Raw genomic sequence first — 219768 nt, 5'->3', positions numbered from 1 at the left:
GACGGCCCCCGGCGGGCTGCCGGGGGCCGTTACCGCGATCGGGTCAGGAGGCGCGGTAGGTGCGCGCGACCAGGGCCGAGCGCAGGTACCACAGCCCGGACGGCTGGGACGGGTCGAACCCGGTGAGCTGACCGATCCGCTTGAGCCGGTAGTCCACCGTATTGGTGTGCACGTGCAGGACCCGCGCGGTGCGCTGCCGGTTCAGGTTGTTGGCGATGTGCCGCTGCAGCGTCTCCAACAGCTCCGGGTGCTCGTCCAGCGGGTCGAGCAGCGAGCCGAGGTACTCCCGGCCCGGGCCCGGGCGGGTGAGCTGGTACTCCAGCGCCAGCTCGTCGAAGCGGTAGAGCCCGGCCACCGCTTGCAGCCGCTGCACCATGTCCAGCAGTTCGTGCGCCTGGTCGGCGGCGTCCGGGATCTGCTCCGGGGTCGCCTCCACCACGGTCGCGGTGATGCCGACCTGCGCCGCCCGCGACAACTGCTCGACCAGGGCGTCGAAGCCCTCGCGGTCGAAGCGCGCGGCCGGGATGAGCACGGTGCCGCCGTCCACGCTGAGCAGCGAGAGCGCGCTCTCCCCGCAGCGGGTGGCCAGCTCGGCCTGCACCCGGCGCAGCTTGCGCCGCGCCACCACCAGGCCGTCCAGGGTCGGGTTGGCCTCGTCCCGGTGCGGCGGGATGGCGACCGCGAGCACCGCGTACGAGGTCGCGATGGCGATGCCGCACTCGCGGGCCATGGTCGAGGTGCTGTGCCCGCCCAGCAGCGCCGAGGTGAGCGTGTGCACCGCGGTGTGGTGCTCGCTCACCACCGAGCGCAGCTCGCGCACGTAGGCCATGGAGATGGTGGTGGTGATCATGTCGAGCATCTCGACCACGGTCTTGGCGCCGTCGACCAGGTTGTCGTAGTCCTTGATGCTGGCCTGCGAGACCACCAGGTCCAGCCCCATCTTGAAGCCCTCGTGGATGGAGTGGTGGATGGTGTCGATGGGCACGCCCTCGCGCGCCCACCCCGCGGCCGCGTCCTGCAGCCGCTGCAGCTTCTCCGGAATGTCCTTGCCGTCGAGCATGCTGACCGCGAATTCGAGGCAGACCCGCGTGATCGTGGTGACGTCGCCGGAGATGGCGTCGCCGGGTAGGGTTCCGCAGGGCACGACGTTCGCGACGAAATGCCCCACCATCTGACGGGACAGCGACCGTACGTCCTGCAGGGAGGACGACATCGGCTTGCCCGACAGGGTCAGTCCCGCTCGGGTCGAACTGTCGACGGACATAGGCGACTCCTTCTGCCCCCGGATTTACTAGCTGTGCAGGTTGATCACAGTAATCGCAGCACGCTGTCCGGGGAACGAATCCCGTGCTTCTGTGAATCCCGGCGTCGTCGCACGAAATACCACTGTGACCGATCACAGCCGGTCCGGAAAGCGTAGCCGAAACAGGGCGTGAGTCATATCACGTCCGGTTCGGTCGGCGCCGATCCACCGAACGCGGGGGCGGCGGATTGTAGAGTTCGTGCCGGCTCGTCAGCACCGGAAACCGGGGGCTTGCCCGGTTCGTGTCGCGACGAGGAAGGTGAGGGCGCGATCGCGTGACCCGCGCGGCGACGATCGAGGGGAGCGGGCGGATGAGACCGGCTCTGCACTGCCTGGTGTGGGAACCGGACCACACGCTGTGGAACGGCGCCGTCAGCGACGGCTCCGGCGGCGCGTTGCGCCCCGCCGCGCTGCGCACGCTGCGGCTGCTCCGCGACCGCGGCGTGCTGCACGCCGTCGCGGGTCGCGGCCACCGCGACCGCACGGTGGCGACGCTGGCCCGGCACGGCGTGCTCCAGTACTTCTCCGCCGTCGAGGTGGGGTGGGGGCGCAAGTCGGGGGCGGTGCTGCGGATCGCCCGCACGCTCGGCGTCGGGCTCGACGTGATCGGCTTCGTCGACCCCGAGCCGCTGGAGCGCGCCGAGGTGGCGGGGCGGTTGCCGCTCGTCCGGTGCTACGCCGCCCGTAACGCCGACGTATTGCCCGCACTCGCCGACTTCCGGCCGGTGTTGCGGAGCAATCCGTACCCCACCCCGCCGCTCGGCTTCGCCCGCGTCCCGGCGCACTGAACGCGGGTTCGACCTGCGGTTCAGCGCGTGAGCGTCAGGCTCGCCAGGCGTGACGGCTCGGCGATCACCTCGTAGGCCGCGATCCGGTTCTCCCGCACCGTGAGCCGCAGTGCCGCGCGCGGTACGCCATCGGGTGCGACGACCAGACCGGGAGCGCCGTCGATCAGGAGCACCGCGGCGTAGCGGGCCCGGGCGCGCAGCAGCACCGTCTCCCGCACGACCTCGTCCGCACCGCGCAGGACCGGTTCCGCGCCGAGGGGCAGCGCTGCCGGCTCGGCGGTGCGCACCACGTCCGGTGCCAGGACGGCGAGCAGGGCGCCGATATTCCCGCTCCGCGCCGCCGCGAGAAATCGCTCCGCCACCGCGCGATCCCCGGCCTCGGGCGCCCCGGCCCCGCGCACCTTCCCCCTGGCCCGGCTCGCCAGCTTCTTGGCCGTCGCCGGCGTCCGCCGCACCATCGGCGCGATCTCGGCGAACGGCACCGCGAAGAGATCGTGCAGCACATACGCCACCCGCTCCTCCGGCCCCAGCCGGTCCAGCAGCACCAGCAGCGCCCGCCCCACCTCGTCGACCAGCACCGTCTCCGCCACCGGATCCACCCCGCCCGCCATCTCGGGGGTGAAGGCCCCGAGCTGCTCCGGCCGCCGCGCCCGCGCCCGCAACCGGTCCAGGCAGAGCCGGGTGGTCACGGTGGTGAGCCAGGCCGCCGGATTGTCCGGCGCGGCGGCCCCGTGCAGCCGCAACCACGCCTCCTGTACCACGTCCTCGGCATCGGCGGCCGACCCGAGCATGCGGAAGCCGAGCGCGAGCAGCCGGGGTCGTTCGGCCAGGAACAGATCCTCCGCAGTGCGCATCGGTCACCTCTCGTCGCGGTCGGGCGTCACCTGTACGACGCCGCCGACGCCCCGAAGGAGACCCGTGTCCACCGCCCGCCTGATCACCACTCTGCTCGCCGCCGCCCTCGCCGCTCTCGCCGCCCTCATCGACGCCGTCCGCGCCGACTGGGTGCGCGGCAATATGCGCCGCTACGGCATCCCGGACCGCGCCCTGCCCTGGCTCGCCGGAGTGAAGGCACTCGGCGCCGCCGGGCTGCTCGCCGGTCTCGCCTTCCCGGCCATCGGCACCGCCGCCGCGCTCGGCCTGGTCCTGTACTTCCTCGGCGCCGCCGCCACCGTGCTCCGGGCCCGCGCCTACCGCGATGTCGGCTACCCGCTGCCCTACCTCGCGGCGGCGGTCGCCGCCCTGGTCACCGCGGTGCCGTGAGCGCGCCGACCCCGTCCCACACCGCCCGCGCCCCGGACTCGCCGACCCGGACCACCTGCACCGTGGCCAGCACCGCGACCGCGATCGCCACCACCGCCAGCGCGATCAGCACGGGCCGCGCCCACACGGCCGACGCACGCTGCACCAGCATCAGCGCCAGCGCCACCAGGAAGAGCGGAATCACCAGGTAGAGCATGGAGTCGCCGAGCCCGGCGTGCCGCTCGATCAGCTCGTTGGCGGGCAGCGCGTGCTCCAGCTCCTCGCCGCTGCTGGTGGCGATCGGCGTGAGCACCGCCGCCACCCCGGCGACCGCCACCACCAGCCACCCGAACCGGGCGCGCGCGGCGGGCCACAGCGCGATGACGACCACGCCGAGCGCGGCCAGCGGAACCAGCACGACCACCGCGTGCACGACGAGGGGATGGAGCGGAAGCCCGTTCATGCCCTACTCCACGACAGCCCGGGCACCGCGGTTCAGGCGCTCTGCAGGAAGGTCGCCGCCTGCTCGCCGATGAACACCGCGGGCGCGTGCGTGTGCCCGCGCACCAGCAGCGGCATGACCGAGGCGTCGGCCACCCGCAGCCCCTGCACCCCGCGCACCTCCAGCCGCGGGGTGACCACGCTGGCCGCGTCGGTGCCCATCCGGCAGGTGCCGACCGGGTGGTAGAGCGTGTGCGAGTACTGCTCCAGGGTCAGCTCCATGGCGGCCGCCAGCTCCGCGGGCGGCTCGGGCGGGTAGATGAGATCGCCGAGCACCGCCTTCATGGCCGGGGTCTGCGCGATCTCGGCGCAGGCGCGCAGCCCGGCCAGCACGGCGGCCCGGTCGGCGCCGTCGCTGTCGGTCAGGTAGCGGGGGTCGATGCGCGGCTTGGCCAGCGGGTCGGCCGAGGCCAGGGTGATGGTGCCGCGGCTGAACGGGCGCAGCAGCACCGTCGCCAGCACCACGCCGTGCTCCTCGGGGTCGCGCAGCCCCTCGTGGAAGAAGGGCGCGGGCGCGAAGATCAGCTCCAGATCCGGCTGCTCCAGGTCGCCGCGGCTGCGCACGAAGCCGTACGCCTCGCCGACATTGGAGGTCAGCATGCCGCGGTGCCGCAGCAGGTAGGCGAGCAGCTCGCGCGGCTTCTCCGCGGCGAAGAGCGAGTCGCCGCCCACCCCATAGCCGAGCGCGGCCACCAGGTGGTCCTGCAGCCCCGCACCCACCTCCGGCGCGTGGTGCACGACCGGAATGCCGTGCGCGGCGAGCTGATCGGCGTCGCCGATGCCGGAGAGCAGCAGCAGCTGCGGGCTGTTGATCGCGCCGCCGCTGAGCACCACCTCGCGCCGCGCCCGCACCACCTTCGTCGCGCCCTGCTGCCGGTACTCGACGCCGACCGTGCGGGTGCCGTCGAAGAGCACCCGGGTGGCCTGCGCCTCGGTGCGCACCCGCAGGTTGGGCCTGCGCAGCGCCGGGCGCAGGTACCCGTCGGCGGTGCTCCACCGGCGGCCCGCCCGCTGCGTCACCATGGTCTGCGAGAAGCCCTGCGGCTCCGGCCGGTTCGCCGGCTCCACCTGGTACCCGGCCTCCCGCACCCCGGCCAGGTAGGCGGCGGTGATCCCGCGCGGGCTGCGCTGGTGCTGGATGTGCAGCGGGCCGGTGGTGCCCTCGTCCGGGTACTCGGCGCCCTCGACGGTCTCGATCCGGCGGAACTGCTCGACCGCGGCCTGGAATCCCCACTCGCTGCCCGCGAGCAGCGCCCACTCGTCGTAGTCGGCGCGGAACCCGCGCACCCACATCATGGCGTTCATGGACGACGAGCCGCCCAGCATCTTGCCGCGCGGCCAGTAGATCTGCCGGTTGCCGAGCTGCTCCTGCGGCTCGGTCAGGTAGTCCCAGTCCACCTCGCTGCGGAAGAGCTTGGCGAACGCGGCCGGAATGTGCGCGAACCGGTTCTTGTCCGCGGGACCGGCCTCCAGCAGCACCACCCGGGTGTTCGCGTCGGCGCTGAGCCGATTCGCCAGCACCGCCCCCGCCGAGCCCGCCCCGACGATCACGTAGTCGGCGTCGATTTCATCCGTTGACACAGTTGCACGCTCCGATCGGCGCCCGGTGTGGGGATCTGTCGTCAATCTACGAGGAATGCGCGGGCCCGGTCCGCGAAACGCGCAATCGAGCCGAGGCGGTCAGCGCACCGCGGCGGTGCCGGGCTGCCCGGAGCTGATTCGCACGATGGGCAGCACCAGCGCGGCGGGGGAGTGCGCCGGGACCACCGGGCGCTCCGGGGCGACCGGGGCGACCTGGCGGTACTTCTCGTCCTGCGGCGGCCGCTGATCGGCCTCGCCCCTGTTCGGCCAGTACGCGGCGGCCCGCTCGGCCTGCGCGGTGATGGTGAGCGAGGGGTTGACGCCGAGGTTGGCGGAGACGGCGGCGCCGTCCACCACGCTCAGCGTCGGGTAGCCGAAGACCCGGTGGTAGGCGTCGATCACGCCGTGCTCGCGGTCCGCGCCGATCGGCGCGCCGCCGAGGAAGTGCGCGGTGAGCGGGATATTGAAGACCTCGCCCCAGGTGCCGCCCGCCACGCCGCCGATCTTCTCCGCGACCCGCCGGGTGACGTCGTTGCCCGCCGGGATCCAGGTCGGGTTCGGCTCGCCGTGCCCCTGCCTGCTGGTGAGCTTGCGGCCGAAGAGCCCGCGCGTGGTGTAGGTGGTGATGGAGTTGTCCAGGTGCTGCATGACCAGCGAGATGATGGTGCGCTCACTCCAGTTCCGCACGCTCAGGAAGCTGAGCAGGGTGAGCGGGTGCCGCAGCGCCACCCCGAGGAAGCGCAGCCAGCGCGGCACCCGGCCGCCGCCGTCCACCATGAGCGTCTGCAGCAGCCCCATGGAGTTCGAGCCGCGGCCGTAGCGCACCGGCTCGATGTGCGTGTCCGGGGTGGGGTGGATGGAGGAGGTGATGGCGACGCCGCGGGTGACGTCCAGGTTCGGGTCCACCCTGCGGGTGGCGGCGCCCACGATGGACTCGGAGTTGGTGCGGGTCAGCTCGCCGACCCGGGGGGAGAGCTCGGGCAGCGTGCCGGTGTCGCGCATGGCGTGCAGCAGCTTCTGGGTGCCGAGCGTGCCCGCGGCCAGCACCACCTGCTTGGCGGAGTAGGTGCCCGGCCGCTTGCGCAGCCAGGCGCCGGTGCGCTCGGTGGTGACGTCCCAGGTGCCGTCGCTGTGCGGGCGCAGCGCGGTCACCGTGGTCAGCGGAATCACCTCGGCCCCCGCCTTCTCCGCGAGGTAGAGGTAGTTCTTGACGAGGGTGTTCTTGGCGCCGTGTTTGCAGCCGACCATGCAGTCGCCGCACTCCAGGCAGCCGGTGCGCTCCGGGCCCGCGCCGCCGAAGTACGGGTCGGGCACCGTCTCGCCGGGCTCGCCGAAGAACACCCCGACGGGGGTCTGCACGAAGGTGTCGCCGACGCCCATGTCCTCGGCGACCTGCTTGAAGATCTCGTCGGCCGGGGTCATGTGCGGGTTCTGCACCACGCCCAGCATCTGCTTGGCCCGCTCGTAGTACGGGGTCAGCTCCGCGCGCCAGTCGGTGATGTCGCGCCACTGCGGGTCCTGGAAGAACGGCTCCGGCGGCACGTACAGGGTGTTGGCGTAGTTCAGCGAGCCGCCGCCGACGCCGGCGCCGCCGAGGATGAGCACATTGCGCAGCGGGTGGATGCGCTGGATGCCGTAGCAGCCGAGCTTGGGCGCCCACAGGAACTTGCGCAGGTCCCAGCTGGTCTTCGGCAGCTCGTCGTCCTCGAAGCGGCGCCCCGCCTCCAGCACGGCGACCTTGTAGCCCTTCTCGACCAGCCGGAGCGCGGTCACGCTGCCGCCGAACCCCGAGCCGACGATGAGCACGTCGTAGTCGGTCGTCCGCTGGTCCATGGGCTGCTCCTCGATCCGGGCGAGTAGTGACGGAAGCAACACTACTCCCCGGTAGCTTCTACGCGAAACTCCCGGTTACACCTTTCTCTCGGAGCCGCGTCACCAGGCCACCGGGAGCGCGCGGGGCCCGCGCACCAGCAGCCCGTGCTTCCACGGCACCTCCGCGACCGGGACGGCGAGCCGCAACCCGGGGAAGCGCGCGAGCAGCCCGCCGAGCGCGGCCCGCAGCTCCAGCCGCGCCAGCTGGGCGCCGAGGCAGTGGTGCACCCCGTAGCCGAAGGCGATGTGCGGGTTCACCTCCCGGCCCAGCTCCAGCTCCCCGGCGGCGGCGAACACGGCGTCGTCGCGGTTGGCCGAGCCCATGTGCACGAGCACCGGGTCGCCCGCGCGGATGCGAACACCGCTCAGCTCCACGTCCTCGGTGGCGATCCGCGCGGAGCCCGCGCCACCGGAGCCGAGCTGGACGAAGCGCAGCAGCTCCTCGATAGCGGCGGGCAGCAGCGCCGGCTCGGCCCGCAGCCGCCGCCATTCGCCGGGGCGGGTGAGCAGCGTGTAGACGAAGTTGGCGATCTGGTTCGCGGTGGTCTCGTGGCCCGCGATCAGGATGGTGATGCCGAGGTTTACCAGCTCCGCCTCGCTGAGCCGGTCGTCCTCGTCGCGGGCCAGGGTGAGCGCGCCGAGCAGGTCGCCGGTGGGGTCGGCGCGCCGCAGGGCGATCACCTCGGCCAGGTAGCCCTCCAGCTCAGCGCGGGCCGCGGCGATCTGCTCCCGGGTGCAGGCCGTGGTGGAGAGGATCGCGTCGGAGAAATCGCGGAAGCGGTGCTGGTCGGAGTCGGGGATGCCGAGCATCTCGCAGATGACGGCGACCGGCAGCGGGAGCGCGAGGGCCCGCACCAGATCGGCCGGGGCGCCGTCGCGCTCCATCCCGGCGAGGCAGCCCGCGACCAGCTCCTCGACGCGCGGCCGCAGCTGCGTGACCCGGCGGCCGGTGAACGCCTTCGCCACCAGCTTGCGCAGCCGGGTGTGCTCCGGCGGATCCATGGTGAGCAGCCCGTTGGCGCGCGGCGGCTCCGGGGTCGAGCGCGGGATGTCCTCCCGGTCGACGGTCGCGGTCCGGCTGAAGCGGCGGTCGTTGAGGACCAGCCGGACGTCCTCGTAGCGGGTCACCAGCCAGCCCTCGCCGCCATGCGGCAGCTGGACCCGGGAGACGGGCTCCTCCCGGCGGAGCGTGTCGATGCGGGGGTCGAGTTCGAGCCGGACAGGGTCGCCGAACGGGTAGTGGCGAACCTGGCTGTCGACGGTCATGCGCTCTCCTCGGTGCGGAAAGTCGGTCGCGAAACGCCTGATGTAAGCGAGCGCTTACAATTTCACGGTAGGCCGGTGCCCCGCCGCCGTCAACAGCGGAATCGATTAGCGCGGTGGGAAATCGAGGTCGGCGCGCTCCAGGACGGCCCCGGTCGCGCGCAGCACGAGCTCGGCCACGGCCGCCGGCTCCGCGGAGGCGAGCGGCTCGCGGCCGTGCACCGAACGCACCAGCGCGATGCCGAGCAGCCAGGCGAGCAGCAGATCGGCGCGGAGCTCCCCGTCCGGGGCGTCGGTGAGCGTCGCGAGCGCGCGGGCGTACTCGTCGCCGAGCTCGCGCTGGATCAGCAGCGCGCCGTCCTCCCGGTCCGCGGAGCGCAGCGCGGTGACCAGCCAGTCGCCCTGCGCGGCCGAGCCGTCCGGGTCGAGGACGGCGGCGAGCAGCCGGGCGGGCAGCGACGCCGCGGCGCCGTCGTCGAGCAACCGCTGCCCGCGATCGGTGAAGGCGGCGCGGAAGAGCTCGGCCTTGGTGCCGAAGTAGCGGAACAGCAGCGCCTGGTTGACCCCGGCCGCCGCCGCGATGGCGCGCACCGAGGCGCGTTCGTACCCGCGCTCGGCGAACAGGGTCCTGGCGGCGGACAGCAGCGCGGCCCTGGTCGCCGCCGCGTCCCGGCGCCGGACCGGCGCGGTCTCCTCCGACGTCATCCGTCCTCCTTCGTGCTCCGGCCCGAGCCTAGGCCGGGGTGCGACGAATCGGGCAAAGGGCGCGCGTATCCGAGTGCGGTGCTCACCGGAGTTGACACTGCTCTCCGAAGACGGTCAGGCTGGGGTCATGGCCACACCCCGCGACCGCGCCAGGGCGCAGACCATGACCGACATCGTGGAGATCGGGCGCAGGCACCTGGCAGCCGACGGCGCGGCGGCGCTCTCGCTGCGCGCCATCGCCCGCGACCTCGGCGTCGTCTCCTCCGCGGTCTACCGGTACGTGCGGAGCCGCGACGAACTGCTCACCCTGCTGCTCGTCGACGGCTACACCGCGCTCGGCGACGCCGTCGACGCCGCGCTCGCCGCCGGCCCCGGCGACCCGGTGCCCGCGCTGCGCGTGCTCGGCCGCACCCTGCGCGGCTGGGCGCTCGCCGAACCCGCCCGCTACGGCCTGCTCTTCGGCACCCCGGTCCCCGGCTACCACGCGCCCGCCGAGCAGACCGTGCAGTCCGGCACCCGGCTCATCGTCACCCTGATGCGGCTGCTCGCCGCGGCACACGAGGCGGGCGTGCTCACCGAACCCGCCGGCGTGCCCACCGCCTCGCCCGCGCTGCGCGCCGACTTCGCGGCCATCCGCGCCGAGTTCGGGCTGCCGCTGCCGGATTGGCTCATCGCTCGCGGCACCGCGCTGTACGCCGGGCTGATCGGCGCGGTGAGCGCCGATGTCTTCGACATGTACGGGGCGCGGACCTTCGCCGACCGCGCGGAGCTCTTCGAATTCCAGCTGGACGGTCTGCTCGGGATGGTCGGCGCGGACCCGGTTCGCCGCGCCGCCCGCGCACCCGTCGCGGAATAGTTACTATTCCGCTATCGGGCAGGCGTGGGCGGCCCGGGTCGGGGAAAGGCGGGGTTCATGGTCACGATGGCACAGCTGCGGGCGGTGCTCGCCGTTCTGAACGTGCAGCCCGACGAGCCGGGGGTGCTGCGCCCGGTGGATCCGGATCACGGTGTGGAGCAGGCGAAACTGGCCGGTCTGGTGCACCGGGTGCTCGGCGACGAGGTGCGCCGGGTGATCGGCACCGCCGCCGACCCGGACCAGCGCGAACGCCGCTGGAGTGCCGCCGCGGACGAGCCCCCGCCCGCCGCCGAGGTGACCGCCGAGCGCGCCCGGTTCGACGCGCGGCAGCTCAGCAACCGTATCGAGGTGCTCGCCGCCGACGCCGCCGCCGAGCCGGTCCCGGTGCTGCTCGACGCCGCCGCGCGGGCCGCCGACGCCGCCGCGGTGCTGGTGCAGCTGAGCAGGCACCCGCTCGGCGCCGAGACCGAGACGCTCTGGCGCGCCGCGCTCGACGACCTCGCCGCCGCCTACCACCTGATCAACGACGAGCACGAGGAGCTCGCCGCCACCGCGACCCGGCCGCTCGGGGGCGCGCTCACCGCACCGTGACCACCCGGCTGTGCCAGCCGGTGGAGCCGTCCGGGAAGGGGCGGGCGCGGGCGTCGGTCTGGGTGGCGCCGGTGCGGTCGGTGGCGCGGACCCGCAGGGTGTGCGTGCCCGGCGCGGCATCCCACGCCCAGCGCCACTGCCGCCAGGTGTCGATCGAGCACTCGGCCGCGAGCTCGGCCCGCTGCCACGGCCCGCTGTCCACCTGCAGCTCGACCCGGTCGATGCCGTGCCGCTGCGCCCACGCCACCCCGGCGACCACCACCGGCCCGGCGTCCACGGTGGCGAAGGAGGCCGGGACGTCGATCCGGGAGGAGGTCTTGATCGGGGCCTCGGCGGCCCAGCCGCGGTCGGTCCAGTAGGCGGTGGCGCGGTCGAAGCGGGTGAGCTCGAGGTCGACCACCCACTTGGTGGCGGAGACGTAGCCGTACAGCCCCGGCACCACCATGCGCGCCGGGTAGCCGTGCGCCACCGGCAGCGGCTCGCCGTTCATGCCGACGGCCAGCAGGGCGTCGCGGCCGTCGGTGAGCGCGGCCAGCGGGGTGCTCGCGGTGAAGCCGTCGACGCTGGTGGAGAGCACCATGTCGGCCTCGGGGCGCGGGCCCGCCGCGGCGAGCAGGTCGGCGAGGCGGTAGCCGGTCCAGGTGGCGGTGCCGAGCAGGTCGCCGCCGACCTCGTTGGAGACGCAGGTCAGGGTGAAGGTGGACTCGGCGGCGGCGCGGTCGCGCAGGTCGTCGAAGGTGTACTCGACCTCGCGCTCGACCAGGCCGTGGATGCGCAGGCGCCAGTCCGTCGAGGTGAGCGCCGGGAGCTGAAGTGCGGTGTCCACGCGGTAGAAGCCGCCGTTCGGCGTGGTGAACGGGGAGATGCCCGGTATCGGGAAGGTGACGTCCGGCGCGATGGGCGGTGCCGGGCGGACGGGCCGGGGGAGCACGAACCCGGCCCGGTCGGCGGCCACATCCCGCAGCGCCCGGCCGATGTACTGCCCGGCGGCGTAGGTGGCGACCGCCAGGGCGCCGACCCCGGCGGCGATCCCGAGAAACCCGCGCCGCGAGTGGTTCCCGGCGGAATCGCGCGGCGCCCGCTCGCCCGCTACCGGTGCCGCGGCGGTAGTGGCGTCGCCCGCCTCCGGCGCCGCGTCGGTGCGATCCGCTCGCGGCCGGGCGGCGTCGCCCGTCTCGCGCGCGGCGGCATCGTCGGCTGCTTTCGGCGGCACGGCCGTGTCGTCGGGGTGCGACCGGGTGGCGCCCACGCCGCCCGCACGCGTCGTACCGTGCACGTTCCCGCCCGCGGCCCGCATCAGGACCCGCAGGGCGAGAACTCCCGCCACCACCCCCAGCACCGCGGGCAGCGCGAAAAGCGCTGTCGCGCCCGGCCGCTGCAGGGCGGCCCCGACCACCACCAGCCCGAGAACGACGAGCAGCCCGCACCCCGCGTACCGGAACCTGCGCTCCAGCAGCCCCGCGACGGCGGCGAGCAGCACCATGACCACCGCCATGCTCGCGAAGAGCACCAGCTTGTCACTGCTCCCGAACTCCCGGATGGCGAAGTCCTTGAGTTCCCGCGGCGTCCGATCCACCATCCCCGCCCCGGTGGCCAGGAACGGCGAGGCGGCCGGAGCGACCACCGCCGCCACCAGGTGCCCCACGCCGAGGACCGTTCCCGCGGCGAGAACGCCGGAGAGCGCGGCCGCGGCCCGGCCGGGGGTGTGCTGCTCGGTCGCGGTCATCGCGCCCTCCAGATCGTCTCGAATGCCGGAGGAGTTCGATCCCGCGCCCCGCGCGGACGGGTCAGTCCATGACCATGGCCGCGATCGGGCTTCCGCTCGGCGCCCGCGACCCGCCCGTGGGCTCCACCGTGACGGCGATGGTGTCCGCGGCCGAGTACCGGGCGATGACCTCGCCGGAACCGGGCACCACCGCGTCCGGCAGCGGATCGCCGCCGGGGTGGATGATCCAGAGCTGGTAGTCGCGGTCGGCGGGCAGCTCCGGCATGGCGGCGAAGGAGATCGCCGCCGCCCCGAGCGAACTGGACGAGTTCACCGTGATCGAGCCGCCGCTCGGCACCGCCACCGTCGCGGCGCGCGCGTCCGGCTGCTCCAGCACCGTCGCGGCGGTGATCCGCGGATCCGGCGACCCGGCATCCCGGCCGGCCAGCACGGCGCCGCCGACCACCGCGGCCACCAGCACCGCGGCCGCCGTGGCCAGCCACCCGAGCCGCTTCCCGGAGAACCGCCGCGCGCTGCGGATATCCCGCACGCCCTCGGCGTGCAGCCGGTCCAGCGCGGCCAGCAGCCGCCCCTCCAGCTCCGGCGGCGGCGCGACGGCATCGACCGCGGAGAGCTCGGCGAGCACCTCGTGGGTCCGCCCCACCGCGTCGGTGAACTCCGCGGCGAGCGCCGCGTCGGCACCGGCGACCCGCTCCTCGATGGCGGCGCGCTCGCGCGGGTCGACGGCATCGAGGGCGTAGAGCGGGGCGAGGTCGAGCAGGTCCGCCTCGTCGCGGTCGGTGTCAGGCATCGCTGGTCTTTCCGGTCAAGCAGGTCTCCAGCCGTTTCAATCCGTCCCGGATCCGGCTCTTGAGGGTGGGCAGCGGCACCGCGAGGTGGTCGGCCACCTCGCGGTAGGTGCGGCCGGTGTAGTACGCGAGCCCGACCGCCTCGCGCTGGGTGGCGGTGAGCGTCTCCAGGCAGCGCAGCACGGCCTGCTCGTCGAGGCGCTGCCCGACCTCCTCGGCCACGCTGTCGTGCGCGCGGCCCAGGTGGGCGTGGCCGTAGACGGAGTCCCGGCTGGCGGCGTTCTGCTCGGTGCGCACCCGGTCCACCGCGCGGCGGTGGGTGAGCATCATGAGCCAGCCGATCGGGCTCGCCTTGCTCTCGTCGTAGCGCGCCGCCATCGACCAGGCCTGCAGGTACACCTCCTGGGTGACCTCCTCGGCGGCGGCGTGGCTGCGCAGCACCCGCACCGCGAGCCCGAAGACCCGGTGGCTGGTGTGCCGGTAGAAGTCGGTGAAGGCATTCCGGTCGCCGCCGGCGACGGCGGCGAGCAACGCGATGAGCTGCCGGTTCTGCGCGACGGTGGCCGCGCGGCCCTCCGGGTCGGCGGGGCATGCCGGATCCTGGTCGCCGGTGTCGGCGCTGTGCAGGCGAATCGGCGCGAACGCCGGTTCATTGGTCATGGTCGTGTCCCTGTCCGCATGACTGGCTTTCGACATGCCTCGGTGCTCGGATGGGTTCCGGCTGGAATGTACTCCCCGGCGTGCGCGGAAACACGGAACCGGGCGATCTCCGCGAAAGACCGCCCGGTCCTGAAGTGCACGTCAGAGCGAGCGCGCGATGATCTCCTTCATAATCTCGTTGGTGCCCGCGTAGATCATCTGCACCCGGCTGTCCGCCCACATGCGGGAGATCGGGTACTCGGTCATGTAGCCGTAGCCGCCGAACAGCTGCAGGCACTCGCTGGCGACCTCGAGCGCGCGCTCGGTGGTCCACCACTTGGCCATGGCCACGGTGGGGATGTCCAGCTCGCCCTTGATGTGCCTGACCACGCAGTCGTCGGTGAAGACCCGGGCCACCCGCGCCTCGGTCGCCACCTCGGCCAGCTTGAACTTGGTGTTCTGGAAGCCGAAGACCGGCCGCCCGAACGCCTCGCGCTCCTTGACGTAGCGCAGCGTGTGCTCCAGCGCCGTCTCCATGCCCGCCACCGCGCCCACCGCGATGATCAGCCGCTCCTGCGGCAGCTGCTGCATGAGCTGCACGAAGCCTTGGCCCTCGGCCGCGCCGAGCAGGTTGGCGACCGGCACCCGGACGTCCTCGAAGAACAGCTCCGAGGTGTCCTGGCCCTTCTGCCCGATCTTGTCCAGCACCCGCCCGCGCCGGAACCCGGCCCGGTCCGCCTCCACGAGCACCAGGCTGATGCCGGCCGCGCCCTGGCTGACGTCGGTCTTGGCGACCACGATGATCAGGTCGGCCTGCGAGCCGTTGGTGATGAAGGTCTTCGAGCCGTTGATGACGTAGTCGTCGCCGTCGCGCAGCGCCTTGGTCTTGACGTTCTGCAGGTCCGAGCCGGTGCCGGGCTCGGTCATGGCGATGGCGCCGACCACCTCGCCGCTGGCCATCTTCGGCAGCCAGTGCCGCTTCTGCTCCTCGGTGCCGTAGTGCAGCAGGTAGTGCGCCACGATGCCGTTGTGCAGGCTGGCGCCCCACGCGGTGTCGACGACCCGGGCCTGCTCCTCGATCATGACGGCCTCGTGCGCGAAGGTGCCGCCCCCGCCGCCGTACTCCTCCGGGATGGAGAGGCACAGCAGCCCCAGCTCGCCGGCCTTGTTCCAGAGCTCGCGGTCGACGTGGTGCTGGGCGAGGTACTTGTCGATGTTCGGCGCGACCTCCTTGTCGTAGAACGCGCGCGCCAGCGAGCGCAGCGCGTCCAGGTCGTCGTCCATCCACACGGACCGGTAGGCGGCCATCGGGTTCCTTTCGTTCTTCTGTAACCGTGGATAACGGGTACAGGGTGTCCCAGCGTCACTGTAGTGCCCGTCACTCGCCGCCGTCGAGTGCGCTAGCCTTTTCCGGCATGACCAGAGGACGCGCCGACACCACCGGCACCCGCCGGGCCGCCGCGCCCTCCCCGGTGCGCGCCGAGCGCCGCCGCGCGCTGGTCGATGCCGCGATCGCCGCCATCAGCGAGCACGGCCCCGACGCGCTGACCGGCCAGATCGCCGACCGCGCGGGGCTGGCCAGGACGCACTTCTACCGGCACTTCGCCAGCAAGGAGGAGCTCGACCTGGCGGTCGCGCGGCGCGCGCACGAGGAGCTCACCGAGCGCATCCGCTCCGCGCTCGCCATCGACGGCACCCCGCTCGACGTCATCCGCGCGCCGATCGCCGAGCACGTCGCCTGGGCGGGGGAGCACCCGAACCTGTACCGCTTCCTGCTGCGCCGCAACTACTCCCGCGGCGCCGAGGAGGAATCCAGGATCGGCGGCAGCGCCTTCGCCTCGGAGATCTCCGAGGCGGCCGGGCGCTACATTCCGCGCTTCGGCACCGACCGCGCCGCCGCCGACCGGCTGGTGGTCGCGCTGCTCGGGCTGATCGACGCCTCGGTGCGCTGGTGGCTGGCGCACGGCGGCTGCACCGAGGCCGAGCTGGTCGAGCTGCTCACCGCGGAGTCCTGGCTGCTGCTCGATCGCCGGCTGCGCGCGCTCGGCATCGAGCTGGACCCCGATGGCCCGCTGCCCCTGCCCTGACCAGGGCGGGGATCACAGCGCGGCGGGCGCGTAACCGCAGGTGCGGCGGGTAGCCAAGCCAGCAGGGGCGTGGTGCCCCGGTCCGCGGCGAGTGCGCAACCGGACCTCCCGACGGAAGGTGAACGCGCGTGCGGTGTGTGGTGTTCGGAGCGACCGGGTACATCGGCGGCCGTCTGGTGCCGGAATTGCTGAAGGCGGGGCACACGGTCCGGGTCCTGGCCCGCACCCCGGGCAAGCTGGCCGACGCGCCCTGGCACGACGAGGTCGAGGTGGTGCAGGGCGACGTCACCAGCGCCGGTGACGTCGCGCGGGCGCTGGCGGGCCAGGAGGTCCTCTACTACCTGGTGCACTCGCTGACCCGCGCGGATTTCGACACCGTCGACCGCAAGGCCGCCGAGCTCGTGGTCCGCGCCGCCGCCGAGCAGGGGCTGTCGCGCATCGTCTACCTGGGCGGCATCACCCCGGCCGGGCAGGATCTCTCCCGGCACCTGGCCTCGCGCGCCGAGGTCGGCCGGATCCTGCTCGACGGCCCCGTGCCCGCGCTGGTGCTGCAGGCGGCGGTGATCCTCGGCTCCGGCTCGGCCAGCTTCGAAATGCTGCGCTACCTCACCGAGCGGCTGCCCGCCATGGTGACGCCGCGCTGGGTGCGCAACCGGATCCAGCCCATCGCGGTCCGCGACGTGCTCTACTACCTGACCCGCGGCGCCGAGGTGGCGCCCGAGGTGCGCGGCGCCTTCGACATCGGCGGCCCCGACGTGCTCAGCTACCTGGAGATGATGCGCCGCTACGCCCGGGTCGCCGCGCTGCCGCGCCGGGTGATCGTCCCGGTCCCGGTGCTCACCCCGTGGCTCTCCGCGCAGTGGGTGAACCTGGTGACCCCGGTGCCGCGCGCCATCGCGGTGCCGCTGATGGAGTCGCTGATCAACGACGTGGTCTGCCGCGACCACGCCATCGCCGAGCACATCCCCGACCCGGCCGACGGCCTCGTCGGCTACGACCACGCGGTCGAGCTCGCGCTGGCCAAGATCCGCGACCTCGACGTCCCCACCCGCTGGTCCGACGCCGACGCGGGCACCGCGCCCTCGGATCCGCTGCCCACCGACCCGGAGTGGTCCGGCGGCTCGCTCTACCGCGACGAACGCTCGCTGGCCACCCCGGCCGACCCGCAGACCGTCTGGGCGGTGGTGGAGGCGATCGGCGGCGAGCACGGTTGGTACTCGTTCCCGCTGGCCTGGTCGGTGCGCGGCTGGATGGACCGGGTGGCGGGCGGGGCCGGGCTGCGCCGCGGCCGCCGCGACCCGCACCGGCTGCGCGAGGGCGAGGCGCTGGACTGGTGGCGGGTCGAGCACCTGGAGCGCCCGCACCTGCTGCGGCTGCGCGCCGAGATGCGGGTGCCCGGCCGCGCCTGGCTGGAGCTGCGGGTCGAGCCGGACGGCACCGGCGCGGTCTACCACCAGCGCGCGCTCTTCGAGCCGCACGGCCTCGCCGGGCACCTCTACTGGAAGGCCATCGCGCCCTTCCACGCGGTGATCTTCGGCGGCATGGCCCGCAATATCACCGGCGCCGCCGAGGCCACCGCGTCCTGAACGAGCGAAGGCGGGTGCCCACCGGGCACCCGCCTTCCGCCGTCCGCGCGCTACTGCGTGGAGAGACAGCCCTGGAAGGTCTGGAAATCGCCGGCGAAGGCGAGCCCGCCCGAGCAGGTCGGCCGGTTCACCCCGTCCACCACGACGGTGGCGCCGGGCCCGGCGATCCCGATCGAGAGCCCCGGCCGCACGCCGAGGGTGATGACGCTCGCGCCCGGGCCGAGCGCGACGGCCGCCGGAGCCGACAGGTACCCCGATTCCGAGGTGGCCGCGCCGCCGTTCTGCGCGATGGCCAGGGAGAGCCCGGCGGCATTGGCGTCGGCGTCCGCGGTGCCGCCGGCGCCGATGGCGAGCGCCGCCGAGCCGCCGACGCTCTCCGACGCGCACGAGGCATCGGCGGCGGTGACGGCGCGCACCTCGCCGCCGGAGGCCGGGCAGGTCGCGGTGTCGGCGTTCGCCGCGGGCGCGGCGAGCAGGGCGCAGGCGGCGGCCGCACCGGCGCCGGCGAGCACGGCCGCGGCGCGGCGCATGGGAGAGGTTGTCATGGTCGTTCCTCCTGGGTCGTACGGAACAGGTGACTCAGTAATGACGCGAAATCGACGCGTCAAACGACCTGTTTTCCGTCCGGTGCACCGCTGCGACCTGCGGAAACCGAGTGATTCGACAGGCTGGGGCACCCGGATGGGTTTCGGCCCCCGGTCCGGCCGACGGCGTGCATCAGCGCCGGGTGAGCTCGTCGAAGTGGGTTCGCATGGAATCGATCAGGGTGCTGAACACCCGGTGCGCGGCGGCCAGGTCCTCGTCCGGCAGCGCCGCCATGGCGGCTCTGGTGCGGGTGCCGAGCGGGGTGAAGAAGCCGCGCGCGACGTCCATGCCGTGATCGGCGTAGCGCAGCAGCACCTTGCGCCGGTCGGCGGCGTCGGTGTCGCGGCGGATGTGCCCGGACTCGATCATCCGCTCCACCAGGTAGGTCACCGCGGCGGTGGAGATGCCGAGCAGCTTGGCCAGCCGCCCCGCGGTGACCGGGTCGCCCTCGATATCGGCGGTCGCGATGTGCATGAGGGCACGGAAATCGGTCGGCCGCAGTTCGTTGGCGCGGGCGAAGACGTGCCCCAGCTGCTCCGAGACCGCGGTGAGCGCGCGCAAGTCGGCGGAGATCTCGGACTCCAACAGCTCGCGCTCGCTCTCCTGCGGCACGCGCTCCTCGGTCATCCCCGTCGATCCTTTCCAACCACCCGGAAAGGGCCAGCCTAGCCGAGCGGTGCGGGGCCGACCGCCTCAGCGCGGGACGGTGACCGGCTCGGCGCAGCTGGCGCCGCCGTCGACCAGCGAGCACGCCGCCGGGTCGCGGGTCGGCAGGTAGCCGGGCGGGGTGCCGTTCGCGCGGATCAGCTCGGTGTAAGCGGGCACCGCGTCGGTGGGGCGCCTGGTGAGCGCGGGGTCGGTCAGCACGTCCACCGTGTAGAGCCCGAAACGCGGTGCGTAGCTGCCCCATTCGTAGTTGTCGGTGAGCGTCCAGTAGTTGTAGCCGATCACGGGCATGCCGTCGGCGACCGCGCGCTGCAGCCAGTAGACGGTGTCGCGCAGGTTGTCGGCGCGGGTGTAGCCGTCGGCGCGCGGCTTGCCGTTGTCGGTCGGCAGGCCGTTCTCCACGATGTAGAGCGGCTTGCCGGGGAACTGGCGGGCGTAGTGCCGCAGCGCGTAGTAGATCCCCTCGGGCTCGAGCGGGTTCTGCCAGAGCTTCTCGAAGTCGTACGGGGTGCGCAGCGCGGCGGGGGAGAGGCCGTAGTAGTAGTCGATGCCGATGTAGTCGAGCGCGCCGCCGATCCGCTCCAGCAGGGCACCGTTGACCGCGCCGTCGACCGCCGGGATGTAGGCCGCGTTGCTGGTGACCATGGCGCCGGGCTGCACCCGGTGGATGTGCTCGTAGATCGCCAGGTGCGCCTGCGCGATCTTCTCCTGCATGACCGGGACGTCGGTCGCGGGCAGGGTCCCGTGCTGCACCTCGCGCAGCAGGTAGACCGCCGGCTCGTTGAAGGTCACCCAGAGCGGGTCGGCGGCGGCGTAGCGGTCGACCACCGTGCGCGCGTTGGCCAGCCAGTTCGGCACCATCTCCGGATCCGCCCAGCCGCCGCGATCGGCCTGCCAGCCGGGGTACACCCAGTGGTCGAGGGTGATCATCGGCCGCATCCCTGCCGCGCGGATCGCCCCAACCACCTCGTCGTAGAACCGCAGCCCTGCCTCGTCCCACACCCCCGGCCGGGGCTGCACCCGCGCCCACTCGACCCCGATCCGATACACCTGTACCCCCAGCCCCTTCGCCAGCGCGATGTCCTCGCGGAAGCGGGTGTGGAAGTCGATGGAGTCGCCGTACGGCTCGTGCCGGCGCGCGGCGTACCGCGACCAATTGCTGTCCGGCGCATGACCTTCGGACTGGAAACCGGAGGAGGCGACGCCCCACAGGAAGTCGCGGGGCAGGGGAGCGGGTGCCCCGGGTTCGGCTCCGGCCTGCGGGGGAGCGAACAGGAGCAGGGCGATGAGGACGGCCACGATACGCATCGCGGATCAGCGTAACTGGTCGATCGTCCGAATGTGTCTAGAATTGTGGTACCTAGATATGCGCATCTAACTATCTATCCCTCACCTTCTCGAAAAAGAACAAAGACGGCAAGGATCAGGACGGGAAATGCGCCCAGCGCTGGGCGATTCGGGCGCAGGCGCGGACCAGCTCCGGCGGCCGGACCTCGGTGAGATCGGTGTCGAAGGTGGCCAGGATTCCGGCGATGCCCGCCCAGGACCACGCGCCCAGCGTCAGCCGGCAGTGCCCGGCGTCGAGCTGTTCCACGACCGACCCGCCGGGCGCCCACCGGGCGACCACCGCGGCGGGCAGGGCGAGCCGCGCCGACCCGCGGCACTGCCAGGCGGCCGGGGTGTCGCCGCGGTCGGGGCTGGTCATGACGAAGGTGGCGACGTCGCCGGGTAGCTCCCGCACCGGGAACGGTTCGGTGGTGGCGCGCGGGAGCAGCCGGTCCACCCGGAGCACGCGCCAGCCGTCGTCCCAGGCCACCAGGTACCAGCGCGCCGCCCACACCGCGAGGTGGTGCGGTTCGATGCGCCTGGCGGGGGTGAAGTCGGGGTCGCCGGGGCCGGGCCGGGTGCCGTCGGCGCGCAGTGTCTCCACGATGAGGACGTGGCTGCGCCGGACGGCGGTGCCGACCGCGGCGAGTGCCCGCGGGTCGATGGGCGGCGCCGGGAACTCCCAGTAGTTGCGCAGCTGGGTGAGGCGCAGCGTGCCCATGGCGGCGCGCAGCCGGGGCGGCATGGCGCGGGTGAGGGTCTCCAGGGCGCGGGCGGTGTCGTCAGCGAGGCCGAAGACGGTGGCGGGCGCGGTCTGCAGCGCGACCGCGACGGCGAGCGCCTGGTCGTCGTCGAGCAGCAGCGGCGGCAGGGTGGTGCCCGCGCCGAGCCGGTAGCCGCCGCCGGGGCCGCGCACGGTGGTGATGGCGTAGCCGAGCTGCCGGAGGGTGTCGATATCGCGGGTGACGGTGCGCGGGCTGACCTCGAGCCGCTCGGTGAGTTCGGGGAGCGACCAGTGCGGGCGCGCGGCGAGCAGGGAGAGCAGGTGCAGGGCGCGCCGTGAGGTTGTTGCCACGGAATTCATGGTGCGCGCGGTAGTGGTCATCCGGTGTCCGGTATCGGCGGAATCGTTCGGGGGGAGGTTGCCGGACGAAGGAGTGGACGCGGATGCGGGTCGTTGTGGTCGGAGGCGGAATCGGCGGGCTGGCGCTGGGGTCGGGGCTGCGCCGGGCGGGGGTGGAGGTGGCGGTGTTCGAGCGGGACACCGATGTGCGGGCGACGGGTGGGTACCACATCACCCTGGACGGGCGGGCGCAGGAGGCGCTGCGCGGTCTGGTCGCGCCGGCGGTGCTGGAGCGGATCCTGGCGTCGGGTTCGGCGCTGCGGCTGCGTGCTCCGGACGCGTTCTGGGATCGGCGGGGGCGGGTGCTCGGGTACGGGCGCGATCTGCGCGCCGATCCGGGGCTGGATATCGACCGGATCACGCTGCGCGCGCTGCTGGCGGAGGCGGTCGGCGATGATCTGCACCTGGGGAAGGTGGTGCGCGGGGTCGGGTACGGCGGGGACGGCGCGCCGCGGGTGTCGTTCGAGGACGGCTCCGGGGTGACCGGTGACCTGGTGGTGGGTGCGGATGGCGCGCACTCGCTGGTCGCGCGCTATCTGGCGGGTGGGCCGACGAATGCGCCCGCGGGGATCATCGGGTTCTCCGGCCGGACCGCGGTGCGCGATCTGAGCGCGGGTGAGCGGGAGCGGCTGTGGACGCGGTCGGGGTTGGTGGTCGGTCCGCACGGGGCGGCGCTGTATCTGGGGTTCCTCGATCCGGTCGGCAATGCGGTGCTGGATCGTCCGGAGTTGCGGGCGTCGGTGACCACCGGGCCGACCTTCATCTGGGGTGCCATGTTCCCCGACTCGCCGGTGACCGGCGCGCTGCGCGGTTTGCGGGGGAGCGCTCTGCGTTCGGCGCTGGTGGGCCGGTTCCGGGAGCTGGGCTGGAGTGCGCGGGTCCTGGAGGTGCTCGAAGCGGCCGATCCGGACAGTGTGGGGGCGTTCCGCTTCAATGCGGCGTCGTCGCGGGCGCGTGATCTGGCGCCGTGGCGCGCGGGGCGGATCACCGCGCTCGGCGACGCGGTCCATGCCACGCCACCGACCGCGGGAATGGGCGCCGGCGCGGCCATTCGGGACGCGGCCGATCTGGTCGCCCGGCTGGGTTCCCCCTCGGGCGTGGCGGATTTCGAGGCGGCCATGCGCGAGCGGGGCGCCGAGGTGCTGCGGGCGGCCATGGGTCCGGTGCGCTGGATCCTGTTCACCGATACGCGCGCCGGGGCGGCGCTGACGGTGGCCGCCACCCCGGTGCTCGCCGCTGCCGTGCGGTGGCGCGGGCTTCAGCCGGGCAGGGTTTCGCCGCCGATGGGGGCGAGGATCTCGCCGGAGTAGTAGGAGGACATGGCTCCGGCGGCGAAGAAGACGTAGGAGGGGGCGATCTCGTCGGGCTGGGCGGCGCGTTCGAAGGGGACCTGTTTGCCGAAGTCGGCGACCTTCTCGGCGTCCATGGTGGCCGGGATGAGCGGGGTCCAGACCGGGCCGGGTGCGACGGCGTTGACCCGGATGCCGCGCTCCTTCAGCGATTGGGCGAGGGAGTAGGTGAGGGCGTTGATGGCGCCCTTGGTGGCGGCGTAGTCGATGAGGGTGGCGTTGCCGCGCAGCCCGTTGATGGAGCTGGTGTTGATGATGGCGCCGCCGGGGGTGAGGTGGTCGAGGGCGGCCTGGATGGCGTGGAAGAAGCTGTCGATATTGACGGCGAAGGTGCGGCGCCACTGTTCGGGGGTGAGTTCGGCGAAGTCGTCGACGGGTTGCTGGTAGGCGATGTTGTTGACCAGGATGTCGAGGCCGCCGAGGTCACGGGCGGCGCGGTCGATCACGCCGCGGCAGTGGCCGGGGTCGGCGAGGTCGCCGCGGTAGAGGTGGCAGGCGCGGCCGGTGGCGGTGACGAGGTCGCGGGTGTGTTCGGCGTCGGCGTCCTCGGACAGGTAGGCGATGGCGACGTCGGCGCCCTCCTTGGCGAAGGCGATGGCGACGGCGCGCCCGATGCCCGAGTCGCCGCCGGTGACGACGGCTTTCTTGCCGTCGAGCAGGCCGCGGCCGACCCACGCGCGCATTTCGTCGCGGGGGTGTTCGGCCATGTCGCCGGTGTGGCCGGGGTAGTCGATGGTGTGCGGGGTGTGCTCGCTCATGGTCGGCTCCTACCCGGTGCGGGCGGGCTGAACCGGGGTTTGCCCGGCGGGTGGCCGGGCACAGCGCCGGTGTTCGCCGGTCCCGTTTCCCAGGAGGTTGTCCGATGGCGCTGACCGCGCTCGCGCTGGTGTGTTCGCTGAAGAAGTCCCCGGCCGATTCCAGCAGTGAGCTGATCGCGAGGCAGCTGCTGGACGAGCTGTCCGGGCACGAGGTGTCCGGTGAGGTGGTGCGGGTGGTCGATTACGACGTGCGCCCGGGGGTGAGCGCCGACGAGGGCGACGGCGACCAGTGGCCGCAGCTCCGCGATCGGATCCGGGCGGCGGACATCCTGATCGTGGCGGCCCCGACCTGGGTCGGGCACATGTCGTCGGTGGCGCAGCGGGTGCTGGAGCGGCTGGATGCGGAGCTGTCGGAGACCGATGCGGAGAATCGGCCGAGCATGGTCGGGAAGGTCGCGCTGGCGGCGGTGGTGGGGAACGAGGACGGGGCGCACAAGATCGTCGCGGATCTGTTCCAGGCGCTGAACGACATCGGGTTCAGTATTCCGGCGCAGGGGTGCACGTACTGGAACGGGGAGGCGATGCAGGGGACGGATTACCTCGATCTGGACGAGGTGCCGGAGCCGGTGCAGAGCACCAACGCCGCCGCGGCTCGCAATGCCGCGCACCTTGCGCGGGTGTTGCAGGCGCAGCAGTATCCGGCGTATCCGGGTTCCTGAGCTCTCAGAGGCCGAGTTTGGTGACGGCGTTGTCGTCGAGCGGGTCGGCGGTGCGGATGTAGCCGTGCACGGTGCGCGGGTTGGACCAGCGGCCCTGGCGCATGATCTCGCGGTCCGCGGCGCCGCCGAGCGCGGCCTGGGTGGCGAAGCCGGCGCGCAGGGAGTGGCCGGAGAACAGGGCCGGGTCCAGCCCAGCCTTCGCCGCGTACCGCTTGACCAGTTCGGCTACGGCGCGGCCGGAGATGGCGCGGTCGCCGATTCCGCCGTGCCGGTTGATGGCGGGGAAGAGGGGGAGCTCGCCGGGGAGGTCGGTGCCGGTGAAGCCGTGGCAGCGGTGCAGTGCCGGATCCCGCGGGGGAAGTGGCGCTCGGGGGTCGGCGGCGCGCAGTTCGAGCCAGTCGGCGAAGGCGCAGACCGGGCAGGTGGGCGGGCGGTTGCCGCGGGGGAGGGCGACGCGGTGTTCGGCGGTGCCGGTGGGGTCGGTCTTGGTGGCGGGCAGGCGCAGGACCAGGACGGGTTCGCCGGTGCGGTGGTCGGTGTGGACGGTGATGTCGCCGATGCGCAGCGCCGCGAGCTCGCTGCGGCGCAGGGCCCCGGCGAAGCCGGTGAGCAGCAGGAGGGTGTCGCGGCGGCGCGCGGGCTCGGTCGGCATGCCCGGTGCGGGCAGGCAGGTGAGGAGCTGCTCGAGGGTGTGCAGGAGCACCGGGCGTTTGCGCAGGGGGGCGCTGCGGCGGGTGCGGCGGATGCCGCGCAGGGTCATGCGGACGACGTCGGAGCGGGTGGGGGAGGGGAGTCCGTTCGCGGCGTGTACCGCCGCCACCGCCGAGGACTTGCGTTCCAGGGTGGCCGCGCCGAATGCCCAGCGCCCGTCGTGTTTTCGCGCATCGGCCGCGGCGGCGAGGTAGACGGCGAGGTCGAGCGGGTCGGCGGGGAGTGCCTGGCGGTGCTCGCTGGCGCACCAGGCGGCCCAGGCGATCCAGTCCGCGCGGTAGGCGCGCACGGTGTTCTCCGATTGCGCGGCCTGCAGGTAGCGGCTCAGGGCGCCGGCCTGGGTGTCGTCGAAGCGTTCGCGGACTCGGCGCAGGGCGGCGGTGTCGATGAGGACGGTGCCGACTCCCGCGCGCAGTCGTGCCTGGACCGGGTCGGGGATGGCGACGGGGTGGTCGGGCACGGGTCGAGGATAACCGCTCGGTGCGGTGGCGGCCGCGGGCTGCGGCACCGGGGTGGTCGGCGTGATTGTCGTGCGGGGGCAAGTTTTCGCCGTCTCCCGGCAAGCCCTGCTGCCGGCAGACGGGAAGGATCGAGGCGATCGCGTACTCCGCAGCCGAGAGGAATCCCATGACCCCGCCGTCGCACGGCCCTCGGATCAGTCTTTCCTGGTCGCAGGTGGTCGAGTACGCCGAAACGGTGGCGCTCGACCACATCGAACAGCTGTCACCCGGCGTCGCTGGCGTTCTGCACGTGCTGGCTCCCGGGGGTGAACTGGGCTGGTTCACCGCCGCCGAGGCCGGCGTGTACGCGCGGCTCGCGGACCTGCTGGCCACCTACGCGGAGACCGATGTCGTGGCGGTGTGGCTCATCGACTCCGCCGGGGTGCGGCATCGCGGGCAGGGGTCGGGTGCGGAAGTGCGAGTGCGGGCACGGGGCTGGGATCCCGAGGTCGGGTCGCTGACCTATCACCTGGTGCACGAGTCCTGGTGGGCCACGCCCGATCTGATCGAGCGCCCCGCGCTGACGCTGCACCGCGAAGCCGTCGGCCTGGTCTGGGAGATCGAGTTCAGCGAGCACTACTTCGAGGCCGGTGGCCGGGTGCGGCGCAGCGTCGAGTTGCGGGTGCCGGGGGAGGATTTCGGCGCGCTGGCCGAGCTGCCCGCCCCCTTCTGGTCCGCCGCCGAGCAGGCCACCGGCATCGAGCAGATCCGTGCCGTCGCCCATCGCTACGGTGCCACCGACAGCACCGTGCGGGTCGGCCCCGGAACGATCGGGAGCGCCGCCGACCACGCCAGGCAGCGCGCCCGGTTCTGGGCCGTGCTGGCGGACGCTACCGCCGAATCGGACGACGGGGCGCAGCACCCGGGAACCCTGGACCGCTGACCGCTCGTGCCCACCACCACCGTGCGCCGCGAGGCCCGATCCACTTCGATCACTCGTCTCCGTCCACGTCGTGCCCCCGGGCATCTGCGTGGCCGGAACCGTCAGGAAGGACCTGCCATGACCACGACTCCGTTTCCGTTCACCGGCGCCCGCGCGGTGCTGACCGGCGCCGCGAGCGGGCTGGGTGAGCAGCTGGCTCATCAGCTCGCCGCACGCGGCACCCACCTGGTGCTCGCGGACCGCGACGCCGAGCGCTTGGCCGCGGTCGCGACCCGGATCCGCGCCGAGCACCCCGGCCTGTCCGTCGCGGCCGAAGTCGTCGATCTGGCCGATCTCGGAGCCGTCGTCCGGTGGGCCGAGCGGCTGGCGGCGGAGCCGCTGGACCTGCTGATCAACAATGCCGGGGTGGCGTTGCGCGGCTCCTTCGGCGAGGTGTCGGCGGCGGAGTTCGACTGGGTGATGGCGGTGAACTTCCAGGCGCCGGTCGCCCTGTGCCGGGCGCTGCTGCCCGCGCTGCGCCGCGGCCACGGCGGCCATATCGTCAATGTCTCCAGCGTCTTCGGCCTCATCGGCGTGCCGGGGCAGCCGGCGTACTGTGCCAGCAAGTACGCGCTGCGCGGGTTCGGCGAGGTCCTGCGGCAGGAACTCGAACCCGATGGCATCGGCGTGACCACGGTCTTTCCCGGCGGTGTCCGCACCCGCATCGCGGAGACGGCGCGGGTCGCGGCCGGCGCGGGGCCCGCGACCGCGGACGGCGACATCGGGAGTCTGCTCACCTTCCCGGCCGATAGGGCGGCGACGCTCGTTCTGGAAGGCGTGGCCCGGCGCCGGGCCCGAGTCCTCGTCTGCCGTTCCGCGGTGATCCCGGATGTGCTGGCCCGGCTGCTGCCGGTGCGCTACCCGGTGGCGATCCGCGCCGTGCGCGCGGGCCTGCGGCGCCGGACGGCACCGGTGGGGCAGAGCCCGCTCAGCCCTCCGGTTCCGCGCTGAGGGGGCGCGGCGGGCGGCCGGCGGCGGCTGTGCGGGCCCGCACCTCCCGCGCCGAGGCGTCCCACCAGCGCCGCGCCGCGCGGGAGAACCCGGACTGCTCCGCGTAGCCGACCATGCCCGCCACCTGCCCCAGCGGCAGGTCGGTCGTGGTCAGCAGCCGGTGGGCGGTGTCCCGGCGGACCTCGTCGACGAGTGCGGCGAAGGTCGTCCCTTCCCGTTCCAGGCGCCGCTGCAGGGTCCGGTGGTGCAGGGAGAGCAGCCCGGCCACCGCGACGATGTCGACCGTGCGGGTGCCCAGCGATCGGCCGATGATGGAGCGCACCCGCCCAGAGATATCGTGCCGCTGCGCGACCGCGGGGCGCTGCGCCGCCTGCTCGGTCAGGAAGGCCAGTGCCAGGCGGCGCAGGTTCTCGCTCACCGCGGTGAGTTCGATGTCGAGCACCGGGCGCGGGATCCGCAGCACCGCCGCGCCGCGGTTCCGGCACGCCCGCACGGGAGCACCGAAGAAGTCCAGGTAGACCCGGGTGGCCGCGGGCGGCGGGTAGGGCAGCGACACCTCGAGCAGGCCGTAGTCGGCCCGGTGCAGGTAGCCGATGGCGCGGTGGATGAAGGCGACGCCGAGATCGGTGCCCTGGCGCGGGCCGTCGGCGGTGGCAGGGCCGTAGTAGAGCCCCGCGACGTCGCCGGCGCCCCTCGGGTCGTCGCCGATGGTCAGGCTGAGCGAGCGCGCGTGCACGAAGAGGTACCGGGAGGTGCAGCGCAGCGCGTCGCCGAGCGTCGGGGAGTTCCGCACGGCCACCTCGAGCGAGCCGAGCATGGTCAGGTCCTGGCGCGCGGCCAGCCGCAGCCCCAGATCCGCGCACGCCAGGTCGGCCGCGGCGAGCTCAAGCAGCTCCCCGATCGCGCGCGCCGGGACGAGGACGTCGTCGCTGTCGAGCACCGCGACCGGCAGCCGGGCCGAGCGTGCGTACCGTTCGGCGTCGCCGCCCAGCTCCGCGACGACGGCGCGCAAGCCGCGCACCGCGGCCGACCGGACGTAGTCCATCCCCGCTCCGTTCATCCGAGAAACCGTGTCGTACCGGGGCAGCGATCGGTTTCGAGAGGCAGGTCGCGCCCTCCGGCCGCTCGGCGCGACCGGCAGGAAAGTAGCCTGAGGCGGTGACGGCGTCTCCCACCGGCCCCGGTCCGGACGGCGCGGCCCGGCGTCGCCGGTCGACGGCGGTCCGCCCGACCGACGACGCCCTCCTGGACGGTGCGGTCACGGTCTTCGCGGTCGCCGGGTTCGACCGGGCCACCATGGACGAGCTGGCCGCCGCGGCCGAGACGACCAAGCCGACGCTCTACGCCCACTTCGGCGGCAAGGACCGGTTGTTCGAGGAGTGTGTGCGGCGGGAGGCCGAGGCGCTGCGACGCTGGATGCTCGACAGCTACGCGCGCGCGGCGGGCCGCGGGATCCGCGGCCACACCGAGGTCACCACGCGCGCCCTGTTCGACTACGCGGACCGGCACGGCCCCGGCTTCCGGCTGCTGTTCGGCTCCGCGGCCGGGCCGCTGGCCCGCCGCGTCTCCGAGGAGGTGACCCAGCCTGTCGTGGCACTCGTCGCCGCCCTGATCCGCGCCGAGCACGGGGAGCCGCGGTGGGGTCCGAGCGCCGACTTCTGCGCGGCGGTGGTGGCCGACATCGCGGTGCGCGGCGTGATCCAGGCTCTGGAGCAGGAGCTGGACTTCACCGCGGCCGCCGAGCTGACCATCTCGATGATCGTCGCCGCGCTCCGCCACCTGGACGGCGGGGCCGCCCGAGCCGTCGACGGCACCGCCGCGCCCCGGCCTGCTCGCGCATCCCTGCCGGTGGCGGGGGAGCCGTACCCGGAGTTGGTGGTCACCGACCCGGCGGTACTGGGGGAGGTGGTCGGGCGCGCGACCACGGTGGGCACGGTCCTCGCCGCCGCCGTGCGGACCTTCCGCGCCGACGCCCGCTTCGACGTGGGTGCGGTGGCGGTGGCGACCGGGGTCGGCCGCACGACCCTGTATCGGCGGTTCGGCTCCAGGGAGGGGCTGCTCGGCGCGGCGCTCGCACTGGAGTTCGAGCTGCTCGTCGGGCGCGTCGACCGGGACCGGACCGATCGGGGGGCGGTGCGCGTCTCGGAGGTGCTGCACCGGGCGACCCGCGCGCTCGTCGCCGATGCCGCGCTGCGCCGCTTCGTGGAGGCCGAGGAGAGCTCCGCGCTGCGGCTGATCACCCGCGCCGACAAGCCGGTGCACACCGGCAGCGTCGCGGTGATCGAGGCGCTGCTCGAGCGGGCCCGCCGGTACGACCGGTACGAGCCGCCGATCGAGAGCGCGGTGCTGGCCTACGCACTGGCGCGGCTCGGCGAGGCCTTCCTGTACAACGACGTGGTCGCCGGGGTGCGCGGCGACGTCACCCACCTGCGCCAGGTGCAGAGGGCGCTGCTCGGCATCGCCCCCTGACCGGGCGGCGGTCAGCCGTTGCGCGGGTGCGCGAAGCAGTTGACCGGGGTGGCGTTCGCGGGATCGAGCGCGTTCAGGACGAGCTGCGCGACGACGGGGTCCGAGGCGGCGCCCGCGTGTTCGAAGACGGCGAGCGGGCACCGGTCCTGGACGACAACGTTGGTGACGTTCGGGGCCGCGGGGCCGTAACCGCTGGTGTAGGGCACCACCAGCTCGTCGTAGCGGGTCATGATGAAGGTGTACTGGATGCCGGGGTCGTAGGCGACGCCGGAGTTCACCTCCTTCAGGTAATCCGAGCCCGCGGTCAGCTGCACTCCGGCGCCGTAGCCGAAGTCGATCAGCCGCTCCTGGGCGTCGTCCCACAGGCCGAGCCGGTCCAGCAGCGCCGCCAGCAGCGCGCCGCCGTTGACGTGGGTTCCGTTGTTGATCGGGGTCAGGTTGACCGACCTGGCGACCTTGCTCGCTCCGCTGAGATTCTTGATGTACCAGCGCGGCATGACGGTGCCCTCGGAGTGGCCGACGAAGGCGACGCGCTCGGCGCCGGTCGCGGCCAGGACCCGGTCGACGAACGGCGCCAACTCCTCGGTCGCCGACTCGACCATGTCGCCCAGGCCGGGGATGGTGTCGAACGGCGCGGGCAGCTCCGGCTGCATGCCGTAGTTCAGGGCGAACACGCAGTAGCCGTTGTTCGCCAGCAACGCCGAGATCGTCGGCCAGTTCGCCGCCATCGGCGCGGTCAGCCCGTGCAGCAGGACGACCGGCTCGGGATGGGCGGCGCTCGGCCGGCAGGACCAGTCGTTCGCGCCGGGCGGCGATGACGTCGAGTCGAGCAGGTGGGCCAGGCCGGCGCCGAGCCCGTACTCGACCTCGTAGGGCGGTGCGGCCGTGGCGGCGCCCGTGGCGCCGACGACCGCGGAGATGGTCATGAGACCGGCCACGAGGGTGCGCCGGAAGCGGGGGCGGCGAGTTGGACGGTAGTCGTGCATCGGACTCTCCTGAGGAGCGGAGCGGATCAGATCTCCTTGGTAGCACGCTTTACTCACTAGTAATGCTGAAACGCCAGAAAGTCCAGTAAAGCTCGCTTGCTTTGAAACAAGCTTTCGAGTCCATTCCAACGCAAAGGTCGAAGACAAGTTTCGCGCCCAGAAAAGTAGCGTTAGCGTCGCCCAACGAAACGAAACGTAATAGAGGGCCAGGTCGCGGCGCCGGTGAACGACTCGGCAGTCTGGCCGCCGATAATGTTCACTTATCGGAGGTCAGGGTTCCGCCTCGCAACGGGGATGCACCGGCTAGCCATCGCTGAGCGTGCTGAAGATGGCCGCCCGGTTCGGCGCCTCGCGCACGCCGGTGCGCGACGCCTTCCTCCGGCTGGAATCCGACGGCCTGGTCTCGCTCATCGACCGCCAGGGCGCCCGGGTGGCGCCGATCTCCGTGCGCGGGGTGCGCGAACTCTTCGAGATCCGCATCGTCCTCGAGGGCCACGCGAGCCGCCAGGTCGCCGAGGCCGCGGGCCGGGACGAGGCCGTCCGCGCCGTGTTCGCCCTGCCCGTGGACATCGTCGGCCCCTGATCGACGCTGTGCGCGCGGTGGCGCCTGCGGTCCGCCGACCGCAGGCATGAGCCCGCCTCGTGCGACGGTCTTCCATCCGCGGTCACGGACCGAGCGGCCGGTGAACGACCTGCTCGAAGGAGCGCGCGGTCGCTGGCGTCCGGAATGACGAACCAGGCCCCGCACGGGACAGCGCGCGGGGCCGAGCGTGGATCGCCTACTTGGCCGGGAAGGGCGCGTTCACGGTGTTCGAGTACTGGATGAACGCCGCGATCGCGACCGGCGCGCCGATCACCAGCGCACCGGCGATGGCGCCGATCGGAGCCAGCGCGGCACCGCCGATCAGGCAACCCGCCAGCGGGCCCGCACCGAACAGCGTCGCCAGCGCGCCGGTCAGCGCGGTGCCCGCGACCCCACCGAGCAGGCAGCCGATCACCCCGGAGCCGACCCCGCCGATCACCGCGCTGATGGTCGAGGCCATCGAGATCGTCGAGGTCATCCGGGTCCAGGCCGCGACCTCACGGTCGTAGGGGGTCTTCCACGGCGCGCTGTCCTCGAACGGCAGCGCGACGGGGTTGTACCGGGCCCGGTCCATCGACACCACCGGGGTCAGCCGGGCAGTGTTGCCCTCGACCGTGGCCTCGATCGGGAAGGCGATGTCGTCGTAGGTGAACTCCAGCGGCACCCCGGCCAGGACCTCACCACTGGCGGCGCGGATCTGGAAGGTGCCGTTCTCCACGATCAGCGACCCGGAGTCGATGCTGATCACCGCGGCGGTGCCGTCGTGGTAGGCGCGGTAGGCTACGCCGGGGGCGACCTCGACGGACAGGTCGGGGGCGGCGTGCGCGGCGCCGGCGCCGGCGGCGCCGGCGGTCAGCGCGAGGGCGAGCGCGGCGGCGGACTTACGGAAAGCGGACACAGGGGTATTCCTCATCTTTGTCGAGCGGTGGTGGCGGATCAGGCGGTGTAGACGCGGTCGTCGGTGGCATCGGCCTCGATCTCCCGCTTCCTGCGGGCATCGGCCTCCCTGGTGAGCGGGATCAGGCAGGACACCGAGATCAGCAGCAGCACCGCGACCAGGCCGGCGACGGCGTAGATGCTGCCGGTGGCGCCGTAGATCATGACCGCGAAGACCGGCATCGGGCCGGTGCCGAGCACATTGCCGAGCTGGTAGCCCAGCGACATGCCGGTGAAGCGCCGGGCCGGGTCGAAGCTCTCGGCGAAGATCGCCGGCTGCGCGCCGTAGACCACCGAGTAGAAGATGCCGAAGGCGAGCGCGTAGGCCAGGGCGATCAACACCGCGCTCGCGGTCGAGACCGACCAGGCGATCAGGAAGATGCCGCCGACGCAGAGCAGCCCGCCCGCGACCAGCTGCGGCGTCCGCGAGGGGGAGCGGTCGGACTGCCTGCCGCCGAAGAGGATGGCCGGGATCTGCACCGCGGTCGAGATCAGCACCGCGGTGAGCAGCGTGCTGCGCGGGATGTCGTAGATGGAGGTGCCCGCGCCGATGAAGTAGTTCGCGACCGCGGTCGACATCGCGCCGAAGCCGAGGAAGCCGCCGGTCACCAGCAGCACCCGCCGCAGGTCGGTGCGGAGCACGTGCGCCAGCGGCGAGCCGACGTGCGCCCGCTCGGCCACCGCGGCCAGGAACACCGGGGACTCGTCGAGCCTGCGCCGGATGACGTAGCCGATGACGACCAGCAGCGCCGAGAGCAGGAACGGCAGCCGCCAGCCCCAGTCGAGCAGCTGCTCCTCGGGCAGCAGCGTGGTCAGCAGGAAGACGGCCTGGCCGAGCAGCGTGCCCGCGGCCGGGCCCACCTGCGGCACCGAGGCGTAGAAGCCGCGCTTGCGCACGGGGGCGTGCTCGAAGGCCATGAGCACCGCGCCGCCCCATTCACCGCCCACCGAGAATCCCTGCACCAGGCGCAGCGCGACCAGCGCGAACGGCGCCAGAATTCCGATCTGGTCATAGGTCGGCAGCAAACCGATGGCTATGGTCGAGCCGCCCATCAGGAGCAGGGTGATGACCAGGACGGGCTTGCGCCCCCATTTGTCGCCGAAGTGCCCGAAGACGATCGCCCCGAGCGGCCGCACGAAATAGCCGGAGGCCATGGTCGAAAAGGCGAGCAATGTGCCGAGGAGCGGATCCGCCCCGGGAAAGAACAACTTCGGGAAGAAAAGCGCCGCCGCGAGCCCGTAAATAGCGAAGTCGAAATACTCGACGGTATTTCCGGCAAGGGAGGCGGCTGCGATTCTCCGGATGGGCGAAGGAACGCGCCCCGAAGGCTGGGATGACGAACCCATGGTGGGTACTCCTCGATGGATGAAACGTGTGGCGTGTGCCACTGATCGGATCACGATAGGGGCCCGTATTCGCCGGAATCCCCAGGTATTCGTCGAACGTATGGGCTGCAACAGGAGCCCTATAGGAGGCGGTCGAGCGCTTTCCGCAGCTCACGAACCGATCGGTTGGTAGCGGCAATGCATCGGTAATACAGAAATTACCGAGGAAAGGGTGGCGGCCGTCAGTGGCGCGGGCCGAGTTCGTCGGACGCCAGGGCGAGGAATCGGGTCACCGCCTCCGGCAGCTCGCGCCGGCCCGGCCAGACCAGCTCCATGGTCAGGGTGCGCCGCCCGTGCGCCAGCGGCCGGATCGCCACCGGGCAGGCCGGGTCGGTGCCGGTCGCGCTGCGCACGCTGACCGCGACGCCGAGCCCGGCCGAGACCTGGGCCAGCACCGCCTGGTGCTGGCTGACGGTGCGGATGTCGGGCCTGCGGTCGGCGTGCTGGGCGAGCTCGGCGAGCACCAGGTTGCCCAGCCCGGGGAAGCGCGCGGAGACCGGCGGGGTGAAGATCGTGTGCTCGGCCAGGTCGGCCCACGACATGGCCTTCGGCCAGGACTCCTGCGGCGGCAGCACGGCCACCAGCTCCACCTCGCCGAGGCGGCGCATCTCCACCGAGAGCCGGTTCAGCTGCAGGCTCAGCTCGTGGTTGCTGGTGGTCATCAGCGCGACATCGATCGAGCCCTGCTCCAGCCCGGACAGCGCCTCCTCGGGGCGCACGTCGACGATCTGGATGTCGACCGAGGGCGCGACCCGCCGGTAGGCGGCCAGCACCCGCGGCAGCATCGTCTGCACGTAGGGCATGTACGCGACCAGCCGCAGCGAGCCGAGCACGCCCATCCCGTGCCGCCGCAGCTCCTCGGCGAGCTGGTCGGCCTCGCGCACGATCTGCTCGCCGCGCAGCATCAGCAGCCGGCCCGCGTCGGTGGGCTCGACGCCGCGGCCGGTGCGGTCGAGCAGCCGCACGCCGAGCTCCTTCTCCAGCGCGGCGATGGTCGCGCTGAGCGGCGGCTGGCTCATGTGCAGGCTCTTGGCCGCACCGGAGAGGGAACCGTGTCGCACGATTTCCACGAAGTACCGGAGCTGCCGCAATTCCATGCGGCGGATCATACAGGAAAGCTATACACCGATACCGGATCGATTATGGCGGCCGCGGCCCCCGGTGCGCCCGGCTACATTCCGATGACAGCCGATTCGAATGTACAGTCCACCCCTGGAGCCGCGATGCCACACCCCGACGACAATCCGACTCAGTCCTTCCGGGCGGAAATCGAATCGATTACTCCGGTCGCGGCGGGCGTGGTCGAATTGGTGTTGGCCGGCCCCCGCGATATCCCGCTTCCGGAATGGGAGCCCGGCGCGCACCTGGATATCCACCTGCCGAACGGGCTGGTCCGGCACTATTCGCTCGTCCCGAACGGCGGCGACCGCTCCCGATATCGGGTCGCGGTGCTGCGCGAGCCTTCCGGGCGCGGTGGTTCGGAGTACATCCACAGCGCGCTGCGGCCGGGAACAGCGCTGCGGTGTGCGGGCCCACGCAACAACTTCGCGCTGCGCTCGGCCCCCGGATACCTGTTCATCGCGGGCGGCATCGGCATCACGCCGCTGCTCGCGATGATCGAACAGGCCGAGACCGAGGGCACCCCGTGGCGGCTGGCGTACTTCGGGCGAACCGCGGAGTCGATGGCGTGGGCCGAGGAGTTGCGGCAGCGCCACCCGGCGCGGGTCGAGGTGCGCTCCGACGACCGGAACGGCCGCCCCGACATGGGCCAGGTGCTGGCCGGGCTCGCCGAGGGCGAACTGGTCTACGCGTGCGGGCCGGACGGCATGCTCGACGCGGTCACCCGCGCGCTCGGCGACCGGGCCGCCGCGGCGCTGCACGTCGAGCGGTTCAGCCCGGCCGACCCGGAGGCGCTGATCCGCGACCGCGAACCCTTCGACGTGCGCCTCGACCGCTCCGGCGTCGACCTGCACATCCCCGCGGACAAAACAATCCTCGAAGTGATGGAGGAGCGCGGGCTGCCGGTGATCTCCTCCTGCCGCGAAGGCACCTGCGGCACCTGCGAGACCCCGATCCTCGCCGGGGAGGCCGACCACCGCGACTCCATTCTCAGCGACGAGGAGAAGCGGGACAACGAAACGATGATGATCTGCTGCTCGCGCGGCCGCCGCGGCTCCGCGCTGGTCATCGACGCCTGAGCACACCTTCGAGCGGACAGGAACACCGTGACGACAACGAACAGGGACGCGGCGGTAGTCGTGGTCGGCGCCGGGCCGGTCGGCCTGCTGAACGCGCTCGGGCTGGCCCGCCGGGGAATCCCGGTGATCGTGCTGGAACGCCACGAGAGCGTGGTCCGGGCCCCGCGGGCGGTGGTCTACCACTGGGCGACCCTGGAGGGCCTCGACCGCCTCGGGGTACTGGAACCGGCGGTGCGCGCGGGCTTCCTGAAGCAGGACTACTGCTTCTGGAACTGGCGCACCGGCGAGCAGGTGCGGTACGGCCTCTCGGTGCTGGACGGGCAGGTGGCCCACCCCTACAACCTGCACCTCGGGCAGGACCGGCTGGTCGACGTGATCCTCCGGATCATCGCCGACGAGGCGCTCCCGGTCGAGGTGCGCTGGGGCCGGGAGGTCATCGGGCTGCGCAACCTGGAGGACCGCGCGGTCGTCACGGCCCGCCGCGCGGACGGCTCGCCCGAGCGGTTCACCGCCGACTGGGTGCTCGGCGCCGACGGCGCGGGCAGCGCGGTCCGCACGCTGCTCGGCATGCCGTTCGAGGGCTTCACCTGGCCGGAGCGGTTCGTCGCCACCGACGTGGTCTACCCGTTCGAGGAGGAGGGGTACAACCAGACCACCTTCCTGGTCGACGAGGTGTTCGGCGCCATCATCGTCAAGATCGACAACTCCGATCGCGGCGGGCTCTGGCGCTACACCTACAGCGAGCCGGCCGAGCTGCCCGCCGACGGCGTGCGCGACCGCATGGACGGCTTCTTCGGCACCGTGCTGCCGCGCGCGGACCGGCGCAGCCTGGCGGCCTACAGCCCCTACAAGATGCACCAGCGCTGCGCGGGCGCCTTCCGCACCAACCGGGTGCTGCTCGCCGGCGACGCCGCGCACGCCACCAACCCGACCGGCGGGCTCGGGCTCACCAGCGGGCTCTTCGACACCTACTACCTGGTCGAGGCGCTGGCCGGCGTCGTGCACGGCACGCTCGACGACTGGGTGCTCGACCACTACGCCCACGAGCGGCGCCGGGTCTTCAAGGAATCCGTCTCGCCCGCCGCTACGGCCAACAAGCAGCTGGTCTTCGGCTCCACCGAGACCGAGGCGGGCAGCGCGGCCTGGGAGCGGGTGCGCCGGCTGGCCACCGACGCCGAGGCCGCGCGCGCCAGGCTGCTCTTCCCCCAATCGCTCGAGACACCGCTTCCGGTGGGTTAGGAGGTCGCGCGGATGGATGCGACACGACAGACCGCGATCGTCACCGGCGGGGCCAGCGGCATCGGCTTCGCGCTGGCGCAGGCCTTCCTGGCACGCGGCAGGAACGTGGCGATCGGCGATATCGAGGCCCCCGCGCTGGCGGCCGCGGCCGAGCGGCTGCGGGCAGTGCCCGGCGGCGGCGAGGTGCTCGGCGTACCCACCGACGTCGCCCGGTTCGATTCCGTCGCCGGCCTGTGCGAGGCGGCGCGCTCGGCCTTCGGCCGGGTGGACGTGGTCTGCGCCAATGCCGGGGTGGAGACCGGCGGCCGGTTCCTCGAGGTCGCCGACACCGCGTGGCGGTGGGTGATGGAGGTGAACTACTTCGGCACCCTGAACACCGCGCGCGCCGCGCTGCCGCTGCTGGAGGCGGCGGGCGCCGGCCACCTGGTGATCACCGGCTCGCTGGCCGGTTTCGCCACCGGCACCCCGTTCATGACGCCCTACTGCGCCTCCAAGATGGCGATCCACGGCCTGGCGGAGTGCCTGGAGATCGAGCTGCGCGCGGCCGGGAGCGGCGTGCACGTGCACCTGCTGGCGCCCGGGCCGGTGCGGTCGCGGATGATCGACGCCGAACGCAACGCGCCCGCCGATGTCGCGCTGGACGAGGATCCGGCCCGGCGCCGGGCCATGGCGGAGTTCCGCGCGCGCCAGGAGGCCGAGGGGCTGCCCGCCGCCGAGGTGGCCGCGATGGTGCTGGATGCCATCGATCGGCGCCGCTTCTTCGTGCTCCCGCACCCGGACCGGGCCGAGGCCGCGCTCCGCAAGCGGCTCGACTGGCTGCTGACCGGCAGCGCGCCCGCGAGCCGGGTGGCAGGCACCTGATCTTCCCGAACCCGCACTCCCAGAGAGCAATCGACATGGCGACGACCACGAGCGAGACCCGCCCGATCCCGAGCACCGACATCGATCCCTTCGCGCCGGGCAGCCTGCGCGACCCGTTCGCCGCCGACGGCGCGGTGCGCGAGATCGCCCCGGTGGTCTACATCGAGAAGCACGACTACTACGCGGTGACCCGGTTCGCCGATATCCGCAAGGCGTTGCGGGACTGGCGCCGGTTCTCCTCCACCGACCGGCCCTTCTACGAGGACTCGCCGTTCCGGCCGCGGATCGTGCTGTTCGAGGAGCCGCCCGCGCACACCAGGACCAAGTCCGCGATCATGGACGTGCTCGGCCCGCGCAACCTCGGGTGGATGGGGGAGTACTTCGCCCGCCACGCCGACCTGCTGCTCGACCGCATCCTGGACCGGCCCTCGGTCGAGCTCGACGGCTACGCCGAGCTGGCCGTCGACTACGTGCTGAAGGTCTTCCCCGACGTCATCGGCATGCCGGAGGAGGGCCGCCGCGCGCTGCTCGACTTCGGCAGCGCCGGGCTCAACACCTTCGGCCCGCCCAGCGAGCTGCGCGACCGCAAACTCGCCACCGGCGCCAAGGCGGTGGAGTGGATCGAACGCAATATCGGCAGGGATTCGCTCACCCCGGACGGCCTCGGCGGGCAGCTCTACGCCATGGCCGACGAGGGCAGGATCAGCGAGCAGGAGGCGCGCGATCTGGTCAAGACGGTCTTCGCGGCCGGCTTCGACACCTCGACGCACGGCATCGCCTCCATGCTGCGCGCCTTCGGCGACCACCCCGGCGAGTGGCAGAAGCTGCGCGGCAACCGCGATCTGGTGGACGCCGCCTGGGAGGAGTCGGTCCGGCTCTACCCGCCGAACCGCTTCGGCGGCCGCTGGACCCCGCAGGGCGCGGTGGTCGACGGCTACGAGATCCCCGCCGGGGCGAAGGTGCTGATGATGTGGCTCGGCGCCGGCCGGGACGCGCGCGAGTACGACGACCCCGACACCTTCGTCATCGACCGCGACATGCGCAACGGCCACCTGGCCTTCGGTTTCGGGCTGCACACCTGCGCGGGCAACCTGGTCGCCAGGATGGAGGCCACCACCCTGCTGCGCAGCCTGGTCGAGCGAGTCGCCAGCATCGAGCGGGCGGGCGAACCCCGCACGGCGATGAACTACCAGGCATTCGGCCACGAGTACGTGCCGCTGCGGCTGGGCCGGGCCGGGTGACCGGGGTGACGGCGCCGCCGCACGCGCTCGCCGCCGCGGTGTCGCGCCGGCGCGGCGGGTTCTTCCTCGCCGGGGATCGGGATCCCGAGCGCGACCGGCGGACCGGGGCGGCCTGGGTGCAGTGGGAGGCGCCGGCCGAACCGGATCCGGCGCTGCCTCCGGTGATCCTGGTGCACGGCGGCGGCGGGCAGTCGACCGACTGGATGTGGGCGAGCGCCGGGCAGCCGGGCTGGGCCGAGCTCTTCGTCGCCGCGGGCCACCCCACCTACCTGTTCGACCGCCCCGGGCACGGCCGGTCGCCGTGGGATCCGGACACCATGGGGGCACGGGACCCGGCACCGGACGCGGCGGCGCTGCGCTCGCTCTTCGGGCTGGACCGGGCGGGCGGCGCACCCGAGCTCACCCCGATCGAGGCCCCGGCGACCGGGCTGCCGCACGACACGCCGCGGGCCCAGACCGTGGAGGCCGCCCGGCTGGCCGCGCTGCTCGCGCGCACCGGTCCCGCGGTCCTGGTCGCGCACAGCGCGGGCGCGCCGGGGGTCTGGTTGGCTGCCGACCGCCACCCCGAGCTGGTGCGCGCGGTGGTCGCGGTGGAGCCGCTCGGCCCGCCGCACGGCGGGCCCAGGCACGCCGCGGCGCTGGCGCACGGCGTCGCCGCCTTCGTGCTCGGCGCGGCGCCGGGCACCGGGCTCGCCCTGGTGCCCACGCTCGTCGTGAGCGCCGAGGCCTCGGGGCACGCGCCGCGCGACGCCGCCACCGCCGCGTTCCTCCGCGCCCGCGGCGTCCCGGTCGAACACCTGGAACTCGGCGCGCACGGCCTGCGCGGCGACGGCCACGGGCTGATCTTCGACACCAACTCCACCGCCGCCTTCGAGCTGGTGCACCGCTGGTGCCGAACGGTCACCGCGTGACCGCGGCCCGCCCCCGCTCCGAAGCCGACCAGAAGGGCCCGATCCCGATGCGCAGCTACTGCTTCGACACCATGGAGCCGCGCGACGCCTACAAGCTGATCACCGGCGTGGTGCAGCCGCGTCCGATCGCCTGGGTCTCCACCGTCGACCACGCCGGGGTGCGCAACCTGGCCCCGTACTCGTTCTTCACCGTCGCCTCCAGGGACCCGGTGACGCTGTTCCTGTCGATCGGGGCCACCGCGCGGCCGGGGCACCGGCTCAAGGACACGCTCGCCAATATCCTCGACACCGGCGAGCTGGTGGTCAACATCGTCTCCACCCCGGTGCTCGAGGCGATGGCCCGCAGCTCGGCCGAGGTACCGGGCGATGTCGACGAATTCGCGTTCGCCGGGCTCGATGCCGTCGCCTCGGCGCGGGTGCGGCCGCCGCGGGTGGCGCAGGCGGCCGTCGCGATCGAGTGCGTGCTCGACGAGGCCAAGCAGGTCGGCACGGACACCGCGGTGTTCGCCCGCGCGCTGTGGCTGCACGCCGGCGCCGGGCTCGTGGACGGCGCGTTCCACGTCGACACCGCCGCGCTGCGCCCGGTGGGCCGGATGGCGGGCGCCGCGTACTGCCTCGACCCCGCCGTCACGCCGTCGCCGCCGATTCCGCTGTGGGACAGCGCTACCGGAGAGGTGTGGCAGCCGTGAAGAGCACGCGCGCGGCGGTCGTGCAGATGACCGCCGCCCCCTTCGACCTGGCCGGCAACGCCGCGGTGATCGAGCGGTACCTGCGCCGGGCCGCGGCGGACGGCGCCCGGCTCGTCGTGCTGCCCGAGCTGTGCGTCACCGGCTACACCGTCGCCCCCGAGCTGGCCGATATCAGCGACCCGATCCCGGGCCCGACCGGCGACCGGCTGGCCGGGCTCGCCGCGGCGCTCGACCTCACCGTCGTCACCGCGATCGCCACCCGCGGCGCCGACGGCCTGCTCCGCGACACCGGCGTCGTCGTCACCCCGGACGGCATCGCCGCCGCCGGGGCCAAGCGCTGCCTGTGGGGTCCGGAGCCCGGCATCTTCGCCCCCGGCGCCCCGCACGAGCGGATCGTCGCCGATACGCCGGTGGGCCGGGTCGGGGTCGCCATCTGCTACGAAGCCGGATTCCCGGAGGTGGTCAGGCAGCTGGCGCTCGACGGCGCCGAGATCATCGCGGTGCCCGCCGCCTTCGGCCGGGCCCGGCTGCACGCCTGGACGCTGATGACCCGCTCCCGCGCGCTGGAGAACGGCTGCTACCTGCTCGCCGCCAATGCCGCCGGCCCCTGCGGCGGGTTCGACTTCGGCGGGCACTCCACCATCGTCGACCCGCACGGCGGGCGGCGCGCGCTGCTCGCCGACGGGCCGGGAACGCTCGTGGCCGAGCTGGACGCGGCGCAGCTCGACGCGGCCCGCACCGCCATCCCGTACCTGCGTGACCTCAGCGCCTGCGCGCCCACCGCCCTCGCCACCACACCCGGAAGTGAGTACCGCTCGTGACCGACCTCTCCGCAGCCGACCTGATCCGGCTCTTCGCCGCCGAATTCGAGCTGTGCGCGCTCGCCCCCGGCGAGCACGTCGTCGTGCTCTCCGAACCCACCAGCCGCGGCGACTACGTGGCCGCGGCCTTCGGCGCCGCCCAGCTCGCCGGCGCCCACGTGGTGTCGGCGGTGGTCCCCGCGGGCAGCCCGACCCCGGTGCCGTCCACCCACACCGGCTCCGGCGCCGGCCTGGTGTCGGTGCTGACCGACACCGCGGTGCAGCAGCTGCTGCAGAACGCCGACTTCGTGGTCGACCTGACCAGGGAGGGCTTCATCCACGCCCCCGTCCAGCAGGAGATCCTGGCGGCGCGGACCCGCATCCTGTTCGTCTGCGACGCCCCGGACGTGCTGGCGCGCAACCTGGCCACCGCCGCCGACTCCGGGCGGGTCGCGCGCGGGGTCGAGCTGATCAAGGGCGCGGCCACCATGCGGGTCACCTCGGCCGCGGGCACCGACCTGACCGTCGACCTGACCGATTCGCACCCGGGCGCGCAGAAGGGCTTCGTCGACCGCCCCGGCACCTGGGACCACTGGCCGTCGACCATGGTGATGTGCTGGCCGCAGGATTCCCGCGGGCGGCTCGTGCTCAGCCCCGGCGACATCCTGCTGCCGTTCAAGGAGTACGTCCGCGACGAGGTGGTGCTGGAGATCTCCGGCGGGCACATCGACGCCGTCACCGGCGCCGCCGACGCCGCCTTCCTGGAGCGCTTCTTCGCCGACTCCGACGACAAGTGGGCCCGGTCCCTGTCGCACATGGGCTGGGGCATGATGCGCAGCGCCGACTGGTTCGCCACCGCCATGTACGCCAAGCACGAGATCATGGGCATGGACGCGCGTGCCTACGCCGGGAACTTCCTGTGGTCCACCGGCCCGCACCCGTTCCTCGGCCGCGAGGAGTCCTACGCCCACCTCGACATCGCCATGCGCGGCTGCACCGTGCGCATCGGCGACGTCACCGTCGTCGCCGACGGCGAGCTGGTCGAATGATCACCGAGGACGCGGTCGGCACGGCCGCGGCGGTGCGCGCCGGGGAGGTCACCCCGGCCGAGCTGGTCCGGGCCGCCGCCGAGCGGATCGAGCGGGCCGACCCGGCGCTGAATGCCCTGTCCTGGACCCGTTTCGAGGAGGCACTGGCCGAGGCCGGCGGCGAGCTGCCGGACGGCCCGTTCCGCGGCGTGCCGATCCTGCTCAAGGACCACCGCTGCCTGGCCGCGGGGCAGGAGACCCGGTTCGGCACCGCCGCGCTCACCCGGGAGCCGCGGCCGTGGCACTCCGACAGCAATATCTACCGCGCCATCCGCGCGGCCGGGTTCGTCGTGCTCGGCCGCACCACGACCCCGGAGCTGGCCACCGCGCTGATCACCGAGTCCGATGCCGCCGGTGTGACCCGCAATCCGGACGATCCCGCCTTCACTGCGGGCGGCTCCAGCGGCGGCTCGGCGGCCGCCGTCGCGGCGGGCATGGTGCCGGTCGCGCACGCCACCGACGGCGGCGGGTCGATTCGGGTGCCCGCGGCGGCCTGCGGGCTGGTCGGGCTCAAGGCCTCGCGGGGCCGGGTCAGCCTGGGCCCGGACACCGGCGAGTCCTGGGGCGGCGCCACCACCGAGGGCATGCTGTGCCGGACCGTACGCGATGCCGCCGCCACCTTCGAGGTGATCTCGGGGCACTTCCCCGGCGACCCGTACACCGCGCCGGCGCTGCCGATCCCGCTGTCCGCGGCGCTCGCCGAAGCGACCCCGGCGCTGCGCGTCGGCGTGCTCGGCGCGCTACCCGGCGGCGCGCCGTTCCCGGACCGGGAGGCCGCCGCGCTCGTCGACCGGATCGCCGGCGTCCTCGACGGCTGGGGGCACCGGGTCGCCCCGGCTGCGCCGCCCGCGCTGGCCGCACCGCACTTCGGCGCCGACTTCGCGCTGCTGGTCGCGGTGGACGTCGAGCTGCTCGCGCGCCGCATCGAAGCGCACGCCGGGCTCGGCCGCGGCGAGCTCGAGCTGGCGCCCCGCAATACCGAGCACCGGGCGCGCGCCGCCGCGGCGGGCAGCGTCGACTACCTCGACGCCCGCTACCGCCTCGGGCGGTGGAGCGCGGAGCTCGCCCGCTGGTGGGAGCGGGAGATCGACATCCTGGTCACCCCGACCCTGGCCGGGCCGCTGCCGCTCGCGGGCGGGGACACCGGCCTCGAGCAGCGCGGGGTGGCGATGACGCCGCTGACCTCGTACTTCAATGTCAGCGGCCAGCCCGCCATCAGCCTGCCGCTCGGCCGTTCGGCCTCCGGCCTGCCGCTCGGCATCCAGCTGGTCGCCCCGTACGGCCGCGAGGACCTGCTGGTGCGGCTGGCCCGCGACTTCGAGGAGCGCGGGCCCTGGTGCCCGGCCGGCCAGTGATCGGCGGGCGCTCGCACGCGTCGCTCTCCCCGCGTTCCGCCTTCGACGCGGTGCGGGCCGATTCGGCGGGGCCGTCCGCCGCCGGCGTGGGCGCCGAGGCGTGCTGCTCAGCCGGCGGTGAATGCCTCGTCCACGGTCAGCGTGTCCTCGTAGAGGTGCATGTGGACGATCCGCGCGTCCTCGACCTTCAGGTGCAGCGCCGCCGGGGTGGTGAACGCCTTCCCGGTGGCCGCGACGGTGTGCGTCCAGACCGCGAGCAGCATGACGTCGCCGCCGTCGACGATGACGCGGTCCAGCCCGACCTCGCTGGCACCGGGCACGAAGTGCGGCCACATCGTCGTGAAGTACTCGGCCACCTCGTCTTTGCGGGTCCGGCGGCCGGTCCAGGACAGCGTGTCGCTGCCGGGGACGAACCAGTCGATCTCCTCGGCGAAGAGCTCCTGGATGCCTGCGGGGTCCTGCGCCCCGAGGCGCTGCACGAACTTCTCGGCCACGGTGCGCGAGGTCCGGGTATCGGTTGCCATTGTGGTGAGCCTCTCATCGAATTGGATGTAACCGATCCAGTTACATCGGAGGGGTGCGAGCAACCATGTCTCGCAACCGATTGTGGTCAGGCGGCTTTCAGGACGTCCCGCAGCACGTCTTCGAGCGTGGTCTTGGCCAGCTCCCTGCGCAGGGCGTCCTCCACCCCGTCGTACACGGCGGACATGGCCGGGCCGATCCCGTGGCCGACGACGCACCCGGGATCGGGCGTCGAGCGGTGCAGGGCGAAGACCGGCCCCGGTTCGATCGCCCGGTAGACGTCGAGCAGGGTGATCTCCGCCAGATCCCGCGCGAGCATCCAGCCCGCCCCCGCCCCTCGCCGCGACTCCGCCAGGCCGGCCTTGCCCAGCTCGGCCAGCAGCCGGCGGATCACGACCGGGTTGGTATCGACGCTCGTCGCGATCTGCTCGGAGGTGGCGACCTCGTTCCCGCGCCGCTGATACAGCCCGATCCACGTCAGGGCATGTGCCGCGATGGTCAGCCTGCTGTTCGCGCTCATACTGCCGTCACCTCCTGTCGTAACTGTAGTTGTTACGACAGGAGGTGGCAAACCGGAGGCAATCTCACCCGTCCTGCTCCGGCACCCCGATGATCGGCTTCGCCCACGACCGGTTCTCGGCGTTCTTGAGCACGAGATACTCGGCGTCGATGTGCGGCTCGATGGCGCTGGTCTTGTCGTTGGGGGCGCCGATCACGAGCTGGAAACCGAGCCCGCGCCAGGCGCCGATGGCGCGGCCGGTGTAGCGGGCGTCGGCCTTGATGAGCGCCTCGTCGAGGAAGACCGGGGCGTAGCGGGGGCGCTCGGCGCCGGCGTCGCCGAGCTGGTAGCGCAGCGCGGAGCCGACGATGAAGGCGACCAGCTCCTGCGACTCCCCGCCGGACTTCTCGCCGATGTGGTCGTAGAGCGCGACGTGCGCGCCGTCGGCGTCGACCTTCTCGGCGCTGATCCGGATGTGGTTGCGCACGTCGACCAGGTCCGCGAAATCCGGTGCGGTGCGCCGGATGCGGTCGATGAGCTTGGCCATCCTGCGGTAGACGCGCTCGCGGTCGTCGTCGGTGGCCGCGGCGTCGATGCGGGCGCGGACCTCGCGCAGCTCCCTGCGGAAGCGGGCGCGGACCGCCGAGTGGCTCTCCCTCGGGTCGATGCGCAGCCGGTGCTCGTCGTCGGAGAAGGGCAGCGCGGCCAGGATGCGGTTGACCGGTTCGATGCGGTCCCTGATCTCCCGGATGGCGGCGGCGAGTTCGCTGTCCAGGCTGGTGAGGTCGTTGCCGGAGAGCTTCAGCAGGCTGTCGCGCCACTGCGTCTCCAGTTCGTGCAGCCTGCTGGTCTCCAGGTCGGTGAGCAGGCGCTCGAAATCCGGGTAGGAGCCGTCGGGGTCGGTGCCGAGGTTGGGGTTGGGCCAGCGTTCGACGAAGGTCGCGAAGATCTCGGCCAGTGCGGTGCGGGCGTGCTCGGCGGTGGCGCGCGCGGCGGCCAGGTCGGCGCCGAGGCGGTCGGCGGCGCGGCCCGCGGCGTCGTCGAAGGCGCGCAGGGCCTGCTCCGGCGGGTCGGATTCGGCGGCGGGGAACAGGGAGCCGAGGTAGTCGCGGTGGGCGGGGGTGAGTTCGGCCGGCGCGGCGAGTGCCCGCCTGGCCTGCTCGGCCTGCGCGGTGGTCGCCGCCAGGGTGGCCGCGAGCTGTTCCTCGCGGCCCTTGAGCCTGCCCGCGCCCTCGGTGAGCTCGGTGACGCGCTCGTTCTGCTCGGCGAGGCTCGCCCGGTGCCGGTCGATATCGGGGTCGCCGGAGTCGATGTCGTCGATGACGGCCCGCCACCGGTCACGGTCGGCGGTGGCGGCGTCGATGTCGACCTGCTCCCAGGTCAGCTCGGTGAGCCTGCGGTAGGCGCCGCGGCGGTCCTCGAACCGGTCCAGCGCGGACTGGGCCTCGGCGGCCGACGCGGCGGCATCGGCGGCCAGCTTCTCCGCCTGCTCGATCTCGGTGTCGAACTGGGCGAGCCTGCGCTGGTTGGTGAAGCCGAGGACGGTGGTGCGGCCGTGGCTGCCGTGCGCGCCGCGCCTGCCCTCCGCGGTCTGGCCCGCGATGGTCAGCGCCTTGTCGTACTGGCCGAGCAGACGGGGGGTGTCGACGCAGACGAAGTCGAACTGCCGGACCAGCTCGTGCTTGAGCCAGGCGGTGAACACCGACGGCCGGTAGTCCAGCCGGCCGGGCAGGCGGCGGTCGTCGAGGCCGATGTCGGCGCGCCCACCGGTCGGCACGCCCTCGTAGCGGAGGCGGACGGGCGTGCGCACCGCGTTCACGGCGTCCCGGAAGGCGCCGAGGTGGGCGACATCGATCAGCATCTTGGTGGCGAAGCCGCCCAAGGCGAGGTCGAACGCCTCCCGCCACGGCTCGAACTGCGTGCGCACCTCGATGAGTTCGCCGACGAAGGGCAGGTCGGCGGGGGTGAGCCCGGCCGCGCGGGCGAGCGCCTCGCGGGCGGCGTGCAGGTTGCCGGGGATATTGTCGCGCCGGGCCGCGACCGCCGCGCGGTCGGCGCGCAGCGCCAGGACGGTGCGGTCGGCATCCCTGGCGGCGGCGGTGGCCTCGGCGTAGCGCGCCTGGGCGGTCTTCCTGGCGTCGCCGTCGGCGAGCGCGCGGTGCGCCGCCTCGGCCAGTGCGGCGAACGCGGCGGCGTCGGTGGCGGTGGCGTCGAGCGCGGCCAGGTCGAGGTCGAGCTGGGCGCGGGACCGGCGGACCTGCGCGAGCCGTTCCCGCGCGGCCTCGAGCTCGCGGGCGGCGGTGGCCAGCCGGTCACCGCCCGCGGCGCGCAGCGTGTCGCGCAGCGCGTCCCTGGTGGTGGTGGCCGCGGTAACCAGCAGCTCTTGCTCCGCGACCTCGCGGGCGGTGCGCTCGAGCCGCTGGGTGAGCTCGCGCTCGGCCGCCTCGAGCAGGGCGACCCTGCGCTCCTGGCGCCACCGGCCGGCCGGGGAGGCGGGGTCGCCGAAGGTGCCGATGCCGGCGAGCAGCGCCGCCCGCTCGGCGGCGGCGGCGATGTCGGCGCGGTGCCCGCGAATCGCGGTCAGGGCCCGGACCTGCTGGCGGGCCGTGGTCATCTGGGTGCGGGTGCCGGAGAGCTCGTCGAACTGGCGCACCACCTCCTCGGCGGTGGCGATCGTGGACGGCTCCTCCAGCACCATCGTCTTGTAGAGCGCGTCGACGGTGGTGATCTGCTGCCCGGCCTGGATCCGGCCCAGCAGCGCGACCGCCTTGTGCCCGTCGCCGGCGGCGCCGATGCCGAGCGCGGTGTGCAGCCGCGCGGTGAAGTCGCGGTCGGTGCGGTGCGGGGTGAGCCCGGCCGCCCGGACCGCGGTGTCGGTGAAGCGGCGCTCGGCCGCGGCGGTGAGCGCACGCAGGTCGAAGGTGTCGTCGCGGGTGCCGCGGACCGAGGTCAGGTCGTCGACCACCCGGGCGGTGGCGGGCACGTACCAGGCGCGCACCGCGGTGAAGGTCGCGCCGGAGTGGTCGTCGGCCCAGGTCATGGCGATCGCCGACCAGGTGTCGCGGTCCGCGCCGCGCAGCACCCTGGCCCTGGTCTCGCCGCCCGCACGCGACTCGTCGAGCTTGCCGCGCGCGTAGGAGACGATATTGCGCTGGTCCTTGCCGCGCGGGCGGCCGGCAACGCCGCCGTTGGAGGCGCCGTTGAACGGCATGGTGTGCGGCATGATCAGCGCGATGTAGGAGTCCATGAGCGTCGACTTGCCCGACCCCGATGCCCCGCACAGCAGCGTCGCGCCCGGCGCGAAGCGCACCCGGTGGTAGCCGTCGTAGCCGCCCCAGTTCACCAGCTGCAGGTCGCGCGCCACCCACTGCTCGCCGCGGGAGGCGGCCGGGATCATCCCGAACAGCGTGTCGAGCATGCTCACGGTGCGGCCTCCGGCTCGGTCTCGGGGCGGGCCCGCAGCCAGCGGTCGAGCTCGGCGAGCTTCTCCGCGCTCAGCACCACCTCCACCAGCGCGGTGATCCGGTAGCGGCCCGGGCTGTCCTCCACGATCAGCCCCTCGGTGGCCAGCCGTCGCACCGCATTGCGGATCTCGAGCTGGCCGCGCGCGACATTGGTGTCGTCGGGGTCGAAGTAGGTGAGCACGGTCTGCTCCAGCTCCTCGATATCGACCCGCGCCGAGCTCTCGCCCGCGGCGCGCTCGTGCTGGAACAGGGTGCGCAGGTGCACCAGGACCAGCGTCTCGGCCCGGTTGTACGGCTCGTCCTTGAGCAGGATCGGCACGTCGAGCTCCGCCGAGCGCACCTGCTGCTTGTAGGCGAGGCCGCGGTCGTGGTCGACCACCAGCCGGACGAACAGGTCGTGCAGCCGCGACTCGATGAGCTGCCGGTTCTCCATCAGCACCCGCCACTGCGCCGAGTTCTTCTCGGCCAGCAGGAAACGGCGCTGCAGCAGCCGGACCAGCACGCGCCGCACCTCGGCGTCGAGGGTGCCCGCGTCGCCGGCGAAGAGTTCGGCCGGGTCGTCCTCCATCGGGACCGGGTCGATGAAACCGGGGTCACTCATCAGCGGATCCCGTCGTCGCGACCACCCCGTCGAAGGCGAAGCGGCGGGTGCTGCCGTCCGGCCGGACCGCCTCGACCACCACGACCTCGCCGGTCTCGGCCAGCTCCGAGCGGTGCGCCAGCTCGAGCAGGCCGAGCAGGTCGACCGGGCGGCGGAGCTCCGCCGGCGCCGCGCCGAACGCCGCCGCGATGTCGACCGGGCCGGAGTGTGCGTCCAGGTGCGCGGCGAGCGCCGCGTAGTGCGGGCCGCCCCAGGCCCTGGTGTCGCCGTCGGGCGCGCCCGATCCATCCGATTCGTGCAGCGGCGCGGGCGGGCGCGGCGGCGACAGGTCGCTCACCGACTGCCGCAGGTGCCCGAGATCGGCCGCGGGCAGCCGGCGCAGCGGCTCCACCGCCGCGCCCCGCCGCGCCGACGGCACCCACCGGTGCAGCCCGGTCATCACCTCGCGCAGCAGCTCGTCGACCTGCCGGTCACGCATCGGGTCGTGGTTGCGGACCTGGGTGGTGATCACGTGCGAGGCCTGCCGCTGCGCCGTCAGCACCTCGGCGACCCCGCGCTCGATCACCCGCGCGATGGTGCCGAGCTCGCGCAGCCGGGCGGCGGGCAGCTGCCCGGCGAACTCGTGCCGCAGCACCGTGCGCAGCTGCGCCGACAGGTCGTCGATCTGCTCCGGGTCGCCCACCAGCCGCAGCGCGCCGGCGAAGGCGCGCCCCTCCGGCGTCGCGTCCATGATCTGCTCACCGCGCGCCAGGTACTCGCGCAGCACCTCGCCGGTCGGGCGGGCGTCCCGGCGCAGCTCGGTGACCACGTCGCGCTGCATCTGCTTGATCGACTCGGCGACCATGGCGAAATCGGCGGGCAGCTCGCGGGCCAGGTGCAGCACGTGCTCCGCCGCCTCCAGCAGCTGCTCGCGGTCGACCGCCGCGAGCTCGCCGCCGCGCTCCAGCCGGGTCAGCTCGCGCTGCCGCTGCCCGATCTCCTCGTGCAGGCGGGTGATCCTGGCCGCCACATCCGGGTCGGCGTCCTGGGCGAGCTGCGCCACCGCGCTCAGCAGCGTACGCACCCGCGACTCCGACACCCGGGTGCGCGCCCCGCCGACCCGGCCCGCCACCTCCAGTGCGCCCACCCCGTGCGCCGAGAGCCGGTAGACCTCGACGTCGTCGTCGAGCACCTGACGGATGAGCCACCCCGCGTTCACCCACTGCCTGCACAGATCGCGGGCGGCGCCGACCGGCAGCGGCAGCCGCTCCGCGTCGTCGTAGCCGGCGGCGCGCAGCTGGGCGATGGCGTCGTCGATCTCGGCGTGCGCGTCGGTGACCGGGACCGTCGGGCGCTCGGCGGTGAACAGCACGGCCAGCACCGTCACCACGAACGGGGCATAGGTCTGGTGCAGCAGATCGAGCATGGGGGTCTTGAACGCGCGCAGCGCGCCCTGGTACGCCCCCTCCACCCCTCGTGTGCTCATTCGCGCCACCCTACGTCGCGGCTCCGACAGCGGGCGCGACGCGTCGCTGGCGGGTTGCTGGGCGGGGGATCGAGCAGGGCGGCGGCGGCCGCGGCTACGTCCCTGGCGCGGCGAGCTCGTCGACGACGACGTGGTTCCCGCCCGCCTGCTTGGCCCGGTACATGGCGGCGTCGGCGGCGTGCAGCAGCCGCTCGGGGGTGGGGCGCGGGGAGCCGGGGGAGCGCGTGGCGTCGAAGACCGCGACGCCGACGCTGGCGGTCACCTCCACCTCGGTGGCGCGCGGCTCGGCCACCGCCCGGCACAGCCGCTCGGCCTCGGCGCGCGCGGCGGGCGCGCCCAGCGGGGCGGCGACCACGAACTCCTCGCCGCCGGTGCGCGCCACCACCGCGCCCGGCCCGGCCGCCGCGTGCAACCGGCGCGCGGTGCTGACCAGCACGGTGTCGCCGACCCGGTGCCCGTAGGTGTCGTTGACCTCCTTGAACCGGTCGATGTCGAAGGCGATCACGCAGACCGCGGGGTGGCCGTGCACCAGCCGGGGCAGCCGGATCTCCAGCCCGCGTCGGTTCAGCAGCTCGGTGAGCGGGTCCGACAGCGACTCGGTGCGCAGCAGCCAGTACAGGATCTGCAGCGCGGGCAGCACGCTCACCACCGCCGCCACCAGCAGCAACCCCACGGCCAGCGCCAGCCGCACGTCCCCGCCGCCGGTCGCGATCCGCACCGAGAACACGATCACCGAAAGCAGCGACCACGCCGTGTGCACCGCCAGCGCCCGCGCGCTGTGGAAGAACCCGAGATAGCTCCCGGTGACCACGAGCAGCATCGCCCCCATGGCCCCGAACAGCCGGTCGGGCACCTGCAGGAACTCCAGGGTGAACAGCACGTCGGCGAGGCCGATCAGCACCAGCGACTCGGTCCGGCCCGGCCACCGCAGCAGCCACCAGCGCAGCGCCCACAGGATCGCGGTCCCCACCCCGATGGTCGAGGTGACCGCGGGGTGCACCGGCCCGATCGGCGTGCCCGCGATCACAATCCCCATCACCGCCATCGACACCCCGGCCAGCCCGATGAGCATCTGGAGCGGCCGCAGCGCCTTGCGCGCCGCCAGCGTGCCCACCAGCCACGCGTAGTCGACCGGATCGTTCCACCAGGCCAGCAGCGTCTTGCCGTCGTTCATCCCGTCACCCTCGGTCCCGACCGCGCGTCGTGCACCGTCCCTAGTGCCGAGCGGCCGGGTCCCGGCGACCCGTTCCGGCTCGTTCGCAGCAGTCTAGGCCCGGCTCCCGGTGATGCGGTCCGGACATGGCCGGAGTCAGCCGTGCGGGGTGGGGCGATAGGTGAGTTCCTGGATGCGGCCGTCGAAGGTGCGGCTCGCCAGCAGTTCGAGGTCGTAGTCGCCGACGCCGGCGAAGATCCGCTCGGCGCCGGTGTGCCCGCTGAGCACCGGGAAGATCGTCACCTGTACCCGGTCGATCAGCCCGGCGGCCAGCAGTGACCGATTCAGCGACAGGCTGCCGTGCGAGCGCAGCGGCACCGGGGAGGCCGCTTTCAGGTCGGCGACGACCCGCACGGCGTCGCCGGGCACCAGGGTGGCGTCCGGCCAGTCGCCGGTGCCGGGCAGGGTCCGCGACACCACCGTGGTCGGCATGCTGCGCATGCGGGCGTTCACCGGGTCGAGCTCGGCCGGGTCGATCGGGCCGAGCAAGCGCGTGAACTGCCGGAAGGTGGTCGCGCCGAGCACCATGCGCTGGTCGGGGCCGAGCACCTCCGCGCGGTGCGCCAGGAACTCCGGCCCCTCCTTGCTCCAGTAGCCGCCCCAGTCGCCGTGCTCGTCGTAGGAGGCGAAGCCGTCCAGGGTGGAGTAGACATCGAAGGTGTAGGTGGCGGTCACGTTGCGCTCCTCGGGTTCGCTCGGTTCGGGGCTCGTCGGTGCAGACGTGGCCCCGGCCGGAAACTCATCGCGGTGGCGCGGCCTCGGCCTCGCCGGGGCCGTCCTCGAAGAAGTCGCCCTCCTGCTCCTCCTCCCACTCGGTGATCTCCGAGGGGAAGCCCGCCCACGGGGCGTCGAGCGGGAACGGCAGCGCCGAGCGGGGCCCCGGCTGGTCGGCGAGCCCGCGCGGTCCGTAGTTCATCAGCGCGCCGCCCGGCTCGCCGAACTCGAGCAGGTAGCGGCGGTAGTTCTCCGGCAGTCGCAGGCCGTGCCGGGCTTCGAGGGCGGCGAGGTCGGCCTCCGGCACCGGCGGATACGCCGCGCGGGCGTCCGGCCGCAGTGCGGCCGACCGTCCGAACAGGTCCCGGATGATCGCCAGCCGCCGGTCGATCCGCTCTCCGTCGAGTGGCCTCCGCATGGTCACGCTCTCCTGCACGCCCGACAGCGTAGGGCACTGCCGCTCAGCGGATTCCGGGTGCGTACCCGCTCAGCGGACCTGCTGCTCCACCAGCTCGGCCGCCCGCGCCGCCGCCTTCTCGGCGGGCACCAGCGCGGCGGCGAGGCCGGCGGCCGCGGCGCGGGTGCCCGGCGCGAACAAAGTGCGCAGCTCGGCGCCGACCTCGTCGGCGGTGACGGTGCGCAGGCGGCGGGTCCCGCCGGCGCCGACCGCGCGCACCCGCTGCCCCCAGAACGGCTGGTCGGCGGTGATGGAGCAGATCAGGGTGGGCAGCCCGGCGCGCAGGGTGGCGGCTGTGGTGCCCGCGCCGCCGTGGTGGATGGCGGCCGCGCAGCGGGGGAGCAGCGCCGAGTGGTCGGTGGGGCCGACGAAGTAGACGCCGGGGTCGTGGGGGTCGGGGCCGCGGCGGTCGCCGATCGCGAACAGGGCGCGGTGGCCTGCGCCGCGACAGGCGGTGCGGAAGGTGCTGATCACGGCGTCCGGGTCGGTGAGCGGCATACTGCCGAAGGAGACGAAGACCGGTGGCTCGCCCGCGGCGAGCCAGTCGGCGAGCGCGGTGTCGGCGGGGGTGGTCTCCGGGAGTCCGGCGCGCGAGTCCGGCGGCAGGTCGAGGAAGCCGACGATCGGCTTGTGCTCGCCCCAGTCCGCGGCGAGCCCGGGGATCAGCGCCTCGTCGTAGGCCTGCAGCTGCGGGATCCCGGCGGCGCGCAGCCGCCGCGGCAGCGGACCGGCCGCGCGCGGCAGCCCGAGCCGGGAGCGGAAGGACTGCTCGTTCCAGCCGGTCGCCCACCAGGTCACCCGGTCGGCGGCGCGCCAGGAGCGGCGCTTCCACTCCGGCGACCAACGATCGCTCACCCCCGGGATCGGGCCGAGCAGGCCGTTCTCCGACAGCGGCGCGAAGCGGAGCACCACCAGCGGCACGCCGAGCGCCTCGGCCACCGCCAGCCCGCGGTCCTGGCACAGCGGCCCGGCCACCAGCACCTCGGCATCGCCGCACGGTGCGCCCGCGTCCAGGAACAGCCGGCACAGGTCGGCATCGAAGGCCGCGAAACCGCGCCGCACGTTCGCCAGCGCGAACCGCACCCGCGTCAGCGGATTCCTGGCCTTCATCGACGCCGTCGCCTCCGCCGACGACCACGCCTGCTCGGTCTCCGCCCCCAGCTCGCGCACCTCGGCCACCCCGGCGCGGCGCGCGAGATCGACCAGGTTCGGCGGGACGAGCGCCGCCACCGAGTGCCCGCGCCGCTGCAGCTCCAGCGCCAGGCAGACGCCGGGTTGGATGTCGCCGCGACTGCCGTACATGACCACAGCGACCCGCACACCGGCTCCCACTCCACCGTCCCCTTTCGTCGTGGACTGCGATCGTAGTCAGCTCCATGGTGCGCGGGTGCCGCGGACCGGTCGGCGAAGCGGGCGGACACGGCGATGTCCGTACCCCGCCCGCGGTTGAGGGTCGGCGCCGCCCGGGCAGCGCGAACCGGTACCGAACCGCCAACCGGGCGTTCAACGATACGGTCGAACGACATGGACCTCGACGAACTGCGCGCCGTCACCGCCTACGCCGTCACCTGCGCCGAACCCGCGCTCATCCGTTTCGAACGGCACCGCCCCGGCGACCCGCGGGCTCGGCTTGCCCTCGAAGCCGCGCGCGAATTCGCCGGGGGCGGGCCGCGGACCAAGGCCATCCGGGACGCGGCCTGGGCCGCGCAGCGCGCGTACGGCGAAGCCCGCGACGCCGGGCAGCGCGCCGCGAGCGAGGCGGCAAGGTCCGCGGTGGCGGCGGCGAGCGCCGCCTACCTGCACCCGATCGCGAAAGCCACCCAGGTGTGGCACATCCTGGGCGCGGCCGCCCACGCCGCGTACGCCGCCGAACTCGACGGCGAGCCGGCCCCGCCGCCCCTGGCGCCGAGCCCGGCGGTCGTCGCCGTACTGCGCCGCTACCCGCCCGCACCCGCCGGACGCGGCCGCGCGGGCGAGCTCCTGCGCGAGCTGGACCGTAGGCTCCGGCCATGAGCGAGCTCACCTACGGCCCGCCCGGCGCCACCCGCCCCGCCGACACCGTGCACCTCACCCTGCGCTCGCTCACCGCGCCCGCGCCGCGCGGGCCGTGGCGGGCGCTGTTCCCGCTGCTGCTCGTCGCGCAGCGCGGATTCCGCCGCCGCTACCTGCGCGCTCTGCGCTGATCGGGAAGGTGCGGAGGTCGAGGGGGGCGGCTCGGCCGCCGGGGCTGGGCGCCGGCGATGTCGGCGACGGCGGGTGCCGCGACTTCCTCGGGCCGCGGCCCGCACCGCACGGCAGCATCCGGTGCGCGCTGCGCGGCGGCGGATCGCCGGGCAACGGGGGTGCGCTGGCTACGATGCGCCCTGTGGCATCGAGCATGTGCAACTACCCGGGCTGCCACCGGCCCGTCACCCGCACCGGCGGTCCGGGCAGGCCGTCGGAGTACTGCGACCACCCCGACCACACCCGCTGGCGCGCTTGGCGAGAACGGCAGCGGCAGCAGGAGGGCGCGGAGAGCGCACCCGCTGTCACTGTGACGGACAGGGCGCCGGTGACGGCGGCCCGGCTGCGCGCCGACGAACTGCTCACCCAGTTCCGCGCACTCGCCGAGCAACTCGGCGGCACGCTGAATGCCGCGGTGGCGGAGCTCGGCACGCTGGCCGACCCCTCGGTCGCCGAGGCCCAGGTGCAGGCCGCGCAGGCCGACGCCGCGCGCCGGATCGCCGAGGCGGAGGTGGCCGCCGCCGAGGCGCAGCAGCGGCGGCGCGCCGCGGAGGAGGGGCGAGCCGCCGCCGAAGCCGCCGCCGACGATGCCGCGAGCGCCGCCGAGCGGGCCGAGGCGGCGCGCGAGGAGGCGCTCGCCGAGGTCGGGCGGATCACCGAGCAGGCGTCCGAGGATGTCTTCGCCGCGCGCAGCGCCGCCGACGAGCAGGTCGCCGCCGCGCGCACCGAGCTGGAGGTCGCGCGGGAGCGCCTCGAAACCGAAGCGCGGCAACGGGTTTCCATTGCCGAGGAACGAGCCGAGACGGAGATCCAGCGGGTCCGCATCGAGGCCGTCGACCGGATCGGCGCCGCCGACGCCGATGCCGCGCGCGCGAACCAGCGCGCCGCCGATGCCGAACGCGCCGCGGAGCGGGCCGAGGAGATCGCCGCCGAACGCGGCGAGGCACTGACGGCGGCGCGGGACGACGTGCAGCGGCTGCGGGCCGACCTCGAGGCGGCCCGTGCCGATATCTCGATCGCCCGCCGCGAACTCGACGGTGCCCGCGCCGAGACCGCCGCCGTGCGCGCGGAGCTGACGGAGGCGCGGCGCGCGGGCACGGAGCAGGCGGCGGAGCTGCGTCGAGAAGCGGCGGCGGCGCTGGCCAAGGCCGAGGCCGAGGCGGCGCGCAGGGCGCAGGCGCTGGACGAGGCCCGCGCGCAGACCCTCGCCAGGGCCGAGCGCGCCGAGCAGCAGCTGGACGCGCTGCTCGCCGAGCCGCGCTGAGCGGGTAACGCGGCTCGAACGCCGTTCGACGATCGGGCGGAGGGCAGGTGAAATCTTCGGGCGCGCGCTTCGTTCGCCGCGCGGTCGCCATCATCCGGGTTTCGGTGCGGACCAGCGCATTCGGTGTGGCGGGAACCGCGAAACGGCCCTGCCCGCAACGTTTTCGACGGCATCGGCCGTCACCTGCCGGTAGTAGGGTTCCCGCGGCGCGGCGGCGGGGGTGGCCACGCGCGGGCGAATCCGGGCGAGGTGAGGAGTATGTGGTGGGTGACGAGGCGGCCGGCGGCAACCGCGAGGAACAGGCGATCCAGCGGGTGACGAGCACGCTGGTGGAGAACTTCGCGGACACGCACACCGCCGACCGGATCGAACGGACCGTGCACACCGTGCGGCAGCGGTTCGCCGGGCACCCGGTGCGCGAGTTCGTCCCGATCCTCGTCGAGCGCGTCGCGCGCCGCGAACTCGGGGAGGTCCCGGCCGCGGAGCGGGTCACCGTGCGCCCGGAGCCGGCGGTCTCCATCCGGAAGGCGGAGCAGCCGGCGGCGGTACAGCCTGTTGCGGACGCCGCCGTGCCTGCCGCAGCGGATGCGGTCACAGGGCAACAGGGCGGGGCAGGCACGCAGGGCGGCACCGGTGGCGCGCGGCCGGCCGAAGCGGTTGTGCGCGAAAGCCGACCGAGCGCCGCGACCGCAACCCCCACCACGAACGGCAACACCCGATCCACCATCGGCCCGAAACACGCCGCCCCCGACATCCCCGTCATCACCATCCCCCCGGCCGACGACCACCTCAGCTTCTTCGGCGTCGCCCGCAAGTGGGCCATCGAACGCCCGGTCGTCCCCCTGGCAGTCGGCCTGGTCCTGGTCCTCACGGCGGTCCTCGGCGTCGCCGCCACCCGCTCCGGCGGCGAGCAACCGGCACCCGTGGCCGCCACCGCCCCGGTGACCGTCCGCGGCCTCGTCGGCTCGGAGAAGGCCGCGTTCTTCGCCGACCCGCGGGTCGCCGCCGTCTTCGCCGCCAACGGCCTCGACGTGCAGGTCGAACCGGCCGGCTCCCGCCAGATCGCCGGCCTCGACCTGACCGGCTACGGCTTCGTCTTCCCGTCCAGCGCGACCGCCGCCGACCGCATCCAGCGCGAACAGAACGTGGCGACCAGGTACACCCCGTTCTCCTCGCCCATGGCCATCGCCACCTTCACCCCGATCGTCGAGGCGCTCACCGCCGCGGGCGTGATCCGGCCTGGTCAGGTCCCGACCCTGGACGTCGCCCGCTACCTGCAGCTGGTGCGCGACAACATCGAATGGGAGCGGCTGCCCGGCAACACCACCTACCCGGTGCGCAAGAACGTGCTGGTCTCCACCACCGACCCGCGCACCTCCAGCTCGGCCGCCATGTACCTCGCCGTCGCGGGCTTCGTCGCCAACGACAATGCCGTTGTCTCGGATGCCGAGGCCGAGCGCAGGGTGCTGCCGCTGCTCGGCAGGCTCTTCGCCGGCCAGGGCCGCACCGAGGGCACCAGCGAGGGCCCCTTCCGCGAGTACCTCTCCGGCGGCATTGGTCCCGCGCCGCTGGTGTGGATCTACGAATCGCAGTTCGTGGAGGCGGTCGTGGCCGGGCAGACGAAGCCGGGCATGGTGCTGGCCTACCCCTCGCCGACCGTGCTCTCCCAGCACACCCTGATCCCGCTCGGAGACCAGGGTGACCGGGTCGGCGCGCTGCTCGCCGGCGACCCCGAACTGCAGCGCCTCGCGGCCGAACACGGCTTCCGCACCGCCGATTTCGGCGCGGTCACCGCCCAGCACCGGGTGCCGGTCGCGGCCGACGTGATCGATGTCGTCGACACCCCGACCTCGGAGACGCTGGAGCGGATGATCGACGGAGTGGCCGCCACCTACCGGTAGCCGTCAGCGGTTCAGCGGCCGCATAGGGGGCGTGACAATTCACGGCTACCGCCGGCCCGGGATCGGCCCTACCGTGAGTGGATCGCCGCTCCCGGAGGAATTCCCGATGAACACCTTCCAGGTCCCCGTCCTGCTGCAGTATCAATTGCTCTGGCTGCTCGCCGCTTTCGCGCTCATTCTGTCCTGAACGCGGCGGCGATCGCTTCCGCGAATTCAGCGGGGTGCATCACATCGCTTCGTGCCGGGACGAGTGTCCGCATCCGGTGCGCGGCTGTCGCCCGGCTTACGCCGCGCACCGATCTCAGCGCACGAATACCGCCGCCCGCTCGGCCAGGTCGAGCAGCGGCTGCGGGAAGACCCCGAGCAGCAGCGTGGCGACCGACCCCACCGCCACCACCGCGGTGGTCGGCGCGGGGGTGATGACGCTCGGCCCGGCCGCGGGCGGGTCGGTGAAGAACATCATCACGATCACCCGCACGTAGAAGAACGCCGCCACCGCGCTGCACAGCACGCCCACGATCACCAGCACCGCCGCGTCCGCACCGGCCGCCGCCCCGAACACCGCGAACTTGGCGACGAAGCCACTGGTCAGCGGGATACCGGCGAAGGAGAGCAGGAGCAGCGCGAAGGCGCCCGCCAGCCACGGGCTGCGCCGCCCGAGCCCGGCCCAGTCGGCCAGCGCGGTCGCCTCCGACCCGTCGGGGGCGCGCACCAGCGCCACCGCGGCGAAGGCCGCGAGCGTGCCGAGACCGTAGACGGCCAGGTAGAACAGCAGTGCCGCGGTGCCCGCGTCGTCGGCCGCCACCACGCCGGTGAGCAGGAAACCGGCATGCGCCACCGACGAATACGCCAGCATCCGCTTCACATCGGTCTGGGTGACCGCCATGACCGCGCCGAGCGCCATGGTCGCGATGCAGATCGCCGCCAGCACCGGCCGCCAGTCGTCGCGCAGCGCGGGCACCGCCACCGCGAGCACCCGCACCAGCGCGCCGATCGACGCGATCTTGGTCGCCGCCGCCATGAACGCCGTCACCGGCGTCGGCGCCCCCTGGTACACATCGGGCACCCACGCCTGGAACGGCACCGCGCCCACCTTGAACAGCAACCCCACCGCCAGCATGCCGACCCCGAGCAGCGCCAGCAGCGCGTCCCCGGACTGCCCGGCCAGCGCGGCACCGATCCCGCTCAGCCGTACCGTGCCCGCCGCGCCGTAGAGCAGCGCCACCCCGTACAGGAAGAATGCCGACGAGAAGGCGCCGAGCAGGAAATATTTCAGCGCCGCCTCCTGCGAGAGCAGCCGCCGGTACCGGGCCAGCCCGCACAGCAGGTACAGCGGCAGTGAGAGCACCTCCAGCGCCACGAACATGGTCAGCAGATCGTTGGCGGCCGGGAAGAGCAGCAGCCCGCCCACCGCGAGCAGCAGCAGCGGGAACACCTCGGTGGTGGCGATCCCGGCGCGCGCGGCCGCGTCCTCGTCGGCGCCGCCGGGCACCGCCGCGGCCTGCGGGGTGAAGGCGTCCACCCGGCGCGCGGCGTGCTGGGCGGCGGCCGCGGTCCAGGTGCCGGGGCCGGAGCGGGCCCGGCCGGGGGCGGGGAGGCCGCGCTCGGCGGCGAAGACCACGCCGAGCACCGCGACGATCAGGATGGCGCCCTGCAGGAACAGCGCCACCCCGTCCACCGCGACCGCGCCCGCCACCGCCGTCGCCTCGGTGCCCGCCAGCAGCAGCACCGCCACGAACGCCGCCACCAGCGCGGCCAGCGCCAGCGCCAGCTGCAGGGGGTAGCGCAGCCGGCGCGGCGCGAACGCCTCGACCAGCACCCCGAGCACCCCGGCCGCGAAGACCAGCAGCATGGGGGAGAGCAGCCCGTACTCGATACTCGGCGCGGGCAGCGCCGCCGCCACAACGGTCACGGTCACTTCGGGCCCTCCCCGGCTTCGGCGGTGGGAACGGTCGGCGCCGGATCCTGCACGCCGACCGAGGTCAGCGTCTGGCGGACCGCGGGATCCACCACCTCCAGCACCGGTTTCGGATAGACGCCGAGGAACAGCAGCGCGGCCAGCAGCGGCGCCACCACCAGCAGCTCGCGCGGCACCAGATCCGGCAGCTTCGCGTTCTCGTCGCGCACCGGGCCGGTCATGACCCGCTGGTAGAGCCACAGGATGTAGATCGCGGCCAGCACCAGCGCGCCCGCCGCCACGATCGCCGCCACCTGGTAGCGGGTGAAGGTGCCGACCAGCACCAGGAACTCGCTCACGAACGGCGCCAGCCCGGGCAGCGACAGCGTGGCCAGCCCGGCCACGAAGAAACTGCCCGCCAGCACCGGCGCCACCTTCTGCACCCCGCCGTAGTCGGCGATCAGCGTGCTTCCCCGCCGCGACACCAGGAACCCGGCCACCAGGAACAGTGCGGCGGTGGAGATTCCGTGGTTCACCATGTAGAGCGTGGCGCCGGTCTGGCCCTGCCCGGTCATGGCGAAGATGCCGAGGATGATGAAGCCGAAGTGCGAGATCGAGGTGTAGGCGATGAGCCGCATGATGTCGGTCTGGCCGATCGCCAGCAGCGCACCGTAGAGGATGCCGATCACCGCCAGGGTGACGATCACCGGGGCGTAGGAGCGGGCGGAGTCCGGGAAGAGCGGCAGGCTGTAGCGCAGCATGCCGAAGGTGCCGACCTTGTCCACCACCGCCATCATGAGCACCGCGCCCGCCGGGGTCGCGGCCACCGCCGCGCCGGGCAGCCAGGTGTGCAGCGGCCACAGCGGCGCCTTCACCGCGAAGGCGAAGAGGAAGCCGAGGAACAGCGCGTCCAGCACCGGCGCCGCCGCGCCGAGCTGCCCGTTCGCCGCCGCCTCGGCCACGATCCGCATGTCGAAGCTGCCGCCGCCGTCCGGGCCGAGCCCCTCGCGCGCGGTGAGCACGTAGAGCCCGATCACCGCCGCCAGCATGACCAGCCCGCCGAACAGGTTGTAGAGCAGGAACTTCACCGCCGCCCGCGACCGCTGCTGCCGCGCCTGCTCGTCGCCGGCGCGCGGGCCGAAACCGCCGATGAGGAAGTACATCGGGATCAGCATGGCCTCGAAGAACACGTAGAACAGCAGGATGTCGAGCGAGGTGAAGGAGAGCAGCACCATCGCCTCGACCACCAGCATGAGCGCCACATAGGTGTGCGCGGCGCGCGGCCCGGCGCCCGCGGTGCGGTCGTCGTGCCAGCCCGCGAGCAGCAGCAGCGGCATGAGCGCGGCGGTGAGCAGCACCAGCACCAGCGCGATGCCGTCCACGCCGAGGGTGTAGCCCGCGCCGAAGGCCGGGATCCACCGGTGGTCCTCGACGAACTGGTAGCGGCCGGCGCCCGGCTCGAATCCCACCGCGATCCCGATCGCCACCGCCAGCGTGAGCAGCGCGGCGCCGAGCGCGACGTAGCGCGCCGCGGCCGGGCGCGCGGCCGGCACCACCGCGGCCAGTAGCGCGCCCGCCGCCGGGACCAGCCACAGAACCGTCAACCAGGGGAAATCGTTCACCAGATCCTCACCGCCAGCAGGGCTGCGGCCACCAGGGCCGCGCCGGTGAACATGGACAGGGCGTAGGAGCGCACGAAACCGGTCTGCGCGCGCCGCAGCCGGGCCGAGAGCCCGCCGATCGCGGCCGCGGTGCTGTTCACCAGGCCGTCGATCCCGCGGGCGTCGACGAAGACCAGCGAGCGGGTCAGGTGCTGACCGGGGCGCATGAACGCCGCCTCGTTCACCGCGTCGCCGTAGAGATCCCGGCGCGCCGCCGTGGTCAGCGCCGACACCGGCTCGGGCGCGGTCCGCGGCACCGGGCGGCGCCCGTAGAGCCGGACCGCCACCGCGACGCCCACCGCGACCGTGGCCAGCGCCAGCACCGTGACCACCCAGGCCGGAATCGTGTGCTCGCCGTGCGCCTCGCCGACCACCGGGGCCAGCCAGGTCTGCAATCCGGCGCCGATCACCAGCAGCCCGCCCGCGCCGACCGAGCCGAAGGCCAGCACGATCATCGGGCCGGTCATGGAGGCGGGCGCCTCGTGCGGGTGCGCGTCCTCGGCCCAGCGGCGCTCGCCGAAGAAGGTGAGCAGCATGACCCTGGTCATGTAGAACGCGGTCAGCCCGGCGCCGAGCAGCGTGACCGCGCCCAGCGCGATCCCGGCCGCGCCCGGCTCGGCGAAGGCCGCCTCGATGATCTTGTCCTTGGAGAAGAACCCGGCGAACGGCGGCACCCCGATGATCGCCAGGTAGCCGAGCCCGAAGGTGGCGAAGGTGATCGGCAGCGCCGCCCGCAGCGCGCCGTAGCGGCGCATGTCGGTCTCGTCGTTCATGGCGTGCATGACCGACCCGGCGCCGAGGAACAGCCCGGCCTTGAAGAAGCCGTGCGTGAGCAGGTGCAGGATGGCGAAGGCGTACCCGGCCGGGCCGAGCCCGGCGGCCAGCACCATGTAGCCGATCTGGCTCATGGTGGAGGCGGCCAGCGCCTTCTTGATGTCGTCCTTGGCGCAGCCGATGATCGCGCCGAACAGCAGCGTCACCGCGCCGACCAGCACCACCGCCAGCCGCGCGCCCGCCGACAGGTCGTAGACGGCATGGCAGCGGGCGATCAGGTAGACGCCGGCGGTGACCATGGTGGCGGCGTGGATGAGCGCCGAGACCGGGGTCGGGCCCTCCATGGCGTCGCCGAGCCAGGACTGCAGCGGCACCTGCGCCGACTTGCCGCACGCCGCCAGCAGGAGCAGCAGCCCCAGCGCCAGCACCGTGCCCTCGCTCGCCCCGGGCACCCCGGCGAAGACGGTGCCGAAATCGACCGAGCCGAAGGTGGCGAACATGACCATCATGGCGATGGCGAGGCCGGTGTCGCCGACCCGGTTCACCACGAACGCCTTCTTGGCCGCGGTCGCCGCCGACGGCTTGTGGAACCAGAAGCCGATCAGCAGGTACGAGGCCAGCCCGACGCCCTCCCAGCCCAGGTAGAGCACCAGGAAGTTGTCCGCGAGCACCAGCAGCAGCATGGCGCCGAGGAACAGGTTCAGGAAGCCGAAGAAGCGGCGGCGGCCGGGGTCGTCCTTCATGTAGCCGGTCGAGTAGATGTGGATCAGCGATCCGACGCCGGTGATCAGCAGCACGAAGCACATCGAGAGCTGGTCCAGGCGCAGCGCCAGATCCACCTGGAGGCCGTCCACCGGGACCCAGGAGTACAGGTCGGCGCCGATCGCGCGATCGGGTGTGGCCCGGCCGAGCATGGCGAAGAACGCCACCGCGGCCAGGGCGAAGGAGGCGAGCGCGGTCGCGCAGCCGAGCCAGTGCCCCCAGCGGTCGGCGCGGCGGCCGAGCAGCAGCAGGACGGCCGCGCCTGCCAGCGGCAGCGCGGGCAGCAGCCAGAGCGTCACGGTATCCATGTCAGAACCGCAGCAGGCTGGCGTCGTCGACCGAGGTCGAGCGGCGGGTGCGGAAGATGGTCATGATGATCGCCAGCCCCACCACGACCTCGGCCGCGGCCACCACCATGGTGAAGAAGGCGAAGACCTGGCCCTCCAGGTTCGCGTGCAGCCGGGCGAAGGTCACGAACGCCAGGTTCACCGCGTTCAGCATGAGCTCGACGCACATGAACACCACGATGGCGTTGCGCCGCAGCAGTACACCGGCGGCGCCGATGGTGAACAGCAGGGCCGACAGGAACAGGTAGTTCGCGGGGTTCACCGGTTCTCCTCCTCGTCGAGCACCGTCGGGTCGGTGAGCGCCTTGTCCTTGCGCTGCCGCAGGATCGTGCTCACCGACTGCTCGGCGAACGAGCCGTCCGGCAGCCGGGCCGGGACGTCGACGGCGTTGTGCCTGGCGTACACGCCGGGGGTGGGCTGCGGGGTCGGGCGGGTGCCGCCGCCGTGGAAGCGGCGCCGGACCAGCTCGCGCTGGTTCAACCGGGGGCCGAACTGCTCGCGGTGCGCCAGCACCATGGCGCCGATGGTGGCGGTGATCAGCAGCGCGCCGGTCAGCTCGAAGGCCCACACGTAGCGCAGGAAGATCAGCTCGGCCAGCTCCGCGATCACATCCCGGCCCGGGAAACCCGTGGCCGGGAAGGAGATCTCGGCCGCGCGGACGCCACGGGAGAGCCCCGCCACGAACAGCGCGCCGAAGCCGAGCCCGACCAGCGTCGCCGCCACCCGCTGGCCGCGCAGCGTCTCGGTGAGCGACTCCGCCGAATCGACGCCGACCAGCATGAGCACGAACAGGAACAGCATCATCACCGCGCCGGTGTAGACCACGATCTGCACCACGCCCAGGAACAGCGCGTCCTGCGCGATGTAGAAGATGGCCAGGGTGATCATGGTCGCCGCCAGGCAGAGCGCGGAGTGCACCGCCTTGCGGGCGAAGACCATGCCGAGCGCGCCCAGGATCGCCACCGGGGCCAGGATCCAGAACTGCACGGCCTCACCGGTTCCGGTGGCGGGGAGCTCCGCCGCCAGGGTCGACAGCGCGCTCATCGGACACCTCCGGTCGACGCGGCGGGGACCGGCGCCGCCGCGCGGGCCGCGGGGCCCGGGTCGGGCAGGTCGCCGGTGACGCCGGCGCGGTAGTAGTCACCCTCGTCGGTGCCGGGCACCATGGCGTGCGGCGGCGCCTGCATGCCGGGCCCGAGCGGGGCGAGCAGCGCGTCCTTCTCGTAGATGAGCGCCGCCCGGTTGTCGTCGGTGAGCTCGTAGTCGTTGATCATGGTCAGCGCCCGGGTCGGGCACGCCTCCACGCAGAGCCCGCAGCCGATGCAGCGCAGGTAGTTGATCTGGTAGACCCGCCCGTACCGCTCACCGGGGGAGAACCGCTCGCCCTCGGTATTGTCGGCGCCCTCGACGAAGATGGCGTCCGCCGGGCAGGCCCAGGCGCAGAGCTCGCAGCCCACGCACTTCTCCAGCCCGTCCGGGTGCCGGTTCAGCTGGTGCCTGCCGTGGTAGCGGGGTGCGGTCGGCACCTTCTGCTCCGGGTAGAACTCGGTGATCGGCTTCTTGAACATGGTCGCCGCGGTCACCGCGAACCCGGCCAGCGGCTCCAGCAGCCCGCCGGTGGCGGCGTCGGCGTGCGTCAGCCCGGCGGGCACCGGCGGGGTCGGGAAGCCCAGGTACACCGCACCGTGCCTGCCGCCGGATTCCGCTGCGGGCGGCCCGGTCTCGGCCGGTTCGTCCGGGACCGTCGGCGCCCGGCCGGCGCGCAGGAACAGCGCGACCATGCCCGCGGTGATCGCCAGCCCGGCCAGCACCAGGATCGAGGTCTGCACCGGGTAGCCCTCGTTGCCGAGCACCCGGGCCGTGGCCACCACCATCACCCAGAGCAGCGCGGTCGGGATGAGCAGCTTCCAGCCCAGGTTCATGAACTGGTCGTAGCGCAGCCGGGGCAGCGTGCCGCGCAGCCAGACGAAGACGAACAGGAACGTCCACACCTTGAGCGTGAACCAGAGCAGCGGCCACCAGCCGGTGTTCGCGCCGTCCCACATGTTCAGCGGCCACGGCGCCCGCCAGCCGCCGAGGAACAGCGTGGTCGCCAGCGCCGAGACGGTGCCCATGTTCACGTACTCGGCCAGCATGAACATGGCGAACTTGAGCGAGGAGTACTCGGTGTGGAAGCCGCCGACCAGCTCGCCCTCGGCCTCGGGGAGGTCGAACGGGGCCCGGTTGGTCTCGCCGACCATGGCCACGCAGTAGATCAGGAACGAGGGGAGCAGCAGGAAGACGTACCAGGTGCCGGTCTGCGCGGCCACGATGCCCGAGGTCGCCATGGTGCCCGAGAGCAGGAATACCGCCGCGAAGCAGAGCGCCATCGCGATCTCGTAGGAGATCACCTGCGCGGTCGAGCGCAACCCGCCCAGCAGCGGGTACGTCGACCCCGACGACCAGCCCGCCAGCACGATCCCGTACACCCCGATCGAGGTGATGGCCAGGATGTAGAGCACCGCCACCGGCATATCGGTGAGCTGCAGCGCGGTGGTGTGGCCGAAGATCGAGACCTCCGGGCCGAAGGGGATCACCGCGAAGGCCATGAAGGCGGGGATCACCGAGATGATCGGCGCCATGATGTAGATCGGCTTGTCCACCACCGCCGGGATGATGTCCTCTTTGAGCGCCATCTTGGCGCCGTCGGCGATGCTCTGCAGGATGCCGAACGGGCCGGTGCGGTTCGGGCCGATCCGCATCTGCATGCGGGCCACGACCTTGCGCTCGGCCAGCACCGCGATGAGCGGGATCATGATGGCGAAGACGAAGACGCCCACCGCTTTCAGCAGCACCAGCCAGAAGGGGTCGGTGCCGAACACGCCGTTCATCGCGGGGCTCCTTCGGTAGCGGCCGGGCCGATCGAGACGACGTCGCCGGGGCGGGCGCGCAGCGTCGCGCCCACGGTGCTGCCCGGTGAGTTCCAGGGCAGCCACACCACCCGGTCCGGCAGGTCGGCGAGCTCCAGTGGGAGCGTGATCGCGCCGTGGCCGGTGCGCACGGTGACCGGTTCGCCCGGGGCGGCGCCGATCTCGGCGGCAGTATCGGCGGAGAGCCGGACCACCGCGGCCCGCGCCGACCCGGCGAGCGCGTCCTCCCCGTCCTGCATGCGGCCCCGGTCGAGCAGCATGCGCCAGCCGGTGAGGATCGCCGACCCGGACTCCGGGTGCGGCAGCTCGGGGTGGTCGTGCTCCGGCGCCGGGACCGGGGCTCCGGTCCAGCGGCCGAGCCCGGCCAGCTCCGCGCGCGCCGCGGCGACATCGCGCAGCCCGATCGGGGTGCGCATCTCCTCGGCGAGCGCGTGCAGCACCCGCAGGTCCGGCAGCGGGGCCGCGGTGCGGCGCACCGTCGACCCGCCCAGCGCCGCCTCGAACGGCCGCGCCCTGCCCTCCCAGTTCCGGAAGGTGCCCGCCTTCTCCGCCACCGCCGCCACCGGGAACACCACATCCGCGTACTCGGTGACCGCGCTGTGCCGCTGCTCCAGGCTCACCACGAACGCCGCCGAGGCCAGCGCCGCGCGGGCCGCGACCGGGTCGGGCAGATCGTCCAGGTCGACCCCGCCGAGCAGCAGGGCGCGCAGCTCACCCGCGGCGGCCAGGATGCCTGCGGTGTCCCGGCCCGCCGAGACCGGCAGCTCGGCCCCGCCCCACGCCGCCGAGACCTGCCCGCGCGCCGCCGGATCCGCCACCGGACGGCCACCGGGCAGCAGCCCCGGCAGCGCCCCGGCCTCGACCGCACCGCGCTCCCCGGCCCGCCGCGGCACCCAGGCCAGCCCCGCGCCGGACTCCGCCGCCAGCCGCGCCACCGCCGAGAGCGCCCCCGGAATCGCGGCCAGCCGCTCACCGGCCAGGATCACCGCGCCCGGCTCGCGCAGCAGCCGCGCCGCGGTGCCCGCGTCGGTGCGCAGCGCGTCCAGCAGCGCGGGCTCGCCGCCCGGCTCGGTGCGCAGCAGCGTGCCCGACATCCGGGTCAGCCCGCGCGAGGTGAACGGCGCGATCGCGTACACCGGCACCTTCGCGGTCCGCGCGGCCTTGCGCAGCCGCAGGTAGACGATGGGCGACTCCTCCTCCGGCTCGAACCCGGCGAGCAGCACGATCGGCGCCCGCTCCAGGCTCGCGTACTCCACGCCGACCCCGCGCCCGGCCACCAGCGCCGCCAGGAACTCCGCCTCCTCCGCGGAGTGCGGCCGCGCCCGGAAGTCGATGTCGTTGGAGCCGAGCGCGACCCGCGCGAACTTGGCGTAGGCGTAGGCGTCCTCCTCGGTCGCCCTGCCCCCGACCAGCACCCCGGCCGCGCCGCGCGCCTCGGTCAGCCCGGTCGCCACGATGGCCAGCGCCTCCGGCCAGGAGGCGGGGGCCAGCTCGCCGTCGGCGCCGCGCACCAGCGGAGTGCCGATCCGGTCGCGCGCGGTGGCGTAGGCGAAGGCCCAGCGGCCCTTGTCGCAGTTCCACTCCTCGTTCACCCGCGGGTCGTCCCCGGCCAGGCGGCGCAGCACCTTCCCGCGCCGGTGGTCGGTGCGCTGCGCGCAGCCCGACGCGCAGTGCTCGCACACGCTCGGGCTGGAGACCAGGTCGAACGGGCGCGCCCGGAACCGGTAGGCGGTGCCGGTGAGCGCCCCCACCGGGCAGATCTGCACCGTGTTCCCGGAGAAGTAGGAATCCAGCGGCTCGGCCTCGGCGGTGCCGACCTGCTGCAGCGCGCCCCGATCCATGAGCTCGATGAACGGGTCGCCCGCCACCTGCTGGGAGAAGCGGGTGCAGCGCGCGCACAGCACGCAGCGCTCCCGGTCCAGCAGCACGGCGGTGGAGAGCGGGATCGGTTTGGGGTAGGTGCGTTTCACCCCGTCGAAGCGGGATTCGGCGCGCCCCGAGGACATGGCCTGGTTCTGCAGCGGGCACTCGCCGCCCTTGTCGCAGACCGGGCAGTCCAGCGGGTGGTTGATGAGCAGCAGCTCCATCACGCCCTCCTGGGCGCGGTTCGCCGCCGCCGAGGTGAGCTGGGTGCGCACCACCATGCCGTCGGTGACCGCGATGGTGCACGACGCCACCGGTTTGCGCTGGCCCTCCACCTCGATCAGGCACTGGCGGCAGGCGCCGACCGGGTCGAGCAGCGGGTGGTCGCAGAACCGCGGGATCTGGATGCCGACCAGCTCCGCGGCGCGGATCAGCAGGGTGCCCTTCGGCACGCTGATCTCGGTGTCGTCGATGGTCAGCGTCACCAGGTCGGTGACGGCCTGCTCCCGGCCGGTGCCGGGGACGGTGGCGGTCATGGCGTCTCCTCCGGGTCCGCGCCCGCCTTCTGCCAGCCGCCGTCGGCCCAGGCCGTGCAGGCCGCGGGGTCGAAGGGGCAGGCGCCGCGGCGCAGGTGCTCCAGGTACTCGTCGCGGAAGTACTTCAGCGAGGACAGGATCGGGCTCGCCGCGCCGTCGCCGAGCGCGCAGAACGACTTGCCGTTGATGCTGTCGCAGAGATCGAGCAGGGTGTCCAGGTCGGCCTCCGTGCCGTCGCCGGTCTCCAGCCTGCGCAGCAACTGGACCAGCCAGTAGGTGCCCTCCCGGCAGGGGGTGCACTTGCCGCAGGACTCGTGCGCGTAGAACTCCGTCCAGCGCAGCACCGCGCGCACCACGCAGGTGGTCTCGTCGAAGATCTGCAGCGCCTTGGTGCCGAGCATGGAGCCCGCGGCGGCGACGTGCTCGTAGTCCAGCGGGACGTCGAGGTGCTCGTCGGTGAAGAGCGGCGTGGACGAACCGCCCGGGGTCCAGAACTTCACCCGGTGCCCCGCCCGCACCCCGCCCGCGTAGCCGAGCAGCTCGCGCAGCGTGATCCCCAGCGGCGCCTCGTACTGGCCGGGGCGGGCCACGTGCCCGGAGAGCGAGTACAGCGTGAAGCCGGGCGATTTCTCGCTGCCCATCGCGCGGAACCAGTCGATGCCGTTGCTGATGATCGGCGGCACGCTCGCGATCGACTCCACATTGTTGACCACCGTCGGGCGCGCGTAGAGCCCGGCGACCGCCGGGAACGGCGGGCGCAGCCGGGGCTGGCCGCGCCTGCCCTCCAGCGAATCCAGCAGCGCCGTCTCCTCGCCGCAGATGTAGGCGCCCGCGCCCGCGTGCACGATCAGCTCCAGGTCGAAGCCCGAGCCGAGGATGTCCCGGCCCAGGTAGCCGGCGGCGTACGCCTGGGCGGCCGCGGCCTGCAGGCGGCGCAGCACCGGGACGACCTCGCCGCGCACGTAGAGGAAGGCGTGGCTCGCGCGGATGGCGTAGGCGGCGATGATCGCGCCCTCGACCAGGGCGTGCGGGGTCGCCATCATGAGCGGGATGTCCTTGCAGGTGCCCGGCTCCGACTCGTCGGCGTTCACCACCAGGTAGTGCGGGGGCACGGTGCCGTCCGGGCCCGGACCCTGCGGGATGAAGCTCCACTTGGTGCCGGTCGGGAAGCCCGCGCCGCCGCGGCCGCGCAGCCCGGAGTCCTTGACCAGCTGGATGACCGCGTCCGGGGTCATCGACAGCGCGGTGCGCAGCGCGTCGTAGCCGCCGTGCTCGTGGTAGGTGTCCAGGGTCCAGGAGCGGGGGGAGTCCCAGTACCGGCTCAGCACCGGTGTCAGCGCGGTCATGCCGGCTCCCCGTCGGATTTCGCCTGCTCGCGCGCGACCTGCAACCCCGCCAGCGTCGGTTCACCCGCCATGCCGTCCAGGGCGCCGGGGCGTTCGTCCGGGAAACCGGCGAGGATGCGGGCGGTGTCGCGGAAGCGGCAGAGCGGGGCGCCGCGGGTGGGCACCACCTGGTCACCCGCGCGCAACGCGTCCACCAGCGCCTGCGCCGAATCCGGGGTCTGGTTGTCGAAGAACTCCCAGTTCACCATGACGACCGGGGCGTAGTCGCAGGCCGCGTTGCACTCGATGTGCTCGAGCGTGACCGCGCCGTCCGCGGTGGTCTGCCCGTGCTCGATCCCGAGGTGCTCGCGCAGCCGGGCCAGGATGGCGTCCCCGCCGAGCACCGCGCAGAGCGTGTTCGTGCACACCCCGACGTGGTAGTCGCCGGTCGGCGTGCGCCGGTACATGGAGTAGAAGGTCGCCACCGCAGTCACCTCGGCCGCGGTCAGCCCGAGCAGCTGCGCGCAGAAGTCGATGCCGGTGGCCGAGACGAACCCCTCCTCGGCCTGCACCAGGTGCAGCAGCGGCAGCAGCGCCGAGCGGGGCTGCGGATAGCGGGCCACGATCACCTCGGCATCGCGGGCGAGCCGCTCGCGCACCGCCTCCGGGTACGGATCGGGGCGGGTGGAGAGCCGCAGCAGGATCTCGGTCATCGGTCCACCCCGCCCATCACCGGGTCGATGCTGGCCACCGCGGCGATCACATCGGCCACCAGCCCGCCCTCGCACATCGCCGCCACCGCCTGCAGATTCGTGAACGACGGGTCGCGGTAGTGCACCCGGTACGGCCGCGTCCCGCCGTCGGAGACCATGTGCACCCCGAGCTCCCCGCGCGGCGACTCCACCGCCGAGTACACCTGCCCGGCCGGCACCCGGACCCCCTCGGTGACCAGCTTGAAGTGGTGGATCAACCCCTCCATCGACGACCCCATGATCTTCCCGATGTGCTGCGGCGAATTACCGAGCCCATCCGGCCCGACCGCCAGATCCGCGGGCCACGCGATCTTCCGGTCGTCGACCATGACCGGGCCCGGCCGCAGCCGGTCCAGGCACTGCTCGACGATCTTGAGCGACTCCTTCATCTCCGCCACCCGGATCAGGTAGCGGCCGTAGCAGTCGCAGCCCGCCGCGGTCGGGATGTCGAACTCGTAGGTCTCGTACCCGCAGTACGGGTGCGCGCGGCGCAGGTCGTGCGGCAGCCCGGCCGAGCGCAGCACCGGCCCGGTGATGCCTAGCGCCATGCAACCGGTCAGATCCAGGTACCCGACGCCCTTGGTGCGCGCCTTCCAGATCGGATTGCTGCTGAGCAGCAGCTCCATCTCCCGCAGCCGCTTCGGCAGCAGCGTGAGCAGGTCGCGGACCTTGGTGACGGCCGCGTCCGGGAAGTCCTGGGCCAGCCCGCCGGGGCGGATGTAGGCGTGGTTCATCCGCAGCCCGGTCACCGTCTCGAAGACGTCGAGGATGAGCTCGCGCTCCCGGAAACCGAAGAGCATGGCGGTGAGCGCGCCCAGCTCCATGCCGCCGGTGGCCAGCGCCACCAGGTGCGAGGAGATCCGGTTCAGCTCCATGAGCAGCACCCGGACCACGGTGGCGCGCTCCGGGATCGCCTCGGTGATGTCGAGCAGCCGCTCCACGCCGAGGCAGTAGGCGGTCTCGTTGAAGAACGGGGAGAGGTAGTCCATGCGGGTCACGAAGGTGACGCCCTGGGTCCAGGTGCGGAACTCCAGGTTCTTCTCGATCCCGGTGTGCAGGTAGCCGATGCCGCAGCGCGCCTCCACCACGGTCTCGCCCTCGATCTCCAGGATCAGCCGGAGCACGCCGTGCGTGGAGGGGTGCTGCGGCCCCATGTTCACCACGATGCGTTCCTCGGCGACGCTCTCCAGCACCGCGCCGACCTGATCCCAGTCCTGCCCGGCGAGCGTCACCATCGGCGGCTCCGCCTCCGGCCTGGCGTGCTTCGGGCGGTTCTCGATATCGGTGTGGTTCATCAGCTGTAGGCCCTCCGCTGGTCGGGCGGCGGGATGCGCGCGCCCTTGTACTCGACCGGGATCCCGCCGAGCGGGTAGTCCTTGCGCTGCGGGTGCCCCCGCCAGTCGTCCGGCATGGTGATGCGGGTCAGCGAGGGGTGCCCGTCGAAGACGATGCCGAAGAAGTCGTAGGTCTCCCGCTCGTGCCAGTCGGTGGTCGGGTAGATCTCGAACAGCGACGGGATGTGCGGGTCGGCGTCCGGCGCCGAGACCTCGACGCGCAACCGGTAGCCGTGCGTGATCGAGGACAGCTGGTAGACCGCGTGCAGCTCGCGGCCCGCGTCCTCCGGGTAGTGCACGCCGTTCACGCCGAGGCACAGCTCGAAGCGCAGCCCCTCGTCGTCGCGCAGCGCCCGCGCCACCAGCGGCAGGTGCTCGCGGTGCACGTGCAGGGTGAGCTCGCCGCGGAAGACGATCACCTTCTCCAGCGCCTGCTCCAGCGCGACCGGGCCGAGCGCGGCGCGCAGCGTCGCGACGGCGCCGTCGAACCAGCCGCCGTACGGGCCCTGCGTGCCGCCGGGCAGGCTCACCGGGCGGACCAGCCCGCCGTAGCCGGAGGTGTCGCCGGTGCCGCGGACGCCGAACATGCCGTGCCGGACGCCGATCACCTCCGGGTCGCCCCGCGGGTCGGGGATCGTGCCCTCGGGGCCCGCCGTCGCGGCGGCGTCGATCTCGGACGCGGGCCGGCCGGGATCGGGGCCGTCCGGCCCGGCGCCGGGGGAGACCCGGTCGCCGGCGGGCACCGCGTCGTCCCGCCCACCCCGTTCCGATTCCGAGCGTGGCGCGTTCATCGCAGCAACCCCTCCATCCGGATGGTCGGGGTCGAGGCCAGCGCCGCCGCCTCGGCCGCCTTGACGGCCTCCTCCCGGTTCACCCCGAGCGGGGTCTCCTGGATCTTGGCGTGCAGCGCGAGGATCGCGTTGAGCAGCATCTCCGGGCGCGGCGGGCAGCCGGGCAGGTAGATGTCGACCGGGACAACGTGGTCGACGCCCTGCACGATGGCGTAGTTGTTGAACATGCCGCCCGAGGAGGCGCAGACCCCCATGGCCAGCACCCATTTCGGCTCGGTCATCTGGTCGTAGACCTGGCGCAGCACCGGCGCCATCTTCTGGCTCACCCGCCCCGCGACGATCATCAGATCCGCCTGCCGCGGCGACGCACGGAACGCCTCCATCCCGAACCGGGCGATATCGAAGCGGCCGCCGCCGGTCGCCATCATCTCGATCGCGCAGCAGGCCAGCCCGAAGGTGGCCGGCCACAGCGACCCCTTGCGCATGTACCCGGCGAGATCCTCGACGGTGCTCAGCAGGAAACCGCTCGGCAGTTTCTCTTCCAGACCCATGGTGTGTCCTCGGTTGTCGGGTGCGCCGCTCAGTCCCAGCTGAGCCCGCCGCGGCGCCATTCGTAGGCGTAGGCCACCGAGACGTTCAGCACGAACAGCGCCATCGCCGCGAGCCCGAACACCCCGAGCGCGTCGAAGTGCACCGCCCACGGGTAGAGGAAGACGATCTCGATGTCGAAAATGATGAAGAGCATGGCGGTCAGGTAGTACTTCACCGGAAAGCGCTGTCCCGCTGCGTTTCCCGGGCCGCCGCCGACGGCGTGCGGGGTCGGCTCGATCCCGCACTCGTACGGCTCGAGCTTGGCCCGGTTGTAGCGCTTGGGGCCGATCACGGCGGCGAGCCCGATCGAGAAGACGGCGAATCCGGCGGCGAGGCCGCCGAGGACCAGGGCGGGCAATTCGATGTTCACGACGGCACTTCCCCTCCTCGAGAGCTGGGGTCGGCGGGGTGAACCGCCCGGCGGCTCGGGTCGGCGCTGTCGCGGGCCTCTCGGCGCGCGGGCGCCCGGCGGGCCGGGTCCGGGGGCTGCCGGGCTCGTCCGCCATGCGGGGCACCACGTCTCTGTGAGCTAGGGCACAGAGTACAACCGGGGATCGGTGTCCGGTTCGGTTCACGGGGTGCGGTTTGATCGAATTCGGGACTGCGATTCATGAGCGGTCCGGGGGTAATGTTGCGTGGTCCGCAAGGTTGGGGCTTGATCGTCATCGACAGAACCGGCGGGTCCTTCGCCGGGCGCCCCGGGCGGTCTAGTCATGTCGATCACGCATGAATAGGTCGCTCAGCGTTCGCTGGTGCAGTACGTCGCCGCTCCGCGCTCGACTGATTTCGCCTTGCCCAGGTATGCGGTCGCTCGCCTCCGGCGGCTATCGCGGGCCGACCCGCTGAGCGGGGCTACTCAGCGCGCGAAGCGGGCGACCTCGATGGTGCCGCACCCACCTCGCGGCCGAAAATCAGTCGAGCGCGAAGCGGGCGAGCTTGGTGGTGCCGCACCAACCTCCATTGCGGCACAACTCGGTCGAGCGCGGAGCGGGCGACCTAGGCGGTAGGCGGACCGCACGACTCAGCCGAGCGTTACGCGGCGTTGCGCCCCCGAAGAACCGCGACGATGGCATCGACCAACCGAAACGCATCGATGGGATGCGGAACCGCCGCTTCGGCCCGCGACCACGTCGCCAGCCACGCATCATCCGCCCGCCCGGTGAGCACGAGCACCGGAGGGCAGTCGGCAACCTCGTCCTTGAGCTGCTTGGCCAACCCGAGCCCCCCGGTGGGCGCCGACTCACCGTCCAGGATGGCGAGATCCACCGCACCGGCATCGACCCGCTCGAGCACGACCGGCCCGGTGGCGACCTCGAGGTACTCGAACTCGGGTAGCTCCCCGGACGGCCGGCGACCGACGGCCGTGATCACCTGTTGCCGGGTGTCGGCATCGTTGCTGTAGACCAGGACCCGAAGCGGGCGAGCGGTATCGACCACGCCGGAATGGTACGTCCGGCGACCCCGCGCGCGTGGCAGGTTCGCCCGGATCGCCCGGCGTGCCGGGTGCGAACCCCGCCGGTGCTCTAGCATTTGCCCCAGAACAGCTCCGGCACCGCCGGACCGTCGTCGGCGAGGGGGCGCGCATGCGGGGCCTCGCGGGAACCGCGCAGGTGGAGGTTATTCCGGGCCGGCACATCGTGGCCGTCGCGGACGGCGTGGTCGCGGTGGTCGCGCACCGCGCGGAGACCCCGGTGACCGCCATCTCCCTGGCCTGGCGGCACGCCGGGGCGGTGCTGGACCTGGTCACCGCCGCCATCGCCGAGGACCCGGAGAACCCGGGCCGCGCCTTCGCCCGCCTCGCCACCACCTGGCTCATGGGGCTCGCCGACGAGCGCAGCGTCGAGTTCGGGGTGCTCACCCCGGTCGGCGCGGGCGTCGCGGTGTTCCTGCACGGCGGGGTGCGCGCGGTGCTCGACGCCGAGCGGCGCACCGAGATCCTGCGCGGGCGCGACGCCGGGTTCACCGTCGACCGGCTGGTCACCCCGGCGCCCGCGGTCGGCATCGGGCTCTTCGTCGACGAACCCGAGCGGGAGGTCGAGAACCTGCCGGTGCGCGGGGTGTTCGGGCTGAGCGGCGGCACCGTCCCGGGCGCCGCCGCGGTGCTCTGGACCGACGGCGACGGGCACGGCCCCGCCCTGCTCCGGCCCACCGACCCACGGCACCGCACCGGCGTCGTGCTGGACAAGCGGCTCTCCGCCGAGGGCAGCGCCGGAAACCGGCCCCCGGAACCCGCGGACGCCCCGACCGAGCGCCCCGACCCACCCCGCGACCCCCGACCCCCGACCGAGCGCCCCGACCCCCGCCGCACCACCGCCCCGCGCCCCCTGATCCCCGCCGACCTCGAGGACACCGTCGTCCCGAGCGCCGCCGACGCGGTGCGCAACCCCGCCCCGCCCGCGCACACCGAAGACCGCATCGGCGGCGTGGTCGTGCAGGGCTTCCCGTGCCCGCGCCGCCACCTCAACGACCCCAGGGTCTCCTACTGCGCGGTGTGCGGACTCGCCATGGACCACCCAGGCCGCAGCCTCACCGACGGCCTGCGCCCCCCGCTCGGCATCCTGCTGCTCGACGACGGCCAGACCCTGGTCCTCGACGGCGACCTGGTGCTCGGCCGCGAACCCGAGCACCACGAGGCCGTCGCGGCGCGCGGCGCCAGGCCCATCCGGATCGCCGACCCCTCCGGCGGCATGTCGCGCGCCCACGCCGAGATCCGGCTGGTGGACTGGGACGTCACCGTGGTCGACGGCGGCTCCACCAACGGCACCCACCTGCGCGCCGCCGGCCGCCACGAGTGGACCCGCGCCATCCCCGGCCACCCCATGACGCTCGCGCCCGGCACCCAGCTCCTGCTCGGCGGCCGGGTCTGCACCTTCGACTCCCCGCACCAGTCCTGAGCGCCCTTCCGCGCCGGCGGCCTGACCGCGTACAGTGCCAGTAAGTTAATCGGCATTCGCACGCGCCGCGTGGCGGGCGGATGCCTCGGAGCCAGGAGCCGCCATGCCGTCCGCAGTCATCGTCGACATCGTCCGCACCCCTTCGGGGAAGGGGAAAGCCGGAGGCGGGCTCGCCGATGTGCACCCGGCCACGCTGCTCGCCGGTGTCCTCTCGACCCTGATCGAGCGCACCGGCATCGACCCGGCGCTGATCGACGATGTGATCGGCGGTTGCGTCACGCAGGCGGGGGAGCAGGCGTTCAACATCACCCGCACCGCCGCGCTCGCCGCCGGGCTGCCGGAATCGGTGCCCGCCACCACGGTGGACCGGCAGTGCGGCTCCAGCCAGCAGGCCGCGCACTTCGCCGCGCAGGGCGTCATCGCCGGCGCCTACGACATCGCCATCGCCTGCGGCGTCGAGTCCATGAGCCGCGCGCCCATGTTCTCCAACGCGCAGGGCAAGGACGCCAACGGCGCCCCGCTCGCGCACCGCTACCCGGAGGGGCTCATCCAGCAGGGCACCGCCGCCGAGATCCTGGCCGCGCGCTGGAAGCTGGACCGCGACACCCTCGACGCCTTCGCCGCCCGCTCGCACCGGCTGGCCGCCGAGACCGCCGTCGCGGGCGGCTTCGACAACGAACTGGTCGCCGCGGGCACGCTCACCGCGGACGAGACCATCCGCCCCGGCACCACCGCCGAGAAGCTCGCCGGGCTGCGCCCCGCCTTCGTGAACGACGAGCACAAGGCGCGCTTCCCGGAGATCGAGTGGTCCATCACCCCGGGCAACTCCTCGCCGCTCACCGACGGCGCCTCGGCCGCGCTCATCATGAGCGAGGAGAAGGCGAACGCGCTCGGCCTGCGCCCGCGCGCCCGCTTCCACTCCTTCGCCGTCACCGGCGACGACCCGCTGCTCATGCTGACCGCCGTCATCCCCGCCACCCGCAAGGTGCTGGACCGGGCCGGGCTGAGCATCGACGACATCGACGCTTACGAGGTGAACGAGGCGTTCGCCCCGGTCCCGCTGGTCTGGCAGCACGACCTCGCCGCCGACCCGGCCAAGCTGAACCCGCGCGGCGGCGCCATCGCGCTCGGCCACCCGCTCGGCGCCTCCGGCACCCGCATCCTCGCCACCCTGGTGAACCACCTGGAGCAGACCGGCGGCCGCTACGGCCTGCAGACCATGTGCGAGGCGGGCGGGCTGGCCAACGCCACCATCATCGAGCGGCTCTAGGCGCGCGCTCGCCGAGCAGCTCCGCCCGGAACTCCGCGGGGGAGCGGCCGTACTGCTCCCGATACGCCTCGCGGAACCGGCGCGGGCTGGGGAAGCCGGTCTCGCGCGCGAGCTCGGTGAGGTCCACCGGCAGCGCTTCGCACAGCCGCCGGTGGGCGCGGGCGAGCCGCGCACTCCGCAGCACCACCCCCGGTGCCGGGTATCCGGCCTGTTCGAAGGCGCGGTACAGGGTCCGCTCGGCCACCCCTACCCGGCCCGCGATGACGGCCGGGGTGAGGTCGCGGTCGCCGGCGTGCTCCTCGATCAAGGCCATGGCCTGCTCGACCTGCTCCGCGAGGCGGCCGGTGGTGATCGCGGGGTGCGGGTTGAGCGCGCCGTCCAGCTGGGCCAGCACGGTGGTGTAGGCGATGCTGAAGTCCGCGGCGGTCCAGCCGTCGGCCTCGTCGAGCCACCGCGCCTGGGCGACGAGCCCCCGCACCAGCGCGCGCCGATCATCCAGTGCCAGCGGCGCCTTGGCGGCGCGGGCGGCGTCCACCATGCCCTCGGGGACGGTGAGGATCAGCGCGCTGATCTCCTCGTCGTGCGTGATGGCGAGCGGGCTGCCCCAGTGGAAGAACGCCACCCTGCCCGGCTGCATGAACTCGCGCGCGTCGCCCTGCTCGATCCGGAACCGCCCGCGCAGCGGGATGAGCAGGCGATGGCTGTTCTCGCCGTCACCCCGGCGAATGTGCCGCGCCGAGCGCCGGTATCCGATCGCTCCGGTGCTGAACCGGACCGTCTGCAACCTGCCGACATCGCGCGCCGACGCCGCCGACCGGAACTCGTCGGCGGGAAAACTCAGCCCGATCGATCCCTGCCTGGCCTCTACATAGGTGACCCAGGAGCCGGTCGGATCCTCGACATCGGCGGCGAACTCCTCCGCGCGGTACTCCGCCACCCCACCGACCCTTCCCGCACCCTGCCCTCGGCAAAGAATCTACCGGCCGGTCTCGCATGCGGTAAACGACCGCCATCGGGCAGGAAAAGGGTCGCGGCGCCGGAGCGATGGCCCCTACCGTCGACAGGGCGGGCGGCCGGAGTGGAGGAGGGGGCTACTTCGGCCCCCTCCTCAGTCCGGCAGGATCGGCACCGAGACCCCCTCGCCGCGGTGCAGCAGCGCCGCCCTGGTCACGGCGGCGCTGCCGAAGCGGCGGCGCAGGTCGTCCAGGGTGGCGTCCAGGGTGTGCCCGGCGCGGGGTTCGAAGGGCAGCGCGAGCTGCACGGTGCCGGCGTCGCCGAGGTTGGTGAGCGCGAGCCCGATGAGGGTGATGCCGCGGTCGGCGATGAGCGGGGTGGCGGCGTGCAGCAGCAGCCGGGCCGCGTGCAGCAGCACCGCGCCGTCGTCGGTGGCCTCGGGCAGGGTGTGCGAGCGGGTGGCGCGGGTGAAGTCGGTGAAGCGGAGCCGGAGCACGACCGTCCGGCACACCCGGTTCGCCCCGCGCAGCCTGCGGCCCAGCCGGTCGGCGAGGCCGTGCAGGTAGGCCTCGATCTCCTCCGGCGGGCGCGGGCGGGAGCCGAGCGCGCGCTGCGCCCCGATCGAGCGGCGCCTGCGGCCCGGGGTCACTCGACGCGGGTCGCGGGCCATGGAGAGGGCGTGCAGGTGCGTGGCCGCGGCCGGGCCGAGGATGCCGCGCAGCCCGCGCTCGCCGAGCTCGGCCAGGTCGCCGACGCGGGTGACGCGGTGCTCGCGCAGGGTGCGGGCGGTCACCTCGCCGACCCCCCAGAGCCGCTCGACCGGCAGCGGGTGCAGGAACTCCAGCTCGGTGCCGGGCGGCACCTCGCGCAGCCCGTCCGGCTTGGCGACCGCGCTCGCCACCTTGGCCAGGAACTTGGTGCGCGCAATCCCCACCGAGATCGGCAGCCCCACCTCGTCCGCCACCCTGGCCCGCAGCCGCCGCGCGATCCCGACCGGCTCGCCGGCGATCCGGCGCAACCCGCCGACATCCAGGAACGCCTCGTCGATGGAGATGCCCTCGACCACCGGCGTGGTGTCGTGGAAGATCTCGAAGACCCGCCTGCTCGCCTCGGCGTACGCCGCCATCCGGGGCGGCACGGTGATGGCCTCGGGGCAGAGCCTGCGCGCCTGCGCGCCGCCCATCGGGGTGCGGATGCCGCGCGCCTTGGCCTCGTAGCTCGCGGCCAGCACCACCCCGCCGCCCACGATCACCGGCCTGCCGCGCAGCGCCGGGTCGTCGCGCTGCTCCACCGAGGCGTAGAAGGAGTCCAGGTCGGCGTGCAGGATCGACGCCTCGGCGCGGGTGCTGATCCGCGGCCGGGGCGCCGCGGGGGGAGGACCGCCGTCGCCGGACACGAACATATGTTCGCATACTGGGTGGTCTGTTGTCCGGTACGCGGGCGGAACCGGTGCCGTTGCCCGGTACGCTGAGCCGGCATCGGAGCGGCCCGGCGGGAGGAGAACAGCGGTGCGGGGTCTCGGCGAGCTGGAGGCGGTCGTCATGGATCGGCTCTGGGATCGGGATACCGAGTCGACCACGGTCAGGGAGATCCACGAGGAGCTCGCCGCCGAGCGCGACATCGCCTACACCACGGTCATGTCGACCATGGACAACCTGCACCGCAAGGGCTGGCTGGCCAGGGAGCGCGCGGGCAAGGCCTACCGCTACTGGCCCACCCTGACCCGCGAGGAGCACAGCGCGCGGGTGATGGCGGACGCGCTCGGCTCCGGCGGCCGGGCCGACCTGGTCTTCAGCCACTTCGTCGAGCTGATCGGCGCCGAGCAGAGCGCCGGGCTGCGGGCCGCGCTGCGCGGGCCGGCGGCGCGCCGGACGCCGGGGATCTCGTGAGCGGCGCGCCGCTGCGGCTCACCGCCGCGCAGGTCTTCGCCTGGCGGCTGCGCAGGCAGTTCCTCACCGAACCCGCCGGCTCCGCGCTCGCGGTCGTGCGGCGGCTGGCCGGGGTGCAGGCGCAGGTCGCCTCCGCCGCCGAACTCGCGGTCGCGCTGCGCTGCGCCGAGCCGGCCGCCGACGCGCTGGCGGAGCTGCTCGGCGCGCGAAAGGTGCTGCGCACCTGGGCCATGCGCGGGACGCTGCACGTGCTGACGCCCGAACTGGCCGCCGCCGCGCTCGCGCTCATGGCCTCGGCGCGCACCTGGGAGAAGCCGGTCTGGACCCGCAACTTCGGCGCCACCCCCGAGCAGATCACCGCGCTCGGCGCGGCCGTCGCCGAGATCCTGGCCGCGGCCACGCTCTCCCGGGAGGAGCTGGTCGCCGCGGTGATCGCCAGGCCCGGGCTCGGGCACCTGGACGAGCAGCTGCGCTCCGGCTGGGGCGCGGTGCTCAAACCGCTGGCCTGGCAGGGCATCCTGTGCCACGGAGCGGCGCAGGGCGGGCGGGTCACCTTCACCAGCCCGGCGCGGGCCGTCACCGGCTGGCCGGGGCTGCCCGAGCCGGACGCCGCCGCGGCCACCCTCATCCCCGCCTACCTCGGCGCCTACGGCCCGGCCGCCCCCGAGACCTTCGACACCTGGCTGAGCCGGAACGCGCTGCGCAAGACCGTGCTCCGCCGCTGGTTCGCCGAGCTCGGCAACGCGCTCACCCCGGTCGAGGTGGACGGCCGCGGCTGCTTCGCCCGCACCGAGGACCTGGACGAGCTCGCCGCCGCGAAACCGGTGCCCGGGGTGCTGCTGCTCGGCAGCTTCGACCAGTACGTGCTCGGGCCCGGGACCACCGACACCGCGCTGGTCCCCGCCGCGCACCGGACCGCGGTGAGCCGCCCCGGCGGGTGGATCTCGCCGGTGGTGATCGAGGGCGGGCGGGTCACCGGGACCTGGGAGCGGGAGGGTGACGACATCGTCGTCACCCCGTTCGGAAAGGCGCCTCCGGCGCGAGCGCTGGACGCGGCCGCCGCCCGGCTGTCGAGTGCCGCGGGCACGAAACTGCGGGCACGCCTCGGCTGACGCGCCGCTCCGAGGTCCGCCGGGAGGCCGCCGCGTTGCGCGAAATCGGTCCAGCGGCGAGCGGGTGGTTATGGACCGCTGTCCGGCCTGCCGCCGACACTGAGAACCATGACGCCCGCCGCTTCGCTGGCTCCCGGTGAGTACGCCCCGGAGGTCACCTACCTGAACACCGCCTCGCACGGGCTGCTGCCCGCCCGCGGCCGGGCCGTCCTGGAGACGGTGCAGGCCGGCTGGAGCTCGGGGCGCAGCACCCCGGGCAGCTACGACCATCTGGTCCCGGAGCTGCGCGCGAGCTTCGCCCGGCTGCTCACCGGCGCCACCGCCGCCGATATCGCCATCGGCGGCACCGTCGCCGGGCTCATCGGCCGGGTCGCCGCCGGGCTCCCCGCGGGCGCGGAAGTCCTGGTCGCCGAGGGCGATTTCGCCTCGGTGCCGAACCCGTTCCGCTTCCGCGGCGACCTCGAGGTGCGCGCCGTGCCGCTGGAGAAACTCGCCGACGCCGTGCGGGCCGAGACCGCGCTGATCGCGGTGAGCCTCACCCAGTCCGCCGACGGCCGCACCGTCGACCCCGCCGCGCTGCGCGAAGCCGCGCACGCGCACGGCGCCCGCCTGCTCATCGACGCCACCCAGGCCGCGGGCTGGCTGCCGCTGCGCTTCGCCGACGCCGACTTCTGGGTCTGCGCCACCTTCAAGTGGCTGCTCGGCGCCCGCTCGGTGAGCCTGCTCGCCGTGCAGCCGGAGGCGCTGGACGGCGCGGTACCGCTCGCCGCGGGCTGGTACGCGGGCGCCGACCGCTGGGGCGACATGTACGGCTTCGGCCCGCTCGCCACGACCGCGCACCGCCTCGACGACACCCCCGACTGGCTCGGCGTCACCGCCTCGCTCGCCGGGCTCGGGCTCGTGCACGAGCTCGGCGTCGCGGCGATCGGCGCGCACGACCGCACCCTCGCCGCGGCCTTCCGGTCCGGGCTCGCGGAGCTCGGTCTCGATGCGGTGCCCGGCGATTCGCCCATCGTCACGATTCCCGGCGGCGGCGTGCACGCCGCGGCGCTTGCCGCGGGCGGCGTGCTCGGCTCCGCGCGCGGCGGCGGGCTGCGGGTCTCGTTCCACCTCTACAACACCGGTGCCGACGTCGAGCGGGCGCTGGCCGTGCTCCGGGAGGCGGGCCGCTAGGCTGCACCGGTGACGCAGCTGATCGACACCGTGGCCTGGATCCTGGTGCGGGAGGGCAGGGTGCTCTGCGCGCGGCCGCGCGGCAAGGACGTCTTCTACGTGCCCGGCGGCAAGCGCGAGCCGGGGGAGAGCGACGAGCAGACGCTGCTGCGCGAGATCGCCGAGGAGCTCACCGTCGCGCTGCTGCCCGAGAGCGTGCGGCACATCGGCACCTACGAGGCGGTCGACGGCGCGGTCTCGGTGCGGATGGCCTGCTACACCGCCGACTACCGCGGCACCATCACCGCCAGCGCGGAGATCGACGAACTCGCCTGGTTCCGCTACGCCGACCGGCCGCTGGTGCCGCCGGTCGACCAACTGCTCTTCGACGACCTGGCGGCCGCGGGCGGGCTGCGCTGACCCGGCCGGCCCGCACCGGGGGTGCGGGCCGCCGAATGCTCAGCTCGGGACCGGCGCCCGGTTCGCCCTGGCGATCAGGTGCTCGACGAGCGTGAGCAGCACCGTCTTCGACGACTGCCGCGAGCGCGCGTCGCACAGCAGCACCGGGGTGCCCGGGTCCAGGTCGAGCGCGTCGCGCACCTCGTCCTCGCTGTAGCTGGGCGCCCCGTCGAAGCAGTTCACGCCGACGATGAACGGCAGCCCGCGCCGCTCGAAGTAGTCGATCGCCGCGAACGAATTGCCCAGCCTGCGGGTGTCGGCGAGCACGACGGCGCCGAGCGCGCCGCGGGCCAGCTCGTCCCAGAGGAACCAGAACCGGTCCTGCCCCGGCGTGCCGAACAGGTACAGCACCAGGTCCCGGTCGATCGAGATGCGGCCGAAGTCGAGCGCCACCGTGGTGGTCGACTTCTGCTCCACCCCGGACAGATCGTCCACCCCGGAGCTGACCTCGGTGATCAGCTCCTCGGTGCGCAGCGGCGCGATCTCGCTGATCGCGGAGACCATCGTCGTCTTACCGACGCCGAACCCTCCCGCGATCAGGATCTTGACGGAGGCCGCCAGGTTCGGGACACCGGCGCCCTGCCGATTCGGGTCAGATTCTTCGAATACCATCCAGCACCGCTCGCAAAATGTTGATGTCGCCGGGCCCGGCGTCGGCTTGAACCGGTGCCCGGAAGATCAGGTGGTTCTCGCTGATCAGATCACCGACGAGGATCTTCGTCACAGCCAGAGGTAGCTTCAGTGTTGCAGAGACCTCGGCCACGGACTGCGGAACCGCGCACAGGCGAACGATTTCCGCGTATTCGGGCTCGACCCGCCGCAGGATCGGGGCCGGGTGGGTGACCACCACGACCGTCAGCATGTCCAGGTCGTGGGCCGCACCCATGGTGCGGCCCCGAGTGAGTGCGTACGGCCGGACCAGCGGACCGGCCGCGTCGTCGAACCAGTGCTCGCCCTGTCGTGTCATCGCGATCCTAGAGCTCGGCCAATCTATGGCGCGGTGTGGTCGACAGGTAGTTGCCGACCCGCTGCACGGTCAGGTTCATTTCGTAGGCGACCATACCGAGATTCGCGGAATCATTCGCCTGGAGCGCGAGACACGCGTTGCTGCCCGCCGAGGTCACGAACAGAACGGCCCGGTCGAGCTCGATCATGGCCTGGCGGACTCCGCCACCCTCGAAGCGGGCACCGGCGCTGCGCGCCAGGCCGTAGAGCGTGGACGACATGGCGGCGAAGTGCTCGGCGTCCTCCTGGGTGAGCGCGTTCGAGCGACCGAGCAGGAGGCCGTCGGTGGAGAGCACCACCACGTGCCGGACACCGGCCAGTCGGTCGACGAGGTCGTCGAGAAGCCAGTTGAGATCGCCGGGGTTGGGAGAGTTCACCTCAGCCTTCCTGTCTGTCGTTACCGGACGCGTCGCCGCTGAGCGGCTTGCGTCCCTGTCGGGTTCCGTTCTCGATGGCCGAGATCAGATCTCGGGCCTGCTCCGCGGTGAGCCGAGGGCGTTCCGGCGCACGGGTCTGCGTCGTCGGCTCCGGGTCGCGTTCGAGCTGCGGGTTCAGATTCGCCTGCCGGTTGCGGCGCGGCAGCGCGGGCCTGCCGTCCTGCAGCAGCGGCTGCGCAGCGGGGGGCTGCGAGACCGGCGGCGGGGTCGGCGCGGGGGTGTTCGGGTTGTACGGCCGCGGCCGCTCGCCGGTGTAGGCGGGCGCCTCCGGCGGCCGGTAGGGCTGCGACTCGACCGGCGGGCGGAAGGTCTGCGTCTCCATCGGCGGGTCGGCGACCAGCGTGGCGGCCGGGAGCGGGGCGCTCGCCGCCGATTCCGCGTGCCGCACCGGCGGTTCCAGCGCCGCGACCGGGGCCGGGCGGCCGACGGCGGGGGTGCTGGTGGCCTGGCCGTCCGGCACCGCGCCCGCGAGCAGCGCGGACGGGATGAGCACGATGGCCCGGATCCCGCCGTAGTCCGACTCGGCGAGCTTGACCGCGATGTCGTGCCGCACCGCCAGCCGGGCGACCACGAAGAGCCCGAGCCGGGAATCCCCGGAGAGCGAGGCGACGCCGAAGTCCGGCGGGTCGGCCATCATCTGGTTGGTGCGCACGATATCGCCGGTGGGCATGCCCATGCCCTGGTCCTCGATCTCCACGACCACGCCGCGCCCGACCACGTTGCCGGTGACCTCGACCCGCGACTGCGGCGGGGAGAAGCTGGTGGCGTTGTCGACCAGCTCGGCCAGCAGGTGCACGAGGTCGGCGACCACGCCGCCGAGGACGTGCACCTGGGGCATGCGCGCGACCCGGACCCGGGAGTAGTCCAGCGTCTCGCCGACCGCGGAGCGGACCAGGTCGATCATGGCGACCGGGTTGCGCCACTGCCGCCCGACCTGCCCGCCGCCGAGGATGATCAGGTTCTCGGCGTTGCGGCGCTCGCGGGTGGCGAGGTGGTCGAGGCGGAACAGGGTGTCCAGCAGGGCTGGATCCTCCTGCTTGCGCTCGGCCTCGTCCAGGATCTCCAGCTGCCGGTGCACCACGACCTGGCTGCGGTGCGCGATATTCAGGAAGACCGACTTCACGCCCTCGCGGGTGCGGGCCTCGGCCACGGCGGCGTTGACCGCCGCACCGGCGGCGTGCTCGAAGGCCTGGGCGACCTCGCCGATCTCGTCGGTGCCGAAGTCCAGCTTCGGCATCTCCGCGGCCGGGTCGACCGGCTCGTTGTTCTCCAGCTTGCGCATCATCTCCGGCAGTGTGACGTCGGCCAGGGTGAGCGTCTCGGAGCGCAGCCGCTTGAGGCGGCGGATGATCCGGTTGGCGAGCAGCACCGAGACGCCGATGGCGAGCAGGCTGATCGTGCCGACGCCGATCCCGGCGAGCAGCGCGTTCTGCGAGTCCTCGTCGGCCTTGTCCTCGGCGATGCCGTTGGTGCGCGCGCTCTGCGCGATCCACATGTCGATGAGCTGCCGGTTCACATCCGCGGCGGCGGCCTGCCACTCGGCGTTCGGCATCGGCAGCGGCGGCAGCGCGGCCGACCGGGCGGCGGAGCTCGTGCCGCCGGAGGGCGCGGCGCCCTCGGCCGCGGCGGCGGCGCGGGTGACCGCGCGCCAGCCGATGACGTTCTCCACCACGTCCAGCTTCTGCCAGGAGACGCTGTTGGTGAGCGCGGTCGCGACCTCCTTCTGCTCGGGATCGACGTCCCGGCTCAGGTTGCCGATCTCGATGCGGTAGTACCCGACCTGGCGGGCGAACTCCTCGACCGGGACCGCGGGCGCCTCCTGCCCGGACTCCAGCGCCACGGCCAGCGCGGTCGCCCGCGACATGGCCTCGGCCGACTTCAGCACCTGCATGGCCTCGGCCAGCTCGACGCCGATCTCGGCATCCGGCGCGAGCGTCTGGGAGATCTGCGAGCCGAGGACGATGCCGTCGATCACCTGGTTGAAGAAGTTGTAGGCGTCCGCGGCGGGCAGCTGGCCCGCGTCGATGGCGGTGCGGAGCTGGGAGAGGTACTTCATCATGGCGTCGATGCCGCCGACGTCGGAGAGGTCGTCCTCGACCGCGCCGAGCGAGGTCTTCGCCGATTCCAGCGCGCGCACCGAGCCGTCCAGCTTCGCGCGCGCGGCCGCCAGGCCCGCGGCGGCCTCGTTGTTGCCGGTGAGCCGGGCCATCGAGGCCAGCCGCTCGGCCTGCGCGCCCTCGACGAGGTCGCGGGTGCCGGCCAGCGCGGCCTGCGTCTGCACCGCCCACTCGTGGGTCCGGTTGGACTCCGACACCAGGTAGGACGTGGTCCCGACACCGACCGCCAAGAGTGACAGACTCGGGACGAGCGCGATTGCCAACACCCTGGTGCGGACACCGAGTCTCGCAGTGAACATCCGCTAAAACTAGTCAGTTACCTACTCGTAGTCCGATTCTGTCCCGGTGAACGGGACTCGAGTTGACTTTCCGGGACAGACCGACCGGCCTCCCGGCCCGGCTGGGCATCCCGGCCGGTGCGGCGTAGATTCTGGTCATCCGGGGTTACCGACTAGTAGGAGGCCGACGATGCCCGCTCCCGCCCCCGCTGTGTTCCGCCGCCTCAGCGATCTCGCCGCGATCGACGAGGTCACCGCGCGCGGCACCCGCACCATCCCGGAGACCTTCACCGGCGAGCCGCTCGGCACCGTCCCGGTCGGCACCGCCGCCGACGTCGAGGCCGCCTTCGGCGCCGCGCGGGCCGCGCAGTCCCGCTGGGCCGCCAGGGACGCGGGCGAGCGGGCCGCCGTGCTCGACCGGTTCCGCGGGCTGCTCGTGCGGCACCGCGAGGAACTCATGGACATCGTCCAGGCCGAGACCGGCAAGGCGCGCTGGGCGGCCCAGGAGGAGATCATGGGCATGCTCTTCGCGGCCCGCTGGTTCACCCGCAACGCCCCCTCGCTGCTCCGGCCGCAGCCGGTGCCCGGCGCGTTCCCGCTGTTGAACCGGGCGAGCGTGCGGACCCAGCCCAAGGGCGTCGTCGGGGTGATCGCGCCGTGGAACTACCCCATGCTGCTCTCGGTCGGCGACGCCATCCCCGCGCTGCTCGCGGGCAATGCCGTGGTGGTCAAGCCGGACAGCCAGACCCCGTTCTCCGCGCTGGCCGCCGCCGACCTGCTCTACCGCGCCGGGCTGCCGCGCGGGCTGCTGCAGGTGGTGCCCGGCCCGGGCAGCGAGGTCGGCACCGCCATCGCCGATGCCTGCGACTACCTCATGTTCACCGGCTCCTCGGCCACCGGCCGCATCCTGGCCGAGCGGGCCGGGCGCCGGTTGATCGGCTTCTCCGCCGAGCTTGGCGGCAAGAACCCCATGATCGTCGCGCGCGGGGCGAACCTGGATCGCGCCGCCAGGGCGGCGGTGCGCGCCTGCTTCTCCAATGCCGGGCAGCTCTGCATCTCGATCGAGCGGCTCTACGTGGAGCGCTCGATCGCCGACGAGTTCACCGAGAAGTTCCTGCGCGCGGTCGGCGCCGCCCGGCTCGGCGCCGGGTACGGCTTCACCGCCGAGATCGGCTCGCTCATCTCGGCCGCGCAGCTGGAGACGGTGACCAAGCACGTCGCCGACGCCACCTCCAAGGGCGCCACCGTGCTCGCGGGCGGCAAGGCGCGGCCGGATCTGGGGCCGCTGTTCTTCGAGCCGACCGTGCTCGCCGATGTCACCGACGAGATGGAGTGCGGGCGCGCCGAGACCTTCGGGCCGCTGGTCTCGGTCTACCCGGTGGACAGCGTGGACGAGGCGGTCCGGCTGGCCAACGACACCGAGTACGGGCTGAATGCCAGCGTCTGGGCGCGCACCAAGGCCGAGGGCGAGCGGATCGCCGCCCGGCTGCGGGCGGGCACGGTCTGCGTGGACGAGGGGTACGCCCCGGCCTGGGGCACCACCGGCGCGCCCATGGGCGGCATGGGCAGCTCCGGGGTCGGGCGCAGGCACGGCGCCGACGGCCTGCTCAAGTACACCGAGCCGCAGACCGTGGTGGTGACCCGGTTCCTGAACCTGGACACCCCGCCGCTGGTTCCCGCCGCGGTCTGGCAGCGGGTGCTGATGAGCATCGCCCGCGGCCTGCGCTTCCTGCCCGGCCGCTAACGCTGCAGGAAGATCCCGGCGATATCGGCGTTCTTGATCGGGGTCTCGGCATTGCGCTGCGCCCCGCAGAGCAGGTCGACCGAGATCATGGTGGCGTCGACGGCGGTGCCGGCGGGCTGGGCGTCGGTCTTCTGCTGCTGCTGCACGAATTTGGTGATGGTGGTGCGCTTGGTGTCCTGATCCTGGCGGATGTACTCGCTGCACGGGGTGTCGCCACCCTTGTTCAGGAAGCGCTCCACGTCGGTGCAACCGGTGAGGGCGAGTGCGAGCGCGGCGGCCGCGAGCGCGCCGCGGGCGGCCGGGATGGTCTGCATGGGGTGAGAGCCTAGAGCGCGGTTGCCACCGCGAGCGGAATCTCCAGCTCGGCCGCGGTGAGCGAGCCGTGGTGGCCGAGCATGGCCGACTGGATCGGCTCCGCGCCGGTGCGTACGACGCCGCGGGTGCCGGTCGCGGCCACCACCAGGTCGCCGATCCGGGGGCGGACGACGTCGGTGACCGCGGGGCCGAACCAGCCGCGCTCGATCGCCTCGTCGCGGGTGAGCACCGCGAAATCCGCGCCGAGGGCGGCGCTCCAGGCCGCGGCGACATCGGCGGTGGCGCCGTCGGCGGTGTAGACGTAGCGCACCCGCGGCTCGCCCGCGAGCAGCTCGACCCCGGCGCGCAGCGCGGGGTCGGCGTCGAAATCCACGCTGCCGGTGTGGGTGACCATGCCGTGGTCGGCGGTGACGAGCAGCGCCGATCTCGGCGGCAGCCGCTCGGCAAGCTCGGCGACGATCCGGTCGGTGTGCGCGAGCTCGCCGCGCCACGCCCGCGTCCCCGGCCCGCGCAGGTGGCCGGTGGTGTCCAGGTCGGCGTGGTAGGCGTAGACCAGCGCGCGCGGCCCCGCCTCCAGCGCGGTGAGCACCCCGTCCACCAGGTCGCCGACCGACACCTCCAGCCGGAATTCGCAGCCGCGCAGCACCGCCCGGCTCAGCCCGGAGCCGTTCTGGTAGCCGGGCGCCACCTGGGTCACGGTGACCCCGTGCGCCGCCGCCCGCTCGAAAGCCGTCGCCCTTGGCTGGAATTCCTCGGGCGGCAGCGCGCGCAGCAGGTCGACCTTCTCGCCGTCGCCGTGCAGGGTCCAGCGCAGGGCGCTGACCGCGCGGTCGAAGCCGGGCACCCGGATGAGGTAGCCGACCACGCCGTGTTCGCCGGGCGGTAGCCCGGTGCCGAAGGAGGCCAGGCTGGTCGCGGTGGTGCTGGGGAAGCCCGCGGTCAGGGTGCGGCGCGGCAGCGCGGTCAGGGTGGGGGCGTCGGCGGCGTGCGCGGCGAGCTGGTGGCTACCGAGGCCGTCGACCAGCAGCACGCAGATCCGGTCGATGGCGGGGTCCAGCTCCAGTGCCAGCGGGTCGCGCTCGCCGGGCACGCCGAGCGCGGCGAGGACCGAGGGCAGCAGGTCGGCGAGCGCGCCTGCGCCGTAGCGGGGGGTGAGCAGCACGGCGCCGACTGTAGTCAGCCCGCAGCCGGGGTGGCGAGCGCGGTGAAGGTGCGCAGGATCTCGGCGACCAGCTGCTCGGCGCTGGTGCCGAGCTGGTCACTGCGCTTGGCCAGCTGCCCGTCCAGCCAGAGCGAGGCGAGGCCGTGCGCCAGCGCCCAGAAGGTCACCGCGAGGGTCTCCGCGCCCTGCTCGGGCAGCGCGCCCGCCGCCACGCACTCGGCGATGGTGTCGGTGAGGACGGCGAAGGCGGCGTCGCCCGCCACGGTGGCGTCCGGGTGCTTCTCCGGCTGCGAGAGCTCGGGGCGGAACATGAGCCGGAAGTGTGCCGGGTGGTCGCGGGAGAAGCCGACGTAGGCGCCGGCCAGCGCGGTGAGCGCGGCCAGCGGGTCGGGGGCCGCGGCGCGCGCCGCCGAGAGTTCGCCCGCGAGCAGCTGGAAGCCTTGCACGGAGAGCGCGGAGAGCAGCGCGGAGCGGTCGGGGAAGTGGTGGTAGGGCGCGCCGGTGCTCACCCCGGCCTCGCGCGCGACCCGGCGCAGGCTCACCGCCGCCAGCCCCTCCGACTCCAGCAGCCGCAGGCAGGCCGCCATCAGGGCTTCGCGGAGCGCTCCGTGGTGATAGGTGGTCCGGCGCACCCGATCAGCGTAGTGGACAGCCCGTCTGAGCGATGCTTAGATTAATTGAGCGGCGCTCAGATCGACGTCGCCAGCCTACCGAAGGAGCCCCCGATGAGCCCCCGCATCCTCGTCACCGGCGCGACCGGATTCGTCGCCGGACACTGCATCGCCGAACTCCTTCGCGCCGGGTACGCGGTCCGCGCCACGGTGCGCGACGCCGCCGCCACCGGCAGGCGCGAGCACCTCACCGCGCTCGGCGGCGACCTCGAATTCGCCGAGGCCGACCTGCTCGCCGACGCCGGCTGGGCCGAGGCCATGACCGGGGTCGACGGCGTGCTGCACGTCGCCTCGCCGTTCCCTTCCGCGCCGCCGAAGCACGAGGACGACCTGATCCGCCCCGCCGTCGACGGCACGCTGCGGGTGCTGCGCTTCGCCGCGGCCGCCGGGGTGCGCCGGGTGGTGCAGACCTCGTCGACCGCCGCCATCGTCTACGGCCACGGCGACGACGGGGTGCGCACCGAGGCCGACTGGACGGTGCTGGAGAAGGCGACGGCCTACCCGAAGAGCAAGGTGCTGGCCGAGCGCGCGGCCTGGGATTTCGCCGCCGCGCATCACGACGGCCCCGAGCTGGTCGTACTCAACCCCGGCATGATCCTGGGCCCGCTGCTCGGCACCGCCACCAGCACCTCGCACGAACCGGTGCGCAGGCTGCTGGCCCGCGAGATGCCCGGCATGCCGAAGGTGACGTGGGTGCCGGTCGACGTCCGCGATCTCGCGGTCGCGCACCGGCTGGCGCTGGAGACCCCGGCCGCCGCGGGCAACCGCTACATCTGCGCGGGCGATTCGCTCACCTTCGCCGAGATCGCGCGGGTGCTCGACGCGGAGTTCGGGCCGCGCGGGTACCGGATTCCGAGCCGGACCATCCCGGATCTGGTGGTGCGCACCGTGGCGATCTTCGACCGCGGGGTCCGGCTCACGGTGCCCAATCTCGGGATCCGCGAACGGGTCAGCGCCGAGAAGGCCCGTGCTGAGCTGGGGTGGAGTATGCGGCCGGTGCGGGAGTCGATCGTCGACACCGCCGAGAGCCTGATCCGCGCCGGGTTGGTGCCCGCGGCCGGGTTGGTGCCCGCGTGATCGTCACCGCCGTCGTGCTCGCCGTGCTCGGGGTGCTGCGCCGGGCGCGGTCCGCCGGGGAGCCCTCGCGGTTCGCGGAAGTGGTTGCGCGGGTGTGGGATTCGGCCCTGATCCGGGCGCGGGGTATCGCGCTGTCCGCCGCAGCCGTCACGCTGCCCGTCGCCACGTTCGCGCTCACCTGCTGATGTCCCGCGCCTATCGGTTGTAACGGCGCCCACAGTTCGCGCGACATGTGCTGCGTCGCCCGGGTGGGCGACGGGGGTTCTTCCGATCGCGTGAGTGAGGGGTGTGCGGCAGTGACGTCTCCGATGCTGTCCAAGGGGCAGAACATCGCGTTGCCCGATGATGTCGAGCGGATCGACGTCGTCCTCGGCTGGACCGAGAACGAGGTCGAGGTGGATGCCTCCGCGCTGCTCCTCGGCGCCGACCGGAAGGTGCGGGGGGACAGCGACTTCGTCTTCTACAACCAGCCGGAATCGGCCGACGGCTCGGTGGTGTTCCTCGGCACGAGCGCGACCGAGGAGGGGGCACAGGCGCGGATCGCGCTCGACCTCACCGCGGTGCCCGCCGCCGTGCACACCATCGCGCTGGCTGGCAGCGTCGGCACCGGCGCCTTCGGCGATCTCGGCAAGCTGGCGCTGCGGGTGGTGGACGGTGCCGGCGGTTCGCTGGCCGAGTACGTCACCGCCGACGCCACCACCGAATCCGCCTTCGTCTTCGGCGAGATCTACCGGCGCGGCGGTGCGTGGAAGGTGCGTGCCGTCGGGCAGGGGTGGGATTCCGGGCTCGCCGGGCTGGCCGCCGATTTCGGGGTCGATGTCGACGAGGACGAAGATTCGCCGGGTCCGGCGGGCGACGCGGTGCACCCGATCGGTGCGGCGGAGTCTGACGGGCCGCTCGCGGGTGCCGATGACCCCGGCACGATCGCCACGCGGTCCGCCGCCATCGCCACGGACATGGCCGCACCGGATTCGACCGTCGCCACGAACGCCGCGAACCCGGCGGTAGCGGCCGCGGGAACCGCCGTCGCCGCCGCCGAGACCGCCGTGGCCGCGGCGGAGACCGCCGTCGCCGCCGCGCGGACCACCGCCACCCCGGAACCGGTGCGCACCGTCGCCCGCCGCGGGGTCCGCACCGCCAAGCGCGCGGCGGTCAAGCGCGCCGAGCCGATGACCTTCGTCCTCGGCGAGGACGGCTGGCAACCCGCCCGCCTCTTCTCGGTCGCCGGCATCGGCGCCGGCGACGAGCAGGAGCGCCGCGCCACCTCGGCCTTCGTCGCCACCATGCAGGCGGTGAAGCCGTTCGCCCGCGCGGTCTGCGCCCGGATCGGCGCCCCGGTCGGCGCCTTCGAGGGCTACCTCGAGGTGCAGTACGAGCGCGGCGACGGCAAGGTGGTGCCGGATGCGGTGCTGCGCGTGCAGCGCGGCGGCCGGACCTGGACCGCGCTGCTCGAGGTCAAGACCGGCAATGGCAGGCTGCGCCGGGACCAGCTGGAGAGCTACCTCGACGTCGCCCGCCGCCGCAAGTACGACGTCGTGGTCAGCCTCTCCAACGACGTCCCCGCCGGCCCCGGCGAGCTGCCGGTCGAGGTGGACCGCCGCAAACTCGCCAAGGTGGCGCTGCGCCACCTCTCCTGGGCCGAGGTCGCGCACGAGGCGCGAATGCTGCTCGCGCACGGCGGCATCGACGACGAACTGCGCGCCTGGCTGCTCGCCGAATTCCTGCGCTACCTGGAGCATCCCCGCTCCGGGGCGAGCGAGTTCGTCGACATGGGCAGGCACTGGGTCGCGGTGCGCGACGCCGTCACCGCGGGCACGCTGCGCGCGAGCGACCAGAAGGCGCTGGCCGTCGCCGACACCTGGACCTCGCTCTCCCGGCACCTCGCGCTGCGGCTCACCGCCGAGCTCGGCGTCACCGTGAAACACGTGCTCCCGCGCAAGCACAGCACCGACCCGGCCGCGCGCAGCGCCGCGGTGGCCGAGCGGCTCGCCGCCGACGGCGTCTTCGAGGCGGTGCTGCGGATCCCGGAGACCGCGGGCGATCTGGTGGTCGTCGCCGACGTGCGCACCGCGAAAATTCGCTGTGAGGTCGCGCTGGACGCTCCGGACGAGGGCGCCGCCGGGCGCCGCGTGGCCTGGCTGCTGCGCCAGCTCAAAGAGGCACCGGCCGACATCACCGTGGAGGCGGTGTTCTCCGAGCGCGGCAACGAGGCGTGCGAGCGGCTCGACGCCGTGCGCGCGAACCCCAGGGTGCTCACCCAGGGCCGCGCGGGCACCGTCGTCGCCTTCACCCTGCGCCAGACCTTCCCCATGGGCGCGCGCCGCTCCGGCACCGCCGCCGGTTTCGTCGCCGGGGTCACCACCGCGACCGACACCTTCTACGGCGCCGTGGTGCAGCCGCTGCGGGAATGGGTGCCCGCCGCGCCGAAGCAGGCGGAGCCGGTCGACGCGGGGTGACCGGGGGCGGGGCCGTACGGTAGACAGGTCCCGTGGGCGCACAACGATCGTTCCGGTTCGGTGTCAACATGATCGCCTCGGGGTCGCGGGCCGAGTGGGCCGCCAAGTGCGGGCGGGCCGAGGAGCTCGGCTTCGACGTCATCGGCGTCGCCGACCACCTCGGTATGCCCGCGCCCTTCCCCTCGCTGGTGCTGGCCGCCGAAGTGACCACGGCCCCGCGGCTCACCACCTTCGTGCTGAACACCCCCTTCTACAACCCGACCCTGCTGGCCAGGGAGATCGCCACGGTGGACGGCATCACCGACGGGCGGCTCGAGCTCGGCGTCGGCGCCGGCTACGTGCGCGCGGAGTTCGACGCCGCCGCGATCCCCTTCGGCAGCGGTGGCGCGCGGATCGCGCAGCTGGCCGAATCGCTCGGCACCATCCGGGAATTGCTCGCCGACCCGGGCTATCGGCCGGCGCCGTCCCGTCCGGGCGGCCCGCCGGTGCTGATCGCGGGGTGGGGTGACAAGCTGCTCGGCCTCGCCGCCGAGCACGCCGACATCATCGGCTTCACCGGCGCGGCCGCCGCCGGCAATGGCGGGCCGCTGGTCGCCGCGGGCCCGGCCGCCTACGGCGAGCGGATCGCCACCGCCCGCCGGCTGCTCGGAGCGCGCGCCGACGACGTCGAGTTCAACCTGCTCATCCAGCGGGTCGCCGCGCCGGGCGAGCGGGAGGCGCTGCTGGAGCAGTTCGGCGCCATGCTGCCCGCGGAGATCGAGGGGCGGCCCGAGGAGCTGCCGATCCTGCTGGTCGGCACCCCGGCGGAGATGGCCGAGCGGCTGCGCGAGCGGCGGGAGCGCTGGGGGTTCGGCTACATCACCGTGCTGGAGGACAGCATGGAGGCCTTCGCCCCGGTCATTCCGCTGCTGCGCTGAGCGATTCGAGGATCTCGGCGGCGGTCTCCACCCGCGTGATCGCCCCGGCCCCGCGTCCGGCGTCCACCGGCGCGGTCGCCGGATCGGCGGCGCGCGAGCGGAGTTCAGCGCGCGCGGCGGGGTCGGCGCGCAGCTCGTCCTCGTGCCCGGCCCAGCGGTCGGTGGCGGGGTCGCGCAGTACCCGGGACGGGAACCGGGCGGGCCAGGGGAGCTCGGCGGCGATGTCGAAGGCACTGGTCAGGACGGTGTCCGCGCCGGTGGCGGCGATGAGGGCGGCCCGGCCGGGGGCGGGGAGCAGCGATTCGGCGCAGGCCGCGAAGCGGGTGCCGATCCACGCCCCGGATGCCCCGGCGGCCAGCACCGCCGCGAGCTCGGCCGCGGTGGCGATCCCGCCCGCCGCCAGGACCGGGATCGGGACGGCGGCGAGCACCTCGTCCAGCAGCGGCCGCAGCTCGGGGGCGGCGGTGCCGTGGCCACCGCCCGCCGCGCCCCGCGCCACCACGACGTCGATCCCGGCATCGTGCGCGCGCTTCGCCTCGTCGGCGGAGTACACCTGGGTGGCGGTGCGGATGCCGTGCGCGCGGGCCGCCGCCACCCAGGACAGGTCGGTGCCGAAACTCACCGAGAGCAGCCGCGGCCGCGCGGCCAGCGCCTGCTCGAGCAGCTCCGGCTCGGCGCGGATCACCCAGTCGACCACGCCGATCCCGACGCCGTCACCCGCCAGTGCCAGCTGAGCGCGCAGCGCCGCCGCCGACCCCGCGCTCCCCATACCGATCATGCCGAGCCCGCCGCCCGCGCTCACCGCGGTGGCCAGCCGCCCGCCCGCGACCCCGCCCATGGGGGCATTGACCACCGGAATCCGCAGCCCCAGTTCCCGCGCCCACGCCGTCGTCCGCATGGGTTCAGTGTGACGCGGGGGCGGCACCATCGCTGAACTCCACCCCGCTACACCAGGACCAGCTCGGCCATATCGGTCACCGGCCGGTAGCCGATGCGCCGGTAGATCGCGTTCGAGGTGGGGCTGGCGAGATCGGTGAAGAGGCAGACCCGGGCACCCGGCGCGGCGAGCAGCCGGGACGCCTCGGCGACGGCGGCCGAGGCCCAGCCGCGGCCGCGCTGCTCGGGCGGGGTGTAGACCGGGCCGACCCGGGCTACCCCGGCGACCGCGGGATTGGTACCGGTCAGGTGGACAGGCTGCCCGTCGTGCTCCCAGAACCAGAGCCTGCCCTTCGCGATCCGGTACCGGACATCGTCGAGCGCGGGCGGGTCGGGCCTGTCGTCCGGCCCGTAGCTCTCCGCGGTGAAGGCGGCGAGCCAGGCCGCGGCCAGCTCGGCCTCCGCCGGACGCACCGCGCGCAGCGCACCGGGAACGCCGACCGGCGGCACCAGGGTGCCCAGCTCGAAGAGCCGGGTTCGGACGCGGGTCTCGACGGTGCCGCGCCCCGAAAGCCGGGCCAGCTCGGTGAGCAGGTCGGACACCACGGGAAGCACCCCGTTGACGGCGGTGAGCTCCTCGCCGCGCCCGTGCAGCACCCGCGCCAGCTCCAGCGTCGCGGCGGCGGGCATGGGAAGCAGGTAGGCGGGGCGGCGGCCGAAGGTGGCGGTGCGCATTCCGGCCCCGGCGACTCCGCTCCCGTCCCGGACGGTCAGGTACCACTGGTCGTCGGGGATGGCGACACCGTCGGCGCGCTGCGTCACCTGACGATCGGCCTGCGTCGCCACCACCGTCGAGAGCACCGGCTCCGCGGCCAGGTGGGGCCCCGCCGCGGCCAGGAAGGTGGCGGCGTCCGGGGTGAACTCCAGCTCCATGGGGAGACGGTAGAGAGCGGCACCGGCGCGGCGCCAATGGTTTACGGGCGCCAGCTGTCCACGGTGACGGCCCACAGGTCGTGGTCGCGGCGCTGCCCGCCCACCGTCATGTACGCGGCCATGGTGCCCTCGCGGACGAAGCCGAGCCGGGCCGCGAGCCGCGCGGCGCGCTGGTTCTCGGTGCTCACCGGCGCCGCCACCCGGACCAGCCCGAGCGGGCCGAAGGCGTAGGCCAGCACCAGCCGCCCGGCGACCAGCGCGGTGCCCGGCGCGGCCAGCCCGGCGTCCAGCCAGATCCCGGCCTCGCCGCGCCGGTCGTGCTCCTCGATCCGGAGCTCGCACTGCCCGGCGAACTTCCCGTCCACCTCGATCACCACGCTCAGGAAGGTGCCGAGGCGGGCGCCCCAGCGGGCGGTGAGCCAGTGGCCGGCCCAGGCCCGGTCGGTGTGCTGGGAACCCCAGCCCCGGCCGGTGCTCACCCAGAACGGCTCGATCGCCTCCCGGTTGCGCAGCCGGGCCGAGCGCCAGGCCGGCGCGTCGGTGAGCCGGGGCAGCCGCACGTGCACGGTGCTGCCGGAGGGCGCGACCTCGGCGGTGTCCAGGGCGAGCCCGGCGCCGCCCGCCGCCTGCGCGAGGCGGCGCAGCGGCCGCAGGTGGAACCGGGCGATCGACACCGCGACGCCCGGATTGGTCAGCACCCGGAGCCGGCTCGCCGCCCCGCTCACGCGCCGCGAGCGGTCCCGCGACCGCGGTAGCGTGTCCGATATGACCAGTTCAGCGCGGGTTCTCCGGGGTCGGGGCACGGCGTCGGCGCAGTCACCCCCGCAACAGTAGCCGCGCACGGGCGGGCCGGGCGCGACGGGACTTTTCCGGGCTGCTTCTCGGTTGTACGGGGAGCCTGAACGAGGAGGTCGTGTGGCACAGGAGTACAACCGCAACCCCGCGGCACTGTCGGCGCTCTCGCCGGAGCAGTACCGTGTGACCCAGGAGAACGGCACCGAGCGCGCGTTCACCGGAGAGTACTGGGACAACCACGAGCCCGGGCTCTACGTGGACGTCGTCTCCGGTGAGCCGCTGTTCGCCTCGGTCGACAAGTTCGAGAGTGGCAGCGGGTGGCCCAGCTTCACCCGTCCGATCGACGCGCACAACGTGGTCGAGAAGAAGGATTTCAGCCACCTGATGATCCGCACCGAGGTGCGCTCGGCGCACGGCGACAGCCACCTCGGCCATCTGTTCACCGACGGCCCTCGCGCCGAGGGCGGTCTGCGGTACTGCATCAACTCGGCGGCGCTGCGCTTCGTCCACCTCGACCGGCTCGAGGCGGAGGGATACGGGCAGTACACCGCTCTGTTCACGAAGGAGGAGGCGTGACCGACACGCGTAGGGCGATTCTGGCCGGCGGGTGCTTCTGGGGCATGGAGGACCTGGTCCGCAAGCAGCCGGGGGTGCTGTCGACCCGCGTCGGCTACACCGGCGGCAGCAACGACCACCCCACCTACCGGAACCACCCCGGCCACGCCGAGGCGCTGGAGATCGTCTACGACCCGGCGCAGACGGATTACCGTGCGCTGCTGGAGTTCTTCTTCCAGATCCACGATCCGTCCACCAAGGACCGGCAGGGCAACGACATCGGGACCAGCTACCGGTCGGCCATCTTCTACCTGGACGACGACCAGAAGCAGGTCGCGCTGGACACCATCGCCGACGTGGACGCCTCCGGCCTCTGGCCGGGCAAGGTCGTCACCGAGGTGACCCCGGCGAGCGAGTTCTGGGAGGCCGAGCCGGAGCACCAGGACTACCTGGTGCGCTACCCCAACGGCTACACCTGCCACTACCCGCGCCCGGGCTGGAAGCTGCCCAAGCGCGCGAACGCCTGATCCGGGAGATCGAGCGGCGGCCCCGGCGACAGCGCCGGGGCCGTTTCGTGCGTCAGGGGGCGAGCAGGTCGTCCAGGTGCGTGCGCGACCACGTGCACAGGCCGTGCACCGTGGTGAGCAGCTCGCGCCCCGCCGGGGTGAGCGCGTAGTCCACCCGCGGCGCGGCGGTGCCGTGGTCGAAGCGGGCGACCACGCCCTCCGCCTCCAGCGCGCGCAGGGTGCGGGTGAGCACGGTGTAGCTGATGCCGTCGAGGTCGCGGTGCAGGTCGGCGAAGCGGCGCTCGCCGGGGCCGAGCGCCTCCAGCGCGGCCAGCGCCCACTTGGTGGAGAGCACGCCGAATACCCGGCGCGCGACCGCCGCCGCCTGTTCCCGCTCGGTCGGCACCGCGACCCCTCTCACTCGAAAGTGCGTACTCCCGCCCGCCCGGATCGGTCCGTAGCGTGCCGGAGGTGATCCTCAAAACCTACGCCCGGCTCTTCGTCACCGACCTGGATCGCGCGCTGCCGCTCTACGAGAAGCTCGCCGGCCGCGCCGCCGACCTGCGCTTCGGCTTCGAGGCGGCGGAGCTCGCCGCCGTCGGCGACCTGCTGCTCATCGCCGGGCCGCCCGCCGCCACCGACCGCTACCGCAGCACCGTGGGCCCGCTCATCGTCGCCGACCTGGACGCGCTGCGAGAGCTGCTCGCGGCGGCCGGCGCCGCCGTCACGCACGGCCCCGAGGAGTCGGCCACCGGCCGCTTCCTCTACGCCGCGCACCCGGACGGCGCGGTGGTCGAGTACGTCGAGTGGAGCACGGAGGTGCGCGAGCGGGTGCTCGGCACCGGCTAGGCTGCTGCGTTCATGGCACTGAGCGCGACCCTGCACACCTTCGCGGTGCACCTGGCCGATATTGACCGCGGCGTCTACGAGGAGTGGGAGACGCGGGTGGCGCGGCACCCCTCGGAGACCGCCGAGTTCATGATCACCCGGCTGCTCGCCTACTGCCTGGAGTACCGGGAGGGGATCGCCTTCAGCGACGGCGGCGTCTCCTCCACCGACGAGCCCGCCGTGCTCGCCCGCGACCACACCGGGCAGATCACCGCCTGGATCGAGGTCGGCGCCCCGGACGCCGAGCGGGTGCACCGCGGCAGCAAACTCGCCGAGCGGGTCGCCGTCTACACCCACCGCGACCCGGTGAAGGTGCTCGCCCAGCTCACCGGCAAGAAGGTGCACCGGGCGGCGGAGATCCCCGTGCGCGCCTTCGACCGCGCGTTCGTCGACGCCGCCGCCGGGCTGGTGCAGCGGCGCAACACCCTGAGCGTCTCGGTGACCGAGGACGTGCTGTACCTCGCGCTGAACGGCACCGACCTGAGCTCGCCGGTCACCGAGCACCGGATCGAGTGAAGGGTCAGCGGAAGGCGTCGGCGATTCGAGGCGAAACCACCGGGACGCCGCTCTTCGCCGCGCTGGCCGACCGGTCGCCGAATCTGGCGGCCGTGGAGCGGGCCCGCGCGGCCTACGATTTCGCGCAGCGCGAACGCGGGCCCGGGCGGCGGCGGCGGGCGGCAGACTGAGCCCATGAGCGATCCGATCGAACTGGAGGCCCGGCGCGCGCTGCTCGCCGCCGAGCTGGCGGCGCTGCGAGCCGGGGTGGCCGACCTCGCCGCGGGCTATCGGGCGCTGCCCGAGCAGGGCGTGCTGCTCGACACCCCCGGCATCGGCGCGCTCATGACCCCCGGCTACTGCGTCGCAGGCGCCCGCGAGGTGCTCGAGGAGGCGGCCATCGAACTGGCCGCCGCCGCGGACGCGCTGCACCGCGCGGGGGAGTACACCGGGCGGCTGCGCCCGGTGGTCTTCGACTGACGCGCGGTCAGGCCGGGTCGATGCGGAACGGGGCGAGCCGGTCGGCGGCGGCCTCGAACTCCTCCGCCGACCCGGTCCGCACCACCCCGGCGTCCAGCATCATCTCCACCCCGCGCGGCACCTGCTCGACGAAGGCGCGCAGGATCGGCCCGCGCTCGGCCACCGGGACCTCCACCATGCGCGCGGTGCGGGTGCGGCGGCCGCTGCGCAGCTCGACGGTCTCGGCGGCGCGCACATTGTGCGCCCAGGCCGAGCCGGGGATGCCGCTCAGCACGTACTCGGCGCCGTCCACCCGGAACGGGGTCACCGGGGTGCTGCGCGGCTGCCCGCTCTTGCGGCCCCGCACCGTCAGCACGGTGACCGGGCCCAGCGCGATCCCCACTCGCTGCAACCCCTTGATGACCACGTTGAAGAACCGCACCTTGCGCGGCAGGGCGACCTGATTCACTGTTCCTCCAGTTCCGGCCAGGCGAGCGTGCCCGACTCCAGTTCGGTGACGATCCCGTCCAGCCACGCGAGTTCGGCGCGGCGCAGGGTCTGGGCGTACTCGGCTTCGAGCAGCACCGCGCGCGGCACCGCGGCGGCGTGCGCGACCGCCAGGTCGGCGTCCACATCGGCGATCCGGGTGGTGAGCGCGGCCGCCCGGCGGCGCAGCAGCGCCACCACCTCGGCGGCGGGCAGGTGCAGGGCGTGCGCGAGCCCGGCCGGGAACACCGGGAACTCCTCGGCCTGCTCGGCCAGGTACTCGCGCAGCTGCTCGGTGAGCTGCACCCGGCCCGCCGGGGTGACGGCGTAGACGGTGCGCTCCGGGCGGGCGCCCGCGCGATCCGAGCCCACCGCCTCGATCAGCCCGATGCCCGCCAGCCGGGCGATGGCGTCGTAGAGCGAGCCGCCGCGCAGCCGGACCACGTCGCCGACGTGGCGCTGCCGGATCAGCGCCTGCATTTCGTACGGGTGCCGCGGGCCCTCGGCGAGCAGGCTCAGCACCGCGAGGGTGAGCGGGGTGCGGGCGGCGCGAGGGGGCATCCGGAGCCAATCGGTCGAAGTCGAATAACCGAGTTCGACTATACGGGTGTGACCCACCCGACGGAAGACGGCTCGAGAAACACCCGTAACACCAACCCCTGGAATCCCGACGTGCCTGGTGACATACGGCCCGTCGGGGGGCCTGTCCGTCCGCTTGTCGAATCAGGAACGGATACCGGGATGCCACTTCGGGATTTCTTCGCGCGCCATCGCATCGCCACCGCGGTGGTCGCGCCCGCCACGCTCGGCGTGGTCGCCATCGTCGCGGCCACCTGGGCCATCAGCGCGCCGGGGCGCGACGACGCCACGCAGCTCACCAGCTCGGTCACCGAGTGCCACGACATGGTGACCATCTCGGTCGCCGGCCGCAACGACGCGCCCGCCGAGGACAGCACCAAGCTGCTGGTCGACGCCGACGGCAAGCCGCTGCCCGCCGCGCTCGCCGGTGACCACAACAGCGAGTGGGTGGACCCGGTGGTCAACGCGCCGGACGGCGCCGTCGACCCGGACTCCTACGCCGCCGTCTACATCGCCTACCCGGCGAACATGTCCAGCTACGAGGACGCGGTGGAGACCGGCGTCGCCAATACCAAGCAGGTCATGAGCGAGATCAGCGCGGCCTGCCCGGACACCCGCTTCGCCATCGTCGGCTACAGCGAGGGCGCCGACGTGGTGCGCCGGGTCGCCATGGAGATCGGCAACCAGCAGCCCGGCGCCGACGGCGAGTACGGCATCGTCGACCCGGACGACGTGGTCGGCGTGGTGATCCTCGCCGACTCCGGCCGCTCGCCGGGCGACGGCCCGTTCATCGGCGCGGCGAACGCCTGCAGCAACCCGGACGGCTTCGACCAGAAGTACCAGGACGCCACCTGCACCCCGGCCTCCGGTCAGGGCGCGGTGGCCGGCACCACCGGCGGCTTCGGCGCGCTCGACGGCAAGATCGCCTCCTTCTGCTCCGACGGCGACCTGACCTGCGCCGCCCCGGAGAACATCTCGCTGCTGCAGCTCGTGGTGAACGTAGGCAGGCAGCTCGACGTGGACCGGCTGCAGGCCGAGGGGCTGACCCCGGCCACCGGCGGCGACGTCGCGGTGGCGCTGGGCCGGATCGCGCTGGCCGCCTTCGCCGATATCCAGGCCCAGGGGCTCGGCAACTGGATGCAGAGCGACGAGACCTTCCTCGACGTGCTGCTCCGGGTCTCCGATCCGCAGTACGACCCGGCGGCCGCCCCGCAGAAGCCGGCCAAGGCCGACACCATCGCCTCGGACAAGCTCTCGCCGCTGGCCTACCTGCCGCAGAAGATCCTGGACGAGATCGTCGGGCTGATCGCCACCAACGAGAACACCATCCCGGTGGTCATGAGCGACCCGTACCAGCTCACCCTCGGCCCGGACCACACCGGCCACCACTTCGACTACTGGGACGACGCCGACCCGAACAACGACCGGCCGCTCACCTCCGCCCAGTACGCCGCCGCCTGGCTCACCCACCTGGCCAAGCAGGCGCAAGCCGGGGAGCCGGTCGACACCAAGGCCAAGCCGCAGGCCGAGGATTACGCCACCGTGCAGGCCGCGGTGCAGAGCACCACCGCCAAGCCGACCGCGACGACCACCGCCAAGCCGACCGTGACCGGCACGCCGGGCAGCGCGGCGTCGAGCACCACCGCGGGGACCACGACGCCGGAGAGCGCGGCCGCCGCGCCGACCACGACGCCCGCGCCGGTCACCACCCCGCAGGTCGCGGCGCCGCCGACCACGACACCGCAGCCGACGACGACCGGCTCCGCCGCCACCACGACCGGATCCCCGACGTCGACCACGACCGGCGCGCGCTGAGCGCCGTTCGAGCAGCGGCCCCGTCCTCGGACGGGGCCGCCGTCGTGAGCGCCGCCACCGGCGCGGCGGCGGCGAGCGTTGCCGCCGCCGCACCGTGGTAGAAGTACCGCCCCAACCCGACGGTGAAGACCAGCACGCCGTAGATCGAGTGCTCGACGGTGGCCGCGAAGAGCGACCCGGTGCGCCGGTAGCGCAGCGCGAAGAGCACCCCGCCCGCCCCGCTGAGCAGCACCGAGATCCAGCTGCCGAAGGCGATGTGCACGAGGCCGAAGGCGGCCGCGCTGGCCGCGATCATGGCGGCGCCGTCACCGAAGACCGGGGCGTAGCGGTCGAAGACGAAGGCGCGGAACACCAGCTCCTGCGGGTACACGCTGAGCACCGGGTACAGCACCACGACCGCCGCCCACAACCCTGGATGCCGGCGCGGCAGCTCGAAGAGATCGGTGGGACGCACCGCCGCAACCACCGCGGTGAGCGCCGCCGCGCTCGCCCCGGCCAGCAGCGCCATCGACCCCGCCTCCGGGCGCAGCGCCTCGGCGCGCCAGAACGCGCGGCGGTCGAAGGTGGCCGAGCGGCGCAGCTGCCGCGTCACCCCGGCGCCGAGCGCGACCAGCACCGGAATCGGTGAGGTGCCGCGGAACCGCGCGTTGTAGAGGGCGGCGCCGCCGCCGAAGAGCAGCGCGAACTCCGCGCCGAGGGACAGCTGCCGTCGCGAGATCCGCACGGAGCCGAGCGTAATCGCCGCGCACCGTCCGCGTACGCCGGAAAAGTCCGGTTGTGCCGGGGTCGGAGCGGGTGGCCATCCGCCCTTGACCTGGCGTTCATCCGCCGGTCGTCCGATGGCGGCATCGGCTGCCTAGACATTGGCCCGGCGGTAGCTGAGCTACCGGCGCGATTTTCGAGAAGAGGGAATGTATGAGCACAATTCGTGCGTTCGGTGTGGCCGCGATCGCCGCGGGCATCGTGCTCGGCGGCTCCGGCGTGGCGTCGGCGCAGACCGACGTCGGCACCGGCTCGGCCAACTTCGCCGATGGCCTCACCCGGCTGCTGGTCACCGGCTCGGGCGGCGTGAAGCCGCTGCCGACGCCGGTCGTCGAGGGCTACCCCAACCCGTACCTGGACGGGTGGAGCGCCGGGTCGTCGAACCTGCTCACCGGGCTCGGCAACCTGATCGGCTCCGGTTCGGCCGGCAAGTAGCGGTCACCGGCGACGGCGGCCCCGCACGACGAGGTGCGGGGCCGCCGTCGGCGTTCCCGGGGTCAGTTCAGGGTGATGGGCGCGGTGGGCGCGGAGCCCTCGCCCTCGGCGCCGAGGGCGTTGTAGGAGAGCGTGTAGGTGCCGGTGCCGGGGGAGTCGACCACGAAGACCGCGACGTTGTCCGGCTTGTCGATGGTCTGGTTCGCGGCGAGCAGCTCGTTGATCGGGCCCTTGAAGTCGGCGGGCACGGTGCGGCCGTCCGGGGTTCGCACGCTGAAGTACTGGTAGTAGATGTTCGCGCCGCCCGCCGGGATCCCGGCGCCGCCGGTAAGCGTGACGTGCAGCGAGAGGTCGGACTTGCCGCGGTCGCCGGTGCTGTAGCTGGGGTGCAGGGTGGCGCCGGTGATCGTGGCGGTGGTGTCGCCCTGGGTGAGGGTGGCCGAGATCGGGAAGCTGCGCGGCTGCACGCTCTGCACCTTCTCGCCGGCCGCCAGCGGGATGATGGTCTGGTTGTCGGTGGCGGTGCCGTAGACGATGGTCAGGGTGTCGATGAGGTGCTCGGCGTCGTCCAGCGACTGCACCGGCGTCTCGGCCTTGCCCTTGCCCTTGCCGCCCGCGGCGACGGTCGGGCTGTCGAAGGTCGCGCCGCCGTCGAGCTCGCCGTTGACCAGCAGCGTCGGGGTGAGGCCGAGCATGCGGTCGGTGAGGCCGGTGTTGGCGTAGGTGAGGTCGATGGTCACCTCGGCGCCGCCGTACTGGTCCGGGACCACGGTGGCCTTGTCGACGGTGATGGTGAAATCGTCGTACCAGCCGGTCTTGCCGATGGTGCGCACGGTGGACTGCCCCGAGCGACCGCCCGGCGCGGGGGCGCCCGCGGCGGGAGCGGCCGACGACGGGGAGGCCGGGGTGGCGGTACCGACTTCGTCGTTGCAGGCGGTCAGGGAGAGTACGGCGAGAGCGAGCGCCGCCGCTGTAGCGGAGATCCGGACGAGGGGAGTGGGCACGGCTGCCTCCAGGAAGCGCGAACCCGTCCGGCGTGGTCCGGGTCCGGGCGCACGGCGGGTTCCGCTCGAAGATATCCCCGCGCGCGCCCGCTGTTAACCGGAGCGCTCGGAGCGGTCCGCGGCGGGCAGCTCGGCCCGCGCCGCCGCCACTTCGTCGGGGAAGATATTGCGCAGCAGGAACAGGTCGGTGCCGAGCCGCCAGTCCGGCGCCAGGGTGACGGCGTAGCGCTCGAAGTACCCCAGCTGCTTGCCCATCAGGATGAGCTGGCGCGGGCCGCTCATGCCGCTGTCGGTGCCGAAGTCGAGCATGAGCCCGGTGACCGTCTTCAGATCCAGCTCGGCCAGCTCGCCGGAGAGGATCGGGCCGAGCACCATGGCCAGCTGGCTGCCGATGGCGGCGTCGTCGCTGCTCTGGTCCGGGAAGAGGTCGAGCTCGCGCAGCGAGGCGGCGACCGGGGTGAAGTCGCCGTCGAAGGCGCTGGCGTGGAACATGTTCCGCACCAGCTGCCGCCACGGCGCGGTCATCCGCCCGACGATGCCGAAGTCGAGCATGGCGAGCCTGCCGTCGTCGAGCAGCCAGAGATTGCCCGCGTGCACGTCGCCGTGGAAGAGGCCGTGCACGGTCACGCCCTCCAGCCAGACCTTCACCAGCCTGCGGATGAGCAGCTCGGGGTCGGGGTGGGCGGCGGTGACGTCGAAGCGGTCGAGCGGTACGCCGCGCACCCGCTCCATGCACAGCACCCGCGGGCCGCAGTACGCGGTGTGCACCTCGGGCACCATGACGCCCTCGTTGTCGCCGAAGGCGGTGAGGTCGGCCCGGATTCGGCGCTGGTTCTCGGCCTCCACCAGGAAGTTCAGCTCGCCGACGGTGGCCTCGTAGAGGTCGTCGACCACGCCGACGGCGTTCGCCACCCGCGCCGCGTGCGAGAACTGCTCGAGCAGCCGGGCGGTGCGCAGGGCGGCGCGCAGGTCGACGATCATGCGGCGCGCGATGCCGGGGCGCTGGATCTTGAGGACCGCCTCCCGGCCGTCCGGGAGCACGCAGGCGTGCACCTGCGCCACCGAGGCGGCGGAGAGCGGGGTGTCGTCGAAGGAGCGGAAGAGCTCGTCCACCGGCCGCGCGAGATCGGCCCGCACGATCTGTCGCGCCGCGGCTGCCGGGAACGGGCGCACCCGGTCCAGGCAGCGCAGGCAGGCGGTGGAGAGCGCGGGCGGGAAGGCGCCGGAGGAGGAGGCGATGAGCTGGCCCAGCTTCACGAAGAGCGGGCCGAGCCGTTCGAAGGCGTCGACGGTGGCCTCCGCCGCTGCCTCCCGCCAGCCGGACCCACTGCGGCGCAGCGCTTTCCGTATGCCGTGGCGGGCGAGTCCGGCGAGCAGGGTGCCGCCGAGTACCAGGCCGATCATCAGCACCCTCGCCGCCTCGCGCACCCCGAAGGTGTCCAGCGGGGGCCGGTCGGCCACCGGCGCGGTGACCAGCCGCAGCGGCGCGGCGCTCACCGCGGCACCACCGCGAGCTCGCTGAACCGGTCGCGGATGCGCAGCCGCCACTGCTCGTAGGCGGGCAGCCCGGCCGGGTCCGGTGGGTCCTGCGCGGTCTGCACCGCGAGCGCGGCGACGGTGGCGGCGTCCGCGCCGCAGACCACCTCGGCCGCGAGTTCGGTGTTCTCCGGGACATACCCGGCGTGCTGCCTGGCCTCGGCCGCCATCACCACGCCGATGGCGAGGTCGGGGACGTGCGGGCCGGCGGCGGCGAGCACGCGCAGCAGCCCGGCGCGGTCCGGGCCGCCGAGGTAGCCGATGGCGGCGCCCGCGCCGCTCCAGAGATCGCCGCGCCGCTCCGGCTCGAAGCCGCCGATGGTGGCGGCGACGGCGTCGAAATCACCCGCGTGGTAGAAGGAAACGGCCCGGCCGACGCCCTGATCGAAGGCGCGGCCGAAGTAGTCCGAGCGGCCCTCCCAGCGGTACCTGGGCGCCGGTTCGCGGCGCACGATCCACCGCTCGGGGTCGAAGAAGGCCAGGTCGAAGGCGTAGCCGTCGACCGCGAGCCAGCTCAGGTGCGCCAGCAGCGGTTCGGCCAGCTCCAGCCGGGGCAGCGCGCGCCGCCACAGCGGCCGGGGCAGCCGGGAGAGCGCGAGCCCGAACCCGACGTAGGCGAGCAGCGCGTGCGGCGCGCCCGGCCCGCGGGTGAACTCGACCGCCCGGCTGCGCCTGCGCGGCGACATGAGGTCGCGCAGCGCCAGCGCCGCGACCGCACCCTCGCAGGCCAGGCTGCGGTAGAAGGGGTCCACCCACTCCAGGCGGGCCGCGATCTCGGCCGGGTCGCGGAGGTCGGCGCCGCACTCGAAACCCTCCAGCACGGCGCGGGAGACGCCCTCGTAGCGGCGGGCCACCGGCCCCGGCGTGACCGGGAAGCGGCGGGTGTGGAAGAGCATGTCCTTCATCGACGGCGCGGGCACCAGGTGCCTGGCGACGCCGAGCGCGGTGGTCACGGTGGTTCACCTCGGGGTCGTCGGGGAGCGGGGGATGGTCAGCGGGCTTTGCGGCGCAGCGTGACCGCGCCGAGCGCCAGCAGCACCAGGCCGAAGGCGAGCACGACGGCGAGGTCGCGCCAGAGCAGGGTGGTCGGCAGCGGGTAGGTGCCGACCTCGCCGAGCGCCTCGGCGGCGTAGCGCAGCGGCACCACGTCGGAGACCGCGCGCAGCGGGCCCGCCATCTCCTCGCGCGGCCAGATCAGCCCGCACAGCAGCAGCTGCGGAATGATGATGGACGGCGCGAACTGCAGCGCCTGGAACTCGGTGCGGGCGAACGCGCTGGTGAAGAGCCCGGTGGAGGAGCCGAGGACGGCCGTGGCGACCACGATGAGCAGCACCACCCCGATCGCGCCCTGGGTCTGCAACCCGAGGAACCCGTAGGCCACCGTCGCCGCCACCGCCGCCTGCACCATGGCCACCAGGGCGAAGGCGATGCCGTAGCCGAGCAGCAGATCCAGCTTGTGCAGCGGCATGCTGAGCAGCCGCTCCAGCGTTCCGGTGGTGCGCTCGCGCAGCATGGCCACGCTGGTGATCAGGAACATCGAGGTGAACGGGAAGATGCCGAGCAGCAGCAGCCCGATCTGGTCGAAGATGTCGGGGCGGCCGTCGAAGACGTAGCGCAGCAGCGTGAGCAGCACGCTCGGCACCACCAGGATGAGCGCGATGGTGCGCCGGTCGTGGCGCAGCTGGGTGAGCACCCGCCGCACGGTCCACCAGGTCAGCCGGGGTGACATCACTGCGCTCCTGTCGTCTCGGGATCCTGCGCGCGGGTACTGGCGAGCACCAGCTCGAGGAATGCCTCCTCGAGGTTGGCGGTGCCGGTCTCGGCGCGCAGCTCGGCGGGGGTCTGGTCGGCGAGCAGCCTGCCCTCGCGCATGAGCAACAGCCGGTCGCAGCGGTCCGCCTCGTCCATGACGTGGCTGGAGACCAGCAGGGTGGCGCCGCCCGCCGCGAGCTCGGCGAAGTGCTGCCAGAGGTCGCGGCGCAGCACCGGGTCGAGCCCGACGGTCGGCTCGTCGAGGACCAGCAGCTCGGGCTTGCCGACCAGCGCGCAGGCCAGCGAGACCCGGGCCTGCTGGCCGCCGGAGAGGTTGTCCACCAGCCTGCCGCGGTGCTCGGTCAGCCCGACGTCGGCGATCGCGGCATCCGCGGCCGTCGCCGGCACCCCGTACACCGCGCCGAAGTAGCGCACGTTCTGGCGCACCGTGAGATCGCCGTACACCGAGGGCGACTGGGTGACGTAGCCGATCCTGGAGCGCAGCGCCGCGCTGCCGCCCGGCGCGCCGAGCACCGTGATGCTGCCCGACCGGATCTGCTGGACGCCGACCACCGAGCGGATCAGCGTCGTCTTGCCGCAGCCGCTGGGGCCGAGCAGCCCGGTGACGGCGCCGGTGGGCACGGCGAACGACAGGCCGCGCAGGACCTCCGCCTCCCCGCGCCGCACCCGCAGCTCCTCGACGACAACGGCGGCGTTGTCAGGGGCGGCCATCGGCTCAGCCCACCCGGTACATCACGTACTGCAGGCCGAAGCCCTCGACGAAGCGGCCCTCGCCGAGGAACACCGCCTGGTTCACCCACTCCAGCTGCGGGTCACCGGTCTCCAGCCGCGGCGTGACCCGGAAGTACTGGTCCTCGAATTCGGTGGCGGCGCCGGACATCAGCGCGTCCTGCACCTTGTCGGTCATCTCGATCAGGCCGAGGAACTCGGCGAAGACCACCGCGCCGCTGGAGGTGAGGAACTGGACCCGCACATCGAGCCGGGCGTAGCCGTCCGCGCCGATGAGCACCCAGTCGCCGCCGCCGGGCAGCACGGTGCCCGCGATCGAGTTCACCTCCGGCACCGAGGGGTCGCCCTCCAGCGTGCCGTCCATGATCTCGATGAACATCCGGATGCCGTACGGGCCGGGCCCGATCATCTGCGGCGGTTTGAGGTGCGCGGTGACGGTGCCGATTCGGGTGAGTTCCACGGTCAGTTCTCCTCGTCCGCGGGGCGACGGAAGGCCAGGGTCACGTTGTGCCCGCCGAAGGCGATCGAATTCGAGAGCGCGAGGTCGACGGTCGCGGCGCGCGCGACATTCGGGACGTAGTCCAGGTCGCACTCGGGGTCCGGCACGGTGTGGTTGATGGTGGGCGGGAGCAGGCCGCGGTCGATGGCGAGCGCGCAGGTCGCCGCCTCCACCGCGCCGGTGGCGCCGAGCATGTGCCCGGTCATCGGCTTGGTGGAGCTGATCGCCACCGAGCGGGCGTGCGCGCCGAGCGCGGTGTGCACCGCCCTGGTCTCGGCGGGGTCGGAGAGCGCGGTGCCGGTGCCGTGCGCGTTGATGTAGCCGACCTGCTCGGGCTCGGCGCCCGCCTCGCGCAGCGCCAGCCGCATGGCCCTGGCCGCGCAGGCGCCGTCCGCACGCGGGGCGGTGACGTGGTGGGTGTCGACGACCTGGCCGTAGCCGCAGATCTCGGCGTAGACGTGCACGCCGCGGGCGCGCGCCGACTCCAGCGACTCCAGCACCAGCATGCCGGCGCCCTCGCCGAGCAGGAAGCCGTCCCGGTCGGCCGCGAACGGGCGGCTCGCGCCCTTCGGGTCGTCGTTGCGCGCGGAGAGCGCCCGCATGCTGGTGAAGCCGGAGAGCACCACCGGCTCCATGGCCGCCTCCGCGCCGCCGACCAGCGCCGACTCCGCGTACCCGTCGCGGATCATGCGGTAGCCCTGGCCCACCGCGTCGGCCGAGGAGGAGCAGGCGCTGAGCGGGGCGTAGCTCGGGCCACCCAGCTTGTGCCGGAAGGCGACCGCGGAGGCGGCGAAGTTCGCCATCGTCATCGGGATGAAGAGCGGGGAGGCATTGCGGCCCCCGGCTCGCGCCTCGATGTTCTGCACGGCGGTGGCGGTGCCGCCGAGCGCCGAGCTGATCACGGTGGCCATCTCGGCGCGGTCCAGCCCGTCGATGCCCTGGTCGTTCAGGGCGAGGTCGGAGGCGGCAACCGCGAGGTGCCCCACCCGGTCGTAGCGCCTGGCGTCCTTGTACTCCAGCCAGTCCGACGGATCGAAATCGGTGATCTCCGCGCCGATCCGGACCCGGTTGAACGAGGCGTCGAAGGACTCGATGAGCCGGGCCCCGCTCACCCCCGCCGTGAGCTGCTTCCAGTACCGGTCGGTGCCGATGCCGATCGGCGTCACCAGCCCGATCCCGGTGATGACCACCCGCTTGCGATCGCCGTTCATCGCTTCTTCCCCTTCGGGTCGAGGCCGAAGAAGGCCTCCATCTTCATGGCGACCTGGACGTCGCCCTGGACGCGGAGCTCGCCGCGCATCATCAGCTCCATGCCCTTGTCCAGGCCGGTGGCGATCCGGGTGAAGCCGGCGCCGTCCAGGTACACCGTCAGCGCCACCGCGCCGGGGTACTCGGGGCCGAGCACCTGGCACGCCTCCGGCCCGAAGGAGACGGTGTCCACCACGGTCTCGCCGGGCGGGCGGGCGATCTCGAAGCGGACCGCGACCTCGCGGTCGAACCGGCCGGGCAGGTAGTACTCCGGCATCAGCGCGATGGCATTGCGCAGCGCCTGCGCGCCGACCTCGGTGCCGAGCGCCCAGAGCAGATCCTCGGCGGGCAGCACCTCCACCACCCGGCGCACCCGCGCCCGCTCACCGGAGAGCAGATCCTCGATCTGGGCGCGGCTCGCCTTCCCGGTATCGGCGGCGAGCCGGGCCGCCGTCTCCACTGCGTTCATACGAATACCTCCGCTGTGCTTGAACCGTCGGTGACGGCGCGGATCACGGCCGCGATGAGTTCGTTGTAGGGGTCGCGGCCGGGCAGCACCGCCGCCACGTGCCCGTCCGGGCGGACCAGCACCGCCTGCCCCGGCTCGGCGCAGAGCGCCGCCGTAGCCGCGCCGGAGGGGTCGCCGAGCGCGGCCGCCGCGCCGGCGCGGCAACCGGGGAGCAGGGTGAACGCGGTGACCGGCACGGTGTTCATCAGGTGCGCGTAGCCGACCGCGTCGGCCCAGGCGTCGCCGGCCGATTCGGCGGCGAGCAGCGCGAATCCGCCGCCCGTCAGGTCGAGCGTCGAGACCGGGGTGCCGTCGGCATCGCGCAGCCAGTGGTGCGGCACCCGGCTGCCGGGGCGCACCTCCGGGGTGTAGTCGATGACATCGCCGACCACCGGCTCCGCGCCGTACCGGAAGCCGAGCGCCTGACCGTAGAAGTCGAAGTGCGGGCGCTGCTCCTCGATCCCGGTGGCCAGCGCCGCCGCGTCCGGCGCGGCCAGCGCCAGCGCCCCGAATTCGGCCATGGCGCGGGCATTGTGCTCGCTCTGCGCGGCATTGAAGCGGGCCACCGGTTCGCGCTCGGGCCCGTAGGTGTCGAGCAGCCGCTCGTCGGCCCACCCGGCCAGCACGGCGGCGAGTTTCCAGGCCAGGTTGTGCGCGTCCTGGATGCCGGTGTTCATGCCGAACCCGCCGGTGGGCGGGAAGGTGTGCGCGGCGTCGCCGAGCGCGAAGATCCGGCCCGAGCGGTCCCGCCAGCGGTCGATCCCGGTGCTGCCCATGGTCCAGGTGCGGGCGCCCCTGATCTCCACCTCGACCGGTGCCCCGATGGCGGCGGCCACCAGGGCGGCGGCCTCACCGGTGCGGTCACCGTCGGCGGCGGCGAGCGGGATCTCCAGCAGCCACTCGTCCCGATCCGGGGAGACGGTGATGAGCACACCGCGCAGCTCCCGGTTGACGATCCAGGAGAGCACGCTCTCGGCGCCGCCGAGCCAGCGGCCCAGATCGGCGTGGAAGTGCACGTCGAGCAGGCTGCCGAGCGGGGGACCGGCCGTCCGGGTGATGCCCGCCTGCGCGCGCAGCGTGCCGTGCAGCCCCTCGGCCAGCAGCACGTAGTCGGCGGCGAGCCGGTGCGCGCCGGTGCCGTCGGTGTACTCGAGCACCGCGCCGTCCGCTCCGGTCGAGACCGCGTCCACGGTGGCGCCGGTGATCAGCGTGACCCCGGGGAGCTCGGCCAGTCCGGCGCCGAGCACCTCCTGCAGGCGGTTCTGCGGGCACAGCATGGGCCGGGCCGGGCTCTGCGCGGCGAGCCGCATGAGCTTGTCGGTGTCCTCGATGAGCTCGAGCCGGCCCAGCTCGGTGCCTGCCACCGCGGTCAGGAAGCGCACCCGCGCGGCCTGCTCCAGCGGGGTGCCCGCGGCGAGCGCGGCGTCGAAGAGCCCGAATTCGCGGAGGATCTCGCAGGTGCGGACATTGACCAGGGTGGCCTGCGGGTGTGTGGGCGGCCGGGTGCGCTTCTCCAGCACGACCGTCTCCACCCCGTGCCTGCCCAGCGCGTGCGCGGCGGCCAGCCCGGCCGGGCCCGCCCCGACGACGGCGACGCGGGGGCTCATCGCGGCGCTCCCGCGCTCGTCGCGGCGGTGACCCCGGCCAGCCGGGCCCGCACCACCCGGTCGAACCGCTTACCGAGCAGCAGCCGGGCCGCCACCAGGGCGGGCAGCCCGGTCACGATGGCGACGCCGAGCGTCAGCGCGAAGCCGAGCAGCCCGGCGGCCCGCGCCACCCCGCGCGCCGGGCGGAGTGCCGCTCCCGCGCGCCGGAACACCTGTCCGGCAACGAGATCCGCGGCGGCGAGCACCGGAACCACCGGGGCCGCGTCGGCCAGCGCGAGCGCGGTCTCGTCCGGCCCGGCGGCCGCGGCCAGCCGTTCGCCCGCCGCGCCGACCCGGCGCAGCTCGTCGGCGCCGACCCCGGCCCGGCCGAGGAAGCCGTCCCTGGAGCCGAGCAGCAGCCAGCGCAGCGTGGTGACCAGCGTGATCCCCTGCGGCCGGGTGTCGATCGCGGCGACCGTGCCCACCGTCCGCGCACCGAGCCCGGCGAGCGTTCGGCGCACCTCGGCCGCGGCCGAGTACCACATATTGCGGCAGGCGACGAGGGTCACGACCTCGCGCCCGGCGAACAGCTCCGGGTGCGCGGCGAGCAGCGAGCGCACCGGCACCGACGGCGCCAGGTACCACACCTGGTAGGCCAGGATCACCAGTTCGTCCGGGGCGGTGTACAGCTCCGCCGGATCGGCGGCGAGCGCGACCCGCGCCGATTCGTCCGTGGCGGCGGGGAATACGCCGAAGAACCGGGCGACCGGCCAGGGGAACGGGTACGGCTCGACCGGGGCGTACCGCACCCGGCGCACCGGCCTGCCCGCGGCCACCAGCGGGGCCACCAGTGCGTCGGCCACCTCGGTGAGCTGCCCGGTCTGCGAGTACTCGAAGACCACGACCGGGCGGTTGTCGGCGCCGCTGCCGACGGCACCCTCCGGCTCGACGGCCCGGATTCCGGCACGTCCGGTCATGCGGCGCCCGAATGCTCGATCGGGCCGCGCACCGCCGTCAGGTGCATGAAGGAGATGGCGAATCGCCCGGATTCCGGCACCATGCAGAGCAGGGTGTCGCCCGGCTGCACCAGATTCTGCGTGAGCATTTCGTCCAGAATGACGTAGATACTCGCGCTGCCGATATTGCCCACCCTGGTGAGGTTGCTGAACCACGCCTCCGGGCGCCCCGCGGAGACCCCGCGCCGTTTCAATTCTCCGGTCAGCATCGTTTTCATGCGCTCACTGGAGTAGTGCGCGGGAAACCAGGTGACGGTGTCCGGATCGAATTTCCCAGCATTTGCGAGCTTTTCGTACTCGTCGATTCCGACCCGCACCAGGTGCGGCAGCAGCGACAGTTTCTGCCGCGGCGCGAGCGCACCGGCGGCGGCCGCCTCGGAGGCCGAGGGATAATCGCCCCAGGTCTTCTCGCAGGAATTCTTGGTGCTGCCGAAGTACATGCAGGCGTTCTCGGTGTTGGCGTACGAGGTGAGCGAGATCCAGTCGATCCGCAGGCTCGTGCGATCCGCGGGCGCGGTATCCGAGACCACCGCCGCGCCGGCGCCGTCCGAGAGCATGTAGCGCAGGAACGCCGTCTCCATCGGCAGCGAGCCGTCTTCGGTCGTGGTCTTCATCTCGGCGTAGCGCGTGTGCTTGAAACCGCGGCTGGCCAGCTCGCTCGCGACCGCGAGCGCGGTCTTCTTCTCGCCCACCTTGACCTGCAGGTAGGCATTCTTCAGCGCCATCATGCCGGAGCTGCAGATGCCGTGCGCGGTGATGATCTCCATGGGCGGGTAGCCGAGCTCGCCGTGCACCATGCTGGCGTGGCCGGGCCCCATGAGGTCGGGGAGCGTGGTCGCGGCGGCGAGCAGCTCGACGTCGTCCGGGGCGAGCTCGGCCCGGCCGACCGCCGCGCGCACCGCCTCGGCGGCCATGCGGGCATTCGAATAGACCGTCCGCTGGTCCTTGTCGATGGCGTAGTGCCTGGTCTTGATGCCGCTGTTCTGCAGGATCTGGTCCTTCAGATCGGACGAGGCGCGGCCCGCCTTGCCGATGTACTCCTCGATCTCGTCGTTGGTGATCGGCTCGCCCGGGAGGAAGCGGCCGGTTGCGGTGATGTATGCGTCCATGAAGTCGTGCCTTCTCGAATCGGTGACCGGGGCTGTGCGGAAACGCGAGGAAAGGAGGACGCGCCGGTCAGGAGACCTCGGCGGCCTTGAGCCGGATCAACCCCATGAGATCGGCGAAGGTGCGCACCGAGGCGATTCGCTCGTCGTCCAGCGAGATGCCGTACTTGTTCTCGATGAGATCGGCGACCGAGAGCACGCCGAGGGAATCGAGCCCCAGGTCGTCGAGCGTGGCATCGGGCGAGACGACATCCAGATCGACGTCGTAGTGGGCGCGCAGGAATTCTGCGATATCGTCGCGGATCGCTACATCGACAGACATTATTGACCGACCTTTCCCCGCAGACGACGCACAAATGGTGCGCAGCGCGGGTAGCCAAGGAAATGTGCAACCTCGTCGGCGACGACGAGTACCGGATCACCCCTCGACGGCGATGTCGAGTTTCACAACTGCCGGCACAGAGGATTCCCCCATTCCTCACAACATGCCGACCGGCCGGGTGCCGGGTTCGAGATTAGAACGAGAGTGTCTCAGCGTCAACAGGTCTCGGCACAGATGTGAATCTGCACAGAACTGGACGGGCGACTATTTGCATTCGGGTGACACGAACGGACACGCCGCACACGGCCGGTTATCCGCTATTCCGGGTATCCACGGCCGAATACATTCGCGACAGTCCAGCATCCTGTCCGAATTGCCGAGAATTGCATTACCGAGCGATCGCTCGGTGAACGCGAACGCCCGGCGACCCCCGGCGCGCCGTGCTACGCTCCGGCCGTCGGACCACGCAGGTTCGCTCTCCCGCTCGGATCGTCCCAAAAGTCTTGTCCCCGGTCCGCATCGGTGCCGATGCGGGCGTAGGGCGCTGCCCCCTGTCGCCGTGGAGGTCGTGATGACGCAATCCGAAGATCCGGAGGACCGGTTGGCCGGTCTCTTCGGCACGCCGCTTCCCGCCGGAATAGCCGCGCTGCCCGCGGCGAACCGCGCCGATCTCGCCGAGCTCGTCGACGCCGCCTGCACGCAGCGGATCGCGGAGCTGACCGTCGCGGCGGAGGACGCGCTGGACGCCATCCCCGGCTTCCTGCGCCCGGCGATCCGGCGGGCGGTGGGGCTGTGACCGACTCACCGGCCGTCCGGCGGGCCGCCGTCACCGCGCTGGCGCGGCTGCTCGGGGTCACCGCCGAGCGCATCGGCTACCTCACCGAGGTCCCCGCCGCCGACCTCGCCGCGCTGCGAGTCCTGGTGTCGGACCGCATTTTCGGGATCACCGAGGAGGCCGGGCTGAGCTCGGTCGCCGCCGCCACCCGGCTGGTGCCGCCGCCGATGGCGGCCAAGGTGGCCACCCGCAACGACAGCCCGCTCATGACCGCGCACCTGGCGGCGGTGATGGAGCCGGCCAGGGCCGCCGCGGTGGCCCAGCGGCTCCCGCCGGAGTACCTGGCCCGGGTGGCGACGCACCTGGATCTGGCGCGATCCGGCGCGGTGATCGCCGCGCTCCCGGTGCCGCTGGCCGTGCGGGTGGCGCGCGAACTCGTCACGCACGCCGACCACCCCACGCTCGCCGGCATGCTCGACATCGCGACCGAACCCCAGCTCCGGGCCTGCCTGGCCGAGCTGGATCCGGCCGTGCTCGCGGCCGCCGCCGAGCTGCTGCCCGGCCCGGAGTCCATCGCGCGCGTGGCCGGGGTGGCGCCGCCGGAGCTGGCGCAGCGGCTGCGGGCGCTGCTGGCGGCGGAGGCGACGTGAAATTCCAGCTGATCGACCGCATCGAGGCCTGGGAGCCGATGCGGACGCTGCGCGCCAGCAAGGCGACCTCGATCTACGAGGACTACTGGCAGCCGTCCGAGGCCGGGCCGGTGGTGCCCGCCGGGATCGTGCTGGAGGCGCTGTGCCAGGCGGGCGCCTGGCTGGTGCTGCTCAGCTCGGAGCACCGCAAGCGGGCCGCGCTGCTGAACATCGCCGAGGTGACGGTGCTGCGCGATGCCGGGCGCGGCGCCGTGCTGCGGCTGGAGGTCGAGGTGACCCAGGCCGGCGCCCGCACGGCGAGCGTGGACGGCACGGTGCGGGTGGACGGCGAGCCGATCCTGATCGCCCGCCGGATCATGTGCGCCTTCGTGGACGCCGACCGCTTCGACGACCCGGCCGAGACCGCGCGGACCGCGGCCACCCTGCTCGGCGCCGGACCGCTGGACGCCCCGGCGCGGAGCGCGTCGTGACCGCGCCGGCCACCTACGGCGCACCCGCCTTCGACGCGGTCGAGATCGTGCGGCCGGGGGAGTGCGGCACCGCGCTGCTGAACGTCACCGGGACGCTGCCGGTCTTCGCCGCGCACTTCCCGCGCTACCCGACGCTGCCCGGAATGCTGCTGCTGGAGAGCGGGATCGCGCTCGTCCGCGCGGTGGCGGACGAGCCGCTGCTCCGGCTGCGCGAAACCCGCGGCCTGCGCTTCCGGCGCTTCGTCGTACCCGGTGACCAGGTGCTGCTGACGGTGGAGCGGCGCGCCGAGCCGGACGAGTGGGGGCTGCGCGCCGAGGTGGAGGGCGAGCTCGCGGCGGTCGCGGTCGCTCTGCGGGTGCGGCGCTGAGAGCTCGGGGTGGCCCCCGCCGGGCGGGGGCCACCGGATCAGTCGACCGCCGGGATCTGCACCTTCTCGTTCAGCTCGCTCAGCGCGAAGTCGATGGTCACCGGCTGGCCGGTGTCGTTGACGGTGCTGAGCCTGGTGCCGACCGGCAGGTGCCTGCCCTGCGCCGCGAACCACACCGTCAGCGTCGGATCGCCGGTGCTGCCCGGCAGCCAGGCCGCGGCGTCGGCCCGCGGCACCGTCCCAACGACGCGGAAGGCGAGCACCCCCTCGCGCTCCTCCCGCGCCTCGGTGCGCACCTCGCGCAACCCGCCGAGCAGCTTGGCCAGCCCGCGCTCGGGATCGAGCAGCTCCGAGGGGCGCGGCAGCGCCGCGCCGGCCGGGAGCTGCGCCGCGCTGTACCTCCCGTCCGGGCCGCGGGTGTAGAACCTGCCCTCCTGCTCGACGAAGGCCAGGGTGGCGCCGGTGACCTTCGCGGTCCCCACGGAGGCGCCCGGCCCGGCCTTGCCGCGCGCCCGCACGTCGGCGCTCAGCTCCCTGGCATCGAGCCCGGACAGCCGCCCCTCGCTGTTCATCTGCACGTGCGCGCTGGTCACGGCCGCACTGGCCGCGGTCGCGCCGCGGAGCAGGAATTGCGGGTCGGGCAGCCCGCCGGATCCATCGCCACACCCCACCGCCAGGAACGCGGTGATCGCCACCGCCGAACCGGCTCGGAAAATCCGTCTGGTCACCCCTCCAGGGTATCGGCTCCGGCAGCGCGGGAAGCGTCGGTTCCCGAAATTGTTGGTAACCGAGATGTAAAGTGGCGCAATCTGTTTCAGCGACGAGGTGCGGTGTAGTCGATGAGCTTGTCGGCGTTCGAGAGCGAGGTCACCACGCAGGTGCCGAGCGGGCCGGAGCGGTCGTACATCGTGGCGGTGCCGATCGAGACGCCGTCGGTGGCGAGCGAGTCCTCGGCGCGCAGCCCGAGCTCGAAGCCGAGGGGCAGCCGGGAGAGCGTGAGCGTCATGTCGGCATTGATGTAGCCCGCGCCCTCGGAGCCCCAGTGGCAGATGTGGTTGGCGGTGTCGCCGACCATGGCGGCGTGCTGGAACGGGGTCAGCTTCTCGCCGGCGACCAGCGCGGGCATGGCGTGCCAGGAGATCTTGCGCTCGGCGTTCTGGTGGTCGCCGTACTCGCGGGACCACTCCCGCTCGCCGCTGCGGAACAGCGGGCGCGCGCCCTCCGGCGGCACGATGCCGACCGGCGGCACCGGCAGCTCGCGCTCCGGGCGCCAGAGCTGCCCCGGCGGCTCCGCGCCGGTGCTCAGGAAGACCACGGTCGAGCGGGCGCGCACCGCACCGTCCTGCACGATTCTGGCATCCGCGACGGTGATACGCCTGCCCGTGCGCACCACCTCGCTCTGCACGGTGATCGGGCGGTCCCAGACCGGGCGGAACAGGTCCGCGGTCATCCGGGCGGGCACGAACCCCTCCGGGCAGTACCGCTCGACCTCGCGCGCCATCAGCCCGCAGACGCCGGGGCCCCCGAGGTGCCCGCCGCCCCAGCCGCTGCGCGCGACCTTCTCCGGGATCACCGCATCGCCGTCCGGCGTGAAAAAGCTGACCATCGGTCCTCCTGTGCTGCGACGATCGACATTACCTAGTCTCGGACGGGTGTCCATCCCAGCCCTCTCGCCGGTCGTCGCCGCGCTGACCCCGTTCCGGCGCTCGGGCGCCGTCGACCCGGCGGCGCTGCGCGACCAGCTGCACCTGCTCACCGCGGCCGGGGTGCGCGCGCTGCTGGTGAACGGCACCACCGGCGAGTTCGCCGCCTGCACCGACGCCGAGCGCCGCGCGGTGCTCGAGCTGTGCCGGGCCGAGTGGCCGGGCACGCTGATCGCCCACATCGGCGGCGGGCCGATCGGCGACGTGCTCGCCCGCGCCGGGCACGCGCACGACCACGCCGACCTGCTCGCCGTCATCACCCCCTTCTTCCACGCCGGCCCCCCGCGCGCCGGGGTGGAGGAGTACCTGCGCCGTATCCTGGCCGGGCTCCGGCTGCCGACCTTTCTCTACAGCTTCCCCCGGCACACCCAGACCCCGCTGGCGCCCGAATCGCTCGCCCTGCTCGCCGCCGAGTTCCCGGAAGTCGTCGCCGGAATCAAGGATTCGGGGAAGGACCGGGCCATCAGCGCCGAGTACAAGGCGCGCTGCCCGCAGCTCACCGTCCTGCTCGGTGACGACGGGATCGGCGCCCGCATCCGGCAGCTGGGCCTCGACGGTGTCGTGAGCGGCGCGGGCGGGCCGGTCGCCGAACTCCCGGTCGCCATCGCCGCCGCGGGCGACGGTACCGAGGCGGATCGTCTGCAGCGGGTGTTCGACCGGTACGGAGCCTGCCGCCGCGCGCTGCCGCTCATCGATATCGCCTTCGCCAAAGCGGCTCTGGCCGAACGGCTCCCGGGTTTCCCGCTCGCCGTCCGGCCGCCGCTGATCGCCGCCGACGCCGAGCAGGCGCGGACCATCGGCGCGGTCGTCCGCGAGGTGCTGGCCTAGGTTTCCAGCACGAGATCGCAGACGGCGTGCGCCTGCTCGCGATTCCCCGCCGCGAGCACACCGTCGTGGTAGGCGGCCCAGTCCGCGAGTTTCGGCGCGTCCCGCTCGGCGCCGCGGGCGATCATCCGCTCCCGGATCCGCTCCGGCGGCGCGTCGAGCCAGAGGGTGCGGACCGGGACCGAGTCCGGGGTGCCGCTCACGGCCCGGAAGTGCTCGGCGAGCGAGCGGCCCGCGGCGTGCGCGGCCCGGATGACGGAGAGGAACGGTGCGTCCACGAGCACGGGGGCCGATGCCGCCACGGTGAGCGCGGTGCGGATCAGCCCGTCGTAGATGCCGGGGGAGAGCAGCGCGCGGTAGGTCGCCGAGTCGCGGTCGTGCGGGTCGCCGGTGAGCCGGGCCATGAGCGTCTCCTCCAGCAGCGGCGCGAACCGGTCCTTGTCCAGGATCGGCGCGCCGGTGCGGGAGTGCAGGAAGCGGGCCGCGGTCGACTTCCCGGAGGCCGGGAAGCCGCAGATCACCACCGCACCGGTCAGCCCGGTGGCGAGCCGGGTGAGCTGGGCTTCGGTGGCGGCGGGCAGCGGAGGGGGCACGTGTTCAGTGCACCACGACCGATCGCCGCCCATCCCGATGCCGCCGCGGAGGGTCGGCCGTGAGTTACGCGCCGACCGAGGAGAGCAGCATGGGCAGCGCATTGCCCATCTGGATCTTCCAGGCGTCCCAGTTGTGGCCCTGCCCCGGTACATAGCGCTCGTCGACCTGCGCGCCCGCGCCCTGTAGTGCGTCGACGAAGCGGAAGTTCTGCTGATACACCTTCGCCTCGACTCCGTCGCCCTGCCCGTAGGAGACGAAGAGCGGGATGCCGGTGAGCTTGTCCACCTGGCTGTACGGGTTGTTCGCCCGCCAGATGTCCGCCTGGTCGGTGAGGTCGCCCCACACCCGCCTCCAGTCCGCGGCGCACCCCTGTCCCGGCAGGTCGGGGCCCTCCGGCGCGCCGGATGCGTGCAGCGGATCCACATTCCCGCTGAACGACGCCGCCGACCGGAACATCCCCTGGTACTTCGCCGCGAACTTCATGGCGCCGAGCCCGCCCATGGAGTTCCCCGCGACGGCGCGCGTCGTATTGGCCCGGTAGGTGGACTCCAGCACCGTCCGCACATCGCCGAGCAGGTACTTCTCCCACGCGGGGGCGCCCCACGCGCCGCCGTTGTACCAATCCGTGTACGCACTGCACCAGCTGGTCTCGGGTAGCACGAAGATCGCGTCCCTGCCCGCGGTCAGCGCCGCGAGATCGCCCTTGTCGCTCCACGACTTGTGGTCGTCGAAGCCCCCGTGCAGTACCCAGACCGTGGGCCAGGTGCGGTTGGCGTCCTTGGACCAGCCGGGCGGCAGCAGCAGCCGCACCACCTTGACCGACCAGTCCGGCCCCTCCAGGTTCGGCGAGGAGATCCCGATGTCCAGGATGCGGTCGCTGACTCGGTTCTCCCAGCGCACGATCCCGGTCGCCGACGCGGGCGCCGGGGGAACGAGAAATACCGCGGCGCCGAGCAATACGGCGAGCACGAGCAGTGCTGCCCTGCGTGGAGCTGGCATCGGATGTCCTTCCGTCGAGCCGTGCCGCCACGGTATCCAAGAACAGCACTGTTCGCAGCCCCCGGAATTCTTGGGCCGGTAACCCGGCGCCGCTAGCGTGGCGGCGTGGCGAAGCGTGGGGTCGAGTACACCCCGGACCGGTCGGACCCGCAGCGGGTCCGGCTGTACGAGGGGCTGCCGGAACGGCTTTCGCGCGCCGAGGTCACGTTCCGGGTCGCGGGCGGGCTGCGCGGCAGCCGGGTGGTGCCGGCCTCGCGGGCCGAGTTCGCGCAGCTGCGCACCGCGCTGGAGAGCGGCTACGAGAGCCCGTGGAGCGCTCCGAGCCGGATCACCGTCTCCGAGGGGCAGTACTACGTGCGGCAGGCCGAGCGGCGGATCGCCGAGCGCGGCGCCGAGATCGAGCGCAGGGCGGCCCGGATCGATCTGGACTGCCCGTGGTGCGAGCAGCCGCGCCGCTATCTCGGGGTGATCGGCTTCGTCACCGGCCACACCGGGTTCCTGTCCGACTCGCCGAGCGAGCTCGGGCAGCTGGTCGACAAGCAGCACGGCTACCGCTGCGACGGCTGCGGCTCGCTGCTCTACTTCGCCGACGGCTTCCTGCCGCACCCGCTGCCGGGCCGGCGGCGGAGCTGATCAGGGGCTGCCGATGCCGATTCCGGCGGCCAGCTCGGTGAGCAGCGCCTCGAAGACCGCGTCCGGATCGCGGACCCGCATGGGGTAGTTGCCGAACACCTCCAGCGTGACGTGGCCGTAGAGCCGGGCCCAGAGCGTCATCATGAGGTAGGTGACGCCGAGGTCGAGCTTCTCCGCCGGGAACTTCTGGCCCGCGGCGGCGAGCATGGCGAGCAGGTCGTTCTGGTAGCCGACCAGGTCCGCGCGCAGCGCCTCCGGAATGGCGTCGGTGGGTGGCAGCGCCAGGTCGTGGGTCGCCAGCAACCGCCCGGCGGAGGCCAGGAAGACCCGGCCGAAGGGCTCCTCGAAGCGCCGCGCCCCCTCGCCGCCGAGCTGCGGCGAGGCGAAGACCAGGGTGAACTCGTGCGCATTGGCCAGCGCCCAGCGCCGGAAGCCGCGGCAGAGCGCGAAGAGCTGACCCAGCCCGTCCTCCGGCAGCTCGGCCGCCTCGGCGGCGAGTTCGTCGGCGAGGCCGAGGCAGATGTCCCGGCGCAGCGCCGCCACCAGCTCGTCGCGCGAGCCGTAGTACCGGTAGAGCGCGGGCGCGGTGACCGCGAGCGCGCCGGCGATGGCGCGCAGGGTCAGCGCCTCCGGCCCGTGCGCGGCCAGCTGGGCCCGCGCCACCCGCCGGATGTCCGCGTCGCTGACCGCGGGCACCCGGCCCCGGCGGGCCGTCATCCCGGACTCGTCATTCGTAGGCGACCTGCCAGCTCTTGATCCCGTTCAACCACCCCGAGCGTAACCGGACCGGTTCGGAGAGCTGACGCAGCTCCGGCATCACGTCGGCGATGGCGTTGAAGATCAGGTCGAGCTGCAGCCTGGCCAGGTTGGCGCCGACGCAGTAGTGCGTGCCGGTGCCGCCGAAGCCGACGTGCGGGTTGGGGTTGCGGGTGATGTCGAAGGCGAACGGGTCGTCGAAGCGCTCCTCGTCGAAGTTGGCCGAGGCGTAGAAGAGCCCCACCCGCTGGCCCCGCTCGATCTGCTGGCCGCCGAGCTCGGTGTCGCGCAGCGCCGTGCGCTGGAAGGCGACCACCGGGGTGGACCAGCGCACGATCTCGTCCGGCGCGGTCTTGGGACGCTCGGCCCGGTACCGCTCCCACTGCTCGGGGAAGTCGACGAAGGCCTTCATGCCGTGCGTGGTGGCATTGCGGGTGGTCTCGTTGCCCGCCACCGCGAGCAGGATGACGAACCAGGCGAACTCCTCCGAGCCGAGCGCCTCGCCCTCGATATCCGCGGTCACCAGGGTGCTCACGATGTCGTCGGCCGGACACCGCCGCCGCTCCTCGGCCAGGTTCCAGGAGTACCCCATGATCTCGGCGGTGGCGACCCGGTGGTTGCCGTCGAACTCCGGGTCGTCGTACCCCATCATCTGGTTCGACCAGTCGAAGAGCTTGCCGCGGTCGGACTGCGGCACGCCGAGCAGCTCCGCGATCGCCTGCAGCGGCAGCTCGCAGGCGATCTGCTGCACGAAGTCGCCGCCGCCGGTCCGCTTCGCCGCGTGCACGATCCGCTCGGCGCGCTCGTGCAGGGCGTCGCGCAGGGTCTGCACCGCGCGCGGGGTGAAGCCGCGGGAGATGATGCGGCGCAGCTTGTCGTGCGCGGGCGGGTCGGTATTGACCAGCATGGCGCGCTGGATATCGATCTCCTCGCGGGCGATATCGCCGTTGAACCGGATGACCGCGGTATTGGCGGCGGAGGAGTAGGTCTCGCTGTCCTTGGAGATCTCCCGAATGTGGTCGAGCTTGCTGACCACCCAGTAGCCGCCGTCGTCGAAGCCGCTCACGCCGTCCGGCTGGTCGACCCACCAGACCGGCGCGGTGCGGCGCAGCTCGGCCCACTCCTCGATCGGGAGGCGGGTGGCGAGCAGGTCGGGGTCGGTGAAGTCGAAGTCGTGCGTGACGGACACGGGTACCTCCTCGGAGCGGGTTCGTTTGCAGTGAACCACATCACTCACCGATTTGTGAATACCATTTACTAAATGGTGTTCACCGCGGTCGGTACCGGGCAGCTGTCGTAGGGTGGCGAGATGGAGACCGGGCAACCGAGCAGGACCGCGCTGGCCGTCGCCGGGGCGCGGGCCCAGCACCAGACGCTGGACGATCCGCGCATCTTCACCGACCCCCTCGCGGCCCGCATCGTCGGCGGCACCGAGCCCGCGGGCGAATTCGACCGCGGCGTCGACGCGGAGGTGGCGCGGGTCCGCCGGTTGGTCATCGCCGCCCGCAGCCGCTTCGCCGACGACCGGGTGGCCGCCGCCATCGCCCGCGGCACCCGCCAGGTGGTGATCCTCGGCGCCGGGCTGGACACCGCCGCCTACCGCAACCCGCACCCGGAGGTCCGCTACTTCGAGGTGGACCACCCGGACACGCAGTCCTGGAAGCGAAATCGGCTGCGCGAGGCCGGAATGGAACCACCACCGACCCTCACCTTCGCCCCCGTCGACTTCGAACGGTCGACCCTCGCGGCCGGGCTGGCCGCCGCCGGGCTCGACCGCTCGGCCGACACGGTCTTCGTCTGGCTCGGCGTCATCGTCTACCTGACCCGCGCCTCCATCGACGACACCCTCGGCTACATCGCGGGCACGAAAGCCGACCTCGTCTTCGACTACCCCGTGCCGCCGAGCCCGGAGACCCGCGCCCGCGCCGAGCGCGTCGCCGCCGGGGGCGAGCCCTGGCTCAGCTACTTCACCGTTGCCGAGATGCGCGCCCTGCTGCACGGCTTCACCCTGCTCGAGGACCGCACGGCCGGGGACCTGCTCGGCGAGTACGGCGCACCCACCGCGCACCCGGCCGCCGCCGGAATCCGCCTGGTGCACGCCACTACGCGCTGACCAGCACCGACACCACCACCTCCCGCTCGGCGGAGGGCAGGTAGTGCACCCGCACCGCCCGCCCCACCCCGACCTCGCCGAGCGCGGTGGCGGGAAGATACTGCTCGGTGCGGGTGTGGAAGGCGCTCCCGTCCGGGCGGATGACGAGCAGGCCGAGCAGCACCCGCGGCCTGCCCGCGCGCACCTCGCCGGGCACGGCGAACCAGCGCACCACCGCCTCGGCGGCGATGCCGCGCTCGGTGCGGTCCAGGTCGAGCTCCACCCGCCGCGCGGTGCAGCGGACCGGGAGCACGACGCCGGGGCGCAGCAGCGACAATTCACTCAGCGGCACCACCAGCACGGTCTCGGTCTCGAACGCGCGCCCGCCCGCCTCGACGGTGAGCGCGAGCCGCAGCCGCGGCTCGCCGCGCACGCCGACCCCGGTGTGCCGGACCGCGCGGACGGTGGCGAGGCCGGGTATCGGCGCGGGTTCGGGGCGGGCGCGGAATCTCATGGCGGTTCTCCGGGGGCCGGGGGCGGGGGTCCGGACGACCGTAGGCGGCGGCCGCGCCCTACCGATCCCAGGTCGCGCCGAAAATGGTTGGCGGCGGCCGGTGCTCGTTCTCTACAGTTCATTCCAGGCAATCCGAGGTGGGCGGGCCGGAGTCGATCGGTTACCACTTTCACTGGAGCGGTCGCAGGTTCGAGTCCTGCCGGGAGCGCGGGCTCCCGTAGCTCAGCTGGTAGAGCACTTTCGCCGGTCGGCACCCCACGACCGCCCACCCGGATCGCCGTGACCGCACGGGAGGAGGAACCACAATGGACGTGCTGTCGAAGATCAATCGCCGCAAGACCCCACAGGGCGAGCGGGCGCGTCCGGAGCAGGTGCCGAACTCCGCGGGCGGCTTCGTCTTCGCGGTGACGCCCGAGGTGCGGCTGCGCCGATTCCTGACGCTGGGCACCGACGGCGGCACCTTCTACGTGCGGGCGCCCGAGCTGACGGCGGACAATGCCGAGGTCGTGCTGCACTTCGCGAGTGAGCGCACCGACGACTTGGTGCGCGAGATCGTCGCGATCTCCACCTCCGGCCGGGCGCCGAAGCAGAACCCGGCGCTGTTCGCGCTCGCCGCGGCGGCTTCGCTCGGCGATGCCGAGGGCCGGCGCACCGCGCTGGCGGCGCTGCCGCTGGTGGCGCGGACAGGTACGCACCTGTTCCTGTTCGCGCGCTACATCGAGCAGTTCCGCGGCTGGGGCCGCGGGCTGCGCCGCGGCGTCGCGAGCTGGTACACCGCCAAGACCGTCGAGGACCTCGCGTTCCAGGCGGTCAAGTACCGGCAGCGCGAGGGCTGGTCGCACCGCGACCTGCTGCGGCTGTCGCACCCGGAGACCGTCGACGACGAGCGCAAGCGGCTCTTCGACTGGATCTGCGGGCGCGAGCCGGCGCTGGACGGGCTGCGGATCGTCGAGGGGTTCGAGCGGGCGCGGACGGCTCCGGTCGCCGCGCTGCCCGCGCTGGTGCGCGAGTACCGGCTGTCCTGGGAGATGCTGCCCGACCACGCGCTCGGCGCGCGCGCGGTGTGGGAGGCGCTGCTGGACAACGGGATTCCGCAGACGGCGCTGCTGCGGCAGCTGCCGCGGCTGACCGGGCTCGGGCTGCTCGACCCGCTCGGCGACCGCACGGCGACGGTGTGCGCGCAGCTCACCGACGGCGAGCGGCTGCGGCGCGGCCGGGTGCACCCGATCGCGGTGCTGGTCGCGCTGCGCACCTACGCCTCCGGGCGCGGGGTGCGCGGTGGCGGCAGCTGGCAGCCGTCGCGGCCGGTGGTGGACGCGCTGGACGCCGCGTTCTACGCGGCGTTCGGCGCGGTGCGGCCGACCGGGAAGCGGCACCTGCTCGCGCTGGACGTCTCCGGGTCGATGGGGGCGATGATCGCGGGGCTGCCGATCAGCGCGCGGGAGGCCTCGGCCGCCCTGGCGATGGTCACCGCGGCCACCGAGCGGCGCCACACCATCGTCGGCTTCACCGCCGCCGGGAAGCGCTGGCAGGACGGCTCCGGGCTGCGGCCGCTCGCGATCGGGCCGCGGCAGCGGCTGGACGACGTGCTCGCCGGCACGGCGAACCTGCCGTTCGGCGCGACCGACTGCTCGCTGCCCATGCGGCACGCGCTGCGCACCGGGCTCGAGGTCGATGTGTTCTCCGTGTACACCGACAACGAGACCTGGGCGGGGGAGACGCACCCCTTCCAGGCGCTGCGGCAGTACCGGCGGGAGGTGAATCCGGCCGCGAAGCTGGTGGTGGTCGGCATGACCGCGACCGGGTTCAGCATCGCGGACCCGTCCGACGCCGGCATGCTCGACGTCGCCGGTTTCGACGCGGCGGTGCCCGCGCTGCTGGCCGACTTCGCCCGCGGGTGATCGAATCCCGCTCCCTCGCACCGAGGGAGCGGGATTCGTCAGGTGCGGAGCGTCCAGACGATCAGCACCACCAGGGTCGCGGCATACCCGGCTCCGGCCCAGAAACCGATCCGGCCGCGCCGCCTGCCCTCCGCGCCCGCCGCCGCCCGGTGGTCGAGCCGCGGGATCATCGGGCCGTTGTCGCCGACATCCATGAAGCAGAGTGCGAAGAGCACCAGCAGGATGTCCGCGCCGAGCAGCAGCGGGTAGGCCGGGAGCGGTGCCGTGAACCCGAGCACGACCGGGGTCACGATGAGGAACAGCGGCAGCGTGCCGAGGGTGACCAGGACCGCGAACACGGTGAACCACCCGATCGCATCACCCCGCGCCCGCAGTGCCCCGCCCACCACCGCGATCTGGAATACGCCCATGGCGATGCTCGCGACCATCCGGAACTCCCTCCGCCCGTGCGCGAGGCTACCGGTGCGGTGCGACAGTCAGCGCCGGACGGCGTGGATGGTGCCCACGGCCGGGTCGGGGAGCGCGACATCGCGGCCGAACGGCTCGACAGCCTCGTTCCAGGCGCGGAACTCCGTCTGCCAGCCGAGGTCGCGCAGCCACCGCTCGACATCGAAAACGGCGTCCTCGGTGCGGCCCGGGGTGCCGACCAGGGTGCGCAGGTCGCGATAGCGGGTGGCGTCCTGATCGGCGGCCACGCGATCAGTCGCGAATCGGCTGCCCGGTGCGGAGAGCGCCGTCAGCGTGCGCACCACCCCCTGATTCCACTCCTCGGTGAGGTGGCCCAGCGAACCCTCGTCGATCCACAGCGTCGGCAGCTCCGGACGGAATCCGCGCTCGAGCAGCGGAGTCTCCCAGTCCCCGCGCAGATCGACGGCCACGACCTCGCGTCGGCAACTCGGCACCGCCCCGGCCAGCACCGGCTCCTTGAACGCGAACGTCTCCGGTAGATCGATCTCGAACACCGTCACCTCCCCGGGGAGCCCCATCCGGAACGCCCGCGTATCCAGCCCGGCCCCGATCAGCACGATCTGCCGCAACCCATCCGCGACCCCGGCCCGCACCCGATCGTCCACCAGCCGCACCGCGACCGTGCGCCCCGCCGCGAACTCCCCGGCCAGCGCCGTCAACCGCTCCCACCGCTCCGCCGGAAACCCCGCCCGCGCCGCCGCCACGAACGCCCCCGCCAGCGGATCCTCGTACAACCGATCCACCCGCTCGCCCTCCCACGCCCGGATCACCGCGACCCCGATCGCAGTGACCGCCACCCCCGTCGTCGGTACCGACGCCATGCCACCCCTCCTGATAACTAACTTGCCGTCCGGCTAGATATCTCGCACGGTAGGCTCCCACCTCGCCGGTCGTCAAGCAGAGGAGCGGGATGGACAAGCGCCGCAGCGATACCCGCGAGCGGATCCGCACCGTCGCCATGGAGCTCTTCGGCGAGCGCGGCTACGAGAAGACCTCGCTGCGCGAGATCGCGGACCGGCTCGGCGTCACCAAGGCGGCGCTCTACTACCACTTCCGCACCAAGGAAGACATCGTGGTCAGCCTCTCCGAGGACCTGCGCCGCGGCGTCGACGACATCGTGGAGTGGGCGCGGGCGGAGCCGCCGGGCCGGGCCCGGTCAGAGCAGATCGTGCTCCGCTACGGTGCGCTGCTGCACGGCCTCGGCCGCAGCATGATGCGATTCTGGGCCGAGAATCAGCCCGCCTTCCGCGACCTCGGCATCGGCACCGGGCTGCGCTACGAGTTCCGGGAACTGGCCGATCTGATCGCCGGGCCGGAGGCGCCGCCGCTCGCGGTCTTCCACGCGCGGCAGGCGCTGCTCACCATCAGCTGGAGCCTCTCCATGATGGGCGACCTCGACCTGGACGACGCGCAGGGCAATGCCGCAGCGACCCGGCTGGCGCTCGATATCCTCGCCCGGCTCTGACCGGAGTCAGGTGGCGGCGACGGCGCCGGTGGCGAGCAGCCCGATGACCACGAACCCCAGGATGATCCGGTAGCCGACGAACCAGTAGAACGAGTGGTTCGCGACGAACTTGAGCAGCCAGGCGATCGAGGCGTAGCCGACGAAGAAGGCAAGGACGGTGGCGACCAGCAGCTGCGCGCCGGAGGCATTGAGCCCCTCGCCGGCGGGCTCGAAGGCGTCCGGGAGGCTGAAGAGCCCGGAGGCGGTGACCGCGGGGATGGCGAGCAGGAAGGAGAACCGCACGGCGGCGGCGCGCTCCAGCCCGAGGAAGAGCCCGGCGGTGGAGGTGGCGCCGGAGCGGGAGACGCCGGGGATCAGCGCCAGGCACTGGGCCAGCCCCATGATGATGCCGTCCCTGGTGCTGAGCTGCTCGAGCGGCCGCAGCTTGCGGCCGTAGTGCTCACCGGCGGCGATCACCAGAGCGAAGAGGATGAGCATGATCGCCACCAGCCACAGGTTCCTGGCGCCGGTGCGGATCTCGTCCTTGAACAGGAACCCGAGCAGCCCGATCGGGATGGTGCCGATGATGACGTACCAGCCCATGCGATAGTCGAGATCGCGCTGCGCGTCGGCGGTCTCGGTGATCACCGGCAGCTTCATGGTGGCGGGGTCGCCGGGGTTGTAGACCGGGAGCTTCGTGGTCACCTGGTCGGTGATCGGCACCGTCTCGGGCTCCCGCTTGCCGCGCAGCCGCGCGCCGACCCCGGCGAACCAGGCCACGATGATCCGCGCGATGTCCTTGGCGAAGTAGACCAGCACCGCGGCCTCGGTGCCGAGCTGGGTCACGGCGGTGAAGGAGGCACCCGCGTCCTCGCCGAAGAAGACCGACGAGACGATCCGCAGATGCCCCGACGAGGAGACCGGCAGGAACTCCGTGAGCCCCTGCACCAGCCCGAGTACCAAAGCCTGGACCCAGGTCATCGACTCGCCCACGCACCCTCCACACTCTCTCGTCCGCGATGTCCTCAGCGACGGTACAGGGCCGCGGGGGAATGGCGAATTGCCGGATCTACCGGCCGGGGCCGCCGGTCAGACGGGCGCGGCCACCGCGGCGCGGCGCCGCCGGAACCGGCGGGTGACCCGCCACATGAGATAGCCGAGCCCGGCCAGCAGCACCGGGATGAGCACCGGCAGCACCAGGGCGAGCAGGACCGTGCAGAAGGTGAGGATGCTCTCCACGATGGAGACCACCGGGTTGGTCAGCCCGCCGGTGGTCGCGGTGCTGGCCGCGCGCACCCCGGTCTGGGTGGTGCTGAAGGCGAGCGCGGTCGGGCCGCCGACGATGATTCCGGCGATCGCCGCCGTGCTCGGATCCGCGGTCTGGAACACCGACCCGGCCGCGATGGCGCCCGCGATCGGCCCGGTGACATTCCCCACGATGGACAGCAGGTTGTCCACGTAGGGGATGAGGTCGGCGAGCAGCTCGGTGCCCGCCGCGACGGCGAGGGCGATGAGCGCGCCGGTGGAGCCGATCCAGGCGAAGGACTCGTTGAGATCCAGCCCGAACAGGTCGAAGCGGGCGGCGGCGCTCAGCATGAGCAAGGGCAGGAAGGCACGGAACCCGCAGGCGGCCGCGAGGCCGAGCCCGAGGAAGAGCGGAAGCACCCAGCTACTCATGATTGCGAGTGTAGGTGCGGTTTTCGGGTGGTTGTCCGGATCGTTACCCGGCGTCGCGCTTGGCCCTCGCCCGGCGCTTGCCCTCGTGCATGGCGGCGACCCTGGCCACCGGGATGGTGCGGCCGTGCTCGATCAGTTCGGCGGGCAGCCGCTGCGGTGCGGGCATGGCCGCGGCCCACGGGTCGCGCCCGGCCAGCGCGTCGAGCGCGGTGCGCACGGTGAAGTCGGCCGGGGTGACGCGGTCCAGGTCGGACCAGTCCAGCGGGAAGGAGACCGGGGTGCCCGCCCGGAACCGCGGGCTGTAGGCGGCGACCACGGTCGCGCCGCCCGCCCTGGTGGAGTCGACGAAGACCTTGCCCTTCCGGTCCTCCACGATGAACGCCGTGGTGGCACGGTCCGGGTCGAGCGCCTCGGCCCGGGCGGCGAGCGCGCGGGTGGCGGCGGCGACATCGTCGACCGGGGCGCTGTCGTCGACCGGGACGAAGACGTGCACGCCCTTGGCGCCGCTGGTCTTCACCGCGCCCGCGAGCCCGCAGTCCGCGAGCGCCCGCCGCACCAGGTGCGCGACCGCGACCACGGCGGCGAAATTGCTGCCCTCCGGCGGATCCAGATCCAGGATGAGGTGGGTGGGGCGGTAGATGTCGGCGGCCAGGCCGAGCGTGGGGTGGTACTCGATGGCGCGCTGATTGGCCAGCCAGAGCAGCGTGCGCCGGTCGTCGCAGAGCGCGTAGCGCACCTCGCGGTGCGAGGACTCCGCCCACATCGGCACCGTGCGCACCCACTCCGGGGTGTACTTCGGGACGTTCTTCTGCATGAACGGCGCCCGCCCGCGCAGCGCCCGCAGCACGGTGAGCGGGCGGTCGGCGAGGCCGGGGAGGATGCGGTCGGCGACGGCGTCCAGGTACTCGACGAGGTCGCGCTTGGTGGCCGCCGCGTCCTGGCTCAGCGGCTGGTCCAGATTGGTCAGCTCGACCCCGTCGCGCTGTTCGCCCATGCGCCCACCCTACCGTCATAACTCCTTTCGACCGGCTCGGTAGCAGTTCACAAGGCGACAGTCTCCGATGCCAATGCCGGGTGCGCGGAGTTCGTGAACCGTCCAGACAAGACCGCATTACCGGAATTCCGCGGCGCCGCCGCCCGACCATGGACGTATTCGTTCACGCGCAGTTCAGGGGAATTCCATGGCCGGTAGGCATCGCAAGCCCGCACCCCGTTCGCTCCGCAGGGCGGGCGGTGCGCTCGCCGGGCTCGTCGCCGCGGTCGCCATTCCGGCAACCGCCGCAGCCGATTCCGGCTCCGCCGGGCCGGGATCGCTGCTCAGCGGGGTGATTCCGGCCGGGGCGACGGCGGTGGCCGGGCCGCCCTCGGTGCGCGGACCGGAGACCGCGGTGGTCGTCCTCGGCTACGGGCTACTTCCGGACGGCACCATGCGGCCGGAATTGGTGCACCGGCTCCAGGCCGGTTATGTCCAGGCGCTGCTCGCCCCCGCCTCGCCGATCGTCGTCACCGGCGGGAATCCGCAGCAGGGCGTCACCGAGGCGGCGGCGATGGCGGACTGGCTGATCGCGCACGGAATCGCGCCGGAGCGCGTGCATATCGAATCCGAGGCAGGCTCCACGGTGCAAAACGCCGAATTCACCGCCCGGATCCTGCGCGATATCGGCGCCCGCGATGCCGTCGTGGTGACCTCCGCCGACCATATCGCCCGCGCCCGCCTGATCTTCGGCGACGCGGGGATCGTGGTGGTCGCCGGGTTGACCCCGGAGCAGCTCCCGGCGCTGGTCCGGCAGTTCGGCCCGTAGGCGCGGCGGCCCGGCGCCGCCCGCGTACGGTGAAGCGGTGGTACTCCGCGCGGTGATCTTCGACTTCGACGGCCTGATCCTCGACACCGAGACCCCCGCCTATACCTCCTGGCAGGAGACCTACACCGGGCTCGGTGCCGCGCTCGACCGTGCACTCTGGGCCGCGAATATCGGCACCCACGGCTGGGACGCCGTCCGCCACCTGGAGGAGCTGGTCGGCCACCCCGTCGACCGCGCCGCGCTGCGCGCCGCCCGGCTGGCCAGGCACCACGCGCTCATCGCGGACGAGGTGGTGCGCCCCGGCGTGGTCGGCTGGCTGGACGAGGCGAAGGCGCTCGGGCTCGCCGTCGGGCTGGCCTCCAGCTCGGGCCGGGAGTGGGTCGGGCAGCACCTGGAGCGGCTCGGGCTGCTCGAGCGCTTCGCCGTGCTCGCCACCGGTGACCGGGTGCCGCGGCCCAAGCCCGACCCCGCCGTCTACCGGCTCGCCCTGGACAGCCTCGATATCGACCCGGCCGACGCCATCGCCGTCGAGGACTCCGCCAATGGCGTCGCCGCGGCGAAGGCGGCCGGGCTGCGCGCCGTCGCGGTGCCCAATGCCATGACCGCCGAACTCGACTTCTCCCGCGCCGACCTGGTGCTCCGCTCGCTCACCGACGCCGGAATCGCCGAGGTCGCCGAGCGGCTCGGGTTCTAGCGGCCGGGCGCACAGCCGGTAGTCCCTGCGGTAGTCTGGAACGGTGGCGATCGAGTGGTACTGGGCGCTGGCGCACCTGCTGGCACGCACAGGCACCGATCTCGACCACGTGTTCGATGTGGTGGACGCGTGGACGAGGGGCGCACGGCGGGTGTGGTTGCGGACCGCCGTCGACCCGGCCACGGGGCTGACGTCCCTGGTGATCTGGGGTCGCACCGACGAGGGCATACCGCTGGCGGTATTCGCCCACCGCTCGGGCCGCGACATCGAGGTGTACAACGCCGCGTACCTCACCGCCGACCAGGCCGCGGAGCTGCAGAAGTGGGAGGCAACCCGCAATGACTGATCCATTCTCGGCCATGAGCCCCGACGAGGTGGCGGCGATGTCCGGCCGCCTCGAGTTCACCGGCGAACCGGTGGCGATCGAGCCCGGCCCCGAACCCGTCCTGTTCCCCCGCTCGGTGAAGCTCACCCGCGAGCTGGACCAGGCCTGCAAGCGGCGCGCCGCGAACCTGGGGCTGTCCCAGTCGGCCTACATCCGCTCGCTGATCGAGCGCGACGTGGCCGAAGCCGGGGACGGCGAGCAGCGCCCGGCGTGGGTGCGCGAGCTGCTCGCGGTCATCGCGCACCACGAGAAAGCGTCCTGACCGAGCAGCACGCCCCGGCTACCCTGGCAGAGATGTTCCTCCTCTTCGGATACGGCCGCAGACAGAAGCCCATCGGCCCGGGCGCGACCCGGACCTGCCCGCGCTGCCACAACACCACCCAGTGGACCCGGCTGCGCGAGTACACCCAGCTCACGATCTTCTTCATCCCGGTGCTGCGCTGGGGTCGCACGCAGTTCGAGTCCTGCGGGATCTGCGGCGCCGCCATCGCCGCCTGACCGCCCGCCGCCGCTCCGAACCCGCGCCCCCTGGGTACACTGCTGCTCGCCGACGACCGCTTCCGGTCCGACTCGATCCACCTAGCAGGGCTTACCGCATAGAGGGGTTCGAAGAATGAAGCTCGGAAAGACGACCGCCGCTGTCTTCCTGACAGCCTCGGCCATGACCATCACCGCCGCGACCGCCCAGGCGGAACCGGCGGGCAGCGCGACGACTTCCGGTATCGACCACGGGATCGGCTACCGCATCGCCGTCTCGCCGCTCGACGGGGCCGTCACCGCCACCCTCGAGAACGGCCGGTTCGACCTCGCGGAGAACGGCGCGCTGATGCTGGAGACGGCCGAGGGCGCGGCGGTGCTCGAGGTGCCGCGGCAGCTCGCCGCCGACGGCCGCTCGATCACGGTGGCGCAGCACATCGCCGCCGACGGCCGCACCCTGACCCTCACACCGCCGCCGGCGGCGGTGGCCGAAGCGAAGGCCATCGGCTCCTACGACCGGCTGGTGGAGCAGATCAACAAGAACATGCCCGGCGTCGTCGGCGGCGCCATCGTGGGCGGCCTCCTCGGCGCCTGCCTGTTCCTGATCTGGGGTGTCAGCATCCCGCTCGGCGTGCTGATCGGCGGAGCCGTCGGCGGATCGATCATGGGCGGGCCGGAGTTCACCGATGCCGTCCAGGCGTTCGTCACCGGTCAGCCGTGACCGCGAGGTCGTCGGCGGATCGATCATGGGCGGCGATGCGGGCCGGCCGGATGAGCAGCTCCAGCGCCGCGAGCGCGACCAGCGCGCCGAGCACGATCCACAGCACCACCGCCCCGGTGGGGTAGCGCCAGAACATCAGCAGCACCGCCGCGATCCCGACGATCGCGCAGCGCAGCGGGGTACGGAGCTGGAGCGCCCACCGCTCCACCGCGTTCGGCTCCCGCCCCCGGGCCGGTCTGCGCACGAAGTCCTGCGCCTGCCCGTAGGCGCGCCGCACCGCGCGCGCGGAGGACGAGCCGCCGACGAGGAAGGCGCCGAGCGCGATCACCAGCCCGAGTACCGCGACCGCCCGCAGGCTGGTCCGCAGCGGCACCAGGACGGTGTCGATGACCGCGGTCGCCGCACCGGGCGAGAGCACGTCGGGTGGAACGCTGTCGAGATAGAGCGCGCGGCCGACGAGGATCGACAGGGCGAGAACGAGCATCCCCGCGGCGATCGCGAGCCCGGTCAGCGAGAGCGCGCGCAGCCTGCGGCCGCGCGGTGCGACGGCGACCGCGGCGGCGGCGCAGCCGATGCCGAGCCACGGCAGCACGGCCGCGGCCCGGTCGAGGGCGTCGACGGCGCGCTGCGCCCGCACCAGTTCGGGCGAGCGGAACAGCACGAACTGCTTATCCACCGCCGGAAGCCGCTCGGCGAAGGCGAAGCCCCGCTCGGTGAGCGCCGTCTCGACCCGCTCCAGGACCGTGCCGAGCGAGACGCTGACCGTCCCGCTGCGATCCACCTCGATCGCGGCCGGGCGGTGGTCACCGGTCATGACGGCGACGACCGCGGCGTGCGCGGCCCGGTTCGCCTGCAGCCAGAGATCCTCGAACTGCTGTGACCGCACGATCGAGCCGACCGTCTCGTGCACGAAGTCCTTCGCCTGCTCGGTGATCACCGGCGCGAGACCGACGATGGCCGCGTCCACCCGGGGCGCGTTCGCGGCGAGATCGGTGCGGGCGGTGAGCGCCGTCAGCGCCTCCTTCGTCCGCTCCTGCACGTCGAGCCGGGCGAAGATCTCGTCGGTGATCTGGTTCGTGATGTCGGCCTGCAGCGCGGGATCCGAGGCCAGCGGCGCCACGGTGCTCAGGTAGCGGTCCGTGTCGAGGAGCTGGCCGCGCACGAAGCGCGCGGTCACCGAGCCGAACGCCAGCACCCCGACCAGGACCAGCAGGATCGTCACCGCGGTCCAGCGCAGCCCGGTGCGGGGCGGCCGGGCGGCGGGCGGCTCCGCGTCCGGCGCGGCGGGCCGCCCGCGCAGCGCCGCCACCTCCGCGCGCAGCCGGAGCAGCTCGGCGCGTTCGTCACCGGCCAGCGAATCCGTGCTCATGCGAGCTCCTCCGCGATCCGGTGGTCAGTCGACCCGCCAGGTCGCGACGGCCCAGATGACGACGATGTCGACGGCGATGACGACGATCGACCACCACGGGTAGTACGGCAGCCACAGGAAATTGGCGACGATGGAGAGCGCCGCGATCACGATCGCCGCGACCCGCGCCCAGACCGCGCCCGCGAACATGCCGATCGCGATCACCACCCCGAGGACGCCGAGGATCAGGACGACCCAGCCCCAGGTCGTGACGTCGAACTGATAGATGTACTCGGGGCCGGCGACGAAGAGCTCGTCCGCGGCCAGCGCCGAGATGCCGGAGAACACGGCGAGTATCGACACGGTGAGCAGCAGCGCCGCGGCCGCGAAGGTGGTGCCGGCGGCGAAGCCCTGCTTGACCGGGTTCCGATCGTATCCAGTGTTCATCGAAGGCCCTTTCCTGGAATGGCGGTGCGGGCGCACCGGTTTCGGATGACTGTCAGTACGGGGTCGGAATCCGGTGCAGCGGCTGCGTCGGCGGGCGGTAGCCGTCGGCCCGCGACCGCTCGCGCTCGGTCGGCGCGGGCAGCGCGACCACCCGGAACACGCGCGGGCTGACCCTGGCGGTTCTTCCTCGGATCCCGCGGTGCGCCGCCCGCCGGGTCGAGCAGCTCGCCGGAGCGGGCGCCGTGCTTCTCCTTACCCATGCGCTGCCCCGTCCGTTCAGCGTTCCGGCTGCCAGGTGGCCACGGCCCACATCACCGCGATGCTCAGCGCGATCACCAGCACCGACCACATCGGGTAGTAGGGCAGCGACAGGAAGTTCGCGATGATGACGAGCGCGGCGATCCCGATGGCGGCGTATCGGCCCCAGGCGGTGCCGAAGAGCAGCCCGATGCCGCAGACCATGCCGACGATGCCGAGCACCACGTGCACCCACCCCCACGTGGTGGTGTCCAAGGCGTACAGGTATTCGGGACCGGCGAAGTAGAGTTCGTCGCCCGCGATGGCCACGGTGCCCTCCAGGATCGAGAGCGCGGCGACGACCATCAGCATGACGGCCGCGACGGCCGAGATACCGAGGGCGAGGCTCTGTTTCTGCATCGGCTCGGCGGGCGGATCGGTGCGCGCGTCGGACATGCTCGTCATGGCGGTCTCCCTCGGAGTGCGGCGGATCTTCCGATCGTCCGTCGCCCGCGTCCGCGCGGCCTCACCTCTTCCGGGTGAGAACCACGGGTTCACCCGGAAGAGGTGACCCGGGCGCCGCTCTCCGCCCCTAGCGTCGCTCGGCGAAGCGTCGCGGATCGCGAGCGGGAAGGGGCGGCATGGGATGCCTGCCGGGAATGACGCGCTCTGCTCAGAGCACGACGACGACGATGCCGAGCACCGCGGTGATGGCGAGCACGACGAGCACCGTGGCGACGAGCGAGGTCGAGAGCACGGCGACGCCGGTGCCGAGGGTCGCCACGATCAGCACCACCAGGCACGCCGTCCCGGACTCGAACCGCCGCGACGGCGCCGCCCGGTGCCGCAGGCCGGTCATCCCCGGATCACCACGATGGGCGACAGCTCCGGGGTGCGGAAATGGACGTCGGCGGGAAGCCGGGCGGCGATCTCCCGCGCCGTCCGCTCGACCAGGAGCGGGACGAAGTCGTGCACCCGGCAGCCCGCGTAGCGGCGGTGAATGGTGTGCACGAGCAACTCCAGGTCGGCCGCCGGGATCAGCGGGTACCGGTGGTGCAGCCGGACGGCCACCTGCTCGACCTGTGCTGCTTCATCCTGCTCGGACATCGACATTTCACCCTCCCGCATCCGGGATATCGGTATTCGGTTCGCGGCGCGAGAGAGCGCGCATTCAGCTGGTCGAAACGAGTGGCTCGCGATCTTTCCCCCGGCGAGCAAGCTCCTCAATCTTAAACACAGAAGTTGCGAACGCCAGGTCGTTCACATCTCGAAAGAGTAACCGTGGAGACTTTCCGGTCTCGAAACGATTTCGAGGTGTTTCTGGTGAGAATACTGTGACGGAAGAGTTCCAGGAGGAAACGATGGCGCGTGTCGTACCCGAGTATCTGGCGATCGCCGTGCCCTCGCGGATGCACCCCGACGACGTCCAGGCCTACCTCCGTTATCGGGCCAGGAAAGAACTCGGCGTGATCGGCGAGTGGCCGGGGCGCATCGAAAACCGGATCGAGCAGAAAACGGCCTCCGCCCGCGTCACGGAATGGGGCGTGTTCTGCGATGCCGAGAACGTGCCCGACGAGATTTGATCGTGCCCCGGCGGGGGCGGGCGCGCCGATTGTGAGATCACTCGATTCGGGTGAGGCGCGCCCCCGTGCGGACGGTGATCGTGGGGGAGGGCCGGGCCGCCGTGGCCGGGCGAGAGTCGGGGTGGTGATGGCGATGCCAGGTGCGGACCGATGGGGTACCGGGTCCGGCGGCCGGCCCTATGCCGGGGCGGTGCTGGTGGAGACCGGCCCGCGGCGCGGGCGCAGGGCCGATCGGTGCGGAGCCGACAACCGGGTGCCGTATCGCGGGTTCGGCCTCGATGATCGGCGTCCTTCGTCACCGTGGTCCACGGCGTCGACCGTGGTGGTGATCCGGGAGGCCGGTACCGGCCGCTGGGAGTTCCTGCGCCGGCTGGTGGTGCCGGTGGGGCGGGGCAGCCTGGCGTTCCGGTTGTCCTCGCACTCGTCCGAGGCGGGTCAGCTGTGGCGGGATCAGCGGGTGATCGTGCAGGCGGGGGACCCGGCCGGCCGACCGGCGCTCGGCTCGCGTGAGCACGAGGGCAGCGTGGTGCTGTTCGGGCCGGGCCCGCTGGCCGATGCCGTGGCCGAGGCACTGCGGGTGAAGTACGGGCCGCGGCTGGCCCTGGCCCGGCTCGGGCACCGGATGGCGCTCGGCTCGGCACCCTACGCCGACCTGACCGCGGTGATCACCGTGCGCGAGAGCTCCGCCCCGCTCGCTCTGCCCGAGCCAAGCGCCCGGCTGCACCCCCACCGGCAGTACGCGCTGCGCGACGTCGTCACCCCTGATCCGGAGCGTGATCTGCGATGACCGGCAGGCAGGCACCGGAATTGAGCGCGGAGAGCGACGAGGCGATCGCCCGCGCGATCGCGCGCTGGCGGGCCGCGCACCGCGCCGCGCTCGACGACGGCCACCGCAAACTGGCCGAGATCACGGGGGTGGTGCTCGACGCCTTTCTCGCCGAAGCCCACCGCCGCACCGCCGCACCGACCCGGCCGGAGCCGGCCGCGGGCTGACCGGCACCCCGCCGGGGCCGGTGTTTTCCGGTGCCCGCCGCCGTTCAGGCAGGCGTCTCCGAGGTGGGGCGGTTGCGCTGCGACCACAGGGCATAGCGCCGGGCCAGCGGTGCGGCGGTGAGCCCGTGCGCCAGCACCGAGAGCCCGATGGTGACGACGGCGCCGGTGAGGAGCAGGTCCCGGTGCGGCAGCTCCCGCTCCTCCTCCAGGATCAGGATGACGAAGACGATGGTGGCCAGCCCGCGGGGGCCGAACCAGCCGACGAAGGCGGTGGTGGGGATGCCGGGCCGGGTGCCGGTCAGTGCCAGCGCGACCGGGATCATCCGCACGGCGGTCAGGCTCAGCAGCGCGTACCCGGCATTGCTCCAGGACAGGTGGCCGAGCGCGGGGCCGAGCAGCACGGCACCGAAGACGACGAAGGTCACGGCGCTGAACACGTCGCCTGCCTCGTCGAGCATGCCCGCCGAATCATCGCCGGGCGCGTGGCGGCGGCGCAGCGCCCCGAAGACCAGCCCGCCGACGAACGCGGCGATGAACCCCGATCCGCCGAGCGGGACGGCGAGGGTGTACGCGAGCCCGGCGGCCGTGAGCGGAAGGATCTGCGCCCACGCCGGATCGATCGTGCGGTGGCGTCCGGCGGTGATCAGGAGGGCAGCGCCGATGGCGCCGGCGCAGGCACCGGCCGCGCCGCCGTAGCCGATCTGTTCGGCGACGAGCCGGACTGCGGCGCCGTCACCGATGGCACCGGCCTCGGCCTGCGCGACCGCGAGCACGATGAGGAACAGCGGCACGCAGATGCCGTCGTTGAGCCCGCTCTCGACGTTCAGCCCCTGCCGCACCCGCGAGGGCAGGATGGGGAGCGTGACCACCGCCTGGCCGAGGGCGGCGTCGGTCGGCGCGAGGATCACCGCGAGCAGCAGCGCCTCGGCCCAGCCGAGCTCGTCCAGCACGAGCAGCGCCGCGGCGAACCCGGCGATGATCGTCAGCGGGAGGCCGATCCCGAGCAGCCGGGCGGGCAGCGAGATCTCGGCGCGCAGCGTGGCGAGGTTAACCTGCGAAGCGTCCGAGAACAACACCAGCGCCAGGGTGATCTCGGCGAGCAGTTTGACCGCCTCCGCACCGGTCTCCGCCTCGAGCAGGCCGGCCGTCGCGCTGCCGAGTGCGAGGCCGCCCGCGGTGAAGATGATGGGTGCGGTGATCGGGGTGCCCGCGATGCGTCCGGATATCGCGGAGAAGGCGAGCAGCACCGCGGCGATCGCGGGAAGTGCCCACGTGTGCATATTTCGGGTGTCCCTCCGGGCGGGCGGACAGATTCGGGCTCAGTGTGACGTCGCGGCCCACCTGGCGCCTCACCCGTATGAGGTGAAATATCCCCCCGATGTAATTCGGTCCGGGACTTGCACCGGACAGGGCTATTCGGTCGGCGGCGGGTGCTGTCGAATCGCTCTCGCCGGTGTTTGAATGGCGCTATGTGCCGATGGATGGCGTACTCGGGTGAGCCGATTCTCGCGGACGATCTTCTCTTCCGACCCGAACATTCCCTGATCGACCAGAGCCAGCACTCCCGGCTGGGGGAGAGCACGACCAATGGTGACGGCTTCGGCATCGGCTGGTACGGCGAGGGCAGTGAACCCGCGGTGTACAAGAGCACGGAGCCGGCCTGGAACGACAGCAATCTGCGCGAGATCGCGCGCCAGGTGCGAACGCCGATGTTGCTCGCGCACGTCCGGTATTCGACCGGGACCGCCGTGCAGCGCAGCAATTGCCATCCGTTCCGGCACGGGAAATGGCTGTGGGTGCACAATGGCCTGCTGCGCGGCTTCCGGGAGCTGCGGCGCGACCTGTTGCTCGCGGTCGATCCGGCGCTGTTCCCCGACATCGAGGGCTCCACCGACACCGAGGCGCTGTTCTACCTCGCCCTGACCTTCGGCCTCGTCGACGACCCCCTCGGTGCCGTCGCCAGGGCCGTCGGCTTCGTCGAGGAGGTCGGGCGCGCCAAGGGCATCGAGCGGCCGGTCCAGATGACCGTGGCGACGACCGACGGCGAATTCCTCTACGTATTCCGGTATTCCAGCGAGCGGAAGTCCCGCTCGCTCTACTTCTCCACCGGGATCGCCCAGCTGCGCGCGTTGCACCCCGAGGTCGAGGTGCTGCGGGAGCTGGGCGACAGCACGCGCTTCGTGGTGTCCGAGCCGCTGCGCGATCTCGAGGGGGCGTGGAACGAAGTGCCGGAATCCTCGGCCGCGATCGTGGGCGCGGGTGCCGACGCCATCCGGCCCTTCGTGCCGATTGCGCCTTCCTGAGGTCGAGCCTGCTATCGGGCGGCGTTCTCGTCCGCGCAGCCTTCGGTGGTCAAGTGCGACAGCATGTCCTGGACGTGGCGCAGGTCGCCGGCCCGATGCGCGTCGCGCTGGCGCACGGCGCCGTTGCCGCCGGCCAGGACCGCGGCCAGCGCGGCGCGGGCGAAGTCGTAGTCGCCGGACTCCTCGAGGGCGGGGCGCAGATAGCCGAGCAGGTGGGCGGTGGGGCCCTGGATGGGCCCCGGCTCACCGGCTCTCGTGCCCGCCCTGGAGCCGGTCAGGCCGCGCCGGGCGGCGATATCACAGGCCGCCCGCAGCACCGTCCGGTCGACGGGGGCGGCGCGCCACCCCTTCTCCACGGCGGCGACCGAGGTCGAGACCAGCGCCCGCACCAGGGCGGCGAGCAGCGCGGTCTCCGTGGTGGTGGCCGGGACGTCGCTGATCCGGATCTCGATGGTGGGCAGGTGGTCGGAGAGCCGCACGTCCCAATACACCATCCGGGGGTCGAGGATCCGGCCGCTGTCGGCGAGCTCGGCGACGATCTCGTCGTAGTGCGCGGCGGAGTCGAAGTAGGGCGGTGGGCCCGCGCTGGGCCAGCGGGCCCACAGCCGGTGCCGCCAGCTGGCCTGTCCGGTGTCGGCGCCCGCGGTGATCGGCGAGTTCGCGGTGAGCGCGAGCAGCGTGGGCAGCCAGGGGCGGATGTGGTTGCTCACCTGGACGGCGAGTTCGCGGTCGGCCACGCCGATGTGCACGTGGCAGCCGCAGATCACCTGCTCGGCCAGGACACCGAAGCGCTCGGCCATGCGCTGGTAGCGCGGTGTGTCGGTGATGGAGCCCGGCGGTGGCTCCCGCAGCGGCACCCCGGTCGCCAGCATGAGTGACCCGGTCCGGGCCGCGGCCGCCGCGGCGGCGGCTCGCGCCCGCCGGATCTCGCGGTGCAGCTCGGGGATGCTCGTGCAGACCGGGGTGCAGGTCTCGATCTGGCACCGGGACAGCTCCAGCTGCAGGTCGACATCGGGCTCGGCGGCGACCAGGGTATTGGTCAGTGCGGGTTCCCCGGAATCGGGATCGACGAGAACGAATTCCTCTTCCACGCCGACGGTGAAGCAGCGTGCGGTGTTCACGGTCGCCGTGCCGTGGAGATCTGTCGAGACTGCGGATGTCATGGTGGCGCTCCCTCTCGACGGAGAGATTACTACAAGTTTGCTAGATTAAATTGAGCACGTGGTGAATGGATTCACGAGCCGAGAATCCTGGCCTTCTCCGCGTCGAACTCGGAATCGGTGAGCACCCCCTGTGCCTTGAGCTGGGCGAGTTCCTTCAGGGCGCCGATCCGGTCCATTTCCCCGCCGCCGGGGGAGGCCGGAGTGGACTGCCCCTCGTGGGCGGCCCAGCGCTGTCCCTGCCGCCGGGAAACGCGATTGGAGACGGCGGTCGCGGTACCGGCGACCACGGCGGTGCGGGCTACGCCGCGAAGAAGTCCGGGCATGACGCTCTCCTCGTTCGATTCGACTGTTGGGGTGAATGGAATTGTCGCGCGGTGAATTTCCGATTCATCCGGCATCGAGCGACGACAGGATGCTCTGCATCGGGATGCGCCCGGTGGCCACCAGCTCGGCGCCGTTGCGGCGCAGGGCGGCGGCGAACGGCGCCGCCCACCGGTTCTCGTAGACCAGCACCGCCGCGGAGCACCCCGGCTCCAGCGCCCGGCCCGCCTCCAGGCGGTCGTCGTCGTCCAGCAGCCCCGACTCCGCCTCCGCGAACAGGGTGATATCGATATCGCCGCCGAAGCCGACGTCGGCGATATCGACGCCGACGAGCGACCCGGCGGCGTCCTTGTGGACGAAGGCCAAGTCGAGTACCCGGATGACGCCGCGCTCGACCAGGTCGAACAGCAGGGGCAGCGCCGAGCCGTCCGGCGGCCGATCGGCGGGGAATTCGATCACGAGATAGTCGACGGGACCTAACAGGTCGATATCTGTTTCGCTCATTGCAGCCTCTTTCCGTTACGAGAAAAGGGTGAACCTGCTTGTCCGGCAGCGAAGGTTTCCGGGGATTCGAGGATACCCGCGCATTCGCCACACCACGGGGCGGCACCGGTGCGGCAAGCGTACGCCACGATCGGCCTCGGCCGCATTCTTCCGCAGCCGGGCGCCGACCCTCACCCATTTCGGGTGATATGCGGGTCGCGCCCTCGACACGGGGTGTGCCGCCGGAGTTTGCTGGATGCAGTTTCGCCGCCCCCGGCCCCTCCGTTCACCGGAGGTGGCCCGGCCGGCGCGGTCATCCACAACCCGGAGGTGTGCCCGTGAATCCGTATCCGCCGATCGCCGACCACGGCCTGGTAGGCGACCTGCAGACCGCGGCTCTGGTGAGCGCCACCGGCACCGTCGACTGGTGGTGCACGCCGCGGTTCGATTCCCCGAGCGTCTTCGCCTCGCTGCTCGACAGCGAGAAGGGCGGCCACTGCCAGCTGATCGCCGACCTGCCCGCCGACCGGATGACGATCCGGCAGCTCTACCTCTCCGACACCGCGGTCCTGATCACCAGGTTCATGGCCGAGGACGGCGTCGGCGAGGTGGTCGACTTCATGGATCCGATCCGGGGCAGGGAGCCGAGCGGCACGCACCGGCTGACCCGGATCGCGCGGGTGGTCCGCGGCCGCCTGCCGTTCGCCCTGACCTGCCGCCCCCGCTTCGACTACGCGCGGGCCGAGCACACGCTGACGCTGCACGACGAGCACCGCGCGGTCTTCGCCGGCCCCGGCGTCGATCTGCACCTGCAGGTCTCGGGGGCGCCGGAGCTGCGCGCGAGCGGCGACGACGTCGAGGCGCGGTTCACCCTGAACAGCGGGGAGAGCGCGGCGTTCGTGCTGACCGGCACCGACTCCGGTGCCGAGCCGCCGCCGCGGCCGAGCCGGGAATCGGTGCTCGACGCCTTCGAGGAGTGCCGCGAGTTCTGGCTCTCGTGGCTGCGCGCCTCCACCTACCGCGGACGCTGGCACGAGATGGTCAACCGCTCGGCGATCACGCTGAAGCTGCTGACCTACGCCCCGACCGGCGCGCCGATCGCGGCGGCCACCATGGGGCTGCCCGAGCAGGTGGGCGGCGAGCGCAACTGGGACTACCGCTACACCTGGATCCGGGACGGCTCGCTCTCCGTGCGGGCGCTGGTCGACCTCGGCTTCACCGAGGAGGCCTACGCGTTCCGGCGCTGGCTGCGCGACCGCCTCGACGCGGGGGACACCGCCTCCGGCGAGCCACTGCAGATCATGTACCGGATCGACGGCGAACCCCGGCTCGAGGAGGAGGTGCTCACCCACCTCGAGGGGTACCGGCAGTCGGGCCCGGTCCGGGTGGGCAATGCCGCCGCCGATCAGATCCAGCTCGACATCTACGGCGAGGCCGCCGACGCGCTCGCCCGGACCTCCGACATCGGCGGCATCGCGGGCTGGCGGGTCTTCGCCGGGCTGCTCGACTGGCTCGTGCACAACTGGGACCGCCCGGACGAGGGGATCTGGGAAACCCGCGGCGGCCGCAAGGATTTCACCTACAGCAGGCTGATGACGTGGGTGGCCTTCGACCGCGGGATCAAGCTCGCCACCACGTACTCGCGCCCGGCCGACATCGCCGGGTGGACGACGGCGCGGGACGAGGTGTTCGCCCAGATCACCGAGCGGGGCTGGAGCGAGAAGCGCCAGGCCTTCGTCCAGCACTACGACACCGAGGTGCTCGATGCCTCGCTGCTGCTGATGCCGCGGATGGGTTTCCTCGCCCCGAACGACCCCGCGTGGCTCAGCACGCTCGACGCGATGGGCGAGGAGCTGGTCAGCGACAGCCTGGTCTACCGCTACGACCCGGCCTCCTCCCCGGACGGGCTGCGTGGCTCGGAGGGCACCTTCAACCTGTGCAGCTTCCTCTACGTGGAGGCGCTGGCGCGGTCGGGCCGGCTGACCGAGGCCAGGTACGCCTTCGACAAGATGCTCACCTACGCCAACCACGTGGGGCTCTTCGCCGAGGAGATCGGCCCCTCGGGCGAGCAGCTGGGCAACTTCCCGCAGGCCTTCACCCATCTCGCGCTGGTCGCCGCGGCGCTGGCGCTGGACGAGCAGCTCGACCGCGCCGAGGCGCGGGCCGGCCGGGTCGGTTAGCCGATGAGCGGGCCGACCGGAACGGGCCGCCCCCGCGGGGTGCTGGTGCCGCTGGCACTGGCACAGTTCATCTGCAGCTTCGCGGGCTCGAACATGAACGTGATGATCTCCGACATCAGCACCGACCTGAACACCACGGTGCAGGGGGTCCAGATCGCGATCACGATCTTCCTGCTGGTGATGGCGGCGCTGATGATTCCGTGCGGCGCGCTCACCGACAAGTTCGGCCGGAAGCGGTGCTTCGTGCTCGGGCTGGCCGTGTACGGCATCGGCGCGGTGATCAGCGCGGTCTCCCCGAACCTCGGCGTGCTCATCCTGGGCAACTCGATCCTGGAGGGCGTCGGCACCGCCCTGCTCATCCCGCCGGTCTACATCCTGACCACCCTGCTCTTCACCGAGCCCGTCGGCCGCGCGAAGGCCTTCGGGATGATCATGGCGCTCGGCGGCGTCGGCGCCGCGGCCGGGCCGCTGATCGGCGGGCTGATCACCTCGGCGCTGAGCTGGCGCGCGGCCTTCGCCTTCCAGGCCCTGGTCATCGTCTTCATCATCATCTCCAGCCGCCGGGTCCTCGATCCGCTGCCCGCGGACCGCAGCCGCTCCTTCGACCTGCTCGGCGCGGTGCTCTCGGCGGGCGGGCTGATCCTGCTCGTCACCGGGATCATGGTCGTCGACGACGACCTCGTGCTGAGCCTGGTGCTGCTCGCGCTCGCGGCGGCCGTGCTGACCGCCTTCTTCCTCGCCATCCGCGCGAAGGAGCGGAAGGGGCGGGAACCGCTCCTGCGGATCGCGCTGTTCCGCAACCGCACCTCGAACCTCGGGCTCATCACCCAGAACCTCCAGTGGCTGCTGCTCATGGGGACCTCGTTCGTGGTCGCGACCTACCTGCAGGTGGTGCGCGGCTACAACGCCGTGGAGACCGGCGTCATCTTCACCGCGGCCACCCTCGGCGTGCTGGTGACCTCGCTGTCGGCGGAGCGCTTCGCCACCCGCCGCACCCCGCGCACGCTGATCCGCGCCGGTTTCGTCCTCGCCGTCGCCGGGATCGCCGTGCTGGTGACCATGGCGGGGAACTCGGTGAATCCCTGGGCCTTCGCGCCGGGGCTGCTCCTCATCGGGTCGGGGCTCGGGATGATGCTGACCCCCTCGGTCACCGTCGTGCAGTCCAGCTTCGGCGAGGACGAACAGGGGGAGATCTCCGGGCTCTCGCGCAGCGTGTCGAACCTCGGCTCCTCGCTCGGCACCGCCGTCGCCGGCACCATCCTGGTCGCCGGCCTGAGCGCGCACGCCTATGCCGCCGCCATGCTCACCCTCGGCGCGATCGGGGTCGGGGGTTTCCTCGCGGCCTCGCTGCTGCCGAATCGGATCGTGCCGGTCGGCACCGGGCCTGCCCCCGGGAACCCGTGAACGCCGCGCCGCCGCCGCGGTCTCGGCCCTGCACACCGATGCCGAGGCGGGCATCTCCGACAGCGAAGCGCAGGCCGGGCGGCTGCGGTACGGCCCCAGCGAGATCGCCACCGCGCCCGCGCTCACCGCGATAGTGGCGGCGGTGCCGGTTGCCGCACCCGCGCCCGTCATCGTAAAATGAGACCCCCATCACACTCCGGAGGTGAGTGTGGGCCGGTAGCGGTGCGGGTGGAGGTGTACCGCTCCGACGCACGAATATTGCGCGACGAAACCACAGCGGGGGCACGGTACCCAGGAGAACGGTCATGTCCCGTCTGGTACGCAAGAATTTCGATTCGCCCGAGGAAACCCGTCCGTTCGAGGCGGACACGGGCCAGCTCGATCTGGTCAATCTCGACGCAGGCCCGGTGGGCCGGGCGGTCTTCCGGCCCGGCTGGCACTGGTCGGAACATGTCGCACCGATCGCGGGCACCGAGAGTTGCCAGGCACCCCACATGGGTTACTGCGTCTCCGGGCACCTGGCGGTGGTCATGGACGACGGCGAGAAGCAGGAGTACGGGCCCGGCGATTTCATGATGGTCCCGCCCGGCCACGATGCCTGGACCGTCGGGGACGAGCCCTGCGTCATGATCGACTGGCAGGGGGTCGCCGACTACGCGAAGCGGTGATCCGGATAGCCGGCGACCGCCGGGTCGATTGCCCGAACCGAAGCTGGGGCGCGGCTCGAAATCCGGACTCGATTCTTCCGGCGAGAATCATCCCCAACTGAGAGAAAGCCGACGGGCGCGGAGCTGCCCAAACCGCCACCGCCGGTGTCCTGGGCGACGGCAGGGGAACAGAACACTACGACCGTCGCCAACCCAGTTACTCTCTCGGGTCATTTCGGATTCCCCCACCGCACAGCCCCTGCTCGGTGCAGGTTCTCACCCGAGTGCCATCTCACCTGATACGGGTGAGGCGCCGGGACGGGCGCGGAAGCAGAGTACGCGCAAGTCCTGCCGGGAGAACATGAGGAACACACCATGTCGGAATACGCCCGTATCGATCGGAAAGACGGTGCCCTCGCCAGGAGAACGGAGTCGGGGACGCTTCTGCTGGCGGCGATCATGCTGATCGTCGCCGGTCTCCTGCACCTCTCCCAGGGAATCTCCGCCATCGCCCACGACGACTTGTTCGTGGACAGCATCAACTACGCCTACAATTTCGATCTGACCGCATGGGGCTGGGTCCACGTATTCGTCGCCATCGTCATGGTGGTGACCGGTATCGCGCTCTGGATCGGATCCGTCGTCGCCCAGGTCACCGCCGTGCTCATCGCGGCCCTGTCGATCCTGGCCAATTTCCTCGCGCTGCCGCACTATCCGCTGTGGGCCGTCACTATCATCGCGATCGATATCGTGATCATGTGGGCCGCGGCGTCCACGTGGCAACCCCATACCCGGTAGCCGTCGCTCACCGCCGCGCATCGGGCACGCGCAGCGCGCCGATCCAGGCCAGCAGCAGCGCACGGACTTCGGCGCGCACCCGCGGCCTGCGGGCCGGCTCGGCGTCCGCGACCACGGAGGCCGCGTGTTCCAGGGCGCCGGTGAGCACCAGCGCGGTCACCGTGACATCGCGCTCGGCGAGCACGCCCTCGTCCATGGCGGTCCGCAACAGCCCCGCCAGTAGCGAGTCGTTGGCGATGCGATCGATCTCCGCGAACCGCTCGCGGCCGAGGACCCGAGGCCCGTCGTTCAGCATGATCGCCATGACGTCGGGTTCGGCGTACTGGTCGAGGAAGGTGTCGAGCGCGCCCACCAGCCGGTCCCAGCCGGAGAGCGCCCTGGCGTGCTCGGCGATCCGCTCGGCGACGCTGCTCGCCACCGCCCGCAGCACCTCGTCGAAGAGCACCGACTTGGAGCCGAAGTGATGGTAGAGCGCGCCGTGCGTCACCCCGGCGGCCTCCGACACCATCGCCACGCTGGTCCGGTCGTAGCCGTGCCGGGCGAAGAGGTCGCGCGCCACATCGAGGAGTAGCGCGCGGGACGCGTCCCGCTGATCAGCTCTGCCCATCACCCCATCCTGCCCCACGCGGGAATTCACATTATGCAGTAATGTCAAAGACGTAATCGCATAATGTGGAGGAGCGCACCGTGCCGACCAGCTGGCTCGATAGAGCGACCCGACAGAACAGCCGCCTGCAATCGGGGCTGTTCCCGCATCAGGCCAGCGCGTGGCTGGACAATCCGGTACGGGCGGCATTCAGCAGGCACCCGCGGCGCCTGCTCGACGCGCTCGCCCTCACCGGCCGCGAGCACGTCCTCGAACTCGGCCCCGGCTCCGGCTTCTTCAGCCGCCCGGTGGCCGCGGCGCTCCCCGAGGGCAGGCTGGAGCTGTTCGATGTGCAGCCGGAGATGCTGGCCAAGGCTCGGCGCAAACTCGAGCGCGCGGGCCACCGCGGGGTCGGCTTCCGCACCGGCGACGCCGGCGCCGGACTTCCCTACTCCGACAACGCCTTCGACCCGGTATTCCTGGTCAGCGTTATCGGCGAGGTGCCAGACAAGGACGGCTGCCTGTGCGAGCTGCACCGCGTGCTGAAACCCGCGGGGCTCCTGGTCTTCCTCGAGACCTTCCCGGATCCGGAGCGGTTCGAGGTGGACCGGCTCCGCGCGCTCAGCGAGCCGCACGGCTTCGGCTACCTCGACGCCCGCGGCAATCGGTGGCACGACCTCGTCCGGTTCCGGTCGCAGCACAGCAGCACCTGAACCGGCTCCGCTCCGGATGCGAGGCCCGGCCAAACATGTGAAAGCCCCTCGCCCCCAACCGATCGACTTCAGCGCCATGCGGTGGTGATCACGACTCAGCGCCGAACCGGACAGCGTGAGCCGCGTGCTCGGCGACACCCCGTGGTCTCAGCGTTCCAGCGCCCTGATCGGATAACCCCATGAGCCACAGCGCACTCACCACTGCCGACACCGCCGCTGCGGTCCAGCGCCGTGTCCTGACGGTGCTGGTCGGATCCCAGATCCTCAGTGGTGCCGGGCTCGCGGCTGGGATCACCGTCGGGGCGCTGCTGGCCCAGGACATGCTCGGCTCTACCGGGTGGGCGGGGGTGCCCAGTGCCCTGTTCACCGCCGGGTCCGCGCTCGCCGCTGTCGCGGTCGGGCGGCTCTCCCAGGCCCGGGGACGCCGAGTCGGGCTGGCGGCCGGCTACCTGACCGGAGCGATCGGCAGCGCCGCGGTGATCGCGGCGGCGGTCGCGGGCAACCCGATCGCGTTGTTCGCCGCGCTGTTCGTCTACGGCGCGGGCAATGCCACCAACCTGCAGGCCCGCTACGCCGGCGCCGACCTCGCCGACCCGGCCCACCGCGGCCGCGCGGTCTCCACCGTGCTGGTCGCCACCACCCTGGGCGGTGTGCTCGGCCCCAACCTCGCCGCACCGACCGGCGCCATCGCCGAGCAGCTGTCGATCCCGTACCTGGCCGGGCCGTTCCTGCTGGCCGGTCTCGCCTACATCGGTGCGGCCGCGATCCTCACGGTGTGGTTGCGCCCGGACCCGCTGCTGACCGCCCGAGTCCTGGCCGCGGGCACCACACCCGACGTCACCGCCGCGGCTCGGTCCGCGGTCACCGGCCGGGGCGGTGTGCTGCTCGGTGCGCTGGTGATGATCGTGAGCCAGCTGGTGATGGTGGCGATCATGACCATGACCCCGGTCCACATGCACGACCACGGCCACGGCACCGCCGCCGCCGGGTTCGTCATCGCCGTGCATGTCGGCGCGATGTACCTGCCCTCCCCGCTGTCGGGGCTGCTGGTCGACCGGTTCGGGCGCGCGACCGTCGCGGCCGCGTCCGCGCTCACCCTGCTCGCCGCGGGGGTACTCGCCGCGACCACCCCGCCCGATTCGCTCGTGTGGCTCACCGTGGCGCTGGGGCTGCTCGGCTTGGGCTGGAACTTCGGGTTGATTGCGGGCACCGCGATCATCACCGACACCGTGCCGCTGGCCACCCGCGCCAAGACCCAGGGCCTGGTCGATGTCTGCGTCGCCGTCGCGGGCACCACCGGCGGGCTGGCCTCGGGCGCGGTCACCGCCACCGCCGGCTACCCGGTCCTGACCCTGGCCGGCGGCGTACTCGCCCTGGCGATCCTGCCCGCTGTCCTGGCCAGCCGGGATCTATCAACCGATTGACAGAAAACTGCAACACGTGTCACCGTGTCCGGGGCCACCCGGCCCGGACGCGCGACGCGGAGGTTCCTGATGGGTTTTCGCACCCCCGACCTGCCGGTCGTCGACCTGGAGACCTGGCGCGCCGGGTCCAGGAGTGAGCGCATCCGCCCCATGGCACGGCACTGGGCCGAGGTCGGGTTCGGGACGCCGGTGCTGCTGCACCTGTTCTACGTCGGGAAGATCCTGGCCTACCTGCTGGCGCTGTACCTGATCGCCCTGTCGACGGCGGGCATCGACGGCCCGATCTCGCAGTGGTGGACCGAGCCGATCGTCTTCCAGAAGGTCGTCCTGTTCACCCTGCTCTTCGAGGTGGTCGGGCTCGGCTGCGGCTTCGGCCCGCTGAACAATCGCTACAACCCGCCGATGGGGTCGATCCTGTATTGGCTGCGGCCGCGCACGATCCGGCTGCCGCCGTGGCCGCGCATCCCGCTGACCGGGGGGACGGCGCGGACGCCGGTGGATGTGGCGCTGTACGCGGCGCTGCTGATCGCGGTGGTGATCGCGCTGTGCAGCGACGGCACGCGCCCCGACCCGGGGTACGGCGTCGGACTGCTGCCGGTCTGGCAGATAGCGCTGATCCTGACCCTGCTCGGGGTACTCGCGCTGCGCGACAAGGTGATCTTCCTCGCGGCCCGCGGCGAGGTGTACGGAGCCCTCACCGTCACCTTCCTCTTCGCCGGCGCCGATCTGATCGTGGCCGCCAAGTTGATCTTCGTGGTGATCTGGATGGGCGCCGCGACCTCGAAGCTGAACAAGCACTTCCCGTTCGTGGTGGCGACCATGATGTCGAACAGCCCGATGGTCCGCTCCAAGCGGCTCAAGCGGTCGTTCTTCGAGAACTTCCCGGACGATCTGCGGCCGGGGCGCCGCGCCCGGATCTTCGCGCACGGCGGCACGGCGGTGGAGCTGCTGGTGCCGGTGGTGCTCTTCTTCGCGACGGGGAGCTGGGTCACCGCGGTCGCGGCGGCGATCATGATCTGTTTCCACCTGGTGATCCTGACGGCGATTCCGATGGGGGTGCCGCTGGAGTGGAACGTGTTCATGATCATCGGGATCGTCACGCTGTTCGTCGGGCACGCCGGGGTGGGGCTCGGTGACCTGGAGCATCCGGCGGTGCTGCTGCTCCCCGCGGTGAGCGCGGCGGTGGTGATCACGGGGAATCTGTTCCCGCGGCGCGTCTCGTTCCTGCCGGGGATGCGGTACTACGCCGGGAACTGGGATACGACGGTGTGGTGCGTCAAGCCGTCGGGCGCGGCGAAGATCGGGGAGCATGTGGTCGCCATCGCGGCCATGCCGCAGGCGCAGCTGGAGAAGGCCTACGGCGGGGGAAGGGCGGAGATCCTGCAATACCTCGGCTACGCCTTCCGCGCCATGAACACGCACGGCCGCGCGCTCTTCACGCTGGTGCACCGGGCCATGCCGGAGGGGCGGCAGGGCGAGTACGTGATCACCGACGGGGAGCGGATCTGCAGCACCGCGCTGGGCTGGAACTTCGGCGACGGGCACCTGCACGGCGAGCAGCTCATAGCGGCGCTGCAGGAGCGCTGCGGGTTCGAGCCGGGCGAGGTGCGGGTGGTGCTGCTCGACGCGCAGCCGATCCAGCGGCAGACCCAGAGTTACCGGCTGGTCGATGCCGCCACCGGCGAGTTCGAGCGCGGCGAGGTGAACGTGGCCGACATGGTGACGCGCCAGCCCTGGCAGGACGACGTTCCCGTCACCGTGACGTTCAGCGCGCCGAGCTGACCGCGACCCGCTCCGCGATCCGGACGGCCGCCGCGGTCATGAGGTCGAGGCCACCCGCGTGCACGGGCAGGTGCGCGCCCGCGCCGGTGAGCTCCACCCCGACCGTCACCTCGTGGGTGCGGGCCCTGACCTCCTCGATCTCGACCTCCCCGGTGAGCCGGAAGCCGGGGGAGTAGCCGGTGACCCGGCTCGCCGCCTCCCGGACGGCCGCGGCGACGGCGGCGCGGCCGCGGCGGTCGAGCTCGCCGACGGCGGCGCGCAGCGTCGTGACGGCGGTGCGGGGCGGATCGCTGCGGTCCAGGTCGAGCGAGGCGCGGCCGCGCAGCGCGCCGCCGACGGTGGTCAGGGCGTGCGCGGTGGTGTCGGTGAGCGCGGCGATCCGGTCCCTGGTCATAGCGGTGGCGTGGCCGCCCGCGACGACGGCGGCGACCGCGGCCTCCAGCACCGGGGTGATCCGGGCGATGGCGGCGACGAGCGGGACGGTGGCCTGGGCGCTCCCGGTGAGCACATTGATGTTCCCGGCGCCGACGTGCGCGTCCAGGTTCACCCCGGGCACCACCCGGGCACCGAGCGCGGACTGGGTCAGGTGCACGATCCGCTTGCCGTGCTCGGCGAGCGCGGTCACGTTGGCGCGGTGCGCGCCCGCGGTGGTGGCGTCGAAGACCAGCGCGATCTCGTCGAAGTGCGGCATGGCGAGCAGCCCGGCCAGCCCGCGCGACGAGGTGGGGATACCGAGCTCGGCGGCCCGCACCAGCCCGGGGGAGTCCGGGTCGATGCCGATCAGGGCCGCCATCTCCAGCCCGGGGGCGCCGTGCAGCACCTTCATCAGCAGATCGGTGCCGACGGCACCGGAGCCGATGACGGCGACCTTGGTGGGCTGCATGCGGTTTGTTCCTCCGGGACACCTCGAACCTCAGGTGAACCTAAGCCGCTCCGGAGCTGGGCAGAAGGATAGTGCCGGACAAGGAATTGATGAAACCGGCCATTCGGTTGCGGAAGAGTCGCTAGGGTGCGATTCATGCCGACCGGAAGACCGCGGCCGTACCGGGCATCCGGGGAAATCGCCGCCGAGACCCCGCGCGCCGGGCTCGGCATCGCCATTATCGTCGAGTTCGCGCTGGAGCGTGGGCTTTCGCCCGCCGCGGTGCTCGCGGGCACCGGGGTGCGCACGCCGGAGCTGCTCGGGCCGGACTCGCTGGTCTCGGCCAGGCAGGAGCTGACGGCGCTGCGCAACCTGGCGACCGGGTTGGATCACCCACCCGCACTCGGCCTCGCGCTCGGCCGCTACTACGGGGTGAGCACACTCGGGGTGTACGGCTACGCCTGCCTGACCAGCGCGACTGTCGAGGCGGCGCTGCGGGTGGCGGTGGAGTTCTGGGAGCTCAGCTATGCCTTCGGTGGGGCGCGGCTCGAGGTCGACGACGAGCTGTTGCGGGTGCACTACCTGGACCACGGGCTGCCGGAGGATCTGCGTCCGCTGATCATCGAGCGCGACCTGCTCGCCGGGTTCTCGGTGATCGCGGAGATGGCGGGCGCGGCGGAGTTGCCGAGCGCGGTGCGGCTCTCCTACCCCGAGCCGGCGCACGCCGCGGCGCTGGAGCGGCTCATGGGCCGCCCGCTGCGCTTCGGCCAGCCGGGTAGCTCGGTGGATTTCCCGGTCGAGGTGCTGGACCGGCCGCTGCCGCACGCCGACGCCGAGACCCACGCCCGCTGCCTCGAGCAGTGCCGGGCGCTGCAGGCCAGGCGCCGCGACCCGCACGCGGCGGCGCTGGCGCGCGAGCTCCGAACCCGGTTGAGCACGGCGGGCGGCGGCGTGCCCTCGTTCGAGGATCTGGCGGCGCGGGCCAGCGTCAGCCCGCGCACGCTGCGCCGCAGGCTGGCCGCGGCGGGGACCAGCTTCCGGGTGCTGCTGGACCAGGCCAGGCACGCCACGGCCGACCGGCTGCTCGCGGAGACCACCGACTCGGTGGAGGAGATCGCGGTGCGGCTCGGCTACGCCGAGGCGGCCAGCTTCATCCACGCCTACAAGCGGTGGACCGGCACCACCCCGGCCCGGTGGCGGGCGGAGTTCGCCGCCCGGCGGCACCGGCTGCGCTGACCCTCACCAGTGCGTGCCCGCCAGCCCCCAGGAGTCGAGCTCGGCGGCGATCGCCTTGCGCAGCTGCTCGGCGTCGCCGAAGTGGTCCGGGTCGATGCCGAAGAAGGTGAGCGTGAGCTTGTCGTCGTACTCCACCGCCCAGGCGGCGATGGCCGGGCCCTGCCTGCGCCGCTCGGCGGCGGACTGCCCCTGCATGATGGCGCGAATGGCGAAGGACTCGGCGCGCTGCCCGCCGATCTCCAGCGCGCTGTCGGGCGCGGCGCCGAGGTTGGAGACGGTGGTGTCCGGGCCGGGGACGGCGCGCATGAGCCTGCGGATGACCGCCTTGGGCAGCAGCCGGACCACCGGCTGCAGGTTCTCGGTGAGCTTGTCGTCGCGCGAGCGGTACTCGATGAAGGCCTGCTTGCTCAGCGCGCGGATCTCGGCGAGCCCGGTCTCGGGGCCGATCTCGCCGGGCACCCGGATCCAGACGCCGCCGGAGGCATTGGCGCGGTCGTCGCCGTCCTCCCGGTTGCTCACCGCGATGCAGACCTTGAGCAGCCCGTCGGGGGCGAGCGGGTAGCCGGAGCGGCGCACCAGGCCGCCGAGCAGCGCGGTGAAGAGGCTGGCGCCGGTGCCGCCCGCGGCGGTCGCGGCGGCGGTCCAGGCGTGCCGGTCGACATCGACGATGGCCAGGGTGGAGCCGGACTCGGCGGTCCCGGAGCGCGGCGCTGCCTTCGGCGCGGCGGCCGGCTTGGCGGCCTTGCGCTGCCGCCAGAGCTCGGTGCCGATCACCTTGGCCGAGGTGGCGGCCTCGGCGAGCGCGGTGCGCGAATCCTTCAGGTCGGCGCGGACTCTGGGCCAGCCGCGCACCTGGTCCTCGGTGGGCAGCCCGCTCATGGAGGTGCCCGCGTGCGCGGCGGCGAAGGCGTTGTAGAGGCCCTGGCCGTCGGTCACCATGTGCGAGATCAGCAGGGAGAGCACGAATTTGCCGGACACCGTGTGGGTGCCGACGAGCTGCCAGCCGCGCCCGGCGGCGGGGTCGAGGTCGGCGGTGCGCAGGGTGCGGTCGGCCCAGGCGCCGATCTCGGCGTCCGGCACCGGCTCCGGTTCGATGCGCAGCACCGGCGGGTGCGGCGAGCGCACCCAGCGGTGCCTGGCGAACGGCACCACCGCGGGAACCACCTTGCGGCTCAGTAGCCCGGCGGCCAGCTGATCACCGAATCGGGCCAGCGCGGCGGGATCGGGCTCGGCGGGGAAGATCCAGGCGTACTGGATCGGCGCCGACATCCCGAAAAGCCGTTCGGCGAGGAGGTATGACTCGTCTGCTCCGGCAACACGGTCCATTCCCGCAGGGTAGTGGCTCTGCGGCGGGATCGCATCTCCGCCGGTCGAGTGGTGGTCGCGGGGGTTCACCACAGCACCCGGGGCACGCCCCAGCGGTCGAGTTCGGCCCCGAGCAGGGTGCGCAGGGTGCTGCCGGGGAAGTGTTGCTCGTCGAATGCCGCGACCGAGAAGGTGATCGAGCCGCCGATCCGGAGCAGCCAGGACTGCACCCCGTCGCCGAAGCGGTAGGGGAGCGCGGGGTCGACGCCCTGGGCGGTGCCGCGGAAGGCGACGGCGCTCGCGGTGACGTCGCCGACGCGGGCCAGCTCGGCCGGGAAGTCGCCGAGGTTGGAGGCGACGGCGTCCGGCATGCCGGAGCCGGAGCTCACCGCCTTCACCACGGCCTTCGTCGGCAGCAGCCCGAGCAGCGGGGTGAGATGCACCAGCGGCGTGCGGTTTCCGGCCGCGAGGCGGGTGAAGGCGTCTTTGCAGGCGCGGCGCAGCGCGGTGAGGTCGTCGCCCGGGGCGGGGTCGCCGGCGAGCGCTACCGAGACCCCGGCGGTGGCATTGCCGCGCTCGGCGTCGCCGTCGGCGCGGGTGCTCACCGGGATGCCGAGCTTGAGCGGCCCGGTGTAGCCCGCGGCGCGCAGCACCCCGGCCAGCACCGCGACGAAGAGCGTGTTCGGGGTGCCGCCATGTGCGCGGGCCGCCTTCTCCCAGGCCTCGGCGGCGACGGTGACGGTGGTCCAGGCGGGGCGGGCCAGCGGGGCGCGTTCGTGCGCGGGGGAGCGGTCGCGGGTGATCTCCGGTGCGGCGGAGCGGGTTCGGGTGGCGGCGGCGGCCGCGCGGGCGACGCCGCGACCGGCGGCGCCGAGCACGCCGATGCCGTCGACGGTGTCGGCGAGCGCGCGGGGTTCGGGGCGGCGGTGGAGCGGGTCGGCGGCGGTGCCCGCGAGCGCGTCGAGCGCGGCGGTGACCATGGTGCGGCCGTCGGCGACCAGGTGCAGGGTGGTGAGCGAGAGCGCGTAGCCGCCGTCGTCGAGCGCGGTGCCGCGCAGCCGCCAGGTGGGGCGGCGCTCGGGATCGAGCGGGGTGCTGTCCATTTCGGCTCCGGCCCACGCCTCGACGGTGCCTGCGGGGATGGCGCCGGGGTCGGTGAGCAGGACGGCGGGGTGCGGCTCGTGCTGCCAGCGCGGCCGGGCCAGCGGGGTGCGCGGGACGATGATGCGGCGGGAGAGCACGCCGTCGGCGAGCCCGGCGGCGAAGCCGCGCAGCGCCTCCGGCGCCGGGGGGCGCGGGAAGCGCCAGACCAGCTGCAGCACCACCGACCAGCCGAATGCCTCGCGGACGAACCAGTAGGTGCTGTCCTCCGGCTGCATTCGGGCCGCGCGCAGCGTCACCACGCGCCCGCCCCCGCCGCCGTGCGGGACAGGCTCGCCTCCAGCGCGTCGGCGCAGCGGGTGCGGGCCTCGCCGGGGCCGAGCAGCCGGGCGCCGAGCGCCGCGGCGCCCGCCGCGGTCTGCGGGGCGAGCACCGTGCGGAGCTTGTCGATCAGGAGCTCGGTGGTGAGGTCCCGCGCCCGGATCGAGGCGCCCGCCCCGAACCGCTCGCAGACCGAACCCCAGAACGGCTGGTCGGAGCCGATCCAGGCGATGAGGCTCGGCACCCCGGCGCGCAGCGCGGCCGCCGTGGTGCCCGCGCCGCCGTGGTGCAGCACGGCGCGGCAGCGCGGGAAGATCAGCGCGTGGTCGACGGCGCCGACCGGGCGCACGGTCTCGGTCGCGGGGACCGGGAGGTCGTGCCAGCCGCCGCTGATCAGTGCCCGCGCCCCGAAGTGCGCGCAGGCCGCGGTCACCGCGGCGACGGTGGCGGCGGGGTCGGCGATCGGCATGCTGCCGAAGCCGACGTAGAGCGGCGGGTCGCCGCGCTCGATCCAGTCCAGCAGTTCGGGGCCGGTGTCGGTGCCGATGCGGGCGCGCTGCTCGGCGGTCAGGTCGAGGAAGCCGGTGAAGGGGCGGTTCGTGCCCGCCCACTCGCGCGCCAGCTCGGGGCAGAGCGCGGGGTCGTAGACCTGGATCTCCGCGGCGCCGCGCGGGGAGCGCGGTGCGCGGGCGGGGGCGCCGAGCGCGCGGCGCAGTGCGTTCTGCCGGGTGCGGGTCAGCGCCCACATGGCGGTCTCGGCGGCCCACCAGCCCGCGGCCTTCACCGGGCCGGGCAGCTCCGGCGAGACGCCGGGGACCGGGAAGGTGCTGCGGTTGGGGCGGATGGGGGCGTGCTGGAGCAGGACGCCGGGGATGCCGCGGGCATCGGCGTAGGCGAGCCCGATCTGCTCGGTGACGAAGCCGGTGACGATGGCGTCCGCGCCGTCGGCGAGCGCGCCCATGTCCCGCACGGCCTGGGCCCAGCCCAGGTCGCGCACCTCGGCGAAGGCGCGCAGCCGCTGCCTCGGCCCGCCGCCGCGCAGCGCCGCCTTGACCGGCTCGGAGTTCATGTGGGCCCTGGTGTCGTAGCCGAAGGGGTGCGCGTCGAGCCCGGCCGCGGCGGCGAACTCGACCAGGTTGGGCGGGACGCCGAGTACCACGTCGTGTCCGCGCCGCTGCAGTTCCGCGCCGGCGACCACGGCGGGCTGGACGTCGCCGCGGGTCCCGTTGAACGCGAGCAGAAACTTCACCGGATCTCCCTGCTGTCGGATCGACCGCACTGTAGGGGGTATTCGGCGCGGACGCCCGGCGTGGCTGGCCGGATGTGACCGGCGCCATGCCCGGCTGCGCTCACCTGGGCGAATGGCGACCGAAGGAGTGGATTCGTCCCGCCCGTCCGCCCGTATGGGTGGCTGTGAGAAGGAGCACCGGGATCTGTTCCCGCCGCGCTCCACGCTCGGAGCCGTGGTTACGCTGGCGGTTCTTCCGTCCCGGTTCCGAGGTGCCAGGAGGGCCTTATGACTTTCGTTCTCGCGTTCGCCGGGAGCCGGGGCGATGTGCAGCCCGCGGTGGCGCTCGGTGTCGCGCTGGCGGGCGCGGGCCACGCGGTGCGGCTCGCGGTGCCGCCGAACCTGGTCGGCTTCGGCCGGGCCGCCGGGCTGGAGACGCACCCCTCCGGCGCCGACACCGGCGCGCTGCTCGGCTCGGAACTCGTTGCGCAACAGCTGAAGTCGGCGAATCCGCGCACCCGGCTGCGGGCCATCGCCGAGCTGACGCTGCGCGACGGCAGACGCGCGCAGCGCGAGCTGGCCGAGATCGCCGACGGCGCCACCGTGCTGATCGGCGGCAGCGCCGGGCAGGAGCGGGCGCTGAACGTGGCCACCGCGCTCGACATCCCATACCTCCCGGTCCATTACTGCCCGCTGCGCCGCAACGGGGTGGTCTCGCTGCTGCCCGCGGCCGGGCTGCCGCCCGCGGTGCACCGGGCCAGCTGGTCCGGGCTGGAACAGCTGCTCTGGCTGGGTATTCGCGGGGCCGAGCGGTCGCTCGCGGCCGATCTCGGGCTGTCGGCGCCGGTCGGCCCGGCGGCGCGCCGGATCGCGCGCACCGGGGTCCCGGAGATCCAGGCCTACGACCCGCTGCTCTTCCCCGGGCTCGCGGCGGAGTGGGGCGCGGCCCGGCCGCTCACCGGCTTCCTCGGCCTCGCGCCGGACACCCGCGCGCTCGTCGACCCCGCGCCCGCCGACGACGGGCTGGATGCCTGGCTCGCCGCCGGGCCACCGCCGCTCTACGTCGGCTTCGGCAGCATGATGGTCGCCGACCCGGCGGCGCTGGCCCGCACGCTGGCCGAAGTCACCGCCGAGCTCGGCCTGCGGGTGCTGGTGGTCTCCGGCTGGGGTGGCCTCGACGGCACCGAGTTCGCGGCGCACGGCGACCGGATCCGGGTGGTGCGCAGCGTCGACCACGCCGCGGTGCTGCCGCGCTGCGTCGCGCTGGTGCACCACGGCGGGGCCGGGACGGTGGCGGCGGGGTTGCGCGCGGGGCGTCCGGCGCTGGTCTGCTGGCACGGCGCCGACCAGCCGCTCTGGGGCCGGCGGTTGCGCGCGCTCGGGGCGGGGACGGCGGTCCCGGTCGCCGGGCTGACGGCCGAGCGGCTACAGTCCGCGCTCGTCGATGTGCTGCGCCCGGAGCGGGCCGCGGTGGCGGCGCGGGCGGCGGCGGCGCTCGTCCCGCCCGCGGTGGCGGCGGAGCGGGCGGTGCGGATCGCCGAACGGGTGGCCGAGGTGGCCACCCGCCGATCGAGAGGGGATGCGGTGCAGGCGGGCACGCTGTCGGTGGTCGTACCGGCGTACAACGAGGAGGAGGTGATCGGCGAGTGCCTCGACCGGCTCACCGCCCAGCTCGGGTCGATCACCGAGATCGTGGTGGTCGACAACAACTCCACCGACAAGACCGCCGATATCGTACGCGGCTACGCGGAGCGGTTCCCGCAGATCGTGCTGGTGCGCGAGGAGCGGCAGGGGCTGGTGCACGCGCGCAATCGCGGGCTGGACACCGCCACCGGCGCGCTGCTGGCCCGGATCGATGCCGACACCAGGATCCCTGAGCACTGGGCCGCCACCGTGGTGCGGTTCTTCGCCGCGGACGCCGCCGGGCACTGGGCCGCGGCCTGCGGGCGGGGTGAGGCGTACGGCCTGCCCTACGGCGACCGGGTGGGCCGGGCCAAGAAGCGGCTGCGCGAGCGCGATCCGGACGGCGTGAAGCAGGTGCCGGTGCTCTACGGCTCGAACATGATCCTGCGCGCCGAGACCTGGGGCGCCATCCGCGAATCGGTCGCCATGCGCCGCGACGTCTTCGAGGATGTCGACATGGGGCTCTGCGTCACCGAGATCGGCGGCCGCAACGCCTTCCTGAACAACCTGACCGTCGGCGTGGCGCCGCGCCGGATGGAGACCGGGATCCCGGCCTTCGTCCGATACATGGCGTGCCTGCCGCGCACCCTGCTGCTGCACCGGCGCTGGGGGCTGGCCGCCGGTGCGGCGCTCGTCTACGTGCCGTCGATCGTGGTCCTGCACGCGGCGCGGCTGCTGCTCATCCGCGCCTACGATCGCCGCACCGGCACCTACGGGCTGCGGAACATGCTGCGCCGCACCGAGGACCGGCCCGCCCCCTGATTCATGCCTTGCGCATGTAGACCCGGACGGTGAGCGGGGCCATCACCGCGAGCACGAGCACGGCGCCGAGCAGCGAGGTCGCGATCTCGGTGCTGGCCCGGCCGGTGTCGGCCAGCGTGCGCACCGCCGAGACCAGGTGCGAGACCGGGTTCACGTGTGCGAAGGCCTGCATCCAGCCCGGCATGGTGTCCACCGGGACCAGTGCGTTGGAGACGAAGGTCAGCGGCATCAGCACCAGCATCGAGACCCCCTGCACCGTCGACGGTTTGTCCATCAGCACCCCCATCAGCGCGAAGATCCAGCTCAGCGCGAAGGCCACCACCATCACCAGCAGGCAGGCCACCAGCAGTCCGGCCAGGCTGGCCGGGCGGTACCCCATCACCAGCCCCACCGAGACCGTCATGACCGCGGCCACCGCGTACCGCACCATGTCGGCGAGCAGCGACCCGGCCAGCGGCGCGATCCGCGCGATGGGCAGCGACCGGAAGCGGTCGAAGACGCCCTTGTTCATGTCCTCGCGCAGCTTCACCCCGGTGCCCACCGAGGCGGCCACCGCCACCTGCACCAGCACGCCGGGGATCAGCGTCGGCAGGTAGCCGGTCACCGTCCCGGCGATGGCGCCGCCGAAGATGCTGGAGAACATGACCGCGAAGACCACCGGCAGCGCGATGACGTCGAAGAGCTCCTGCGGGTTGTGCCGGATCTTGAGCAGCCCGCGGCGCGCCATGACCAGCGCGTGGTCGACCGAGGCGCGCAGCGAGATGCGGGTGGGCACGATGGGCCGGAGCGGGACGCTCGCCGGTGCGAGCGGCGCCGCGGTCACACCGGCTCCGCGACGGCGGGGCGCCTGCTGCCGGTGATGGCGAAGAAGACCTCGTCCAGGCTGGGCTTGGCCAGCGCCACCTCGAGCACCTCGACATCGCTGTCGCGCAGCGCGATCAGCAGCTCGGGGAGCCGGGCATTGTTCATGGCGGGCACCGCCAGCCTGCCCTCGCCCGCGGAGACCGCGGCGGTGTCGCCGAGGAAGCGGTGCACCACGCCGATGGCGACGGTGAGGTCGGGGTCGGGCACCCGCAACGTCAGGGTGGCGGTGCCGATTCCGGCCTTGAGTTCGTCGGCGGTGCCGTCGGCGACCAGCCTGCCGTGGTCGATCACCACGATCCGGTCGGCGAGTTCGTCGGCCTCGTCCAGATACTGCGTCGTCAGCAAGACGGTGGTTCCCTCTCGTACCAGATCGCGGACGGTCTGCCACATCTGCGCGCGGGTTCGGGGATCGAGTCCGGTTGTGGGCTCGTCCAGGAAGAGCAGCGGCGGCCGCGCCACCAGGCTGGCGGCCAGGTCGAGGCGGCGCCGCATTCCGCCCGAGAAGTGCTTGAGCGCGCGGTTTCCCGTCTCGGCGAGCCCGAATTCGTCGAGCAGCGCGTCGGCGCGGAGCTGGGCCTCGCGGCCGGAGCGGCCGAGCAGCCTGCCGAAGATGGTGAGGTTCTCCCGCGCGGTGAGATCCTCGTCCACCGAGGCATACTGCCCGGTGAGCCCGATCAGCGCGCGCACCGCGGTGGCCTCGCGCACCACGTCGTAGCCGAACACCGCCGCGTGCCCGGCGTCCGGACGCAGCAGCGTCGCGATCATCCGGACCATGGTGGTCTTGCCCGCGCCGTTGGGTCCGAGTACCGCACAGACACTTCCGGCCGGGACCGTCAGGTCGATACCGTCCACGGCCCGGAAAGCGCCGAAAGATTTGGACAGTCCCGTTGTTTCGATGGCGGGAACCGGGTCCCCGGACATGATTACCCCCTGCTCGCAGGAATCGCGGAATTAAAGGACTTCAGTGCTCGAAATAGCTCGCGACACTGCGAACCGCTGCGCCAGCATATGATCCGCAACGGGCTGGAGCAATGTGATGAGCAATCCGTGATTCGATACGCCTCGCACCCCGGATGGGTGCAACCTCGAGTTCACACAAAAGAAATTTTCGAACAGTTCCCGATAGCCACTCACGGTCGACCCGAAACGTCTACCAGGCAGTATGTCCGAAAGTATTGATGGTGATGAAGGCCACTCGGGGTCGGTGAGAGGGTTCCGGGGTGGTCCCCCTACTCTGACAACGGTGTGCGGATCATGTGCCGGCACAGGGGCCGCAGAGTAGCGCTTTTCGAAACACAGCCTTTTTACGTACATTCTCGTCGTTGTCAGCTTGCGGTCAGCAAAATGAATGGGGCGCCTTCCAGATGGAATTCACCGAGCTTGCCGACTACCCGCTGCCCGCGGGCACCCTCACCGAATGGGTGCCCGTGGCACCGGGGGATCCGTGGCGTCCGGACGACCGGCCGCTGAGCTGGATCCACGAGGAGCACTGCGCCCGAAGACAGGCCGATTCCGGGCCCGGTTCCTGGCTCGGCACCATCTTCGAGATCCCGGAGCGCTACGACGAGTGGGCGCTGCGGGAGACGCTGCGGCGCTGGATCGCCCGGCACGAGACCTTCCACACCACGGTGCGCCCCGGCGGCGCGGGTGACCCGCGCTGGAACCGGCTCAGCTGCCGCGCCGACGAGATCGACGTCGAGCCGCGCCTGGTCGGCGCGCTGCGCACCGGAACCCGGGTGTACCAGCACATCACCGGCTTCTTCGAGGCCAGGCTGGCGCCGACGCGCTGGCCGCACTGCCTGCTCGCCACCGTCACCGATCCGCTGCCCGCCCGCACCGGCGACGGCTTCCTGCTGGTCTTCGGCGCCGACCACTCGGTCATGGACGCGTACTCGATGATGCTGGCCATCAGCGAGATCCAGCGGCTCTACCGCGAGGTGCGCACCGGCGAGCCCGCCGTGCTGCCCGCGGTGAGCAGCTGCGTGGACTACGGCGGCGTCGAGCGCGCCTACGGCGACGAGCTGACCACCACGCACCCCGCGGTCCTCGGCTGGCGGGAGTTCCTGCGCGGCTGCGGCGATCGCTTCCCCGGCTTCCCGCTCGATATCGTCTCGCCGCGCAGGCCGACGCCGGGCAGGCACCAGAGCGGGCTCTCGGCCTGGTCGCTGAATGCCGAGAAGGCCGCCGCCTTCGAGCGGCGCTGCCGGGCCGCGGGCCACTCGGTGCAGACCGGCGTGCTCGCCACGGTCGCGGCGGCCACCCGCACCCTGGCCGGCACCGGCACGCTGGACTTCGCCATGCCCATGCACACCAGGCAGCAGCCCGGCGACGTGCACGCCATGGGCTGGTACGTCGGGCTGGCGCCGGTGCGGATCGAGAGCGCGGGCGCCGACGGCTTCGACGCGGTCATGGAGCGCACCGCCGCCGCCGTGCGCACCGCGCGCCCGCTGGCCCGCTACCCGTACCCGCGGGTCGCGCACCTGCTCGGCAATCCGTCGGTGCCGCGCTTCGTCGTCTCCTACCTGGACGTGCGCGCGGTGCCGGACTCCGCCGAGTGGCGGCGCTGGGCGGTGCGCCCGCTGCGCAGCGGCGAGACCTCCGACGACGAGGTGTACTTCTGGATCGCGCGCTCGCCGGACGGCCTCGCCATCTCGGCCCGCTTCCCGAGCAACGAGGTCGCGGCCGCCAACGTGCACCGCTTCATCAACGCCGTCTCGCAGCTGCTCGGCGCCGTCGCCACCACCGGCGAGCTGCCGGTGCCCGCCCTGGCGGTGCACGGGTGATCATCACCGCACTGGCCAACTGGAACCCGCCCGCGGGCACCGTCGTCGAGTGGCACCCGGCCGGGGGCACCCCGGAATCCGAGGCCGATCCGGGGCGCGCCTCCTTCCTGCAGGAGAACCACGTGCGCGGGGTGGCGGCCGGGCAGCGGGCGGGCCGCGAGCACCACGCCTACCTGGCCACCGCCACCGAGGTGCGGGGCGAGCTGGACGCCGCCGCCATGAGCAGGGCCGTCGCGCGCTTCACCCGGCGGCACGGCGGGCTGCGCACCTGGCTCGAGGTGGCGAACGGCGCGGTCACCCGGCGGCGGGTGCCCGCGGCGGCGGTCGCCTTCGAAACCCGCGAGCTGGGCGCGACCGAGGGCGGGGCGGTGTTCCGCGGGTACGCGCTGGAGCGGTTCTCCCGCGAGGCCATCGTCACCTCGTACCCCGGCTTCGTGGTCGGCGCGGTGCGCAGGCCGGGCTCGTTCACGCTGTACTACGGCTGCGATCACGCGCTGAGCGACGGGATCTCGCAGGCGCTGGTGCTGCCCGAGCTGCTGGAGTTCTACCGGGCCGAGGCCACCGGCGCCGCGCTCGGCCCCTTCACCAGCACCCCGGCCGGCGGGTTCCCGGAGTACGCCGCGGCCGAGCACGCGCTGGCCGCGGAGTTCGGGCCGCAGCGCCCGGAGATCGCCGAGTGGCTGGAGATCGTGGACCGCAACAAGGGCGAGCTGCCCCGCTGCCCGGTCGATCTCGGGCTCGCGCCGGGGGAGACCGCGCCCATGCGGCCGATCGAGTTCGACCTGCTCGACGCCGATGGCATCGCCGCCTTCGACGCGGTGTGCAAGGCCGAGAGTGTCCGGTTCGTCGCCGGGGTGCTCGCGGCGGTGGCCGTGGCCGATCTGGAGATCGCGGGCATGCCGGACTACTACGGCATGATCGTCACCAGCACCAGGGACCGCGGCGACTACCTGCTGTCGCAGGGCTGGTTCTGCAACTTCGCGCCGGTCGCCTTCCCGGTGCGGTCCGCGGGCACCTTCCGGGAGCTGCTGGCGCACGCGCACGCCGGCTACGAGCGCGCGCTGCGGCTGGCGGCGGCGCCGGTGCAGTCGGTGATCACCGCGCTGCTCATGTCCGGCGCCGACCCGGCCAAGGTGGCGGCGAGCCCGAATATGCTCTCCTACATCGACTTCCGCCGCTTCCCCGGTGCGGGAACGCCGGAGTACGAGCACGGCCAGCTCTTCACCGGCGAGGGCGCCACCGGCAATGCCTCGCTCTGGATCAACCGCGACCACCGCCACCTCTACCTGGGCTGCCAGAGCCCGGACACCCCGGCCGCCCAGGCGGCGCTGGCGCCGTACCACGCGCGGCTGCGCGAGGTCTTCGCCGAGGTGGCCGGGGACGGTGATCGTGCGCTCCGCCCGCGGGAGGTGATCGGTGCGGGTCACCACCGCTGACCGCTTCGCCCCCGCACCGGGCAGCTTCGTCGAGTACCGCCCGGAGTCCGGGCCCGGCGAGCCCTCGCCGGTTCCGCCCTCCTTCAACCAGGCGGTGCACCTGGCGGGCGGCGGGAACATCTGGCTCGCCGCGGTCTTCGACGTGCCCGGCCCGGTCGACCACGACCGGCTGGCCGCCGCCTACCGCGCGCTCATCGCCAGGCACGGCACGCTGCGCAGCTCCTTCGCGCCGGGCCCGGTGCGGCTGCTGCACCCGGTGCCCGCGGCGCTGCACCGGCTGCCCGGGGTGCCGGTGACGGCGCTGCCCGCCCTGCTCGACGCGCGCTGCGCCGCCTTCGGCCACCCCTCGTACCTGCTCGGGGTGATCGACCGCCCGGACGTGGCCACGGTGCTCTGCGCCTTCGACCACGCCCACGTGGACGGCTACTCCATCGCGCTCGTCATCGACGACCTGCGGCGCCTCTACGACGGCGAAAACCTCGCACCGACCGGCGATTTCGTGGACCACTGCGCCGAGCAGGCGCAGCTCGAGGTGGCGCCGGACGACCCGCGGCTGCGCGGCTGGCGCTCCTTCTTCGGCTCCGGCGGCGTCCGCCCGCCGGAGTTCCCGCTGGATCTGGGCGTCGCGCCGGGCGAGACCGCGCCGCAGGCGGTCGAGCTGCGCATGCTGCTCGACGCCCCCGGCGCCGACGCCTTCGACGAGCGCTGCCGCGAACTCGGCGCCCGCCCCTTCGCCGGGGCGCTCGCCGCCCTGGCGCACGCCACCCGCCTCGGCGGCGGCCCGGACCGGCTGCGCCTGGTCTTCCCCATGCACACCAGGCACGACGACCGCTGGCGCGCCGCGCTCGGCTGGTTCACCACGAATGTCCCGGTCGAGATCCCGACGCTGCCCGACCCCGCCGCGGCCACCCGCGCGGCCGCCGCCGCGGTGCGCGCCGCCATCCCGCTCGGCACGCTGCCGCTCGGCGTCGTGCTCCCGCACCTGGGCGGGCTCGTGCTGCGCCGCGGCGACATCTTCATGGTGTCCTGGATCGACTACCGCACGCTGCCCGGCGCCGCGCACCACGACGCCATCGGCGCCAGGCACATCTCGGCGGTCGGCCGCGCCGACGACGCCCAGTTCTGGTTCTCCCGCACCGACTCCGGGCTCGCCCTGCGCATCAGGTACCCGGACACCGCCACCGCCCGCGCCACCATCGCCCGCCTCACCGCTGACCTCGCCAACACCCTCACCGCGCGAGCGCGGCCGCTCGCCAGGGCCTGAGCGAATCCCGCTCTACGATAAAGCAACTCGACCGTCGAGATTTCCTGAACGTTTTACGCGTGCGCGAAATCCCGCATCCCGCTCGAGGTGAGTTTATCCGTAGGTGCCGCCCCCGCCCGGACTTACCTTCATCGATCGACGGGTTCCGTCGCGAGAGAGGAAAAGCCGTGTGCGGCAGGAGAACGTATCGAGGGGCGCGGTCATGAGGCGCCTGCTGCGAAAGATGGTGCTGGTGTCGGCGCTCCTGGTGGCCGCCCCCGCACTGGTGGCCGGATGCACGCTCGGAAAAGAAGACGGCGTGGTCTATTTCCGCTTCGCCAATTCCCCGACCGCGCTGTCGCTGGTGCGCATCGCGGACGAGCTGGGCTACTGGGATAACGCCGGAGTCAAACCCGAGTACGTCGGCCCGGCCACCGCGGTGCCCGCGGTGCAGCTGCTGGATCAGGGCAGCATCGATATCGCGACGGGCATGTTCAACAACGATATCGACGGCAAGGTGAAGGGTTTCAAGTTCACCGCCATCGCCTCCAGCATGCTCGATCTGCCGAACGAGCCGCACATGGCCTACTTCACCAGGGCGGGCTCGCCGATCACCAAGACCAACCTGAAGGCACTCGAGGGCCGCACGGTCGGGCTGAACGGCTCGAACAGCTGCACCGACCTGCTGATCAAGCGCTACCTGCAGAACAACGGCGTCGACCTGGCCAAGGTGAACTTCCTGGAGCTCAAGCCCGAGCTCATCGCCCCCGCCATCGAGCGCGGCGAGGTCGACCTCGGCGTCTTCCACCCGCCGCTGGTCGGCGTGCTGCTGAGCAAGCCCGCCGAGTTCACCCAGGCCTTCACCTCGTTCGACGACTGGGGCCCGCTCGGCGGCCAGGCGCCGTACGTGGCGAGCAATGCCTGGTTGCAGCGGAACCCGGACGCGGCACGCGAATTCGTCGGCATCATCGCCAAGACCGCGAACTGGGCCAATGCGCACCCGCGGGAATCCGCCGAGATCGCAGGCAAGACCACCGGCTACCCGGTGGAGCAGACCACCAACTGGCACTACGCGCCGAACGCGCTGCTGGACAAGGCGAGCCTGCAATTGTGGTGGGATCTGGTGGCCGAGGTCGGGAAGCCGCTGCCCGGCTCGGAGAATCTGAAGCCCGAGGACATCGCGACGAATGCCTTCAACCCGTTCGCGAAGTCGGCCGATCTGCTGGAGAGCCAGGATCACAACACCACCATCCTGACCGAGGAGCAGAACACCGGGATCTTCGACACGCACCTGGTCGATATCGCGAAAGCGGAGAAGTGAGATGACCGGGCAGACGGTCGCCGGATCCGCGACGAAAATCGAGGCGCGGCACGTCACGAAGCTGTATCCGAAACCGGGCTGGCGCTCGAAGGCGCACACCTCGGTCCTGGACGAATTCGACCTCCGGATCGAGACCGGCGAATTCGTCTCGCTGCTCGGCCCGAGCGGCTGCGGGAAATCCACGTTCCTGAACATCCTGGCCGGGCTGGAGAGCTACAACGGCGGCGCGGTGCTGGTCGACGGCGAGCGGGTGCGCGGCGTCAACCGCAATGTCGGCGTCGTCTTCCAGGGGTACGCGCTGTTCCCCTGGCTCACCGCGCAGAAGAATGTCGAGGTCGGGCTGAAGATCCGCGGCGTGCCGCGGGCCGAGCGGCGGGAGCGCGCGGCCGAGGTGCTGAAGACGGTGGGGCTGGCGGCGGCGGCCGATCGGCTGCCCCACCAGCTCTCCGGCGGCATGCGGCAGCGCGTCGCCATCGCCAGGGTGCTCGCCTACGAGCCCGAGGTGCTGGTCTTCGACGAGCCGTTCGCCGCGCTGGACGCGCAGACCCGCGAGTTCCTGCAGGGCGAGCTGCTGCGCATCTGGGAGTCGGGCGGGGTGCGCAAGACCGTCCTTTTCGTCACGCACTCCATCGACGAGGCCATCTTCCTCTCCGACCGGATCGCGGTGATGACCCGCGCCCCCGGCCGGGTGAAGGCGCTCATCGACGTCGAGCTGCCGCGCCCGCGCGGCAGCGCCGCCCGCAGCTCCGAGGAGTTCGTGCACATCCGCTCGCAGGTCGCGCGGATTCTGGAGGAGGAGGTGCGCGGTGGCCACGATCACTGAGCCGGCGCGCGATACCGCCGCGCCGGACGAGGAGCGGATCGCGCCGCCGAGGGCACCGAATCCCTTCCTGGCGAAGTACGGCAGGCTGCTCTACGGCGCCGTCGGGCTGGGGCTGTTCCTGCTGCTGTGGTGGTGGGTGGTCGCCTCCGGGACGGTGAACCCGCTCTACCTCTCCACCCCGCAGGAGACCGCGCGGGCCTTCGTGGACGGGCTGGCCGACGGCTCGCTCGGCACCGAGGTGTGGCCGAGCGTGCAGCGCGCGGTGCTCGGCTTCGCCATCGCGCTGGTGGCCGGGATCGGGCTCGGCATCGTGGTCGGCTCGGTGCCGGTCCTCCGCAAGCTCTTCGAGCCGATCCTGCTGTTCTTCCGCAACCTCTCGCTGCTGGCGCTGCTCCCGGTGTTCGTGGTGTTCCTCGGCATCGGCGAGGAGTCCAAGATCGCGATCGTGGTGTGGGCCTGCTTCTGGCCCATCTTCGTGAACGCGGTCGGCGCGGTCGGCGGGGTGGAGCGCATCCTGCTGAATGCGGCGCGCACGCTCGGCGCGGGCCGCGGCTACATCTTCACCCGGGTGGTGCTGCCCGCCGCCATTCCGGCGATCTTCCCCGGCATCCGGCTCGCCGCCTCCAACGCCTTCACCGCGCTGGTCGCCGCCGAGCTGGTCGGCGGCGCGCACGGCATCGGCATCTACATCAACAACGCGGCGCTGCGCTACCAGACGCCGCAGATGTACGCCGGGATCCTGGCGCTCGGGCTGATCGGCATCCTGGTGAACGGGGTCATGGCGGCCGCCGAGTGGCGGCTGACCGGCTGGCAGCGCGGGCTGACGAACAAGTGAGCGTCGCGCGCCGGGCCAGGGTTGCCGCCGTCCTCGCCGTCGTCCTGCTGACGGCGGTGCTTGGCTGCGGCGGCGAGCCGAAGGTCGACTACGCCGCGGCGCGCGACGCGGGCGCGCTGGTGGTGTACGTGGGGGCGGGCGAGGATCGGGAGATCCTGCGCTACGTCGCCGAGGAACTGCTGCCGGACTCGGTGCGGCTGGAGCTGGCCGACGCCCCCGGCGACGCCAATGCCCGGGTGTCGTCGGGGGCGGCCGACCTCGCCTACTTCCAGCACATCCCCGCCTTCGAGGCGGACCGGCGGCAGCACGGCTACGACGACCTGAGCGTGGTCGCCGCGGCCACCGTCGTCCCGTACGGGCTGTACTCGGCGCGCTGGCGCAGCGTCGCCGAGACACAGAGCTGGGTGAATGCCGGGCTGGTCGCCGACGATATCGCGGGCGACAGCCTGCCGCACGGCTCCCGGGTCGCGCTGCCCGCCACCCCGACCGGCTTCGCGCGCGGCCTCTACCTGCTGCAGAGCGCCGGACTTGTGCTGCTGGACCGCCCGTTCGGCGGCACCACCGCACCGGATCTGACCATCACCCAGGCCAATGTGCGCGATTCGCTGCGGCACCTCACGCTGCTCGGGCTCAGCTACGACGAGTACCTGGACGCCATCTACCGGGGCTACGACGCGGTGGTGCTGAACCCGGAGCAGGCCCGCTCGCTGGGGCTGGAACCGGCACGGGACGCGCTCGCCCTCGAGCCCGGCCCGCGGAACCCGTACGCGCACGTCCTGGTCGCGCCCGCCCGGCTCGCCGGCGACCAGCGGGTGCTCGAGCTGACCCACGCGCTGGAGAGCCCCGAGCTCGGGCAGTTCCTGGCGACGACGTACCGCGGCGCGAACATCCCCGTGGCCCGATGAGAGAGACGTTATGACACACAACGCAATTCGCCGTCCCGCGGCGGCCGTGCTCGCGGCCGCGCTGGCCTCGGTGCTGCTGGCCGGTCCGGCCGCGGCGCACGTGCGCAGCGACGGCGCCCCGGTGGCGCAGGGCGGGTACGGGGTCGTCGGGCTGATCGTGCCCGGCGAGTCGGAGCAGGCGGACACCGTGAGGCTCACGGTGACCATCCCGGCCGGCGTCGACCTGAAATCCGCGCGCACGCTGCCGGTTCCGGGCTGGACCGCGAGCGTGCAGCGGCAGGGCGAGCGGGTCGCGCGGATCGTGTGGACCGCCGATACCCCCGCGAGCGGCTACGGCGCCACCGAGTACCAGCTGTTCTCCTTCTCCGCCGGGCCGTGGCCGCAGGGCAGGGAGTCGGTGGCGCTGCCCTCCGAGCAGAAGTACAGCGACGGCACCGTGGTCGCCTGGAACGAGGTCGCGGTCGATAAGGAGAGCGAGCCCGAGCATCCCGCGCCGGTGGTGACGCTGAGCGCCGCCGACGGCCACGACGCGCACGGCGGCTCCACCGAGCACCACCACGACGACGAGCAGGTCGCCGCGGCGGCCGACGGCAGCGATTGGCGGAGCGCGGTCTCGGTGCTGAGCCTGCTGCTGTCGCTGGCCGCCGCCGCGGGCGTGGCCCTGCTGCTGCGGCGGGATCGTGGCGCCTAGGGGCCTGTTCCTGGTATTCGCCGTCCTGGCGGCGGTACTGGGCGGTGCCGGGGTGGCTTCGGCGCACGCCTCGCTGGTCACCACCGCGCCGGTCGACGGCGCGCACGCCGAGACGGCCCCTGCGGAGCTGGTGCTTCAGCTCAATGAGCCGGTCACGGTGGTGGACGGGTCGGCGCAGCTGATCGACGGCGCCGGGACGCGGTTCACGCTGGCCGGGGTCCGGGTGGACGACGGGCAGCGGCGCCTCGTGCTCGTCCCCGCCGAGCCGGTGCCGGACGGCGCCTACCTCGCCACCGCGCGGGTGGTGTCGGCCGATACGCACGTGGTGTCGCTGTCCATCCGGTTCACCGTGGGCGCGGTGACCGAGCAGGGTGAGTTCGCCGCGCCCGCGGGCGGGGCCGGGATCGAGCGGTTCCTGAACTCGCCCGGCCGCTGGCTCACCTACCTCGGGCTCGTGCTCTCCGCCGGGCTGTTCCTGGCCGCGCGGCTGGCCTGGCCCGATGTGCTGCGGTCGCGGCGGTTCGCGGTCGTATACCGGGTGGGCGGCGCGGTGCTGGCCGCCGGGTTGCTGCTGCGCTTCGCGGTGCTGGTGGCGCAGCAGTCGGGCGGGCTCGGGGCGGTGTCCCTCGCCGGTGCGCGGGTGCTGCTCGGAACACCGCACGGGTTGGCGTTGACCGCCGCGGTGCTGCTCGCGCTGGTGGCGGTCGCGGCCCCGCGGCCGCCGGTGGTCGTCACCCAGGCGGTGACCGCGATTCTCGCGGTGACGCTCGGCGGGCACGGTGGGTCGGTGCGGAGCTGGCCGTGGTCGTTCCTCGGGACGCTGCTGCACGTCTACGCGATCAGCGTGTGGCTCGGGGGAGTGGCGGTGCTCATCCTGGTCCGGCCAAGGACGGTGCCCGGGCAGCAAAGTGACGCGGGTCCTGCGCCGCAGCCACGCGTCGTGGCGAGATGGCTGCGGCGATCCCCGGCGGGCGCGCGGCGCGAGGGCAATCCGGATCTGCGGCGCTGGCACAGGGTCGCGGCCTGGCACGTGCTCGCCGTGGTGCTCGGCGGCCTGCTGCTCGCGCTGATCCAGGTGCGTCCGGCAGGCGCGCTGCTCGACACCCGCTACGGGCTGGTCCTGCTCGGCAAGATCGGCCTCGTGGCGGTGGCCGTCGCCTTCGGCTACCTCGCCTACTGCCACCTGCGCCGGGCGGTCCTGATCGAAGCAGTCGTCGCGGTGGCGATCCTCGCGGCGACCTCGATCCTCACCACCCTGCCCCCGGCCAAGGACACCTACACCACCGACATCACCGCCACCCTCGACTTCGGCGCCACCGAGGTCGTCCGCATCGGCATCGACTCCATCCGCCGCGGCCCGCAGCAGCTCACCCTCGCCTACACCCCGCCTGCCCCCGGCCCCGAGCCGAGCGTGAGCGTCGACCTCTCGTCGGCCGCCGCCAATGTGGCGCGGCTCCCGGTCACCCTCACCGCCGCGGTGGCCGGGGACGGCTCGCTGCTCTGGCGCAGCGACAAGCTCATCGTCCCGGCGCCGGGGGAGTGGAAGGTGACGGTGCGCTTCGACGCCGGGGCCGGGCCGAAACTGGCCTCGTTCCGCTACCGGGCGCTCTGAACAGGCGACAATGGCCGCATGGTCGAACTCGTGCTGGTCCGGGGCGATATCACCGAACAGGATGTGGACGCGGTGGTGAACGCGGCGAACTCGTCCCTGCTCGGCGGTGGCGGCGTCGACGGGGCCATTCACCGGAAGGGCGGCCCCGCGATCCTGGCGGCCTGCCGTGACCTGCGGGTATCGCGGTACGGGCAGGGGCTGCCGGCCGGGCAGGCCGTCGCGACGACCGGCGGTGATCTCCCCGCGCGCTGGGTGATCCACACGGTCGGCCCGGTGTGGTCGGCGCGGGAGGACCGATCGGAGCTGCTGGCCTCCTGCTACCGCGAGTCACTGCGGGTGGCGGACGAGCTGGGCGCGCGGACGGTCGCGTTCCCCGCCATCTCCACCGGGATCTACGGCTGGCCGATCGACGACGGCGCCCGCATCGCGATCGAGACCGTCCGGGCCGCCGACACCGCCGTGCGGGAGGTGCGTTTCGTGCTGTTCGGCCCGGAGGCGTACGACGCCTTCGCCGCCGCGGTGTGATGCCGGGGCTTCAGTCCCGCGTGACCTCGGGGCGGCGGAGCGCGCGCAGCGCGGTCAGTTCGGTGCGGGCGTCGGCGAGCACCGCGTACTCGGCCCGGATATCCCCGTCCTCCTGGATCCGCGGCGCGAAGCTGTAGACGGTGTGGTGCGAGGTGGGTCCCAGCCGGTCGACGATCCGCTCGAACATGTCCTCCTGCAGGTCGAACCCCGCGGTCGGATGGTCGGCGGTGACGAGGAATTGCTCGTCCGGGAAGGTCAGGACATCGCTGATCCCCATATCGATCCACCGCTGCCCGGCCGGCGTCTCCGGCCGGAACAGATGCACCTCGGAGAAGAGCGGATCGATCTCGATCTTCTGCCCCAGCCCGGGCCGGAAGCAGTAGATCTTCCCGTAGGCGGTGCGGAAGATCGGAATCTGTTCTCCCGCATACCCCTCGGGCAGCTCGACCGCCGCCAGCCATTCATCGGCGATCGGCTGCCAGTGGTGCGGATCGCAGACCCACAGCAGCCCGTCCCCGAACCCACCCAACCCGATATCCCGCCACAGGTCGAGCAGGAGCTCGGGAAGCCGTCCGCCGTACTCGGCGAAGTAGCCCGCCGGCACCGGAACCGGATCGATCGGCTCCGCGCGCCGGGACAGCAGGTCGAGCAGTTCGATACGCACCGCCGCGATCCTGCCACTCACGCTGCCCGCAGCGCCGCCCTGGCCTCCATGAGCGCGAACCCGAGCAGGTTCGACCCCCGCCAGCTCCCGGGATCGTCGGACCGCGGATCGTCACCGGCCAGCCCGATACCCCACACCCGATCCACCGGGCTCGCCTCCACCAGCACCCGATCCCCGGTCCCGAGCAGATACTCCCGCAGCTCCGAATGCGCGCCGAACTTGGCGGTGCTCCCCGCGACCACTACCGCGTACCGGTGCTCGTCCCACACCGCGTCGTCGAACCCGGGCACCGTCCGCCCCAGATCCTTCGCCTGCTTGGGGTGCCCCGCGGCCAGCACCGCCGCCGCCACCTCGTCCGCACCGAAGAGCATGGCCTTCCGCCACATCATGTAGTGCTCGGCGGTAGCGAACGACAGCCCCTCGACCTCGAACGCGGCGGGCCACCACTGACTCAGGCACCCTGCCCCGACACTCCCGTCGGCCCGCGGCCGGTGCCCCCAGAACTTCAGATACTTCACCCGCTCGCCCGCCGCAACGGCAGCCGTCAGCTCCTCCACCGATCGCATCCGAGCAGTCTCCCGCCCCGGCCCGCGGCTGTCACTCGATATTCACCCGCCCGACCCGATTCCCCGCCGCCACTTCCAGATAGGCCCCCAGCTCCGCGCGCAACACCTGCTCCAGCGCCTGCGCGAAGGTGCTCTGCACGACGCTCATGCCGAGCTCGCGCAGGTGCTCGAGCAGGGCGGTGGTGGCGGCGATCTCGGCGGCCGAGTCGGGCAGCCACCCGCGCCCGTGCTGGGCGACGATCTGCTCCTCGGCGGTGGTGATCATGAGCCGGGCGATCTCCTCGACCTTGGGCATCATGGCGGCGAAGACGTCGATGAGGCGGTGCAGGTCGAAGCCGTAGCCGTGCAGGGCGGCGAAGGTCTCCAGCAGCTCGGGGCGGGTGAACTCGACCAGGTCGTCGTCGAGGCGGGCGAGGCCGAGTTCGCAGAGCCGCTCCAGGTCGTGGTCGGCGACCGGGCGGTCCTCGTCGCCGCCGAGGAAGGCGTGCACGAGCTCGCGCGGCACCGTCACCGGGTCGCCGGCCTTGCCCCAGGTGGCGGTGACGGCGTGCTGCAGCCCGAGGATTTCGGTGAGGTCCTTGCCGGTCTCCCAGCTGGTGATGAAGTCGGCGATGTGGCCGGTGGTGAAGCCGCGCTGCAGCAGCGCGTCGATGATCTTGAGCCGGGCCAGGTGCGAGTCGTCGTAGATGAGCGCGCGGCCGCTGCGCCGGGCGGGCGTCGGCAGCAGGCCGCGCTCCTGGTACGCGCGCACATTGCGGGAGGTGGTGCCCGCGGCCCTGGCGAGATCGTCGATGCGGTACTCCGCCATCACCCGCCGTCCTTCCGTCGCCCCGCTACCCGGCCTCGACCTTAGCCGAACGGCACCGCGATCCCGGGCGCGGCGCGAACCGGTTGCCGCGGGGTGAGCACGTAGTCGTCCAGGTCCACCGTCGCCAGCTCGCGCACGTACTGGGTGCCGAAACCGGGGTACATGGTGGCGTTGAAGCCGTCCTCGGTCAGGTACCAGCTGCGGCAGCCGGAGTTCCAGGTGGTCGCGGCGAGCCTGCGCTGCAGCCGCGCGTTGTACCGGTCCTGCACCTCGCGGCGCACCTCGAGCCCGCGCAGGTCGCGGCTCAGCAGCACGCCGATGGCCTCGGACAGGTACTCGAGCTGCGCCTCCATGTAGACCAGCGCGGAGTTGTGCCCCGGGCCGGAGTTCGGGCCGAAGGTGAGGAACAGGTTCGGGTACCCGGCCACCGTGATGCTCTTGTAGGCGTAGGCCCCGCCGCGCCACTCGGCGGCCAGCTCGCGCCCGCCGCGCCCGCGCACCGGGATCGGCGTGCCCTGCTTGGAGACCTCGAACCCGGTGGCGAGCACCAGGCAGTCGGCGCGGTGCTCGATGCCCTCGGCGGTGCGGATGCCGTCGGGATGGATCCCGGCGATCGGCCAGCTGACCAGCTTGCAGTTGGGCTGCTGCAGCGCCGGGTAGTACTCGCTGCTCATGAGCAGTCGCTTGCACCCGGCCCGGAAATCGGGGGTGAGCTGGCGACGCAGCCACGGATCCCGCACCTGGCTGCGCAGGTGCGCCCGCGCCACCGACTCCACCACCCTGGTAAGCGGCGAATTCCAGACCACGCCGAGCGCCACCGACTCGTGGCCCCAGAACCAGGCCTCGCGCGCCAGCTTCTCGCCCGCCGGAACCTGCCGGTAGAGCTCGCGCAGCAGCGGCGGGGTGCGGTGGTTCAGCCGGGGCAGCACCCAGCCCGCGGTGCGCTGGAAAACCCGCACCGACTCGGCCCGCCGCACCAGCTCCGGCACGATCTGCACGGCGCTGGCCCCGGTGCCGACCACCGCGACCCGCTTGCCGGCGAAGTCGTACTCGTGATCCCAGCGCGCGCTGTGGATCACCTTCCCCTCGAACCGGTCCAGCCCCGGGATGTCCGGGTAGCCGGGTTCGGCGAGCGGCCCGGAGGCCAGCACCACGCTGCGCGCCCACAGCGTCGGCTGCTCGGCGAGCGACACCTCCCACAACCCGGTGAGCTCGTCGTAGGCGATCCCGGTGACGGTGTGGCCGAAGCGGATGAGCGGCCGCACGCCGAACTCGTCGGCCATGTGCTCGATGTAGCGCAGGATCTCGGCGCTGCCGGAGTAGGTCCGCGACCAGTCCGGGTTCGGCGCGAAGCTGTAGGAGTAGAGCCGGGACGGGATGTCGCAGGCGGCGCCGGGGTAGGTGTTGTCCCGCCAGGTGCCGCCGATCCTGGTATCCCGCTCCAGCACCGCGACATTGCGGATGCCTTTCTGCCGCAGCCGGATCGCCGCGCCGATGCCGGCGAATCCGGCGCCGATCACCACCGCGTCCAGCGGCGAGCCGCCGCGCCCCGGCAGGGCCGTCACGCCGCTCACGCGACCGGCTCGTAGGTGAGCTCCTGCGACCAGCTGGGCTGCTTGGCCAGGAAGCGCTCCGGGATGCGGGCGGTGATCTTCACCATGGCGTCCGCGAAGAGGTGGTAGGGGTGGCCGCGGTCGATCACCCAGTCGCCGTGCATCTTCACGATCCGGTACATGGGCACCCGGTTGGCCTGCGGCATCCGCTCGCCGACCTGCTTGAACTTGCGCATGGCCGAGTACAGCTTCTCCTCGTCCACGCCCATGGCGACGATATTGTCGCGCATCTTGTTGAGCAGCGGCACGTAGCTGAGCACCCCCACGATGAACGAGGGTTTCGCCCAGCCGCCGACCAGCTCGATGGCGAGCTTGCGCGCGCCGGAGTGCCCGAGCAGCTCCATGACCGCGTAGTCGGTGGCCAGGTGCCGCGACTCGTCGGCATTGATCTTCTTGAAGACCTCCTGCGCCACCGGGTCCTCGATCTCGTCGGTGACGAACTTGATGAGCGCACCGTCCAGCGCCACCTCGAGCATGGGGATGACGGTGCCGAGGAAGGACAGCGACATGTCGTCGGCGTGCTTGTCCAGGAAGTCGATCACCAGTTTGACATTGATGTTCGGCTCCGGGATCTCGTCGCCGTCGAGCATGCCCCAGCGCCGCATGAGCGCCAGCTCGGCATTGGCGTGCCGCTGCTCCTCGGCGTGGAAGTACCGGTAGATCTGCTTGAGCGTCTCGGTGGGGGCCTTGGTGGCCATGGCGGCGAAGCCGCGCGCGCCGACGTTCTCGATCCACATGAGGTCGGCCATGAAGGGCTTGAGCTTGGCGTGCAGGGCGGGGTCGATGAGCTCGGCTCCCGGGGCGTCCCAGTCGAATTCGGCCAGCGCCCACTGCTTGGCCTTGATCTTGGCGAGCATGGTGTCGAAGTCCACGACGGTTCTCCTGTCGGTGCGGGGTCAGGCCGGCCGGGCGATCGGGGCGTCGGCCTCGGCCAGGGCGGCGGCGACGAAGGTCGCGGTGTGGTGCAGCGCGGCGGTGGCCTCCGGGACCAGCAGCGGCAGCGCCTGGAAGACGTGGATCCGCCCCGGCCACAGCTGCAGCTCGCAGCGCTGCCCCGCGGCGGTGAGCATGGCGTGCAGATGCCGGGCGTCGCCCGCCAGCATCTCCTCGGCGGCGGCCTGCACGAAGACCGGCGGCAGCACCGCGCCCTGCCGCGCCGTGAGCCGCAGCCGCGGCGAATCCACCTGCTGGCCCTCGGTGTACAGCGCGACCATGGGCTTCCCGGTGGCCGCGGGTGCCATGGGGTCGGGGCGGGCCCGGTCGTGCTGCTCGGCGAGCGTGAAGGTCAGATCCATGAGCGGCGAGTAACAGAAGACGCCCGCGGGCTGCGGTGCCTCCCGCTCGGCCTGCTGCAGCACCAGATCGAGCGCGAGGTGCCCGCCCGCCGAATCGCCGCCGACCACGAGATCTCCCGCGCGGTACCCGGATTCGAGCAGGTACCGGTACCCGGCGGCGATATCGTCGGCCGCGGCGGGGAAGCGGTGCTCGGGCGCGAGCCGGTAGTCGACCACGAAGACCGGAAGCCCGGTCGCCGCGGAGAGCCGCGCGGCGAGCCCGCGGTGCGTGCGCGCCGAGCAGATGACGTACCCGCTGCCGTGGATGTAGTAGATCGCCCGCGACCCCTCGGCGACGCCCGCGGCCCGCACCCACTCCCCGCTGACCCCCGGCTCGCGCACCGCCCGCACCCTGGTGCCCGGCGGGACCGGCCCGAACGCCGCCATCACCCCGGCGATGATCTGCCTGCCCGCGAAGATCCCGGCGGCATTGAGCGGCAGCGCGCCGTTGAGGTGCCGCAGGCTGCGGGCGGAGAGCTCCGCCGCGAGCCTGCTGCGCAGCGACGCCGCCGCGGGGACCGGGGTCGCCCGCGAGGTCACCGTCGACCGTGGGGTTGTCATGGTCAACAGCATCAGCCCCCTATGTGCCATTTGTCAATGGCACATAGGGGGGAGGTGGTCAGCCGAGCCGGACCTCCGCCGTCGCGAGGCCGAAGATCTTGCGCCCCGCCGACTTGGCGACGATCACGACGACGGCGGTCCCGGCCGCGGCGTCCACCGACTTCACCCGGCCGGTGAACTCCACCGTCCCGGCCCGCAGCGCCTCGATGACCGTGTAGTTGGACAGCCGGACCGCGTAGCGCAGCACCGCGCCCGGGTCGCCGAGCCAGCCGGTGACGAAGCCCGCGCCCAGCCCCATGGTGAGCATGCCGTGCGCGATCACGTCCGGCAGCCCGGCCAGCGCGGCGATGCCGTCGTGCCAGTGGATGGGGTTGGCGTCGCCGGAGACCCCGGCGTAGTTGACCAGGTCGCCGCGGGTGAGGTGCACGGTGCGGGCGGGGAGTTCGTCCCCGGCGGCGAGGTCGGCGAGGAGGACCGCCGTGTGCGGGGTGCGGGTGCGCGATTCGGGGGAGAGGCGCTGTCCGGGGGCGGACTCGGCGGCCGGGAGGTCGGCGGTCGCGGTCGTGCCGAGGCCGCTCATGATGACCCGGCCGATGGTCTCGCTGATGTCGGCGGCGACGTCCTCGCTGGTCAGCCCAACAACGGTGGTGTGCATGACCTGCGCGACCTCGTCGGCCCGGTCACTGAAGGTATTGGTGATGGTGAGCAGGTCCCTGCCGCCGATCCGGCGCACCGAGGACAGCTCGACATCGCTGACCAGCCGGTCGCCGGTGAGCACCGGTTTGTGCATCTCGAAGACCTGGTCGGTCTGCACGATCACGTCGTACCCGGCGAGTACGGTCTCCAGCAGCTTGCGGTTGGCGAGCATGGCCACGGTGGAGATGAAGGTGATCGGCGCGATCAGCCCCCGGTAGCCGAGCTCGGCCGCCGCGTCCTCGCTCCAGTGCGCCGGGTGGTAGTCCTGCACCGCCCGCGCGTACTCGCGGATCTTCTCCCGTCCCACCTCGTAGAAGTCGTCCGCGCGGTAGCGATACCCCACCAGCCCGGCCACGTCGAATGCCGCTTCCACCACAGTTTTCCTCCGAGAGCACCGAATTCACGAGTGAACGGACACCCTCTCACATTCCCCGGAGCGTTCGATCGGCCAGCAGGCGCCGGATCTCCCCGTTCGGGTACGGGGTGTCCCGGCTCTCCTGCCGGAGCGCGCGGAAGAACGGTGACAGCGCCGCGGCGACGGGTGCGTTCCGGAGCAGGACCGCCGCGGTCTCCTCGGGAACGCCCTCCGGCCTTCGGCCCTCGACGAAGGCGCGGACCAGGGCGGCGTGTTCCTCCCGCCGTGGCTGGTACAGCGCGGTGACCAGCCAATTCGCGAGGTAGCTCGCGATGTAGCCGCGGTCGTAGCTCCGGTGGCGCTCGAAGAACGCGGTCTCCGCCGGTGAGAGGTCGAACCGGTCGCTGAGCGCGAGGCCGTAGTCGGTGAAGTAGAGGCGGTGGCCGTCGGTGCGGATGTTCTCGAAGTGCGCGTCGAAGTGCAGCAGTCCGCGGCTGTTCATGAACGCGGCGCCCGCGGCCAGTTCCCGCTCCACCATCGCGCAGGCGCGGCCGTCGGTCTCGATCCGAGTGCCGAGCCACTCGGGCAGGTCCTGCGGGATGTACTCCAGGAACAGCGCGAGGCTCGCCGAGGAGTCCCGCAGGGCCTCGATCCGGTGGCGCACCTGTGGCCGGTCGTCCCAGTAGGCGACGGCGCGGTCGATGTCGGCGAGCTCCGCGGGCAGCGGGGTCGGGTCCGGGAGGACCCGCCAGTGGTACAGCAGCGGGAAACCCGCGTACTCGCCCGCGCGCACCCAGTTCGTGGTCATGGTGTGCACGGCGAGCTCGCGCCACGCCCCGAAGCCCGGCGAGCCGATCAGGCCGACGCCGTACTGGCAGAACGTCGGCAGGTCGAACACATTCGCCGTGGACCGGGCACGCACCTCCGCATCGGTGAGCGGCACCCGCTTGACGAAGACCGGCGTTCCCGCGGCCTCCAGCAGCGTCGACTTCCCGCCGATCCCGACCCCGACGGGTGTGCCTGCGTCCACGAGGTCGCTCAGCGCGCGATCGCCGTGCAGCGCCAAGGCGGTCGAGACGTCGCTGTAGGCACGCAGCCGCGCCACGTCCCGGCTCACGGTGCGATGGCAGGCTGCCCGGCGCGCGTCGACCTGTCCGCGCGTGGGAGCAGCTCGGTCCGGTCGGTACGCAGCACGGCTGAAGGCATCACCACAGTGTCGCAGTCGAAATGCATCGGTATCGGTCAAACCTTGCGCCGCGGGAGGAGCAGCGCCGGGATCACGGCCAGCGCCATGAGGACCGGAGCGACCAGGTAGGAGTCCTGGAAGGCCTGGGCCAGCGCGGGTGCCAGCTCGGCGTGTGCCTCGGGCCCCATGTGGTGCAGCGCCTGCAATCCGCCGTCGACCGGGAGCAGCGCGGCCAGCACCACCGAGGTGACGGCGGTGCCGATGGCGAGCGCGGTGGTATTGACCATGTTCACCGTGGTGGTGCCGCCGGCCTGCTGCGCCGGCGCGAGGCCGCGGGTGGCGGTGGTGATGGCGGGCATCATGGTGCCGCCGCCGCCCGCGCCCATGAGCAGCATGGCCGCGCAGAGCCCCCAGTACGGGGCGTCGGCGTCGAGCTGGGCCCGGAAGAGCAGGAAGCCGAGCAGCCCGACCCCGATCGAGATCGGCAGGTAGCGCCCCGGTGGCACCCGGTCGATAAGCCGCCCCGCCACCTGCATGGCGACCCCGGACGCCAGCGCGAACGGTATCCCCAGCGCCCCCGCGACCGTGGCCGACTCCCCGCGCACCACCTGGAAGTACAGCGGCAGCAGCAGCATCGAGCCGAAGTACCCGGCCGCGAAGAGCCCGAGCACCGCCGCGGCCGCCGCCACCGTCCGGTCGCGCAGCACCCGCAGGTCGAGCAGCGGGTCCTCGGCGGTGAGGCCGCGATACCCGAAGGCCGCCACCAGCGCCGCCCCGGCCAGCAGCGGCGCCAGGACCGCGGCCGAGCCGAAGCCGCCGCGCTCGCCCGCCGCGGTGACGCCGTAGATGAGCAGCGCGAGCCCGGGCGACATGAGCGCGAGCCCGATCAGGTCCAGCCGCCTGCGCGGCTCCGGCACATCGGCCGGGAAGACCCGCGCGGCGAGCAGCACCACCAGCGCAGCCACCGGGACGTTCACGAAGAACATCCAGCGCCAGGAGACCTCGTCGATCAGGTACCCGCCGAGCACCGGCCCGGCCAGCGGGCCGACCAGGATGGCCAGCCCGAGCGTGCTCATCAACCGGCCGAGCCGCTCCGGGGTGGCCGCGGCGGCACGCAGCAGGATCGTCATGCCGACCGGCATGAGCAGCCCGCCGCCCACCCCCTGCAGCACCCGGAAGGCGATGAGCGAGCCGATATTCCAGGCCAGCCCGGCCAGCAGCGAGCCGAGCGCGAAGAAGATGACCGCGAAGAGGTAGAGCCGCTTGGCGCCGAACCGCCCGATGGCCCAGGCCGAGGCGGGCACGACGGCGCCGAGCGCCAGCGCGTAGCCGGTGGCCACCCACTGGATGGTGGCGAGGGGCGCGTCGAAATCGATGGAGAGCCGGTGGATGGCGACATTGACGATGGTCTGGTCCAGCGTGGACATGATCGAGCCGACCACGAGGACCAGCGCGACGATCATCGGATCGCGCTCGGCGGTACCGGGTTTCGTGAGAGTATCCGTCACGGTTGGCCCTCAGCCGCCGTACGGGCGGGTGGCGCGGGCGGTGCGCAGCGCCTCGCCCCACCAGACGAGCTGGTCGAGCAGGGTGGTGGCGGCGCCGTCGGCCCCGGCGTCGGCGCGCAGGCGGCCGCCGTCGACGCGGCTCCACGGATTGTGGAAGCTCACGGTGTCGCGCACGGTGACGGCGTGCAGCTCGGCGAAGACGCCGCGCAGGTGCTCGACCGCGCGCAGCCCGCCGGAGACGCCGCCGTAGCTCACGAAACCGACCGGCTTGGCCCGCCATTCGGCCGAGTGCAGGTCGATCAGGTTCTTCAGCGCGCCCGGGTAGCTGTGGTTGTACTCCGGGGTGACGACGACGAAGGCATCGGCGGCGGCCAGCGCGGCCGCCGCCGGGGCCAGCCCGGGCGCCGGGGCGCCGAAGGAGTGCGGCAGCTCGGTCTCGCCGACGTCGACGACGGCGGGGGTCAGCTCAGGCCGCGTGCGGGCGCGGTCCAGGAACCAAGGCGCCACGGCCGGGCCGAGCCGGCCCGGCCTGGTGCTGCCGACGACGACGGCGATCCGCAGGGGTTCGGTCACGGTGGAGTTCATGGCTCCACCGTGACTCCTCAACCATTGTTGAGGTCAAGCGGATACTTCGCTCCGGTCTCCGCTCCACAGCGTGTGGAACTTGCCCTCGGCGTCGGTGCGCTCGTAGGTGTGGGCGCCGAAGAAGTCGCGCTGGCCCTGGGTGAGCGCGGCGGGGAGCCGTTCGGCGCGCAGCGCGTCGTAGTAGGCGAGCGAGGAGCCGAAGGCGGGCACCGGGATTCCGAGCTGGATGGCGGTGGCGACGACGCGGCGCCAGGAGTCGATGCCGGTCTCGATGGCGTCGCGGAAGTAGGGCGCGAGGATCAGCGAGGGCAGCTCCGGGTTCTCGTCGTAGGCCTCGGTGATCCGGTTCAGGAAGCGGGCGCGGATGATGCAGCCGCCGCGCCAGATTCGCGCCAGGTCACCGGGGGTGAGGTTCCAGCCGTACTCGGCGCTGCCCGCGGCGATCTGGTCGAAGCCCTGGGCGTAGGCGATCACCTTGGAGGCGTACAGCGCGCGGCGGATGTCCTCGGTGAAGGTCTCGGCGTCGGCGGGCTTGTCGGCCAGGGTGCCGGAGGCGAGGCCCTTGGCGGCCTTGCGCTGGGCGCGGGAGCCCGAGATGGCGCGGGCGAAGACCGCCTCGGCGATTCCGGTGACCGGGATACCGAGGTCGAGGGCGGATTTCACGGTCCAGCGGCCGGTGCCCTTCTGCTCGGCGGCGTCCACGATCACATCCACCAGCGCCTTGCCGGTCTTGGCGTCGACCTGGTTGAGGACCTCGGCGGTGATCTCGACCAGGTAGCTTTCGAGATCCCCGGTGTTCCACTGGGTGAAGACGTCCGCGATCTGCTTGGCGTCGTAGCCGAGCGCGTCGCGGAACAGGTGGTAGGCCTCGCCGATGAGCTGCATATCGGCGTACTCGATGCCGTTGTGCACCATCTTCACGAAGTGCCCCGACCCGTCCGGGCCGATGTGGGTGCAGCACGGGGTGCCGTCGACCTGCGCGGCGATCGATTCCAGCAGGGGGCCGAGGGATTCGTAGGACTCGGCGGGCCCGCCGGGCATGATCGAGGGCCCGTTCAGCGCCCCTTCCTCGCCGCCGGAGATGCCCGCGCCGACGAAGTTCAGGCCGCGCTCGCGAAGGGCGGCTTCGCGGCGGATGGTGTCGGTGTAGAGGGCATTGCCGCCGTCGATGATGATGTCGCCGGGCTCCATGGCCGAGGCGAGCTCTTCGACCACGGCGTCGGTGGCATCGCCCGCCTTGACCATGATGAGCACCCGGCGCGGCTTCTCCAGGGCGTCGATGAGCTCGGCGACGGTCTCGGTGCGCACGAAATCGCCGTCGCCGGAGTGCTCGGCGAGCAGCGCGTCGGTCTTGGCGATGCTGCGGTTGTGCAGAGCGACGGTGTAGCCGTGGCGCGCGAAGTTGCGGGCGATATTGCTGCCCATGACCGCGAGGCCGGTGACCCCGATCTGTGCGCGCGCGGTGGGGTTCGTCATGAACCAGCTCTCCTCAGTCGACGGTGGATGGTGGCGGCGCGGGACCGCACGCTTCTTCTTACCCTGCGCCGCCACCGGGGGCGTCAGCGGACGGCAGCCACCGCCGTGCCGATCAGCTCCGCGACCACCTCCGGCCGCGACACCGAGACCGCGTGCGAGGCCGCGACCTCGACCGATACCGCGCCCGCGCGCTCGGCCATGAAGCGCTGCGCCGCCACCGGGATGTTCTTGTCGTCGGTGGTGAGCAGGGCGTACACCGGGACGTCGCGCCAGGCGGTCGCCGCGGCGCCCTCCTGCAGCGCGGCCAGCGCCACCGGCCGCTGGGTGACCGCCATGAGCGCGGCCGTGGCGCTGTCCACGTCTGCGGCGAACTGCCCGGGGAACTCGTCCTGCCGGATGGTCAGCTCGGTGCCGCCCGGGTACTCCGCCGGAGCCGTGGTCGGCCCGAGCGTGGAGCCGGGGAACCTGTCGGTGAGCTCCAGCGCGCTCTCCCCGGCCTCCGGGATGAAGGCCGCCACGTACACCAGCGCGGCCACGTTCGGCTGCCCGGCCGCCGCCACGGTGATCACGCTGCCACCGTAGGAGTGCCCGGCCAGCACCACCGGGCCCTCGACGGTGCGCAGCACCGAGGCGACGTAGGCGGCGTCGGCGGCCAGCCCGCGCAGCGGGTTCGCCGCGGCGAGCACCCGGTGCCCGTCGGCCCGCAGCCGGGCGATCACGCCGTTCCAGCTGGCGGAGTCGGCGAAGGCGCCGTGCACCAGCACGATCGTCGGCGCGCTCACGCGGGGTGCAGCGCGGAGCGCAGGGTCGCGACGGCCTGGGCGACCGCGGCCTTGGCGGCCTCGGTGTCGTGCAGCGTGTTCAGCATGACGAAGTCGTGCACGATGCCGCCGTAGCGCACCGCCGTCACCGGGACGCCGGCCGCGCGCAGCTTGGCCGCGTACGCCTCGCCCTCGTCCCGCAGCACGTCGGCCTCGGCGGTGATGACCAGCGCGGGCGGCAGCCCGGCCAGCTGCTCGGTGCTGGCCCGCAGCGGCGAGGCGGTGATCTGCGCGCGGTCCTCTTCACTGGTCGTGTACTGGTCCCAGAACCACTGCATGCCCTCGCGGGCCAGGAAGTACCCCTCGGCGAAGCGGTGGTAGGACTCGGTGTCGAAGGCCGCGTCGGTGACCGGGTAGAAGAGCACCTGCTGCACGAAGTTCAGGTCGCCGCGCTCCTTGGCGAGCAGGGTGAGCGCGATGGCCATATTGCCGCCGACCGAGTCACCGGCCACGGCGATGCGCGAGGCGTCCAGGCCGTGCGCGGCGCCGTCGCTCACGACCCACTGCGCCACCCGGTAGGACTGCTCGTTGGCGACCGGGTACCGCACGTCGGGGGAGCGGTCGTACTCCGGGAAGACCACCGCGGCGTTCGCGCCGACGGCCAGATCGCGCACCAGCCGGTCGTGGGTGTGCGCGTCGCCGAAGACCCAGCCCGCGCCGTGCGTGTAGACGAGCACCGGCAGCGCGCCCGCGGCGCCCTTCGGCTTGACGATGCGGGCCTTGACCGACCCGGTGGGGCCGCCCTCGACGGTGACCCACTCCTCGTCGATCTCGGGCTTCCAGATCTCCGAATCCTGCACCCCGTCGACCGTCTTGCGGCCCTCGTCGGGGTCGAGCTGGAAGAGGAAGGGCGGCTCCGAGGTCGCGTCCACGAAGGCCTGGGCGGCGGGTTCGAGCGAGAGGCCGTGCGGGTTTCCTGCCATGGCGGTTGCCTTTCTTGTTGGAACGTTTCAGGAGAGAGCGGAGAGCGCGTCGGTGATCACCGCGACCACCTCGTCGGGGTGCGTGCGCATCACCAGGTGGGGCCCGTCGATCTCGACGACCGCGCGCAGCCCGGCGCGCTGGTAGCCGAAGCGCTCGACGTCCGGGTTGATGGTGCGGTCGGCACCGGAGACGATGCCCCATCCGGGCTTGGTCTTCCAGGCCGCCACGCTGGCCGGTTCGCCGAAGGCGAAGGCGGTGAGCGGACGCTGCGAGACGGCGAGCACCGCGGCCTCGGCCGGATCCAGCCCGGCGGCGAAGACCTCGGGGAACTTCGCGATATCGACCGAGACATCGGTGCCGGGCTCCCCCTCCGCGACCGGGTACGGGGTGTAGACCAGCGCCGCTGCCAGCGCCGAGTCCGGGAAGCCGCCCTGCAGCTGCCCCAGGCTCTCGCCCTCGTCCAGCGCGTACCCCGCGACGTAGACCAGCCCCGCGACGTTCTCGGCCACCCCGGCCACGGTGATCACCGCGCCGCCGTAGGAGTGCCCGGCCAGCAGTACCGGGCCGTCGATGCCCTCCACCACCGCGCGGATCGAGGCCGCGTCGGCGGCGAGGCTGCGGTTGTAGACCGGCGGCACGAGCACCCGGTGCCCCTGCGCGAGCAGCCGCTGGGTGACCGGGGCCCAGCTGGCGGCGTCGGCGAAGGCGCCGTGCACCAGGACGATGGTGGGGGAGGCCATGGGATTTCCTTTCCGGACCGGCGGGTGCCGGCGCCCCCTCGAGTCTTCGCCCGCGCGGGCCGCGGTGCCCCGCCTCATCGGCCCGGAAAGCCACCGATCGGGACACGGGTTCACGAGCCGACCGCCGCCAGCAGCGGTGCGCCCGCGCTGCCGGTAGAGCGGAATCGCTGCTGGTACTTGCGCGGCGAGATGCCGAGCCGGGCCACGAAGGCCCGGCGCAGCGCCTCGCTGCTGCCGTACCCGGCGGCCATCGCCGCCTCGGTGACGCCGGCGCCCGCGTGCAGCAGATCGCGCGCCACCCCGAACCGGATGAACGCCACGTACTCCGCGGGCGAGCGCTCCAGCTCCGCCCGGAACAGCCTGGTCAGGTGCCGGACGCTGACCCGGGCGTGCGCGGCGAGGCTCTGCACGGTATGCGGCGCCGCCGGGTCGGCGCAGATCAGGTCGACCACCGCGCGCACCAGCGGGGTGCGCGGCGCCGGGCCGCTCAGCGAGGCCGAGAACTGCGACTGCCCGCCCGCCCGCTGCATGTACACCACCAGTGACTGCGCCACCCGGCGCGCCACATCGGCGCCGTGGTCCTCCTCGACCAGCGCCAGCGCCAGATCCATGCCGGCGGCGACCCCCGCCGAGCTGTACAGCGTGCCGTCGCGCACGAAGATGGCGTCCGGATCGACCGCGACCCGGGGGTAGCGCCGGGCCAGGTCGGCGGTGAACTTCCAGTGCGTGGTCGCCCGCCTGCCGTCCAGCAGCCCGAGCTCGCCGAGCACGTAGGCGCCGCTGCAGATCGAGGCGAGTCTCCTGGTGCGCGCCGAGAGGTGCCGCGCCGCCGCGAGCACCTCGGGGGTGACGAAGACCGAGGGCGAGCGCTCACTGCCCGGGATCACCACGGTGTCGAAGCGCCCCGCGTCCGCCGCGGCACCGGCGACCTCCACCCTGGCGCCGATCGAGGTACTCACATCGCCGCCGTCCGGGGAGAGCAGCACCACCTGGTAACCGTTCAGCGACTGGTTCGCCTCCACGAAGACCTCCGCGGGTCCGGCGAAGTCCAGCAGCTTCACACCGTCGAAGAGCAGGATGCCGATCCGGCGCCTTGCGGGTACAGCGAACTCCGAGCACATACCGAGCAGTATTATGGAGTCACGGCTCCAGAACAACCGGTGTGCGCGAACTCGCCATCGGATACCGTGGCGCCATGGGACGCCCCCGCCGGTTCGACGAGTCGGAGCTGCTCGATGCCGCCACCGAGCTGTTCTGGACCCGCGGCTTCGACGACACCTCCGTCGAGGACGTCTCCCGCGCCACCGGGATCGGCAACGGCAGCATCTACGCCGCCTTCGGCAGCAAACGCGGCCTCTTCCTCGCCGCCTACGGCCGCTACTGCGAGCGCCGCGCCGCGCTCATCCGCGAGGTCATGGCGTCCGCGCCCGGCTCGCCGCGCGACGCCGTCCGCGCGCTCTTCCACGCCGTCCTCGACGGCTGTGCCGAGCACCCCGACCGCCGCGGCTGCCTCATGCTGAACAGCATCGCGGGGCTCGGCGTCCGCATCCCCGAGGTGGTCGAGATCGGCGCGAACGCCACCGCCATCATGGAGCGGGCCGTCGCCGAGCGGCTCGCCGTCGCCGCCGGATTCGAGGTCGAGGTGGTCGCCGCGCAGGTGGTGCTGGTGGCGCAGGGGCTGATCCAGGGGAGCAGGCTCGGGATGCCGCGGGAGCGGCTGGCGGCGATCGCCGAGGTGTCGGTGGCCGGGCTCCCGATCACCGACGACGTCCCGGTGGCCTGATCAGAGCAGTTTGCCGATGGGGCTCCGCTCGACCTCGCGGAGTAGCTCGGCGACATCGTCGCAGACGAACTCCGCGCCCGCCGTGGTCAGCTCGTCGCGCGAGACGCCACCGCTGAGGACGCCGACGGCGCGCACGCCGGCGGCGGTGGCGGCCTCGGCGTCCCAGACCGTGTCGCCGACGAAAACCGCCCGATCAGCGGGGACACCGGCGCGCTCGAGCGCGACGCGGACGATCGCCGGGTCGGGTTTGGCGGTCTCCACATCGTCGGCGTCGGTGACGGCGTGCAGGATCGGCTCACTGTCGAGCAGCTCGCGCAGGCGCTCGAGCTCGTCGGGCGGGGCGGAGGTGGCGAGCACGATGCGCAGGCCGCGATCGTGCAGCGCGTGCAGGATTTCCCGCGCGCCGGGGAGCAGGGTGAGCTCCCCGGCGGACTCCAGGTAGTAGCGGGAGTGCAGCTCGTCGGCGCGATCGGCGTCGGCATCGGGGGCGAGCGTCTCGATCAGGGTGTCGCCGTCCATGCCGATGGCGCGGTGGATGCGCCAGCTCGGCACCTCCGCGCCCGCCGCGCGGAAGGCGCGGTGCCAGGCGCGGGTGTGCAGGTAGTTGGAGTCGACGAGGGTTCCGTCGATATCGAACAGCACGGCGGCGGGGTCGGGCACGGGCTCCTCCTCGGGTCGGGGTGACGCCCGGGTACCCGGCCCGCCGCGCGGGAATCAGCCGCCGAGGGTGGCGAGCACCGTGCTCGCCTGGTGGTTCACGCCCAGCTGGTTCGGGTGGAAGGGCAGGGCCGGGCCGGGCGGGTCGGCGGTGACCGGGATCAGCCCCTCGACCCAGCGCACGCCGGGCGCGCGGCAGGCATCGTGCCCGACGCTGCCCGCGTAGGTGTTCGCGAACTCCACCCCGGTCTGCCTGGCCACCGCGGCGAGCATGGTGTTCAGTTCGGAGAGCTTCTCGGCGAGCCAGTTCACGTCGGTCGGCGAGATCGGGATGATCGGGTAGCACGGGTCGCCGACGGCGACGCCGTCCAGGTAGTTCAGCATGACGATCCGGGCCCGCGGCGACCGCGCCTTGATGCCATCGATGGTCGCGGCGATTGTCGGCGCGGCGGCCTCGATCCGCTGCGTCATCTGGTCGACGCCGTTCACCACGAAGCGGTCGACGCACGGCGAGAGCGCCGGGTTCGGGGTGATGCAGGTGCGCACCGTGGCCGCGAGCCCGACGTTGTTGCCGCCGATCAGGATGGTCACCAGGTCGGTGTCCGGGGTGAGCCGGTCGAACTGCGGGGTGTTGTAGGACGGGTACTGGTCCTTGCCGAGCGGCTGGTCGGCCGTCATGTCCTCGGTGGTGGCGCCGGCGCAGGCCGCGTCCCGGAAGGTCGGCACGTTCAGCGCCTCGGCCACCTGCCTGGCGAAGTTCTGCGTGCGCTGCAGACAGCCGAGCGGCACGAACTCGGAGTTGAGCAGCGCCGGGTTGAGGGTGGCGCCCGCCGACCACGAGTCACCGAGCGACACGTACTCGGTGTAGCCCGGTGGTTGCGCGGTGGCGAGCGGCGCCGCGGCGCAGGTCAGCACAGTTCCAGCAAACGCGGCGACAACAGTCCGCCACATGGGCACCTCCGGGTCTCGTTGCGGGCGAGCTTGGCAGGTGACAGCGTGCCAGCAGATTGCCCGCAACGGGGGAGATTGTCCGTTTCGCTAGGGTGTGGCGTGATCTCCGCACTCCTGCTCCTCACCGCACTCGTCCAGCTCGCCTGCGTGGCCCTGCTCTGGACCCGCACCACCCGGCCCGCCCGCGTCCGGCTGCTCGCGGTCGTCGGGCTCGGCGTGGCCTACGACTCCGCGATCATCGGGCTCGGCGCGGTGCTCGGCGCGGGCGCGCTGCTGGAGACGCTGAGCATCGGCCGCTTCGTCGGCCACGCCCTGCTCACCCCGGTGCTGGTGCTTTGGGCGGCGGACCGGGTGGGCGCCGGGCAGCGGCTGCGGTGGTCCTCGATCGCGCTGACCGCCGTGCTGATCGCCTGGGGCGTGTTCGAGCTGGCGCACCTGGACCTGATCCCTAAGGAGTACGCCGACACCCTGCGCTACGCCTCGGCCGAGCCCGCGCCGCCGATCGTCCCGCTGGTCGTCACCGTGGTGCTGCTGGCCGCGAGCATCTGGCTGCTGCGGCGAGAGTCCCGGTGGGCGCCGCTGGTCGGCACGGTACTGCTGGTCGGGGCGTCCGGCGCGGCGGTGGCGGTGCCGCCGCTCGGCAATATCGGCGAGGCCGCCATGCTCGTGGGGCTCACCGCGGCCGAGTTGCCGCGCCGGTCCAGGACATGACGAACGGGCCCCGGATCGCTCCGGGGCCCGCTCGCTCGGGGGAGTCAGTGCTGGAGCACGCGCTCCCTGGTGTCGTCGACGGTGCTGTCGGTCCGCGTCGTCGTCCCGTGCTGCATGGGATCGAGCGCCGGATCGATGTCGATCGTGGTGCGCAGCGGCTTGTTCGGCAGCAGCGCGGTGGCGATCAGCGCGATCACGCAGGCCGCGGCGGCGACCAGGAAGATGCGCCCGGTGGCGTCGCCGTAGGCGGCGCGCACGATCTCCAGCACCGGTGCGGGCAGCGATTTCAGGTCCAGGCTGCCGCCGCCGGAGCTCCCGGCCGGGATGCCGAGCTTGGCGAAGCCCTCGGCGGAGAGCTCACCCACCCGGGTGGCCAGGATCGAGCCGAGCACCGAGACCCCGATCGCGCCGCCGAAGGTCCGGAAGAACGCGACATTGCTGGAGGCGGCGCCGATGTTCTGCACGCTCACCGTGTTCTGCACGGCCAGCACCAGGTTCTGCATCATCATGCCGACGCCGAGGCCGACCACGGTGATGTAGACGCCGACCAGCCACAGGTTGGTGGCGTGGTCGATGGTGGAGAGCAGCCCGAAGCCGATCACCAGCAGCACCCCGCCGAACACCACGAACCGCTTCCACTTGCCGAACCGGGTGATCAGCTGCCCCGAGGTCACCGAGGCGATCAGCATGCCCGCCACCAGCGGGATGGTCAGGATGCCCGCCGCGGTGGGGGAGTAGCCCCGCGCGGTCTGGAAGTACTGGCCGAGGAAGGTGGTGGCGCCGAACATGCCGACCCCGACCGCGATCGAGGCGATGATCGCCAGCCCGGTGGTCTTCTCCAGCACGATGGGCAGCGGCACGATCGGCGACTCCGCCCGCCGCTCCACCCACACGGTGGCGGCCAGCAGCAGCACGCCCGCGCCGACGTAGAGCGCCGACTCCCGGGAGAACCAGTCGTAGTACCCGGCCTTGCCCGCGAAGGAGACCCAGATCAGCAGCACCGAGACGCCCGCGGTGAGCAGCGTGGCGCCCAGCCAGTCGATGGAGACGCCGGGCTTGCGCTCGGTGGGCAGCCGCAGCGTGCGCTGCAGCAGGAAGAGCGCGATCACGGCCAGCGGCACGCAGACGAAGAAGCACCAGCGCCAGCCCAGCGGGCTGTCCACGATCACGCCGCCCAGGATCGGGCCGCCGGACATGGAGACCGCCATGACCGCGCCCATGTAGCCGGAGTACCGGCCGCGCTCCCGCGGCGAGACGATGGAGCCGATGATGGCGACCACCAGCGCGGTCAGCCCGCCCATGCCGACGCCCTGGACGACCCGGGCGACCAGCAGCAGCGGCACGCTGTGCGCGAAGCCCGCGATCACCGAACCGATCACGAAGATCACGATGGCCGACTGCACGAGCAGCTTCTTGTTGAACAGGTCGGCGAGCTTGCCCCAGATCGGGGTGGTCGCCGCATTGGCGAGCAGCGCCGTGGTGATGACCCAGGCGTAGGCCGTCTGCGAACCCTTCAGGTCGCCGATGATGGTCGGCAACGCGGTCGCGACGATGGTGGTGCTCAGCAGCGCCGTGAACAGCGCGGCCAGCAGACCGGTCATCGCTTCCAGGATCTCGCGGTGCGTCATGGTGGCGGGCTCTCGGTCCTTCACCGCCTCGGCTGTGGTTGACATCGAATACCTGACTTTCTATCGAACCGGCTGGTGCTCGCCCGCGCCGGTGCGGAGAGCGTGTTCGGTGAGCTTTTCCCGGAGGCTCCGGATGGTGCTGCGGGCGCGTTCGGCGTCGTCGTCGCCCCAGTCCTCGAGCAGGGCGGCCATGACCTCGGCGCGCTTGGCCCGGATCCGGCGCAGCAGCGCGCGGCCCCGGTCGGTGATGTGCAGGACCGTGGCCCTGCCGTCGGTCGGGTCGGGATGCCTGGTCAGCAACTCGTCCGCGACCAGTTCGGCGACGTGGCGGCTCAGCGCCGACGGGCTGAGGCACATGGAGACCGCGAGATCGCCCTGCCTGCACGGGCCGTGCTCCTCCAGGGTGACCAGCACCCCGAGGCCGCCGGCGAGCAGCCGTTCGTCCTCGTTGCGGGCGATGGAGACCTTGATGGCCCGGCCCATGAGGTAGAGCTCGTCGATCAGGCTCTGGGCCGTCGCGCTCGACACCGCCATCTCCACCACTCCCGGGGATCACATTTGCTTGCTTGCGTTAAGCAACTATACGACGGTTGTTTGACACAAGCAACTAGTTTACCGGCGTGGGGTGGGTCACTCGTTGTTTGCCCGGGTCAGTCCTGGACGAGCAGGCCGATCGAGGCGGCGAGCAGGGGAGCCAGCTCGAACAGCTGAGTGCGCGAGATGGTGGCGCCGCGCAGCGCGGGCACCCCCTCGGTGACGGTGATGCTCGCGGCTTCGCGCAGGTCCACCTTCTCCAGGGTGGTGTCGCGGAGCGCGAACTCGACCCGGCTGCCCGGGAAGGTGACGCCGGAGAGCTTGGCGCCGCCGAGGTCGACATCGCGCAGGACGCAGTCGCGGAAGGTGACCTCGCGCAGCTGGGCGCTGCGGAAGTTCGCGCCGTCCAGTTTGCAGCCCTCGAAGGTGACCCTGCGCAGCCGCGCGCCGATGAGTTCCGCGCCGGCCAGCACCGACTCGACGAGTTCGACGTCCTGCCACGAGGATTCGGCCATGGCGGTGCCGGTCAGATCGGTATTGCGGAACCAGGAGTCGGCGAATCTCGTCGCGGTGAAGTCGGTGCCGGTCAGCTGGGCCGACCGGAGGGCGCACTCGGTGAAGCGCGCGTTGCGCACGGTGCCGTGCCGGTGGTCGCCCTCGATCAGGGCGCGGTCGTAGTCGCCCTCGTCGTCGAGGGGGTCGTCCAGGGGGTGGAGGTGGGCTGCGAAGGGGAGGTCATCGAGTTCGCGCACGTCGTGCACCCTAGTGGTGGGGGGCGACAGGGGGCGCTACTCGCCGTGGCCTTCCGGTGGTCTGTCGTAGGCGTCGACCGTCGCCTTCGCGGTGGACGGATCTTGCAGGACCAGCTCCCACGGGCCGGTATTGATCTCGAATCGCTTGCCGAAACCGAGCCACTTGCCCGCCAGGCGGGTGTGGGTGAGTTCGGCCAGGAGTTGCACGGCGCCGTGGTAGCGGGCGCCCCGGTAGTAGCCTTTCGCCGCTGTCTGCTCGCTCCAGGTGCCGGTGGCGATGTGACCATCGATGGTGAGGTCCATCTCCAGGGAGGACGCGGCGGAGTTCGGGAGGCTGCGGACGGTGAGTCGGGTGCCGTGCTGGAGCAGGACGACGTGGTGGGCGGCGGTGAAGGTGGCGTCGCGGCCGTCGGAGTAGTACTCGTAGCGGGAGAGCCAGATTCCGGCGAGGGTGCCGGGGGCGGGTCGAGCGGTCGGCGCGATCTGTTGCTCGGCGATCTCGCCGATCGGTGATCGGACTTCGTGGCCGAGGTCTCGGGTGGCCATCACGGCGCCGAATCCGAGTGTTTCGATCGGTAGGCCGAGTACGAGTTCCAACGCTCGGGCGTGTGCGGGCCGTGGGCTCGCGGTCTGGCCGGACTCCCAGCGCTGCACGAGCCGCTTGGTCGCGCTGTCGCAACCTGCTTCGCGCAGGGCGCGCGCCAGGTCGTCCTGGCTCAGCAGCCGCGCCGTCCGGGCGGCGCGCAGTGCGGCATTCGGGGTTGCGGCCATGCCACCCACGGTAGGCCCATGACGCCGGAATGTCGCCCCGTTCGGACCGAATCGACGCCGGGAATGCCATCGCGATCGGGGTTGCGCCGCAGGCAATCTGACCTCCATGGGGCGACCACGAGCAATCGGCTATCTCCGCCGCGATGTATCCGGCATTCAGCAGCACTGGGACGAGGCCCGGATCCGGGCGCGGGCCGAGCGCCTCGGCTACACGCTGCTGAAGACCGTGGCCTTCGGGGCGCGCACCACCGATCCCATCGGACGGCTCGCGGCGGTGGTGCGCGGGTCCGGTGCCGAGGCGGTGGTGACGCCCGGTCCGGCACACCTCGGCGAGCGCGTGCCGATCGAACTGCTCGCGGTCGCGGCCGTGGCCACTGTCTCACCCGAGCGGCTGTACTCGAAGTCGACCGCTCGGCGGTGACACGAGCTACCCCGCGGCGAGTGCGGCGGTGAGGAGGGCGAAGGCGGCGATGATGACGGCGACGCGGAGGTAGTGGTAGCGGTCCCAGCGGTCCGACTGCTCCTTCCAGTCGGCGGGGCGGTTCTCCGGGGTCCACCGCTTGGCCCGGTTGTTGATCGGGACGAGCAGAACCACGGACATGACCACGCTGACGATCAGCAGCGCGGCGGCAATGACGATGAGGTTCGTGCCGGGGTCGCCCCAGGCCACCGCGGCCCAGATGGCGCTGAGGACGAGGGAGCCGATGTACCAGACGGGCATGAGGGCACCGAGCATGCGGCCGCCGTGGGCCCGGCCGAGCTGGCCGGCGTCCTCGGGGAGCCCGGCGAAGATGCGGTTGAGGACGAAGGCGACGGCGAACTCCACGCCCACCATCAGCCCGACGATGACGACGGTGGTCACTCCGAGTGCGTTACTCACGACAATCTCCTGAATCTAGTGCTGCTAGTTCTCCGGTCAACACTAGAACTATCGGTGGCCGATTGTCTAGCGGTGCTAGGATCGGACCATGTCGGTACAGGAGCGGAAGCAGCGCGAGCGGGCGGACCGGGAGCGGCTGATCGTGGCGACGGCCCGTGAGCTCGCCGAGCAGCAGGGTTGGGATGCGGTCACCACGCGGCGGCTCGCGGAGCGCATCGAGTACAGCCAGCCTGTGCTCTACAGCCACTTCCGCGGGAAGCGCGAGATCATCGGGGCCGTCGCGCTGGAGGGCGCCGCCGAATTGGCGGCGGAGCTGCGGGCCGCGGCCGCTGCGGCGGAGGGGGCGCGCGGGCGGGTTACCGCCCTTGCTCGCGCGTACCTGGACTTCGCCGCGCGGACTCCACCGGTCTACGACGCCATGTTCCAGCTGGACGGCGGCTTGACCTTCGCGAGCGAGGAATCGCCGGAGCCGCTCAAGGACGCCTTCGCCGCCCTGCTGGAAACCCTCGCGGAGGTCACCGGTCCCGGTGTCGAGCCGGGCCTGTTCACCGAGGTCTTCTGGGCGGCGCTGCACGGGCTGGCCACCCTCACCCGCGCCGGACGGCTACCACCGGACGCCGCCGAGCAGCGAATCGAGCTGCTGGTCGACCGCCTCGCGGTGAGCTGACGATGCGCAGCGGGGACGAGGTCAAGGCGTGGTGGCTGGAAATGTTCGGGGACCTGCTGGCCCGGCCGGAGATGTTCGCGCGGAGCGGGCGGGAGATGGAGGCGGTCGCGGGCTGGCGGCTCCGCGACCTGTGTTATCTGGACGAGCGGGAAGAGGAATTCGAGAAAGTGCGGCGCGAGCTGCTGCGCTACGGGCAGTTCGGCGTGCACGGGCCGTTCGCTGCGATATTCGGGGAGCAGCACAGCTGTACGGCGGAAGTGGCGTCGATCTACGCTGAGCAGTTCCATCGGCTCGGCTATCTGAAAGTTGCTCGACTGGAGTGGGATTCGTCGAGATCGGTGCGGGAGTGGGTGGGCGAGGGGGATGTGCGGCGGAGCGATGTGCTGGCCGCCTTCGGCGAGCCGGGTCTGCGGGTCGGGTCGCGGGTGCTCTGCTACGCACCGGCCGACGGAAGCGGGTGGGTGTTCTTCGACTGCGCGCACGACGAACTGGTGCGGCGGTACGTGCCGGGTAAGGGGACTTACGAGAACGAGCGACCGCCGGACGATCCCCTGATCCGCGATGTGCGCATTCCGGCAGGCACCTTCGAGGAGCGGCTGATTCTCCCGCTGTACGGCCGGGTGCAGCGGTGGGGTGTGGGGTGGTGGATCCACCACCCCCGGTAGCCTTTACCGCCGGTCGAGCACCGCGCGGGTGACGGAGCGGAGCACGAATCCCAGCGCGTCGATGACGACGATCACCGCCATGACCTGGTCGTCGGCCAGGCGTTCAGGAGCTGGTCACCGAGGCCGGGGCGGCCGATCCCGATGAGCTCGCGCTGCGGATCCAGCTGGGCCGCCGCGCTGCCCGCTCCGGTGCCGAAGCCGAGCGCGGTGTGGAGCGTCGCGGCGGCCCTGCACGCGGCCGCGCCGGAGACGGTGCTCGACGGTGCCGAGGCCCTGCGCGACCTGCCCGCGGTGGCCGGGGCCGATGTGGAGCTCGTGGCGGACACCACCGGGCTCTGGGAGTTGCTGGTCAGGGCCGGGGTTCTACGGGCCGGGGCGGCGATCGGCCCGCTGCGCGGGGATGCCGTTACCCGGTTGTGGATCGCCGATCTCGCGGCGGCCGGGGTCGATGTCGACCCGGACATCCTGGCCGGTCTGGTACTCGCCGACCGGATCCGCGCCGACCACCGTGCTCGGCTCGCTGAACTGGTCGCGACGGTGCGCTCTGTCGACGTGCCGGGCGACGTACCGGCGACGTCGAGCGACGTCTCGGCTGCACAGAGCGACGCCCTGAATGAAAGCAACGGGGTTGCGGTCGTACCGCGTGACGTCCCGGACGGGACTGCGCTGTCGAACAGCGGCAACGGCACCGAACCCCCGAAATCGCCGACGCTCGGCGGATTGGCCTGGTGGCGCAGGCGCGTCGAACACCGGAACGGCCCCGGCGCTCGATCCCGGATCTGATCGGGCGGAGCCCTGAATTCCGTTGCTACACAACCTGAGCGTCGACCGCTGTTCACCCGGAGCCGATTGAGTGTCGCCACACCCACCGGAAGGACCAACGATGACCACCGACCCCCGATGGACGGAGGCGGACATCCCCGGCCAGCACGGCCGCACCGCCGTCGTCACCGGCGCCAACAGCGGCCTCGGCTTCGAGACCGCCCGATTGCTTGCGGAGCGCGGCGCGACGGTCGTGCTGGTCTGCCGGAGCATCGGCAACGCCGAGACGGCGGCCGACCGCATCCGAGAGACCGCCCCGAATGCTGAACTCCGCACCGTGCGTGCGGATCTCCTTTCGCTCATGTCGATACGAGCCGCGGCCGAGCGAATCCGCGCCGAGTTCGACCGGATCGATCTCCTCGTCAACAACGCGGGCACCACCTTCCAGCACCGCACCGTGTCGGTGGACGGCTCGGAGGCCACTTTCGCCACCAACCACCTCGGCCCCTTCGCCCTGACCGGGCTGCTCCTCGACCGCATCGCCCCGCACCCCGGGGCGCGGATCGTGGCCGTCAGCAGCCTGCTGCACGCCCGCGCCGCGCTGCCGCTCGACGACCTGCAGTGCGCGCACCGCCCCTATCGGAACATGGCCGTGTACGGGCACTCCAAGCTCGCCAACCTCATGTTCATCCGCGAACTCCAGCGCAGGCTGGACGCCGCGGGCGCGCCGGCGATCGCGACGGCCGCGCACCCCGGCTCGGTGCGCACGGCCTTCGGTGACCACATGGGCCCGCTCTCCCGGCAGCTCAACTCCGGGGTGCTGCGCCCGCTGGTGGCGTGGATGCAGCAGCCCGCCGCCATCGGGGCGCTCGCGACGCTGCGCGCGGCCACCGACCCGGCGGCGGCCGGTGGCGCCTACTTCGGCCCGGCCGAGCGCCGGGGGCTCCGGGGTTACCCGGAACCGGCGACGATGGCCGGCCACGCCCTGGATCCGCACGCCAACGGGCTGCTCTGGGCGGAGTCGGAGCGGCTGACGAAGGTGACCTACGACTTCGACGCCACCGGAGCGGCCGGAATGGTGGCGGGCCTGGCCTGACTGGGGGTCAGTGCGTGAGCGCCGCCCCCGCTCGCGCACCCAGCCCCTCGGCGACATCCGCGAACCGCGCGGCCCCGCCATGCGCCCGCAGCCGCGCCGCGGCGGCTTGTGCGCCGGGGGTGAGCCCCCTGGCCCGCTCGACGGCCGCGCGCAGCGACGCAGCGTTCAGCTTCTTCGGCCGCAGCGTGACCCCGGCTCCGGCCTCGGTCACCCGTCGGGCGATCTCCGGCTGATCCCGCCCGAAGGGGACCACGACGCTCGGCACCCCGGCGGCCATGGCCTTGGAGACGATGCCGAACCCGCCGTGCGTGACCACGGCGGCACAGTGTGGCAGCACCTGCCCGTGCGGGGCGAAGCGCTCGACCCGGATGTTGCCCGCGCTTGCCAGCTGGGCGCCCTCGTAGGCCTCGGCGAGGGTGAGCAGCACCCGGACCGGCTGGTCGCGCAGCGCCTCGACGGCGACTCGGGCCAGGTCTTCGTCGCCCTGGTAGTCGGTGGAGCAGGTGACGAGGACCCAGGGGTCGCCGGGCTCGTCCAGGTAGGCGGGGCGCTCGGCGGGCAGGTCCCAGGGCTGGGCGCCGACCAGGTGGACGTGCGCGGGCAGGTCGGTGCGCGGGTACTCCAGCGGCTCGCCGGTGAGCACGATCACCGCGTCCTGCGCGGTGAACTGGTCCAGCGGGGAACGGAATTCCGGCAGCCCGGACTCCCGGCGCAGCGCGTTCAGCCCGGGCAGCATGGCCTTGCCGAACATGCGCTCCACCAGCTTCCACCCCACCGCGTCGCGCACCCGGCCGAGCGGGCCGGAGAGCGGCTTCAGCCCGAGGCCGTAGGGCGGGACGCCGCGGCCGCGCACCGGCAGCACCGAGGGCAGCACCATGGCGGCGGGCAGCGGCGACGCCTGGGCGCGGGTCTGCGCGCCGTAGGCGATGGCGTCCACGAGCAGCACGTCGGGGCGGTGCTCGGCGATGGCGGCGTCCAGATCGGGGCCGTCGAACTCGCCGCGGCGCATGAGGTCGACCTGGCCGCTGCGCAGCCGCTCGGTATCGGAGGTGGCGCGGAAGTCGGTGACCTCGACCGCGGTGACCCGGGGATCGATGGCGTCGGCGGACAGCCCGGCGGCGCGCAGCGGGGCGACCAGGGCGGGCAGGGTGCGCACGTGCACCTCGTGGCCGCGGCGGCGCAGCTCGAGCAGGCCGGGGACCAGGGGAAGTGCGTGGCCGGTGGCCGGGGCGGTGTAGACGAGGAAGCGGGTCATGGCGGGCTCCGTTTCGGGGGACTTCTGCTAGTATGAGACTCAATTCATTTGTGTCAAGGGTAAATGAAAGTAGGTGCGATGACGCGCCGATACGAGATGACGGCGAGGGCGCGGGCGCGGGAGCAGACCAGGGAGGCCATCCTGGACGCGGCCATCGAGCTGTTCGTCGACGCCTGGTACGACGAGGTGACGATCGCGGATGTCGCCGTGGCGGCGGGGGTTTCGACGCAGACCGTGGTCAACCACTTCGGCAGCAAGATCGGGCTGTACCTGGCCGGGCTGGCCGAGCGGTTCGCGCCCGCGGTGAAGGCGGAGCGCGCCGCGGCGGTGCCGGGCGACGTGGAGTCCATCGTGCGCACCGTGGTGAAGGATTACGAGCGCACCGGCGAGGGCACCTGGCGGCTGCTCGCGCTCGCCGAGCGGATGCCGGAGCTGCTGCCGATCATCGAGGACGGGCACCGCTTCCACCGGGACTGGGTGGAGACGGTCTTCGCGGCGGAGATTGCGAGCCGCCCGGAGGAGCTGGACCGGTTCGGCGATCTGCTGGTGGTGGTGCTGAACGTCGGCACCTGGCACAGCCTGCGGCGGGAGCAGGGGCTGAGCCCGGAGGCCACCGTCGACTACCTGCTCACGCTGGTCCGTGCGCTGCTGCGCTGAGGCTCAGCGCGAGTGCTCCAGGTAGGCGACGATGGCGGCGGTGAAGCCGCGGCGCGCCTCGTCCAGGTCGGCGTAGGTGCCTAGCTGCTTCTCCGAGACGATGCCGCGCATGGCGCCCGGCAGGAACGCGGCGACCTCGCGCACCCGCTCCGGGGCCACGTCGAGGTCGGCGAAGGCCTTCTGGCAGGCGGCGTTCCAGCCCGCCCGCCAGGAGACCAGCTCGGCCGCGGTCTGCGGGTAGAGCCGCTCCAGCTCGGCCGGGTCGCGCGGGAGCGCGGCGCGCAGCGTCTCGATGGCGCGGGAATCGGTGCCGGTCAGGCCGTGGTAGAGCGTCTCGACGGTGGCGGCGACCCGCTCCCGGAGCGAGCCGCCGGGGGCCAGCCCGGCCGGGAGCTCGCCGCGCCGCTGGGCGGTGCGGTGCAGCACCGCCGCCCACAGCCCGTCGATATCGCCGAACTGGTACTTCACCGCCCCCCAGGTGACCCCGATGTCCTTGGCGATCCGATTGGCCGAGACCGAGCCGGGATCGCCGGACGCCAGCGAGGTCAGCGCGGCCTCGAGCATGGACTCGCGGGTCGCCGCGCCTCGGCGATTGGTGCGCCTGCTGCTGCTCGGGGCCGTTCCGGTCATTTCCGCGATGCTAATCGGCGAGCGGGCGCGCCCGGTCGCCGGAGAGCGAGAGCGCGCGCAGCGCGCAGAGCCAGCCCGCCCCGCCGAGCGCCATCCTGGCGTAGTTCGCCGAGGTCCAGAGCTCGACGAAGGAGGCGATGCGGTCGGGCTCCCAGTCCGCGCCGTCGCGCTGGAAGATCACCATCTGCGGCACGAACCAGCCGTAGCTGACCACCGCGTAGGTGGTCATGAGCAGTGCCGCCGCCAGCCACCAGCGGCGCATCGGGCCCGGCGCGCGCCAGGCGAAGCCGATGTTCACCAGGGCGAGCAGCGCGACCATCGGCGAGACGAACGGCCAGAACGCCTTGCCCGCCCGTTCGAAACCGGAATCGGTCATGGCGGCGAGCGTGTCCGTGGGCGGCACCTGCTCCCACAGGTGCACCACGATGACCTTCTCGTACCAGCCGGCCCCGAATTGGATGCCGACGAAGATCACCAGGAGCCAGAGTGCGATGGTGCGTGCGCGTGTCATGAACGAAAACGCTAGGCCGCGCGGGGGATCGCGGGATCCGGGCTCGACCCGGAGCCGGACCCCGAAATCTCCCCCGAGCGCGGGAATTTCAGGTGAGCGATCCGGCCAGCAGCGACGGGTCGTGCGCGCAGACGATCCGCAGATCCGGCTCGCCGCGCCGGTAGAGCTCGGCCAGCCGGGCGTGGTTCTCCCGGACCCGGTGCCGGTCGTAGGCGACCGACGACTCCATGAACGACAGCGGGAACGGCACCTTGGAGCGGCCGTCCAGCGTGGCCGGGTGGTAGAAGGCGTCCCCGGCGTGCAGGATCCAGCGGCGCCCGGCGTCCACCGCGACGCAGGCGTGGCCGCGGGTGTGCCCGGGCAGCGCGATGAGCACGATTCCCGGCGCGATCTCGGTGAGCTCGCGGGCCGCGGCGAACCCGCGCCAGGGCTCGCCCGCCGGGTTGTGCTGCACGAATTTCGGGCCGTGCGCCCACTGCGCGGCGCGGAAGCGCATGCGCTCGCGCGAGGTCGGCTCGGTGACGCCGCCGCGCAGCTCCGCCGAGGTCAGGTGCACCTGGGCGTGCGGGAAGTCGGTGAGCCCGCCGATGTGGTCGGCGTCCAGGTGGGTGAGCACGATGTGGCGCACGTCGTCGCGCTTGAAGCCGAGCCGCTCCACCTGCCGCGCGGCCGTCTCGGCCGGCTCCAGCGCGGGCCGGAGCAGGTGCCGCACCGGACCGATCCTGGCCGCCGGGTCGACGATGTCGTGCAGGCCGAAGCCGGTGTCGACCAGCACCAGCGAGCCGGGTGCCTCGACCAGCAGGACATGACAGACCAGGTCGGCCGTCGCGGGGGGATGCATGCTGCCACAGTTCAGGTGGTGGACTTTCACGGGCGCGTTCCGTCGTCGTCGAAGGGGAGGGGCGTCCGGCCTCGGCCACGAGGGCGGACACCGACAACCTACGGAATGCCCGGCGTTTGCGCGCCCGGTTGTCACACATCCGTTCGCCGTGTCGTCACCCCCTCGACAGACACCGAACGAAGGAGAACGACATGCGGGTGGCGGTACTCGGGGCGAGCGGGCTCATCGGCCGGGACGTGACCGCGGTGCTCAGCGGTCGCGGCCACGAGGTGATCGCGCTGACCCGGGCGTCCGGGGTGGACGCCTACACCGGTGCCGGGCTGGATGCGGCACTGGCCGGAGTGGACGTGATCGTCGACGCGGTGAACTCACCGCTGCAGGAGACCGCGGCGGTGCGCGATTTCTTCGGCACCGTCGCGGCGCGGGTGCGCGCGGCGGCGGCGCGGGCCGGGGTGCGGCACATCGTGCTGCTCTCGATCATCGGGATCGACGACACCACCGCCGGGCACTACGCCGGGAAGCTGGCCCAGGAGCACGCCTACCTGGAAGGGACGGTGCCGGTGCGGATTCTGCGCGCCGCCCAGTTCCACGAGTTCACCGAGATGATGCTGAACTGGACCACCGTCGGCGACACCGCGACCGTGCCGCGCATGCGCACCCAGCTGGTGAACGCGCGGACCGTGGCGGAGCGGCTCGCCGATCTCGCGCTCGCCGCCGAGGCGCCCGCGCGGCTCGAGCTGGCGGGGCCGGAGGCACTGGATCTGGTGACCGCGGTGCGGGCGCTCGCCGAGCGGCTCGGCGCGCCGGCGCGGGTGCTGGAGTCCACCGACGACACCGTGCCGGATGCCGCGCTGCAGGCGGGCGGTGGGCTGCTGCCCGGTCCGGCGGCCGAGCTGGCCGGGCCGGACTTCGCCGCCTGGCTGGACGAACACCACCCGGCCGGCTGACCGACCGCCCGCCATATTGGCCCGTACGGTCAACCGACCTGCTCGGACTCCAGGACCTCCCGGAGCCGGGCCAGGGTGCGCCGGATATTGCCCCGCTGGAACTCGGCGAAGCCGCGCTTGCCGGTGACGAGCCGGTCGAAGACCGCCGCCACCGGGTCCGGCCAGCCCGTGCGGTCGTCGATCCAGGTCTCGGTGACCCGGGTGCCGCCGTCGACCGGCTCGAAGCGGTACTCCCAGGTCGCCACGGCCACCCGGAGCGCGGGCTTGCGCACGCCCCAGCGCCGCACCTGGAAGGCGAAGCGGCTGCCCGGCTCGGCGGCGGTCACCACGCACTCGGTGTGCCAGCGCATGCCGCGGCGCGCATTGGCGCCGATGAAGGTGTCGCCGACCCGCGCCGGGCGGCCGGGGGCATCGAGCACGGCGCCGGTGTTCTCCGGGCTCCAGCGACCCATGCGGGTGACGTCGGCGATGTTCTCGTACGCGGTCGCGGGGTCGACGGCGATCACGATGCTGTCGGAGATCTGCAGGGTTCGGGCCATGCCCCGGACTCTACGCACGCCGCGGCGACGGAAACGTCAGAGCTGAACCGGCTCGTCCGGGCGGGCCAGGACGCAGCGGGTGCGGTGGAAGATCGTGGTCATGCAGACATTGCAGTGGGTGCAGAGCGATTCGGTGGCCGGGTCGGCGCGCAGCCGGTGCAGCAGATCGGGCTCGCGGAGCAGGGCCCGTGCCATGGCGACGAATTCGAAGCCCTTCGCCATGGCCAGATCCATGGTCGGCTTGGTGGTGATGCCGCCGAGCAGCATGAGCGGCATGGTCAGCTCGCGCCGGAACTGCTGCGCCAGGTCGAGCAGGTAGGCCTCGCGGTAGGGGTATTCGCGCAGGAAGAAGCGGCCGCCTGCCTGCATCGCCCAGCGCAGCGGCGGCGGGAAGACGCGGGCGAACTCCCGGCGCGGCGCGCTGCCGTGGAAGAAGTACATGGGGTTGAGCAGCGAGCTGCCCGCGGTGAGCTGGAGTGCGTCCAGCGCGCCGTCGGCCTCCAGCCAGCGCCCGATCTGCAGGCTCTCGGGGAGCTCGAGCCCGCCGCGCACGCCGTCGTCCATGCTCAGCTTGGCGGTGACGGCCATGCTCGGTCCGACCCGCTCGCGCACCGCGGTGGCGATCTCCCTGGCGAAGCGGGCCCGGTTCGCCAGCGCGCCGCCGTACTCGTCGCGGCGGTGGTTCAGCAGCGGGCTGAAGAAGGCGCTGACCAGGTAGTTGTGCCCGAAATGCAGCTCGACGGCGTCGAATCCGGCATCCTGCGCCAGCACCGCGGCCTCGGCGTGCGCGCGGACCAGCCCGCGCACCTCGGCCGCGCTCGGGCGCCGGGTCGCGGCCATGCCGAGCGGGCTGAACAAGCGGCTCGGCGAGAGCGCGGGCGCCCGGTTCGAGGCGGCATTGGCGACCGGGCCGGCGTGGCCGAGCTGCGCGCTCACCGCGGCGCCCTCGGCGTGCACGGCGTCGGTGAGCCTGCGCAGCCCGGGCACCGCCTCCGGCCGCATCCAGATCTGCCTGCGCTCGGTGCGGCCCTCCGGCGCCACCGCGCAGTAGGCGACGGTGGTCAGCCCGACCCCGCCGCGCACCGGGCGCAGGTGGTACTCGATGAGATCGTCGGTGACCAGCGAGTCCGGGGTGCGGGCCTCGAAGGTGGCGGATTTGACCACCCGGTTGCGCAGCCGGATCGGCCCCAGCGTGGCCGGGGCGAACACGTCGTTCATTCTTCCTCCGGGGAGAGTGCGAGCCCCGCGCTCACGAACGCGGTGAGGGCTGCCACCGCGGCGGGGGAGAGCACCCGGTCGCCGGCGAGCGGATCGCCGAACTGGCCGAGCACCAGATCGAAGGCGAGCAGCCAGCGCCGCTGCGCGGTGGCGGCGTCGAGGCCGGGCACCAGCTCGCGCAGCAGCGCCACCCAGGGCTCGAGCCGGAACCAGGTGGCGGCCCAGGGCACCGGCCGCCTGCCGAGCACCATGCGGGCCAGCAGGTGTAGGTAGAGGCGGCCGGTGGGGTCGGCGGCGAGCTCGGCGAGCGGGGCGATGAGCGCCGCGACCACCGCGCGCACGTCGGGCGCGCCGGCGGCGAGGTCGTCCAGCGTGGTCTGCCAGAGCGGGCCGAGCCTGGCCTCGAGCAGCGCGGCGACCAGCGCCTCCTTGGAGCCGAAGTGGTAGTGCACGGCGGCCGGGTTCACCCCGGCGGCGGCGCACACGGCGCGCACCGACACCCGGTCGTACCCGGATTCGAGCAGCAGCCGCTCGGCACTGGTGAGGATGCGCTCGCGCGTCCCGGTCTCGGCTCGTCCCACGGTTGGATTAGAACACGTTTCAATCGGTTGTTCAATCACTGATTGAACAGTTGCCGGGACCGGCCGGAATCCGGGCCCGCGCGCTCCCGCACACTGGAGCCATGAAACGACCGGCGTGGAACGGCTCGCCGCCGAGCGGCCCGGCGGAGGCGCGGGAGCGCATCCTGACCGCCGCCATGCGGTGTATCGACACCCACGGCGCGCGCCGGACCAGCCTCTCCCACGTGGCGGCGGAGCTCGGGGTGATCCGGCAGACGGTGTACCGCTACTACCCGAGCACCGAGGCGCTCTTCGCCGCGGTCGGGTACGCGGCGCGGGACAGCTTCGTGGACCGGCTGGTCGCGCACCTGGCCGGGCGCGCCGACCCGGCCGAGCTGGCGGTGGAGGCGGTGGCGTTCACCGTCGAGGAGCTGCCGGGGGAGCGGTACCTGACCGCGCTCATGAACACCGGGCAGGGCACCGCCTTCTCCCGGTACGCGCTCTCCGAGGTGGCGCTGAGTGCTTGCCGGGAGGCATTCGGCCGCACCGACGTCGAGTGGGCGGCGCACGGTTTCACCGGTGCGGAGTTCGACGGGCTGATCGAGTTCCTGGTCCGCGTCCTGCTCTCCTTCGTCGAGGAGGCGGTGGACGGCGCGGCGCCGCCGCGGCGCGGCGCCGAGCTCCGCGCCTACCTGCGCCGCTGGGTCGCGCCGGCGGTGCGCGCCGAGCCTGTGGCCGCGATCGCCTAGGACACGCGAAAGCCGGGTGCGCGCCGCGGATTCGCGGTGGGCACCCGGCTCGGGGGTCCGGCCCCGAGGGGCCGGTAGCCGTCAGTTCGCGGGCTTGGTGACCGTGACCGGCTCGGCCCAGTCGGAGAGCGTCACGTTGATCGTGCCGTCCCCCTTCTTGACCACGGCCCGCACCAGGTTCGGCCCGTCGCCCGCCGACGGCGCGTCGGAGGGCTTGGCCGCGGCCGAGGTGTTCGGCGGCGCGACGTCGGCGATGTAGAGCGTGATCGGGAAGGTCCCGCCGCCCTCGCCCACCCGGGGCACGATGGGGTCGATGACCGAGGAGTCGATGGTGCCGCTGACCTTGACGACCGCGGTGCCCTCGACGCTCTCGCGCCCCTCGACCTTGGGGTTCTGCACCTTGGCGATGACGTTCGCCAGCCCCTTGTCCTTGTCCAGGATGATGCCCGGATCGTAGACCTTCTCCGAGGGGCCGAGGTCGGCGAACTTGCCGTCCTCGAGCTTGACCCACATGGTCTTGTCCACCACGACGAAGTCGGCCTCGACGAACGGCGCGTCCGGCTTGGTCCGCACGGTGGCGCTGCCCTGGGCGGCGCCCTGGCCCTGCGGCTGGTTGGTGACGTCCGCGTCGACCTGCTCGACCGGCAGGTTCTGGATGTTCTCGACCTCCAGCTCCAGGTGCACGGCCTGCAGGGTCTGCGTGGTGCGCGCGGACTCCTGCACGATCTGCGCGGCATCGGGCAGCGCGCCGGTGGCGGTCGCGGCGGTGCTGGTGCCGGTGCTCGAATCGTCGGTGCCGCAACCGGTCAGGATGGCCGCGAGGAGCGAGGCCGCGACGGCGGCGGTGCCGAAGCGCGCCGGGGTGAGCCGGCGGGTACCGCGCCGGATGGCGGTGGATTCGGACATTGTCGGGTCACTCATGGTCTGCCCCCGTAAGAGTGCGTGGTCGGATGACCGGGGTGGAGTGGCAGCAGATGCTGCCGGGGTGGGCACAGCGACCCCTCCGGCGGAGGAGGAGCCTTCGCCGGCCGTGATCCTCGGTGGCCGACCCATGGCCGAACCACGGTCGGAAGCCGCTGCGGGCCGGAACGTTACCCTGTGCGCGGTCGTCTCGCATAGAGCCGTCGGCAAACGCGGCGCGACCCGGTTCCGGCTTAAGGAATCGTTCAGTGCGCTGTAGGCGAGACGACGCACCATACTGAGCATGACCACCGAGACGGACCGCGTGACCTGGGGGAACCTTCCGGGCCGGACCGGAATGGAGCGGCACCGCGTGCCGAGCCGCTCGGTGTCTGAAATCAAATCCCGGGTTCGAGCGATACGGCCCGAGACACCGGCGAACACAGCACGAAGGACACCGATGACCGACACCCGCCCCGCGACGGAGGAGCAGGACTTCCGTCGTCCCCCGCCGCCCGACGGGCCGCCCCCGATCTCGAACGTCTGGATCTACAACGGCCGGGCCTACGACCTCAGCGACTGGATCTCCAAGCATCCGGGCGGCGAGTTCTTCATCGGCCGGACCAAGAACCGGGACATCACCTCGATCATCGGGTCGTACCACAAGAACCCGCAGGCCGTGGAGCGGATGCTGGAGCGCTACGCGCTCGACCGCGACGCGCTGCCGGAGGACATCCACCCGAAGAACAACGCGCCGGACTTCCTCTTCAAGGAGGGCTTCGACAGCTGGCGCGACACCCCGAAGTACTCCTTCGGGAACTCCGACGACCTGCTGCACCGGGTGCGCGCCCGGCTCCGCGAGCCCGCGCTGGCCGCCCGGATCAAGCGCATGGACACCCTTTTCAACATCGTGGTCGCGGTGCTGGCGGTGGCCTACTTCGCGGTGCAGGGGCTGCGGCTCTTCGAGCCGGGCTGGATGCCGCTGCCGCTCTTCGTGCTCGCCATGGTGGTGCTGCGCAGCGCGCTCGCCGGATTCGGCCACTACGCCATCCACCGGGCGCAGAAGGGCATGAACAAGGTCTGGGTGAATGCCTTCGACCTGAATTACGTCGCGCTCTCCTTCGTCACCGCGGACGGCCACGCGCTGCTGCACCACCCGCACACGCAGAGCGAAGTCGACATCAAGAAGAACGTCTTCACCATGATGATGCGGGTGCCGCGGCTGTACCGGATGCCGGTGCACACGCTGCACAAATTCGGGCACACGCTGACCGGCATGACGATCCGGCTGCTCGACGTCTGCCGGCTCACCCGCAAGGTGGGCGTCAAGGAGATGTACGGCTCGATGCGCGGCGCGCTGCCGCACTTCATCGGCTCGTTCGGGGTGCGCTTCCTGCTGGTCGCCGAGATGGTGGCCTTCCTGATCGCCGGTGACTTCCTGGCCTGGGCGCTGCAGTTCGTCATCTCGCTCTGGATCAGCACCTTCCTGGTGGTGGCGAGCCACGATTTCGAGCTGGACACCGAGGAGACGCACACCGACACCGAGGACTGGGGCATCAACCAGCTGGAGCAGGCCTACGACCTGAAGGTGGTCGGCAATCGCTACATCGACTGCTTCCTCTCCGCCGGGTTGAGCTCGCACCGGGTGCACCACGTGCTGCCCTACCAGCGCAGCGGTTTCGCGAATATCGCGACCGAGGACGTGCTGCGCGAGGAGGCGGAGAAATTCGGGGTGGAGTGGCTGCCCGCGAAGAGTTTCCTCACCGATCGTTTCCCGAAACAGATCCGGACGTATCTGCTTTCCCGCTCCGACGAGGCGAAAGAACGCAACTGGGGGTTCGTGCGCGAGCACTTCTCGCCGTCGGCACTGAAGACCTGCGCCGTCTACACGGTCCAGGGCTTCACCGGAATCGGCACCGTCTGAGCCGCATTCCACGGTCACACATCACTGAAAGGTAGAAGGTCGTGTCTGTAACGATCGACGAGGGCAATCGCCCGGGGACAACCCGCCTGCTGGCGGATGGGGAGCACGGGCACGACATCGCCACCCGGATGCTGCCGCCGGCGCCGCCGACCACGGTCGGGGTGATCGAGAGCATCGCCACCGGCTCGCCGCGGCAGGTCTTCGACCAGGCGGCCGCGGCCGAGCGGGTCGCCGAGCTGTTCGGCGACGAGCGGCAGCGCACCCGGATCGCCCGGGTGTACCGGAAGACCAGGATCGACACCCGCCGGCTCGCGGTGGACCCGCTGGATCCGGAGTTCCTCGCCTACAGCCGCGAGCCGGGCACCATCCGGGAGCGGATGAACCTCTTCCACGAGCACGCGGTCCCGCTGGCCGTGGACACCGCCGGGCGGGCACTGGACGGCATCGACGATCCGGCCGAGATCGGGCTGCTGGTCTTCGTGACCAGCACCGGGTTCATCGCCCCCGGCGTGGATGTCGCGGTGGTCAAGCAGCTCGGGCTGGCGCCGTCGGTGGGCCGGGTGGTGGTCAACTTCATGGGCTGCGCCGCCGCCATGAACGGCATGCGCACCGCGGTCGACTACGTCCGGGCGCACCCGGACAAGAAGGCCATGCTGATCTGCATCGAGCTCAGCTCGGTGAACGCCGTCTTCGCCGACGACGTCAACGACGTGATCACGCACAGCCTCTTCGGCGACGGCTGCGGCGCGGTGGTGATCGGCGCGAGCAAGGTGCACCAGCCGCTGGCCCCGGGCAAGGTCGTCATCCGGGACAGCTTCAGCCACCTGCTGGACGACGCCGAGGACGGCATCGTGCTCGGGGTGAACCACAACGGCATCACCTGCGAGCTCGCCGAGGAGCTGCCGAGGTACATCTACGAGGGCGTCGACCCGGTGGTCACCCGGCGGCTCGCGCAGCACGGGCTGCGCAAGTCCGATGTCGCGCTCTGGGCCATCCACCCGGGCGGCCCGAAGATCATCGAGGAGTCGGCGCGCTCGCTCGGGCTGCCCGCCGAGGCCGCCGCGGTGAGCTGGGAGGTGCTCGCCGAGCACGGCAACATGCTCAGCGTCTCCCTGATCTTCGTCCTGCAGCGGATGATCGGCGCCGCCGACAGCACCGCACCGATCTCGACCGGGGTGGCGTTCTCCTTCGCCCCCGGCGTCACGCTCGAAGGCATGATCTTCGACATCATCCGCCGGTAATCGCACCGCCGGCACTTTCCGAAAGCACAGAGACAATGCAACTCATCAGATTCCTCATCTCGATCTCCTGGGTGCGGATCGCGGGCGTCGTCGCCTCCGGCCTGGTCGCCGGCGCCGCCAATACCTACCTGGTCACCCTCATCAACGCTGTGGTGTCGCCGGGTCCGCGGCCGGACGACCTGCTGCCGCGGTTCGTCCTCACCGGAGTCGTCCTGCTGGTGAGCGGCCTGATCTCGCAGATCCTGCTGATCCGGTTGGCGCAGGAGGCCATCTACCGGCTGCGCGCCGACCTCAGCGGCGGCGTGGTCTCCGCGCCGCTGGAGCACCTGGAGCGGCTCGGCTCGCACCGGCTGCTCGCGACGCTCACCGAGGATGTGCGCTCGCTCTCGCAGGCGGTCACCGCGATCCCGGCCATCTGCATCGACGTGGCGACCATCGTCGGCTGCTTCGTCTTCCTCGCGGTGCTCTCCGGGCCGATCTTCGCGATCAGCGTGGCGGGCACGCTGATCGGCATCTGCTGCGTGGAGCTCTTCCTGCGCCGGGTGCGCGCCATCTACCACCGGGCGCGGGAGAACGAGGACCTGCTGCTGAGCTCCTTCCAGGCGGTCACGCTCGGGATCAAGGAGCTCAAGCTGCACCGCGGCAGGCGCCACGACTTCATGGAGCGGCACCTGCTCGGCTCGGCCCGCACGCTGCGCGACCAGAACGTGGCGGCGAGCCAGAAGTTCTCGGTGGCGCAGGGGCTCGGCCAGTTCCTGCAGCTCGGCACCATGGCGCTGATCCTGTTCGCCATCGCCGCCGCGCTCGACCTGCCGCGCGACGTGATGATCGGGTACGTCCTGGTCACCACCTTCCTGGCGATGCCGATGCAGAACTTCATGCACCGGCTGCCGGACCTGGTCCGCGGTGACGTGGCGCTGGCCAAGATCCGCACCATGAACCTCTCCATGGCGACGCTGCACAACGAGGAGCAGCTGCCCTACACCGAGCGTCCGGTGGTGGAGTCGGCCCGGCTGGAGCTGAGCAATGTCGGCTACCACTACGCCAGCGAGCCGCCCGCGCCGTTCGAGGACGGGCCGGGCGCGCCGCCGCCGCACCCCGGCAAGCGGCCGGGTGGCAGGCCGCCCGGTGGGCCGCCGCCGCGCGGAGCGCACCCCGGCCACCCGCACCCGGGCCGGCCGCATCCCGCGCCGGATGTGAACGGGCGTCGCCGGATCGACCACGGTGGCCGGGACCACCACCCGGTGCCCATGGGCGCACCGGTGCTGGAGACCGCCGAGGCCACCGGTTTCGCGCTCGGCCCGCTGGACCTGGTCTTCGAGCCGGGGCAGATCACCTTCGTGGTGGGCGGCAACGGCAGCGGCAAGTCGACGCTGGCCAAGCTGATCACCGGGCTGTACGTGCCGCGCACCGGCTCGGTCTCGCTGAACGGCGAGAAGATCGACCACGAGAACGTGGAGTGGTTCCGGCAGAACTCCTCGGCGGTGTTCACCGATTTCCACCTCTTCGAGGACTACCTCGGCTTCGACCGGCCCGGCATCGACGACGAGGTGCGGCACTACCTGGAGCAGCTGCGGATCGCGGACAAGGTGACGGTGCGGGACGGGAAGCTCTCCACGATCGCGCTCTCGCAGGGGCAGCGCAAGCGGCTCGCGCTGCTCACCGCGCTGCTGGAGGATCGCCCGATCTACCTCTTCGACGAGTGGGCCGCCGACCAGGAGCCGCGCTTCCGCGACGTCTTCTACGACGAGATCCTCGGCGACCTCAAGCGCCGCGGCAAGACCGTCATCGTGATCACCCACGACGACCGGTACTTCGACCGCGCCGACCAGCTGGTCAAATTGGATTTCGGGCGGGTCGCCGCCTGAGCGCCGCAGTGACCCCGCGAGTACTCGCGGGGTCACTGCTGTTCTTCGCTCAGACCGCGACCGCGTGCCCGACCACGATCGGGCCGTACGAGTTCCGGGCGTGCACCTCGACCAGCTCGGCGCCCGCCTTCGCGGGCTCCAGCAGGTTGCGCACCGGGCCGAAGGACTCGTGCGTCGACAGCCGCGCCGCGCTGCCGGGGCGGATGCCGACTTCGAGCTCCCCGGTCGAGGTCTCCAGCCGGAGCACCCCGCTCGAGGCGTCCTCGACCCGGATGTCACCGCGCGCCACCACCGCGGTGACCGCGCCGCGCGGCCGCTCGATCCGGACCGCGCCGTCGGCCACGGTGAGCTCGCAGCCGTCGAAGGCGCCCGCGGTGTGCAGGCGGCCGACGGCGAGGGTGACCGCCAGCCGGGAGCCGGTCGGCACCTGGACCTCGACCTCGACCGACGGGGTGCCGCCGAACGGGTTCCAGCGGCCGCGGGGCAGCTCGACGGTCAGCGCGGTGCCGTCGAACTCGGCCCGGAACCGCTCGGCGGCCCGCACATCGGCCTTGCTCGACGGGTCGGCGGGGCGGATCTCGACCGCGGTGTCGGCGCGGTCGGTCGCGGTCACGGTGACGTTTCCGACCGGCACGTCGATGGTGGCGGTGATCGGGGCGGGGGTGCTGAAGGTGGTCATGGTTCTCTCTCCTTATTTACGGGGGGGTTGGTCAGTACAGGGCGCGGACGGCGTCGGCGACGGCGCGGAAGTCCTTGCGCAGGATGTGCGAGTGGTTGCTCGCGACCTTGGCGCTGACCCGCAGGTGCGGGTTGGCGGCGAGCACCGGGTCGAGCGAGGCGCGCGCGGCCTCCATCTCCTCCGCGCCGCCGCCGAGGTTCTTGCCGGTGGCCAGCACGTAGCGCAGGGGGACGCGCACCTGCTCCAGCACCGGCGCCAGCGCGGCGTGCAGCTCGTTGGCCTCGATATTGATCTCGGCGTGCTGCGCGGCGCTCATCCTGGCGGCCAGCCCGAAGGGGCGGGCCAGCGGAAGCAGCGGGCCCATCCGGGCGAAGAGCCTCCGGATCCGCTCCCGCCCCTCGGGGCCGGTGAGGCCGTAGGGCAGGGCGCCGTCGACGGCGACGACGCCGCGCACCCGCTCCGGGTGCCGCGCCGCGTAGTGCGCCGCGATGAGCGCGCCGAAGGACCAGCCGACCAGCACCGGCTGCTCCGCGCCGGTGGCGTCGAGCACCGCGTCCAGATCGCGGAGGCAGCCCGCGAAGGAGTAGTCCGCCGAGCGCTGGGAGCCGCCGCGGGCCCGTTCGTCGTAGCCGATGTGCCGGAAATCGGCGCCCAGCTCGGCGATCACCGGCCGCCAGTGCCTGCGGCCCGCGTAGGCGCCGTTGAGGTAGACGACGGCTGGGCCCGTGCCGCCGGAATCCGCGACGGCGAGCGCGGTGTCGTCGACCGGGACCATGCCGGTCCAGGGCTTCGCGAGTTCGGTGCGCATCTGCTCAACTCCTATGCGTAGATGTATACGTAGAAGAACTATAAGTAGAAGTGTACGTATAAGCAAGCGTCGGTTCCGGCTAATCTGTGGCAAGCTCGGGGGATGAGCGGGAAATGGCCCCGGCTGCGGGTGGCGGAGTGGACGGACACCAGGGACACGCTGCACATGTGGACCCAGATCGTCGGCAAGATCCGGATGGCGCACGCGCCGCTGGTCAACCACTGGTGGGAGGTCGCGCTGTACGTGACCCCGCGCGGGCTGACCACCTCGGCGATCCCGTACCCGGATGGCGTCTTCGACCTGGAGTTCGACTTCGTCGAGCACCGGCTGCTGGCCCGGACCAGCGCGGGGGAGAGCCGCGCGGTGGCGCTGGAGCCGAAGACCGTGGCCGACTTCTACGGCGAGGTGATGGCGGCGCTCACCGAGCTACGGGTGCCGGCGACCATCCGGCCGGTGCCGAACGAGGTGCCGGTGGCGATCCCCTTCGCCGAGGACACCACGCACGCCGCCTATGACGGTGCCGCGGTGCAGCGGTTCTGGCGGCAGCTGATCCAGGTGGATCGGGTGTTCGGGATCTACCGGTCGCGGTTCGTCGGCAAGTCGAGCCCGGTGCACTTCTTCTGGGGCGCCATGGATCTCGCGTGCACCCGGTTCTCCGGGCGCACCGCGCCGCCGCACCCGGGCGGCGCCCCCAACTGCGCCGACTGGGTGATGCTGGAGGGGTACTCGCAGGAGCTGGCGAGCTGCGGCTTCTGGCCGGGCGGCGGCGAGGAGGGCGCCTTCTACGCCTACGCCTACCCGGAGCCGCCCGGCTACGCCGAGCACCCGATCGGCCCCGGCGCCGCCGAATACCGCCGCGAGCTGGGCGAATTCGTGCTTCCCTACGAGGCGGTCGCCGAATCGGCGGACCCGGACCGCACCCTGCTGGAGTTCCTGGACTCCAGCTACGCGGCCGCCGCCACCCTGGCCGACTGGGATCGCGGCTTCCTCGAGGACGATCCCGAGCGGCTACGCAAGCACCTGCGCTGAGGGCGGGCTACCGAACCGGGGCGGTGCTCAGCCCGCCTCCAGGATGGCGGCGGCGAGCTGGGTCAATTCGCCGCGCGCCAGGGGATCCAGCGGCAGCCCGTCGATCTCGTTCCAGGCGGCCCTGGTGCGCGCGCTCGCCTCGCCCTCGGTCCACGCCCTGGCGCCGGTGCCCTCGATGAGCGCGGTCACCCGCGCGGTCGTGGCCTCGTCGAACTCGGTGTCGGCGGCGTAGATGTCGCGCAGCTCGGGCGAGGCCGCCAAGGCGTAGACCACCGGGGCGCTCTTGCGGCGGGCCCGCAGGTCCGACGCGGGTTTGCCGGTGACGGCGGTGTCGGCCCAGATATCGAGCAGGTCGTCGGCGAGCTGGAAGGCGATGCCGAGCTCGGTGCCGAATCGGTCGAAGCGCCCGGCCTCTGCCGCGGCGGGGCCGAAGAGCGCGCCGAAGCGGCAGGCGCAGCCGAAGAGCGAGCCGGTCTTGCCCGCGAAGGTCGCCAGGCAGTCGGCCACGCTCACCTCGGATTTCGTGCTGGCGCGCAGGTCGCGCTCCTGGCCCTGGCCGAGCAGCCGCAGGGTGGCCGCGAGGTGGCTCAGCGCCGCGCGCGCGGCCGGGTGCTCGCGCGCGGCGAGCACCTCGAAGGCCAGCCCGATCAGCGCGTCACCGGCGAGGATCGCCTCCCCGGTGCCGAAGTGCGCCCAGACCGTGGGGCGGTGCCTGCGCAGCAGGTCGCCGTCCATCACGTCGTCGTGCACCAGGCAGGCATTGTGCAGCAGCTCGACGGCGGCCGCGGCGGGCAGCACGTCGGCGGTGCGCGCGCCGGTGGCGTCGGCGCAGAGCAGGGTGAAGGCCGGGCGCAGCAGCTTGCCGTCGAGCCGGCCGGTGGGCGAGCCGTCCAGCTCGAGCAGGCCGAGCTGGTAGCCGCACATGAGCCGCAGCGGGCCGTCCAGCCGGTCGATCGCCGCGCTCAGCACGGGAAGCAGCTGCTGCCCGGTGCGCGCCAGAATGGGCTGCACCGGGTGCGAGAGCACGGTCATCCGGCGCTGCCCCCGCCCGCGGTGACCCGGTAGCGGCCGGAGCTCGCCGACCAGTCCAGGTGCCCGCGCATCCACGAGCGCATCCCGGCCAGGTACGCGGCGAGCTCGGCACGGTGCTCCGGATGCGCGGCCAGCACCTCGATCTCGGCGCCGTGGAAATCGCGCAGCCGCTCGGCGGCGCGGGCCCGGCCCAGCTCCACCGCGACCCGCCGCTCCACCCCGCGC

The 219768-nt window shown here is 72.7% G+C and carries 229 protein-coding genes and 3 pseudogenes (1 of these 232 running past the window's edge); 95 read left to right on the top strand and 137 right to left on the bottom strand.

Annotated features, from left to right (window positions below; translation table 11 throughout):
- Positions 1-43: 43 nt before the first annotated feature.
- Positions 44-1264, bottom strand: coding sequence for a helix-turn-helix domain-containing protein (locus AB0H71_RS05315; RefSeq protein WP_357015055.1), 1221 nt, complete (start codon positions 1262-1264; stop codon positions 44-46).
- Between the two features lie 350 nt (positions 1265-1614).
- On the opposite strand from AB0H71_RS05315, the gene AB0H71_RS05310 reads away from it, so the two are divergent.
- The gene (locus AB0H71_RS05310) at positions 1615-2091 is read left to right on the top strand and encodes a hypothetical protein (RefSeq protein WP_357015053.1); all 477 of its coding nucleotides are present in this window, start codon (positions 1615-1617) and stop codon (positions 2089-2091) included.
- 20 nt (positions 2092-2111) lie between these two features.
- Here the strand turns inward: AB0H71_RS05310 and AB0H71_RS05305 are convergent, their stop codons facing one another.
- Positions 2112-2945 (bottom strand): sigma-70 family RNA polymerase sigma factor, encoded by an 834-nt coding sequence (locus AB0H71_RS05305; protein ID WP_357015051.1) that lies wholly within the window; start codon positions 2943-2945, stop codon positions 2112-2114.
- Positions 2946-3009: 64 nt separating this feature from the next.
- Between AB0H71_RS05305 and AB0H71_RS05300 the strand changes: the two genes are divergently transcribed.
- Positions 3010-3354: a DoxX family protein gene (locus tag AB0H71_RS05300; RefSeq protein WP_357015050.1), complete on the top strand. Its 345-nt coding sequence runs from the start codon at positions 3010-3012 to the stop codon at positions 3352-3354.
- Here AB0H71_RS05300 and AB0H71_RS05295 read toward each other — a convergent pair.
- The 5 genes from AB0H71_RS05295 to AB0H71_RS05275 form a co-directional block, all read right to left on the bottom strand.
- Entirely contained in the window at positions 3338-3796 is a 459-nt protein-coding gene (locus AB0H71_RS05295) for a DUF2231 domain-containing protein (RefSeq protein WP_357015048.1), read from the bottom strand. The genes AB0H71_RS05300 and AB0H71_RS05295 overlap by 17 nt on opposite strands.
- Positions 3797-3828: 32 nt before the next feature.
- Positions 3829-5415, bottom strand: a complete 1587-nt coding sequence (locus tag AB0H71_RS05290) for a GMC family oxidoreductase N-terminal domain-containing protein (protein ID WP_357015046.1) — start codon at positions 5413-5415, stop codon at positions 3829-3831.
- A 99-nt stretch (positions 5416-5514) separates the two neighbouring features.
- On the bottom strand, positions 5515-7248 hold the full coding sequence (locus AB0H71_RS05285; RefSeq protein ID WP_357015045.1) for a GMC family oxidoreductase: 1734 nt from the start codon (positions 7246-7248) through the stop codon (positions 5515-5517).
- A 99-nt stretch (positions 7249-7347) separates the two neighbouring features.
- Complete coding sequence (locus AB0H71_RS05280) at positions 7348-8553, bottom strand: cytochrome P450 (RefSeq protein WP_357015044.1); 1206 nt, start codon at positions 8551-8553, stop codon at positions 7348-7350.
- 105 nt (positions 8554-8658) lie between these two features.
- Positions 8659-9255: a TetR family transcriptional regulator gene (locus AB0H71_RS05275; protein ID WP_357015042.1), complete on the bottom strand. Its 597-nt coding sequence runs from the start codon at positions 9253-9255 to the stop codon at positions 8659-8661.
- A gap of 127 nt (positions 9256-9382) precedes the next feature.
- On the opposite strand from AB0H71_RS05275, the gene AB0H71_RS05270 reads away from it, so the two are divergent.
- Positions 9383-10111 carry a TetR/AcrR family transcriptional regulator gene (locus AB0H71_RS05270; RefSeq protein WP_357015040.1) on the top strand — a complete coding sequence of 243 codons (729 nt, stop codon included), beginning with the start codon at positions 9383-9385 and terminating at the stop codon, positions 10109-10111.
- 57 nt (positions 10112-10168) lie between these two features.
- Positions 10169-10702, top strand: a complete 534-nt coding sequence (locus AB0H71_RS05265; protein ID WP_357015039.1) for a hypothetical protein — start codon at positions 10169-10171, stop codon at positions 10700-10702.
- On the opposite strand, the gene AB0H71_RS05260 is transcribed toward AB0H71_RS05265, so the two are convergent.
- The 4 genes from AB0H71_RS05260 to AB0H71_RS05245 form a co-directional block, all read right to left on the bottom strand.
- Positions 10689-12428 (bottom strand): molybdopterin-dependent oxidoreductase, encoded by a 1740-nt coding sequence (locus AB0H71_RS05260; RefSeq protein ID WP_357015037.1) that lies wholly within the window; start codon positions 12426-12428, stop codon positions 10689-10691. The genes AB0H71_RS05265 and AB0H71_RS05260 overlap by 14 nt on opposite strands.
- Positions 12429-12489: 61 nt before the next feature.
- Positions 12490-13218, bottom strand: a complete 729-nt coding sequence (locus AB0H71_RS05255; RefSeq protein ID WP_357015036.1) for an anti-sigma factor — start codon at positions 13216-13218, stop codon at positions 12490-12492.
- Positions 13211-13876, bottom strand: a complete 666-nt coding sequence (gene sigK, locus AB0H71_RS05250; protein ID WP_357015035.1) for an ECF RNA polymerase sigma factor SigK — start codon at positions 13874-13876, stop codon at positions 13211-13213. The genes AB0H71_RS05255 and sigK overlap by 8 nt, the downstream gene beginning before the upstream one ends.
- Positions 13877-14017: 141 nt before the next feature.
- Positions 14018-15163: an acyl-CoA dehydrogenase family protein gene (locus AB0H71_RS05245; RefSeq protein ID WP_357015034.1), complete on the bottom strand. Its 1146-nt coding sequence runs from the start codon at positions 15161-15163 to the stop codon at positions 14018-14020.
- A gap of 107 nt (positions 15164-15270) precedes the next feature.
- On the opposite strand from AB0H71_RS05245, the gene AB0H71_RS05240 reads away from it, so the two are divergent.
- Both AB0H71_RS05240 and AB0H71_RS05235 read left to right on the top strand, forming a co-directional pair.
- Entirely contained in the window at positions 15271-15942 is a 672-nt protein-coding gene (locus AB0H71_RS05240) for a TetR/AcrR family transcriptional regulator (RefSeq protein WP_357015032.1), read from the top strand.
- Between the two features lie 140 nt (positions 15943-16082).
- The gene (locus tag AB0H71_RS05235; protein ID WP_357015031.1) at positions 16083-17528 is read left to right on the top strand and encodes an SDR family oxidoreductase; all 1446 of its coding nucleotides are present in this window, start codon (positions 16083-16085) and stop codon (positions 17526-17528) included.
- A gap of 50 nt (positions 17529-17578) precedes the next feature.
- Here the strand turns inward: AB0H71_RS05235 and AB0H71_RS05230 are convergent, their stop codons facing one another.
- The 4 genes from AB0H71_RS05230 to AB0H71_RS05215 all read right to left on the bottom strand — a co-directional run bounded on the left by AB0H71_RS05230 (position 17579) and on the right by AB0H71_RS05215 (position 21180).
- Positions 17579-18073, bottom strand: a complete 495-nt coding sequence (locus AB0H71_RS05230) for a DUF6764 family protein (RefSeq protein WP_357015030.1) — start codon at positions 18071-18073, stop codon at positions 17579-17581.
- A 172-nt stretch (positions 18074-18245) separates the two neighbouring features.
- Entirely contained in the window at positions 18246-18740 is a 495-nt protein-coding gene (locus AB0H71_RS05225; protein ID WP_357015029.1) for a MarR family winged helix-turn-helix transcriptional regulator, read from the bottom strand.
- Positions 18741-18806: 66 nt separating this feature from the next.
- The gene (locus tag AB0H71_RS05220; protein ID WP_357015028.1) at positions 18807-20087 is read right to left on the bottom strand and encodes a family 1 glycosylhydrolase; all 1281 of its coding nucleotides are present in this window, start codon (positions 20085-20087) and stop codon (positions 18807-18809) included.
- 115 nt (positions 20088-20202) lie between these two features.
- The gene (locus AB0H71_RS05215; protein ID WP_357015026.1) at positions 20203-21180 is read right to left on the bottom strand and encodes a WYL domain-containing protein; all 978 of its coding nucleotides are present in this window, start codon (positions 21178-21180) and stop codon (positions 20203-20205) included.
- Positions 21181-21272: 92 nt separating this feature from the next.
- On the opposite strand from AB0H71_RS05215, the gene AB0H71_RS05210 reads away from it, so the two are divergent.
- A complete protein-coding gene (locus tag AB0H71_RS05210; RefSeq protein WP_357015024.1) occupies positions 21273-22538 on the top strand; it encodes an FAD-dependent monooxygenase in 1266 nt (421 codons plus the stop codon).
- Here AB0H71_RS05210 and AB0H71_RS05205 read toward each other — a convergent pair.
- Positions 22487-23335, bottom strand: coding sequence for an SDR family oxidoreductase (locus tag AB0H71_RS05205; protein ID WP_357015023.1), 849 nt, complete (start codon positions 23333-23335; stop codon positions 22487-22489). The genes AB0H71_RS05210 and AB0H71_RS05205 overlap by 52 nt on opposite strands.
- Positions 23336-23439: 104 nt before the next feature.
- On the opposite strand from AB0H71_RS05205, the gene AB0H71_RS05200 reads away from it, so the two are divergent.
- Entirely contained in the window at positions 23440-24054 is a 615-nt protein-coding gene (locus AB0H71_RS05200) for an NAD(P)H-dependent oxidoreductase (protein ID WP_357015022.1), read from the top strand.
- A 4-nt stretch (positions 24055-24058) separates the two neighbouring features.
- Here the strand turns inward: AB0H71_RS05200 and AB0H71_RS05195 are convergent, their stop codons facing one another.
- Positions 24059-25225 (bottom strand): site-specific integrase, encoded by a 1167-nt coding sequence (locus tag AB0H71_RS05195; RefSeq protein WP_357015020.1) that lies wholly within the window; start codon positions 25223-25225, stop codon positions 24059-24061.
- 167 nt (positions 25226-25392) lie between these two features.
- On the opposite strand from AB0H71_RS05195, the gene AB0H71_RS05190 reads away from it, so the two are divergent.
- Together AB0H71_RS05190 and AB0H71_RS05185 are read left to right on the top strand one after the other, a co-directional pair.
- Positions 25393-26148, top strand: coding sequence for a hypothetical protein (locus tag AB0H71_RS05190; RefSeq protein WP_357015019.1), 756 nt, complete (start codon positions 25393-25395; stop codon positions 26146-26148).
- Between the two features lie 117 nt (positions 26149-26265).
- On the top strand, positions 26266-27138 hold the full coding sequence (locus AB0H71_RS05185; protein WP_357015017.1) for an SDR family NAD(P)-dependent oxidoreductase: 873 nt from the start codon (positions 26266-26268) through the stop codon (positions 27136-27138).
- Here the strand turns inward: AB0H71_RS05185 and AB0H71_RS05180 are convergent.
- Complete coding sequence (locus AB0H71_RS05180) at positions 27116-28183, bottom strand: AraC family transcriptional regulator ligand-binding domain-containing protein (protein WP_357015015.1); 1068 nt, start codon at positions 28181-28183, stop codon at positions 27116-27118. The two genes, AB0H71_RS05185 and AB0H71_RS05180, sit on opposite strands and share 23 nt — an antisense overlap.
- 113 nt (positions 28184-28296) lie before the next feature.
- Between AB0H71_RS05180 and AB0H71_RS05175 the strand changes: the two genes are divergently transcribed.
- Entirely contained in the window at positions 28297-29607 is a 1311-nt protein-coding gene (locus AB0H71_RS05175) for a QsdR family transcriptional regulator (RefSeq protein ID WP_357015013.1), read from the top strand.
- A gap of 11 nt (positions 29608-29618) precedes the next feature.
- Here AB0H71_RS05175 and AB0H71_RS05170 read toward each other — a convergent pair whose 3' ends face one another.
- A complete protein-coding gene (locus AB0H71_RS05170; protein WP_357015011.1) occupies positions 29619-30593 on the bottom strand; it encodes an alpha/beta fold hydrolase in 975 nt (324 codons plus the stop codon).
- Positions 30594-30903: 310 nt separating this feature from the next.
- On the opposite strand from AB0H71_RS05170, the pseudogene AB0H71_RS05165 reads away from it, so the two are divergent.
- Positions 30904-31113: pseudogene (locus tag AB0H71_RS05165) on the top strand (GntR family transcriptional regulator); the annotation flags it as partial.
- Positions 31114-31372: 259 nt separating this feature from the next.
- Here the strand turns inward: AB0H71_RS05165 and AB0H71_RS05160 are convergent.
- The 3 genes from AB0H71_RS05160 to AB0H71_RS05150 form a co-directional block, all read right to left on the bottom strand.
- Positions 31373-32074, bottom strand: coding sequence for a hypothetical protein (locus tag AB0H71_RS05160; protein ID WP_357015010.1), 702 nt, complete (start codon positions 32072-32074; stop codon positions 31373-31375).
- A 38-nt stretch (positions 32075-32112) separates the two neighbouring features.
- Complete coding sequence (locus AB0H71_RS05155) at positions 32113-33459, bottom strand: MFS transporter (protein ID WP_357015008.1); 1347 nt, start codon at positions 33457-33459, stop codon at positions 32113-32115.
- A gap of 221 nt (positions 33460-33680) precedes the next feature.
- Positions 33681-34559: a LysR family transcriptional regulator gene (locus AB0H71_RS05150; protein ID WP_357015006.1), complete on the bottom strand. Its 879-nt coding sequence runs from the start codon at positions 34557-34559 to the stop codon at positions 33681-33683.
- On the opposite strand from AB0H71_RS05150, the gene AB0H71_RS05145 reads away from it, so the two are divergent.
- From AB0H71_RS05145 to AB0H71_RS05105, 9 genes are read left to right on the top strand one after another with little or no spacing between them, the layout of a single operon-like run.
- On the top strand, positions 34551-35696 hold the full coding sequence (locus AB0H71_RS05145) for a PDR/VanB family oxidoreductase (protein ID WP_357015005.1): 1146 nt from the start codon (positions 34551-34553) through the stop codon (positions 35694-35696). The genes AB0H71_RS05150 and AB0H71_RS05145 overlap by 9 nt on opposite strands.
- A 27-nt stretch (positions 35697-35723) precedes the next feature.
- Positions 35724-36935: an FAD-dependent monooxygenase gene (locus AB0H71_RS05140; protein ID WP_357015004.1), complete on the top strand. Its 1212-nt coding sequence runs from the start codon at positions 35724-35726 to the stop codon at positions 36933-36935.
- A gap of 12 nt (positions 36936-36947) precedes the next feature.
- A complete protein-coding gene (locus tag AB0H71_RS05135) occupies positions 36948-37796 on the top strand; it encodes an SDR family NAD(P)-dependent oxidoreductase (protein ID WP_357015002.1) in 849 nt (282 codons plus the stop codon).
- Between the two features lie 35 nt (positions 37797-37831).
- A complete protein-coding gene (locus tag AB0H71_RS05130) occupies positions 37832-39037 on the top strand; it encodes a cytochrome P450 (protein WP_357015000.1) in 1206 nt (401 codons plus the stop codon).
- Between the two features lie 5 nt (positions 39038-39042).
- Positions 39043-39948 (top strand): alpha/beta fold hydrolase, encoded by a 906-nt coding sequence (locus tag AB0H71_RS05125; RefSeq protein WP_357014999.1) that lies wholly within the window; start codon positions 39043-39045, stop codon positions 39946-39948.
- On the top strand, positions 39945-40637 hold the full coding sequence (locus tag AB0H71_RS05120; RefSeq protein WP_357014998.1) for a flavin reductase family protein: 693 nt from the start codon (positions 39945-39947) through the stop codon (positions 40635-40637). Before AB0H71_RS05125 ends, AB0H71_RS05120 begins: the two co-directional genes overlap by 4 nt.
- The gene (locus AB0H71_RS05115; protein WP_357014996.1) at positions 40634-41458 is read left to right on the top strand and encodes a carbon-nitrogen hydrolase family protein; all 825 of its coding nucleotides are present in this window, start codon (positions 40634-40636) and stop codon (positions 41456-41458) included. Before AB0H71_RS05120 ends, AB0H71_RS05115 begins: the two co-directional genes overlap by 4 nt.
- Entirely contained in the window at positions 41455-42486 is a 1032-nt protein-coding gene (locus AB0H71_RS05110; protein ID WP_357014994.1) for a hypothetical protein, read from the top strand. The genes AB0H71_RS05115 and AB0H71_RS05110 overlap by 4 nt, the downstream gene beginning before the upstream one ends.
- Positions 42483-43880, top strand: coding sequence for an amidase (locus tag AB0H71_RS05105; protein ID WP_357014993.1), 1398 nt, complete (start codon positions 42483-42485; stop codon positions 43878-43880). Before AB0H71_RS05110 ends, AB0H71_RS05105 begins: the two co-directional genes overlap by 4 nt.
- A gap of 107 nt (positions 43881-43987) precedes the next feature.
- Here AB0H71_RS05105 and AB0H71_RS05100 read toward each other — a convergent pair whose 3' ends face one another.
- The 9 genes from AB0H71_RS05100 to AB0H71_RS05060 all read right to left on the bottom strand — a co-directional run bounded on the left by AB0H71_RS05100 (position 43988) and on the right by AB0H71_RS05060 (position 54135).
- A complete protein-coding gene (locus AB0H71_RS05100) occupies positions 43988-44404 on the bottom strand; it encodes a nuclear transport factor 2 family protein (protein WP_357014991.1) in 417 nt (138 codons plus the stop codon).
- Between the two features lie 86 nt (positions 44405-44490).
- Entirely contained in the window at positions 44491-44922 is a 432-nt protein-coding gene (locus AB0H71_RS05095; protein WP_357014989.1) for an Rrf2 family transcriptional regulator, read from the bottom strand.
- 64 nt (positions 44923-44986) lie between these two features.
- Positions 44987-48319, bottom strand: a complete 3333-nt coding sequence (locus tag AB0H71_RS05090; RefSeq protein WP_357016175.1) for an SbcC/MukB-like Walker B domain-containing protein — start codon at positions 48317-48319, stop codon at positions 44987-44989.
- 2 nt (positions 48320-48321) lie between these two features.
- Positions 48322-48966: a DUF4194 domain-containing protein gene (locus AB0H71_RS05085; protein WP_357014988.1), complete on the bottom strand. Its 645-nt coding sequence runs from the start codon at positions 48964-48966 to the stop codon at positions 48322-48324.
- Complete coding sequence (locus AB0H71_RS05080) at positions 48959-50431, bottom strand: DUF3375 domain-containing protein (RefSeq protein WP_357014986.1); 1473 nt, start codon at positions 50429-50431, stop codon at positions 48959-48961. Before AB0H71_RS05080 ends, AB0H71_RS05085 begins: the two co-directional genes overlap by 8 nt.
- 94 nt (positions 50432-50525) lie before the next feature.
- Positions 50526-51605 carry a GGDEF domain-containing protein gene (locus AB0H71_RS05075; protein WP_357014984.1) on the bottom strand — a complete coding sequence of 360 codons (1080 nt, stop codon included), beginning with the start codon at positions 51603-51605 and terminating at the stop codon, positions 50526-50528.
- Between the two features lie 135 nt (positions 51606-51740).
- Complete coding sequence (locus tag AB0H71_RS05070; RefSeq protein WP_357014982.1) at positions 51741-52319, bottom strand: dihydrofolate reductase family protein; 579 nt, start codon at positions 52317-52319, stop codon at positions 51741-51743.
- A 64-nt stretch (positions 52320-52383) separates the two neighbouring features.
- A complete protein-coding gene (locus AB0H71_RS05065; protein WP_357014981.1) occupies positions 52384-52794 on the bottom strand; it encodes an SMI1/KNR4 family protein in 411 nt (136 codons plus the stop codon).
- Positions 52795-52845: 51 nt separating this feature from the next.
- Positions 52846-54135 (bottom strand): glycosyltransferase, encoded by a 1290-nt coding sequence (locus AB0H71_RS05060; protein WP_357014979.1) that lies wholly within the window; start codon positions 54133-54135, stop codon positions 52846-52848.
- A gap of 204 nt (positions 54136-54339) precedes the next feature.
- Here AB0H71_RS05060 and AB0H71_RS05055 point away from each other — a divergent pair, with 204 nt between their 5' ends.
- The 4 genes and pseudogenes from AB0H71_RS05055 (at position 54340) to AB0H71_RS05040 (ending at position 58203) form a co-directional block, all read left to right on the top strand.
- Positions 54340-54828, top strand: a complete 489-nt coding sequence (locus AB0H71_RS05055) for a putative immunity protein (protein ID WP_357014978.1) — start codon at positions 54340-54342, stop codon at positions 54826-54828.
- A gap of 32 nt (positions 54829-54860) precedes the next feature.
- Positions 54861-54998 (top strand): annotated as a pseudogene (locus AB0H71_RS05050) (DUF1990 domain-containing protein); the annotation flags it as partial.
- A gap of 182 nt (positions 54999-55180) precedes the next feature.
- Entirely contained in the window at positions 55181-56302 is a 1122-nt protein-coding gene (locus AB0H71_RS05045) for a hypothetical protein (protein WP_357014976.1), read from the top strand.
- 263 nt (positions 56303-56565) lie between these two features.
- The gene (locus tag AB0H71_RS05040; RefSeq protein WP_357014975.1) at positions 56566-58203 is read left to right on the top strand and encodes a three-helix bundle dimerization domain-containing protein; all 1638 of its coding nucleotides are present in this window, start codon (positions 56566-56568) and stop codon (positions 58201-58203) included.
- Between the two features lie 301 nt (positions 58204-58504).
- Here the strand turns inward: AB0H71_RS05040 and nuoN are convergent, their stop codons facing one another.
- The 15 genes and pseudogenes from nuoN to AB0H71_RS04965 form a co-directional block, all read right to left on the bottom strand.
- The gene (nuoN, locus tag AB0H71_RS05035) at positions 58505-60121 is read right to left on the bottom strand and encodes an NADH-quinone oxidoreductase subunit NuoN (RefSeq protein ID WP_357014973.1); all 1617 of its coding nucleotides are present in this window, start codon (positions 60119-60121) and stop codon (positions 58505-58507) included.
- Positions 60118-61722: an NADH-quinone oxidoreductase subunit M gene (locus tag AB0H71_RS05030; protein ID WP_357014971.1), complete on the bottom strand. Its 1605-nt coding sequence runs from the start codon at positions 61720-61722 to the stop codon at positions 60118-60120. The genes nuoN and AB0H71_RS05030 overlap by 4 nt, the downstream gene beginning before the upstream one ends.
- Positions 61719-63605, bottom strand: coding sequence for an NADH-quinone oxidoreductase subunit L (nuoL, locus tag AB0H71_RS05025; protein ID WP_357014970.1), 1887 nt, complete (start codon positions 63603-63605; stop codon positions 61719-61721). Before nuoL ends, AB0H71_RS05030 begins: the two co-directional genes overlap by 4 nt.
- Before the next feature lies 1 nt (position 63606).
- Positions 63607-63906: an NADH-quinone oxidoreductase subunit NuoK gene (gene nuoK, locus AB0H71_RS05020; protein ID WP_067651651.1), complete on the bottom strand. Its 300-nt coding sequence runs from the start codon at positions 63904-63906 to the stop codon at positions 63607-63609.
- Complete coding sequence (locus AB0H71_RS05015) at positions 63903-64688, bottom strand: NADH-quinone oxidoreductase subunit J (protein ID WP_357014969.1); 786 nt, start codon at positions 64686-64688, stop codon at positions 63903-63905. The genes nuoK and AB0H71_RS05015 overlap by 4 nt, the downstream gene beginning before the upstream one ends.
- Positions 64685-65296: an NADH-quinone oxidoreductase subunit NuoI gene (gene nuoI, locus AB0H71_RS05010; protein WP_357016173.1), complete on the bottom strand. Its 612-nt coding sequence runs from the start codon at positions 65294-65296 to the stop codon at positions 64685-64687. Before nuoI ends, AB0H71_RS05015 begins: the two co-directional genes overlap by 4 nt.
- A pseudogene (gene nuoH / locus AB0H71_RS05005) lies at positions 65270-66514 on the bottom strand (NADH-quinone oxidoreductase subunit NuoH); the annotation flags it as partial. The gene nuoI and the pseudogene nuoH, both read right to left, overlap by 27 nt.
- Positions 66511-68952, bottom strand: coding sequence for an NADH-quinone oxidoreductase subunit G (locus AB0H71_RS05000; RefSeq protein ID WP_357014966.1), 2442 nt, complete (start codon positions 68950-68952; stop codon positions 66511-66513). The pseudogene nuoH and the gene AB0H71_RS05000, both read right to left, overlap by 4 nt.
- Positions 68949-70298, bottom strand: coding sequence for an NADH-quinone oxidoreductase subunit NuoF (nuoF, locus tag AB0H71_RS04995; RefSeq protein ID WP_357014964.1), 1350 nt, complete (start codon positions 70296-70298; stop codon positions 68949-68951). The genes AB0H71_RS05000 and nuoF overlap by 4 nt, the downstream gene beginning before the upstream one ends.
- Positions 70295-70990 carry an NADH-quinone oxidoreductase subunit NuoE gene (gene nuoE / locus AB0H71_RS04990; protein WP_357014961.1) on the bottom strand — a complete coding sequence of 232 codons (696 nt, stop codon included), beginning with the start codon at positions 70988-70990 and terminating at the stop codon, positions 70295-70297. Before nuoE ends, nuoF begins: the two co-directional genes overlap by 4 nt.
- Positions 70987-72324 (bottom strand): NADH dehydrogenase (quinone) subunit D, encoded by a 1338-nt coding sequence (nuoD, locus tag AB0H71_RS04985; RefSeq protein WP_357014958.1) that lies wholly within the window; start codon positions 72322-72324, stop codon positions 70987-70989. The genes nuoE and nuoD overlap by 4 nt, the downstream gene beginning before the upstream one ends.
- Positions 72324-73034 carry an NADH-quinone oxidoreductase subunit C gene (locus tag AB0H71_RS04980; protein WP_357016170.1) on the bottom strand — a complete coding sequence of 237 codons (711 nt, stop codon included), beginning with the start codon at positions 73032-73034 and terminating at the stop codon, positions 72324-72326. Before AB0H71_RS04980 ends, nuoD begins: the two co-directional genes overlap by 1 nt.
- Before the next feature lie 116 nt (positions 73035-73150).
- Positions 73151-73705 (bottom strand): NADH-quinone oxidoreductase subunit B family protein, encoded by a 555-nt coding sequence (locus AB0H71_RS04975; protein ID WP_357014956.1) that lies wholly within the window; start codon positions 73703-73705, stop codon positions 73151-73153.
- Between the two features lie 29 nt (positions 73706-73734).
- A complete protein-coding gene (locus AB0H71_RS04970) occupies positions 73735-74115 on the bottom strand; it encodes an NADH-quinone oxidoreductase subunit A (RefSeq protein ID WP_357014954.1) in 381 nt (126 codons plus the stop codon).
- Between the two features lie 662 nt (positions 74116-74777).
- Entirely contained in the window at positions 74778-75182 is a 405-nt protein-coding gene (locus AB0H71_RS04965; protein WP_357014952.1) for a hypothetical protein, read from the bottom strand.
- 146 nt (positions 75183-75328) lie between these two features.
- On the opposite strand from AB0H71_RS04965, the gene AB0H71_RS04960 reads away from it, so the two are divergent.
- On the top strand, positions 75329-76639 hold the full coding sequence (locus AB0H71_RS04960) for an FHA domain-containing protein (protein WP_357014949.1): 1311 nt from the start codon (positions 75329-75331) through the stop codon (positions 76637-76639).
- A gap of 103 nt (positions 76640-76742) precedes the next feature.
- Complete coding sequence (locus tag AB0H71_RS04955; RefSeq protein WP_357014946.1) at positions 76743-77909, top strand: thiolase family protein; 1167 nt, start codon at positions 76743-76745, stop codon at positions 77907-77909.
- Here the strand turns inward: AB0H71_RS04955 and AB0H71_RS04950 are convergent.
- A complete protein-coding gene (locus AB0H71_RS04950; RefSeq protein ID WP_357014945.1) occupies positions 77893-78846 on the bottom strand; it encodes a helix-turn-helix domain-containing protein in 954 nt (317 codons plus the stop codon). The two genes, AB0H71_RS04955 and AB0H71_RS04950, sit on opposite strands and share 17 nt — an antisense overlap.
- A 171-nt stretch (positions 78847-79017) precedes the next feature.
- Entirely contained in the window at positions 79018-80265 is a 1248-nt protein-coding gene (gene dinB / locus AB0H71_RS04945) for a DNA polymerase IV (RefSeq protein WP_357014942.1), read from the bottom strand.
- A 106-nt stretch (positions 80266-80371) separates the two neighbouring features.
- Here dinB and AB0H71_RS04940 point away from each other — a divergent pair, with 106 nt between their 5' ends.
- The 4 genes from AB0H71_RS04940 (at position 80372) to AB0H71_RS04925 (ending at position 83436) form a co-directional block, all read left to right on the top strand.
- Positions 80372-80752: a BlaI/MecI/CopY family transcriptional regulator gene (locus AB0H71_RS04940; protein ID WP_357014941.1), complete on the top strand. Its 381-nt coding sequence runs from the start codon at positions 80372-80374 to the stop codon at positions 80750-80752.
- Complete coding sequence (locus tag AB0H71_RS04935; protein WP_357014939.1) at positions 80749-81864, top strand: crosslink repair DNA glycosylase YcaQ family protein; 1116 nt, start codon at positions 80749-80751, stop codon at positions 81862-81864. Before AB0H71_RS04940 ends, AB0H71_RS04935 begins: the two co-directional genes overlap by 4 nt.
- A 108-nt stretch (positions 81865-81972) precedes the next feature.
- Positions 81973-83037, top strand: a complete 1065-nt coding sequence (locus AB0H71_RS04930) for an aminotransferase class V-fold PLP-dependent enzyme (protein ID WP_357014936.1) — start codon at positions 81973-81975, stop codon at positions 83035-83037.
- A 9-nt stretch (positions 83038-83046) separates the two neighbouring features.
- Complete coding sequence (locus AB0H71_RS04925; protein WP_357014933.1) at positions 83047-83436, top strand: NUDIX domain-containing protein; 390 nt, start codon at positions 83047-83049, stop codon at positions 83434-83436.
- Positions 83437-83475: 39 nt separating this feature from the next.
- On the opposite strand, the gene AB0H71_RS04920 is transcribed toward AB0H71_RS04925, so the two are convergent.
- Genes AB0H71_RS04920 through AB0H71_RS04905 form a run of 4 tightly spaced genes read right to left on the bottom strand, consistent with a single transcriptional unit; the run spans position 83476 to position 87264 of the window.
- Positions 83476-84087: an ATP/GTP-binding protein gene (locus AB0H71_RS04920; protein ID WP_357014930.1), complete on the bottom strand. Its 612-nt coding sequence runs from the start codon at positions 84085-84087 to the stop codon at positions 83476-83478.
- The gene (locus AB0H71_RS04915) at positions 84068-84442 is read right to left on the bottom strand and encodes a DUF742 domain-containing protein (RefSeq protein WP_357014927.1); all 375 of its coding nucleotides are present in this window, start codon (positions 84440-84442) and stop codon (positions 84068-84070) included. The genes AB0H71_RS04920 and AB0H71_RS04915 overlap by 20 nt, the downstream gene beginning before the upstream one ends.
- Before the next feature lie 7 nt (positions 84443-84449).
- Positions 84450-84857 (bottom strand): roadblock/LC7 domain-containing protein, encoded by a 408-nt coding sequence (locus tag AB0H71_RS04910; protein WP_067651593.1) that lies wholly within the window; start codon positions 84855-84857, stop codon positions 84450-84452.
- 1 nt (position 84858) lies between these two features.
- Entirely contained in the window at positions 84859-87264 is a 2406-nt protein-coding gene (locus AB0H71_RS04905; protein ID WP_357014924.1) for a nitrate- and nitrite sensing domain-containing protein, read from the bottom strand.
- 238 nt (positions 87265-87502) lie between these two features.
- Between AB0H71_RS04905 and AB0H71_RS04900 the strand changes: the two genes are divergently transcribed.
- Entirely contained in the window at positions 87503-89056 is a 1554-nt protein-coding gene (locus tag AB0H71_RS04900; RefSeq protein ID WP_357014922.1) for a succinic semialdehyde dehydrogenase, read from the top strand.
- On the opposite strand, the gene AB0H71_RS04895 is transcribed toward AB0H71_RS04900, so the two are convergent.
- From AB0H71_RS04895 to AB0H71_RS04885, 3 genes are read right to left on the bottom strand one after another with little or no spacing between them, the layout of a single operon-like run.
- The gene (locus tag AB0H71_RS04895; protein ID WP_357014919.1) at positions 89053-89370 is read right to left on the bottom strand and encodes a hypothetical protein; all 318 of its coding nucleotides are present in this window, start codon (positions 89368-89370) and stop codon (positions 89053-89055) included. The two genes, AB0H71_RS04900 and AB0H71_RS04895, sit on opposite strands and share 4 nt — an antisense overlap.
- A gap of 11 nt (positions 89371-89381) precedes the next feature.
- Complete coding sequence (locus AB0H71_RS04890) at positions 89382-90533, bottom strand: alkaline phosphatase family protein (RefSeq protein ID WP_357014917.1); 1152 nt, start codon at positions 90531-90533, stop codon at positions 89382-89384.
- 14 nt (positions 90534-90547) lie between these two features.
- Positions 90548-91165: a TetR/AcrR family transcriptional regulator gene (locus tag AB0H71_RS04885; protein ID WP_357014915.1), complete on the bottom strand. Its 618-nt coding sequence runs from the start codon at positions 91163-91165 to the stop codon at positions 90548-90550.
- 93 nt (positions 91166-91258) lie between these two features.
- Here AB0H71_RS04885 and AB0H71_RS04880 point away from each other — a divergent pair, with 93 nt between their 5' ends.
- The 4 genes from AB0H71_RS04880 (at position 91259) to AB0H71_RS04865 (ending at position 95654) form a co-directional block, all read left to right on the top strand.
- On the top strand, positions 91259-92281 hold the full coding sequence (locus AB0H71_RS04880) for an aldehyde reductase (RefSeq protein WP_357014913.1): 1023 nt from the start codon (positions 91259-91261) through the stop codon (positions 92279-92281).
- Complete coding sequence (locus AB0H71_RS04875) at positions 92278-92466, top strand: hypothetical protein (protein WP_357014911.1); 189 nt, start codon at positions 92278-92280, stop codon at positions 92464-92466. The genes AB0H71_RS04880 and AB0H71_RS04875 overlap by 4 nt, the downstream gene beginning before the upstream one ends.
- 111 nt (positions 92467-92577) lie before the next feature.
- A complete protein-coding gene (locus AB0H71_RS04870) occupies positions 92578-94737 on the top strand; it encodes a TerD family protein (protein WP_357014909.1) in 2160 nt (719 codons plus the stop codon).
- 68 nt (positions 94738-94805) lie between these two features.
- Entirely contained in the window at positions 94806-95654 is an 849-nt protein-coding gene (locus AB0H71_RS04865; protein WP_357014906.1) for a TIGR03621 family F420-dependent LLM class oxidoreductase, read from the top strand.
- Here the strand turns inward: AB0H71_RS04865 and AB0H71_RS04860 are convergent.
- From AB0H71_RS04860 to AB0H71_RS04850, 3 genes are read right to left on the bottom strand one after another with little or no spacing between them, the layout of a single operon-like run.
- On the bottom strand, positions 95635-96552 hold the full coding sequence (locus AB0H71_RS04860; RefSeq protein ID WP_357014903.1) for a nitronate monooxygenase: 918 nt from the start codon (positions 96550-96552) through the stop codon (positions 95635-95637). The two genes, AB0H71_RS04865 and AB0H71_RS04860, sit on opposite strands and share 20 nt — an antisense overlap.
- A 47-nt stretch (positions 96553-96599) precedes the next feature.
- Positions 96600-97463: a GNAT family N-acetyltransferase gene (locus tag AB0H71_RS04855; protein ID WP_357014900.1), complete on the bottom strand. Its 864-nt coding sequence runs from the start codon at positions 97461-97463 to the stop codon at positions 96600-96602.
- Positions 97464-97504: 41 nt separating this feature from the next.
- Positions 97505-98161: a GNAT family protein gene (locus AB0H71_RS04850; protein ID WP_357014898.1), complete on the bottom strand. Its 657-nt coding sequence runs from the start codon at positions 98159-98161 to the stop codon at positions 97505-97507.
- A gap of 217 nt (positions 98162-98378) precedes the next feature.
- Here AB0H71_RS04850 and msrB point away from each other — a divergent pair, with 217 nt between their 5' ends.
- Complete coding sequence (gene msrB / locus AB0H71_RS04845; protein WP_357014896.1) at positions 98379-98834, top strand: peptide-methionine (R)-S-oxide reductase MsrB; 456 nt, start codon at positions 98379-98381, stop codon at positions 98832-98834.
- Entirely contained in the window at positions 98831-99340 is a 510-nt protein-coding gene (msrA, locus tag AB0H71_RS04840; protein ID WP_357014893.1) for a peptide-methionine (S)-S-oxide reductase MsrA, read from the top strand. Before msrB ends, msrA begins: the two co-directional genes overlap by 4 nt.
- A 52-nt stretch (positions 99341-99392) precedes the next feature.
- Here the strand turns inward: msrA and AB0H71_RS04835 are convergent, their stop codons facing one another.
- The gene (locus AB0H71_RS04835) at positions 99393-99740 is read right to left on the bottom strand and encodes a helix-turn-helix domain-containing protein (protein WP_357014890.1); all 348 of its coding nucleotides are present in this window, start codon (positions 99738-99740) and stop codon (positions 99393-99395) included.
- Between the two features lie 50 nt (positions 99741-99790).
- Here AB0H71_RS04835 and AB0H71_RS04830 point away from each other — a divergent pair, with 50 nt between their 5' ends.
- The 3 genes from AB0H71_RS04830 (at position 99791) to AB0H71_RS04820 (ending at position 101182) form a co-directional block, all read left to right on the top strand.
- Positions 99791-100168, top strand: a complete 378-nt coding sequence (locus AB0H71_RS04830) for a VOC family protein (RefSeq protein ID WP_357014888.1) — start codon at positions 99791-99793, stop codon at positions 100166-100168.
- A gap of 12 nt (positions 100169-100180) precedes the next feature.
- Positions 100181-100723 (top strand): YaeQ family protein, encoded by a 543-nt coding sequence (locus AB0H71_RS04825; RefSeq protein WP_357014885.1) that lies wholly within the window; start codon positions 100181-100183, stop codon positions 100721-100723.
- Between the two features lie 174 nt (positions 100724-100897).
- Positions 100898-101182, top strand: a complete 285-nt coding sequence (locus AB0H71_RS04820; protein WP_357014883.1) for a hypothetical protein — start codon at positions 100898-100900, stop codon at positions 101180-101182.
- Positions 101183-101189: 7 nt separating this feature from the next.
- Here AB0H71_RS04820 and AB0H71_RS04815 read toward each other — a convergent pair whose 3' ends face one another.
- Together AB0H71_RS04815 and AB0H71_RS04810 are read right to left on the bottom strand one after the other, a co-directional pair.
- Entirely contained in the window at positions 101190-101630 is a 441-nt protein-coding gene (locus AB0H71_RS04815) for a nitroreductase family deazaflavin-dependent oxidoreductase (RefSeq protein ID WP_357014880.1), read from the bottom strand.
- Positions 101627-102208, bottom strand: a complete 582-nt coding sequence (locus tag AB0H71_RS04810; protein WP_357014878.1) for a PadR family transcriptional regulator — start codon at positions 102206-102208, stop codon at positions 101627-101629. The genes AB0H71_RS04815 and AB0H71_RS04810 overlap by 4 nt, the downstream gene beginning before the upstream one ends.
- A gap of 180 nt (positions 102209-102388) precedes the next feature.
- On the opposite strand from AB0H71_RS04810, the gene AB0H71_RS04805 reads away from it, so the two are divergent.
- A complete protein-coding gene (locus AB0H71_RS04805; RefSeq protein WP_357014876.1) occupies positions 102389-104041 on the top strand; it encodes a cutinase family protein in 1653 nt (550 codons plus the stop codon).
- Here AB0H71_RS04805 and AB0H71_RS04800 read toward each other — a convergent pair.
- Complete coding sequence (locus AB0H71_RS04800; protein ID WP_357014873.1) at positions 103929-104765, bottom strand: CPBP family intramembrane glutamic endopeptidase; 837 nt, start codon at positions 104763-104765, stop codon at positions 103929-103931. The two genes, AB0H71_RS04805 and AB0H71_RS04800, sit on opposite strands and share 113 nt — an antisense overlap.
- 191 nt (positions 104766-104956) lie before the next feature.
- On the opposite strand from AB0H71_RS04800, the gene AB0H71_RS04795 reads away from it, so the two are divergent.
- On the top strand, positions 104957-105238 hold the full coding sequence (locus tag AB0H71_RS04795) for a hypothetical protein (protein WP_357014870.1): 282 nt from the start codon (positions 104957-104959) through the stop codon (positions 105236-105238).
- A 62-nt stretch (positions 105239-105300) separates the two neighbouring features.
- Here the strand turns inward: AB0H71_RS04795 and AB0H71_RS04790 are convergent, their stop codons facing one another.
- The 12 genes from AB0H71_RS04790 to AB0H71_RS04735 all read right to left on the bottom strand — a co-directional run bounded on the left by AB0H71_RS04790 (position 105301) and on the right by AB0H71_RS04735 (position 116565).
- Complete coding sequence (locus tag AB0H71_RS04790; RefSeq protein WP_357014868.1) at positions 105301-106242, bottom strand: hypothetical protein; 942 nt, start codon at positions 106240-106242, stop codon at positions 105301-105303.
- A gap of 93 nt (positions 106243-106335) precedes the next feature.
- Complete coding sequence (locus AB0H71_RS04785; protein ID WP_357014866.1) at positions 106336-107739, bottom strand: AarF/ABC1/UbiB kinase family protein; 1404 nt, start codon at positions 107737-107739, stop codon at positions 106336-106338.
- Complete coding sequence (locus tag AB0H71_RS04780) at positions 107736-108731, bottom strand: DUF1702 family protein (protein ID WP_357014864.1); 996 nt, start codon at positions 108729-108731, stop codon at positions 107736-107738. Before AB0H71_RS04780 ends, AB0H71_RS04785 begins: the two co-directional genes overlap by 4 nt.
- A 38-nt stretch (positions 108732-108769) precedes the next feature.
- Entirely contained in the window at positions 108770-109507 is a 738-nt protein-coding gene (locus AB0H71_RS04775; protein WP_357014862.1) for an ABC transporter permease, read from the bottom strand.
- A complete protein-coding gene (locus AB0H71_RS04770; RefSeq protein WP_357014859.1) occupies positions 109507-110262 on the bottom strand; it encodes an ABC transporter ATP-binding protein in 756 nt (251 codons plus the stop codon). The genes AB0H71_RS04775 and AB0H71_RS04770 overlap by 1 nt, the downstream gene beginning before the upstream one ends.
- 4 nt (positions 110263-110266) lie before the next feature.
- Complete coding sequence (locus tag AB0H71_RS04765; protein WP_357014856.1) at positions 110267-110740, bottom strand: DUF3237 domain-containing protein; 474 nt, start codon at positions 110738-110740, stop codon at positions 110267-110269.
- A 2-nt stretch (positions 110741-110742) separates the two neighbouring features.
- Positions 110743-111990 (bottom strand): beta-ketoacyl-ACP synthase II, encoded by a 1248-nt coding sequence (gene fabF / locus AB0H71_RS04760; RefSeq protein WP_357014853.1) that lies wholly within the window; start codon positions 111988-111990, stop codon positions 110743-110745.
- Entirely contained in the window at positions 111987-112496 is a 510-nt protein-coding gene (locus AB0H71_RS04755; RefSeq protein WP_357014851.1) for an SCP2 sterol-binding domain-containing protein, read from the bottom strand. Before AB0H71_RS04755 ends, fabF begins: the two co-directional genes overlap by 4 nt.
- On the bottom strand, positions 112493-114142 hold the full coding sequence (locus tag AB0H71_RS04750; RefSeq protein ID WP_357014849.1) for an FAD-dependent monooxygenase: 1650 nt from the start codon (positions 114140-114142) through the stop codon (positions 112493-112495). The genes AB0H71_RS04755 and AB0H71_RS04750 overlap by 4 nt, the downstream gene beginning before the upstream one ends.
- Positions 114139-115098, bottom strand: coding sequence for a hypothetical protein (locus tag AB0H71_RS04745; RefSeq protein WP_357014846.1), 960 nt, complete (start codon positions 115096-115098; stop codon positions 114139-114141). Before AB0H71_RS04745 ends, AB0H71_RS04750 begins: the two co-directional genes overlap by 4 nt.
- Positions 115095-116246, bottom strand: coding sequence for a 3-oxoacyl-[acyl-carrier-protein] synthase III C-terminal domain-containing protein (locus AB0H71_RS04740; RefSeq protein ID WP_357014845.1), 1152 nt, complete (start codon positions 116244-116246; stop codon positions 115095-115097). Before AB0H71_RS04740 ends, AB0H71_RS04745 begins: the two co-directional genes overlap by 4 nt.
- 67 nt (positions 116247-116313) lie before the next feature.
- The gene (locus AB0H71_RS04735) at positions 116314-116565 is read right to left on the bottom strand and encodes an acyl carrier protein (RefSeq protein ID WP_357014843.1); all 252 of its coding nucleotides are present in this window, start codon (positions 116563-116565) and stop codon (positions 116314-116316) included.
- Between the two features lie 571 nt (positions 116566-117136).
- Here AB0H71_RS04735 and AB0H71_RS04730 point away from each other — a divergent pair.
- From AB0H71_RS04730 to AB0H71_RS04715, 4 genes are read left to right on the top strand one after another with little or no spacing between them, the layout of a single operon-like run.
- Entirely contained in the window at positions 117137-117361 is a 225-nt protein-coding gene (locus AB0H71_RS04730) for a hypothetical protein (RefSeq protein WP_357014840.1), read from the top strand.
- Positions 117358-117990, top strand: coding sequence for a hypothetical protein (locus AB0H71_RS04725; RefSeq protein WP_357014839.1), 633 nt, complete (start codon positions 117358-117360; stop codon positions 117988-117990). The genes AB0H71_RS04730 and AB0H71_RS04725 overlap by 4 nt, the downstream gene beginning before the upstream one ends.
- A complete protein-coding gene (locus tag AB0H71_RS04720; RefSeq protein WP_357014836.1) occupies positions 117987-118460 on the top strand; it encodes a hypothetical protein in 474 nt (157 codons plus the stop codon). The genes AB0H71_RS04725 and AB0H71_RS04720 overlap by 4 nt, the downstream gene beginning before the upstream one ends.
- Positions 118457-118828: a hypothetical protein gene (locus tag AB0H71_RS04715; RefSeq protein ID WP_357014835.1), complete on the top strand. Its 372-nt coding sequence runs from the start codon at positions 118457-118459 to the stop codon at positions 118826-118828. The genes AB0H71_RS04720 and AB0H71_RS04715 overlap by 4 nt, the downstream gene beginning before the upstream one ends.
- Positions 118829-118866: 38 nt before the next feature.
- Here the strand turns inward: AB0H71_RS04715 and AB0H71_RS04710 are convergent, their stop codons facing one another.
- Entirely contained in the window at positions 118867-119556 is a 690-nt protein-coding gene (locus AB0H71_RS04710; RefSeq protein ID WP_357014833.1) for an LppX_LprAFG lipoprotein, read from the bottom strand.
- Positions 119557-119642: 86 nt separating this feature from the next.
- Positions 119643-120434, bottom strand: a complete 792-nt coding sequence (locus AB0H71_RS04705) for an acyl-CoA thioesterase domain-containing protein (protein ID WP_357014831.1) — start codon at positions 120432-120434, stop codon at positions 119643-119645.
- Between the two features lie 46 nt (positions 120435-120480).
- Between AB0H71_RS04705 and AB0H71_RS04700 the strand changes: the two genes are divergently transcribed.
- Complete coding sequence (locus tag AB0H71_RS04700; protein ID WP_357014830.1) at positions 120481-121359, top strand: dihydrodipicolinate synthase family protein; 879 nt, start codon at positions 120481-120483, stop codon at positions 121357-121359.
- Here the strand turns inward: AB0H71_RS04700 and AB0H71_RS04695 are convergent.
- Complete coding sequence (locus AB0H71_RS04695) at positions 121356-121949, bottom strand: ATP-binding protein (protein ID WP_357014828.1); 594 nt, start codon at positions 121947-121949, stop codon at positions 121356-121358. The genes AB0H71_RS04700 and AB0H71_RS04695 overlap by 4 nt on opposite strands.
- A 64-nt stretch (positions 121950-122013) precedes the next feature.
- Positions 122014-122949, bottom strand: coding sequence for an alpha/beta hydrolase family protein (locus AB0H71_RS04690; RefSeq protein ID WP_357014826.1), 936 nt, complete (start codon positions 122947-122949; stop codon positions 122014-122016).
- 105 nt (positions 122950-123054) lie between these two features.
- Here AB0H71_RS04690 and AB0H71_RS04685 point away from each other — a divergent pair, with 105 nt between their 5' ends.
- Entirely contained in the window at positions 123055-123582 is a 528-nt protein-coding gene (locus tag AB0H71_RS04685) for a hypothetical protein (RefSeq protein WP_357014824.1), read from the top strand.
- Here AB0H71_RS04685 and AB0H71_RS04680 read toward each other — a convergent pair whose 3' ends face one another.
- Both AB0H71_RS04680 and AB0H71_RS04675 read right to left on the bottom strand, forming a co-directional pair.
- The gene (locus AB0H71_RS04680; protein ID WP_357014822.1) at positions 123583-124299 is read right to left on the bottom strand and encodes a TetR/AcrR family transcriptional regulator; all 717 of its coding nucleotides are present in this window, start codon (positions 124297-124299) and stop codon (positions 123583-123585) included.
- A gap of 10 nt (positions 124300-124309) precedes the next feature.
- The gene (locus AB0H71_RS04675; protein ID WP_357014820.1) at positions 124310-125527 is read right to left on the bottom strand and encodes a cytochrome P450; all 1218 of its coding nucleotides are present in this window, start codon (positions 125525-125527) and stop codon (positions 124310-124312) included.
- A 120-nt stretch (positions 125528-125647) separates the two neighbouring features.
- Here AB0H71_RS04675 and AB0H71_RS04670 point away from each other — a divergent pair, with 120 nt between their 5' ends.
- Positions 125648-126451: a class I SAM-dependent methyltransferase gene (locus AB0H71_RS04670; protein ID WP_357014819.1), complete on the top strand. Its 804-nt coding sequence runs from the start codon at positions 125648-125650 to the stop codon at positions 126449-126451.
- Here the strand turns inward: AB0H71_RS04670 and AB0H71_RS04665 are convergent.
- The gene (locus AB0H71_RS04665; protein ID WP_357014817.1) at positions 126441-126944 is read right to left on the bottom strand and encodes a hypothetical protein; all 504 of its coding nucleotides are present in this window, start codon (positions 126942-126944) and stop codon (positions 126441-126443) included. The genes AB0H71_RS04670 and AB0H71_RS04665 overlap by 11 nt on opposite strands.
- Before the next feature lie 305 nt (positions 126945-127249).
- Between AB0H71_RS04665 and AB0H71_RS04660 the strand changes: the two genes are divergently transcribed.
- On the top strand, positions 127250-128845 hold the full coding sequence (locus AB0H71_RS04660; protein WP_357014816.1) for a TROVE domain-containing protein: 1596 nt from the start codon (positions 127250-127252) through the stop codon (positions 128843-128845).
- A 38-nt stretch (positions 128846-128883) separates the two neighbouring features.
- Here AB0H71_RS04660 and AB0H71_RS04655 read toward each other — a convergent pair whose 3' ends face one another.
- Both AB0H71_RS04655 and AB0H71_RS04650 read right to left on the bottom strand, forming a co-directional pair.
- Entirely contained in the window at positions 128884-129273 is a 390-nt protein-coding gene (locus AB0H71_RS04655) for a hypothetical protein (protein ID WP_357014814.1), read from the bottom strand.
- Positions 129274-129321: 48 nt separating this feature from the next.
- Positions 129322-130134 (bottom strand): SAM-dependent methyltransferase, encoded by an 813-nt coding sequence (locus tag AB0H71_RS04650; protein ID WP_357014812.1) that lies wholly within the window; start codon positions 130132-130134, stop codon positions 129322-129324.
- Positions 130135-130223: 89 nt separating this feature from the next.
- Between AB0H71_RS04650 and AB0H71_RS04645 the strand changes: the two genes are divergently transcribed.
- Positions 130224-130778: a helix-turn-helix domain-containing protein gene (locus AB0H71_RS04645; protein ID WP_357014811.1), complete on the top strand. Its 555-nt coding sequence runs from the start codon at positions 130224-130226 to the stop codon at positions 130776-130778.
- 6 nt (positions 130779-130784) lie between these two features.
- Here AB0H71_RS04645 and AB0H71_RS04640 read toward each other — a convergent pair whose 3' ends face one another.
- The 3 genes from AB0H71_RS04640 to AB0H71_RS04630 all read right to left on the bottom strand — a co-directional run bounded on the left by AB0H71_RS04640 (position 130785) and on the right by AB0H71_RS04630 (position 133428).
- Positions 130785-131738 (bottom strand): undecaprenyl-diphosphate phosphatase, encoded by a 954-nt coding sequence (locus tag AB0H71_RS04640; protein ID WP_357016167.1) that lies wholly within the window; start codon positions 131736-131738, stop codon positions 130785-130787.
- A 108-nt stretch (positions 131739-131846) separates the two neighbouring features.
- Positions 131847-132434 (bottom strand): DUF4126 domain-containing protein, encoded by a 588-nt coding sequence (locus AB0H71_RS04635; protein ID WP_357014810.1) that lies wholly within the window; start codon positions 132432-132434, stop codon positions 131847-131849.
- A 43-nt stretch (positions 132435-132477) separates the two neighbouring features.
- Positions 132478-133428, bottom strand: coding sequence for an ATP-dependent DNA ligase (locus tag AB0H71_RS04630; RefSeq protein WP_357014808.1), 951 nt, complete (start codon positions 133426-133428; stop codon positions 132478-132480).
- Positions 133429-133615: 187 nt separating this feature from the next.
- Here AB0H71_RS04630 and AB0H71_RS04625 point away from each other — a divergent pair, with 187 nt between their 5' ends.
- The 6 genes from AB0H71_RS04625 to AB0H71_RS04600 all read left to right on the top strand — a co-directional run bounded on the left by AB0H71_RS04625 (position 133616) and on the right by AB0H71_RS04600 (position 136513).
- A complete protein-coding gene (locus AB0H71_RS04625) occupies positions 133616-134236 on the top strand; it encodes a YdcF family protein (protein ID WP_357014806.1) in 621 nt (206 codons plus the stop codon).
- A 37-nt stretch (positions 134237-134273) separates the two neighbouring features.
- The gene (locus tag AB0H71_RS04620) at positions 134274-134930 is read left to right on the top strand and encodes an HAD-IA family hydrolase (RefSeq protein ID WP_357014805.1); all 657 of its coding nucleotides are present in this window, start codon (positions 134274-134276) and stop codon (positions 134928-134930) included.
- A 43-nt stretch (positions 134931-134973) separates the two neighbouring features.
- Entirely contained in the window at positions 134974-135276 is a 303-nt protein-coding gene (locus AB0H71_RS04615) for a hypothetical protein (protein WP_357014803.1), read from the top strand.
- Positions 135269-135577 (top strand): hypothetical protein, encoded by a 309-nt coding sequence (locus AB0H71_RS04610; RefSeq protein WP_357014801.1) that lies wholly within the window; start codon positions 135269-135271, stop codon positions 135575-135577. The genes AB0H71_RS04615 and AB0H71_RS04610 overlap by 8 nt, the downstream gene beginning before the upstream one ends.
- Before the next feature lie 32 nt (positions 135578-135609).
- A complete protein-coding gene (locus AB0H71_RS04605) occupies positions 135610-135813 on the top strand; it encodes a zinc-ribbon domain-containing protein (RefSeq protein ID WP_357014799.1) in 204 nt (67 codons plus the stop codon).
- Between the two features lie 115 nt (positions 135814-135928).
- Positions 135929-136513, top strand: a complete 585-nt coding sequence (locus AB0H71_RS04600; RefSeq protein WP_357014797.1) for a hypothetical protein — start codon at positions 135929-135931, stop codon at positions 136511-136513.
- Here AB0H71_RS04600 and AB0H71_RS04595 read toward each other — a convergent pair.
- The 5 genes from AB0H71_RS04595 to AB0H71_RS04575 form a co-directional block, all read right to left on the bottom strand.
- On the bottom strand, positions 136497-137882 hold the full coding sequence (locus AB0H71_RS04595) for a hypothetical protein (RefSeq protein WP_357014795.1): 1386 nt from the start codon (positions 137880-137882) through the stop codon (positions 136497-136499). The two genes, AB0H71_RS04600 and AB0H71_RS04595, sit on opposite strands and share 17 nt — an antisense overlap.
- Before the next feature lie 24 nt (positions 137883-137906).
- Positions 137907-138308 carry a hypothetical protein gene (locus AB0H71_RS04590; protein WP_357014793.1) on the bottom strand — a complete coding sequence of 134 codons (402 nt, stop codon included), beginning with the start codon at positions 138306-138308 and terminating at the stop codon, positions 137907-137909.
- A 276-nt stretch (positions 138309-138584) separates the two neighbouring features.
- Complete coding sequence (locus AB0H71_RS04585) at positions 138585-139010, bottom strand: acetyltransferase (RefSeq protein ID WP_357014791.1); 426 nt, start codon at positions 139008-139010, stop codon at positions 138585-138587.
- 208 nt (positions 139011-139218) lie between these two features.
- Positions 139219-139404 carry a hypothetical protein gene (locus AB0H71_RS04580; RefSeq protein ID WP_357014789.1) on the bottom strand — a complete coding sequence of 62 codons (186 nt, stop codon included), beginning with the start codon at positions 139402-139404 and terminating at the stop codon, positions 139219-139221.
- On the bottom strand, positions 139401-139652 hold the full coding sequence (locus tag AB0H71_RS04575) for a three-helix bundle dimerization domain-containing protein (protein ID WP_357014787.1): 252 nt from the start codon (positions 139650-139652) through the stop codon (positions 139401-139403). The genes AB0H71_RS04580 and AB0H71_RS04575 overlap by 4 nt, the downstream gene beginning before the upstream one ends.
- A gap of 227 nt (positions 139653-139879) precedes the next feature.
- On the opposite strand from AB0H71_RS04575, the gene AB0H71_RS04570 reads away from it, so the two are divergent.
- The 3 genes from AB0H71_RS04570 to AB0H71_RS04560 all read left to right on the top strand — a co-directional run bounded on the left by AB0H71_RS04570 (position 139880) and on the right by AB0H71_RS04560 (position 141121).
- Positions 139880-140128, top strand: coding sequence for a hypothetical protein (locus AB0H71_RS04570; protein WP_357014786.1), 249 nt, complete (start codon positions 139880-139882; stop codon positions 140126-140128).
- A 319-nt stretch (positions 140129-140447) separates the two neighbouring features.
- Positions 140448-140915, top strand: a complete 468-nt coding sequence (locus AB0H71_RS04565) for a hypothetical protein (protein WP_357014784.1) — start codon at positions 140448-140450, stop codon at positions 140913-140915.
- Positions 140912-141121, top strand: coding sequence for a hypothetical protein (locus AB0H71_RS04560; protein WP_357014782.1), 210 nt, complete (start codon positions 140912-140914; stop codon positions 141119-141121). The genes AB0H71_RS04565 and AB0H71_RS04560 overlap by 4 nt, the downstream gene beginning before the upstream one ends.
- Before the next feature lie 44 nt (positions 141122-141165).
- Here AB0H71_RS04560 and AB0H71_RS04555 read toward each other — a convergent pair whose 3' ends face one another.
- On the bottom strand, positions 141166-142401 hold the full coding sequence (locus AB0H71_RS04555; RefSeq protein WP_357014781.1) for a cation:proton antiporter: 1236 nt from the start codon (positions 142399-142401) through the stop codon (positions 141166-141168).
- A gap of 201 nt (positions 142402-142602) precedes the next feature.
- Here AB0H71_RS04555 and AB0H71_RS04550 point away from each other — a divergent pair, with 201 nt between their 5' ends.
- Positions 142603-143424: a class II glutamine amidotransferase gene (locus AB0H71_RS04550; RefSeq protein WP_357014779.1), complete on the top strand. Its 822-nt coding sequence runs from the start codon at positions 142603-142605 to the stop codon at positions 143422-143424.
- Between the two features lie 11 nt (positions 143425-143435).
- Here AB0H71_RS04550 and AB0H71_RS04545 read toward each other — a convergent pair whose 3' ends face one another.
- The 3 genes from AB0H71_RS04545 to AB0H71_RS04535 form a co-directional block, all read right to left on the bottom strand.
- Positions 143436-144587, bottom strand: coding sequence for a glutamate--cysteine ligase (locus AB0H71_RS04545; protein WP_357014777.1), 1152 nt, complete (start codon positions 144585-144587; stop codon positions 143436-143438).
- Between the two features lie 71 nt (positions 144588-144658).
- Positions 144659-144910 (bottom strand): SHOCT domain-containing protein, encoded by a 252-nt coding sequence (locus AB0H71_RS04540; protein ID WP_357014775.1) that lies wholly within the window; start codon positions 144908-144910, stop codon positions 144659-144661.
- Positions 144911-144974: 64 nt separating this feature from the next.
- Entirely contained in the window at positions 144975-145412 is a 438-nt protein-coding gene (locus AB0H71_RS04535; RefSeq protein ID WP_357014773.1) for a DUF6325 family protein, read from the bottom strand.
- Between the two features lie 317 nt (positions 145413-145729).
- Between AB0H71_RS04535 and AB0H71_RS04530 the strand changes: the two genes are divergently transcribed.
- From AB0H71_RS04530 to AB0H71_RS04515, 4 genes are all read left to right on the top strand, one after another.
- Complete coding sequence (locus AB0H71_RS04530) at positions 145730-147571, top strand: glycoside hydrolase family 15 protein (RefSeq protein ID WP_357014771.1); 1842 nt, start codon at positions 145730-145732, stop codon at positions 147569-147571.
- A 3-nt stretch (positions 147572-147574) separates the two neighbouring features.
- Positions 147575-148975, top strand: coding sequence for an MFS transporter (locus AB0H71_RS04525; RefSeq protein WP_357014769.1), 1401 nt, complete (start codon positions 147575-147577; stop codon positions 148973-148975).
- A gap of 305 nt (positions 148976-149280) precedes the next feature.
- On the top strand, positions 149281-149643 hold the full coding sequence (locus AB0H71_RS04520) for a cupin domain-containing protein (RefSeq protein ID WP_357014768.1): 363 nt from the start codon (positions 149281-149283) through the stop codon (positions 149641-149643).
- A gap of 354 nt (positions 149644-149997) precedes the next feature.
- On the top strand, positions 149998-150420 hold the full coding sequence (locus AB0H71_RS04515) for a hypothetical protein (protein ID WP_357014766.1): 423 nt from the start codon (positions 149998-150000) through the stop codon (positions 150418-150420).
- Between the two features lie 7 nt (positions 150421-150427).
- Here the strand turns inward: AB0H71_RS04515 and AB0H71_RS04510 are convergent, their stop codons facing one another.
- Positions 150428-151027, bottom strand: coding sequence for a TetR/AcrR family transcriptional regulator (locus AB0H71_RS04510; RefSeq protein WP_357014765.1), 600 nt, complete (start codon positions 151025-151027; stop codon positions 150428-150430).
- 80 nt (positions 151028-151107) lie between these two features.
- Here AB0H71_RS04510 and AB0H71_RS04505 point away from each other — a divergent pair, with 80 nt between their 5' ends.
- The 3 genes from AB0H71_RS04505 (at position 151108) to AB0H71_RS04495 (ending at position 154925) form a co-directional block, all read left to right on the top strand.
- On the top strand, positions 151108-151719 hold the full coding sequence (locus AB0H71_RS04505) for a methyltransferase domain-containing protein (RefSeq protein ID WP_357014764.1): 612 nt from the start codon (positions 151108-151110) through the stop codon (positions 151717-151719).
- A 179-nt stretch (positions 151720-151898) separates the two neighbouring features.
- On the top strand, positions 151899-153143 hold the full coding sequence (locus AB0H71_RS04500; RefSeq protein ID WP_357014762.1) for an MFS transporter: 1245 nt from the start codon (positions 151899-151901) through the stop codon (positions 153141-153143).
- Positions 153144-153212: 69 nt separating this feature from the next.
- Positions 153213-154925, top strand: a complete 1713-nt coding sequence (locus AB0H71_RS04495; protein WP_357014760.1) for a DUF3556 domain-containing protein — start codon at positions 153213-153215, stop codon at positions 154923-154925.
- Here the strand turns inward: AB0H71_RS04495 and AB0H71_RS04490 are convergent.
- Entirely contained in the window at positions 154909-155808 is a 900-nt protein-coding gene (locus AB0H71_RS04490) for an acetaldehyde dehydrogenase (protein WP_357014758.1), read from the bottom strand. The genes AB0H71_RS04495 and AB0H71_RS04490 overlap by 17 nt on opposite strands.
- 135 nt (positions 155809-155943) lie before the next feature.
- Between AB0H71_RS04490 and AB0H71_RS04485 the strand changes: the two genes are divergently transcribed.
- The gene (locus tag AB0H71_RS04485; RefSeq protein WP_357014756.1) at positions 155944-157023 is read left to right on the top strand and encodes an AraC family transcriptional regulator; all 1080 of its coding nucleotides are present in this window, start codon (positions 155944-155946) and stop codon (positions 157021-157023) included.
- 3 nt (positions 157024-157026) lie between these two features.
- Here the strand turns inward: AB0H71_RS04485 and AB0H71_RS04480 are convergent, their stop codons facing one another.
- The 3 genes from AB0H71_RS04480 to AB0H71_RS04470 form a co-directional block, all read right to left on the bottom strand.
- On the bottom strand, positions 157027-158349 hold the full coding sequence (locus AB0H71_RS04480) for a hypothetical protein (RefSeq protein WP_357014754.1): 1323 nt from the start codon (positions 158347-158349) through the stop codon (positions 157027-157029).
- A 65-nt stretch (positions 158350-158414) separates the two neighbouring features.
- Positions 158415-159731 (bottom strand): hypothetical protein, encoded by a 1317-nt coding sequence (locus AB0H71_RS04475; RefSeq protein ID WP_357014752.1) that lies wholly within the window; start codon positions 159729-159731, stop codon positions 158415-158417.
- The gene (locus AB0H71_RS04470; protein ID WP_357014750.1) at positions 159725-160999 is read right to left on the bottom strand and encodes a nucleotide disphospho-sugar-binding domain-containing protein; all 1275 of its coding nucleotides are present in this window, start codon (positions 160997-160999) and stop codon (positions 159725-159727) included. The genes AB0H71_RS04475 and AB0H71_RS04470 overlap by 7 nt, the downstream gene beginning before the upstream one ends.
- 267 nt (positions 161000-161266) lie before the next feature.
- Here AB0H71_RS04470 and AB0H71_RS04465 point away from each other — a divergent pair, with 267 nt between their 5' ends.
- Complete coding sequence (locus AB0H71_RS04465; protein WP_357014748.1) at positions 161267-163423, top strand: glycosyltransferase; 2157 nt, start codon at positions 161267-161269, stop codon at positions 163421-163423.
- Between the two features lies 1 nt (position 163424).
- Here the strand turns inward: AB0H71_RS04465 and AB0H71_RS04460 are convergent, their stop codons facing one another.
- Together AB0H71_RS04460 and AB0H71_RS04455 are read right to left on the bottom strand one after the other, a co-directional pair.
- Entirely contained in the window at positions 163425-164246 is an 822-nt protein-coding gene (locus tag AB0H71_RS04460) for an ABC transporter permease (RefSeq protein WP_357014746.1), read from the bottom strand.
- Positions 164243-165208, bottom strand: a complete 966-nt coding sequence (locus AB0H71_RS04455) for an ATP-binding cassette domain-containing protein (RefSeq protein WP_357014744.1) — start codon at positions 165206-165208, stop codon at positions 164243-164245. Before AB0H71_RS04455 ends, AB0H71_RS04460 begins: the two co-directional genes overlap by 4 nt.
- A gap of 443 nt (positions 165209-165651) precedes the next feature.
- Between AB0H71_RS04455 and AB0H71_RS04450 the strand changes: the two genes are divergently transcribed.
- From AB0H71_RS04450 to AB0H71_RS04405, 10 genes are all read left to right on the top strand, one after another.
- The gene (locus AB0H71_RS04450; protein ID WP_357014742.1) at positions 165652-167070 is read left to right on the top strand and encodes a condensation domain-containing protein; all 1419 of its coding nucleotides are present in this window, start codon (positions 165652-165654) and stop codon (positions 167068-167070) included.
- Complete coding sequence (locus AB0H71_RS04445; protein ID WP_357014740.1) at positions 167067-168506, top strand: condensation domain-containing protein; 1440 nt, start codon at positions 167067-167069, stop codon at positions 168504-168506. The genes AB0H71_RS04450 and AB0H71_RS04445 overlap by 4 nt, the downstream gene beginning before the upstream one ends.
- Entirely contained in the window at positions 168487-169770 is a 1284-nt protein-coding gene (locus tag AB0H71_RS04440; protein ID WP_357014738.1) for a peptide synthase, read from the top strand. Before AB0H71_RS04445 ends, AB0H71_RS04440 begins: the two co-directional genes overlap by 20 nt.
- A gap of 202 nt (positions 169771-169972) precedes the next feature.
- Positions 169973-171070 carry an ABC transporter substrate-binding protein gene (locus AB0H71_RS04435; RefSeq protein ID WP_357014736.1) on the top strand — a complete coding sequence of 366 codons (1098 nt, stop codon included), beginning with the start codon at positions 169973-169975 and terminating at the stop codon, positions 171068-171070.
- Between the two features lies 1 nt (position 171071).
- Positions 171072-171893 (top strand): ABC transporter ATP-binding protein, encoded by an 822-nt coding sequence (locus tag AB0H71_RS04430; RefSeq protein ID WP_357014734.1) that lies wholly within the window; start codon positions 171072-171074, stop codon positions 171891-171893.
- Positions 171877-172728, top strand: coding sequence for an ABC transporter permease (locus AB0H71_RS04425; RefSeq protein WP_357014732.1), 852 nt, complete (start codon positions 171877-171879; stop codon positions 172726-172728). The genes AB0H71_RS04430 and AB0H71_RS04425 overlap by 17 nt, the downstream gene beginning before the upstream one ends.
- A complete protein-coding gene (locus tag AB0H71_RS04420; protein ID WP_357014730.1) occupies positions 172725-173633 on the top strand; it encodes a MetQ/NlpA family ABC transporter substrate-binding protein in 909 nt (302 codons plus the stop codon). Before AB0H71_RS04425 ends, AB0H71_RS04420 begins: the two co-directional genes overlap by 4 nt.
- Before the next feature lie 10 nt (positions 173634-173643).
- A complete protein-coding gene (locus AB0H71_RS04415) occupies positions 173644-174324 on the top strand; it encodes a YcnI family protein (protein WP_357014728.1) in 681 nt (226 codons plus the stop codon).
- Complete coding sequence (locus tag AB0H71_RS04410) at positions 174314-175936, top strand: copper resistance protein CopC (RefSeq protein ID WP_357014726.1); 1623 nt, start codon at positions 174314-174316, stop codon at positions 175934-175936. Before AB0H71_RS04415 ends, AB0H71_RS04410 begins: the two co-directional genes overlap by 11 nt.
- An 18-nt stretch (positions 175937-175954) precedes the next feature.
- Complete coding sequence (locus AB0H71_RS04405; RefSeq protein ID WP_357014724.1) at positions 175955-176461, top strand: O-acetyl-ADP-ribose deacetylase; 507 nt, start codon at positions 175955-175957, stop codon at positions 176459-176461.
- A gap of 10 nt (positions 176462-176471) precedes the next feature.
- Here the strand turns inward: AB0H71_RS04405 and AB0H71_RS04400 are convergent, their stop codons facing one another.
- The 15 genes from AB0H71_RS04400 to AB0H71_RS04330 all read right to left on the bottom strand — a co-directional run bounded on the left by AB0H71_RS04400 (position 176472) and on the right by AB0H71_RS04330 (position 191419).
- The gene (locus AB0H71_RS04400) at positions 176472-177125 is read right to left on the bottom strand and encodes a GAD-like domain-containing protein (RefSeq protein ID WP_357014722.1); all 654 of its coding nucleotides are present in this window, start codon (positions 177123-177125) and stop codon (positions 176472-176474) included.
- A gap of 17 nt (positions 177126-177142) precedes the next feature.
- The gene (locus AB0H71_RS04395) at positions 177143-177691 is read right to left on the bottom strand and encodes an NADAR family protein (protein WP_357014720.1); all 549 of its coding nucleotides are present in this window, start codon (positions 177689-177691) and stop codon (positions 177143-177145) included.
- A 31-nt stretch (positions 177692-177722) separates the two neighbouring features.
- The gene (locus AB0H71_RS04390) at positions 177723-178499 is read right to left on the bottom strand and encodes a MerR family transcriptional regulator (protein WP_357014719.1); all 777 of its coding nucleotides are present in this window, start codon (positions 178497-178499) and stop codon (positions 177723-177725) included.
- Between the two features lie 41 nt (positions 178500-178540).
- On the bottom strand, positions 178541-180073 hold the full coding sequence (locus AB0H71_RS04385; RefSeq protein ID WP_357014718.1) for an NAD(P)/FAD-dependent oxidoreductase: 1533 nt from the start codon (positions 180071-180073) through the stop codon (positions 178541-178543).
- Positions 180070-180969 carry a ferritin-like domain-containing protein gene (locus tag AB0H71_RS04380; protein ID WP_357016164.1) on the bottom strand — a complete coding sequence of 300 codons (900 nt, stop codon included), beginning with the start codon at positions 180967-180969 and terminating at the stop codon, positions 180070-180072. The genes AB0H71_RS04385 and AB0H71_RS04380 overlap by 4 nt, the downstream gene beginning before the upstream one ends.
- 39 nt (positions 180970-181008) lie before the next feature.
- Positions 181009-182007: an alpha/beta hydrolase gene (locus tag AB0H71_RS04375; RefSeq protein WP_357014715.1), complete on the bottom strand. Its 999-nt coding sequence runs from the start codon at positions 182005-182007 to the stop codon at positions 181009-181011.
- A gap of 58 nt (positions 182008-182065) precedes the next feature.
- Complete coding sequence (locus AB0H71_RS04370; RefSeq protein ID WP_357014714.1) at positions 182066-183079, bottom strand: fused (3R)-hydroxyacyl-ACP dehydratase subunits HadA/HadB; 1014 nt, start codon at positions 183077-183079, stop codon at positions 182066-182068.
- A gap of 46 nt (positions 183080-183125) precedes the next feature.
- On the bottom strand, positions 183126-184175 hold the full coding sequence (locus AB0H71_RS04365) for a protein kinase family protein (protein ID WP_357014712.1): 1050 nt from the start codon (positions 184173-184175) through the stop codon (positions 183126-183128).
- 125 nt (positions 184176-184300) lie between these two features.
- Positions 184301-185752, bottom strand: a complete 1452-nt coding sequence (locus AB0H71_RS04360; RefSeq protein WP_357014710.1) for a DHA2 family efflux MFS transporter permease subunit — start codon at positions 185750-185752, stop codon at positions 184301-184303.
- 9 nt (positions 185753-185761) lie between these two features.
- Positions 185762-186337, bottom strand: a complete 576-nt coding sequence (locus AB0H71_RS04355; protein WP_357014709.1) for an NAD(P)H-dependent oxidoreductase — start codon at positions 186335-186337, stop codon at positions 185762-185764.
- Positions 186338-186370: 33 nt separating this feature from the next.
- Positions 186371-187813 (bottom strand): NADP-dependent phosphogluconate dehydrogenase, encoded by a 1443-nt coding sequence (gene gndA / locus AB0H71_RS04350; RefSeq protein WP_357014707.1) that lies wholly within the window; start codon positions 187811-187813, stop codon positions 186371-186373.
- An 83-nt stretch (positions 187814-187896) separates the two neighbouring features.
- The gene (locus AB0H71_RS04345; RefSeq protein ID WP_357014705.1) at positions 187897-188595 is read right to left on the bottom strand and encodes an alpha/beta hydrolase; all 699 of its coding nucleotides are present in this window, start codon (positions 188593-188595) and stop codon (positions 187897-187899) included.
- Positions 188592-189557, bottom strand: coding sequence for an alpha/beta hydrolase (locus AB0H71_RS04340; protein ID WP_357014703.1), 966 nt, complete (start codon positions 189555-189557; stop codon positions 188592-188594). The genes AB0H71_RS04345 and AB0H71_RS04340 overlap by 4 nt, the downstream gene beginning before the upstream one ends.
- A 27-nt stretch (positions 189558-189584) precedes the next feature.
- Positions 189585-190298 carry an alpha/beta hydrolase gene (locus tag AB0H71_RS04335; protein WP_357014702.1) on the bottom strand — a complete coding sequence of 238 codons (714 nt, stop codon included), beginning with the start codon at positions 190296-190298 and terminating at the stop codon, positions 189585-189587.
- A 110-nt stretch (positions 190299-190408) separates the two neighbouring features.
- Entirely contained in the window at positions 190409-191419 is a 1011-nt protein-coding gene (locus AB0H71_RS04330; protein WP_357014701.1) for a GlxA family transcriptional regulator, read from the bottom strand.
- Between the two features lie 74 nt (positions 191420-191493).
- On the opposite strand from AB0H71_RS04330, the gene AB0H71_RS04325 reads away from it, so the two are divergent.
- The gene (locus AB0H71_RS04325) at positions 191494-192081 is read left to right on the top strand and encodes a TetR/AcrR family transcriptional regulator (protein ID WP_357014699.1); all 588 of its coding nucleotides are present in this window, start codon (positions 191494-191496) and stop codon (positions 192079-192081) included.
- On the opposite strand, the gene AB0H71_RS04320 is transcribed toward AB0H71_RS04325, so the two are convergent.
- Both AB0H71_RS04320 and AB0H71_RS04315 read right to left on the bottom strand, forming a co-directional pair.
- Entirely contained in the window at positions 192082-192741 is a 660-nt protein-coding gene (locus AB0H71_RS04320) for an HAD family hydrolase (RefSeq protein WP_357014698.1), read from the bottom strand.
- A gap of 54 nt (positions 192742-192795) precedes the next feature.
- Positions 192796-193653: an SGNH/GDSL hydrolase family protein gene (locus tag AB0H71_RS04315; RefSeq protein WP_357014696.1), complete on the bottom strand. Its 858-nt coding sequence runs from the start codon at positions 193651-193653 to the stop codon at positions 192796-192798.
- Positions 193654-193788: 135 nt separating this feature from the next.
- On the opposite strand from AB0H71_RS04315, the gene AB0H71_RS04310 reads away from it, so the two are divergent.
- Positions 193789-194400 (top strand): hypothetical protein, encoded by a 612-nt coding sequence (locus AB0H71_RS04310; protein WP_357014694.1) that lies wholly within the window; start codon positions 193789-193791, stop codon positions 194398-194400.
- A 44-nt stretch (positions 194401-194444) separates the two neighbouring features.
- On the opposite strand, the gene AB0H71_RS04305 is transcribed toward AB0H71_RS04310, so the two are convergent.
- The 4 genes from AB0H71_RS04305 to AB0H71_RS04290 form a co-directional block, all read right to left on the bottom strand.
- Positions 194445-196028 (bottom strand): MDR family MFS transporter, encoded by a 1584-nt coding sequence (locus AB0H71_RS04305; protein WP_357016162.1) that lies wholly within the window; start codon positions 196026-196028, stop codon positions 194445-194447.
- Positions 196029-196088: 60 nt separating this feature from the next.
- A complete protein-coding gene (locus tag AB0H71_RS04300) occupies positions 196089-196562 on the bottom strand; it encodes a MarR family transcriptional regulator (RefSeq protein ID WP_357014692.1) in 474 nt (157 codons plus the stop codon).
- A gap of 116 nt (positions 196563-196678) precedes the next feature.
- A complete protein-coding gene (locus tag AB0H71_RS04295) occupies positions 196679-197314 on the bottom strand; it encodes a pentapeptide repeat-containing protein (RefSeq protein ID WP_357014690.1) in 636 nt (211 codons plus the stop codon).
- Between the two features lie 36 nt (positions 197315-197350).
- A complete protein-coding gene (locus AB0H71_RS04290) occupies positions 197351-198085 on the bottom strand; it encodes a helix-turn-helix transcriptional regulator (RefSeq protein ID WP_357014689.1) in 735 nt (244 codons plus the stop codon).
- 106 nt (positions 198086-198191) lie between these two features.
- On the opposite strand from AB0H71_RS04290, the gene AB0H71_RS04285 reads away from it, so the two are divergent.
- Positions 198192-198506, top strand: a complete 315-nt coding sequence (locus tag AB0H71_RS04285; protein ID WP_357014687.1) for a hypothetical protein — start codon at positions 198192-198194, stop codon at positions 198504-198506.
- Positions 198507-198512: 6 nt separating this feature from the next.
- On the opposite strand, the gene AB0H71_RS04280 is transcribed toward AB0H71_RS04285, so the two are convergent.
- The gene (locus AB0H71_RS04280; protein ID WP_357014685.1) at positions 198513-198965 is read right to left on the bottom strand and encodes a DUF1772 domain-containing protein; all 453 of its coding nucleotides are present in this window, start codon (positions 198963-198965) and stop codon (positions 198513-198515) included.
- 88 nt (positions 198966-199053) lie between these two features.
- On the opposite strand from AB0H71_RS04280, the gene AB0H71_RS04275 reads away from it, so the two are divergent.
- Positions 199054-199632 (top strand): TetR/AcrR family transcriptional regulator, encoded by a 579-nt coding sequence (locus tag AB0H71_RS04275; RefSeq protein ID WP_357014683.1) that lies wholly within the window; start codon positions 199054-199056, stop codon positions 199630-199632.
- A 2-nt stretch (positions 199633-199634) separates the two neighbouring features.
- Positions 199635-200297 carry a hypothetical protein gene (locus AB0H71_RS04270; RefSeq protein WP_357014682.1) on the top strand — a complete coding sequence of 221 codons (663 nt, stop codon included), beginning with the start codon at positions 199635-199637 and terminating at the stop codon, positions 200295-200297.
- A 71-nt stretch (positions 200298-200368) separates the two neighbouring features.
- Here the strand turns inward: AB0H71_RS04270 and AB0H71_RS04265 are convergent, their stop codons facing one another.
- A complete protein-coding gene (locus AB0H71_RS04265) occupies positions 200369-200623 on the bottom strand; it encodes a hypothetical protein (RefSeq protein ID WP_357014680.1) in 255 nt (84 codons plus the stop codon).
- Between AB0H71_RS04265 and AB0H71_RS04260 the strand changes: the two genes are divergently transcribed.
- Positions 200613-201080, top strand: coding sequence for a hypothetical protein (locus tag AB0H71_RS04260; protein ID WP_357014679.1), 468 nt, complete (start codon positions 200613-200615; stop codon positions 201078-201080). The genes AB0H71_RS04265 and AB0H71_RS04260 overlap by 11 nt on opposite strands.
- Positions 201081-201180: 100 nt before the next feature.
- On the top strand, positions 201181-202155 hold the full coding sequence (locus AB0H71_RS04255) for an oxidoreductase (RefSeq protein ID WP_357014677.1): 975 nt from the start codon (positions 201181-201183) through the stop codon (positions 202153-202155).
- 7 nt (positions 202156-202162) lie between these two features.
- Here AB0H71_RS04255 and AB0H71_RS04250 read toward each other — a convergent pair whose 3' ends face one another.
- Positions 202163-203410 (bottom strand): glycosyltransferase, encoded by a 1248-nt coding sequence (locus AB0H71_RS04250; protein WP_357014676.1) that lies wholly within the window; start codon positions 203408-203410, stop codon positions 202163-202165.
- A gap of 78 nt (positions 203411-203488) precedes the next feature.
- On the opposite strand from AB0H71_RS04250, the gene AB0H71_RS04245 reads away from it, so the two are divergent.
- A complete protein-coding gene (locus AB0H71_RS04245; protein ID WP_357014675.1) occupies positions 203489-204067 on the top strand; it encodes a TetR/AcrR family transcriptional regulator in 579 nt (192 codons plus the stop codon).
- Between the two features lie 3 nt (positions 204068-204070).
- Here AB0H71_RS04245 and AB0H71_RS04240 read toward each other — a convergent pair whose 3' ends face one another.
- From AB0H71_RS04240 to AB0H71_RS04230, 3 genes are all read right to left on the bottom strand, one after another.
- Positions 204071-204697: a TetR/AcrR family transcriptional regulator gene (locus AB0H71_RS04240; protein ID WP_357014673.1), complete on the bottom strand. Its 627-nt coding sequence runs from the start codon at positions 204695-204697 to the stop codon at positions 204071-204073.
- A gap of 10 nt (positions 204698-204707) precedes the next feature.
- Positions 204708-205208: a DUF1772 domain-containing protein gene (locus tag AB0H71_RS04235; RefSeq protein ID WP_357014671.1), complete on the bottom strand. Its 501-nt coding sequence runs from the start codon at positions 205206-205208 to the stop codon at positions 204708-204710.
- A gap of 88 nt (positions 205209-205296) precedes the next feature.
- Entirely contained in the window at positions 205297-206079 is a 783-nt protein-coding gene (locus tag AB0H71_RS04230; protein WP_357014669.1) for an MBL fold metallo-hydrolase, read from the bottom strand.
- A 161-nt stretch (positions 206080-206240) separates the two neighbouring features.
- Between AB0H71_RS04230 and AB0H71_RS04225 the strand changes: the two genes are divergently transcribed.
- Positions 206241-206996: an NAD(P)H-binding protein gene (locus AB0H71_RS04225; protein ID WP_357014668.1), complete on the top strand. Its 756-nt coding sequence runs from the start codon at positions 206241-206243 to the stop codon at positions 206994-206996.
- A gap of 29 nt (positions 206997-207025) precedes the next feature.
- Here AB0H71_RS04225 and AB0H71_RS04220 read toward each other — a convergent pair whose 3' ends face one another.
- The 3 genes from AB0H71_RS04220 to AB0H71_RS04210 are packed head-to-tail and all read right to left on the bottom strand — an operon-like array spanning position 207026 to position 209334.
- Positions 207026-207535 carry an SRPBCC family protein gene (locus tag AB0H71_RS04220; RefSeq protein ID WP_357014666.1) on the bottom strand — a complete coding sequence of 170 codons (510 nt, stop codon included), beginning with the start codon at positions 207533-207535 and terminating at the stop codon, positions 207026-207028.
- Between the two features lie 36 nt (positions 207536-207571).
- Positions 207572-208753 (bottom strand): NADH:flavin oxidoreductase, encoded by a 1182-nt coding sequence (locus AB0H71_RS04215; RefSeq protein WP_357014664.1) that lies wholly within the window; start codon positions 208751-208753, stop codon positions 207572-207574.
- Positions 208750-209334 carry a TetR/AcrR family transcriptional regulator gene (locus tag AB0H71_RS04210; RefSeq protein ID WP_357014663.1) on the bottom strand — a complete coding sequence of 195 codons (585 nt, stop codon included), beginning with the start codon at positions 209332-209334 and terminating at the stop codon, positions 208750-208752. Before AB0H71_RS04210 ends, AB0H71_RS04215 begins: the two co-directional genes overlap by 4 nt.
- 101 nt (positions 209335-209435) lie before the next feature.
- On the opposite strand from AB0H71_RS04210, the gene AB0H71_RS04205 reads away from it, so the two are divergent.
- Positions 209436-210062, top strand: coding sequence for a TetR/AcrR family transcriptional regulator (locus AB0H71_RS04205; RefSeq protein WP_357014661.1), 627 nt, complete (start codon positions 209436-209438; stop codon positions 210060-210062).
- 81 nt (positions 210063-210143) lie between these two features.
- Here AB0H71_RS04205 and AB0H71_RS04200 read toward each other — a convergent pair whose 3' ends face one another.
- Positions 210144-210983, bottom strand: a complete 840-nt coding sequence (locus AB0H71_RS04200; RefSeq protein WP_357014659.1) for an LppX_LprAFG lipoprotein — start codon at positions 210981-210983, stop codon at positions 210144-210146.
- A gap of 439 nt (positions 210984-211422) precedes the next feature.
- Between AB0H71_RS04200 and AB0H71_RS04195 the strand changes: the two genes are divergently transcribed.
- From AB0H71_RS04195 to AB0H71_RS04185, 3 genes are all read left to right on the top strand, one after another.
- Positions 211423-212886 (top strand): fatty acid desaturase, encoded by a 1464-nt coding sequence (locus tag AB0H71_RS04195; protein ID WP_357014657.1) that lies wholly within the window; start codon positions 211423-211425, stop codon positions 212884-212886.
- Positions 212887-213014: 128 nt separating this feature from the next.
- The gene (locus tag AB0H71_RS04190) at positions 213015-214127 is read left to right on the top strand and encodes a 3-oxoacyl-[acyl-carrier-protein] synthase III C-terminal domain-containing protein (RefSeq protein WP_357016159.1); all 1113 of its coding nucleotides are present in this window, start codon (positions 213015-213017) and stop codon (positions 214125-214127) included.
- A gap of 35 nt (positions 214128-214162) precedes the next feature.
- Entirely contained in the window at positions 214163-215995 is a 1833-nt protein-coding gene (locus tag AB0H71_RS04185) for an ATP-binding cassette domain-containing protein (RefSeq protein WP_357014655.1), read from the top strand.
- Positions 215996-216044: 49 nt separating this feature from the next.
- On the opposite strand, the gene AB0H71_RS04180 is transcribed toward AB0H71_RS04185, so the two are convergent.
- Positions 216045-216674: a hypothetical protein gene (locus AB0H71_RS04180; protein WP_357014653.1), complete on the bottom strand. Its 630-nt coding sequence runs from the start codon at positions 216672-216674 to the stop codon at positions 216045-216047.
- Between the two features lie 31 nt (positions 216675-216705).
- On the bottom strand, positions 216706-217482 hold the full coding sequence (locus tag AB0H71_RS04175; protein WP_357014651.1) for an alpha/beta fold hydrolase: 777 nt from the start codon (positions 217480-217482) through the stop codon (positions 216706-216708).
- Positions 217483-217584: 102 nt separating this feature from the next.
- Here AB0H71_RS04175 and AB0H71_RS04170 point away from each other — a divergent pair, with 102 nt between their 5' ends.
- Positions 217585-218511 carry a DUF5996 family protein gene (locus AB0H71_RS04170; protein ID WP_357014649.1) on the top strand — a complete coding sequence of 309 codons (927 nt, stop codon included), beginning with the start codon at positions 217585-217587 and terminating at the stop codon, positions 218509-218511.
- Positions 218512-218538: 27 nt separating this feature from the next.
- Here AB0H71_RS04170 and AB0H71_RS04165 read toward each other — a convergent pair whose 3' ends face one another.
- Complete coding sequence (locus AB0H71_RS04165) at positions 218539-219543, bottom strand: polyprenyl synthetase family protein (protein ID WP_357014647.1); 1005 nt, start codon at positions 219541-219543, stop codon at positions 218539-218541.
- Positions 219540-219768: the final stretch of a hypothetical protein gene (locus AB0H71_RS04160; RefSeq protein ID WP_357014645.1), read on the bottom strand. It continues 731 nt past the right edge of the window; the window shows 229 of its 960 coding nt (coding positions 732-960); its start codon lies beyond the right edge, outside the window; the stop codon is at positions 219540-219542. The genes AB0H71_RS04165 and AB0H71_RS04160 overlap by 4 nt, the downstream gene beginning before the upstream one ends.

The organism is Nocardia sp. NPDC050697 (genome assembly GCF_040654395.1).
Classification (GTDB): Bacteria; Actinomycetota; Actinomycetes; order Mycobacteriales; family Mycobacteriaceae; genus Nocardia.
Note: the sequence above shows the minus strand (reverse complement) of the source record. Positions and strands in the feature narration are given on the sequence as shown.

What these genes read in the sequence shown, in the direction of transcription:
- AB0H71_RS05295 (WP_357015048.1), bottom strand. Translation starts at nt 3,796, where the DNA reads ATGAACGGGCTTCCGCTCCATCCCCTCGTCGTGCACGCGGTGGTCGTG.
- AB0H71_RS04465 (WP_357014748.1), top strand. Translation starts at nt 161,267, where the DNA reads ATGACTTTCGTTCTCGCGTTCGCCGGGAGCCGGGGCGATGTGCAGCCC.
- AB0H71_RS04690 (WP_357014826.1), bottom strand. Translation starts at nt 122,949, where the DNA reads ATGCCAGCTCCACGCAGGGCAGCACTGCTCGTGCTCGCCGTATTGCTC.
- AB0H71_RS04960 (WP_357014949.1), top strand. Translation starts at nt 75,329, where the DNA reads ATGCGGGGCCTCGCGGGAACCGCGCAGGTGGAGGTTATTCCGGGCCGG.
- AB0H71_RS04250 (WP_357014676.1), bottom strand. Translation starts at nt 203,410, where the DNA reads ATGACCCGCTTCCTCGTCTACACCGCCCCGGCCACCGGCCACGCACTT.
- AB0H71_RS05240 (WP_357015032.1), top strand. Translation starts at nt 15,271, where the DNA reads ATGACCAGAGGACGCGCCGACACCACCGGCACCCGCCGGGCCGCCGCG.
- AB0H71_RS04650 (WP_357014812.1), bottom strand. Translation starts at nt 130,134, where the DNA reads ATGGCGTCGGTACCGACGACGGGGGTGGCGGTCACTGCGATCGGGGTC.
- AB0H71_RS04355 (WP_357014709.1), bottom strand. Translation starts at nt 186,337, where the DNA reads ATGAACTCCACCGTGACCGAACCCCTGCGGATCGCCGTCGTCGTCGGC.
- AB0H71_RS04165 (WP_357014647.1), bottom strand. Translation starts at nt 219,543, where the DNA reads ATGACCGTGCTCTCGCACCCGGTGCAGCCCATTCTGGCGCGCACCGGG.
- AB0H71_RS05285 (WP_357015045.1), bottom strand. Translation starts at nt 7,248, where the DNA reads ATGGACCAGCGGACGACCGACTACGACGTGCTCATCGTCGGCTCGGGG.
- AB0H71_RS04575 (WP_357014787.1), bottom strand. Translation starts at nt 139,652, where the DNA reads ATGTCCGAGCAGGATGAAGCAGCACAGGTCGAGCAGGTGGCCGTCCGG.
- AB0H71_RS04220 (WP_357014666.1), bottom strand. Translation starts at nt 207,535, where the DNA reads ATGGCCCGAACCCTGCAGATCTCCGACAGCATCGTGATCGCCGTCGAC.
- AB0H71_RS04390 (WP_357014719.1), bottom strand. Translation starts at nt 178,499, where the DNA reads ATGGCGGAGTACCGCATCGACGATCTCGCCAGGGCCGCGGGCACCACC.
- AB0H71_RS04325 (WP_357014699.1), top strand. Translation starts at nt 191,494, where the DNA reads ATGGGACGCCCCCGCCGGTTCGACGAGTCGGAGCTGCTCGATGCCGCC.
- AB0H71_RS05000 (WP_357014966.1), bottom strand. Translation starts at nt 68,952, where the DNA reads ATGACCGCCACCGTCCCCGGCACCGGCCGGGAGCAGGCCGTCACCGAC.
- AB0H71_RS04740 (WP_357014845.1), bottom strand. Translation starts at nt 116,246, where the DNA reads ATGGACGCATACATCACCGCAACCGGCCGCTTCCTCCCGGGCGAGCCG.
- AB0H71_RS04235 (WP_357014671.1), bottom strand. Translation starts at nt 205,208, where the DNA reads ATGACACGCGCACGCACCATCGCACTCTGGCTCCTGGTGATCTTCGTC.
- AB0H71_RS05055 (WP_357014978.1), top strand. Translation starts at nt 54,340, where the DNA reads ATGGACCTCGACGAACTGCGCGCCGTCACCGCCTACGCCGTCACCTGC.
- AB0H71_RS05260 (WP_357015037.1), bottom strand. Translation starts at nt 12,428, where the DNA reads ATGACCGCGACCGAGCAGCACACCCCCGGCCGGGCCGCGGCCGCGCTC.
- AB0H71_RS04300 (WP_357014692.1), bottom strand. Translation starts at nt 196,562, where the DNA reads ATGGCGGTGTCGAGCGCGACGGCCCAGAGCCTGATCGACGAGCTCTAC.
- AB0H71_RS04590 (WP_357014793.1), bottom strand. Translation starts at nt 138,308, where the DNA reads ATGAACACTGGATACGATCGGAACCCGGTCAAGCAGGGCTTCGCCGCC.
- AB0H71_RS04665 (WP_357014817.1), bottom strand. Translation starts at nt 126,944, where the DNA reads ATGAGATTCCGCGCCCGCCCCGAACCCGCGCCGATACCCGGCCTCGCC.
- AB0H71_RS04240 (WP_357014673.1), bottom strand. Translation starts at nt 204,697, where the DNA reads ATGACCGGAACGGCCCCGAGCAGCAGCAGGCGCACCAATCGCCGAGGC.
- AB0H71_RS04225 (WP_357014668.1), top strand. Translation starts at nt 206,241, where the DNA reads ATGCGGGTGGCGGTACTCGGGGCGAGCGGGCTCATCGGCCGGGACGTG.
- AB0H71_RS04180 (WP_357014653.1), bottom strand. Translation starts at nt 216,674, where the DNA reads ATGACCACCTTCAGCACCCCCGCCCCGATCACCGCCACCATCGACGTG.
- AB0H71_RS04820 (WP_357014883.1), top strand. Translation starts at nt 100,898, where the DNA reads ATGAGCGATCCGATCGAACTGGAGGCCCGGCGCGCGCTGCTCGCCGCC.
- AB0H71_RS05080 (WP_357014986.1), bottom strand. Translation starts at nt 50,431, where the DNA reads ATGAGCACACGAGGGGTGGAGGGGGCGTACCAGGGCGCGCTGCGCGCG.
- AB0H71_RS05015 (WP_357014969.1), bottom strand. Translation starts at nt 64,688, where the DNA reads ATGAGCGCGCTGTCGACCCTGGCGGCGGAGCTCCCCGCCACCGGAACC.
- AB0H71_RS04920 (WP_357014930.1), bottom strand. Translation starts at nt 84,087, where the DNA reads ATGGTATTCGAAGAATCTGACCCGAATCGGCAGGGCGCCGGTGTCCCG.
- AB0H71_RS04415 (WP_357014728.1), top strand. Translation starts at nt 173,644, where the DNA reads ATGACACACAACGCAATTCGCCGTCCCGCGGCGGCCGTGCTCGCGGCC.
- AB0H71_RS04580 (WP_357014789.1), bottom strand. Translation starts at nt 139,404, where the DNA reads ATGACCGGCCTGCGGCACCGGGCGGCGCCGTCGCGGCGGTTCGAGTCC.
- AB0H71_RS04275 (WP_357014683.1), top strand. Translation starts at nt 199,054, where the DNA reads ATGTCGGTACAGGAGCGGAAGCAGCGCGAGCGGGCGGACCGGGAGCGG.
- AB0H71_RS04825 (WP_357014885.1), top strand. Translation starts at nt 100,181, where the DNA reads ATGGCACTGAGCGCGACCCTGCACACCTTCGCGGTGCACCTGGCCGAT.
- AB0H71_RS04750 (WP_357014849.1), bottom strand. Translation starts at nt 114,142, where the DNA reads ATGAGCCCCCGCGTCGCCGTCGTCGGGGCGGGCCCGGCCGGGCTGGCC.
- AB0H71_RS05090 (WP_357016175.1), bottom strand. Translation starts at nt 48,319, where the DNA reads ATGCTCGACACGCTGTTCGGGATGATCCCGGCCGCCTCCCGCGGCGAG.
- AB0H71_RS05075 (WP_357014984.1), bottom strand. Translation starts at nt 51,605, where the DNA reads ATGAACGACGGCAAGACGCTGCTGGCCTGGTGGAACGATCCGGTCGAC.
- AB0H71_RS05170 (WP_357015011.1), bottom strand. Translation starts at nt 30,593, where the DNA reads ATGCACGACTACCGTCCAACTCGCCGCCCCCGCTTCCGGCGCACCCTC.
- AB0H71_RS04585 (WP_357014791.1), bottom strand. Translation starts at nt 139,010, where the DNA reads ATGACGAGCATGTCCGACGCGCGCACCGATCCGCCCGCCGAGCCGATG.
- nuoD (WP_357014958.1), bottom strand. Translation starts at nt 72,324, where the DNA reads ATGAACCACACCGATATCGAGAACCGCCCGAAGCACGCCAGGCCGGAG.
- AB0H71_RS05135 (WP_357015002.1), top strand. Translation starts at nt 36,948, where the DNA reads ATGGATGCGACACGACAGACCGCGATCGTCACCGGCGGGGCCAGCGGC.
- AB0H71_RS04480 (WP_357014754.1), bottom strand. Translation starts at nt 158,349, where the DNA reads ATGGACCGTGTTGCCGGAGCAGACGAGTCATACCTCCTCGCCGAACGG.
- AB0H71_RS04430 (WP_357014734.1), top strand. Translation starts at nt 171,072, where the DNA reads ATGACCGGGCAGACGGTCGCCGGATCCGCGACGAAAATCGAGGCGCGG.
- AB0H71_RS04405 (WP_357014724.1), top strand. Translation starts at nt 175,955, where the DNA reads ATGGTCGAACTCGTGCTGGTCCGGGGCGATATCACCGAACAGGATGTG.
- AB0H71_RS04195 (WP_357014657.1), top strand. Translation starts at nt 211,423, where the DNA reads ATGACCGACACCCGCCCCGCGACGGAGGAGCAGGACTTCCGTCGTCCC.
- fabF (WP_357014853.1), bottom strand. Translation starts at nt 111,990, where the DNA reads ATGAACGGCGATCGCAAGCGGGTGGTCATCACCGGGATCGGGCTGGTG.
- AB0H71_RS05255 (WP_357015036.1), bottom strand. Translation starts at nt 13,218, where the DNA reads ATGCCTGACACCGACCGCGACGAGGCGGACCTGCTCGACCTCGCCCCG.
- AB0H71_RS04190 (WP_357016159.1), top strand. Translation starts at nt 213,015, where the DNA reads ATGCTGCCGCCGGCGCCGCCGACCACGGTCGGGGTGATCGAGAGCATC.
- AB0H71_RS05155 (WP_357015008.1), bottom strand. Translation starts at nt 33,459, where the DNA reads ATGGGTTCGTCATCCCAGCCTTCGGGGCGCGTTCCTTCGCCCATCCGG.
- dinB (WP_357014942.1), bottom strand. Translation starts at nt 80,265, where the DNA reads ATGTTCGTGTCCGGCGACGGCGGTCCTCCCCCCGCGGCGCCCCGGCCG.
- AB0H71_RS04860 (WP_357014903.1), bottom strand. Translation starts at nt 96,552, where the DNA reads ATGCGGACGACGGCGTGGGCGCGGGAACTGGGGCTGCGGATTCCGGTG.
- AB0H71_RS04455 (WP_357014744.1), bottom strand. Translation starts at nt 165,208, where the DNA reads ATGTCCGGGGACCCGGTTCCCGCCATCGAAACAACGGGACTGTCCAAA.
- AB0H71_RS05105 (WP_357014993.1), top strand. Translation starts at nt 42,483, where the DNA reads ATGATCACCGAGGACGCGGTCGGCACGGCCGCGGCGGTGCGCGCCGGG.
- AB0H71_RS05185 (WP_357015017.1), top strand. Translation starts at nt 26,266, where the DNA reads ATGACCACGACTCCGTTTCCGTTCACCGGCGCCCGCGCGGTGCTGACC.
- AB0H71_RS04900 (WP_357014922.1), top strand. Translation starts at nt 87,503, where the DNA reads ATGCCCGCTCCCGCCCCCGCTGTGTTCCGCCGCCTCAGCGATCTCGCC.
- AB0H71_RS04655 (WP_357014814.1), bottom strand. Translation starts at nt 129,273, where the DNA reads ATGGTCGCGAGCATCGCCATGGGCGTATTCCAGATCGCGGTGGTGGGC.
- AB0H71_RS04610 (WP_357014801.1), top strand. Translation starts at nt 135,269, where the DNA reads ATGACTGATCCATTCTCGGCCATGAGCCCCGACGAGGTGGCGGCGATG.
- AB0H71_RS04955 (WP_357014946.1), top strand. Translation starts at nt 76,743, where the DNA reads ATGCCGTCCGCAGTCATCGTCGACATCGTCCGCACCCCTTCGGGGAAG.
- AB0H71_RS04335 (WP_357014702.1), bottom strand. Translation starts at nt 190,298, where the DNA reads ATGGCCTCCCCCACCATCGTCCTGGTGCACGGCGCCTTCGCCGACGCC.
- AB0H71_RS05265 (WP_357015039.1), top strand. Translation starts at nt 10,169, where the DNA reads ATGGTCACGATGGCACAGCTGCGGGCGGTGCTCGCCGTTCTGAACGTG.
- AB0H71_RS05280 (WP_357015044.1), bottom strand. Translation starts at nt 8,553, where the DNA reads ATGACCGTCGACAGCCAGGTTCGCCACTACCCGTTCGGCGACCCTGTC.
- AB0H71_RS05315 (WP_357015055.1), bottom strand. Translation starts at nt 1,264, where the DNA reads ATGTCCGTCGACAGTTCGACCCGAGCGGGACTGACCCTGTCGGGCAAG.
- AB0H71_RS05275 (WP_357015042.1), bottom strand. Translation starts at nt 9,255, where the DNA reads ATGACGTCGGAGGAGACCGCGCCGGTCCGGCGCCGGGACGCGGCGGCG.
- AB0H71_RS04215 (WP_357014664.1), bottom strand. Translation starts at nt 208,753, where the DNA reads ATGAACGACGTGTTCGCCCCGGCCACGCTGGGGCCGATCCGGCTGCGC.
- AB0H71_RS05095 (WP_357014989.1), bottom strand. Translation starts at nt 44,922, where the DNA reads ATGAGCGCGAACAGCAGGCTGACCATCGCGGCACATGCCCTGACGTGG.
- AB0H71_RS04680 (WP_357014822.1), bottom strand. Translation starts at nt 124,299, where the DNA reads ATGACGGCCCGCCGGGGCCGGGTGCCCGCGGTCAGCGACGCGGACATC.
- AB0H71_RS04450 (WP_357014742.1), top strand. Translation starts at nt 165,652, where the DNA reads ATGGAATTCACCGAGCTTGCCGACTACCCGCTGCCCGCGGGCACCCTC.
- AB0H71_RS04500 (WP_357014762.1), top strand. Translation starts at nt 151,899, where the DNA reads ATGAGCCACAGCGCACTCACCACTGCCGACACCGCCGCTGCGGTCCAG.
- AB0H71_RS04380 (WP_357016164.1), bottom strand. Translation starts at nt 180,969, where the DNA reads ATGCTCGCCAAGATCAAGGCCAAGCAGTGGGCGCTGGCCGAATTCGAC.
- AB0H71_RS05310 (WP_357015053.1), top strand. Translation starts at nt 1,615, where the DNA reads ATGAGACCGGCTCTGCACTGCCTGGTGTGGGAACCGGACCACACGCTG.
- AB0H71_RS04755 (WP_357014851.1), bottom strand. Translation starts at nt 112,496, where the DNA reads ATGAACGCAGTGGAGACGGCGGCCCGGCTCGCCGCCGATACCGGGAAG.
- AB0H71_RS04625 (WP_357014806.1), top strand. Translation starts at nt 133,616, where the DNA reads ATGGCCGGTAGGCATCGCAAGCCCGCACCCCGTTCGCTCCGCAGGGCG.
- AB0H71_RS04810 (WP_357014878.1), bottom strand. Translation starts at nt 102,208, where the DNA reads ATGCCCCCTCGCGCCGCCCGCACCCCGCTCACCCTCGCGGTGCTGAGC.
- AB0H71_RS04775 (WP_357014862.1), bottom strand. Translation starts at nt 109,507, where the DNA reads ATGTCACCCCGGCTGACCTGGTGGACCGTGCGGCGGGTGCTCACCCAG.
- AB0H71_RS04175 (WP_357014651.1), bottom strand. Translation starts at nt 217,482, where the DNA reads ATGCGCACCGAACTCGCGAAGCCCTGGACCGGCATGGTCCCGGTCGAC.
- AB0H71_RS04245 (WP_357014675.1), top strand. Translation starts at nt 203,489, where the DNA reads ATGACGCGCCGATACGAGATGACGGCGAGGGCGCGGGCGCGGGAGCAG.
- AB0H71_RS04330 (WP_357014701.1), bottom strand. Translation starts at nt 191,419, where the DNA reads ATGTGCTCGGAGTTCGCTGTACCCGCAAGGCGCCGGATCGGCATCCTG.
- AB0H71_RS04520 (WP_357014768.1), top strand. Translation starts at nt 149,281, where the DNA reads ATGTCCCGTCTGGTACGCAAGAATTTCGATTCGCCCGAGGAAACCCGT.
- AB0H71_RS04595 (WP_357014795.1), bottom strand. Translation starts at nt 137,882, where the DNA reads ATGAGCACGGATTCGCTGGCCGGTGACGAACGCGCCGAGCTGCTCCGG.
- AB0H71_RS05190 (WP_357015019.1), top strand. Translation starts at nt 25,393, where the DNA reads ATGACCCCGCCGTCGCACGGCCCTCGGATCAGTCTTTCCTGGTCGCAG.
- AB0H71_RS04555 (WP_357014781.1), bottom strand. Translation starts at nt 142,401, where the DNA reads ATGCACACGTGGGCACTTCCCGCGATCGCCGCGGTGCTGCTCGCCTTC.
- AB0H71_RS05305 (WP_357015051.1), bottom strand. Translation starts at nt 2,945, where the DNA reads ATGCGCACTGCGGAGGATCTGTTCCTGGCCGAACGACCCCGGCTGCTC.
- AB0H71_RS04290 (WP_357014689.1), bottom strand. Translation starts at nt 198,085, where the DNA reads ATGGCCGCAACCCCGAATGCCGCACTGCGCGCCGCCCGGACGGCGCGG.
- AB0H71_RS04975 (WP_357014956.1), bottom strand. Translation starts at nt 73,705, where the DNA reads ATGGGTCTGGAAGAGAAACTGCCGAGCGGTTTCCTGCTGAGCACCGTC.
- AB0H71_RS04540 (WP_357014775.1), bottom strand. Translation starts at nt 144,910, where the DNA reads ATGCCCGGACTTCTTCGCGGCGTAGCCCGCACCGCCGTGGTCGCCGGT.
- AB0H71_RS04600 (WP_357014797.1), top strand. Translation starts at nt 135,929, where the DNA reads ATGAAGCTCGGAAAGACGACCGCCGCTGTCTTCCTGACAGCCTCGGCC.
- AB0H71_RS04670 (WP_357014819.1), top strand. Translation starts at nt 125,648, where the DNA reads ATGGAGACCGGGCAACCGAGCAGGACCGCGCTGGCCGTCGCCGGGGCG.
- gndA (WP_357014707.1), bottom strand. Translation starts at nt 187,813, where the DNA reads ATGACGAACCCCACCGCGCGCGCACAGATCGGGGTCACCGGCCTCGCG.
- AB0H71_RS04485 (WP_357014756.1), top strand. Translation starts at nt 155,944, where the DNA reads ATGCCGACCGGAAGACCGCGGCCGTACCGGGCATCCGGGGAAATCGCC.
- AB0H71_RS04640 (WP_357016167.1), bottom strand. Translation starts at nt 131,738, where the DNA reads ATGACCTGGGTCCAGGCTTTGGTACTCGGGCTGGTGCAGGGGCTCACG.
- AB0H71_RS04495 (WP_357014760.1), top strand. Translation starts at nt 153,213, where the DNA reads ATGGGTTTTCGCACCCCCGACCTGCCGGTCGTCGACCTGGAGACCTGG.
- AB0H71_RS04770 (WP_357014859.1), bottom strand. Translation starts at nt 110,262, where the DNA reads ATGGCCGCCCCTGACAACGCCGCCGTTGTCGTCGAGGAGCTGCGGGTG.
- AB0H71_RS04340 (WP_357014703.1), bottom strand. Translation starts at nt 189,557, where the DNA reads ATGGCAGGAAACCCGCACGGCCTCTCGCTCGAACCCGCCGCCCAGGCC.
- AB0H71_RS05205 (WP_357015023.1), bottom strand. Translation starts at nt 23,335, where the DNA reads ATGAGCGAGCACACCCCGCACACCATCGACTACCCCGGCCACACCGGC.
- AB0H71_RS05230 (WP_357015030.1), bottom strand. Translation starts at nt 18,073, where the DNA reads ATGACAACCTCTCCCATGCGCCGCGCCGCGGCCGTGCTCGCCGGCGCC.
- AB0H71_RS04805 (WP_357014876.1), top strand. Translation starts at nt 102,389, where the DNA reads ATGCCACTTCGGGATTTCTTCGCGCGCCATCGCATCGCCACCGCGGTG.
- AB0H71_RS04930 (WP_357014936.1), top strand. Translation starts at nt 81,973, where the DNA reads ATGACGCCCGCCGCTTCGCTGGCTCCCGGTGAGTACGCCCCGGAGGTC.
- AB0H71_RS04795 (WP_357014870.1), top strand. Translation starts at nt 104,957, where the DNA reads ATGAGCACAATTCGTGCGTTCGGTGTGGCCGCGATCGCCGCGGGCATC.
- AB0H71_RS04510 (WP_357014765.1), bottom strand. Translation starts at nt 151,027, where the DNA reads ATGGGCAGAGCTGATCAGCGGGACGCGTCCCGCGCGCTACTCCTCGAT.
- AB0H71_RS04435 (WP_357014736.1), top strand. Translation starts at nt 169,973, where the DNA reads ATGAGGCGCCTGCTGCGAAAGATGGTGCTGGTGTCGGCGCTCCTGGTG.
- nuoL (WP_357014970.1), bottom strand. Translation starts at nt 63,605, where the DNA reads ATGGATACCGTGACGCTCTGGCTGCTGCCCGCGCTGCCGCTGGCAGGC.
- AB0H71_RS04205 (WP_357014661.1), top strand. Translation starts at nt 209,436, where the DNA reads ATGAAACGACCGGCGTGGAACGGCTCGCCGCCGAGCGGCCCGGCGGAG.
- AB0H71_RS04915 (WP_357014927.1), bottom strand. Translation starts at nt 84,442, where the DNA reads ATGACACGACAGGGCGAGCACTGGTTCGACGACGCGGCCGGTCCGCTG.
- AB0H71_RS04630 (WP_357014808.1), bottom strand. Translation starts at nt 133,428, where the DNA reads ATGGGCGAACAGCGCGACGGGGTCGAGCTGACCAATCTGGACCAGCCG.
- AB0H71_RS04200 (WP_357014659.1), bottom strand. Translation starts at nt 210,983, where the DNA reads ATGAGTGACCCGACAATGTCCGAATCCACCGCCATCCGGCGCGGTACC.
- AB0H71_RS05130 (WP_357015000.1), top strand. Translation starts at nt 37,832, where the DNA reads ATGGCGACGACCACGAGCGAGACCCGCCCGATCCCGAGCACCGACATC.
- AB0H71_RS04855 (WP_357014900.1), bottom strand. Translation starts at nt 97,463, where the DNA reads ATGGAGCTGGAGTTCACCCCGGACGCCGCCACCTTCCTGGCCGCGGCG.
- AB0H71_RS04560 (WP_357014782.1), top strand. Translation starts at nt 140,912, where the DNA reads ATGACCGGCAGGCAGGCACCGGAATTGAGCGCGGAGAGCGACGAGGCG.
- AB0H71_RS05085 (WP_357014988.1), bottom strand. Translation starts at nt 48,966, where the DNA reads ATGAGTGACCCCGGTTTCATCGACCCGGTCCCGATGGAGGACGACCCG.
- AB0H71_RS04735 (WP_357014843.1), bottom strand. Translation starts at nt 116,565, where the DNA reads ATGTCTGTCGATGTAGCGATCCGCGACGATATCGCAGAATTCCTGCGC.
- nuoF (WP_357014964.1), bottom strand. Translation starts at nt 70,298, where the DNA reads ATGACCGCGCTGACACCGGTGCTGAGCCGGTACTGGGACTCCCCCCGC.
- AB0H71_RS04635 (WP_357014810.1), bottom strand. Translation starts at nt 132,434, where the DNA reads ATGAGTAGCTGGGTGCTTCCGCTCTTCCTCGGGCTCGGCCTCGCGGCC.
- AB0H71_RS04170 (WP_357014649.1), top strand. Translation starts at nt 217,585, where the DNA reads ATGAGCGGGAAATGGCCCCGGCTGCGGGTGGCGGAGTGGACGGACACC.
- AB0H71_RS05225 (WP_357015029.1), bottom strand. Translation starts at nt 18,740, where the DNA reads ATGACCGAGGAGCGCGTGCCGCAGGAGAGCGAGCGCGAGCTGTTGGAG.
- AB0H71_RS04255 (WP_357014677.1), top strand. Translation starts at nt 201,181, where the DNA reads ATGACCACCGACCCCCGATGGACGGAGGCGGACATCCCCGGCCAGCAC.
- AB0H71_RS05270 (WP_357015040.1), top strand. Translation starts at nt 9,383, where the DNA reads ATGGCCACACCCCGCGACCGCGCCAGGGCGCAGACCATGACCGACATC.
- AB0H71_RS04305 (WP_357016162.1), bottom strand. Translation starts at nt 196,028, where the DNA reads ATGACGCACCGCGAGATCCTGGAAGCGATGACCGGTCTGCTGGCCGCG.
- AB0H71_RS05100 (WP_357014991.1), bottom strand. Translation starts at nt 44,404, where the DNA reads ATGGCAACCGATACCCGGACCTCGCGCACCGTGGCCGAGAAGTTCGTG.
- AB0H71_RS04535 (WP_357014773.1), bottom strand. Translation starts at nt 145,412, where the DNA reads ATGAGCGAAACAGATATCGACCTGTTAGGTCCCGTCGACTATCTCGTG.
- AB0H71_RS04865 (WP_357014906.1), top strand. Translation starts at nt 94,806, where the DNA reads ATGATCGCCTCGGGGTCGCGGGCCGAGTGGGCCGCCAAGTGCGGGCGG.
- AB0H71_RS05210 (WP_357015024.1), top strand. Translation starts at nt 21,273, where the DNA reads ATGCGGGTCGTTGTGGTCGGAGGCGGAATCGGCGGGCTGGCGCTGGGG.
- AB0H71_RS05245 (WP_357015034.1), bottom strand. Translation starts at nt 15,163, where the DNA reads ATGGCCGCCTACCGGTCCGTGTGGATGGACGACGACCTGGACGCGCTG.
- AB0H71_RS04730 (WP_357014840.1), top strand. Translation starts at nt 117,137, where the DNA reads ATGACGCAATCCGAAGATCCGGAGGACCGGTTGGCCGGTCTCTTCGGC.
- AB0H71_RS05180 (WP_357015015.1), bottom strand. Translation starts at nt 28,183, where the DNA reads ATGGACTACGTCCGGTCGGCCGCGGTGCGCGGCTTGCGCGCCGTCGTC.
- nuoE (WP_357014961.1), bottom strand. Translation starts at nt 70,990, where the DNA reads ATGACCGAGATCCTGCTGCGGCTCTCCACCCGCCCCGATCCGTACCCG.
- AB0H71_RS04490 (WP_357014758.1), bottom strand. Translation starts at nt 155,808, where the DNA reads ATGCAGCCCACCAAGGTCGCCGTCATCGGCTCCGGTGCCGTCGGCACC.
- AB0H71_RS04880 (WP_357014913.1), top strand. Translation starts at nt 91,259, where the DNA reads ATGAGCCCCCGCATCCTCGTCACCGGCGCGACCGGATTCGTCGCCGGA.
- sigK (WP_357015035.1), bottom strand. Translation starts at nt 13,876, where the DNA reads ATGACCAATGAACCGGCGTTCGCGCCGATTCGCCTGCACAGCGCCGAC.
- AB0H71_RS04895 (WP_357014919.1), bottom strand. Translation starts at nt 89,370, where the DNA reads ATGCAGACCATCCCGGCCGCCCGCGGCGCGCTCGCGGCCGCCGCGCTC.
- AB0H71_RS04185 (WP_357014655.1), top strand. Translation starts at nt 214,163, where the DNA reads ATGCAACTCATCAGATTCCTCATCTCGATCTCCTGGGTGCGGATCGCG.
- AB0H71_RS04645 (WP_357014811.1), top strand. Translation starts at nt 130,224, where the DNA reads ATGGACAAGCGCCGCAGCGATACCCGCGAGCGGATCCGCACCGTCGCC.
- AB0H71_RS04515 (WP_357014766.1), top strand. Translation starts at nt 149,998, where the DNA reads ATGTCGGAATACGCCCGTATCGATCGGAAAGACGGTGCCCTCGCCAGG.
- AB0H71_RS04550 (WP_357014779.1), top strand. Translation starts at nt 142,603, where the DNA reads ATGGCGTACTCGGGTGAGCCGATTCTCGCGGACGATCTTCTCTTCCGA.
- AB0H71_RS04375 (WP_357014715.1), bottom strand. Translation starts at nt 182,007, where the DNA reads ATGACAACCCCACGGTCGACGGTGACCTCGCGGGCGACCCCGGTCCCC.
- AB0H71_RS04605 (WP_357014799.1), top strand. Translation starts at nt 135,610, where the DNA reads ATGTTCCTCCTCTTCGGATACGGCCGCAGACAGAAGCCCATCGGCCCG.
- AB0H71_RS04545 (WP_357014777.1), bottom strand. Translation starts at nt 144,587, where the DNA reads ATGACATCCGCAGTCTCGACAGATCTCCACGGCACGGCGACCGTGAAC.
- AB0H71_RS04745 (WP_357014846.1), bottom strand. Translation starts at nt 115,098, where the DNA reads ATGACCGGACGTGCCGGAATCCGGGCCGTCGAGCCGGAGGGTGCCGTC.
- AB0H71_RS04705 (WP_357014831.1), bottom strand. Translation starts at nt 120,434, where the DNA reads ATGGTCAGCTTTTTCACGCCGGACGGCGATGCGGTGATCCCGGAGAAG.
- AB0H71_RS04395 (WP_357014720.1), bottom strand. Translation starts at nt 177,691, where the DNA reads ATGCGATCGGTGGAGGAGCTGACGGCTGCCGTTGCGGCGGGCGAGCGG.
- AB0H71_RS04270 (WP_357014682.1), top strand. Translation starts at nt 199,635, where the DNA reads ATGCGCAGCGGGGACGAGGTCAAGGCGTGGTGGCTGGAAATGTTCGGG.
- AB0H71_RS05200 (WP_357015022.1), top strand. Translation starts at nt 23,440, where the DNA reads ATGGCGCTGACCGCGCTCGCGCTGGTGTGTTCGCTGAAGAAGTCCCCG.
- AB0H71_RS05220 (WP_357015028.1), bottom strand. Translation starts at nt 20,087, where the DNA reads ATGCGTATCGTGGCCGTCCTCATCGCCCTGCTCCTGTTCGCTCCCCCG.
- AB0H71_RS04285 (WP_357014687.1), top strand. Translation starts at nt 198,192, where the DNA reads ATGGGGCGACCACGAGCAATCGGCTATCTCCGCCGCGATGTATCCGGC.
- AB0H71_RS04525 (WP_357014769.1), top strand. Translation starts at nt 147,575, where the DNA reads ATGAGCGGGCCGACCGGAACGGGCCGCCCCCGCGGGGTGCTGGTGCCG.
- AB0H71_RS04660 (WP_357014816.1), top strand. Translation starts at nt 127,250, where the DNA reads ATGGACGTGCTGTCGAAGATCAATCGCCGCAAGACCCCACAGGGCGAG.